Source organism: Paenibacillus albiflavus, from assembly GCF_004344915.1.
Taxonomy (GTDB): domain Bacteria; phylum Bacillota; class Bacilli; order Paenibacillales; family NBRC-103111; genus Paenibacillus_AM; species Paenibacillus_AM albiflavus.
Genome location: NZ_SKFG01000003.1, coordinates 1 through 230,686 on the forward strand (window position 1 = coordinate 1; position 230,686 = coordinate 230,686).

Genomic DNA, 230,686 nt, shown 5'->3' on the forward strand with positions numbered 1-230,686 from the left:
CCGCCGCCTAATGCAATAATCTGTTTCATTCCTACATCTCCTTCATGGTTGCAGAATAATATGACCTTCTGATTTATTGATTGTAAACACAGCTTCATCACGCTTTAGCATGGTTATATCTTCATTGGTAAAATCATATTTTCGAGAAAGATCAAGATATTTGACTGCTATATCTAGGCGAACAAATAATATCAAATTGATATGATCATGGTATTTAATCATAGAGTCAACATCGGCCGCACCTTTGATCATTGTGAGATCAGCTGGATCCATATATGGACGTAAGATATATACCGAGTCCCATTCAAAATCTGTATAATCCTGAAGAGCAAGCTTCTGGCCGTGTTCACTTTGTTCAATTGCGTTCATAATTCCTTCTGTAATCATGGGTGGAGCAGATTTTCTTTCAAGTACAACAAACAGAACAAGGCATATGAATAAGATCGTCAGACATAATGCAATAAGCTTCTTAGCTTGAGGCACTGCTGAAATCAACCTCCTGAATAAGTTGATGAATATCAGATCGAGTTAATTGATAGTAGATCCATTCAAGCATAGCGTCCATTTTGTCACCATTATTCGCTTTCAAATCCTTGATAAATAAGTGCATGGTCGGAAATCGGAACGGAGCTACGATATTATACAGGTCATTAATGACATCTAATTCTTGCTGCGATAATTCATAGTGCTTGGTTACTGCTGACATGGCCTTAGCCAGATGTTCATCACATTGCTTCATGAAAGCCCAATCGCCCAATTTATCTAAATCATCTACCCGTAAAAAATACAAGCATTCACAAATGATGTAATTAAGAATCGTTTCAGTTCCCGACAAATTAAAATCGATTATCCCAACTAGATTTAACTGGTCATCAAGCAAGAGATTAGAATCGTTCAAATCAGATTGAAAAACAGCTTTGGGTAAATTGCGATACTTTGATTCAAATCGAGACTTTTTATCTAAATACAGAGACCAGATCGTCTCCATGAGCTGATGATCACCAGATTGCTGCTTGACTGTAAAATAGAATTTTTCAGCAAATTCATAGTTCCCATCCGAATATTCATCCTCACTAAATTTATCATAGAGTACATAAGGAGAAGGCCAGTTTACTAAACTCTGATCCTTATAAGTGGATGCAATTAAACCAATCGAATCATAAACTTGAGAACGAAATGAATGAGAGGCAAAATAACGCTTCAGGTTAGCAGTTATTTCCTTACTATCAGCGGTAGAAGCAGTTTTTTCCTCGATATATTCTTCAATTGTCTTATACTTCTTATATTCCTCTGCATTTACGATGAATTCGCGGCCATGAGTGTCCACATAATCGAACGAATATGAATTAGTCGCAGCGCATTCCTGAATCATTGGACAATACAAGCCGCATTGCTTATAACGAACTGTAAGCTGCGCCCAGCCATTGATACGTTCGTGCTTTGTGAATGAATTCCTAGATACTTTGATCACTATAGGTTTAATATTCGCATCTTGATAGGTAACGCAATATACGAATCGAAGATCATCTTGATCTCGAGAAGAATCAATAAATTGGATTTCCTTGATCTTATGACTGCCATACATGTGAATAATGTTATTCCGATCATCTTCAGGTAGAACGATAATTAGTGAATTCATCTTAATTCGCTTATTCGGCTCCTTTTGTATATAACTTTTATTTAAATAATCTCAATAGCGTGCATTAAATTCGGGGCATCTTCTGAAACCCAAAATGTGCTAAAAATGTCAAATGTCAGTCGATTATTACAATAAAAAATCTCCATTATTAGGGGAGCAGGTAGTCTGTCCATCTCCCTTATCATTGGAGATCACGCATGGACAGGGACACACTACTTTCGTCATTTAGTAAATGGGGTGCGCACCTAAACGCAATATTAATTTCTGAGTGGACCGTGGAAACAGGTGAAGATAAATACGTAAAGAAGCTCCATTCACTGGCTTTTCTCTTGATCTTCATTGATGCTCAACTCAATCAGCGCAAAGCTTTGCGGGATATTGTCACTGAAGTTGAAAGTAATGAAGCTTTCCAATAGAACTTGGCATTACCTTCATCAGTACTTCACAGCTGTCAAGGAAGAACAACAAGCTTTCGCCAGAACTACTACAGAAGATGTTTGTCGATCTGGTTACTCAAGTCTCTCGCTTAAGCCTACCTGCAACTGGACTAATCAGCACGGTGAACTCCTAGACTCTACGACTATGAGTCTATGCCTTAGCAAGTACAAGTGGGATACTTATCGGAAAACAAAGGCTAGAGTAAAGCTCCATTTGCGGGTAACCTTCTGTAATCCGAATACGGTATACCCGGAGAAGGCTGTGCTTATTTCAGCCAAGCCATCAGATCGTACTCAAATGGATGCACTTACTGATGAAACAGGCGCAACGTATGTGTTTGATCGCGGCTATGAGGTACACGGTATCGCCATATTTCCTGAAAATTCAATAAACGTGAGATCAACAATGTTTATGCAACGCTATTGAGCTTGAATGGATTTCCTTTATAGTCCCCAGCTATAATCATGCTAGTAGCCATATCATGTCCTCCTAGTAATTCATCATAATTTTATGAAAACTATTCTAGATATGTCAACTATCGTTTAATAGCAAACAAAATAAGCCCCACCAAACAATATAGGTCAGTGGGGGGTTATATATTTTGATATTTTATTGATATGCTAAACTTAAGAGGTAATACTGGCCAGGGATTGCATTGCCAGATTGACTGTGTACAGTAAAATATATCTTGTCTCCAGGTTCTGCATACAGACTAGCTGCAAAGGTTGGACCAACGGAATTTACTGTTCCATTTGGCTTGATTTGCTGAATCAACATTAAATACCCATTTTCAGGAGGAGATGTCCAATTGGTGATTCTAGTATTGCAGAGATTTGACGAGCTACACTACTCGTATGTTTGTATACATAAACATCAAGATCGTTATTATCGAGATAGGTACTTACTTACTTGATTACTTGGAGCTATTGGAACAGCGCTGTTGAACGAGTCTCCCCACCCAGCTTGAGCGTATGCAAAACACCGCCGATTGCCAATAAACATACTGTAAGTAATGTCATAATAGAAAGTTTGATTTTTTTCAATTTCGAAACCTACTAATATTTTGTAAGGATTTGAGCCTTTCTACATCATAATAATACAATATTTCACAAATGACACCGACAAGTGCTTTGCGGTGAGCGCAATAATGTTGCGGAATAGAGTATTGTTTTGCGGTATTTTTTTCTTTTTTTGTAATAACTATACATTTTATGGATATTTATTTCATAGTTATCTCTCTTTTTCTTTTATACAAAAAATAGCTTACAACTGCTTAAAGCATGGTTCTATACAGTTAATTTATACAAAAATTCACTAGCGTTGCATTAAACCCACAGGAAATAATTGATTAAAAATTCAGAAATACATTTTTTCCTGCTGAACCAAAAGGTCAATTACCTGTTAGAGGCAGTCTGTCCATTTGGTAAAATTATACTATTATATCGCCGGTTGACTGAACGACTTACGCTTTCTTTCGCCTACCTGTAGATGAACGACTTGGCTTTCGGTGAATTCGCCCAAGCCAAGTTTCTGCCCGATCCCAACATAATGCCTTTAGCCAACGATAAAGGGCAAGTAGGCTGTGCTTTGTACCCGTCCCCATCTTCACCAGAACCAACAAACAGAAGGCTATTAGGGCGATCCATACCTGATTCTTAACCGCTTTTTCGCATGTTCCATAAAAGGACTTAATTCGTACATGTTGTTTCATCATTTGAAGAAAGTCTCTATCGCCCAGCGTTCTTGATAAATCTGGCTGATTTCATCGGCCTCTAGATCGAAACGGTTGGTCAAGATGACAATGGGATTTCCTTCGGAATCCTGCGTATGAATAAGCCGTAGGACGTTTTCCATTCGCTTCTGTGGGGTGCCGATGTATACCATTTGATCGGAGAGAACCTGACTTGCCTCTGGCAACGAGAACGTATGCGCCACACGGATGACGGTATTTTTCTTCGTGCGTGTAACGAAAAATATGCCACACTCACAATAATCGTCGAACTTCTCATAGTCGATATAGCCGCGATCAAAGACATAAGTCAGGCCGATCTCATCTACCAGATGTTCCATCTGACTGCAATCGTTCTTCTTCGCCGTTGTCATTAGGACTTTCTCTGGAATGGTTGCTGCATCGTCTATGTAGGCTAACCGGAATTGTAATTTGATACCAGCCTTGGTCTTACGAAACTCGGCCCACTTATACTTCTACAAACAAAGTCCGATGGTCGTAGAATCGATTATTCGAAAATCTCGTCGTGAAGAAACTGGCGCAGTACGCTCACGAATCCGAAGTACGAGATCGCTAAACACCTCTTCAAGTAAGGATGGATCGACCTGATTATGTTTTCGGCTTAATTGAGAAGCGGAGATAGATGTGATGCCAAGCTCTTTCTGAAAGCCCTTAGTGAGCAGGTCATCTGCGATTTCACGTAAACCATCTCGCTGGTGAAGCTGGGCATGCAAGAACAGTTTAAGATACGAAAGTGTTGTTAGTTTTTTTACGTACTTATCTTGCTCGGTCTCATACACACGTTTTGTAAATTTCTTAATACAAATGGGAGAAATCCATTTACCAAATGACGAAAATAGTGTATTCTTGTCCATGAGATTGGTCCTTTTTAGTGGATTATGGACAGGAACTACCTGCCATTCCATTTTAAAGGATCTTTTTATTTATTACTGTTAAATGCTTAATATTGCTATTATTCAAATTAAATTAATGCAACGCTAGTGACAAAAATTGAAACATTAATTTGAAATATAATATTAATTTGTAAATATTTGAATAAATATTGTCAAATCTTGGACAATAGTGTATGGTTATACTAGAGTTGTTGGCCGACACTCATAATATTTGAAATGAGGATGAGATATGTTAAAAAAAGTCTATGCTCTTGTTTTAAGTCTAGCTTTACTTTTAACAGTAGTCACACCAACGAATGCAGCAAGTCCTAATATCGACTTTAATCAAATTAGTATAGAGTCCGGATTACCCGTTGATAAATTAAAAGAACTATGGGCAAAAGAGAGCACTATGACTCAAGAACAATTAGATGAAATAAGTTACCAACAGATGGCTTCTACTTTAAATATTAGTATAGAAGAAGTTAGAAAATCATTTTCCGATGCTGAAAAACTTGCGCCATATATGTCCATTGATGATAGCGGTTCCCTAATCTTCGATAGTGTTGCTGCACAAAATGCAAATGTTGTTGAGAAAAGTGTTATTAGCGCACTTGTTCAAGATCTCAATACTGTAAAACAAAATCAGCAACTATTTAAAGCATGCGAAGGTGAACAAACATATAATGATAACATTTTATGGGAAGAAGCGCTTTTTAATTCTTGCACAGCAAACAAATTAGTAGGTTATCTTGCCTTAGCTTCTGCTGCCCTCTTAATAGCTTCAGAAATTACAGCAACGATTGCTCCTCCAGCAGCTGCAGTAACTAGAATCACAAGTGCGTTAATTGCTGCCGCTGCTGGTGTTGTTTCTACTGCTGCTTCAAATGGCTGTGGTATAAAAATAAAAAGATGGCTTGGAATTATCCCATGGTCAATTACATCTCAATGTGATTAAGGATTAGTGTAAAATGCTATCTTTATTAATATCAATTTTAGTAGTCGCTCTTTTCATTTCAGTCATTATATTCTTTGTCATTCTAAGAAAAAGAAAAGTTAAAAAATACTCCCGCAAACAATCTTGGCTTTCAAGTACTACGACTTTTCTTATGTTGCTTGTACTAATTATATCCAACAATGCATATTTCACGGATATTAATTTATATGCATCAATCTTATCTTATATTTTCGTAATTATCACAATAATTTTGATATATATAAATCAACTAAAATATGCATACATGACATTAATTATGTTAGTAATTTCAATTATTTGTATAATTATTCTCTAATTCTCAAATACAGTGAAACAGCCAAGGTATCCATACCTTGGCTGTTTTTTTACTTCTATGTCAAGTAATATAGATTTAGTCAATAGCGTTGCATTAAATTTGGGGCATCTCCTGTAATCTAAAATGTGCTCTAACAGTTTCCAAATAAAAAAGACAGCCATTTGTAATCGGCCGTCTCACTTTATCACTTATTTGGACTTTTCTATTCTTCTTTGAAAAGTTCAGTTGATAAATACCTTTCTCCTGAATCCGGAAGTAGAACGACAATCGTTTTACCCTGGTTCTGCGGATGAAGGGCAATCTGTGTTGCAGCATAGGTTGCAGCTCCTGATGATATGCCAACTAGCAAGCCTTCGCTTCTTGCGAGTTCTCTTGCAGTCTCAATAGCGTCTTCGTTCTTCACTTTGATAATTTCATCAACAAGAGTTGGATTATAGTTATCAGGAATGAATCCAGCGCCAATGCCTTGAATTTTATGTGGACCTCTTTTGCCACCCGATAATACAGGGGAATCGTAAGGTTCAACCGCAATAATTTGGATAGACTTGTTCTTCTGTTTCAACGCTTCGGCGACACCTGAAATTGTGCCTCCTGTTCCTACCCCTGCAACAAAAATATCGATCTGCCCATCCGTATCTCTCCAGATCTCTTCCGCTGTCGTTAATCGATGTGCTTCTGGATTCGCAGGATTACTAAATTGTCTAGGTATATAGGAATTAGGCGTGTTTGCAGCTATAGATTCAGCCCTTTGAATCGCACCCGACATTCCTTCTTCGGCAGGTGTCAGAACAAGCTCTGCACCTAAGGCAAGCAGCAGTTTTCTGCGCTCCATACTAAAGCTTTCTGGAAGTGTGATGATTAATCTATACCCTAATGATGCAGCGGCAAAAGCAAGCCCAATCCCTGTATTACCGCTTGTTGGCTCAATAATTACGGAATCCTTCTTAATTAATCCTCGATTCTCAGCATCTTGGATCATGGCGAATCCGATACGATCCTTCACACTACCCGCAGGATTCATATACTCTAACTTCCCAATTAATCTAGAATTCAGATTATGAGTTGCATTATAGTTAGATAGTTCCAACAATGGGGTATTCCCTATAAGCTCAGTTAAACTTGAATAAATCTTTGACGTCATCTAATACCTCCAAAGTCAAATAATCCCGATTAATATAATCGGTTATACTAACTTTACCATCTTTAGGTATTAAATTCAAATGCTTATGGACGACCAGCTACAAAGCTTCTAGTGTTGCTAAATCCTTGTAGCACCTATCCATCAAGACATTATTACTATCTTCAATACTTTGGATAAGCCTCGTGGCCTCCTGCTTTGCAAGGTGATATTCATCTATACTAATTTCTTGACTATCCAAAGCCTCTTGAAGCTCATCTTCATCGAGTAAGTAAACTTCACGGTTAGGCAGTACAACAACGTCCAAATAGAGGTCAACAAAATAAGGCTCACCTTCGTCTGTTACCTCCATTTTATGGGACACATCATAATACCATTGAACGGCTTCATTCTGTGCATTGAACATGACAGTCAAAGAATAATGGCTATTGTTCGGAAAATATTGCAACCACTTATACCCATTATCCGCGACACAATATTTATCTTTGTCTCCTACACTAACAAATAGCGGTTCTCTTACCTTGGTCAAGATGAGCATAGAAATAGTACCTGTATAATCGACATCTTCGACGTACAATTGCTTATATTCCCGTTCTAATATTCGTTTCCAATCTGATCTTTTTGCATATTTACGTTTCATCGTTATGCTCCAATCTGATATGGATCTAATACATGGTTTTCTTGTCTCCATTCACTTCTAGCTCAAGGTAGTAGTTGCCAGAAGACGTTCCAGTCATTCTCGTTTCGTTAAGAAGTTTCCCTTCAAATTGCATCCATAGACCAAATTGAGTGTGAGGGCTTATTCCAATCGCCTTTGATTCAAATACAGCTTCATTCTCATGATAGAGGTCAATGGGTTTAATTGTGATTTCCTCTAAATTTCCATAATTATATAATGAGATCGAGCATTGAGCTAAGATCTGATCTTCTTTATAAGTAAAATTACATTTCGTCTTATCTTAGGAATAATCGATAGAGGAAATTCCAGTTGAATTATGTTTTAGCAAAAATGTAGCTTTTTCAGTCATAAACGGAAAAATATACAAAATAATAATCCCACAAATGATAATTCTGCTCAGAATTTTGGGATATCGATGTTTATACAATTGGACTGTCCCAACAATACCTAGTAAGACTAACAATATCCCAAGTAATACGGAGTAATGTAAGCCTAACTCATGTCCGTTAGACCAAGGCGGAATTCCAATGAATTGAAAAATGAGATCGCCAACAGAGAGATCAATATGCGTTTTAGCTAAAAGCAATGTCCCAGTGACAAGTAATATTATAAAATAGATACCAAATCCGGCCATGTCCCCTCCACAATTGAATTCATCTCTTATTTCTTACGATCCATTCCTTAGCTGCTCCTAATAAAGCCAAATCTCTACGGTGCATAAACTCTGTTGCATAATGGACTGGAAACTCCTGTTCAATGCGTGCAATTGCTTCAGTAAGAGTAAGCCACTGCAGTTCAAAGCCTGCTTTCAGCTCATCTTCTGTGAATGTAGGATTTTCTAGGCAGCCCCTGACTTTGCACATATAACAGTAAGATATTTGCATAAACTTGCGTTTATTACGATATTCAATCACAATTCCTAAGCCATCCAGAATTTCAACGTCAGCACCGACTTCCTCAGTCATCTCTCTGACCAAAGCATCCGTCACATGCTCGTTCGCCTCAATACCACCGCCAGGCAATTTGTGATAATCCTCTTCTGCGGCATACATCAGCGCAATCTCTCCAAGCTCATTCATCACGATAGCTCTTGCCGCTCTTCTTACATCATATTGAATACCTTGCGTAGATAGAGCCTTAGAATCTTCTTCGTATATTTCAGCGATCAACTGCACAGTCGTCTACCTCTCTAGCAACTCTTATTCTCAATCTCGGTAATGACTTCTTCAAGTGACTTCTCTTTCATGGAGTTCAGAAGTAAGTCATGTTCTGCAAATGGAAGATGTCTTGTCACATCATTAGGGACAACTACACAATGTAATCCTGCCTGCTTCGCAGCTCTAAGTCCATTAAGTGAGTCCTCGAACGCAATTGCTTCACTGCCACTCACACCAAGAGCTTCAAGTGATTGTAAATAAAGCTCAGGATCAGGCTTCACTCTTGTTACATGATCTTTGGTTCTAACACTAATGTAATAGTCAGCTATTCCGCATCGCTTCAACTTTGGTATAATCCAATCCATTTGAGAGCTGGAAGCCAAGCCAATTTTGATACCGAGTCGTGTAGCTGCTTCAAGATAATCTAGCACACCAGGCCGCAGTTCGATAGATTCGACTTTAGCATTGTATTTGGCAAGGAATTGCTCCTGCACCACTTCTTCTTCAATTAATCGACCAAGACATTCTGACAAATAGGTAACTGGGTTAAAGACATCATTACTTGTACCAATACACTGTGCGAATGTTTCTAAGGGCAAATCAACGCCATACTCACGATAGACTTCTCTGAATGCATCATAACATGGTGTTTCAGTGTCCATAATCAATCCATCAAAATCAAATACAATCGCTTTAATCATTCTATTCACTCTCTTTCTCATCTGGTTGATTCATTCCATTCAATCACTTGAAGCTCAGGCCAATTAACTAACCATTTATTCACTTTTTTTCTATAAATCTCTTCCGTAATTAGCTTTTTATTCGCTCTTAACTTCATTGTTAGCAGATCAGTTAGCCCATAAGGAGCATATATAACCCACTCCCCATTAAGTTCCTGTCTGACTCCAAGAGAAGTAGCTGTTGTAGGCCATGATTGAATCGCCTCTTCAAGCGAACGATAGGGCTGAAGAGGAATCCCAAACTTCTTCTCATACCAAAGATGTACACGTGCTTGGTTTTTGATATCTAATGCGATAGGAATATCTGCAAACTGCCTTTTTCCTCTATTGATAATGATCTCTTCTGCTTCGCTGCTCAGATCCTGATCCTCATAATAAACGATATCGATATCCGAAATTCCATAATGAAGAGGACGACTCGTTAAATGATTCCATGCTGTCTGTGCAATACAACCCGCTCCTATGTAATAGGATTTCAATCCAAGTAATTTGACCCGATCAAATACTTTCATTAATAATTCACTCTGCTGCATGATACGAATCAGTTCTGATTCATTATTCATTGTACACCTATAATTTTGGCCATATAGAATTCATCTATCGACTTCCCATCAACGACTAAGGAATGCCGCTTCGTACCTTCTATCTCAAATCCTCGCTTCTTATACAAGCTGAGCCCCAGCTCATTATGAGTCATTACAGTTAGTTCTAATCTTTGTTTCCCCTGTTCGTTAGCCCACTGTTCAAGCTGGGTAAACAGCTGTGTGCCGATTCCTTGACCTTGATATTCCTCTAAAATGCCAATTACGACCATTAAGCGATGGCTTATTCTTTTTACTGAAGAACCAATCCCTGCAATGAAGCCAACGATTGTATCTCCTTCAATTGCAATTAGATAGATCGTCTCTGCTGAGTCTTGTGTTCTCCGAAAAATTCTTGCCTGATCTTCCACTGACACGTCTCTTTCACCAGGTTCAAACATCATGAATTTCGTTTCTGTATCTAGTTGATTAGCAAAATGAACGAACGCCGCTGCATCCTCTTCTACTGTACGCCTGATGATCATAATTCCTGCACCTCTACTATTGACTTTATCTTTGTTGTTACGGCATCAATCCATTGTCCGTCAGCGTCCGCAAGTAGAGTATCCCAGCCTAGCTGCTGGGCAGGCATAAAGTTTTTTTCTTGATCATCTACAAATAATATACTACATTGGCTATCAAGCTGTGAATGAACATACTCATAGATTGCTAGATTAGGTTTACAATAACCTACTTTACTTGATACAGTTATACTTTTGAAAAAAGACAGATAGGGCTGTAGGACCGGAAGCAGCCACTCTTCACAATGATTGCTGAGTAGATGAAGATCCGCATACTGGCTCCACTCTGATAAATAACCAACCGTCGGTAGAGTTCGCATATGTTGAAAAAATAAGCTTTGGGCAGTTTCAATATCCACATTCGGACACTGCTCCTTGAGCCATTGCCAGAATGCGTCTTGTCCTATTTGGCCTGTCCATAAAGGCTTCTTTATATCCTTCATAAAAGAGGCAACAACTTGTTCCATCATTACGCCTGAAGAGTCCGCAAGTTCAGACCAGAAGGCTGATTTTAAATTTGTAATAATAACGCCGCCTGCATCTAATACAAGCTGAGGCCGGGATTGGATCATCTGACTCGTACCCAAATCTGCTTCCATAAACTTGATCGCCCGTAATGCTTCCAAAGTCGTATGTGTTCGTTGCCATTCACCATCGTCACTAGACCAGCTTCCATCCTCTTGCTGCTGCAGCTTCAATCGAGAAATAATCTGCTGCAATCGATAATTCTCATCCATTTGACATAGAATGAATGTATTCGCGAGCCATGCCAGATTATCCGAAGATAGTTCATCTATAATACTGTCAATATATTGCATCAATTGTTCAGCTTCATCTTTATACCCCAATGTATAGAGTAATCCTGCTGCCATCCAGTTCGTATGCGGATATGAGTTCAGATACCCCGCTTCATTCCGATTCGCTATTAAATAGGAAGCTGCAGAGGCAAGTGCATCTGAATCGGGTGCATAATGTTGTATCCAAAGCGCACAATTCGCCGTGAGATACAGTCTTGCTTCAAGTTCTCCTGGTTTAACCCAAGGTGGACATATTTCTGCAATGCGCAGATCTTCCTCAAAAAAACCACTCTCATTCTGCTTCCTTAAAATGAACGCTATCGCACTGTCGATGAGTGGATGCTTCTGCAAACCTAGTTGTTCGAGCTGTGCTAGTTTATAGCAGGTAGCGTCTAGCGAACTAATATCTTTTCCCCAAAAAGGCACCCATCCGCCATCATCGTTCTGTTTATGATTCAGTAATTGAACAATTTCATCATTAGTAGGAATAAGCGAGTCAGTAATTACCTGTAATCTGGCCAGTTCCGTGGGATTGCCATTAGCCTGAATATAATTAATTGCTTTATTTATAGTGGTCATAGTATATAATCCTCTCTTGTTTGGTATTTTTACAAGCGATATTCAGATTATGTTCAGAGAGCAAAGCTAAACTTAAGTGCGAAGGAGGGATTGACATGAGTACCATTAAAGCAATGGTCGTTGACGATGCTGCGTTTATGCGTCTTATGATCCGTAACATATTAGAAGCAAGTGGACATCAAGTCATCGCTGAAGCTAGCAACGGCAAGCAAGCCGTTGAATTATATAAACAGCATCGACCGGACCTAGTCACGATGGATATTACCATGCCAGAAATGGATGGTATCCAAGCGGTCAAGAGAATTAAACAATTTGATTCTTCAGCCAAAATCATCATGTGCTCAGCACTCGGGCAGCGGGAGTTTGTTCTGGATGCTATATTTCATGGAGCAAGTGACTTTATCGTCAAACCAATTAATAAAGATCGTGTTTTAGAAGCAGTAAGAAATTTATTTGCGAGCCCACTGAATCAATTAGCGAAGTAAAGATCTTCTATAATTCAGCTTGCTGCACGCCGATAATGCAGCAAGCTATTTGTCCTTTATACAACTTCTCTCGTGAATCGCGATCATGGCTGGTTTACTTTACTTCTCCTGCCTGATTTATTGTGCAATGCAATCGGCAATTTCACTGTAAATACAGTGTCTAATCCAACTTCGCTCGAAACGGTAATCTCCCCGTTATGATCCTCAATAATTTTTTGGCATAAAGATAATCCAAGTCCTGTTCCATCTTCCTTGGTTGTATAGAAAGGATCAAAGATTTTATCAATTTCGTCGTTTGCAATTCCTTTGCCATTGTCACGAACTTGAATAACTGCCTGATTATCTTCTTGATGGAGTGTAAATTGGACATGCCCAGGCTGTTCCATTGCTTGGAAACTATTGCGAATCAAATTGATCAATACCTGCGTTATCTTATCGCGATCCATCCGTACTTGTGCAGCATGATCTAGAATGATCAATTCAATCGTATGTCCTCTTGAAGTCGCTTCAGGCTCACATAAGGAATACACTCTTGCCATACAGCTGGCAATCAACTCATTCTTCATATTTCCCACATGAGGCTTCGAAAACTGAAGAAATTCTGCAGTCAATTCACCTACTCTTGTAATTTCACTCATTATCACATCATACCAAGGCAGAATATTATAGCCAGAATTTTTAGATAATTGTATAAAGCCTTGAATGGATGTTAATGGATTGCGAATTTCATGTGCCATACTGGCAGCCAGTTCGCCTACCAGCTTCATTTTATCTGAACGCGATTGTTCTTCTTGTTGTTTGAGCCAGAACTCACGTCTCATTTGAAAAATACGATCTTCACCTATATGAATGAGATGCTGGAAAGTAATTGCATCCTGTGGATATCGCGTTGTGCTGTATGTGATCTGAATACCTAACTCTTCAAAATTAAGAAGTTTATCAATTTGCTCGGAGGGCCGAAGCAAGATCGAGAAGCGGTCCCCTGCATATCTAGACGCACCCAAATGATTCGGAAAACGCGCTATTAAGCTTTGAGATAATTTGACCAGTATTTCATTAGCTGTCGCTATGTCCTTGGCATTATGCGATTTAAAATTATTTATATCGAATAATACAAATAAGAATTCTTTATTCGTTTGGATGGTCTGCTGAACTTTATTCATATAGCCAAAGTAATTGTATAGCCCTGTTAGGGCATCATGATTGGAGAGGTAGTCATTTTGCTTTGTCAATTCCTTCCTCTCGGTTTCAATGTTAATAAAAATGTGAAACAAAAGAACCAAGAGAAGAGATGTCATCAGATCAAATACAGTAGCTAATAAGGTATATGTTGTCAAGGTTTCCATATAGGATAAACGAATAGCCGAATATTCCATTATTAATAATAAAGCGATCGGAATCGTTTCTTGATATCTCTTCTTGTTTTCAATCAAATTCACAATAAGAATGTAATACAGTAGAACACACCAATTAAGCTCACTAGCCAAGTGGAATGCCCCTAGGAAAATAAATTGAATGCCTTTAAGCCAAGGAAACTTATGATCATATACTATAGCTGTATACAACAATATGGCAGTAATAATCAGGAAGAAGATGTTCGTAGAATGATGAAGAATCAAAGAGGAAATTAAAACAAATAGCAAGATAAATGGTGCACAGATCAACTTGACACTTCTAATAGACAACTGGTATCACACCTTATTAAGAGGTTGTATTGTCATAATTTTGTCACTATTTAGTTTAAGAATTCTACTTTTTATTTCAATTTCCTCTGTAAAACATTATTTTTTTATCTGCTTGCACAATGATTTGACTAAAAATTTCATGTTAGCTTTGTGCTTTACATAAGCTCACATCAACCTTTGCGATAAATACGAATCTGGTATATGTTCCATTCCGTTTTAAGTTCGTCCAAATGAATGATTTTCCACGGATTGAAGAAGGTTTGCCCATCTTTATTGAAAAACAGATGATCTCCAATATGGTATGAAGCATGCTGAATATTGCCCGCTTCATCAACCCAAACAACTACATCTCCTACTTGTAACTCCTCAGTCGTAGTTGCAGAGTAGTTAGCATAGCTTAAGCTTTGGATAAAAGTTAAGGGATGAATCCACTCATGAATGATCCATTCCTGTCCTTCAGGATTCATACTAATCGCATATAAAGTCGCAGCCAAGCAATTCGCACCTGACTCAGATGGGAATGAATTAGCATATTTCCGCAGACTTGCTGGTAACATCTCTGGAGCATCGATCGCCTTCCAGTTATCCCAGCTCTGTGCATATGCCTCTATTGTGTGCACCTTGCAATCATACAAAAGCTGCTGCCACATCATACGTTGGAGAATGACATATGACTTATTTTGTTCCTCTACTATAAATTCTGCAGGGAACATGCTAACGTCAGTGATCAATGAGAGTGGAATAATTAAGCCTCTTCGGGCAGCAATCTGTAATCTAAATAATTCATCTCGAAACTCAGAAGGCAGGCTCATTATCCAGCTTGGCTGAGCTATGATCACAAACTGATTATTTGTTGAAATATTCCATATTTCATAACTATTGTTTATCTGTATCTGAGTATAAGCTGCATGATTCTTAAATTCTTGTCTTGGCATCACTAGCACTTCATCCAGAAAAGCTCGAAACCTATTCAGGCCCATTTCTGTTACAAAAAATAAATCCTTATCAGGCACATATTGTTCGATCCATCGACTGATCTGATCTTGAGTTGGACGTAATGCAATATTCATAAAATGGACCCCTTCTTAGCTACAAACTACAGATATCTGTAACCATCGTGATGGACGTGTCTACACTTCCCACCTTAATAAAGCCGTAACGCTGATATAATTTCATAGCTGCGTGATTATTCGGGTCTACGCTTAACGATAGCTTCTGAATTCCCTTAGCTTTCATCTCATCGATTAATGCTTGCAACAATGCAGACCCTAGTCCAATACCCCTGTATGCTAGCGATAATGCCATCCACATTTCGGGAATATCGTTACTGACATAGCCGTATCCTTTGTTATTTTCAGCAAAATAACGAAGGATTATCGCCCCAACAGGCTTCTCTGCATCATCAACTGCAATAAGTCCAAGGTCACCCTCTCTGCCCCAAGCCTCTACATACTTAGATAAGGAAGGTTCATGAATAACTTCTCTCTTAAAAGGCTGTTCCCCCTCCTGCACAAATAGAGATTCATAAAGCATATCCCATAGGAAATCTATATCTTGCGAAGATGCTTTTCTAATTGAAAATGAGTTCATGTCCAGCTAGCTCCTTTTGTAATTGTTGCGGATCGCTTCTATCGATTGTGCGAGCGTTGTGCTAGTTTTGACTTCAACAACGACAGTAAGCTGATGATCTTCAGCAAATTGAAGGCGTTCATTAATTGGAACAACTCCTGAGTATACAAGCTGATGATCTGATTTGTGATTATAATCATGTAAATGCATATGTTTAATTCGGTTAGAGAATCTTCTGAACGTTGGTTCTTCCTGAAACCCTGCAACTGCATCATGTCCAACATCCCATGTTAAGAAGAAATTATCGAATTCGGACAAACGATCAAGTGCTCTACTCACCCAAGGCAGATGAAAATTCGCTGTATTCTCAATGCATAATTCGACTCCTAATTTATTCGAATATTCGTATAGTTTACAATAGGACTCATATAGTCTTTGCTGAAATTCAGCTTCATATTGTTCGTTAATCCATACTTTGGTATGAGGCAGAGTAAAATAAATTCCTTTATTCAGATGCATATTAATTGTCTTAATCTGCGCCTTGGCAGCCCAATCAATTGTTTCGATACAGCGATCCAAATGACCTTGTCGTATAGAAGGCTGAAAAGAGGATAAATCAAATTCTTCTGGTAAATGAATTGTAAAATCAATCCCGTATTTAAATTTCATGTCCAGAAGCTCTTGTGCAGGTAAAAACTCAGGCGTATAAATAGGAATATTCATATTAAGCTCGATAAAATCCAACTTCAATTCCTTACATCGCTTCAAATTTTCCTCTAGAGACTTGAATTCTATTAATGTTGGCATTCCAAGCTTCAAATGACACCCCCGCCTTCATAAACCAAAAATTAATTCATTCCGAAAATCGTAAGCGCTTCCTTTAAAATTAAATTCATTAATGCATGATCATTAATGACATAAGGAAATTCACTCGCCTCCACCCAAACCCGCGCTGTTGCTTCATTTTCTCTGGCATATGGCAGACATTCTGTGATTTCCATTCGATAGAACACTTGATAACCGATCATTGGATATTTGCCGTTCGGATCGAAGTTCGGATTCTCTTGGTGATTGACTTTGATCATCCCAAGCAGGCCAGATATCCTTCCCTTCACATATCCTTCTTCATGTACTTCCCTATGTAAAGCTTGCTCTAACAATTCATTATCTTCTACATGACCTCCAGGAATACTGAAGCCCCGATCCTTCACATGCACTAATAAAATTCGATCCTTGTCAAAACAAATGCCATGCACACTTGTTACTTTATCTACACTCGGAAGCTGGTCAGTAGGAAGCCACGTCAATTTGACGTTACCGCCACCCCAGTTCACGTATATGGACTGATTCATCATATCACCTGTTCTATTGATGGATTAAGCGAATGACATGCTTGTTCTTAATCAAATAATTAATACCTGAACCTACAGTGAGTATCGTAGCGATTAGCATCATCATCTGATCTAGCTGATAATTTAAATCGAGCAGAACCAAACTGATCGCTGCGACTTGTAGAACCAATTTTATTTTGCCAAACCGATCTGCAGCCATCACCACATTTTTAGTAATTGCAAAAGTTCTAAATGATGTAATGACAATTTCGCGTCCGATAATAAGAATTGCCATCCAAGATGCTACTTGATGATTCGCAACTAAGATAATGAGTCCCGCCACGATCAATAGTTTATCTACAAGCGGATCCAGCAGCTTTCCAAGCTTCGTTACTTGATTGTATTTGCGAGCTATGTAACCGTCTAATTTATCCGTCGCAGCTGCGAGTAAGAAAATAATCGTCGCTATAATCGTTGCCACATCCTGACTTATTGGCAGCACATTTGTTGCTATTGGTGTTAGAAACAGAAAAAACACAGGTATCAAGCCTAGTCTCATCATCGTTATTCTATTGGCCCAGTTCATCGTCATCATCTCCTCATTAATCTGCTTAGGCTATCATCTAGCATTCTCAAATCGATGAATTCCAAAATCTTGAATGGATGATCGCAGGATTGCATCTCTAAGTGGGTGTAAGCTGGGCGTGAATCTGACTTCAATATTCATATCCATTAATCTATCTAGTAAATGATCAAGCGGCTGCATTTCTTCGGGTATGATGGTTTCTTCTGAAATGTAATATCCAGCAGTCTTAGCAAATAGCTTAAAGCTATCACCAGGTAAAGTATATTTATAAATCGTTCCTTCATTTATGGCTTTATACCAATGAGTCTCAACAGTCACAATCTTATTAGCAGAGCTAACTCCAAAAAATCTCGTCAGATCCTCATCGCTCATATCATCCGATCTTGTAATCACAATGCGGGGACATTCTCTTGGAAAATAAAACGTGAACTCATGCTCTTGATCAATCGCCCATACAACGGGAGGCATGTCCTTTCGATTATGCTTGACTCTAGGCCTGAAAATTTCGATATTGGATTCGCTACTAAAATGAAACAGCTTCATTCGGATTCCACCTCTCAAGTATGGTCATCTATCGCATAATCAATATTTTACCATTATTACTGGCAAAATGCTCAAATTAACCTTTGAGATCTTGCAAGAATGAGTCCTATACCTAATCGTGGATCATTCCAAGTGGCGTTGGCGATTTTATTAAAAGCTTCTTGAATATCAACATAAAGAACCTCAATATCTTCATCAGCATCAAGCATCTGATTGGCCTCACCGACAATTGAGTTTGTAAAATAAAGCGTAATGGTAATTGGGCTTGCAGGAACATTATACGTTCCTAACTCTATTAAATGATCTGTGATCAGACCTGTCTCTTCTTTAAGCTCTCGAATAGCACCGCAAACCAATTCTTCACTATGCTCAACTCTACCTCCTGGCAATTCGTACGTTTGCTGGTTCTTCCCTGCCCTAGATTGCTTAACAATGACGAGCTTACCCTTATATATCGCGACGATCTTCACGCCTCTAATTACTAATTTATTCATAGGATCAAATCCATTCATCTCATGATTGAACTCTCGCAATTACACGCGCAATAGATGAGTCTGCCTTAATATGAAGTGGAAGTGCTATAATCTCAAATGACTTGATGTGCAACAGCTTGTCCAGATTCGTTAAGTTCTCCATGATTAAGATTTTATTATTGAATAAGAGTTTATGTACATGAAATGGATACATATCTGGAGATGGTGTATCCAGTCCGATCATTTTGACCCGCTTCTTAACAAGTAATTCTCCGAATTCTACTGTTAGAACAGGATAATCAGTAAAATATTCATTTTGCCCAAAAAGCTTACTATGCCCTGTATAAAGAATGACAATTTGCCCATCTCGGATGATTTGCTCATATTCTGGTTTGTAATTAATTGTCTTGTGTCCAGAAACGTCAATTAGGCAAGCATCGCCTATAAAATTCTCTATCGGAACTTCATTCAAGTACGTTTTCGAATCAGTTAAATGCATCGGACCATCAATATGTGTACCAGCATGCATATTAATAGATAATTGATGATTGTTGTAATAATCCCTATCTAAAAATTTGGATTGTTTCAGATCCGTCTCTGCATCTCCTGGAAACACAGGAATACGATCTTGAATGAGATGAGTGAGATCAATAATCATGATTATTAATTCCTCCTTACGCCAGTTTTCCTAAAAAGAATTCTCAGTTTATACATCAACCATATACCGATTTGGTGTCCTTTTAGTTACTTTCTCACAATCGGAACCCAAGCTTCGCAGCGGTAGTCTTCCGCCTGGGAGTTTCCCGGCAGGTACACTTCGATTTCCGGCAGACCTGCGTGCTCAAAATCAGTGGCTGGAAACCACATCTGATAAATTTTTCGGAATCCATTCTGAATGGCATCGGGAATCGATCCGTCGCAAGGGAAAACGGCCCAGGTAGAAGTTGGGATCGTGTACAAAACCAACCCATCCATCAAGGAATCAGGCCCTGCTTCCCTACCGATCATGTAGGTGAATTCTTCATCGAAATTCAGGGTCATACCAAGTAATGGCGTATCCGTCCCCAGGGCACTCAGGTTGGACAGCGTGCCATCCGCCAGGCTTTCACCCCAAAACCACTGCCGGGTGCGGCCCTCATTCCCGCAGTTGATCTCGGCAGATTTGCCAACGACAGTGAACGCTTCTTTCTGGACGATTCGGTATTCGATTTCATCCTCCCCTAACGCGTCGAACTGGAACGAAACGCGAGGGAACGCTTTTAAAGAAACTCCCGCTTGGCGGGCTTCCGAAGGGGCAATACCGTGGATTTTACGGAACGCCTTGCTGAAAGCTTCAGGCGAATCGTATCCGTATTTGAACGCGAGATCGACGACTTTCACGGAGGATACGGCCAATTCTTGCGCAGCTAGCGTCAATTTCCGCTTTCGCACGTATTCACCCAGCGTTATACCACTCCACATATGAAACATGCGTTGAAAATGAAAAGGGGAAGAATACGCAGCCTTCGCAATGGTCTCGACGTTAAGCGATTCTTCCAGATTACTTTCGATGAACGCTAGCGCGTCCTCCATCCGTTCCCGCCAATCCAATTCGCATCACCTCATCTCCATTATACATGTCGCATCCTAGATGTAAAAAGCATGAAAAGACAGGATCACGGCCATTCCCGTTGTTACAATGGGATTGAACAAATGGAATCGAACGATGAGGTGATGATGAATATGATTCAGATCGGCAAAAAGAGGCTATTATTCATTGGCATGTTATGCGTCTGCATGGCAGTCCTTGCGGGATGTCAGAACACAACCCAAACCAGGGCGCAAACCAACACTCCCACTCCAACCAAAGCACAAATCGGCACCCCTGCCCCAACTAAAACGGTGGAGAAGAAATTAATTGAACCGACCAGTCCCGAGTGGCTCTATGCGAACGGCCCTTGGAAGAAAGTGAGCATTGAAGGATGGGGCGAGGTGATGAAGGGTTGGATGACGAGCTTAGACCGTTCGCAGATCGGAAGACGCGCCAAGATTGAAACCGACAGTACGTTTGCAGTTCTCAAGCATCAAAGCAGGGGGGTGGCGGTATGGATCTATGTCGACGGGAAACTTGCAGTCGATGGTGGCATAAGCTCCGAGACCAATGAGATTCCGATTTACATCGATCAGTCGGGGTGGCACCAGATCGAGTTTGTTTTCTCTTCCAACAGCGAAATTAGCGGATTGTACGTTAGCCCAGACGCCCATGTAAGGAAGCCTGAAGACAACCGAAAAAAATTGGTCGTCATGGGCCATAGCTACATTGATGGAACAGGCTCCAGCAACTATGGGTTAACTTCACTCGTACCTGTGCTTGGCGATATCCTTGGCGTCGAGAGCGTCAATCAAGGGATCGGCAGGACGGACGTCGACGTTTCTGTCCCAGCCAGTGTCAATAATAGCGGATTAGACCGCGTTGAAGCGGACGTCATTCAATTAAATCCCGATTATGTGCTTTCCGTTTACGGTTATAACGCTGCCGGACGCATAGAGCCCGAACAGTACCAGGCGGATTATGCGAAGTATCTGCGAACGATAAGAGACGCGCTGCCGGATACGTCGTTATTCGCAAGCGGCATGATCGCGGTCTACACCCGGTCCGATGAAAGCAATGCGCCCTTTAATCAAGCGATAAAGAATGCATGCTCAAGCGTTTCCAATTGTACCTTCATCGATCTGTCTGGCCAATGGAACAAAGATAACTTCCCCACTTATGTTTCCGGAGACGGGGTACACCCCAATGACGCGGGATACCGTTTCCTCGCGGAAGAATATGCGAAGGCGATATCATCGGTCAGCAAAAAATAACGCGTTAACCTTCCAACGTTCGCAAAAAAGACACCAACTCGGTGTCTTTTTTGCATGCATCTTGTTACGGAACCGTTGATTGGGCCATGGAGAACAATGTGCCTAACACTTGATGGGCGAAGGAATGGTTTCCATGAATCTACTGCGTCAAGTTGAATCCGAAATGAACCGTATGATTTCTACATTGCGAAATCGTCAGGCGTTTTCCTAAAAAGAATTCTCAGTTTATACTTCAACCATGTGATAAGAACCGATTCAGTACTTTTATGTACACTTACTTTGTCATGATAATAAAAATCTTCTACTTCAACATTGATCTTCGCTATTGGTTTTACAGGAACTTGGCTAGTCCATTCATCAAACGAAACTAACCCCTTATGAGCTCTCTTAAATGAATCCATTGGTAAAAAATAGATCATCCCTCTTGTCCAAGGTGTATTATTACCAGATTCTTGGCTAAAGGAATAAAAGTGGAATCTTGCGCCGCTTCTCGTTTCTAAACAACCGTTTCGGATATTTCCTATCAGTTTCTTTTTATCGAAAACAGCATAAAATAGCGGCCAAATTCCATCCTTTGTCGCAAACACTGCCTCTACATACTCACCGTTAAACAAGGTCTGCCTTCTGGTTTCAAATTTCTCGATGAACTGATCGTTAGAGCCATGGAGCAGAACACCCTTATGAGCAGCAATGTAAGCAATAAATCGATGTTTCGGATACGTACTTGTATAGTGAATGACTCCACCGCTACGAATCGCATCGTCAAAGATTTTGTCATATACAGCTATTTCATCGGATGAATAGGTCAATATAGGAGATTGATAAAAGAATAACTTCAGTATAAGCGAAATCATTTTCGGAACATCTCCCTAATTTCTAAGTATTCCTACTCTTCCCGCTAACAAATCTTCAAAAACTGGCTGCTGAACCGAGCTAATATTCGCAATATCGATTTCGTCGATACTCATAAACCGAAGCTCCAGCGATTCCCGATTAGAATCAGCGAATATTACGGAGTTGCCATCATTAGCTATTTTCCCTACTAGTGAAACTTGTGCATGAAAAATAAACATCACGAACACGACTTCATTACCGTCTGGATAACGATACTGCATTCTTTCTCCACTATATATGCCATAAAGCTCATGCTGCATCACATGAAGACCCGTTTCTTCTAAAACTTCACGTATCATCGTTTGCTCGATACTTTCTCCTGCTTCCATACCACCACCAGGTAGTCCCCAATTGCCATAATCTGAACGTCTTTGGAGGAGGATGCGATTGTGCTGATCACGAATGATCGCTCCACCAGTAACAATAATTCGCATGGATTTAACCTCATTTATTCTATGATTTGTTTGCAACAAATGTCAGCCAATTACTCTTAAACTTTATATTTCTACCGTACTTGATTTCGGTCATTTCTTGCGGTAAATGGCGCATTATGAGAATCTCCCAGTCTTGATAGAGTTCCTGTAGCAGCCGAATTGCATGCTGTGTGTTAAGATTCAGTTCTATTACACCAGCAGTCTCTTCTCCAGTTACGAGATCCTGTTCCATAACTTCTGTGCTCATCAATATACAATTAAATCCCTTAGCTCTTGTACCAGCTTGTAATCTTCTGACCACTGTCTCAAAAGCCGACTCAGACGATACATGCTCTAAACAGGAGCAGGAGATAATATAGTCAAACGTAAGTTCAGGAATTTTATAATGCTCTGCATCTGCAACTATCGGGACAATGAGATCTTGGACATCATACTTCTGTGCATTCTGATTAAGCACTTCGATTGCCGTCTGCAATAAATCCACACAATAAATATTACCACCCTGAGCTTGCAGCTTCTGAGCTATCGGGATGCTATTTCGCCCCACACCACAACCTAAATCTAGTACATTCTTAGATCCTGCATCCAATAAGTCAAAAGTTTCGACAACGACCTTAACTGGCTTCGCAAGCCATGTCCCCGATTCAAACAGCTTATGTTCCGTATATAATTTCTCGTGATAACTAATTTCTTGTCTCCGCGCTAACTCAAAAACTTCCATTTGTTCACCTTTCCCTTATGCCTTATACTAATCCCGCGATCAACATCTGTTTAATATCTTTAAGAGTCCGACTCGTCTTGAAATCATCCTTCGGATCAGACCAACTGAATCCATCTCCAGAAAATCTCGGTATCACATGCATATGGTAATGCGCAAGATCATTGAAAATTCCGCCATTTTGACAGCAAGTAATGCCATCGGGTTGCATAACTTTCTTAAGCAGCTTCGACATTTTGACTGCAGCGTTCATTATTTCATTTCGAGTCACTTCATCTATTTCATCCAGATCGAGATAATGCTGTTTTGGCATGATCAATATATGACCATCATTAAACGGCGCAATGTCGAGTAAACAAACCACATAGTCGTTTTCATAAACAATATTGACTTCCATTTCGATTTGATTCACTATTCTACAGCCCAAACAATCCATATACTTTACTTCCTTTCTAAAGCGGAGAATTCTCCTTTTTACACTACGATTGGGTCCTTTAGCGATGACCACTCCATAACAGGCGAACCTTCTGGATTGATTGTTAGGACACCCACATATGGATCATTCGTATTCATTCCTGTTGTCAAATAATGCGTCAGCATAGCTCTTATAGTCCAAGGTAGTTCTAAGGAAAGTAGACTTTCAATGTCAATCCAGTGCAATTCGCCTTCGTCATTCGTTATTAAATGGTTCTTTAAGGTCTTGCCAAAGTACACGTACTGAACTCTAATTTCAGTCTCTTTGATTCGGATGAGTTGATACTTGAAGGTTAGATCAATTAACTCATCGGATGATATTCCTGTTTCTTCTAGTATTTCTCGAATACATGCTCGCTCAGGATCATTCATTTCCTCAGGCTCTATATGTCCGCCCACCCCAGTCCATAATCCTGGAGCAAGCTTACGATCTGCATTACGCTTTAACATCAGCATATTAGTACGATTACTTAGAAAAGCAGTTGACATCAATCTAGTTTTCATCCTAATTTTATCTTCCTCCACTAGCTATGTAATATATGCTCATAATTTAAAACAAATATATAATCCATGACTGCTTATTCCAAGTATACTAGCTTCTCTACACGTTGATAAATGATATTCCATCCAAGTTTGATACTGCTCCTCAGAAAGTTTATCAATCTCCTCACTGAGCGTATGGCTTAAGCCATCTGTTCCTAAATGATCGATCATCCGTATGGGATATGCATTCATAAGAGATTCTACCTCAGCAGGACTGGTGTAGTGTGAATCAATCCAGAAAGAATCAGGGTCATTACCTTTCAAATTGCCATCAGAGATCACTTTATTGATGGTGCTTTTCGTTAGGTACTCAGGAATCTTCTTAGCTAGCATAGGTACGACAGAGAATTTATTGATATATGCAATTGCTAGAATTCCTCCCTCACGCAGAACTCTCAATGATTCTTCAATCAGCTTGGTTTGCCTATCAGAATCAATAATATGGTAATAAGGCCCAAAGCAGAGGACAACGTCAAAAGTACCTGAATCAAATCTGGTTAGATCAGTCGCGTCACCCACTACAGCCTCTAATTGAATTCCTTCTTGATGCATTATTTTGGTATGAATAGCTTCAATATTTCTAGGAGTTAAATCAAGCGCAGTAACCTTATGACCTTGTTCTGCAAAATGAAAAGAATACACCCCAGTCCCAGCACCTAAATCCAGTATTTTCGATTTCTCTGGGATCAGCGCTGTTAATGCATAGATGCTCGTAATAAATTCGATTTTTCTGGAATTTCGCTTGAAGCGAAGCTCTTCATCAACAATTTCATAATATTGAACGATACTTTCCATTTCAACCCTCCATATTGTTAGGATAGCTTCATTCCAATCGCAAATTCCTTAAAGTCAAACTTATGATAAAATGGCATGTTATCTTCAGAGCAGAAGAGTTGAACATGCAAATTCGTCTCCTTGCATTTCTGAACTAATCTATTAATTAATTCACTTCCAATCCCTTGCCGCTGATAGTCCGGTTGAACTCCAACACCACACAAATAAGCATTAATATATCCATCTGTTATTACTCTACCTGTACCAACCAATTGATCTCCGTTATAGGCATTCATTGTTATGCCACTTTGCATTATGGCTCGATGCAAGACCTCTGGTGATAATTTCAGATATTCGTTCCAGCCAAGATCCTCATATAGCTCGTAAAGCTGTTCTACGTTTGCAGCTTCATCTGTATACCGTATCGGCATAAGGGACTCATCTCCTTTTTTTTATTGCATATGTATATAATAAGAAGCCGCAAAGTATTGCGGCTTCTCACAAGAAGATTATTCTTCGTCGTCTACGTTGTGATAAACTTGTTGAACATCTTCTAAATCTTCTAATGCATCGATCATTTTATCGAATTGAGCTTGTCCATCTGAAAGTGTTACGTAATTCTGTGCAAGCATTGTTAGCTCAGCAACGGTAAACTCAGTAACCCCCGCATTCTTGAATGCTTCTTGTACAGCATAGAATTGGTCTGGTTCAGCGTATACCAACACATTATCTTCTTCTTCCACAATGTCACGAACGTCAACATCTGCTTCGATCATAAGCTCCATAACTTCATCTATTGTTTTGCCTTCAACACCGATAACGGCTGTTGCATCAAACATGTATGCTACAGACCCGCTGACACCCATATTACCACCATTTTTGCTAAAAGCGGCTCTAACGCTTGAAGCAGTACGGTTCACATTATTCGTCAGAGCATCTACGATCACCATTGAACCATTCGGTCCAAAGCCTTCATAACGAAGCTCTTCATAAATTTCATCTGAACTGCCTTTTGCTTTATCAATTGCACGATCAATGATTGCTTTAGGCACATTGTACGTCTTGGCACGTTCTAATACAACCTTCAGAGCACGGTTAGCTTCCGGGTCGGGTTCACCTTTTCTTGCTGCTACATAAATTTCAAGACCGAACTTAGCATAAATTCGACTTGTGTTTGCATCTTTGGAGGCTTTTTTTTCTTTAATATTATTCCACTTGCGGCCCATACCATGTTCCCACTTTCGATAATTTTTGTCCGTATTATAGAATTTATAACATTTGGTATCATAAATTCTAAGTAATACCTTAAGAAACGCATCCGTCCATAATGACGGTGAAATCATTTCTTCTTGAGTATCCATTATAACCTATTTTTTTTGTATTTTTGAAGCCTTATCGCACTAAAGTTCGATTCTTCCAATTCTCCATGACCGCTCGAATAAATTCATTCTCTTCTGCTTTGTTCGAGAACGATCTCTTAGGAATGATAAACCCTTGAATGTTATTGACATAAATATAGATGTATTCCTGATTCTGTCTTAGTTCTTGAACACCATCCCACAGGTATTGTGAATTGTTTACAGAAGTTGAGCCGTGTAAGCCACTGGCATTAACTTCAACAATATGCTCGCCTATAATTCCAGGGCTGTTATCAACTAATTTCATTATTTTTCTCTTCATAGAAAAAATTACATAAATGTTAGCTAATACTCCTGATATTAATCCTGCAACAATTGCATAAGCCCAATTATGAACTATGAAGTTTAATAGTATAACGATGAAGAGAGGGGAAACGATCAAACTAAAGTAGGTTTTGGTTCGATATTTCGGCATTTTTAACAAAGTATACTTATTAAACTTCCAATAATCTTCCTTGGTAATATCTAAAGTAATTTTCATTTATACACACCTTTCGTTCATGACATTTACTTGTTTCGAGTTGCTATAATACAAGCTTCTCTTGGAGATAATCGAAGTTCTTGGGCTTCAAAGTGCGAATGATTCAGCCAGTATTCTCGAAGAGCATCTGGTTTCCCTTGCCATTCTACTGGCCAATATTCCTCAGGCGTTAGATCATCAATCAAGACAATCCCGCCAGGTTCAACAAGCTCGACTAATTGATCAGCCTCTCCCTGCTTTGCGCTACTCACATCTGCGAAAATAAACTTATACGGACCATATAAAGCAGCTTCTTTCCAATCTCCTGTAATAAAGGTAACATTGGACTGTTCAAGATAGGACTTAGCAACTGCAATCCGCTTTTTCAGAATATCCACTGTATAGAAGGATACATCCTGACTTAAAGCTGAAATGATCCAAGCTGCACCTACACCATAACCGGTTCCAATCTCCAAAATACTACCAGAGGTAATCTGACCTACTAGCGTTCGCAACAATCTACCAATTGAATCCGTACACGAAAATTCAAATTGATGAGACGAAGCAACAGCACGCATCGTCTCAACGATTGTTGGTTTATATTTATCTGAGTTATCAATATGGGGCATACATAGAATCTCCTTCTATTAGATAGTTTGAGAAACATGTCTAGTCATTTTAAGGTGCCACTAACTCGACTTTTATTCGGTCGGGATCTTCGAAAAACAAAGCATAATAATGTTCTCCACCTGCGAAAGGATGCTTATCTTTGTAAAGTACGTTCATTCCCATAGACCGAACCTTTATAGTTAACTCATCCACTTGTTCTCGCGAAGTCGCATGGAATGCCAAGTGATTTAGTCCTACACGACAACGATTGTATGGCATGTCCAAGTGTTTTTCTTTTGCTTGAACAAATACAAGGTAAGTATCTCCTAATTTCCAACTACGACCTTCTTCCCATTCCTGATAGGGCGAATAACCAAGCTCTGATAGGAACCACCCCCAGAAGTCAGCCGAACGTTTAAGGTTTGATACGTAAATCTCGATATGATGTAGTAATCCCAAGTGATTCACCCTTTTATATCTAATTTTCTCAATCTTATAGGATACCGCCTTACTCAAATACATCCTCGTCGCTACTCTTGTGGTCACTGAACCAACTCAGCACACGATTATGATGGTTAATAATTTGAGCTGCCGTAAGCTCTTCCGTATTCCATGTACTATGTGCATCTCGAATAAGTGTAACATGATAGCCCAGACTATAAGCATTCCTACAAGTCGTATCTACACAAACTTCAGTCTGAATTCCAGTCAGTACAAGCTTGCGAATCCCTCTGCTATCAAGCTCCTGTTGGAGTGATGTTTGATAAAATGAATCTGGCGTTTTCTTCTGAATCACAATATCATCATGTTCGGGAGCAATCGCCTGGTGAATATGCCATCCCGTTGTTCCATGCTCTAGCGGTGTCCCCGCTCTAGAATTATGTTGTATGTAGAAAATAGGAATTCCCTTTGACCTAGCCTCCGCGATTAACTTCTGAATTCTAGTCAGTAAAAGCTCGCCTTGAAATACGGGGTCAGACTCGTTAAACATCGCCACCTGAACATCAATGACTAATAAGGCAGTGTTGCCGGACATATCATAAAGCCTCCCAGTTTCCAAATGTTAAACTCTCCATTTATCACATTAATTCTACCATAATAAACCAACACTAACCAGAACATTAGTTCCTCAATACGGTATAAATTATCGCAAAATTTAATATTATTTAAATTCATACTTTACAGGTAGGATTAGTTGTGCTAGTATTTGGATAATTTTAACACAGGGAGAGATTTAGATGAGAAAGAATAAGAATAAAAAATGGTTTAGTCACATTGTCATTGGCGTATCATTGCTTGTTCTGTTGGCAGGCTGCGGCACTAGTAAGGCAAGTTCAGGTTCTGAAGTTCGTAAAATCAAAGTAGCTTACGATCAAGCATCTAAACCAATAACATGGTTAGATGAGAATGGCAAAGCGACTGGCTACGATGTCGAGGCGATGCGTTTGGTCGATGAATTGCTTCCACAATATGAATTTGAATTCATTGGAACATCAAATGATGATCTTCTACTAGGGGTTGAGCAAGGCAAATATCAGATTGGAATTAAGAATGCTTTCTGGACTGAAGAACGTACGAAGAAGTTTATTTTTCCTAAAGAGTTCCTTGGGCTAAGCAGCATGGGACTTGTGGTCAAAAAGAAGAACGAGAATATCAAAACATTAGCTGATTTTGCCACGGCTGGCCTAGAGCTTGCTCCAATTGCAGCTAATAATGCGCAGTACGCGATTATTGATGAGTACAATAAAGCAAATCCGAATAATCAAGTGAAGCTGAAAGCAGGAGACACCTTCTCGATCGATATTGTGCAATGGGTGAACGAGAATCGTGTTGACGGCGGAGCGATGATTGAGGGGCTTTTTGAGAAGCAAGTTGTTGATAAAGATGGACCTTATCATAATCTAGCAAATGATATTGTTTACAACGAATTTGCCGTTATCAAAACATGGCCGCTATTCAACAAGAAGGAACAGGAACTAGCAGATGCTTATGATACAGCGATTAAGAAAGTGAAAGATGAGAAGAAGCTTGAAGAGCTCAGCGTCAAATTCTATGGCAAAGATTTATTTGATGTTTTAAATAAAGTTAAACGATAAGGATTTGAGGGATCATGGGCAAATATTTTGATGTGGCATATATAGGGGATGCATTCGCAGCACTCATTCCTTTTTTAAGTGTAACGATATGGGTGACAATCCTGTCAGTACTCATCGGCACTGCATTCGGATTCTTAATCGCCGCTGCCAAGCTAAGCAAATACGGGCTTGCTCGCAAGCTAGCGAATGGTTATACAACCTTAATCCGATGCACACCATCCATCGTACTGCTCTTTTTAATCTTCTACGGTGTGCCAGCCCTATTCGAACCATTCGGTATTAATTTGAATGATTGGAGTACAGCCGTATTCGTTGTGATTACCTTCTCACTGCAATTCGCAGCCGCTATGTCTGAAGTGATTCGCAGCTCCTATCAATCTATCGATAAAGGGCAATTTGAAGCCGCTGTGAGTGTAGGGCTAAGCCCATTGCAGGCATATTGGAGAATCATTGTCCCGCAGGCTTTGGTCATTGCCCTGCCTAACTTTGGCAACAGCTTTCTGGCATTAATCAAAGAAGGTGCTCTCGCATATACGATCGGATTAATCGACGTTATTGGTAAGGCGAATCTGATCATCGCCAGCAACTATAATGCACATGCCCTGGAGATATACATTGCATTAGCAATTATATATTGGATTCTTTCCTTTATTTTGGAACGACTATTCTACCTCTTGGAGAAATGGTTCAGTAAAGGCAAACAATCTTTAAAAACTGTATAAGGAGGAGTATCCGTGTCTGAAGGTATCAATTTTGAATTCTTGATAGAAGCATTTTTCATTGCATTATCCGGTGCTCCTACCGCATTACTAATCACACTTGTTACATTAATTGTTGCAATTCCACTTGGATTATTAGGAGCCTTAACTCGGATTAATCAAGTTCCCGTATTGAAACAATTGACCAGAGTGTACGTCTCATTCGTTCGTGGTACGCCTGTCATCATTCAAATCTTTATTATTTACAGCAGTGTCCCTTTATTGCTAGCATCTTTTTTTGAAAAATACAGCATCAACATTGATGTGTATAAAGTGAATCCCATTTGGTATGCGTTCATCGTATTTGCATTGTACACAACGGCGAATCTAATCGAAGTTTTTCGATCTGCACTTAATACGGTAAGCAAAGGGCAGCTTGAAGCCGCCCTATCCACTGGTCTTACCCATGTGCAGGCATACCGCAGAATCATTCTTCCTCAAGCGTTAGTTTCTGCACTACCGAATTTATGTACAACGACAACCAATCTCATTAAGGCGACATCACTGGGATTTGCTATGTCCTTGCCAGAAATAACACTCAAAGCCAAGGTAGCAGCCAATGTCGGTTACAATTATTTAGAAGCGTACATTGATATTTTCCTCGTCTATTTAATTATTTGCAGTATCGTAGAGTACGGATTCAAATGGTACGAGAAACGTCTTGCCAAATATAAAGCAGCAGTTGCATAAGAGGCCAATAGGGGGCGAATCAGATATGTTAGCGATTAACAATATTCATAAATGCTTCGGTAAGCAGGAAGTTTTGAAGGGTGTTGACCTAACCATTGATAAAGGGGATGTAGTCGTCATTCTTGGACCGAGCGGTTCTGGAAAAACTACGCTGCTTAGATGCATTAATTTTCTGGAGCAGGCCGATCAAGGGGAAGCTCGCTTTGGGGATGAACAGGTAAATCTTAGTACCGCATCTAAGAAGCAAATATACAGTCTGAGACAAAAGACAGCGTTTGTTTTTCAAAACTATAATTTATTCAATAACAAAACAGCACTTGAGAATGTAACAGAAGGACTCATTATCGGCAGAAAAGTACCCAAAGCAACGGCTGTGCAAATTGCCAAAGCCGAGCTCGATAAGGTCGGACTTTCCGATAAATATGACGCTTATCCAAGCCAGCTCTCTGGTGGGCAGCAGCAGCGAGTTGGGATTGCTCGTGCTCTAGCTTTGAACCCCGATATTATTCTATTCGATGAGCCTACTTCTGCATTAGACCCCGAATTAGTCGGTGAAGTCTTATCGGTCATGAAGACAATTGCTAGAGAGGGAACAACGATGCTAGTTGTTACACATGAAATGTCTTTTGCCAAAGAAGTAGCTAACCGTGTTATTTTCATGGATGGCGGTATGATCGTCGAGGAAGGCACACCGAAAGAAATTTTTGAACACCCGAAGGAAGAGCGCACACAACAATTTCTGAAACGGGTATTGCCTGAGGAATTCTCTTATGATATTTAGGTTGAAGGGCGTGCTTTATAAGGCCACGCGCATGCCCATTATATTTTCACTAATACTTGTTCTCGATTTTTCGATGAATGAAATATGGCATCCATGACCAATTGAACTCGATGACCATCTTCAAATGTAGGGATGTCAGAAGAAACTTTTTTATGAATAATCGCTTGATAGATATTATCCACCATTGGGTAGAAAGCACTGTAATAAAGATTAGCTGGTGAGGATAATTGGCTTGGTGGTTCTGGTGTATCTATGGCAATTGGCTGATAATCGCCTCCATAACTCACCCTTAAATCTCGATCATTCTCCATAACTAATGTGCCTTCCGTCCCATAGAACTCTAATTTCCAACCTTCTCCTCGTACTGCAGAGGTCAAGAAGTCGATCGTGAAGGCTGCTCCACTGCGAAAATGTCCGATTATGGTAAACGCATCCTCAGCATCTCTTTCTTCTATTCCATCTTGTCCATTATAATAGGGAACCATCGTTCGTAGATCAGCGATGACATCAACGATAGGTTCATTCATCCACCACATTAAGGAATCGAGCATATGCGATCCTACGGCAAATATATGTCCCCCTCCGTCACTGCTTCTGCCATCCCAGCCCCTATACCCCGAAGTTAGATTCTTATATCCAGAGAAACTACCCTGATATTTTATCGATTGGATGGTACCCAACTGCTTGTTGTTTAGCATTTCTTTGATCTTAAGTCTGATCGGTGTGAGTCTCCACTCAAAATTGACAAAAGCAGGTCGATTAGATGCCTCTAGCTCTTTCAAGAGCATTCTAGTTTCATCGGCATTCATGCCCAATGGTTTCTCGCACAATATATATAAGCCTTGTCGCAAGCAGGCTAGAGCCATTTCATAATGAAGCGGTGGTCTAGATGTAATACAGACTAAATCAAGCTGCTCTCGTGCCAGCATAGACTTCCAATCCGTATAGACATTCGGGATCCCTAGATTATGGGTTGCCACATGCGCGTGACCACGATGAATGCTTGTAATAGCTTGTACTTCAAACCCTTCATGTAATGAAAAAATAGGAGCATGTACAGAAGCTCCAAATCCAGTTCCAATTATCCCAACCCGAATTTTCTTCATGTATCTATGCTCCTAAACGATTAAATTTTTTTGCCAATATACAATAAATGCGAAGATGATCCCAACATATAAGGATTCTCGGATTCCTTCATCACCAGCTTCATCATTTCCTGGAATTCCTCTTCTCCTCTTTGGCGCCAATAATTCCACTGTTCATCATCCATAGCTCCTGCTACGCTGCTAGATCCGACTAACTTCACCGTTTCAAATCCATGAGCCTCCATTAGAGGGTTAATGTCTTGAATATCAAAATAATAAGCTCCCGTAAATCTGCCCTCATCACTATGATTGAATTCCCCAGTCCGCAGAAACTCTGTTATCCCTTGAACAGTATGATTAGGCTTCCAATTCTCCGGACGCGTTAAAGAATTTATGAGAAAACGCGTCTTCGACATAAAGGCTACAAAAACGTAACCATCTTTTTTCGTAACACGATGTAATTCCTTAATTGCCTTCGTGCGATCTTCTTCCGCCTGCAAATGATAAAGTGGTCCTAGCATAATGGACGCATCGAATTGATTGTCTCCAAATAGACTAAGATCTCTGGCATCAGCCGCATGGAATCCATCGAATTGATCCTGAACACCTGCTTCAACTGCTTTATCTCGAGCAATCTCTACTAGACTAGGCGTTAAATCTGTCAATGTCATCTGGTAGCCTAATTTAGCAAGGTTAATAGAATATTTGCCTGGTCCCGCTCCATTATCCAAAATGCGGCCTTGAGGCAGGAGATTACTTTGAATGTGATGAAAATTTACTGTGTATTCTAGTGGCTCCCGATCAAGTCTTCCCCATTCGTCGAACGAATTGTAATAGTTAATAATATGATTCATTGTAACCCCTCCTATTTTACCTCAAATTAAATACCCAAAAAAGAATATTCAGACTAATATAACAGAAACGAATATAGATGTAAATATGGTCTATATGATCACGATGCCTTATTACTATTCAACCAATCCACCATAAAATCAAAAAATTCAAGTGAATATCTATGATCTTCAGCGCATTGAGAATTACAGGCTGGTGCATGAGAATATGTGACTCCTTCTAACAAATGCCAATTTCAAGGTAATCTCTTGTACATTTCTGGTCTAATACTGTCCAGTAACATCAATTCCAACGAAGCGATCCAATGCCAATCATCATCAGGGAAAATAAACATTCCAACTTTTACTGATGGATCAGATATCACTGTATCCCATCTATTCGGTTCGCCAAATGCTTCAATTTGATTATAAATTCGCTTCCTCAATCCTGTGCCTAGATTAGCTTTTCCAACATACTTAACAACACCATCTTGTACAAAATAATATACTCCTGCTTTGTACCACCATTCCTGTTTAGATCTTTTGATATCTCGTAGATTATCTATCGTATAGATTTTCTGTTCGATGTTTAAACTAGTTATTCTTACTTGGAACTGATCAAACAGTTGTAAAAGTCTTAATTCTGACTTATCCATTAATTACATCCCTTCCCCTATAAAAACGATATAAGTATCTTATTAATCCTTACCATATACTCTTCTTCAACTTCGTCTATACCTAGTCCATCATCTATACGATCAATTTTTGTTTCTCTTCTCCACTCTTTAAAAGGAGTTCCTGCAAGCAAACACCAATCATATATGTAATGTATAGTGTATCGTCTTATTTCTTCCATCGTCATTGCCTCATCTCAATAAATTTACCTATTTCATATGCTCCAAAGCCGCTTGAATTAAAATTGGATAAATGAAAGGATACGTTAAATTGTGAGGAACTTTTTCAAAAGCCTTTATTTCAGCCATCTCAGATTCTGGGAGCGGTCCAAATCGATCTACCTGCGCTAAATATAGCTGTCCAAAGCTTTCATTTTCATTTTCTCTCGATACTGAGTAGATTGAGATTGGCGTAATAGAAAATTCCAGTGCTCCTGTTTCTTCGAATAATTCTCTAGCAGCTGATTCGTCTACCGATTCACCTACTTCTCGATGTCCACCAGCAAATTCCCATGTATCACGATGTTTATGCTTCGATAAAACCCACTCCTCACCTTGCTTAACTAGAATAACAACAAACTTAATTAACGAATCATCAATTGTTCCTAAAGGAAATAGTTTTGCTTTCATGGATTAACTATCTTTCCGTCCATTGAATCTACCCATCATAATCGTGTTATAGTATTTGCCGTCTGACAGGATTTTGTCGTTCTTCAATACGCCTTCTATTTCAAATCCAAGCTTTTGATACAGTCGGATTGCCTTATCATTGGTTTCTAACACACTTAAGTTGATTTTGGTAATGCTATTTGTATCAGCCCAATCAATAGATACTTTTAGCAAATTTTTGCCTATTCCGTATCCCCAGAATTCCTTTAAAATACAGACTCCAAATTCAACTTTATGAGCCAATCGTTTTAAAGAATTACCTTGGCATCTTGAGAATCCAACAATTCGATCATCCACTTGCGCAACTAAGAACAGGTTCCTTGGGCTAGCTGAATCCGCCTGTATGAGCTGTTCAAACCCAAGCACATCAATGAAAGCTTCCCCGCTTTCACGATCCATATTCTCCGTCTCTCCATCAATTTGCATACGTATTTCAGATAACACTTTGGCATCTTGTTCCTCTGCTGATCTTATAATATAATTCACTCCATTAACATCAAACTCTTGTTTGTCTATTATCATGTTAACCTCCAATAAAGATAATGAAAGAGCCTCATTATTGAAGCTCTTCATACTACAAGATTAATTCAATTTGTAATCGACAACAAACGGTCGCGAAACTCATAATTGCCTTGCACTATTTTTGTCAGTGATTAGAAGCATACATAAATCAAAGGTATATCATCCGTATCGTAGATAATGCTTAGGCGCGAATCTCAACAAATCGCTTTCCTGCACCAACCAAGCTTAAGCTGCAACCCAGTCCCATAAAAAACGCTGTAAATTCATGAGGAAGACCTACAGTATGGGTGATAATTAATGAAATTGCAGTAATAATTACTCCCAATCTAATAATTTGTATGCCTTTTAACATAACAAAAATCCCCCTGACCAAAATATAAATTATCTACATAAACTAATTTAAATCATACCCTAGAAATTACTTTAAATAAACATAAAATTTCCAAAAAATCCAACCCCCCCCTTACAATCCATCACATCCCCCGACGTTGCTGTGTCGCAAACCGGTGGATTTTGCTATAGTCATAATTTCAGCAACCCCTAATTATTCAAAAAAAATCTCACCCTTGCACTCTAAGGCGAAGCGTTCTTGATATTGTTTTTGAAATGAAATTTTTCGATCAAAAATAGCTTTGGACAACTCATAATTAAGTACATTTCTGTTGTTTTGAATGTACTCCGCAGTCTCGTCGCTCTCCCACAGATTAATGGCATCGAACACGTTCTCTTCCCGATGTGCGCTAACTTGGAACTTTAACCATATCTCCAATGAGCCGAAGTGATCAAGTACATCTGCGTCCTGCACGATTTTTACATAAAAAGGATGTTCATCTCTTTGTCTTCGATTATGCTGCTCAATTACTTCTGAAATTAATTCTAGCTCTTGTTTCGAGCATTGTTCTCCTAATAGATTGTGGTTAAATGTGCACCCGTTATGTTGTGCGGCTCAATCCCCTTCGTTACATCATGAAAAAGTGAACCAACATAGATGATATCATCCATTGATGCCTGATCTGGAAACAAATTCTCTCTTAATTTCAAGGCGATTTTGCCGACCCGCTCACCATGATAATAAATAAATCCACGTTCTCTTCGGAGATGGGATTTGCGTTTACTCATCGTTTTGAGCGCAATTTCATTTATTGTTTGGATGTTCAATTGAATTCACTTCACTTTCGTAAAGGGTATTTCATAGCATATCAATTGTATGAGTTAAGTCCTCTTTACTGACTCCTTAATCGTTCGTTGTTCTTCCTCGTCCCAAATCTCATAAATTTCAAAAGTCCCTTCTTCAAAAAAGAACGGCAACCTTCTCTTAAACCAGGATTGCATCGGGTAATCCATTACTTCATCAATTGGAATCCACTTAAGCTCTCCTTCGGGCGGATTCTCCAGCAGCTCACCTTCAAAAGTCTTCGTTATGTAGTTAAACACCATATATCTGTGATTCTTCTGTGGATCAACATATTCATCAAGACCCTTATAGATTAAATCCTTAACGATCAGTCCTGTTTCTTCGCGAACTTCCCGTATAGCTCCTTCTGTTAAGCTTTCTGGAAAATCCACTTTTCCACCTGGTCCAATCCAGCCTGGAATACCAAGTTTCTCGGGTCGATTAATAAGTAAAATTCGATCTTCATCTTGAACAATACACATGGTATACATAACGACTTTAATATCTGAATGCTTCGATGTCATTATAATCTCCTATTCTGTTTCAAGCCTTATCTCTTTCATTATTTCTAGGGGTTCAAGTTGATCGGACTCAACGACTATGGCGCATAGCCCGTTCTCTGATGACACTTCATGCCACTCTCCTGCATTCCACAGAACCAACTGCCCCTTGGATATCGGAATTCGGATACCCTCTCCGCCAGTTGCCCAACCTTCGCCATCCACAACAATGAACATCTGGGGGATCACAGCTTCATGCCCACCAATAAGACCATCCTTGTCTAAATGCATGCAAGCCATTTGGATGATGTCTAACTGCTTATCTAGCAGACGCATAATTGGTGTAATAACCAAATTTTTGCTGCCGTACTTATCGATTGCATTTCCTGCACTTTGATCAAAACTAAACAATCTCATAATCATAGCCTCCATAATCAATAGATCATTATATTTTGGCGTATATGCAAGTATCTCTGATTTCTTGACCATCGGCTGACAAATCATCATTCTTCAAAATACCTTCTAATGTATAACCCATTTTCTCAGGAATTGCGCGACTCTTGTGATTCAACGCATCACAACGTATTTCGACCCTACGTGCTTTTAACTCCGTAAATGCAAATTGGGTAATTCCTTGCACAGCTTCGCCTATATAACCTTTACCACTATAACGTGAATCAATCCAGTATCCAATTTCGAACTTGGGAACATTCCAATTAATATGATGAAAGCCAGATATGCCGATAAACTGCAGTGTATCCTTGAGAAAAATATGAAATCTCAAATCCTCACGTTTAATAAAATTCGCCTTAGCGGTTCGAGCATTTGATTCAATCGTTTCCTCTGTCTGTTCCTTATTAGCAAAAGGCATCCATGGCTTCAAATCATCAATCGATGCTTGAATTGCTTCATATGCTGCTTTACCATCGCCTTCTTCAGGCATACGAATCAATAATCGATCTGTAAAGAATTGAGTGGGAAAATCTAATAATATGGGATTCATAGTCAATTCTCCTTTTCAAAACTCGAGTATGGTTCGAAAAATTTTCCGATTCAAAGGCAGCTTCAATCGGCATAAATTTGATCTTCACGTGCCTTTCGCTATTTTCCATTATAAATAACTTTACTTGTCCCGCCTAACATGTAATCATATTCGAACAATTGAAGCGTTCGCTCCTTTATTCGATTCTTAATTGCGATTTGTTCATTTACGCGCCCCTGCGATCCAATGTTGTATTCGCTATCACTTTGAAAAGTACTCTCCACAAACTCTGATTCTTTCAAATGGTTCTGCAGCCATCCTTTCTGTGAAGCAATTAGAAGGTCCTTTTGTTCCTGATTTAATTTAGCTAGGACTGTCTTGTAGATGGTATTCAGTTCTTTATCCCAGATATCTGTATATTTACCCTCTAGTTGAATCCAATCTCCCATGGAGAAATTAGTCGAGTTCTGAAAAGCATCACTCTCTTGTTTATAATCTTGATCGATTAGATTAGATCGGGTTAATACGGGTAAATTTTCAAATAAACCATATGTACCGTAATACGTCGTTTTATCATCGTTACCCACTTGAGTTTCACTTATTTTTACGGCATCATTGTTTGCTTCTTTATCATTTAGCGTACTCTGAGGTTGTTGGGTGTTCACAGAAGTTGAAGATGAATTACTTGGAGTTGGTGCAGCTACATTCGCTTTGTCAGCGCAACCACTTAATACAATCATGCTAACTAGTATAAGCATAATTATTTTTTTGGAATTCATACGTTCCCCTTATAGTAAAGAATGGTTGCATCCAACAACTTGATTCAACAACTCGGATTGTCCCACATCCTAATCATTTAATCTGCATATGACATTGCCATTGTCCTGCAGCACAATTGAAAAGCCTGCCTGAATCAATTCATCCCTTAATTCATTTGCTTTCAAATGCCTTCGAGTTGGTAGCCACCAGCTATTTTCCATAAACATGGCATCTGGATAATCCTCTGGAGATGCAATTCGATCATATACCATTCCTGTGTCTTGACTATAATAGGAGTCTCTACCATACACACGATCATCATTAAACATGGCGGTTGCAATTACATAATAACCACTCTTCTTTAACCCTGATCTAATTACAGCAAATAGCTTGGCGCGATCTTGGTCCGTTACAATGCTCTGAAGACAATAATTATCCAAAATGAGGTCATATTCCTGCTCCAAACGGTCCATTTCCAATAAATCTTGATTCTTATAGTAAATCGCTAATTGACGTGCTTCTGCCATCGACTTGGCAAGCTCAATTGCCGTTGGTGATATATCAATGGCATCAACCGTAAAACCCCGTTCAGCTAAGAAACATGCTCCAGCCCCTGTACCACAGCCATATTCAAACACGCGAGATTGCTTCGACTGAAGCTGAACGAATTCCATCGCTTTTTCCAAAAACGGTCTCATCATAAAATGATCAAACGTATATTTGCCAGGCTCATGATACTGATCCCATGCTTTTATTTGATTCGCTTTCATTTCCTGGTAAGATTGTTCATGTTCTTCATAATAATATTTCATTTATGTATGCTCACCTTTATTCCATTTGATCTTTTTAATCTAATTGGATATAGCTTCTAACTTTCTGCTCTGATACACACTTATTGCCTCTTTGAGGGCATACAAGTCAAAATCTGGCCATAATGTTTTGGTAAACCACAGCTCGGATTTGGCAGATTGCCATAACAAAAAATTACTCAATCTATGTTCCCCGCTGGTCCGAATTATTAAATCAGGTGACGGGCAGTCTTTTGTATATAGATATTTTTCAAATAGATCCTCATCCAGCTCTTCAATATTTTGATTTTCTTCTGCATATCTTTTGATCGCTTGGATAATTTCCGCTTTACCGCCATAGTTCATTGCAAAATTTAATACCATCCCTGTGTTCATACTCGTTAAATCTTTAGCCTTTTGCATAATATCCTGTATACTTTCTGGAAATCTCGATAGATTCCCAATAAATTTGACTTGAACATTATGGCTGATCAGTTCACTCAGAATCTCATCTTGGAAAAAAAGCTGTGGCAAACTTACGAGATAATTCACTTCTTCAATTGGCCTGGCCCAATTTTCCGTTGAAAAAGCATATAAAGTTAAATATTTGATCTTTAACGTATAACAATTACGAATAGTTTCTCGCATTGACTGCATACCTGCATAATGCCCTGCAGTTCTTGGCATTCCTTTTCTTGTGGCCCATCGCCCATTCCCATCCATCATAATCGCAATATGCTCAGGTATGATATCAAACTGGTCGTAAGTAGACTCTTTGGGTGATTTTTTAAAGAACAACATTCAAATCCTCCTTAAATCAATCTCATTACGCAACACCTAATCCATCAAATTCATCACCAAAAATTCAATCTCTTGTTCATTCCGCTTATTAATAAAGCGTATACCTTTGACAAATCCAACACGTTCGTAGACTTTGATCGCTCTCTCATTGAATGTGGCAACGACAAGCTGGAAGCTGTGGGCCGGGTAAAGTTCTTTGAGAAAATGAATGGCTTGTGTCAAGAATTGCTGACCACTGCCCTTGCCTGTAATATCAGGCTTCATACCCAATCCAATATCTATTTTCGATGGATCATTGTAGATGCCAATCTGGTGTCCAATTGGCAAACGAGCAGCATTACCGCTACAGATAAAACCGATTAAATCTCCTTTAAAGTCTAATGCCGCATAATAGTCGCCTTCCAATAATTCAGCTATATCCTCATCGGTTTCTTCCATATCATAGAAGGAATACTCACCTGGATACCTCCATTTGCAAATGATCGCCGCAAATTCCTCAGTCATCGGTTGGAAGCGATATTGTTGCACAATCGCAATTATTTCTTCTGCACTCTCATCAGACGTCTTATCTTTGGTATAATCCACATGTTTAGCTAGTTTACTTTTCATATTGTTCTACTCCTTATTTCCAAGTTTGATCCAACTTATCAGAATAAAATGAGATCGCTCTGCTATAAGATTGGATGCCAGTATCATTACTCGTTTCTAATAATTGCTGTAAGACGATCTCCATTGCCTTGCTGTAATCTTTTAGATTATAGAGCACCATTGCATAAAAAATTCGGAATTCTCTTTGGTCAGGGTACTCCTGAATCGCTTGTTCAAATAACAATTTCGACTCATCATACAACCCCAAAGCCCGATATGTACTGCCTAAGCCCAAATAGGCTCCTTGTCTTTCTTCGCCTAATAACCCTAGTTCTAACGCTTTCGTATAATAAGGGACTGCCTCACTCTCACTTCCGAGTGCATCATGAACCCATGCGCATTGAAACCAAACTAAAGGATTGATCGGTTCTAACGTTATTAATTTGAGCAATACGGATCTTGCTTCTTCCAAATGTCCCGCTTCTCTTAATTGAATGGCTTTAGCTAAGTCTGTCACCGTATCCACCTCTTCGTTAAGTATTTAAGTCACCCATAACTTCAATATGCTCTTCGTGCAGCTGCACAAGCTCAATCTCCTGAAATCTCTCTTGAAGCTTGAGCGCCAGCGATCTGACACCGAAAATCTCCGTGAACGTATGACTTCCCACAATTAGATTCATCTGAATAAACTTGGCGTATTGCACAGTGTATAGACTTTTTTCACCAGTTATATAGACATCGCAATTACTATTCGTAGCTTCCCTTAGTTGGTTCGTCCCATTCCCTGCCCCTGTCACCATGCCGATTCTACGAATTTGCAGGTTGTTATACTTTTGATAATAAACTTTCTCATCTAGTAAATTTGTCATTCTCTCTACCAAAGCATCAAGTGAAATAGGCGATTCAAGCTCACCGATCCCGATCGAGCTGGTGCCATCGATATGTTGAGATTGCTGAACAATCTTATCTGCTCCTAGTAAATGCAGCAATGAATTGCATGTCCCAAAGCTGACGTAATCAAGCGGTAAATGAATATAGAAATGAGCGATATTGTTTTCTGTCAAAAGCTCAATGCATCGTTCCTTCATGCCATAAACAAAATCCCATGCATCATGATGAGTTACAATTAATTCAACCTTGTTCTCTGCAGCTTGCATAATGATTTCTGGCGTGATATTCGTTGCATAGCCTATTTTTCGATATATTTTACTAGAAAAGTTACAATAACCATACTCATCATCTTCATCAAAATTGATCAGCAATTGACCGAATAATTCATTAATATACGTTCTGAACTGTTCATATTTCATAAGAAAATTCTCCTATATATGCTTCGTACAATTAAACAGCTCACATGTCCATCCAGAATCGGTACTGCAAATGGTTGTTACGGATGTATTACCAATTTTACCCGTACCATCGTAATCGGATAACAACGTTTTGAGCATACATTGTATAAACCCGCCATGCGAAACGACTAGTATTTTGGCATTAGGATATAGAGCCACTATTTCTTCGATACATTCTCTACCCCGAGACGCAACAACCTCAATCTTCTCGATCCCTAAATCAAGAGCTCGCCAATCTGCACCCCACTTCTCAATTCGTTCTGGCTCCGTCGTGCCTTCGATCAATCCTCCTCCAACTTCTCTCAGTCTACTATCCGTTACAACGTGAATCCCGAGACGCTCACCGATCGTTTCGGCTGTCTGTCTAGCTCGAAGAAGATCACTTGAATATATATAATCCCACTGCTCATGCCTCAATCGCTCCGCCAACTTGCTGGCTTGCATCATTCCTTCTTCATCTAAAGGGATATCAGATGATCCCTGTGCTCTGCCTTCTTTGTTCCAACTGGTACTACCATGACGTACAAATCCGATTTGTGTCATCATGCTCTCCTTTTCTAAGCCCTATATCCAATAACTCTAAATCTATCCCTTGCTCCACCACTCATCTACTGAAATTGAGTACAATAGTTCTCCATTGCATTCGCTATATTCCTCGGGTAAGTGATCTACGATACATTCAAACTTGAGACCTGATTTTTCAATGATTCTTTTGGATGCCACATTACGGGGATCAACTTTTGCTACAATCCGCTGCAATTTCATTGTTTCAAAACCATACTGTATCAGATGTGAAGCAGCCTCAGAAGCATAACCGTTCCCCCAGTATTCTTTGCCAATTAAATAATAAATTTCTTTATCTTCAGGCTTGAAGTCTAGTCCTCCAATACCAATCCATCCAATAAACGTGTTCGAATCCTTTAAGAAAAGCCCAAAAGAATACTTGAAATTCTCATCCAATCCCTTATCGTAGCTGCGAATCAGCCAGTTGAATAAATGTCTATACTCATCCATAGACATAACATCCATATGCATATATTGAAACAAGTCCTTATTCTGCATCAATGCAAAAGACGCTTCAAAGTCATTTTCAACATAAGGTCTTATTATCAAGCGGTTGGTTTCAATTTTCATCGATTTAATCATAACTGCCTCCGAAAGTATGTATGATGAGTAACAGATTCCTTTTTCTAATCAGGTCTTTTTAAGCTATTGTCGCATCAAATTGTAAATAAAGGAAGAAGTATATTGTTCTTCTGTACATATGGCTTCGAATGTTGTATATTTCATGAAGCATTGAGGTGATAAGATGAGTAAAGGTAAAGGAACTGGAAGAGGTACCGACAAGAAGGGCTGGAACCGCTGGCAAGCCAGTGCTAACCGGGCCAAGAGCGCTCCAAAGCCTTACAAAAGTAAAGGCACCAAGAATAACAATAACGCTAATAAAACGAATAACCCCTCTTAGTGAATGCCCCTAAATAACACTAAATCCCTAACATGTGATGTTGGGGATTTATGATTTGATTGTCTGGACAAGTAGCCATAAACAAAGATGGCGAAATCGTTGACCAAGGAGATCTAGCCATCTTCATTAGGTTCAAATCCAACGGTTTGGATAACAGCATCAAGATTTAATTCCCCATATATATGAGGATAGTTTCTTCCTTCATTATATAAATTTTCTCATCTAACCTCTGACTATTTATTATCATGATGAATTTGATGATAGGTATGAAGGCTAGTAGGAATATGTCCTGCTGCCAAGATCAAGCTGCTCAAGAAGAATAAAAAGGAGTGCAAAACGACCGAAGCACATAAGAAATATAGAATTGGTGCAATAGTTAGAGGCACAGGAATTCCGATTAACGGCGAGAAAAGTAATGGATAATCTCTATTTCTTATAAAATATCGTACCCACCCTGAATAATATAATAATAGAAAAGCAATCATTCCCATTAGGGAGAAAATTTCATTTGGTTTATCAATTTGAATGACCGAAAAAATAGGGAGCACACAAACACCAAATCTTCCAATCGATTCAGCTATCGTAAAGATGGGATTACTTTTTCTATGTACATTTGTAGGCGTATTTCGAGGCGGCATTCCAAAGAATAATAGATTCGGCAGCAATACAGCAACTGGGATGATTAAACTAATATAATGGAACATTGCATTGCCTCCCTAAACTATTCTTCCCAAGATGGTTCAAGTATAATTTAACTACTCAAATGAGTTCTTAGAAAATCAACAACCTTCTTAAAAGCCTCTTGAACTGCATCGTCTTTGAATTTTTGATCGAAAACGTGGTCAGCACCTTTAATAGTAATCAATTCAGAAGATACGCCGATTTCTTGAAGCTTCTCATACATAAGTACAGACTGCTCATATGGGACATCGGTGTCTTGATCCCCGTGAAGTAGTAATGTTGGCGGGTAGTTCTCGGTAATATTATGGATCGGACAATATTTTAATAATTTTTCATAGTCATCCTTCGGATCCAATCCAGTTACCTCTTGAACCCAAATACCCTGTTGTCGGCAATAAAGGTAGTAAATAAATCGTTTCCAATCACCATTCGTCACTTCTTTATGGTCGATCGCCTCTAGCGCTTCACTTCTTTTAATCATTGGCTTCTTGCAATAGAACTCACTTGGCTCAGTATACCAATCACCCAATAAGTCACCATACCCGTAAAATGAGACAATCGCTTTCGGCTTGATTTCCATTGTTCCCGTTAACAAACTAAGGTACCCACCTGCTGAGCCACCCATTACTGCCATATTATGAATGTCAAAATCATACCACTCAATTGCCTTCGTCCTTACCCATTCAATGACATCCCGTATATCTTCAATAATTTCCTCAAAATTGGTTTCCGGCGCTAATCGGTAATCGATATTCACTAAACTAAATCCAGCACTCGTAAAATACGCAATTTGCTCAGCCGATAACCATGTTCTAGTGCCAAAAATCAGCGCTCCTCCATGGATATAGATAATTACTGGCGAACCCGCTCCCTGATAATAAACATCTGCTTGAATGTCGCATTGGTCCGTTTGCTTAAAGATTCTGGTTTCCTTCATTTTCTAGTCTCCATTTTTCTTCTAATAATGAATAACGATGTAACGGTTATTTTACAATACGATTGCGGATTGCAATTACGACTGCCTGCGTGCGGTCTTCGACGCCGAGCTTCTGAAGGATGCGATGAACATGTGTCTTGACCGTACTTTCGCCAATATAAAGCTTGCCTGCAATTTCTTCGTTGCGCAAACCGTACGCCATCTGCTGCAAAACCTCCAGCTCCCGAACCGTAAATTGTTCGAACTGCTGTGCGGCGGAAGTCAACTCCGTTGCCTGCTGCAGCACTTGGGACGACCGGATGACATGACCGATCACTTTGGCGGCGACCGCAGTACGGAAAATCGCTTCTCCCTTCCAAGCAGCTCGGACGGCATCAACGAGTTCTTCTGGCTTTGCGTCCTTGAGTAAGTAACCTACCGCTCCTGAACGAATACCCTCGTACACATAATCTTCCTGATCGAATGTGGTCAGAATAATGACTTTGCAATCCGGTTGAGCAGCTATTATGTTGCGGGTTGCGGCAATGCCCCCGCCCTCCGGCATTTGAACGTCCATCAGCACGACATCGGGACAGACGCGATTAGCCAACCGGACAGCCTCATGCCCGCCAGCTGCTTCCCCAACGACCTCCATGTCCTCCTGAGCGTTTATTATAAACCGCAAACCATGCCGGACTAAATGCTGATCGTCCACGATGATGACTCGAATCGAATGCGCAGTCATTTTCCTTCACCTTCCGTTAATCCATCCTTAACATGCAGCGGTATCTTCACTACAAGCCTCAAGCCATGTGGGTCTACTGGCTCAATCCGTAAAACTCCGTCTACTCTCTCGCTTCTCGCCTTCATGCTCGACAATCCGAAACCTGGAAAAATTGGATTGCTATCGGTCCATATTCCGTCGTCAGTCACCGTCATTGTTAGTTCTCCATCACTTTCCGAGACCTCAACATCAACGCGAGAAGCATTAGCATGACGGAAGACGTTGGTGAGAGCCTCCTGAAGAATCCGGTATAACGATTCGTAAATTTCTGAACTCCACTTGCTGAATGATCCATCAACTGTGAGCGCAATGTCCAAGTCTCCCTGCTCTCGAGCTTGCTTCACTAAACTCTGCAAAGCCACCAAGCCGAGCCCCTCTTCGTCAACTGCCATCTGGTGAACGACCGTACGTACGTCCTGCAAGCAGCGACGAGCTACTTCGAGAGCGGTTTTCAGCGAGATGTCCGCTTCCCCAGCATCCATCTTCATGATATAAGGCAACGCCTGAAGCTGAACGATGACGGAAGTTAACCCATGTCCGATGCTATCATGGAGATCGCGGGAAATTCGGCTTCTTTCTTCCAGAACGGCAAATCGCAGCAAGCGAACGGTCGCTTCCTCCAATTCCCTGTGTGTCTGTTGGAGTTCTTTGTAGGCTTGCTCCAATTCGGCATGTACTTCCCGCAATTGTTGGTAGTGCCGTTTGCTCGCTTCGGTCGCTTCCCTCTTCACTCTCACTCCCCAGAACAATACGTAGGTGCTCGCATGCGCAATCGTATAAACGAGAATAATGTCCAGTTGTCCTTTGAGCATGAAGAAAATAGCCGCATCCGCTGCGATCATCGCGCCTGTCAACAAGACGGACAGTTGGATCGGTAGCCACAGCACCGTATAACCTACAAGGTAAAAGACAAGCGCGACAGCTATCCTCTCCGCATCGAACATCACCCAATAAAACGCCGTCAACATCCATGTTCCGATAACTGCAGCACTGCGAGTTCGGGTAACCCTCAGCCATCCGGGTAGCCACAGTAGAGCAAAATAAACGCAGCCAACAAGCAGCCCCACCACCCATTCTAGGTACGTAGCTGCTTTGCCCGTCCCAACGAAAATATACAGCAAAATAAAGCTTAAAATAATGGTTCGAACATGATCGAGCATATATTGCCATAACGCTGTAGGCTGCCATTTGATCTGCATATACAATCCTCTTGCCTTAATATTGTTGTTCCTATTATAACAACTGGCACATCATATACCTATATAAAATGCTTTCAATCTATTTCATCGATGGTTCTTTCGTTCAACTTATATTGCGGGCTTTGCCTATCGCCAGTTGCTTGTATTTCAAGTAAATGATATAACGGCGGGCGATGACGCTTCCGAGCGGGATGAACAACAATGCCGTGCTTAATGAAAGCAAAGTATGGTGCGCCCCCCAACTACCCACAAGCAAGCGCAGCAGCATGACAACAAGGAATATGACAACACCGGCAACAGAGCCTTGTGAAGTCGCTTTGCCTGTAGCTGGGTTGATTCGCACTTTCTCCAGCTTGCCTCTCCATACGCCAATCGCAAGCCCGACAACCACGCAGATCAAATAAAGCAGAAGACTACCCAGCGTCAAATCGATCTGTTTCATGCTGGAAATGGCTAAATAAACAAACAGCGCTGGTGTAATCCATAATCGGGACGGACGAATTTCTTTCTCCCTTAAAGACAACAAAATGACAATAGCCACAATGATGAGATAACTGGTCATGTTGCTTCCTCTCCTCTTCCTTTTTTCCAGGTACATGATCAGTTTAGTCGATGTCGGAAGAATTGAAGTCCACCCGAAGGTTGATTTGTTTGCTCCATCCGCAGATTGAACGTCAGCAGTGGATCAATGAATACGAGAATTAAAGGATCATATCGAGGATATTCGAAATGGATATTTCACCTTTTCTATATGGGTACATAATATAGTTATAGAATAAATACCTATTGGAGGATTATGATGATATATCGATGTCCCACTTGCGGAGTGTGTTATGAATATTACTGCCAGGATCAGACAATCATCGATGAATGGAATACCATACCCACTCCTCCTGCACCTGAGCTGCAACCTGTATGTGTCGACACGAAAACTACTGCACTGCTAGTTTTGGACATGGAGACCACAATATGCAAAAATCAACGCTGTATAGCCTCCATCTCTAGGATTCATTATCTATTGAATATAGCCCGCGAAATGGGCATGCTTGTTGTCTATAGCCTTACGCATACGGGAAGCCCTTCCGATATTGCTTGGCAGTTAGCCCCCTTACCAGGAGAGCCTCTTGTAAAATCGAACGTTGATAAGTTCTATCAAACAAATTTAGAAGAAATATTACAAAAATATGGAATTCATACCGTAATTGTTACTGGATATGCTGCCAATGGTGCTGTCTTACATACAGCTGTTAGCGCTGCTTTCCGGGGATACGATATTATCATCCCTGTTGATTGCATATCGGCTGTGAATCCTTATGCCGAACAGTACACAGCATGGCATATGCTCAATAGTCCTGGTAGCCGAGATCGTGCAACTCTCACGAAAACAAATCTGATCGCATATTCGACTTAATACTTAAATCCATCTTTAATTTCATTAATTTGTTTAATATGTCTTTGTTCATGCAAGTACAGTGACCTAACCCATTCAATTAACAACATTTCTTTAAAGACAGGATGTTTAAAATGTCTTCTACTCAGCACGGATGGGTCGTCTAACGTATTTAAAAGTTCAAATAATCTCTGTCTGGATTGGCTTAGTTTTTCGATAATTTCTTCATATCCCCAAAATTCACCCGTTGGTTTAGCAATATCAGGAGCTTCTAGTTTATTGCTTCTATCAAGAAGAAATTCTAATGGCTTATTTTCGATGAATGAATCTTCATTACTCTTTAATCCTCTGCTTATCGCTACAACATATAATTCCTCAGTCTTACATAGGTGTTGACAGATCTGACTTATAGTCCAGCTGTTTGAGTCTTTCTGATTCTTTAATTGCTCTTCACTCAATTCATTCAGTACTCCGAGTAATTCATTTCTTGTTTCAGTTAATCGTTGCTTGATTTCTTGAAGTTCCATGGAAAACACCCTCTCTATTATTTTTTTAAGATCATCCCTTTGGCGATTATGCATTGTTATAAGAAGTATATGTCGTCAAGGAAAAATACTTTAATAAACGTTTACTCCCATGTGCTTTGTTTCATATGTGTTATGGTTTTATATGTTTTTATTATCCTTGTCCATATTGCTCGTATTCCTATTGAGATCCCTCAACACAATCCATCAAGATCTCCTTTTTTGCAGTTATTCTATCTCACGCATATTGTTATTTTTAATGAAAAATCATTTACTTATAGTCTTTACCTATCAGTATTATCAATTCCAAGTATTGGATTTTCGACTTATCCTTAATATAACATGGAATTAAAAAGATGAGGATTGGAGAGTGATATATATGGAAAATGTTCGACATGATGTAAAGAAGCAATTTAATGATGTAGCCCAAGTTTATGATAAACAAAGAGAGAAACTCATACCTTGCTTCAAAGATTTTTATACAATCGCTACTGCCTTAGCCGAGTTAGAGAATGACTGTCCAAAAGTGATAGATTTAGGAGCAGGAACAGGACTTTTTTCAAGTTACATACTTAACAAGTATCCCAAAGCACAATTAACGCTAATTGATTTATCTGAAGGTATGCTCGAAATAGCCAAAAAGAGATTTCACAATCATGATGATATCAAATACATCGTTAGTGATTACACCAAGTATGAATATCAAGAAAGGTATGATTTAGTCATATCCTCTCTTTCTATTCATCACTTAACAGATTCCGAAAAGAAGGATCTTTATCACAAGGTTTATTCTATCATGAATAATAACAGTATTTTTATCAATGCTGATCAAGTACTTGGAAATACCGATTTTCTAGATTCTCTCTACAAATCAGACTGGGAAAATTACATCGAGCATAGTGGGTTAGATCGCAATGAGATCACAGCCGCACGTGAGAGAACAAAGCTCGATAAAATGACTACTTTGGAACTACAATTGAAATGGCTAAAGGATGCTGGATTTTCAGATGTTGATTGTATGTATAAGTACTACAATTTTGTTGTCATGTATGCTAGAAAATGATTTATCTAAGGATAAATTTATCGTCTTCTAGTATTGTAGCTATAATTTCATCTAATTGTTCGACTGAATATGATTGCGTATAAAGTTTGTTGCTTTCTGCTAATTCTGTATCATTCTCAAATTCCGAAAGTAGGATAAGACTTCGCTCTCCCATTCGCACTTCTGGTTGTCTTAATTGATCTCTGTACTGAATAGTATCTTGATCGACCAATAGCACTACGTAGACGATCTTTATGTTTTGTCTATTCATTAATTGCTCTTTTAGCCAATGGGCCTCTCTTGGGAAGGTAACATAATCAATGACTACATCATACTCATAGTCCAGCAAGTTTTCCGTAATGCTCCTAATATTCTTCCAGGTTAAATCATTCGTATCTTTATCAAGCCACGGTTTGCCTCGTCCCATAACAGGAATGTGGCTCACTGTATCACCTGAGATATAAGAACTTCTAGTTAGATTTTTAACAAGCTTCTTAGATGTAGTTGATTTCCCGACACCTGCTGGTCCCGAGATAATATACACAGTATTCATTATTTATCATATCCTTTATGTGTTTTGATTGGTCTATAGTTCACTTCTTTTTCCAATTGTGTTATCATATTGTTAAAAGAAGCCGAGTGCTGTAACACCCGGCTGAACAATTGGCTTGGATGGATCTTCCTTCTAAGTCTTTAAGAAGCAGAACCCACCTGTGGCGCAAATCATAGGGTGGGTTTTTACTTTTTCTTGTTGTTATTATTAATGTAGGTTAAAAGTGCAAGAATGAACATCCCGAAAAGGAACATTATTGTTATTGCATCTTTTACTTCCATGGCTCACCTCCTTTCGAAGGAAACCATGCCCACCCAAGATTCAATTGTCTGGTACTATTCTACCATGATATACCAACAAAATGAAGAACGATTGTTCGGTATATGCTTTATAAAGCACTGACTAATTGCTTCTTAATAGCCTGAATCGCACCAATATGCAATCCTTCATGGAAAATAGTTCTAACGAGCACCTGCTCAATTGTATGCATTCCCATTTCGGTCTGATCATACTCTTCATCCATACGATCCTGATACTTCTCTTGTATGATAAGCGGCTGCTGCTGCAATATCGATATGAGCTCGGATAATGTCGGTGTTTCAGAAGTAAACCTTGAAGGGTCTGTACCATAACCGAACCAATCCATATATGTCGATGGGAAAGGCATTTCTTCTTTCGTGAGTACCCGGATCCATAAATACTGATCAATATAAATATGACCCAGATTCCACCGAATGTTATTGTTAAATCCTTGCGGTATATGTTCAGCCTCCGCCTGAGTTAAACCTGCAACTGTTTCCAGCAACTCGCTCCGATATGTATTCAACTGCATAAACAAAACTTCATGCCTGTTTTCTATACATTTCCCCTCCTCTATTAACCGCATTGCTAAATTAATCTTGTTTAATGCTAAAACTAGCTTTTATAGCCTCTATGTCGTTAGACATCGTAAGATATTCTTGTTTCTTGTTATCATCTTCCAATATATATTGGATATCTGTTGGCGTATTAAACGAGAAAACGATGTCCCCCTTCTCTCCAATCTTGGATAGATGTATTATTTTGGCTAATTCTTCACCTTCGGTACTCCACTTTTCTTTGGTCCATATTCTAATTTCGAATAATACTCCACCGCTAGACTTATTCGCTTTATTCACAAAAGTAATCTTATCTTCCGTTTCGTTTACATCATATTTCCCATCCCAATTGTGGGGTAATTGAAGGGTAAAGTTGTTTTTGGCATTTTCAAAAATGATACTTTTGGCCTCACTTTTATTGTCTACGCATGCACTAAGTAAACATAATGATAATAAAACTAATAAGAAGACTCTAAAAATATTTTTCATTCTGCTATCCTCTCATTCTTATTAATAAGCCCACGAATCTTTTCTTGAAAACCCGAGTTATTCCCTTAAATACATTATTATATCATTTAGTTTCTCTAAATCTTTTGGTTGAATTTTCAGGGTGGTTTGCGGTACACCAGTCCCTCCATATACATATGAAAATCGAAATAATTGTCTATCAAATATGGTTGGTGTACCTTGATTAATCAATGGTATACTTCCAATCTTGCAGCCAGTAACTTGTTCTACTTCTATTGGTTTGGCCAATTTAATCTGCTCAACCTCTAATAATTTCTTAATCGATTCTAGATCTACCCGTCCATAATCACCCGAGATAATCAAAGAGTAATATCCCTTCTCAATTTTTAAAATCAAAGTAGGAGCAGTCTGGCCGATATGAATACCAAAATAATCAGCACCTTCCTGAGCAGAATGAATTTGTTTGCTATGCTTGATTATCTCATAATCTATTTTATTATTTTGTAAGATTGAGATTAATTTATCCACAGTTCTCCTTCTTTCAAAGTTCTTATAATGTAGTTTACCGAAGTTTCGATATAGCCTTTAATCTGAATATAACTAAAGACATGAAGTGGTTCATCTATTACATGTTTCTCGTAATTCATGTCACCGAGAACATAGGGAATAAATTCTACAACATCACTAGACTTTACCTCCTGCAGATCAATAACTTCAGGTGTATCATTGATTGCTTTCCTCATCTCATCAGTACAACCATAGTCTTCTAATAGTTTCCCATTTAGTAATCTGAAATCATTATGATACAGAGGATATACTCCAGCGTCTGCCTCCATACGATTCCTCAACCATGGCAAATAAAAGCCCTTCAACCACTGATCATCAGCAATTAAATGTATATAATAACCCAACACATATAAATTATCTGAATACGTTCTATACTTGTCTAGAAATCCATGATAGTCAATGTGTCTTGTATAATTCTGATGTTCTCCCTTAAAGAAATGAGATTCATCCTTTGTTTGTACAGCGTCAGGAGCAACGCTACCAAGTAAAAATGAAGTCCGATCTTCGATATTCAATACATCTGCAATTCTATTGCCAATAATCAAATGCATGATCCTAGATCCCATAAATTGAATCACTCCATTGTATTCATTTCATTGAACAGAAGGTTGAATGAGTTAAACATTCTTAATTCTATTACGTAATCTTAATGTCTTTAGTTCTCTAATACGTTCTTTTATCTTGATTAATTTGGTTTGATAATTTTGATTATTTGGTTTTAATAATGACAATAAGTAATATGAAATGAGATAAAAATAAATCAAACTATCTTTCATACTATTCTTTTGGTCATCGTGGATAAATCTCTTTATTATTTCGATCACTCCCTTCTACGAAATGAATAGGGCTGTAAGGGTCAGACGAAGATCACATAGTTACATCTCTACTTTAATTAACTTACGACCTTCTTATGAGATCACTAATTTTCGAGCAATTTCTTCCCACTCATTAACCCTAATAATATTTGGATGTCGACATTCTTGATTGTAAGGCTTATCGATTAATAATGCTTGGATACCTTCTTCAGCAATTTCAAGTGCATGTTTAGGATGATCTTCGATAAATACCGTTATCCCTAATTTCTTCGCACATCCTGCTTTACCATCCGCATACTCAGAAGCACAAAAGTGATTACTTATTGCTAAATTATTCTTAGTGATCCAATCCACTGCCGAATTCATCCATTCGTTTGGTCGTCCTGTAATTAATGACATCTTGTATTTACTACTCAATTGATCTAAGATTTCTGTCAAATTTCCTTCAGGTGCAATATTGTTTAATTCATATTGGTTAGAAGTAAAAAATGCGTAGAACTGTTCAAAATCGTAACCATATAACTCAGAAACTCCATAAATGCTAACATCATCAAATATAAATTCTTGCCCATGGATTTGGTTCAATAATTTCACCATAGATTTCTTGTATTCATAAGCGTATCATCAAAATCTATTCCAATATGCATCTAAGAATCACCACACAATTTATATAGATTTTGTTTAATTTTTTTGATTTCTAGTGTCTTGAATCTCGTTCCATATTTGGTCTAATCTATTAATAATTCTCTCGTCATTTCTAAGCTTCCTCCTTAATAAATTGTCTATACTTATAAGTCCTAATACAACTAATAGCAATAAAATATATAACATTGGACGCCCTCCACTTTTTCAAAAAAGACTAAAATATCATGTAATTATTGTCTTCGAGTAAAATTGGATTTAGATCCTTTACTCTTTCATCCAATTCTTGATATCGATTACTATGGGGCAAAATAACTTTATCTATCAATTTCAGACCTGTGAAATCCTCTATGTTAATATCATTCCACTCAGGATGAAGCATCATGGCATGTTTTATAGAAGTACCAAGGACTGCAGCTCCTGCACTATGACCTACAATGATACTCTTGTCTCTTAGCTCAGTTAATATTGTATTGGTCTTAGAATTTCTTAAATGATGTAATAAGTAAAATGGATTTCCTCCATTAATATAAATTAAGTCATATTGTCGCAATTTCTGAGGATCATCGAATTCTATATCTATAAAATCTACTGCTTTAAATCCCATGCTGAATAGAAGCTTATATGTATTTTCTGCATGATAATTTTTCTCTTTATACTCTTTATCAGCAGTTGTTATAATTATTGCTTTATTCATATTTAAATAGTGACTAATCATTGTACTAAAGGCATTAACTACCTCCTGATGATTTAGTCCATTCGCAGTTAAAAAAATTGGTTTCATTTATTTCTTGCCCCTTTCGCAGCAATCCCCCAAGCAGTGTAGATATGTTGTTATATGACATTTAGACCTTCTCTAAATTGTTTTCATCTTCCACTTCTATCTTTTCAATATTGTTTTGATGCTTGTTTTTACTTATGTTATTATATATTTAATAAAGACCAAGTGCTCTAACACTTGGTCAGTACAATTGGCTTGGGTGGTATTTTCCCTCCTTGGTCAGTTAGGAACTTTTAAACCCACCTTCGGCGTTCAATCTTGGGGTGGGTTTCTACTTTCTCTTGTTGTTATTGTAGTTATATTTTACCTTTATTTACATCTACGTACAATCGTTCGCCTTCAATAAATTACCTCAAATAATTGTTTCTATTTCCTTATACATTCTTTTAATAATTTCATATCCATGATCCTCATAATGTATTAATTCTTTCATTATCTTTATACATTCATTTCTATCTGTATCGATCATCAATTCACGAGGCTGTTCATACGGAAATTTTTGCAATAAAAGATTATATCTCTCTGCAATGTTACTATAAACTTCAAGAGCTTCATCAATTAGTGATGGGAATTGTCCGCTTGCTATGTCTTTTATTTCATTTAAAAAGTTAAGCGCATGTCTTCTAGCCTCTGCTAATGGTTCTAATGTGAGACTGAAGTGGAATTTATCTATTTGGTTGAGTTCTAAAGCGCGTATCCATTCTATGTAAGCTTGCCTTCCTACAAAATACTTATCCTTACACCAATGAATAACTCCTTGTTCATTTAATTCAATCACAAACCCCAGTGCATCTTTCAGTGCTGCCAAATGATTTGCAATTGGGATTGGAGTAGCCCAATGAAGTGATATTAATCCCTTTGTATCCACTTTTTTATTGAGTGCTTCTCTATTTCTTCTGCAATACTCACATGGACATAATGATTGGCCTAGATTCTCCCATGGGATTACATCGCTTGCGTTTTCATGTTCATCCCCACTATGCCACGAGTGTGTGTAATAACCTACAGAGTCATATCCATAGACAATTGACGTCTGGTTTTCAATATCGATATTCTTAGCAAATACAGGATACCCTTTATCAATAGCCTCTCTTGCAATATTCCACACTTTTTCCTGTAGGATTTTAAACTGTTCATTCTCTACATAGGTATGAATTCCTTCAATATTCAAACCAATATTGCGAGCTAATTTAAATAATTGAGATTCTGGGGGTCCTGCATTTGGTTTCGTACAATCTTTATCATGTACTATTAAAAAAAGCCATTCCTGTCATTCCGTATATCCATGCCGAAGAGGCAGGTATTTTATAAAAATCTACAACGGATTTAAGTGCTCCAATCTGAGATGCTTCTAGACCACTAAAATAATAATTATGTAATTCTACTTTATCTCTAGAAATATTTCCCATATCAGCATCTCCTTCCTGTTTTATTTTGTTGCGGATAAAATTCTAATATCAAATTATCAAAGACTGAATTTTATTCCACTATTGTAAAACTATCTTCATCCTCTCTAATCGGCAGATCGATTATTGTCATTTTCTTTACGGACGCTCGTTTCAATGACCGCATGCAATTGACCAAGAAATCAATATAGGACTCTTCTCCTTGTAAATCTGCTTCCACACTTCCATCTTCTAAATTTTTTACCCATCCAATTAATTTCATCCTTTGAGCAATACAATATATTTCTAAACGGAATCCTACCTTTTGCACCCTACCAGAAAAAGCTACTTTTTTTCTGACTATAATGCTCGGTAAAAACTTTGGAATTTTAATACGATTTGCATGCCAAATTACATAATCATTTCTTAATTTCTTAAAAACACTCATCTTTCTTATACTCCTTTTTATTACTGTTTTCCTATTCACGAATGCTCAGCCTATATATTCCTGTTTGTTATTTCGACTTTTTCTTTCTAATCCCTTTAGCCATAACAAAAACGAATAGGGCTGTCCCCCTGTCATTCTCATGACCACCTGGGACAGCCCCTTAAGTATTAATTAGATTTGTACCGTATTTTTATCGATTAAGCTATTCGAATCAATTCCCAAAAATTGATAAGCTTCTGCCTTCATTGCATCGCTATTATCATTCCAAAAACTTTTCAATACTTCAATCATACCGGAGGCACGTGCGATCCGATCCATTTGCATTTTCATAATAACGCCACTGCATAAAATCGCGCATTTGGATACTTTCGGCAGTATCTCACCTTGCAATTGCTCCCAAATTGTATTCACCTCAGGTGCAAACACAATAGCCCTGCCGTTATTAATCATAAAACGATTATCGACTAGTAAACTTGCATCTTTCATCGAGGCCAGACTTTGCTTAACCAGATCACTCGCTTTTAAAGCCTCGTCTACCGTAAGCGCGCCCCTTACTTGCCAAGATAACACATGATTAACATGATCCACATGATATAAGAATTTATTTTCGAAAGTCATCAACTTATTCTCCCTCGTTTAATTGAACCAAGATGCCAGCATCGTGTTTAGTGAATAGCATGTATATCTTACAAGATGTTCTGCTTCTTTAAGTTCCTTATCATTCATATTTTTGATGAGATGATACACATCGCTATGTTCCTCATCAGCTTCACAGTGCACTTCCCAATATTCAAGATTTGTGAACCCGGCTCTTTTTAAAATATCAAAAGCATGAAGGTACATCGAGTGAGCATACCCTTCAGCGGTACTATTGACGAGTAACAAGGACAAATTTTCACTCATGGAACTTACTGCCCGGTATTGTAAAGAGATAAAATTCTCGGTTTCGTAGTTCGGGTATGATTGTTCTGGATCTTCCAATCCTAAATCAAGCATCCATTTACGAAGCATTTCCGCATGATCTTTTTCTTCCTCGTAGTGTGTAGAAAATACATCATGATCAACGTTAGGGAATCGTTCCCACCGCAGCTTAAGCAACTCTCCAAAATGTTTCGATAAATGGTACAGATGCATACACCATTTGAAATCTTCGGCTTTTGCTGTTTCAGGGAACTGAGTAAAGAAGGGATTGACCTTTTTTGTTTGTTCCAGTTCTTCCGAAATAATGGTTGATATTTTTTCGACGACTTGCGATTGTGTCATTTTACCTCTCTCCTTTTTCTCTTATGTTTTACTTTTATCCCCATACATTTATATTATCGGTTATTTTTATTGGTATTTTAATATGTTTTTGGAAATATCGGAAATATCGGAAAGATATATTATAAGAAATTTCATTTTCTTGTCCCTTACTTCTTCGGTACAGCATCAGCACCAATCTTAGGTGATTGCATATTTTTAGCCAAGACAAGCGTAAGGGGAATAAGGAAGGCTGTATAGGCAGCAAGCAAGTAAAGGCAATAAACGAAAGTATCCGCATAGTTGTGTGCGTTAGCTAGCTGGATATCGTTACTATTGGCTTGATGGCTGAGCCCGTTCAACCATAGGATGCCAATTATACAAATACCGATCGCAGAAGCAATCTGGAAACCCGTCACAAAGATACCAGACGCAGATCCAACATCGCTTCTTCGTATTTTAGCGAGAACGATATTTGTTAAAGGAGCAGCAATAAAGCCTTGACCAAAACCGAGTACGACCATAGCGGGAAGCAACTGGCCAATAGTCGGCGAGATTCCAGATATCATGATAGACAAGGCGAGAAGCAGATAACCGCTTGCCGTCAGAACAGAACCAATCGTTAGCACATAAGGACCGACCTTACCGACTGTTCTGGACGATAATAGCGATGCCAGGAAATAACCAAGTGCCATCGGCAAGATGAAGAAGCCTGTTGTCAATGCCGTAAAACCTAGACCGATTTGAAATAGGTAAGCCGTAATGAGAAAGAAAGCTGTTTGCGAAGACATCAACAAGAAGGCGACGAGCATACCGGTCGAAAATACACGTTGCCGGAATAGCTCCACTTGCACAAAAGGAACGCGATTGTTTCGTAGGACTCGTTTTTCAAACCACACGAATGCCGCCAGTACTGGGACTGACAAGATCAAGCAAGAGATAAGGATAGGCGGCCACCCTTCCTTCTGGCCCTGCACAAGCGGATACACCAGAAGCATGAGACCAGTTGCTGCGAGGGCAGCTCCCGCCCAATCGAACCGTGTCTTCTCTGATGCATTTGACTCCGAAATAGACGGTGCCAAGAACAGGATCAATAAACCGACCGGTATGCTGAAAAAGAAGATCGTCCTCCAGCCCAAGTCCCAAGGGTTTGCCGCCAGCAGCACCCCTCCAATAATTTGACCAGTTGTTGAAGCCAACCCTTGTATAGCGCCATACCATCCAAATATAGCCCCCCGCTTTTCAGGAGGATAGCTCACTTGTATGATCGATAATACTTGCGGCGAGATCAAGGCGGCGCTTAGTCCCTGAATGATTCGAGCAGCTGTCAGAATGACCACGCTGGTAGCCAAACCGCAAAGCATCGAGGTAATCGTAAAGCCGACTACTCCGATTATCAGCATCTTTTTCCTCCCGTATCTGTCGCCAAGGCGACCGCCAATAATTAGGGCGACGGCAAAAGATAAGGTATAGCCCGTGATGATAAACTGAACGTCTGAGAAGCTAGCGCCTAGACCAAGCTGAATCGTAGGTGTCCCCACGTTGACGATAAAAATGTTTGCAACTGTCATAAATGTGCAGAGAAGCATGACAGTTAGCGTTAAGCTCGACCTAGAGCGACTGGTTGTCTTGCTGTCCGATTGCCGATCGAGGGCAACAGATTTAACTACATCGGGCATGATGGATCGCACTCCTTCTCTTTACATCCCTGGCCGATTGACAACAGACAGGTTGTTTTTTAAAATAGAGGTAGACAGATCTGTACCGTTTTTTACACAATGATACAGACAGATCTGTCTCATGTCAAACAAAATTTTACCATAAAATTCAAGACGGGGTGATACCGTGAAAAATAAGCAATCAGCACGTGAACGTATTTTACAAGTGGCGTCTGAGTTATTTTACAAGGAAGGTGTGCGTGCTGTCGGCATCGATCGGGTCATTGAGGAATCCGGGGTCGCGAAAGCGAGCTTTTACCGTAGTTTCGCTAGCAAGGATGATCTGATCGTAAATTACTTGGAACAAAGAGAAGAGCTGAGCTTGAACCGGTTGGAGGAGGCAGAGCAGCTCCATCCCGATTCTCCTAAAATGCAACTTCTTTCGCTGATTGACAGTCTGGCCGAACGGATGAATCAATTCGATTTCCGCGGATGTCCCTTCATGAATGTTGTAGTGGAGTTTCCAGATTCAGACCATCCCGGCCACCAAAAAGCAGTCGAAAGCCGTCAAAATCAATGGAAGAAGGTAGAAGAGATCATACGAAAAGGAGGGGCTAAAAATCCTGAAGAGTTAACCTCACAGCTAAGGATGCTATACAGCGGCGCCATTATGGTCTCTTATGTAGATAGGCACGTTTTTAATCCGGAGGATTTTCTAAGTGCTGTACGGATTCTGATCGATAGGCAGATGTAGATGAGGAAATGAAAAAACGACCGCTCCATTATCTTTTAACAGTTCAAATAAAGCTGTAACTAATGGGCTAATATCGGTATGTCCATTAGTACCATATTTGCTACTGCTCGGTTAAATTTCCCTATACCTAGTTCTAGCAGCTAAAGAATCTTTTACTCAAATATTCTTCTCATCATTAAACTCAATACAAAAAGGTTGCATTTCAGGTTTTAAACAGTATTCTATTCTTTGTCTAAAATCTTTCCAATCAACTTTATCAAGTGCTTCATCAATTGGAAAGAAGCCTGATTCCAGGCTTTCTGATGATCGTATTAATTCTCCTCCGATTGGCTTCGCTAAAAATAAAGTATTACAAATTGAATTTCCTACGTTCTGAAATATCCCACAAAATTTGATAATTTCAATGTCAATTCCTGATTCTTCTTTTGTTTCTCTTATTGCAGCATGAGTCAAGGATTCTCCTACTTCTACTTGACCACCAGGCATCTCCCAGCCTCTTCTTGGTCCTTTAATTAGTAATAACTCATTTTTTCCATTTATTACAATGGCAGCTGCCGAAACGATATGTTTTGGTGGGTTCATAAAAGTCTCTCCTTAATATATTTATGTTAATAAGAGTATTAGCTAACGCATACTATTTCCTGATTATACAATCAAATACTTTATAGTCCTTCAAATAATTCATAATATCTTCAATAATTTGTGCTAGCTCTTGAGTCGCATTAATTACTGTATCACAATTATTTTTAATCTTGTTTCCAATTTCAAAATACATATCTCGTACCCCGTTATATAGATATTCAATCAAAAAATGATCCAAAAGGTTTATCAAAACCATCGGATCATTCCTAAGTTCTTGTGATTTATTTAAATCAAGTATTCTTCTTGCTAACGCAATTTCAAGTGGAACATCTAAATAAATTACAATATCAATAAGATCTTTAATCTCTTCTCTTTCTCTCCCAAACGGCTCTTCTAGAAGTATGATCTTCCCCGGATTAATTGTTCTAATAGACTCCCGATCTAAATGTTCTTTGGCCCAGCCATTACTAATCGGGGCTATAACACTTCGTCCCTGTACTAATGCTTTTAAATGCTCTCTAAGAATTGGCGTTTTAATTACATTGGGATTGGCGCCATCTTGAATCCAATCTTTAATATTAACTGGAAAGTCACTTCTGGATACATAATCATCAAAAAACAAACAAATGACACTTGGTCCTAAGATCTTACTTAGCTCGTAAATAATAGTACTCTTACCTACTCCAGAATATCCACTAATTCCAACAACCAAAGGTTTCAAATTAATCATCTCCTAAAGAAAAATAAATGAAGGGAATTCCAATTAACGGAATCCCCTTCACCTTTGTCATTATAATATCATGGTTTTAATGATTTTCAAGAGTTTTATTATTTATTAATCCCTCTCATTCCACCATATTTGTTATGTATTTGTTGTAACTGTTCTATGGTCTCTATTAAATAGCTCTGATTAGTTTCAAAACAAAATATTAATTCATTGTCTTTATCAAATCTTTCTTTATATCGTCCTTTAACTTCAAGCTTTCCAAGTTTTATAAATTCCAAACTAATTTCTAAATTTGTTTCATAAGTAATATATTGAAGAATTCCACTACAATTCTTATATGCTTTTAATAATCCTTCATAAAATAAAGATATTTCACCCGTTGTGTACCAAAGTTCACCCGTTGTATAATAATTTCCACTCGTAATTTCGACAATCCATCTAACATCATAACCACCAAATGGACTCGTAGTATCTGGAAAACCATACACTTCATTTAAACTAACTTTGATCTGCTCTTTTTCTTCTCCTTTGATTAAAAAATAATCCAACACCATTCACCAACATTCTTTTTTGTTCTTGCGCACAAAAGGCGTAGCCAGTATTTCTATTCATCAACCTTCAACCCACCATTACTGAAAATATAAAATTGTGGTTCATTTGGTTTTGAATAAACCTCAAATTTATTATTTTTTTGATTGAATGAAATGGCTTGAGCATCTAAAGATTCGTTAACATTCGCAATGTATATTTGGTCATCAATTAACTTATAAATACAGGTTTCAGGAATAGTTCCAATGGTTGATACAATTTCTTTGCTATTATCATGATCTAAATCAATCTCTATAATGTTGCCGTCTATACTAACAATTGGGGAAACAGAATCTTCCTTTACTTCTACATATAATGTTCTTGCGTAATTTGCACCTAGAATTCCTGAGAACGTAATTAACTTCTTTCCAAAAACGTCCGTTTCTGAAATAGAGAGTAATTCCTCTGGTGTAGAGGTCATTGAAACTGGACCTATCGAATAAAGTTTATTATTGATGAAAATACCAGCATAAATTTCACTATCTGAATTCAATTGAAATAACATTGCTTTGCATTCACTAAATGATTCAAATTTAATTAATTCATAATCAGAATCAATTACTTGAAGTTCGACAGAATTTATATAGGGTTTAAAATCAAGATTAACTATCGCTGATTCTTTACGATGCTTATCACTACAAGCTGCTATGATTAAAACGAATATAAATATATAAATTACTTTCTTCATGCATCTGCTCCCTTATCTCTGTAATTCGGGATTTCACATAACAATTCTTGGATCCACGAAATAACCCCGCTTAGATAGCTCTTATCTTTGGCCGGGTTATTTGTTGTCTGAGCTTTTTCGTTTACATATATCCCATCCCACATAAGGCCTCTAACGATTATTAAATCGTATCCCATTCATAAATCTGCATTTATCTTCATTTGATAATCATTTAACAGGTGTTCGGACATTCCAGCCATCATTATTAAATCCTCCTGACTTTTGGATCACATGGTTGAAAAGTCTTCCGTATATCTGCAGTTTGATATCTCGTTCCGACGCTTCGATAGCCATTAAAAACATTTTAGAAAACTCCTTATCAGGGAAAAGAGCCTTCATGTATTTAGATAAATAAAAAGGATCTGAAAGATAACGAGTTATTTGATAGAAAGGAATTTGCTCGATATTTAAGAGAGTACAATACCCCTGAAATAACCCTAATAATGATTCGTGATATACAAAATCAAAATCCATTCTTTGGTTGTCATAACAATCCAACAAGTTATCAAATGCATCCCATAAACCATATTTTTTTAATTCTTTCAGTGATGATTCGAGATCATCATACTTTTTAGCTTTCCAATCAAAAGCTTCTTTCTTTAATTGATTTATTATTCCTTGTTTATCAAAGACCACTCTGCCGGTAATGAATTGAACCATCGACATCGTACTGTGATCATCAAAATCTTTAGCAAAATATCTTCTGATTTGTCTCGGAGGATTAACAAAATACTCTATTAAAAATCTATCTACATAACGGTTTCCACGTTCCCTCCAATTAACTTCATCTGATAAGATGATATGTAAGTCGATATCAGAACGGTCTGTTGGAAGTCCCGTTACATAACTGCCGCATACCATCGCACCTATAACTTCATCTCTACTCTTCCAATTAACAAGGAATTCGTTAACTGCATCTTCCCATGACTTCATTGAGTATTCCCTCACTTATTATTTATCAGTGGTTTCGGAGAAGGTCTTTTTCTTAACGTGAAGCTGTCATATATGAATTATATAAATTAGAGCATTGGTCAAGGCACTCCCAATATAAACATCTAACTTCTTCAATAGGGCATAATTTCAAGTAATATTCATTATTTAAAATATTAATAATAGGCAACATTTCTTTTGACGCCTTTAAACTGACATTCCATTCCGGCTGATACTTCTTTATCAATGCCTCTTCCAGTTCAATAATTTGCTTTTCATCATGCAAATCTAAAATATATAATTTAGCTTTACCCATATTTTCGGTAACTAGATTATTTAAATGACAATTTGTTGATTGCCCATCAATATAGCAATTCTTTGGATAAATCTTTCCGTAACCTTGATTAATTCGCTTTCCAAAAGTATCACGGCATCTACCAATATAATTTATTTCATTATCAATGCAATTTATATAGATGCCTTTACTATTCTGAGCTAATTTGTCTGTGATATAGAAGGTTGAGTAAATTTTATCTCCGTTCTTATTCAAAAACTCTTTATAAAAGAGATCACCCGCTTCTTTTAACTTTGCCAGATAAGTTCCTAAACCAATATCAAGAAAATTAGAGTATTTATTTTCAATAATGATTTTGAATTTACTGTATCTTCGGTGCGTAAGGGTTTTGTTATTCTTACTTGAATAAACATCTGAGTAGATAGAAAAATTAAACTCAATTACAATCTCACGAAATGAGTACTCTTGATTATTTACATTCAACTTCATAGACTTGAACTCCTAAAAAAGTCACTACGTCCCTTTCAGATAACGACTCTTGTATTCATTAACCCGAAGTGCAGGCAACTGCGAGTGGTGTTATAAGATATTGGCGCCTTCTTCAAGTTTACCGCTATCACCTATTAATATCTCTTTAATCAATATTCTTTGCTTAATTGGCAAACCATCTGGCCACTTATCAATATCACAATAATATATTTCAGATATTTCTGAACTAGGTTTAAATGTTCCATCGGTAATTCTGCCTGTAAAAATTAATTCTACTCGATTTGGTCTATCTCCATATAATGCCCTTGCCAGACCTGTAATTTGTACTTTAAGTCCTGTTTCCTCATTTATCTCTCTCTCTAATCCATCCTCTGGCTTTTCTAATTCCATCCATCCGCCCGGAATACCCCACGGCTGCTTTCGGTATTCATGTTTAAATAATAAAACTTGACCCTTTTCATTTGTTATTACCCCTAATACAGCAACTAAAAACTTATGTTGAGCCCGGTAAACAATCCAATTCTTTAATCCATTAAACGGCATGTTTTTATACAAGTACACAAGCCAGTCTCTTGGTATAAAACTAATTAGCTTTGAGAGCATTGTGCACCTCATTCTGATTTGAAATTTATTCTTTGCACCAATCTTATGACGTTGTTGTATTTACGAAGCCGAGAACCTTAAAGCCTCAAAAGGGCGGCCCACAGTGTGGTTAAGTTAATCAGGGCTGTCCGCCGAGACAAGTTATTTATAAAACTGACAAAACATTAGTTGATTCCCGTCACAATCTTTAAAAGTAAAACCTGAGTGATCACTATATTCATGTAATGGTGATACTTCGACTCCTTTATCACATAAAACAGTGTATGTGTTTTGAATGTCATTTGTTGCAAAACTAAAGGTAGCACGTGCCACTCGGTCGTCATCATTAGACTTAAATAAGTGCATCACATATTGTCTATCTATTGTTAGTTCAACAAAATCATTGAAATCATGATCTCCAAGACTAAAACCAAGAGTATCAGTATACCACTTACTAGCTACCTCTAAGTCCTTAACATAATACATAGCTCCTGAAATTGGTTTACTAATTAATGAACTCATATAGATCTTCTCCCTTATTTTTTTATTTTAGTGGATTTTCATATAAGGTTTATTACTTTTCTACGATCACTAAGGATATAGAAGCATTATTACCTCCGTCGCTCATTGCTCTTTGACTTACTACTTTCCAGCCCTCAGATAATAAATTGTTTAGTTCTTCAAGATTGTTTTTCTTGTCTGTAAAAAAGTAAACAATAACTGCTTTTTGCATAACCTTACCTCCATTACATTCGTTAAATTGGTGCTAAGCTATTTCATGATTTTCTCATAGAATACTATAGTCATCTTATCGTTAATTTGTTTTACTTCCCCTGTCTTTTGATAGCCCAGTTTCTCATAGAGATAACAGTTGCCTTCCTCTTGTAGGATGGTGTCTAACTCCCAAATTCTCGCTTCGTTATATTTATCTTCGATAATTGAAAATACCTTTTGAGTAATACCTTTACCTTGGTACTCGGGTAAAATAAATACAGGGCTAACTCGATATTTATGATATTCTCTTTTCACAATCCTAATTGCTCCAACGAAAATGTCAGATATTTTTATTAGATAATAATCCGTAAATACTTGATTTATTCGATCTACTATTCGTTCCACAGGTTCACTAGCAGGACTCGTTTCATAATCTTGGTATTTATCTAGCAATGGTAAAAATGCTTTTACTTGCATTTCGTGAATTATTGATGCTTCATTAATTCCGCATCTCATTAAAGAAATATCCATTTTTTATTACCTCCAGTTATATCCACTCGACGTTATCTTTTTGTATTTGCTTTATTAGAATTACTCGCACTATCTCATCCCATATTGGTCCGCTTCTTACTATTCTATATCCAAGCTTTTCATTAAGTTCTATTACGTGTTTATTCCTTTCTTCTGTATGTGTATATATTAAGTTCACATTATTTGTCTTTGCCAATTCCTCGAGTTTTAGTTTCAACTTCGTTGCAATGCCAGTTCGCCTATTCTCTGGGGCAACCCATAATTGAAATATTTCCACGAATCGTCCGTCTTCTTGAAACAAACTTCGATCTAATTCATGAAATATGGTTTTCCAAGGAAATTTATAATCTCGGTTAACGATCGAGTACATGATTAATCCGATTCTCTTTCCAATTTTCTCGTCTTCAAAAATAAATGCCCCTCTATCTTGTTCAGTAACAAATTTCAATATTTTACTTGAGTGCTCTTTTAAATCTTCTTCCGTCATTGAAATATCTGACGTAGTGACACCCTCATCTTTCAAATCAATTTGAATCAAAAAATCGAGATCTGTAGCTTCTGCTCTTCTGATCATCTCTGCACCACCTGCATGTTCTTTATCATTGGAAATATATATTTCAACTTTAATGTTTAAAAATATGTGCCGACTTCTTTAATATACTCTCAGGATTCCTTGTAGTACTCTAGTAATTTTTTATCAATTTCATTTATATTATCTAATTCTTGAGTTTCATCCCAAAAAACTATCTGTTCTGCTTCATCATTTCTTATAAATTCATTTATTTGTTCTAATCTGCTACTATAAAGTGCTCCATATTCCGTCTTACCATTATGTAAGTTAAATTTCATCAATCCATTAAATGTTAGAGTACTTGCTTTTTGATTTGTTTCTTCATAAAGTTCTCTTATTGCACAATCGCGACATGTTTCTCCATTCTCAATTATTCCGCCTGGTACTTCCCATTCCTTCCTCCATCGATTAAAGAGTAACAAATATTTATCTTTATACTTCGCAACAACTAATGAATGAGTCAATGGATAATCCAATTTAATTCTGAATATATCTTCTTCGGATATTTCCAAAAACTCTTCGAACACATCGCCTTTTTTGTTTATTATAATTGGCATCCTTGAACCTACTTTCATTAAAATATTTCAGCACCTTCACAAACGTCTCTCGAAATCACGATGCCGAGAGACTTAAGGTCACGAAGTGATCGGCCACTGCAGGTTTCATCTAATGCTTTTTATTCACGATCACAACCCAGCCTTAGATAGTTCATATCTTAGTCAGTGTAGGGTTGTCCTCCTAGTCCGCTTCTCGAAAAACCGCTGGCGGACCAAGGGCGTCAGCCGTGCATCGTGATTACGTTGTTATGTAAGTATTTTTCATCGAGACACTGTAGAAAAGGTTTGAATTGGTCCTTCCCAATCATCTTCTCTGATATCTTTATACTTGTTATTCGTATATCTTGCTATTATCTTTCTCCAAAATGCTTGGGATGGTTTATTTGCTTCAATTTGAGCTACTTTCCAAAAGCCAGAAAACATATTAAATAACTCTTGTGAAACGTATTGTCCAACCTTTAAGTTTCTATACTTTTTCATAACAAAAAATTCAGCCATACTGTATATCGTTTGATTGTCTTCATTAAGTCCAAGTTCTCTTACAAAAGCAAAGCCAGCTAGATTTGCATTTACACGAATAAAGAATGGGTGTCTCCCCTCTTCTGTCCAATAATGATCCAGGAACTTATATTCATATAACCCATTTTTGTTTACATCCTCTGGATCATACTCACTAAAATCATATTGATATAATTCAAGGAGATTCCTTAAAATTGATTTTTCTTCATATTCAACTCTTTGAATTGTAATAATCACTTGTTTTTTTCTCCTTTTGTAAAATGTGTTTTCTGCCAAAGTTCCGTACTCCTTAAATTATCGCATATATGGTGTATAAAGGTTTACCTTTCGAAAATTAATCAATGCATCAAATGTCTCATCTAAAATCATGTCAATATAAAAATTGTCCATGTTACGATCGTTAGGATTATCAAAATTATCAACAACAATGCTACCGATTAGAGGCATTCTCAACTCATTTTTAGAGATAAGTCGCCTTAATTGTTTATCTTGCTTAGCACGATCAAAATCCAAGAAATAAACATCCTCTGACAATTGCATAAATGAATTAAGAAATATGTTGTCACTACGAATTGCTAAAGTAGGCGGATTATTAACAGATATAATACTTGAGGCTGCTGCTAATACACCTTCATTAAAGGATGTTCCAATTGCATAATAAGCATCGCCATAACTTTTCTTCAAACGTTCTCCTATAGTCACAAATTCTAGCATATTGCTATCGACACTAATTCCTCTATCTATTGCAGCTTTAACAAAAATGTCCCCTGCTGTTTTATTTTTTTTAGAGATATGACCATTATGCCCTGCAATAAGGATCGGTCCGTTCACTTGATTTAATATCCAATCTACTTTTTCTTTCATTGCAGCATCGCGATTATTCATCCCTGACATAAAGTGTAAGTAACCATTACCTTCTTTATAATCTTGTAGCAAAAAATCATTTATCATCGAATAGTTGACATATATAGACCGCGCATTCTGCATGGCGACCTCATACGATTGTTTGCTAGACTTGGAAATAAGATGATCCGCATTCATATTCATTTTGTGTATCAATTGTTCAATAAGACGAACATCCTTTTGTACCAGTGAACTCCATTGTTGTTGATCCTGTATATAATCAGTTGCAGCCAATGCTCTATCTCTATCTGGGAGAATTACATCACCGACTAATCGACCATGTAATGCAAACAAGTCAACGCCACTAACCTGTATGCTGCTGAACTCTTTGTATAGATCACTATCCACATGTTGCAAATACTTACCAAGTGAAGGTAATATTAGGTATGTATTCTGAACATCCATGCCCCAATATTGCAACTGTTCTTCACTAGATGCGGATCGATTATATTCACGCATCCAATTGAATAACGCAGCCATCTCTTGCGTATGGTAGAGGGGAAACCAATCCTTCCACGCATCTTGCAACTCTATGTCCTCGCCAGAAATATATCGATTCATTAGTTCAGAATTAGAAAAATCCTCTTCCAATATAAATGTGCGAACTCCATACTTTTCAACAAGTACCTTAACTACATCAAGCCGTACGGATTGAAATTCGGCATTGTTATGAGATGCTTCGCCTAAAGCAATAATTTGAACACCCTTAGGTATCGTCAATTGATTTACGGGTACAGCATATTTCTCTAGTTCATTTGTTAGTTCATTAGGTTGACTAGAGCAAGCAGTAAGTAGTATCGATATAACAGCCATCAATGCTAAAATAAAACGCCTCATTGCTATATATACCTCCTTCATCATGCTTTATATCCATCTATATATTTTTTTATTTGTTACTTCTATTCCATGCTTGTTTGCCCACTGTTTAATTTCATTAATATTAACTTCTTCATTATTCCTAAACCTAAAATGCAATTTATTTGAAACTAATCTTTTTCCGAATTGCTTGATACCAATACTCTGTATAAAGTAACCTTGAATTATTATCTTCTCAATTTCTTGTATTCGGACTTCAATATGATTTAATTTGATACTATTTTTAGTAATTTCTAAATCACTGTTCCCACTTAAAATCCTAGTCATTAGTACAAACATTGTTACAACTTGCAATAAGATACAAAATACGATTAAGATAAATAAAACAGATGTATAATCACTTGTTTGAATTACCAACCTCAGCATCAACAACGTAATTATAATAGAGCCGACCAATTGGATATACATTGATACAGGTATCTTGATTTCATATTTCTTATTCATTTTAGTTAAATCACCTTCTCACTGGTTTCAGATAATGTCTCGTTGTTCACGACGTCCCACCATCCTAAGGACCTCAGGCCCTGCCTCCGTGATGCGTTAAAATGTTGTTATGTGATGACAATGACAGCTTGAGAACCCTATGACTGTTCCTTAAAAGTCTTTGTTAAGTTATTAATAATCCATTTAAAGCCCCAGTTAAAACTAATATTTTTATACATTCAACATGATTTGAAGCAACAATATCTGTCCACCTTTCACCAATTACAACACACTTAGTTAAATCTAATTTATGCTTTTTGGCTGCTTGAATCAGCATCCCTGGACTAGGTTTCCTAGTTGCATGGCTTTCTGATAACCTTCTTACAGACCAAGGCCGAATGACCTACAGCGTAGATACAGTGTTATAGGATGTCAACGACTTTACTGAACAGCTCTAAGAATCTATTTAATTGTGTCGTATAAGTCTACTTCAATTTTGGTTGTTTCACTTTCTCCCCAAACATCTGAAATTTCTAGATGCCAAGCTCTTTGCAACCTTTCATATTTATTTTCTTCAATCCAGTTATGTAGTTTTTCATATGTATCTCTGATTTCATAATTGGGCCCATTATGTTTTATAACAGCGTACTTTTGTTTAGGAACTACTAAAGAAACCATGCATTCTGGTACTTGCCGAATATCATTTACTTCAACACATACCCAGTAACCATCTTCTTCTTCCGAGAAATCCCCAACAATAAATGAGCCAATAAGTCTCACTGGTTGTAAAACGTCATTAATCTCATTAAGCCTTTCTTTAAGTAGAAAAGTAGCCTTAGGGATTTCATCGATATATTGGTCTCCAGGACATACTACTCTTATACCAACTAACTTCATTTCTTTGAGTTCAACTACTTTCACTGAGTTCACTCTCTCTTTTATTAATTTTTTGGATCTTTTGAATTGCGTTGATTTCATATAACGTTTTCTGTATTCACGACACCGAGAGGTTTAAGGCAACTCTGCTGCCGGGTCGAACTCTTTAATTCAAATCGTTAATTCATACTTTGATACATTTTTTGTAATATGGTAATATATATTTAATAAAGACCAAGTGCGTCAACACCTGGTCAGTACAATTGGCTTGGATGGTTGTTCCCTTCTGAGTCCAATAGGAACGAAAACCCACCTTCGGCTTCTAATCTTAGGGTGGGTTTTACTTTTTCTTGTTGTTATGATTAATGTATGTTAATAGAGCAAGAATGAACATTCCAAATAGGAACATAATCGTTATTGCATCCTTTACTTCCATGGCTTCACCTCCTTTCGAAGGGAAACCATGCCCACCCAAGATTCAATTGTAGTTATATTTTACCTTTATTTATATCTGCGTACAAGTGTTCTTATATGTGTTTAATTTAAACATTTTATTTACTATATTTTACGATTTTATAATTGCGTCCACTTCTTCTAGTTTACTCTCGTGTCGTTTTTCAAATAAATATAGTTCCCCGTTTTTTGGATTTATTTTTAATTCCCCTATATATCCTCTACATTTGAGTTCTTTAGATAGTACTTTCATGAACGCTCCATGACTAACCACTAACACTTTTGAATTAGGATAATCTTCTTCTATTTTATCAATAATTATTTTTGCTCGTTGTAATGTTTGATACTTAGTCTCAGATTGTGATTTATGTGAGAAAAACCAAGCTATTCGCCCCAATATCATCCATAAATTAATATGAAGCTTGATCTTTGAATTAACTACTGCTTTAATCTCTATTTCTCTAAGTTGATTAGATACTACAGTTTTACCCTTAAATATTATCTCTGATGTTTTTGTTGCTCTTGATAAATCACTCGTCAGACAAACATCCCATTCAATGAAATTAGTAAAATGATTTGTACTGTCTATTTCTGCTTGATCATATTGATCTACCCAATCATTAAATTGTTTCGCTGTCATCCATTTACGATTTGTTTTAAAATTCACTTTAAAATGTCTTACTATTCCTATCATATCAATTCTCCATGTTCTTGCCACATTTCTTATAACGTTTCTGTGTTCACGAACCCTGCACTGGCTTAGATAGCTCCTACCTAAGCCAGTGCAGGGTTGTCTACTGATTTCGCTTCTTTGAAATTACTTCTTACAGACCAGGGGCGAATGCCCGGTGCGTGAATATTGTGTTAACTGATGTCTCCGACTTCTTAACTTACTATAACGATGTTAAGCTGTCTTGATAATCCCTCATACTGACTTTAATTTAATTTCTTGAGGTCGTTTTATCATCTTTAATAGAACTAATTAAATTTATTAATAGAATATAAATGGGATATAAAAAGAACCTACCTATTACTATTAAGCCTGTGACTGGATTAGGGTCATCTCCACCATTTGTAATTGGGAATAGTGAGACAAAGATATATACAAATAAAATAAAGTAAGGCACCCAGAGTATTGTAGTAATATAGTTTAATCTTCTTCTTCCTAACCACTTTGCTGTTAGTAGATAAATAATAATCGTACCCAAAATAATATTTACAAAAAAAGTAATAACAGATAATTTATTGACGGTGTTAATGTCCCAACCAGTCAGTCTACTTATCCTATACACGTTAACCATAAGCTCAATCGGAACAAATATAAAAAGGGCATAGAGAATGCTGACAACATTCAATCTTATGATTTGCTTAATAATGAATTATCACTCACTATTCATATAATTTATGAGTTATTAACTTAAGTGTTACCGGAGATCACAGTTAAACGTTGTTATGTTCCCGATGCCTCACCACCTTAAGGACCGTTAGGTCCGACCGCGATGCGGTTAGGTATTGCAGATGTGTCTACTGATTATTCTTCCTCGAAATCCCTCTTGCAGACCAAGGGTTCGTCAGGACCAACAGCTGAAAAACGGTGTTATACGACGTGGCATATTCATCGAAATACTTAGGTTTACTTCTTCCCTTTAATAATTGTTGCATATTTACTTTCTGTTTCCTGAATTGATTCAATTTGAAAACCAATTGATTGGAAAAGACGAATATAATCTTCTAATCCAATAGGGTAAAGCTTTATCTTCCTATCACCACACTCAAGCCACTCATTATCTTTACTAACTGATAAGACAAATGATCCATTATTCTTTAGAGATATGTAAATATTATTTAATGCTTTTTCCTTATCCTCTATGTGTAAAAATGTCAATACACTGTAAGCTAGATCAAAGATATTAGGACGAATAAAGTTGTTTACATCAGTATTTACTAACTCAAGGTTAGGATAAGAACTTAGATTAGTCCTTGCTCTGTCTAAAGTCTTCGGTGATATATCTATTCCAACAAGAAATTGACACCCTGCATGTAATACCGTTTTTGCTATTCTTCCAGTTCCAATTCCAATATCTAGTACCATAGAATTCTTAGGTTTTAATTCATTAAAAAAAGAGGGACCATCCCATCTGTTCATATATGCTTGTAATTGTGGTGGGTCTTGTAATGGATCATTACCCTCATCTATGAGCATTTCATAATGCTCTTGAGTACTTACAATCTTCATGGAAATGCATCCACCTTTATAGTTTTTTTGTCTTTATGCCCATGTCGTATAACGTTCTTGTATTCACGAACCCGCACTGGCTTAGATAGCTCCTATCTTAGCTAAAGCGGGTTGTCTGCTGATTTTACTTCTAAGTAATTACTCCTTGCAGACCAGGAGTTTTAGCTTCGTGCGTGAATATTGTGTTAGCTAAAGCGCCCAGCTTCTTCGAATTTACATGCATATATTTATTTACGCTCTTCTATATGCTTCTTTATTTTAGTTCTAGTATCTTCCCCAAATTTGCTTGGAAATACTTCAACATAACTCACTTTACCTTCGTATACCTCAACTGATCCCCAATCTGTTCTATAACCTGACAATTTCTCCTCATCTATATTGCTCGTTGGTTCTAATGTATAAAATGACCCACATGTATTGTCATCACATTCACACAAAGCGTATATTGTTAATTTATTCAGCTGTTCTATTTAGTCTTCTCTATTATGTTCTTTAACCTTATATTCAATTTGTTTTATTAGGTCTGGTAGAATTTCATTCACTATTAGTTTGGTTTGCATCCAGATCATCCATACCCATCCTTCAATTAAAGATTTATTATTAATATAGGTTTATATATCGGGTATTTCAGCTAACGTTCCCGTATTCACGAACCCGAGAACCTTAAGGCAGCTTCAGCTGCCGACCCCGACGCGGTTAGCTTCGCAGGGTTGTCCGTATGGTTCTGCTTACCTGCTGTTGCCCTGGGCGGATCAAGGAACGGCGCAGCCGATCCACAGCGTGAATATAATGTTAGACGAAGCTCTTGGCATCCTTGGATATACGCTCACTTCAGTTATTTATTTCATCAATTATGACTCTAATAATCTCATTTACTGGTAAAGAACCCTCAATAACTAAATCTGAATTGGGTTTTATTTTGTTTAACATTCTCTCGTAACCCATTCTTCCTCGAGATATATAGTTACTTATTTCATTTATTATGACCTCTGTATTCGCGTCTCTAAAATCTCTTAATAACCTTCTTGCCATTGCAATATCTAGAGGTGTATCTATAAAAACAGTTAAGTCAATGGCTTTCAAATTATCATGTAATCTTGAAAAAGGATAATCTAATAATATGTAATTCAAATCATTGGTGTCTATCAAGTTTTTTACATCAATTATTATAGGATCGATGTTCCACTCGTTACAATCCGCTCCGCGATCAACCCAATCTATGATATCCTCAGGACCTTCAAGATCATAATCATCGAAATAAATAGCTCTGGACTTGTCCAACTCTAGATTCAATCGTGAGGTAATTGTTGTTTTACCTCCTCCAGAGACCGCCGCTATAGCAATAATCCTGGGTCTTGTATTGATAATTGTCTTTTCCTCCCTTCATGAGTTAATTATCAAGCTTTCAAGAGTTTCGTCTAACGTTCTTGTATTCACGAACCCGAGAACCTTAAGGCAGCTTGCTGACGTCCGCAACTGCGGTTAGGTTCGCAGGGTTGTCTGCCTGATTTCACATCCTCGAATTGCCTTGGGCAGACTCAGGGCCGTATGGCCTACCGCGTGAATGTGATGTTATAAGTTGTCCCCGCCTTCCTCGATTAATCCTCAGAATTCATATGTACTAGAATCACTATATTTTATCTTGTATTTCTTTAATTTTCTCTTATCTTTAATTTCATTCCATTCATCATACATTTTGTAGTATATTTCTCCATAGCCCAATTGATTTGGTAGTTTATCACAAAACCTTATCTCTTCAATTTCATAATCTGGTAATGGTCCGATCTCTTTTATGTTTACATAAAAATTCATTCCATAACTTCCATTCATTAAATATATTCCATAAGGAATAAGTTCAAAACTAACTGCACCCGTTTCTTCATATAACTCTCTACTTGCTGCTTTTAGTAATTGTTCTCCTACTTCTCTTTTCCCTCCTGGCAACTCCCACAATACTTTATTCTTATTTTTTATTATCACTAGTTTTTCTTTATATTCTGCAATCATGACAACGTATTTAATTTTTTCATAATTTACTTCTGATAAGCTAAAACTGGTTATCTCCATCATGAGTCCCTTTCTTATTCGATTTTATTGTTTATTTTTATTGTGTATTGGCTTAGGGGGGATTCTTATAACGTTTGCTGTGTTCACGAACCCGAGAGACTTAAGGCGCTTCAGCGCCGGGTCGTCAGACTTAGCCTCGCAGGGTTGTCTGCCTGACTTCATTTCTCAGAATTGCCCCCTGGCAGACCAAGGATCCGTCAGGATACGCAGCGAGATCACGATGCTATATAAATCTTCGAACTGCTAGAAAGTCACTGTTTCATTAATTGTTGCCCATTGTATTTGTGGATTTAATTCATTATTGACCGTTACTGTTCCCACTAAAATATCATCTTGATTCGGATTCTCTAAATAATGTTCTATAGTAAATTTAATAATCTTTGACGTATGTAAATTTAATATTTCATTCTTATGTATCCAATATAATTCCCCCTCATCAGAAGAGATAAAGTTCATGTGCTTTGTTTCTCCAAAATATACGTACTGCTGTCGGATTTCCTCACTGTTATTCTCTATCAGTATGTATTTAATTCTAAAGTTCTCAATATCACTCTTTATAAATCCCGTTTCCTCTTCAATTTCTCTATAGCTGGCTTTCATTGGAAAATTAAGTTCTTCATATTCAAGATGTCCTCCAATGCCTCCCCAAAATTCAAAATTAAAGAGCTTACTTCTTGCTTTTTTCATCATCAATACTTTGTTTTGGTTAATTAGAAATGCAGTTGCCATTTGTCTTACTTCCATGAATACCTTCCTCTGCTCTTAGAATATTAATCTTTGTATTTCTTTCATATAACGCCTCTTGTATTCACGAATCCGGGAACCTTAAGGCCAAAAAGGACGGCCGCTGAGTGGTTAGGTTCGCAGGGTTGTCCGCCTGATTCAGCTCTCCGTAATACCTCGGGCTGACCAAGGGCCGTAAGGCTCGAAGCGTGAATGTAGTGTTATCTGATGCATCCGTCTTCTTGAATTATCTTTCAAAGTTCTTCATAAATTGTTCTGGAATAAAAGCTGTAATTTCTCCTCCAGGCAATGCTATAACATCCCAATATTCTTCTGGAGTATTAAAAGCCACTCCTAATTGCCAACTTTCAAATTGATCGTCATATCCATTCATATAAAATATTGATTCATCGTCTAATTCTATTATTAAGTTTGGTTTATTGTCTGAAAGAGAAATATTCGATATAGTTTTCAAACGAAGTTTACATAGTTCTAAAATCTCTTCATCTTCTGTCATGGAAGTAATATCTCGTTCTGTTTCCGGATAAAAAAGTGGGCGGGTTTTATAAACACACCATTTGGAAGCTAAATTTAAATATATCTGACCTCTAATTGTAGTGGAGTTTTCTTCGGAATTAGAAATCAGTAACTGAGGAATTGAACCAAATCTAATTCCATCTATATGTCCACCTATACATAAATAATTAAGAACGCTCTCATAATAAGTCTTGTCTTTATGATCCATGAATTTTCTCTCCAATTTATATTTTTTGCTTTTGGGTTTGTCGGACCTTACGGATGTTTCAGATAACGTTTCTGTATCTACGAACCCGAGAACCATAAGGCAGCTTCAGCTGCCGGCCGCGACTGCGGTTAGGTTCGCAGGGTTGTCCGCCTGATTCCTCTTCCTCGAAATGCTTCAGGCGGATCAAGGAGCGCGGCGACGACGCGTAGATACGATGTTATATGCTGTCGGGGCCATCATTGAGATATTCTTACTTATTCTTATTTTTCAACTCGATTAACGCTTCTTTAGCAGATTCTTGTACAACACCGTTTCCATGATTTTCATATCTGATAAATATTGGCAAATAAAGCATGTTATAAGTCGAACCTAAAGCATTTATAGCATCTGAAAGTAGTTCAGGTTCAATTGAATCAATATTGTCTGCCAGATAATCTAAAGTTTCTAATGAATAATCAGTTATTAATTGTATAAGATCTTCCTTAACAACCTTACTATGATCAACAAATAAATTCTTCTGTAAAAGAATAATTATCTCGTTAAAGTAGGTTAGCTTATAGCCGTAGTAGGGATCTAGAAATTTATCTAAGCATAATAACAAACTTCTTTTTTCTGACTCATTCGCTCGAATCAAATAATCACTAATAGCTTCTATTCCATTATTTATTATTTCTTCGTGGCTCTTATTGTACGTAACAAAATTACATTCAGTATCATTCATTTCCATCACCTAATTTATATGAAATAGGTCTTGCATTCTAAAATGACTTTTACTATGTTTAATCTCTAGAATTTCTAAATTACTGTTTGCCCCAATTGCATATAACGTTTGTGTATTCACGAACCCTCACTGGCTTAAGGCGCGTAGCACCGGGGTCCGACGGACTTAGCCAGTGCAGGGTTGTCTGCTGAACAACTTCCTCGTAATTGCATCTTGCAGACCAGGGGCGTTAGCCCCGTGCGTGAATATAGTGTTATATGAAGTGATCGACTTCCTTGAAATCAACCATCATGCCATTCAGTTCTTAGTCTGCCTCGATTCGAGAAAAACTCAGCCATCATCTTTCTCTGACGATCTTCCAATTCTTTTATTGGTGCTGCTTCAATGGATATATCTGAAAATCTATCGATAAAAAATGGTTCTTGCTTTAATTTTCTCATCGCTCCCATTGATATATCATTCGCTGCCCAAACAACTCTCTTTATTGAGAAAGATAGTAATATTGCACCACTACACATTGGACACGGCTCACACGTTGTATATAATGTCAACTCTCTCTTCTTATATTTCTTGTTCTCGATATCCAGCATTATTACTGATGCTTTTCGTATCGCATCAACTTCGGCATGTGCTGTTGTATCACATTCAGAGAAAACCTTGTTTCTTCCTTTACTTACAATCTCACCGATCGAATTTACTAATACTGCTCCAATTGGATAAGTTCCTTCTCTCATAGATTTTTCAGCTTCTTCAAAAGCCGCAAGGAGATACTTTCGATCTTCCTCCATCGAATCACCTCATTCTCAACCTTCGGTCATTTCATATAACTACTAAATCCACGTATTTCATATAATCCCTATAATCAATCAGTTTCCTGAATTTCTGATATATTTCTAGAATAGATGATTATGCGAACCATATCCACTTAATTTTCCCAATAAATTAGGACAATGTCCATTCGTCATGATCGATAAAAAATTCCCATATTATATAAGTGAGCACTGACTTCACCCAAACACCTCCCCAACCCTATTTCCTTCCTCGGGACTATAATTATGATAAAATATTTGTTAACATAAAATAATTGCTTATCAAATTATACCTTCAAGGTGTGTGTTAAATGAAAACCATATTATCTTCTTTACAGTGGACATTGTTTATTATTGCTGGTAACCTAGTCGCTCCGATTGCAATTGCTTCTGTTTTCCATTTGGACCCGGCCGATACGCTGCTGTTCATCCAACGTACATTATTTGTATTAGGTGTTGCTGGTCTCATTCAAGTGCTATTCGGGCATCGTCTACCGATCCATGAGGGACCTGCTGGTCTTTGGTGGGGAGTGTTTACACTTTATGCGAGTTTAGGGGTAACGCTTTTTGGCTCAGAGACCGAAACTTTACGTGTACTTTCATTCTCATTAATTGTGAGCGGTATAATCTGTATCATACTTAGCTTAATGGGATTCATTGAAAAATTAGCCCGTTTGTTCTCACCAATGGTTATTGGTACATATTTAATCTTGTTAGTAACCCAGCTAAGCGGCTCTTTTGTAAAAGGTATGCTCGGTATTTCAGGTGTAAATGTCAAAATTGACGGAACGGTGGCACTTATATCGATTGGACTTGTGCTCTTATCGTTAATCCTGGATAAATTCGCATCTTTGGCTCAATACAGCATTATCATACTTATTGCTATAGGTTGGGGGCTCTTTTATTATTTTGATTTGGTACCGCCGATTACGATGCCAAATGAATGGTTCCATCTGCCTGATATTTTTGTATTCGGAACTCCTCGAATGGAATGGAGTATGATACCTACCGTAATTTTATTGACTTTACTGCTAATAACCAATATGGTAGCGACGGTACGCGTTGTAGAAAATGTGTTAAAAGGAAATAAAGAATATGAGCGCAAAGTTTCCATGAAACGAACTGGATTGTTTACAGGCGTCAGCCAAATTATTGGCGGTATCTTCTCTGCTGTGGGATCTGTACCTATTTCGGGGGCAGCCGGGTTTATCGCTTCGACTCGGATCAAGGATCGATTGCCCTTTATTATCGCTTCATGTTTAGTCCTATTCGTAAGCATATTTATGCCAATCTTGGCTGTATTTGCAGCATTACCTAGCGCAGTTGGGTACGCGGCAATATTCCTTATTTTCTCTAAGATGCTTGGAATGGCAATTAAAGAATATAAACAAAGCAAGGATACGAATTACTTCTATAAAGCAGTTGGATTTTCACTGTTTGTTGGTATTGGTGTCATGTTCATTCCATCGGCTGCTTTTACAGGATTACCGCCAATCGTCACTTCATTTTTTAGCAACGGTTTAATACTAGGAACTGTCGTGGCATTAATATTTGAAATCATTAATCGTAAAAAGTAATACAAAAGAGCGTTTGTTCAAAATCTGAACATACGCTTTTTTAGCGATATAGAATTTATAACTTTCATTTCCTCTATTTAATTCAATTGTTGTTTCCATTTAATAATTATAAATCTGTTTACTACTGCTACAGTTCCAAAAATCATTGCAAATACTTTAAATCCAGAATCTATTAAACAAAGAAATGCCATTCCAAAAATAAATAATTCAATTATTAATACCCCAATTAAAGGCAATCTAATTGTCGCTTTTGGTGATATTGTCTTACCCCAGATTATCGCTGCAAGTAACGGCATTCCAAGACCTAATGCAATTTGAACAATCACGTTAGAATCATAATGAAATCCCCAATATCCTAATGAAAACATAATCACTAATTCCAAAATAAATCGAATTGCAAGGTTAAAAACCTTAAACATAAAGCTCATCCTTCTTCAGAAAATTAGTGTTTTTTGATCAACCTTGACTCTAATTAGCTGGTTAATACGACGGATTCACTTTAATCATCATTACAATTAACTCTTTCTATGCTCCTATTTATATGTCTTTCTCTCAAATGTGAAATACGTATAAGGAATTTCAGCTTGTACTTTCTCTTGATAGGTAATATTAAAATCGTCCTCATTAAATTCTGGAAAAAAGATATTTCCTTCAATATGTTGATCAATTACTGTTAGATAGATTTTGTCCGCATGCGGCAAAGCTTCTTTATAAACCTCTCCACCGCCAGCAATGAATACCTCTTCCTCATCTTTCAGTAATCTGTAAGCTTCTTCAAGTGATCTGACAGTCTTACAATTATCAATAATTAATTCTTGATTTCTTGTGATAATAATAGTCTTTCTGTTTGGTAATGGTTTACCGATCGATTCATAAGTCTTTCTACCCATAATAATTGAATTGCCTAGTGTTAAATCCTTAAATCGTTTTTGTTCGCCTCGTATTTTCCAAGGTATTACTTCATCCATTCCAATCACTCGATTAATTGATATAGCCACAATTATAGAAATTATCATGATACACCTAGTCCTTTACCTAGATCTTAAATAAATTCGAAACATTCTTAAAACTAATTAATTTCTCTTCCCATGCCAACGGCATCCCTGAATTATTTACACACCTTGTATTTCTTTCTCATTCTCGATAAATTCGTCCCTCATCAGTCCAAATAGGATTAGATCATAATATTTTCCATTTGTGTAAATGACTTTTCTGCGCACTCCTTCTTGAACACATCCAAGTTTTTTCATCATAGTAGCCGAAGCTTCATTTCCTTCAAGCACATAATCATTAAACTTATTTAGTCGTCTTTCAAAAAAAGCATATTTTAATAGAATTCTAACAGCTCTTGTACCGTACCCTTTACCACGATGATCCCTGTCAATCTGGATTCCGATACTGAAAGTTCCGTTTCTTTCATCAATACTATTTAGATTTATTCCTCCTACGTTCTCGCCGTTCAAATTCTCAATAGTAAACATTATTCGTCCATTTCCAGAGGAAAATCCAGAGCATTTCTCTACAAAATTCTTCGCTTCTGTAATTGTCGGTGGTAATTCAACTGCACACTCTAATAATCGCCGTGCCGGTGTATCAAATCGGTTGTAATAATGCCCTTCCCAGTCTTCAGGTTCGATTGCGCGAAGACGAATTTCTTCGTCTTGCCAAAAATAGTTCGTATAGATTATTTCTTTCATATCGAATCCTCCATGTTGTATTTACTTCTATAATCGATACCCAAATCTTCAAGTAATTCATTTATACCTGTCCATAAGTTTTCACAAAGCTGATAAAGCTCTTCCTTATCAGATAACTCTCCACTTATAACTTTTTTTGCTAATTCAGTGTATCCCTTTGGCTTGATTGATCTAGCTATGGACTCCTCAAGGGTCACAGCTCTGGTACTGTAATGTTGTTTATTGATCAAACCAATCAATTTAGCAATTTGCCATGTGAAATCAAAAACAGCACGAGGCACATAAGACAGGTTATTTGTTACATAGCTATTTCGAATTTTACCCATGGTTTCATACGGTTCCCAGATCATGAATTCTTTAATCGTTTGTTCGATAGCTTCATCAGATATCGTAAGTACCATTTCTTTTGTCTTATCAAATAAACTATTAGGATCATACAAGGGTATAATATGTAGGAAACTGCCCACTTTTATGGCCCAGCCATCGTCAACCATACTTGCTTTCTCAAACCAATCTGATTTCTGTACGGTAGCAATTTCTAATTTAAAAGGATGATAGATCAGTTCATGACCAGGAATGGTCACACCATCCCGACTAATTACATGTAACTCTATATCTGAGTACGGTCCATCCTTCTCCTGGGCAATCGAACCATAAATACCAATTGCCTCAATATCCTCACTGTACTTGTCCAAAAGCATATTTTTTATTCTATCAATGAAATCAAGTTTTTCTGTTCGAGTTGTTGCAACTGGATAAGGTAACATACAGTCCTCCTATAAGACATTAAGTTTTCTATGAAAATAATAGATAAAAGACTTCATTATCTTTCTCTGTTAATTTAGTTCAGGTTCATTGATTCTAAATGCCTCGTGCAATTATAAAGGCTACACTCCCAACCATTATTATCTAGATTTATCATAGTTATAGATGCATTATCTATATGTGTTTTAGGAAAAACTTGTGGTAACAGATGTTGTAAAGTCAAGCCGATTAATGCTCCGTGACTAACAATTAGAATTCGTTTATCAGGGTTCGTAGAACAAACTTCTTCTATAAATTCCATCCCTCGTTTTGCAACTTCTTCGAAAGGCTCCATTCCGATATTCTGTGAACGCCAGTTTTTTCCCCATTTAAAAATTCGCTCATCTTCTGTTGTACCTTCAATTAGTCCGCAATTTATTTCTCTCAACCGGTCATCAGTGATGATCGAATTAATGCCCAATTTATCACATATAGCTTCTGCAGTTTGTAGTGCTCTCGTTAAAGTACTTGAACAAACAATATCCCAGTGTCCCCCCGATACTCTTTCGGCTATTGCGTTAGCCTGTCTCAAGCCTTTTTCATTTAAGGAGATATCAGATATCCCTTGAGCTTTACCCAGTTCATTCCAGGCTGTTAGTCCGTGTCTAATAAGTCCAATAGTCGCCACGTTTACCCCTTCTTTTTTTGATTGATACATTTATTAATCGTTAAGATTCTTTGATCCGATTTCGTATATGGCCTTTCTAAAATACTTGCCTACCTTTTCTAGTTCATTCATTACATATCCAATTCTACCTTCATCTTGAAACCAATTATCTTTTGTAACTCCTGTTTTATCAACCACTGGACTAACATAAAAAATCGTATCAAAAGGAAATGTAAGTTGATAAGTTAACTGTGCCCTTCGTGCATGGTAATTTTTGCAGACTAATATTACTCTCTTAGTAGAAATTCCTCTTTGCATAAGCACATCCAAAGAAAAGCGTGAGTTCTCTAATGTATTTGTTGCTTTATCTTCCTTTAGAATTGCTTCTGATGGAACTCCTAATGATATTCCAACATTTCGCAAGAATTCCCACTCAGTTGTTTCCACATGCGGAGTTGAGCCACCAGAAGGTAGGATAAATGGGGCTAATCCTTGATGATACAACATCGCTGCTCGTTCCATTAATTGAGGATGACTAGCACCTGGAATTAATATAACATCAGAATGTTTTAACTCCGTTTCAAAGAACATGAAATCGCTGATACAGTCAAAAGGGTACGGCAATGTTAACCCTCCCTATACTCTTTTTTGGCTATTATTCTTTGTGTTGATATCCTATAAGGTTCTTGTATTTACGAACCCGAGTGGATTAAGGCAGCTTACTGCCGTGTGGCTCTACCACTTAGCCTCACAAGGTTGTTACCTGATCCAGTTCTTCGAAAAACCTCAGGCGGATCTAGTTGCTGAAAAGCTGCGACACTTAAACTACTCGTCTCCTTGAGTCACCATACAAAATTTTTATTTTGAAGTATATAATGCACGGCCCCATTCACCAAAATAAAGTAGTTCATCAATGCTGTTTCCATATGTGTATAAATTGAATGTAGCATTTGGACCTTCCTTTTGAACAATAATTTGTTCCTTACTACAGATTAAATAACCCCATTTCATTCCTGGCTCGAGTTCTCTATCACCTATTGTTTTTAAATTATAAGTTTTCTTATTCCAAGTAAATGATGTGGGTGGTTCTTTACATATATCGGAACTACCCGCTTGTGGATCCGGAGAGTTATTCATTTCAGTCGAGCAGCTTGATAATAATATAGTCATAAATATAATAATCAAAATCACAACTCTAGACTTCATAAGTAACCCCCTAAAGTTTTACTCCAGCGATCGAACTGAATAAGATAATGTTTCTGCTGAATGTATTATCATCGTCAAGATAAAAACTATGATTTGATTATTCGTCATTTTTTAATCAGCTACATGTAGCTCCCTAGTCAACGCCATCTTCGAGTTACTTAACAACTTTGTTTATATCATTATTTAACCATTTCACTAGGTCAGAGATTATATTTTCATATTGCTTAATAGCATTTATTGTTCCTGTTACTTGAATTGTTCCCATTTGCTGTTCTTTCTCGTCTGCACATTCAATCCACAAAGATCGTTTAAGACTATATTCCAACCAATCTAGCTTACTCAAATAACCGAGCTCTAGTATCAAGTTCCAATCAGATTCTAATACTCCATATTGTTTTTGATATCCGTAAATGAATGCTAAAAATTTATCTTTGTCAATCTTTCCAAGCTCATTCACAGACCAATAAATAGCTGTTTCAATCAAATCATGCTTCGGATTGATATAGTCTGCAGATTCCCAATCAATTATTATTGGGTTTTCTTGAACCCACATAACGTTTTTAGGTTCTAGATCCCTATGACTAATAACCTTCTCGGCTGATAGCATTATAGATGATCTCTTTGCTTTGGCACTCCAGACAAATATCTGATCAATGTTTTCTTGGAGTAGATCGACCCATTCGGAATCAATTTCTCGACCTTTAGATAAATAGAAATTCCAGTCTATTTCAGCCGTATTATCCAAATAGTTATCAGTAAGAATTATTTGCGAAAAATCTGTTTTATGAATATCCGCAAGAATTAGACCTATTCGTTCACAATGAACATTATTGATTTCTGAAGACTTCAAGCTGATCCCTTCGATCCAATCAAATATAAGGTAATATTGATCGTCGATACTTTGAATGAACTTTCCTTCAATTATTTTTGCAGGTTGAACAGATAATTCGTTGGCTGCAATGTTCGCAATTCTTTCCGACCTATGATAATTATTTAACGCTGTAGGTCTTGCCATGATTTGTGGATTTAATGCTTTTATAGCATATTTACCATTAGTCGTTTCTACTGAAAACATCCTGTGCAGCAAACCGCCTGATATTGTTTCGGGTTCTTTAAGTATTTCACCGAGATTCAATTCATTACACAATCTTTCGAATTTAATATTGTATTGATAATTCATTTATATGTATGCTCCTTTCGATAAGATGAATTCGTATAACGTCTATTGTATTCACGAACCTAAGAACCTAAGACACGTAGTCCCGGCTGCTGCGCGGTTAGTTTCGAAATGTTGTCTGTCCCTGACTCTGCTTCCTCGAAATGCCCCGACGGACCAAGGGGGAAAGCCCTGCAGCGTGAATATGATTTTATATATCCCCGCCTTCATTGAGTTGCTTGCTCAATTCTTCTATCCATCTCTTATTTCCATTCATAACTTTCATACTTTGTAGTAACCATGACTTCGATTTATTATCAGACACTCTATTCATGTATACTAAAAAATCATGTTCATCTTCTTCTCTAGTGCTTAGACTTTTAAATAGCAATTGCCATGCCGGATTTACGAATGGGATCTCACCTGATTTATTACAGAAGTCATCCATACTCATCTTTATTTGATTATTTTTTCTAAATATGACTTGGTCTTCAATTCGGCTTGTTAGCAATAACTCTATAAATTCTTGTTCTTTAAATAAATGAAGACAATATCTTGGAAGTTCAATATCTGTCATTTGTGTAACTTTTTCTAATCGATGTTCGCCAGGAATAGCAACGTTAATATCCCAGTCGTGAAAATACTGAAGAGCGTATTCTGCATCTTCTCTAAAAATACAAATATCCATGTCTTTATGATCCCGGGTTATTTCATTAATCAATAAATCTATGGTCCACCCACCGGCGACAAACCAAGGTTTTTCATAGAATTTCATAAGCAATTCAAGTTTTTTGAATTCCTTTGATTTAATCATTTTGATCTCCTGAGTTATAGAGTTTTATCGTTGCGGGGATTTCTTATTTAATTTCAAACGCATAAACGGGGTAGCTTTCTTTTACTTCAAAACCTAACCTTAAAGCTAGTTTATTCGATGGAATATTGTCATGCGTAGTCTCCCACAAAGGGTACATTTTGTTTGCAAGTAAACTATCAATTAATTTAATTGCAGCAATTGTGGCATAACCTTTTCCTCGTTCTTCTTTAACAAATGTATCGACATCAATAAAATATTCATTTTTAAATATAAATCCATTACTCTTACAAATTGTTATTAATTGATTATCTTTTTTTATTTCTATTCCTGAGCTTTTTTTAGTCTTAAACTCATCTCTAATATAAGAAAAATCATGAAATGATTCAGGTAATATATCAAAATCAACATTGTTTATTTCAATTTCATTTTCTACTGAAAATTTTGTTTCTTTTACTTGATTAAATATATGCAAGTTCAGTGTATACACCGATTCATAATGCTTGTCCACTTCCAAAAAATGTGTTTTTGTTAAAAAGAGATTCTCCCATTGTTCATCATCAGAAGTATAAATTTCAAACCAATTTGTACTTCGTTCTCTACAATCCGGTATTACTACATTCTGTAGAAAATTGCTCACATCTAACTCGATATCTTGCGACGATAAACTACCTTCTAAATACATCCATCTACCAATTGCCCAAACAATTGCAATACTAGGTACTTGGTCGTTATCAACAAATACCCTACCAGGATAGTTTCCATATATAACCGATAACGCGGGTATGTAGCTCTTTTTATTAGCAAAAAAGGATTCTGCAATATTAAAACTATCAAAAGAAAGTTCTATCATTATTCTGGCCCCTAGTCTTTTAATTTATCTTCTATCGTATCATTTGACATTATAAATTGAATTGATAAATCATTTATTGATTTAATCTTAACAAAAGAATCATTTATCGATTTGTTTTTTAGTCCTGCTATTCCATAGCCTTTGAACTTATAATGATTTACTGATATTTCACATTTTGACTTTCTGAATTCTTTGTTTAATCCGTATTGATTTGTTTAGATGTAAAAAAATATGTCTTGTCGCCGGCATCAGTATTAACCCTGCTATAGTCTTATTCCCCCAATATTCAAGTAACCATGTCGCTTCTTCCTTAACTGCTTTTTGATCCTGAAGTGTTTTTATTCCCACTGCTTCAACCTTTCTTCTAAAATCACCTGGTTGAAGAAGAGATACAATATCACGTGTCTTTCGCCCTACTTCTATTCGATATTCCATTAATGAAGGAATATCAATATTAGTGCTTAGATCAGTAATTTCATCCTCCGTCATTTCATTACCTGAATGAGAATAATCGACTCTGAGCTTCTTGTTCCACTCACCTGAGTAAAACACTTGTTGATTATTATGTACGAGTACATTCATGGTCATATCTTCAATTCGAGTAATATGCCATAAATGCCACACAATTGAGTTTTTCGTATCCGGAGCTGCAACAGGATACTTTCGAAATGTTTCTTCTTTAATATCCTTGATTAATTCATCTTCAAGAGTAAATATGGGTGAATTACTCATTATTGATGAATGTAACAAACTGTGTTGGTGCAAAAATAATTCTACAGCAGTCTTATGTTCAGTTGGCTTCAAGAGAATGTTTGTTAATTTTTTATGATTCTCATTCCACTGTTTTCTTTGATTCAAATCCACAAAGAATCATCCTCCTGTTAAGTTGTTCTATCTAAATTCTTTAATTCCATTTTCAAAAGCTTCTTGGTCATTATGATCTATCCCATGTAGAGCTTCCTGCAAAGCAAAGGTGCTTCTATAAAAATGAACTCTTTCTGAAATTCGTCTTCCACCTGGGTACAGATTAATGCATATTTCAAAAAACTCTTCTCCGTAACTGGATAGAATTCCCGCAAAATCATATGCTGGGTCACCAAGTCCTGCGCCTCCGAAGTCAATAACTCCTGCAACTCTGTTTTCTTTTGGATCCCATATGATATTACCTGCTCCAAAATCTCCATGAATCAAGGTTTTCTCTAAATTCTGATTATGAGTATTATTTAAAAATGTATTAAAGTTATCTACAACTTTTTCTTGTGCATCTACTCGCATAAATGGAAAGAGCTTCTCTTTTATTCTAATAAATAGATTTTCTATAATTCTATGAACACTTTCATGTTGTTTTTGAGAAGCAACTGTTATGGGTATGTCCATTGAGTGAAGTTCAATAAGAAAAGTAACAAGTTGAGAGGCAATTGTATTCGTTAGGTTCTGACTTTTGATATTAATCAGTTCTTCCTTCCAAAAAGGAGAACCCTCAATTAGCTTATAGCCCATGAAAGCCTTACCTACCTCCATCTCATCAAAAGATTTATAGGCAGGAAAGGGAATCGGCATAGCTACAGTTTTACTGATAGATTCCAATAACTCCGTTTCTCGCTTTAATTTATCTATACCTTGCTGATATTTAGGAAACCTAAAGACAAGAGATTGATTAAGAATAAATACGTCATTGTTCTGTCCGATCTCATTTTGTTTAACATCTTGAATATGTAAATTTGGGTAAACTTCTTGAATGCGTCGAACGTATGTAGAGATCATATGCATGCTCCTTCAATTATAAATGTTAGCGATTATGTGAAATTTTTTATGGTATCATGTTCATATAATTTAGTAGGCCGTCCCCATTCAAAATTATCCAGTCCTATTTCTCTGAATCCGTACTTCTCATAATAACGGATATGGTCAGTCGCTAAGTATACTTTATCATATCCTAGTCCCCCTGCAATTTGTCTAGCATGCTCCAACAATACTGAACCTAAAGCCTGTCCTCGTTCAACCTCGTCAATGAATAAAGGCGCTATCCAGGGCGATAAATCCTTTCGCTTTATGTATTCCTGTTCAATTAATTGATAGAATCCAACTATTTCTTCGTTCTTCAACAGCAGAAATGTAAGTGGGAGCACACCTTCTGATGATAAACTTTCGTCAATTTTCGGAAGTACAACTCCCTTCACGTTTGGCCACTTTTCTTCAACAAATTGAACAAGCTCAGTATGACGTAGAGGACAATCTTTTATAGATTTAATAACAAACATTTTAACGCTCCTTAAATGACCCCGAATTTTTTTAATGCGTACAAAATACCACCTTCACTTGCCCTTTTTGTAACAAAATCCGCTTTAAGTTTTAACAGTTCCTCACCATTTCCCATTGCGATTCCCAAGCCAACATACTCCAACATATCTATGTCGTTTCCGCCGTCACCGAAAGCAATAGCTTCAGATTTGTCAATGTCTAAATAATCAAGAACCTTTTTAATCGCTGTTGACTTAGAAACTTCTGTTTCTTCAAGCACATTCAAAACATATCTGTGAAACCTCACGAACCTGAGCTTGGGGAAATTATCAATATATTTTTGAGCTTCACTACTGTCTGCATACAGGCAGATACAGTAAACTTCCTCTCCCATACTCATTTTTTCGGGATATTGAGTTATACTTAACGTCTCTTTCAATGCCTCCATGACTCGCTTATCACCTGAGCCAGTTCCGTTCATGGCGAATGCCTCCGTAAAATAAGAAACGCTATGTCCATTTAATTCAGCAAATGCCGAGAGGTCTCGAACGGTTTCTGTAGAAAGCGCTAATTTATATATTATTTTCCCATCACACTTAATAAGTGCACCGTTTGCGGAAATAATTGTGTCAATACCCATTGACACAAACTCTTCGCACAAACTGTACGGTCTCCCTGTCGCGACCACAACTTTTATTCCTTTGTTAATCAACCGAGTAATTGCTTCTTTTGTACTTTGCGGTAGGCTTCTATCAATCTCACTTAATAGGGTACCGTCAACATCGAAAAATACAACCTTATACATAATATCTTGATCCTCTTTCTAGCTTTATTACTTGAATGTTAACTGTTTACAAAAATAGATGCAATAAATATCCAGTAGTTTAGATGATTTTGACTGATTCAGCTAACGTTCAGGTATCTACGAACCCCAGAGGCTTAAAGGAACGCAGCGACTGGGTCCGACGGACTTCGACTCGCAGGGTTATCTGCCTGGTTACACTTTTTCGAAACACTTTCAATATGTTTATATTCTTCATTTTCATTATTTCTTTGATACATTTTTTCAATTATGGTAGTATATATTTAATAAGAGACCAAGTGCGCTAACACTTGGTCAATACAATTGGCTTGGATGGGTAATCCCTTCATAGTCAATCACGATCGGAAACCCACCTTCGGCGGTCAACCTTGGGGTGGGTTCTTTACTTTCTCTTGATATTATTGCATCCTTCACTTCCAAGGCTTCACCTCCTTTCGAAGGGAAACCATGCCCACCCAAGATTCAATTGTAGTTATATTTTACCTTTATCCACACTTGCGTACAAGTGTTCCTATATCGTTTTGACTATGAGGACCACTTACTATCACATAAGACTACAGAAGTCTCAATTTGCCTATCAGGAACATTCCAATACGTAGTTAATAATTTATTCTTCTCACTCGGTGAAACAAGTCTAAAGCCATTCTTCACATAAAATCTTATTGCCCAATCAGCCGAGTTCCAAGTTCCTATTAAAATCGGTTTGGTTGTTAAATCCATCAGATGAGATAAGAGCTTTGTACCTATTCCACTTTTTCTCTGAGATGTTCGTACATAGGCGTGTCTGATTAAGGAAACATCGATCTTATCCTGAATGCCCATAACTCCAATTAATTTATTATTTTCTTCAAACCCCCAGAATACTACTCCATCGTTCATCTCCTGGTTCAACTCTTCAATTGTCATATATGGATTATGATATCTATCGTCAGGTATCACTCCTCTATATGCCTGTGCAGCATCATTGATAATTTGATAGATTTCTTCCGTATCCATGCTATTACATAATCTAATCATAGAGATTTATCCTTTCTATTATAATTTTTAGATTCTAGATGGTTTCGTATAACGTTTTGTATTCACGAACCCGAGAACCTTAAGGTCCATAAGGGCCGACCACTACGAGGTTAAGTTCGCAGGGTTGTTATAAATCAACTTCTTCGAAAGCCCTCGGGCGGACCAAGGAGCCGTAAAGCTCCGCATCGTGATTACATTGTTATTCGTAATTTATGTCTTCATTGGTTCACCTGGTAAAAGTATTATGTACTCGTTCTGATTTTATAAAATATGGAATCCAAATTGCACATGTTATTACAGATCTCACTATACCCCTTAATGAACTTCCATCTTCTAGTTCTCTCGCTAAGGGAATTTGAAGTACTAATAGATAATCAATTACCCCAATGGCTAAACTAACACTATAAAAAATTATCATTAGGCGAGGTAATATCGACTTCTTTCCATAAAAATTAATTAGAATATATATACTGAAAAATAAAAATAGCACATTATATATAGACTCGAAAATAAGTACTGGTCCCCATAAAGGGTGGTAATATTGTGATTTTATTGATGTTAGTACTTCCCATGTATCGGTTGTAAATACTGGTAATGAATTCTGGAATAATTGCAGCACTAATAGAATTATTGTTAAGTAAAGACCGATTTGTACTAGAATCAACCACCCCCCCAGCCCAGATATACCTAATGGTTGATGGTCATTTTTCTGTTCTTGAATATTTGTCTTCATTGAGAGTACTCCCTCTTATTGTTCTTCATAAATTTCGAATAACGTCTCATATATTCCCGAACCCGAGAGGCTAAGTGCGCTTGCGTCCAGGTCCGACGGATTTAGCCTCGCAACTAAAAAACTATCTAGTAATTTACTCCAATTAAAAACACAAGTTATAACAACCAATTCCAATTGAATTGCTAACAAGAACTTATTATTCACTGTTTCATAACTTCTTTTGGTTGCTTTTGTTTAATGCCACTATAGTAAAAAAAATTGCAATTCCAACTGATAACAATAAAGAAATCCAGCTCTTTAAGTAATTATCAGAAATCATAGATGAAACTACCGCATTAATTAATGCTTGAATTAATATTAATGAAACAATAAAGACTGCAACTGCGTAAAGAATCTTCTTAGCTTTTATCATTTAATTATTTTCCCCTTTAGAAATTGCTAATAAATAGGATCTCTTTATTTAACTGAAATAAGATAAAAGAATAGTGTTTAAATCTGCTTTCGAGAATTTCACTTAACGTTTTTGTATCTAGGAACCCGAAAGGCTTAAGGCGCGTATATAGCATAGAGATGGTGTTATCTGGTGCCATGTCCTCTTTGAATTACCTACACATCTGACTTTCCAGGTTTCCAACCTATATCCATCGACCAAGTATGTGCTCTTTGCATTATCTCCCATACAACTGGTCCTTTACCTTCTACATACTTGGTTCGTTCATTCCTATGTAGTTTCATTAAGCGATGTTTTTCTTCTGCATATTTCAAGCAATCAATAGGATGATTACGTAAGTAATCTCTGAACAATAACGTCATTTGTTCAGAAACACTACCTGTTTGTCTTACGTGAATATGAGTTCTTCTTCTACCGGGAATTTCTCGAAAGTATTTCTTTGTCTTGTCCGGGTTCTCTCTACGTAATTCAAATCCTAAACTCTCAATTCGTTCCCGGTACAATGTCTCATTATCATAATCAGTGACTGAAATCTGAATATCGACTATAGGTTTTGCATCCATTCCTTCTATGGAAGTTGACCCAACATGGTCAATGCGATCTGCCACTTCTCCAAGTACATTTCTTAAATTACTACCTAGCGTTTGGAACAACGATTTCCATTCCGAATCATATTCGGCAATTTTCCATTGATCTTCCATGATAACACCTTCATTTCATTTAAAATTGAGATTTTACGATGGTTTCAGATAAACGTTTCTTTTATTCACGAACCCGAGAACCTTAAGGCTCTGGAGGAGCCGACCGCTGCGCGTTAGGTTCGTAGGGTTATCCGCCTCAGCCAACTCCCTGTATTGCCTCATACGGACCAAGGGCGAGTTAGCGACTGAAGCGTGAATACATTGTTATCTGATAGATACGCTTTCTTCGCATTACATGCAAATATCTTTATTAAATAAATCTTTATGTTTGGTTTCTATAGGTACATTTCTTCGTTTATTGTGTTTGACTATAATTAAATTCTTATTGAATTTTATTTGTCTTCTCATCAATATAAAGATCTAATGCTTTTACTCCTCTACGGGCAAGCATGATAAACAAAATCAAACAATATACTGTCAGTCCCGCTAATGCAAGATAAAATAGAAATATTAATATTGGGAAAATCCCAAATGTCATACCTGCAGCTGCTCCTAATTCCATTTTTTGATCTTCTCCTTTGATTATAATTTCGCGTATCTTTCATATAACGTTATTGTATTCACGACGCGACCCAGCCTTAGATAGCTCTTATCTTAGGCTGGGTCGTGTGTTATCCGAGCTTCTTCCATGATTATACATTTGACAACTAAGGGGCGAAAGCCATGAAGCGCGAATTTGTATTATGTGAGGTACCATACTTCTTTGAGTCAACCTAGTCCAGATGTTCTCTTAGTTGTTTAAGATTAAGCAATGCGCTTTCTTCCGCTTCTTTTATTTGTTGTAAAATACTTATAGCTTCATTGCTAACTCTACTTTCAGTTGGATGACCATCATTTGAGAATGGAAATAGTGTTTCTAATTTCTTATATAGATTTACTACTTCGCTAAATGTATTCTTTGATTTCTCAATAAGTTCGGTATGATAGTTATCTTCTTTGAATTCGTCTTTGAACTTATCCATAAACCTTACAGCAGTGTGACGTGCATTCATCAGCACTTGAATATTGAATGCATTTCCTTGTATATCGACTGATTTATTATTGAAAGCCTTAATCCAAGTTTCATAAGCCGGTAGGCCAGTAGTGAACTCCCAGAAATCATGCGAATCCTGTAAACCATACTTAAGAATCAGATCAAGGGTGCCTTTAATTCTTTCTCGGGCATTTTTTTCTATTACTTCACTGATCGAGAGGACAAAAAACTCTGGGGTATCTGCCCCTCGCCCTATTCTGTCAAAAGGGATTTCTCCTTCTTTCGTGGCATCGACGACACTTAACATCTGACTTTCATCGTTGTACCCATATATGATGCCAAACTCTGAATTTAGAGGCTCCCACATAATTAAAGGTACTCCTCTTTGAATGGAGTCTCGAATAAGACGAACTGCATCATCCAGCACATTTGGAACACCAAGGTGGTAACCCGAGTATCCTACAGCTTTGAAGTTAAAACCAAGATTATGTAGACCTTGTGTGATGACTCCACCCCAGTCATACATTGTAGGCCCCCATTTATTGATCGTTTCCACTCGTAGGTTTATATGAAAAGCATGACCGGTATATCCCATAACTTCTTCATATGAATATTTATCCTGATTGATGTATGGAAGTATGTGATATAAGCAAAAACAAAATGAAGAAAGATTACTCACGCTACTTTCTAAACAATTGGGTTTATTTAGCTTCATTGATTTACACCTCGTATAATTTTTTGTACTATTTCACATAACGTCTCTTGTATTCACGAACCCGAGAGCTTAAGGTACGAAGGGACCGACTGCGCATGCGCAGTTAGCCTCGCAGGTGTGTCTGCCTGAATCCGCTTCCTCGAAATGCCTCGGGTGGACCGATGGCCGAATGGCCGTTAAGTGAATACAGTGTTATCGGATGTTGACGCCTCTTTTTGGAATTCTAAATATCACTTTTATTTCAATTCTCCTTCACTGCTATTGCATCAATTTGTATATTGAACCCAATATCGCTTTTAAATACAGTTCTTGCTGGATAAGGTTCTTTGAAATATTCTTTATAAATCTCCTCAAGCATTTGTGGTGTTATCTTATCGTAATTTAATATTACCGTGACCTTTACAATGTCTTCAAGACCTGCACCGACATTTGAGAGTACCTTCTCAATATTCTTTATTGTCTGTCTAATTTGCTCCTCTGCAGAAACATCTAAACTATCAGGCCCTTGCCCTGCTACATAAATAGTGTTGTCAATTTTCACTGCTTCTGAATAAGCCAGAGGGAGATTTGTCTTAATATAGTCCTTCATGTTATACACTTCTTTCTTTTCGTTTTTTATTTGATTTGCGTCAATGTCCGATAACGTTGTTTTGTTCATGACGTCCGACGAATGTCGGATGTGTCCCGGTAACTACTTCCTCGACCTTACTCCCCGGACCGAGATGGCTTATCCACCAATTCGTGAATACATTGTTAGATGAAGTTTTAGCTCTCTTTGAGATGCTCACACTTCACATTTTTTCAATCTTTAGCTGTTTTCTATTTTTCTTTCAAATATGATCTCGTAAAGAGTTGGCTTTCCATGTCCATTATAATTAGTAGGAAGTACTTGAACTAACCGCCATCCCGCTCTTGCATATTCAATAATTGTCTGTCGATGTGTTGCTTCTGAGAAAAATCCACCCAATGAAGTTTCAACAAAGGTATATTCATACATATTATCTTCCTCCGTTCCTTTAATATTGAGGGTTGTAGATACAATCTATATCTGTATCAATCACTATGTCAATTCTAAGACCTTCAATCTCTTCTTGTTTTTCCATGTAATATAATTTGCAAAGAGTCTCGGGCAGTTACTTCATGATATATCATTGTTTATTAATTCATCATAGATAATTTTTAAGTCATCTTTACTAAATTCTTTATCTGATCGTAGTATTGTGCGAAGAAAATATCCATCAATTTCAATGATCAAATAGTTCATCGCCCCTTAGTTTTTTATGGTTTTAATCCGTAATAATTTTCATCTAACGTATCCGCATTCCCGTCGTTCATCCCCCTGCCTGATTCTACTTCTTGAAATCCTTCTGGCAGACCAAGGGACGTATGCCTTTGCAACGGGAATATTTTTTATCGGAAGTACTCTCTTCATCGAAATATCATATCTGTGTCTTTGTTTCTTATTATCAATTCAATGCTTCCCTGACTAGACCATTCGTCAAAATGTGTATGTCCTTGCTTAGTATCACCTAGTTCCTTACAGACCAATTCTGCAAGTCGAAACCCTAAAAAATTTGTACTTAATGAGATCAGTTGCCCGCACGATCGAATTGAATAAATATTTTTAAACTTCCAAGCCTCATGCATACGCTCGTCTTTTCTTTCTTGTGATGTCATTATGTCATAACTGCCTACAATATTCGCTTTATATATTCTCTTTCTAATATCTGTAAAATCACTAAAACTTAATGGATTGCTTGTACCATGAAAGAAAGCAAAATCAGATCCATCTTCAGAATTTCTGAAAAGGTAAACGATCATACTCTTTTCTCTTTGGACTAAATTAAATAAGCCAGCAAGAGTAATTAAGGAATTACTGTCTCCATAGAGATTCATCTGTGTATCGGGGTATACTGAGTTCTCTAATCCGATTTCTTTTTGGGACAGATAGATAATGCTTAGATTTTTTTGTTTAATCGTTAGCTTTTTAACGAAGACTTCTATGCGTATCCCTCCATTGATATTGTATTTAGGGTATTTCAGATAACGTTCTTGTAATCACGAACCCGAGTGGCTTAAAGGAGCGTAGTGACTGGGTTGAAGACTTAGCCTCGCAGGAGTTGTCTGCCTGATTACACTTCATCGAAATCTCATCGGGCGTACCTATGGCCGTAAGGCCCGCAGTGTGAATACGGTATTAGCTTAAGTTGCATTCTTCTTCTATTAACTTGCAAATTATAATTCCACTATTCGTAATTTCTAGAAATTCCTTTGATGCTCTATTATAGACCCATGGTTTAATTGTCTTCTCTTCAAAAATCACTTTTCCATTAGAAATATCATAGACCTGAAGTCCATTATCTTGAGAAGAACAAAATAAATAAGTATCGAAATATAATTTGCCGTTACAAATTTCAAATTCTCCCAACATACTTCCATCACAAACATCAAAAATTCTAAAAAGAAATCCTTTAGGCAGGTTTAAGCTATCCTCTTCGTCATATAAACCTATATCGAATTTCCCCGAGATTCCTACCGTCGTATTACTAAGCCAACACATTGGATCATTCCAATCTTCCTTTCCCCACCAAAGCGTTTTCTTACTTTCTCCATCCTCGGATTCCCACCGATTATCAGTAATCCATTTTTTAATATTCCATGTTGTTACAAAACCTACTGGATGCCATTCCCAACCATTGTCCACAACCCATTCATTGTTTGGAGAGACTAGAAGATGTCCGTGAAAGTAATCCAAATAATGTTCAGAAAATACTGGTTCTTTGTTAATCATTTTAAATTCAGGATCCACTCTGGAGGTTAACACTTCCCCAGTTAATGGATTAGTTATGTCTAGCCTATTCCACTTAGTTCCATGGATCAATAATATTTGATTATCGTGTCTGAAAAAAGAAACTGGGAATATTGTTTGCTCATAATAATAATCATCTCTACCAAATCGCATTATGATCTTCTTTAATAGTAGATCTATAACTAATCCAAGCCTCCCGCATGTATTAAAAACAGCAATAATATTCCTATTAGGTGATATAAGAATAGAGACATCCAGCTCGAAATCTAAATCTTCACTGTCAATCGAAAATTCTGTGTTAATAAATCCCTGTTTAGTATTAATTTCAATAATTTTTCTACTTTTCGTAATTGCTAAGTATGAACTTTCCTCCGTGATTTGTGGCTGTATGTCCAATAATTCTTCCTCTAACAGACTTATTGTTCTACGTTTAATCTTAAAAACTACATCATCCATGTACTTCCCTCACTAATATTATTTAATGTAATTTCAGCTAACATCTCTTGTATTCACGAACCCGAGAGGCTTAAGGCGACGAAGTCGTCGGGTGGCTCCGCCACTTAGCCTCACAGGGTTGTCCAACCACTCCATCGAAATGCCTTGGACGGACCACTGAGCCGTCAGGTTCCGCAGCGTGAATGCAATGTTATGTGCAGTATCCGACTACCTGAAAAACAATCACTATGTATTCTCAACTGTTTATTAGAATTAAAAAAAATGTTATTAGTAAAGGCATTAATGAAATGCTAAGACCTATGAAAGCCAATACTTTTTGAATTCTCACAATTGATTTATTAATAACAAATCCCGACAAAAACAAATTAATGACAAGAAACAAAAAATAGAAGATTACTATCGTATCTAACTCAGAACTAAAAAAAGAAACTTGAGTAGCACCAACAGTTAATAATATCGAAATGATTCCTATCAGTATACATAACATGCTAGTAGCCAGAATATAGATCATCCCCTTTAATTCAGTTCTTGTTCTTCAATTATTCTAACAAATCAGTTCTTGAACTTTATTCTTATTTGTTTTTCTCGGGTATTGCACATAACGTTTCTGTGTTCATGACGTCCCACCACCTTAAAGGAGCGTATGCGACTGGCCGCGACGCGGTTAGCTGGTGCGGATGTGTCCGATGAATTCATTACTCTGCTACTGAAATCCATCATCGACTCAACTTCTAACTTCTCACGGACCGAGGGGTTGATACCCCGACGCATGAACATGATGTTATGTGCTGTTGTCGTCTTCCTTGAGCTTCTCACAGATAATCTTTAATTGTTCTTCGTATTGTTTTCTATTAAATCTAAGTGGTTTAAATTTTGAATAATCCCAATGCCCACTAGCAGATTCTTCATTTCTATGGGGCTGTTCAAATTCATTCCAAACAATTACTTCATCTTCTTCAATTACCTTAATTAATATAGGCCAACATCCTGGCTCTCCACAATTACATCCCATTATTAATGTTTTACCTTCATAATAGAAAAGATCATCTTCATTGAGTTTGCCAGTAAAGTGCTCTTTTATATTATTTAAAAATTTGATATTCAAACCCTCATATCCACCTGCGATTGAAGGATCAAATTGATTTTCATATCTCCTAATCAGCTCAACTAAATTCTCGCCATTTATATAAATACCCAGAACTTGAGCGTCTTGGTCTTCAGAATATTCAACCTTGAATTGAATTGTGTCCATCGATTCAACTCCAATTTAAAATACAGGTTTTACGATCTTACGGCAATTGCACATACCGTTTCCGCATTTCTGACGTTCGAGTGGCTTAAATGACCAAAGGGAACGGGGCGCCAGACTTAGCCGGTTGAATGTGTCGCCTGATTCCTCTTCTCTGGAATTCTTCTTGGCGACCAAGGAGCGTCAGCGACGACGGAGACGTTAGGCTCCACAGCGTGAATACTATGTTGGTATATTAAGCTTACCCCAATGAATCGGGGTAAGCTTTTTTCATATATACTTAAATCAGCACTACCGGGTTAAAAATGTATGCTGTGTTGGGACCTAGATCTCGTCGCATAATGTATTTCAGCCCAGGCAATGTTCATACCCCGATTCAGCTGGTTGGGCCTTCGAGCCCGTATCACCGTGCCAACCTGTGGAGAATCTTTGCGTAGGGTCCCGGTATAAATAAAGGAGGTTTTATGCAACAGCCTGTTCTTAGTATTGATGTTGCTAAAGGCAAAAGTGTAGCAGCTACTTTCTCTGCCTATGGCTCCATCGTTTGTAAACCTTTCACTTTTTCACATTCACCTGAGGGGATTTCATCTTTGCTCCCTCATCTTGTTCAGCTAGAAAAAATGACCCACCAGCGCCCAAGCGTTGTGCTAGAAGCAACCGGTCATTACTCTAAGCCCATTGTTTCTTACTTCAATGAGCTTAACTATCCTGTCGTCGTCCTAAATCCTTTGTTAACGCATCAGTTGAAGAAAAAATCTACTCGCAAGATCAAAACAGATCCCATTGATGCCATGCGCATTGCTCAAACATTTTATTTAGAGCAAGCGAAAGCTATAGCTCAACCTTCTGCTCAGATTGCAAACCTTCAGCTATTATGTAGACAATATACGCAATGGAGTTCGATGTACACGGATGCTCAGCTACATTTTCGAGCTGTACTAGACCTTATCTTTCCGGGCTATGACAAGGCTTTTCAGAACATTTGTAACCCAACTTCACTCACGCTTCTACAGACATTCCCCACTCCAAATGCTTTGCTACATGCAGACTCGGAAGACATTATGCAAATACTGTTACACAATCGTAGAGGACGATCTTGGAACGAACAAAAGCTGGTGCAGATTAGGACGATTGCCCAGCAAAGCCTGCCCGATCCACAAGCTACTGTGGCACAAAACATCGCTATAAACCATTACATTCAACTTCTAAAGTCATACCAGTCAAGCATTACCGACCTTCAAAATCAAATGAAATCAGCAGCCGAGAGTCTTGCTCCATACCATTTGCTTAAATCAATTCCTGGCGTAGGACCGCTGACAGCTGCCACAATTGTCGCAGAAATTGGTGATATAAAAAGGTTCCCTTCTGTTAAACAGTTAACCGCTTTTGCAGGGCTGGATTCATCTGTTTATCAGTCGGGAACCTTCAAGTCTAACCAGAATCACATTTCAAAAAGAGGATCGTCCTACCTTCGAACTGCTCTGTATCAAGCTACAGTTGCAGGCATTTCCAAGCAGGTAAATGGCCCTCGAAATGAGGTTCTATCGCGATATTACCAACAAAAGCTCTCTGAAGGCAAGGCTTCTAAGGTTGCAATCGTTGCCACTTCAAACAAGTTGTTACGCATTATTTTTGGCGTCTGGCGTAGTGAAACACCATTTCGCATAAATTAAAGAATAAAATATCAGGTATATTTTACCACAAGTCTTCGATTCTCAGGTAGGCTTGTTTAAGTATGCCTAATTGGGGTTTAAGAAAACAAATTCAAAATAACTATTGACCTTGATTAGCTGGATTATCTGATGCTGCTGACTTCGCCGAATAGCTTAAATTCTATTCAATTCTTCTTTGCTTATGTTTGTTATTTGAATTATTAAATCTCCTGTTAAATTGAACTTCTTCATCATTCTGATAATATTATTTCTTTCAGTCCATTGGCCAAAATACTTTCCATTTTCAAATCCATCTTCTCTGGCTTCAGCAACCTCTTCAGAAATTCTAATAATATCTGTTATTAATTCTCCAAACCACTGATCGTGTTCGGAGTCATATCCAACAATTGCATTTACTTGAATATCCTCAGAGTAAAAGATTATTTCTTCTTTAACTGCTAAATTAAAAAAATTGATCTCGTCTTTAGTGATTCTAAATTTGCTCCGATCTGGTTCATTAAAGTCAATCCAAATCTTCTTCATATTTATCACTTCCAAACTCAAATATCTTTACACTAATAACCTGTAATTGAATTTCATATTTTTAGTACTTCAGCAGTTTCAGATAACGTCTCTTGTATTCACTAATCCGAGAACCTTAAGGCGCTTTTGCGCCGGCCGCTCCGTGGTTAGGTTCGCAGGGTTGTTCGCCTGTCTCAGCTTCTCGAAAATCCTCGGGCGGACCGAGCAGCCGTAAGGATGCGATGCGCAAATACGATGTTAGATGTCAATTCTTTCAATATAATTGGTTTTACTAGTCTTTTATCTAAACGTCCTTTCGTCCTTGCAATATGCGCTAATCCAAATATTGAATTAGCTCTTACATTGGCATTCTCATGATGAGCTAATTGCAAACATAAATCTTGAGCAGATTTCCAATTGTGATGATAAATTCCGATTGAAAGTGGCAAGTAAATAAGCTCTTCAAGTTCACTCCGATCTAGAATTTCTCTTATTTCTTGCTCAGATAATTCTTCAATGTGTTTGTAGATCCGCTTCATAGACCATGTTCCAGTTAGGGTATTTATTGTGCTTTGGCTGATTTCATATAACGTTTGTGTGTTTACGAACCCGAGAGGCTTAAGGTAGCTTGCTGCCTAGTGGCTTTGCCACTTAGCCTTGCAGGGTTATCTGCCTGATTCTACTTCTTTGAAAAACATCGGGCAGATCAAGGAGGCTTGCCCCTCGCAGTGTAGATACTGTGTTAGGTGATGTTGCATCTACATGAGATTTCTTTCAATATACTTAAATATTTGTAGTCCTTTATAATCTCTTAAGTCTTTATATTGTTTTCTGTAATTACAATTCCAATAACTTATCATTCTATCCCTTGTCTTCTGATAATAAATTGGGTTCTCAGCTATAAAGCTTTTATAGTTGTCTTTATTTAGATCATTTAAATGATCATAAATAATTTCTAGAATTTCGTAGACGTACTCACCTGCTAATTGAATCACAAATGGTACGGTAACTGGGTTATCTACTAGAATTATTTCTTTAAGTTTCCTTTCCCTGATATAGCCATTGTAATGTCGAGTATAAAAGCAATTCAATATATTTACTTGTTCAGAATTCAAATGGCTAATTTGTTTGGTAGACGGCTCCTCAAAATAAATTCTATACGGTATGCTCAGCAATTCATTATTTAAAGTAACCTCGAAGCAATCTGAATGAGGCAATGAGCCTTGAAATTCTATGAAATTATTAATTATAGAAATATTACTTCCTTGATAAGACGGAAAGGAAGCACAGGTAATTATTCTATTCTGCATCCTTGATCCAACTTTCTTATAATACTTTAGGCAATTGCACATAACGTTTGTGTATCTACGAACCCGAGAGGCTTAAAGAAACGCAGCGACTGGGTCGTAGACTTAGCCTCGCAGGATGTGTCCGCATGTATATGCTTCATTTCTCCTGAAATCGCTCCATAGTGAATTAGCATCTTCTACTACTAGCGGACCGAGGATCGCTTGCGATCCGATGTGTGAATACATTGTTATCGGATGTCAGTATCTTCTTCGATTTACATACACTATCATCTTATTAAATATATTGAAGTCAATATCAATTAATTTATTTAAAAGGTATGACTACTATTCTTAGATTCCGGTTTCCATCTCCGGTACAATCCTATGACTAAGATGAAAAATGGTAATGACTTAATGATTAGTCCTATATAAGAAAGGAACGCTACAAATTCACCAATCGTCATCCCAATCGGTACTTGAGATTTATTTCCTTGATAATAATCAATTAGCTTACCTATAAAATTCGGCAAAAAATATGAGCTTATTTGAAATATAATCAAGAACAAAAAGAAATAAAAGCCTTCGGTAAATTTGTTCTTCTTACATAGATAGAGGCCTAATGTCAGAATCAAAAGATATGCAATGCTAGCAATAATTCCAATTGCACTTAATATATTAATCATGACTTCAACCTCCATACAAAATTTAGAAAAGGCTCTCAAAACACTCAATGTCGTTTAACTTGAACTTATCTATTCTATGCTGATTTCCGATAATGTTTTCGTGTTCCCGACGCCGAGAGGCTTAAGCAGCTTAGCTGCCGGGTCGAAGACTTAGCCTCGCAGGATGTGTCCGCCTGATTCCGCCTCCCTGCCACAGAAATTGCTCCATTGTGAATACGCTTCTTCCTCCTTCGGGCGGGCCGAGGATCGCTTGCGATCCGATGCGGAACACTGTGTTATCTGATGTTGAGGACTTCTTTGAACCAACCCTAATGTTCTATTCTATTCATGTCCATTAAAGTTAAAAGGAATATGACTTATTTGTTCTAGTGAAATACTGTTACTTTGATGTTCCAACGAGTCAATGTCAACTATGGAGCGATATTTATAAACTCCTTGGTGAGATAGCAATAGTTTTCCAACATGACAAGTTCTGCTAACAGTCTTTGCTTGATTTGAAATATAATTAAACATCGATAATATGCGATTTAATAATATACTCAAAATATCAGGGTCATCAGGAGCTATCTTTAATTGTAGGTTAAATGCTTCCTCGAATTGCCTTACTAACTCTAAATTATCTATGTATTCTCCTGGGTATAATATATTGAATTCATCATTATTAATAAGCATTAGGTTATTATCATAGTGTTTCTTTGACATTAGACCAAGTCTGCAAAAAACATCATCAGATGTAGCAGAAATCCATGAAAACGAAACTACACTCGAATTGATATCTTCAATATGCAGTAATAAACTGTCTACAATAGCTTGTTCAATCGATTCATTAAATATTGACTCTATTTCTTTTGGATTATTTACTTCAGCTTGAACTATTTTAGTCTTGAAAAGTTCAATAAAATCGTGGTAACCAACTTCTGAACACCACCTCATATTAGGTAAATCAACCAATTAACAAATTCTCTTCATCTAAATGCCAGCCAGATTCAGCCATTGACGGCTAATGGTAGTCAAAGACATTTGTCAAAGCAGTAAGAATCTTTGTCATAACCATTATGTTCATAAAAGGCATGTGCATCTGTGCGTTTGAATCCACTACATAAGATTATGCTTGAAATTCCTTTCCTTTTGGAATAATCTTCTACATATCTAAGCAGTTTTGTGCCTACTCCATTATTCTGATGTTCTTTTTGTACAGCAAGACCCTGGATGTGTATGTAACCAATTTCATCTCCAATTGATAACGCCTGTACCGTTGTAATAAAGCCAACCACTTTATTTTCAAATAAAGCTACAAATGTTTTATAGTTCCCTTCTTTATACATTTTCTCTATTGTCACGGAAAAATTATCAAGATTAACCTTGTGGTTTCCTAACACATTAATCCATAAAGATACTACCTCAGGATAATCATTTACTTCAATTTCCCGTATTAGAATTTCCATATTCACACCACCCAAAATATTAATTTTCTAACTTCACTGTTTATAAAGGATGCGAAGAGTAATAAAATAAATCCTGACTATGCTTAAATTGTGGCGTTATAAATTGTATAAGTCCTTTCCGATAACGTTTTCCGTATCCACGACACCGAGAGGTTTAAGGCAGCTTTGCTGCTAGGTCGTAGACTTAGCCTCGCAGAATGTGTCCGCCTGAAATTTCTTCTCTACTACTGAATACTCTCCGTTGTGATTATGTTTCTTCCCACTTCTGGCGGACCGAGGATCGCTCGCGATCCCATGCGTGAATACATTGTTATCAGATGCTCGTATCTTCTCTGATCAATCTTCAAATATCGGTTAGTTTCTTATTAATGCTTTCAAAAACATTTTCTTTATCAATTACTATACTAAATCCGTTTGTTATAACACCAACCGTTCCTTGATCCAATGGTTCTTTAACCCATTCCTCACCAACTACTCCAAATTCGACTTCCAAACCACAAGAATAATATACTCTCAAAGATGTAACTATTCCCCATTCTTCACGCTTAGTTTGTATAGGTCTATCGTATATAAAATTGTTTTCAATTGCTTCTAATGTTAAATTCTTATCTTTGGTTATTATAACTATATCAACATCTGAATCTATCTTATAATCTCCTCGTGCATACGAACCAACTAGAGCAACACCTATTATTAAAGACTGTTCGTATACCCAAACTCTAAAGTCAGATATAAATTCATTGAAATTGTTCATGATTTATCTCCATTCTTTAATAATACTGTTTTTACGCAGGTTTCCAATAACGTTATGTATTCACGACGCCCCACCACCATAAGTCCCGAAGGGACGGCTGCGTTGCGGATAGGTGGCGCGGGTGTGTTCGGCTGATTCTACTTCCCCGAACACTTAATTGCCTCTCCAAATCCACTTCTAACTTTATGCCGGAGGGCAAACGCCCGATGCGTGAATAAGGTAATATCTGCTGTCTGTTCTTCATTGAATTATTCTCAAAATCTATTATCGATTTTCCATTCTTCATCCGTTTTAATAATAGAATATGTGGTTTGATCGGATATACCTTCTTCCCATTCTCTTGTAACAAAGATCATTACATTGATTGAACTTTTATGGTCAACTTCTTCGATCTTATAACCAATCAATTTTAAGTTATCTTTATTGATATCAAAGTATATAGATTTCATTTCTTCAATTGTTTTTGTTTCAGACGTATCACCTGAACACCATGAATAAGCTCGTTTGACGAAATCATCTGATGCAAACGCACTCCATTCATTGATGTCATTAAAGCTTTGAAAGTACTTATTAATAACAATGTTGAGTTCTGGAATTCCTGTATCTTGTCCTTTAACTTCATCTAGTGACTTAGATACAGTCTCACATGAACATAGTATTGAAATCATGATGATAACAAAGATAAATTTCAGTTTCACAGATTTATGTCTCCTTATCATTATGTTCTTCCCCAATACTTTACCCCGATTGCAAATAACGTTCTTGTAGTCACGTACCCTAGAGGCTTAAAGGAGCGTAGCGACTGGGTCGAAGACTTAGCCTCTCAGAGGTTGTCTGCTTGACCCACTCACTAAATTGTCGTGAAGACCAAGGCTCCGCTAGGAGACGCAAGGTGAATATGGTGTTAGCCGATTTTCGCTACTTCTTTGAAATACTTAAATCTAAATTTGTTCAACTGAAATTATTTCAATATCGTTACAATAGAAACTAATGTCCTCAGATTCGATATCCTTTACCCAGTAATTTAATGTACACCATCCATCTTCCCTAATATCGGTTATACTGAATAAATCTAATTGTATTTCTCTATGATCAACTAATATTTGTAAACTTTCAATATTAATAAAATTTGCAATTATCTTATAATTATTATTGTTTCCCTGATAGATTATTGTAGTTTCAAATATGGTTTCATCTCCAAAAAATTCATTCTTATTATTAAAGAATCTAAAGCCTATTATTGATATACAATTATTCCATGAAAAATCTGTAATAATAGCTAGTCTATCAATGCCTTTAAAACTGCTCTTCATAATATTCATGCTCCTTGAATTGGCTAAATAAATACCTCCAGCAATAATAATTCATACTGGAGGCTAAATAAATAATACCATGTAATTTCATTTATTGTAATCTTTTGTACGTTTTAGAGGTTTTTGAATTCTTATATATGATCTTGCCGAATTTCAGCTAACGTTCTTGTATTCACGATACCCCCACCACTTTAAGCCCCGAAGGGGCAGCCGCGATACGGTTAGGTTCGCAGGGTTGTCCCCTGACTTGGCTCCCCGTAATTCCTCGGGCGGACCAAGGGAGCGAAAGCGATCGCAGCGAAAATACGTTGTTAGGCAAAGGTAAAGCTTTCACTGAAGTACCGACAATTATTCTCTATATTCTATCGATTTAGGGTTTCCTATTACTTTAATTTGTTTATAATAATCTCGAATATGCCATGACTCTTCATCATTAGGGTCCGATACAAATGTTCGTATAAAATACCCTTCATCAAATTCTATTTCAAGATCATTAGTTATTGGTTCTATAGTTACCCTCTTTATTGATTTAAAATAGAGTATCTTAAATTGTTCTGAGATATTAAAATGTTCTTGTTCATCTTCGGTCTGTGCTTCCCTCGAACCAGTTATCACATGTTCATTATTTCTAAAATGCCATGTCGGTTCTAACCATATACTATATCCATGATCCTTATTACCTGGTTCACACTCACAATAGATTATCAAGGAATTACCAGCTAAACGAATAAATTGAACGACTCGATTCTGTATTAAAGCTAAGTTTTTTATTAGTTCTTCAGACATCGCTGAGTCACCTTTCAGTATTTAGTTTTGCATTACTTTCGCCTAACGTTTATTGATTCACGAACCCTCACTGGTTTAGATAGCTCTTATCTTAGCCAGTGCAGGGTTGTCTGCTGAATCTTCTTCCTTGTAGTTGCTTCTTCAGACTAGGGGCGATAGCCCCTTCCGTGAATATTGTGTTATAAGATGTCGCCGCCATCTTGAAATACAAAATATATCATTTTTGTCTTTCAAATGTATTTAGAATCTTTTCGATCTCTGATTTATTTTCTTCATACTTACTTTTTTCAATAAAGACTTCAATTACATAATATTCATCAGAATTGTCACTTGGTATTATAGCTCTCTTAGAATGGGCGTCATTTGATTCAAAATCAATCAAAATTCCTTTTAATCCATCTAGTTCTATTGAGGAGGTATCAATAAACTTAACAAACTTTTGGACTTCTTCCTTATTTTTATTAACCAATTCGTTTAGAGTTGATCCCCCAGAAGGTCTAATTTCAAAAGTAACCCCCATAAACCAATTACTATATGTCTTTTTAATAGGAGTAATGTAGCTAGGATGCCACCCGCCACTAATCTCTATATCTACAAAGCTTGTTGATGTTTCGTTATTTAATTGAATGCTGGAGTAACCAAGTGAGGAAGTTCTTGTTTTATCATCCCATTGAACAGGTAATCCTACTGCTTCTGCTACTGCCCTAAGAGGTAAATAAGTACTTCCCTGATAATTGATTGGAGTTATTACATTTCCTTTAGTATCTATTGGTTTAAAATCTCTACCATGGATTTTTAAATTAATTCCACTATCTAAATATGCACTAATTTTTTCATAATATGAACTTGCTGTAGCGCCCAGAGAACCACCAATAATAAAAACACATATTAGTGTTAAACAAATAATAGTTTTATTAATTTTCATTTTTTAATTTCTTCCTTTTAACAATTTATTTTGTGGGGATTTCTTATAACGGCAGTGCATTCACGAACCCGAGAATCTTAGGACCCGAAGGGCAGGCTGCGATGCTGTTAGGTTCGCAGGGTTTTCCACCTGACTTCACTTCCCCGAAAAACCTCGGACGGACCAAGACGTTAGTCATGCAGCGTGAATACGATGTTAGATGATGGATAGTCCATCCTCGAAATACACTTTAAAAATCTTCTGGTGCTCCAATACAAATATTATCACCAGGACAAGCAATAACTTCCCAAGATTCATTATTATATTTGTTATACCAAGCTCCAACTTGCCAACTCTCATACTTATCATGATGGCCAAAAATAAATAATACTTCGCCAGAATCAAAATAAACGAATAGATTCGGCACTTCTTTGCCTAACCTAACGTCTACTATTTCCTTTAATCTTAACTTACATATCTCAGCATAAGCTTCCGTCCAATTGTAATCAGGAAAATCTTCCTCAACTCTAGGGAGTACAAACTTTTCATTATCAAATACTTTAAACTTACCTTCGATATTTATATATATCTGTCCATCTATTCTATCCCTATTCCCTTCAGATTCTGATAACAAAATCTTTAGACCATAGAAATTAATTCCTTCTAGCTTAGAGCCAATGCAAAGAAATTTAAGAACTTTATCTGCTAATTTTTTCAGCTTTTGCTCCATTTGAATTCACCTACTTCCTATGCCTATCTTTCATCTAACGTCTTCGTATTCACGAACAACCCTCACTGGCTTAGATAGCTCTTATCTTAGCAGTGCTGAGTTGTCTGCTGAATCCTCATCTCTGTAATCGCTCCTTGCAGTCCAGGGGCGTGAATATAGTGTTGGATGATGCCATTGCTTTCTTCGAATCACTAAAAAACTCTCTTGGTTCTAGCATTCATAAAATGGAAGATTAATTATTAAATCATTAAACGTGCCTTCCCAATCTTTCCAATTTCCTGATTGTAATTTACCTACAACTTGCAACCCTGAAGGCTCTACAGAAGCCCATAAATAATGATCTGATTTCCCTTCTTCACCAAACCACGCAGATTGTCCAATATATTAATAAATATTTGAGATGGTAGAGAAGTATAAATTTCAGACGGCAAATTCCACATTTCATCGTCGAACTGATTAAGGTCTAGACAATAAACTCTATCGATTCTATGAATTGGTTCGTCTTTTATTTCTGGATTGTCGTAAAAACAAAGAGACAATTAAGGTCAACTCCTTATATAATTTGAACTTATTTTTTTATTGATTGATTTGCAATGGTTTTATCTAACATTCTTGTATCTGCGAATCCGAAAGGCATAAGGCACGGACGTGCCGGGTGGCTTCGCCACTTAGCCTTGCAGGGTTGTCTGCTCCTTACTCTTCCTCGACAATACTCTGACAGACCAAGGAGCGTATGTGACGTAGTGTAGAAATAGCTAGATGATGTAGATGTCTTCTTCGGATTCACCCTCACTATGCTAAACTTTATTTGATTATCTGTGTATTAATCTAGATATTCTACGTTACAACTCCAACTAGGATATTGTTTACTTAATTCCTCTAAACATTCTTTCAGTATTAATGAATCACTAGGTAGGGTATCTAAGAGCCTTTTCCATCCTATCAATCTAAGGGTCTTTGGCATTTCCACTAATCCAGTTATTGAATCCCAAAATGCATTCCAATTCATGCCATAAAAGCTGGGAAATCCAAATTTTTCTTTAAGTAATTTATGTAAGTCACTTACGTTCTTTATGGCATTTAAATCGATTTCAATGTAATCAACTCGTTCGTTCATACAGTTCACCGATCTTATAAAAATATATTAGGTTTCGTCCATTTCATCAAACGTCCCTTGTATTCACAAACCCGAGAGCCTAAGGCTCCGAAGGATCCGGCCGCTACGCGGCTAGGTTCACAGGGTTATCCGCCTGACTCATGATTTCTAAAATCAATTATATCTACATAAAGAAGCCTTTCTTCTCCATGTTCATAATTATCTTGGAGGTAATTTGAATATCTATTTTTATAAGATGGACAAGCGTTTAAAATCATGTCCATTACTTGTTCTTTCAGAATCATCTTCGAGCACACCTTTCATCAATAGTTCTGCACTCGGTGATTTCATCTAACGTACCGTATTTACGAACCCTAGAGGGCTTAAGGCGACAACGTCGCCGGCTGCGACTGCGGTTAGCCTCGCAGGGTTGTCTGCCTAAAATATCCTTGGCTCCATACCCATCGGGCGAACCAAATGGCCGTCAGTCCGCAGCATGAATATATGGTTATCTGAAGTCTGTTTCATCTTTGAAATCCGTCAGAAATTTCACTTTGTTATCTTTATTAAATTTTTTGTTCCTATTTCTTCTTTTTCCATTGGTTTTATCTTTTGAAAATAGTCTGTCCTTATTAAATTATTTATAGTTTTAATTATTTCTTTTTCATTCACTGTTTGAACCAATATTAAGTTTGGTTCGATTTGATAGTATCCATATTGTTTAATTTCTTCTTCAAAGTCTTGTATCAAGCGTACATGATCATATACGTGTAAACGGAATACTTCATCTTGAAATTTCACAAATACATCATTTCTATATCCTTTACTTTCAGCTTCCCAATTACTGTGTTCACTATCATCAAAATAATAAAGGCTATATGACTTCATGGATTTTATCCTTTTAGTTTTATTTGACTTTTTACTAATTTATACAAATTTTAAATAACGTCTTTGCATAATGATTCTAGGCGACCAAGGGCGGCAGCCCAATGCGTGCATACGGAGCTAACTGATGCCGATGCCTTCATTGAAAAACTTACACTATCTTCTTTCTACTTCTTTTACAAAAGGGTCCTGGCTAGCTACAACATCAATTATGTGATGGTAACAAACAATTCCGTAATGTTTAAATGGTCCAGGGTAATCTTCCGATGCAAATGTCCCTACAGAAATAAAATCTTGGTATCTTGACTTTGAATATACCCTGAACGATTTCCCTGAAAACACTTGATAGTCATCCCATGACGTAAACGACTCGTTTAAAACTGAATATCCTATATAACTCTCAAAATCAATTTGTATAATAGGAGATTTCTCGTCAATATCTACTGAATAACTATCACCAACACTCTTATCTCCAATAAACAGCGGTTCAGGAATGTCACATACTTTGCTTCTGCTAAAAAAGAGGCTTAATGAATTACAATCAGGTTCATTGAGACCTAAGAAAAATATGTTCTTGATATCCATCAGATCTTCATATTTCATTGAATCACCCTCTCAATCATAAATACACTGACTTCAGATAACGTTCTTGTATTCACGAACCCACCGATTTAAGCACCCACCAGGGTCCGGCCACGGTGCGGATGTGTCCATTGAAACAACACCCCTACCGATTGCTTCTCGCGGACCGAGTATCCGTCAGGCTCGGATGCGTAAATATTATGTTAGATGATACGGCCTCTTCTTTGAGATTTCACTCAAAATGAGTTAATTGGTTTTATTCAAGTATTAATGTAATGTTTTTATTTTCGTGTTCATTAAATATTCCTACTATCCAATTAAATACTGTTGGCCCTTTTTTGTTTCTAGCATTGAGTAATTCTTGTAAAACAAGTTCCTTATTTGTTGGATGACAATTATCATATTTATTCTGCAGTCGTTGAATAATCTCTTCGTAACCTAAGTCCTTAATTGACTTATTTGAATTCTTCCAAGTGATCTCTATTTCATCGTCTTCTTCAATATCTCCGAATCCACCTCGGAGAATGTCATTCAATGCATCTAAGCTACCATTCCAAATATGTTTATTTGATAACACATTCTTAGAAAACTCTCTTGTGAAGCCTTGAAAATCAGAGAAGTTATCACCATCAATAAGAAATGATCTTTTCATTGATCCTTCGTCCTTTATATGTAATTAGGCCAGCCATTTCATCTAATATTTCTGTATTCCCGACATCCCACCACCTTAAGGCCTGCTAGGGCCGACCGCGACTGCGGTTAGGTGGTGGGACCATGGTGTTAGCCGAAGTTATTCGCTTCATCCGAATTAGCTTTAATGACTTTTAATCCATATCCTTTAGCTATACATTCAAAAGTTTCATCTTTAAAGTAAAACAAGTAATGTTTCAATTCATTTTCATTATGTAGATCTTCGAGTATTACTTTATCTTCAGGGAAATCTTCTTTCCAATTTGATTCTTCAACTTGATAAAATTCTCCCCACTTTACTCCGCTAGAAGAAAATCGGCAATATCCTCTATAGAATCCTTCATCATTAGTTGGGCCTATTCTATACATATAACAGTCATAAAATTCTAGGATTCCAACATCATCTTCATCAAACTCTGGAAATTGATAAGGATTCATTAAAAATCTTAATTTAAGGTTTTGCTTATGAATTTTTAAATTGGGCTCTGGAGAATTCGGCTCAGCATTCCATTTATGATTTAATTTTATGAATTTCATATGCTGTTTCCCTTCGAATAATTTCTGCTAACGTCTCTTGTATTCAAGAACCCAAGAGGCTTAAGGCGCGTATACGCAGGGTGGCTCCGCCAGTTAGCCTCGCAGGATTGTCCGCCTGCACCGGCACTCAAAATGCCTCGAGCGGACCAAGGGCCGTCAGGCTAGTAGTGTAAATACAGTGTTATCTGAAGTACCGATCTTCATTGATCCGCTTTCAAAGGAATTGTTACTTCACAAGCATAATCCTTAGGTAATTCATTAAGTGTATTCTTTAATTCCCAATATTCTTTCCAATATTCCCACCATCTCGAAACTAAAGAATCAATATCATTCAAGTTAATATCTCCAGTATGATTTAATATCCTTAATTCTTCTGCAATGATAATGAATCCAACTTCCCCTGCCATGAAACATAAGGAAAAAATATCACTATTATTAATATACAAGTTTGGATCTTCCCCAAACTTCTTCTCTAAAATTACATTAGAATTAAGAATTTCATTTAAATAATTTGGATTGTTAAACTTAAAATCTCCATAATCTATTGAAAACGGTTCTAGTTGATCTGCCTTCAACAAGTCCGCCCAATTCTCAGGTAAATTACTCGAACTTCTTCTTAAAAAACAAATAGATCTAGGATTTCCAAATCTCAAAGCAACCTGTCCTGAAGGTGCAGTATCAGAACTTCTTGGTGGAGACCAAATGTGGGTCCCACCAAATTCTAATTGAAATGCTTCGGGTAATTTCTCAGTCCACCATGACCAGAATCCAACATCTGAAATCGCCTCTTCTAGTATTTCTAATTTATCCTTCATCGTGTACCTCCATCATAGTAATTAATCGTATTTCAGATAACGTTTCTTGCATTCACGAATCCGAGAACCTTAAGGCCTGTAGGACCGACCGCCTGACTCAGCTCCTCCGAACACCGAGACCCTTAGATGTAATTCTGAGGGTCGCAGGTGTGTCCGCCTGAATTCTCTTCTCCGAATTGCCTCGGGCAGACCAAAGGGTGTATGCCCTGCGCAGTGGGAACATGATGTTATATGACAGAAAAACCCTCTTCGAGTTTACTTACATCAGTCTTGGTTTTCTTCAGAACAATAATCTTGATAACAGCTAACCCACAGTGGTATTCTTAATTCGCCAATCTCCCTCAATATCTCTGGATCAAAAGCAAGATTACATTGATCCTTATACCATACTCCTAAATAAATATAAATTTCTTCGGCACCGCAATTCCTAATTGTTGTTAGATGCTTTTTTAGTGTTTCTACAAGTAAATACAGACTATTATTATTATCATCACTGCTTTCTTCAAACGATATTGAAGCACTTCCAGTTGGTGAAGGTGTACCCTTGTTTGGACCTAAATTTAGAGGTTGATTTCTTTCTTTAATGTTTTGCAAAGATAATTTAGTTTTCATAATTACTTTACTAGGTGAGAAATTTACTCCTTCCAAATGGCAACAAGCTATTTGTTTTATGATCATAATTATTCCTTTTATTAGAGGTTTTAAGATTAAACATTCCTTTCATATAACGTTCCCGTATTCACGAACCCGAGAGCCTTAAACCTAAAGGCAGCTTCAGCTGCCGGACGCGACGCGGTTAGGTTCGCAGGGTTGTCCGCATGATTCTACTTCCCTGCTGCTGCCCCGGACCAAGGAGACGTAACGCAACGCAGCGTTATACGATGTTATATGCTGTTGATGCCTTCTAGGAGTCACGTTCAAAATGATGTTTAGATGTCCAATACCTTTATTTTTTTTCAATTACAAAACTAACTGAACCATCTTCAAGACCATGCATATCTTCATAATGAAAATGAAATCCTGAATCAATGTTCTCCTGGGCTAAAGCTAACAGATGCTTGGCAAGAGTAATTAATCCTTCTTTATTAGCTTCTATTACAATTTCATTTCCAAATATCTTTGCATTAATATCATATCCGTCTTCCCACGTTCTTGTTATTCCTTTGTCATCTGAGTATTCAGGAATTTCAATTTCGATTTTCATATAATTACTCCTTGGTTTAAGATCACTTAAGGTTTTAAACTCTTTGCATCAATTGCAGATAACGTTTTGTATTCACGAGCCCTCACTGGCTTAAGGGTGCTTGCGGCCGGGACCGATGGACTTAGCCAGTGCAGGGTTTTCTGCTGATTCTACTTTTCTGTAATTGCTTCTTGCAGACCAGGGGCAAATGCTCCGTGCGTAAACATTGTGTTAGGTGATGTTGATATCATCCTGAACTACCCCGATACTCATGCTTTAACTGCTTTTCTTAGTCTCTCAATCGTATCTTCAGGAAATTTATATTTCCATTCTTCATTATATTGTGTAATGCTTTTTTCATTTTTTACTCTCTCAAGTTCCTTTAATAATACTCTTCCAAATTTCTTTAATTGATCCGTTCCATTATAAATATTTAAGCTACCACTACTTTGAGTTTCGGCTATAGATATAGATATTTGATCCATCATTCTATTCAAACTTAGTATATATTGCCCTGGCTCATAATAACACTTAATAACTTCGTAATCAGAACCTTCAAGTAAAATAGCAGTTCTATTTATTAGATCACTAATAAAATCTGTTAGATAAGAAACCGATAACTCCGCTTCTATTTCATCTGTACCAAAAGTAATCCTACACCAGCCTGATTTAATGTCCTCAAATCGAAGAAAGATCAATATTCTGACCTCCATGAGATTCATTCAAATAGCATTGCATAAATTTCATCTAACGTCTTTTATATTCACGAACCCGAGAACCTTAAGGTACTTAGTGCCGGCCGCTGCGCGGTTAGGTTCGCAGGGTTGTCTACCTGACTCCACATCTTCGAAAATCCTCGATCGGACCAAGGGCGTAACCCCAAAAGCGTGAATACAACGTTGGTATATTAAACTTACCCAAATCAATCGGGGTAGGCTTTTTTCATATATACTTAAATCAGCACGACCGGGCTAAAAATGTATGCAGTGTCGGGACCTAGATCTCGTCGCATAATATATTTCAGCTGGAACGAACAAAAGCTGGAGCAAATCAGGACGATTGCCCAACAAAGCCTGCCCGATCCACAAGCTACTGTGGTACAAAACATTGCTATAAACCATTACATTCAACTTCTAAAGTCATATCAGTCAAGCATTACCGACCTTCAAAATCAAATGAAATCAGCAGCCTAGAATCTCACTCCATACCATTTGCTTAAGTCAATTCCTGGCGTAGGACCGCTGACAGCTGCCACGATTGTCGCAGAAATTGGAGATATAAAAAGGTTCCCTTCTGTTAAACAGTTAACCGCTTTTGCAGTGCTGGATTCATCTGTTTATCAGTCAGGAACCTTCAAGTCTAACCAGAATCACATTTCAAAAAGAGGATCATCCTACCTTCGAACTGCTCTCTATCAGGCTACAGTTGCAGGCATTTCCAAACAGGTAAATGGCCCTAGAAATGAGGTTCTATCGCGATATTACCAGCAAAAGCTCTCTGAAGGCAAGGCTTCTAAGGTTGCAATCGTTGCCACTTCAAACAAGTTGCTACGCATTATTTTTGGTGTCTGGCGCAGTGAAACGCCATTTCGCATCAATTAAAGATAAAATATCAGGTATATTTTACCACAAGTCTTCGATTCTCAGGTAGGCTTGTTTAAGTATGTCTAATTGGGGTTTAAGAAAACAAATTCAAAATAACTATTGACCTTGATTAGCTGGATTGAGTGATGTTGCCAACTTCTTTGAAACTCTAAATCTAATCTTTAAATGTTTTTAAATACCACCATATCACCTTGTGATACCCAATTAACTTGGCTGGTATATCATCTATCTTTCTAATATGACTATCATAAAAATAGACAGGCTCTCTCTGATACATTTTATATGTTCCGTCTAATGGAAGTTCGTGTTTATATTTGTAGAGAGCTACCACATATCTTTCATCCGGATTTACGAGCTTCTTAGTGCTGCTATTTTCAATAATCTCCAAGTCATCTTTAGTTATATTTTCATAATTTTCAATCGCTATCACAGCATGCTTTGTCTGTGTCACAATATGAGGTCCTGATTCTTGAGGATAACTTAATATAGAAATTGAAATAGTCAAAATAATTATACCTGTCCAAATTACTATTCGATATTGCTTTTTGATTTTTTTGGAAATTGCTAATCCACATGCAATGATTACTGTATTGATAACAAAAATCATTGGTAAAGCTACTATCCTTCCTAATCCTGTGTATGGAAATAGCTCTATCAAAATATAAAACATCAATAAAGTTGGTAAAATCGACAACACATATTTGATTAATAATACCCATACTAGAACTCGATGCATAGCTTCTAGTCCCCATTCCCGCTAAAAGATCTGGTCATTAATATATCGTGTTTCAGTAATTTCACTTAACGTCTCTTGTATTCACGAACCCGAGAGGCTTAAGGTGCGACAGCACCGGGTCCAACGGACTTAGCCTCGCAGGGTTGTGAGCTGAAACAACTTCTCTGACTACCTCTTCTGGCGAACCAAGGGCTTAGCCCGCAGCTTAGATATCTTGTTAACTGAAGTCACTACTTCTTGAATTATCCTGCAAAGCTATTTCTTTTCCTATAATTTAATTGTACTATATTAGTAGTATCCTTAAAGAACAAAACAAGTAATATCATTAGATACAAATCATAGGAGAATAGAACTTTATGTCAACAAATACAATAGCTCCATCAAAATCGACTTTTAAAGATCTGTACACACGATTCAAACTTATTGAATATCCTTTTACAGTTTACACAACAGAAAACGAAAAGGATAAACTTGTGGATTTGTTTATTCAGACTTCAGTTTATGCTCCCATTATTGAAAGCTTCAACCATGGTCGAACGATGATGCTAATTGGAAATAGAGGCACAGGAAAAACTGCTTTACTATTTGATCTTCTTCGGAAAGAAAATAAAGAGACAACTTTAGTATGCTCAATTGATGATTTTTCTGAATTAGAAACAACAGGTGATTTAAAAGAATTTTATAAGTTGATTCTAAAGAATTTGACTTCTCAAATTTTCTTAAGGTTAGCTAAGGACCAGAAGAGAATAAATAAACTAAACCCGGAAGAAAGACTCCTACTTTCATATCTTCTTAAGAATTATCTGGAGAACGTCACTAAGAGAAGTTTAAGAGATAAAATTGAGCAGATCCAATCTCCTAGATTAGTCCGAGGGTTAAAAAAAGGATACAACTACATCCGTTTCACATTAAATTATGGAACTACTGCCGCCGCTAATATTATATCGGATACTATTACATCGCATTTTTCGAAACTACCTCCAGTTATCCAGGAAGGAAAGGTAAAAGATTTTTTCCCAGAATTAGCCACTGAAATTGATGATGGATTTTTGAACCTAGATTCTACATATTTTTTAATTGAACGTTTTATTTACATTATCAAGAAAATGGGATTCACCAAAATTATCATTTCTCTTGATAAGCTTGATGAGGATCCAAGATTCGAGAATGATGCAGAAGGTATATCAGAATTCATAAAGCCTGTCGTAACAGATAATAAATTGTTGTTAAACCAAGATATTCAATTAGTTGTTTCAGTTTGGGCTGTCCCATTCTCTATGTTAAGAGATGCTGTAAGGACCCAGAAACATTACTGTCCAGAAATAACTTGGAATAAGACTGATTTAGTAATGGCACTGAACCAGAGATTAAAAACTTATTCAAACAATAAAATTAGTAATTACAAAGAACTCTTTGATCCCAAAATTGAGGAAAACTTTCTCGATGAAGTATTTATATTAGCTAATTCTAATCCTCGAGATCTCTGGCATGTAATTAATAGAATTTTTGAAGCTCAATATGAAATTGATTCGGATTCATCTTATATTTCACATGAAGCTATTAAAGAGGGATTTAAACATTTCGTTCTAAAATTTAATTTCTATGAATACTACCCAAGGAAGCTCAATGCTCGCGCAAATACTATGGATATTTATTCCTATGTAGCTCATCTGCAAAAATTGCCTGATGAATTCTTTACAAAAAACCAATTAAATGAATACGCTAAGACAGGCGGTTCAACAAACAATTATGTAGTTGCTATGGAAAAAATAGGTTTAGTTAAAAAACATGAACAGAAATCCGGAACAGTTGTTTATAAAATTATCGATCCAAAGGTTACTTTCGCGATTAAAAATGGGTTGCGTATTGAAAAAAATTAAAAATATTATTCTGGTGGCCCCTCGGCCACCTTTTAAATATATATGTAATTTCAGCTAGCGTCTCTTGTCTCACGAACCCGAGAGGCTTAAGGCGCGTAAGCGCCGGGTCTGACGGACTTGCCTCACAGGGTTGTGGGCTGAATTCGCTTCTTTGCTTAATCGTCTTGCGAACCAAGGGTGTAAGCCTGCAGCGTAGATGCGATGTTATGAGATGTCATCAACTTTGTTAAAAAACTCAAATTACTTCCTTATAATTAAAATACTTTTTTTAAGCAGTTCAATAATTGAATTGATATTCTTAAAAGCATTCTTAGAACATAAGTATTCCTGCACCTTTTCCGTTTCAACCCCACTTTTATGCAGAGTTCTTACTAGTCCTGGAATATTTGGTAATTGATTATGTGTAATCTGGTGCCTATATTTATTAGCCTCTTTAAATTCTACATCATTAATGATCTTATTTAGTTTTAAAAACATCTCGGTATCTATCTTTTCTAGAGACCTTACAATTGCTTTGAAATCCACTCTTTTCATCTTTAAATCATATTGTATATTGAGAATATGACCAAGCGTTTCCCAACAAGAGAAGATATTAAAGTATAATACATCAGTGTAATAATCAAATTTTTCTTTGATACTATAATGATGTGCTTCAAAATTAATAAATAGATCTTTATGCTTTCTCTGCTCTGTTTCATCAGGAATTCCCAACTCATAATAAAAATTCAATAATATATAACTTTCATTAAGTGATCTAACCCTTTGTATTAGTTGTAATCCATTTGAATTCAATATTGGAGTGTCAAAAATATCAGTTGTTTCTACATTCTTATCTATAAAGTCCAATGAAGAGAAATTAAAGCCTTTGAATGGACTTCTATTAAATATATCAGTCCATTCTTCTTGATTTGGATATCGTACATATCTCATCATTAGTACCAACTTTCACAATGACTTATCATAACGTTTTCGTGTTCACGACGTCCATTCACCCTAAGCTACTCGTGTCGTGCGACCAGCACGATCACGGCCGATCGCAATGCAGCTGGGTGAATGGATGTGTCGCCTGAATTGACTTCTCTGCTTCTCATCCGGCGACGGTGGAGGGACATAGTCCTGACGAATCGAGAACACATTGTTATACTAAGCTTTTTATTCAAAAACTCTTTTAAAATGTTGTTAGTATAAAAAGTATAGTAAAGGTTGACTATAGCCGCCCCTTACTATTTACTATGAGTTTTGATAGATAGCTATTGGACTTATTTCTACAACTGGTCCTTCCATATAAAACGATTTTTCATTAACTTCAGATAAATTACTAAAAGAGATTCCTTGTTCTTCCGCTTTAGTGAACTGGGAAAACATTTTCATCATCTCTTGTTCTTTCATCTTTAATTTACCAGGCAAAAATTTTATTAAATCAACTTTCCCACCAACAGGTGTAATTCTTCTGACACGTCCAAAAACAGTTAATTCGCCTTCAATCTCGTATCTTTCAGTTAATAAATTTTCAGTATCCAAATTAATTGATGTAATAAACGATGTTTGTATCTCATTATATGGTTTTATTATCATTGTTGCTGTCTTAGGTTGGAGTATATTTGCAATCATGGTCATTTGTTCTGTCCCTGCCTGTCCAGCAAACATTCCCTTAAATTGTTCGATAAAATCAACAAGTGAAGAAAATGCAGTTTCTACGGGTGATTGTGAAAAAGTCCCGTCAACTTCAACAAACTCTCCGACTTGTAATTGTTTCCAGATTGCATCATCAAAACCAATAAGTCGTTGAACTTTTTGTTCTGAATTGAGAACAGTATGCAAATCCGTAAATAAAGCAGCAGTTGGAAGCTTCACAATACCTTCTTTCTCTACACTTCGTGAATTTTCACCCTTGTATCTTGAAACAATCTTACCTAAAGGCGTTGAAAGTCCCCCTTCAATTCCAGTATCTATCTTACTTCCATTCGATTGTTTTAATGAATATTCTGTCACTAAATCATTGACAAGTATACTTAATAAATCAATAGTTTTTTTTCGATCACAATACATTAAATCAGGTAGAAATAACTCCATAGTATAACCCCCTTTTCACATATTTTATTTGTTGATTATACCATAATTATGTCGAGAGGTGTTTTTTGGAAGTTTCGTATAACGTTCTTGTATTCACGAAACGACCCAGCCTTAGATAGCTCCTATCTTAGGCTGGGTCGTTTGTTGTCTGAGCATCTCCCATGATTATACAACTGACAACCAAGGGGTGATAGCCCAACTGCGTGAATACGATGTTGCGTCTTCTTCGAGTAAATCTTAAAGATTACTCTAATTTCGTTATGAGATTTCATTAATTCTGGAAATCCAAGTTTATCTTTAAGTAATTGATGTAGTTCTCTTGTATTTTTTTAGGCATATTTTAGCGTCAGTTTACTTCTACGAGTAGGCTTATTTAAGTCTGCATTCGTTAGTACTGTGAATCCTTCGATGGAATAAATTTTGACTTTGATTAACTGGTTTAGGTGATGTACCTGACATAAGCGTACTACTTGAAACCTAGTTTATCCTTTACCCATCTATACAAATTGGGAATATCAACTTGAAAGCCATTACCTTCATATTTTTGCAGCTTTACAGTTCCCCCAAATATATTCTCGCCTTCATCTTCATTTGTTCTGATTTCAATTAGAGATTGCAGTAAGATTGAAGAATCAATTACTTTTTGTTGTTGTTCAATTAATTTTTGTTGATTCCCTATGGTTAATTGATTAGTTTGGATAATAGCTCTTGATAACATTAATTGGCTATTTAAATGATGAACGTTTGCCATTAACTGTTGAACATTCGGATCCGTTTGAATAGGGTTATACTGTACATTATTAATCACAATAGGAAGTTGTAGATATATATTTAGAGCATCACGAATACGTTCTAAGGCTGTTTCTCTAGAAGATGGTACAACTGAAAATAGCACCTTTCCTGATTCTTCCTTTAGGTTTACTTCAGCGTCGATACCTATCTCCTTCAAAAATTGAACAAAGTAAATTAAATATTGCTCGCAAGCAACCTTAACCTCCTCGGGGAAATCAAATATACTAACAACAGTTGAATCTACAGAATTTGTCAGAAGTAACACAGAGGCTTTGTTATAGATATCTTCAATAATATCTATGTTATTCAAATAAATCTCATAAATAGAATTTTCTTCATGGAAATTATTGCACCTAAGTGAACAACCATTACTTATTACTTCATCTGACTTTATCCAATAAATCCCATATTCCTTATACTCAGCCGTAACATGTTCCATCACTTTCGCAAATTCCTCAATACTGTATGATTTTTTCCATTTTTCAAAATCCCATTTAAATTCGTACTCAAAATAAATAATTTGTTTTTTCCTATAATCTCTTCTAATTACTATACCTTCGATAAGATCCCAAAACTCCAGAGGATAATAAAAAGATAGTTTTCTTATTTCTGTAGATAAAGATCCTACCTTATTCTGCATTATATCTAATGAAAGATCACCATCGATAATTGAAACCCAAAAATCATTATTACCATAAATTTCAATATCATCACTCTGTATTAAATTCCCTTTAATCCATAATTGTTTTGTTTCATTACCAAGAACTGTTCTTACTTCTATCATTATAAAATCCTCCCAATTCTCTCTTATTTGTCAACTATTACATCTTCGTTTGCTTGCATCAGGTATTTCACCTAACGTTGTTGGATTCACGAACCCCCACTACCTTAAACGAACGAATGTGAGTGGTCGCGACGCGATTAGGTGTGCAGGGTTGTCCTCTAAATCTACTTCTTAGCCAAGATCTACTTGGAGACGAAGGCCGTAAGGCCTGATGCGTGAATGATTTGTTAGCTAAAGTTCACACTTCATTGAATCATCTTTAATATCTCACTTGCTTCCATAATCGGTAATGGTATAATTTTTTGGGGTTTGTAGGTTTCCTTAGTTTGCCCATCGTGTTCTACTAGTCCAAATGAACAATTTCCAGTATTTGCTATTTTTATATTATCTAAATAAATTGCGGAATTGTACACCTTATTGATATCACCAAGATTTAATGCAATATTTTGGATTCTTTTAAGACACTCAAATGATTGTAATATATGTATATTAATATCAAACTCAACTGGCATATCTATCAATTTAACTTTCTTTGGCCACTTGTAAGTATTAAGTAACTTATCTCTATTCACCATTATTTCTACCGATATGTTATCATTATCATCTATTTTACCAGTGAGTGAAGATAAAGGCATATCAAGATGTAAAGTATAATTTCTTAACTCATATATAAATCTATACGAAAAGTAAGCGTCAAACTCCACAGCAGTTCCTTCTTTAAACTTCTGATAAGATACTGATTCTTCGCCGTATGACCTCTTCAAATGTGTATCCCAATGATCTAAAAAAGCTCTAAAAGCTGCAAGATAGTTTAAAATGTATGTATGAATGTTTTTGGATAAATCATGATAAGTGATTTCTTTGCTCATAAATTTTTTTATCAAATTCTCATAAGCTACAAATGAATCATTTGCAATTTTTATACGACTAATATTTTTAATGAATATGCTAACAATTTTAGTATGTTTCTCTAGTGTCATAACATCTTCTGGTTTCAAGTCTTTAATAATATTAATATTTTTCCCTTCAATGGATGCTAATTGGTGCATTTTATTTCCCCTTTCCTTTTGAGAATTTTGCTAACTACATATTCACAAACTTCACATAATCAATCCATCTGTTCAATTCTCTGTATTTCAGATATATGTCTAGCATAGATGATTATACGACCTTTTTCTACTAAATTTTCACATTAATCAGTATCTATATCCTTCTACCTTAAATTCTATCATTCTCCTCCATCTGAACTCGGTCTAACGGACTCTGGATACGTGTTATATCTTTAATATTGACATGAGTGTAGATTTCGGTTGTCTTGGAACTTTGGTGACCTAAGAGTTCTTGAATATAGCGAATGTCCGTTCCCGCTTCAAGCATGTGAGTTGCAATACATGTCTAAGTGAATGGACGCTAACTTTTTTATGTATACCTTCTTTATGGCATGCTTTATCAAAAATTTTCTGCACGGATCGCTCAATTATATGTTAATCGGATTCTGATCCGTTAAAAAAAGACAATCATCCCCCGATGATTGCCCCAATACTTTTCTCTACACCTTACTTACTATTCTATTAATCTCTTATTTCTCGTCCAAACCTATCTCTAACACGACAGGGCAATGATCGCTTCCCATCACATGGGCATCGATTTGCGCATCAACTATTGCAGATTTCAGCTTAACGGAAACTAGGAAATAGTCGATCCGCCACCCTACGTTCCGTTCCCTGATTTTGGGCATGTAAGACCACCAGGAGTAAGCACCTTCGCGGTCGGGGTAGAGGTGACGGAAGCTGTCGAGGAAGCCTGCTGCTTGCAGCTCGGTCATTTTGGCGCGTTCCTCTGCAGTGAAACCGGAGTTTCCGACATTCGACTTGGCATTCTTAATGTCAATCTCCTGATGGGCCACATTCAAGTCACCACAAGCAATAACAGGCTTATGTGCATCTAGCTCTACTAGATAGGCACGGAATCGATCCTCCCACTCCAGTCGATAAGGCAGCCGCGATAGATCGCGCTTTGCATTCGGCGTATATACATTCACAAGATAGAAGTTCTCGAACTCAAGTGTAATGATGCGACCCTCTTCTTCGTGGTTCTCTTCTATACCATAGCGTACAGACAAAGGTTTGATTTTAGAAAAAACAGCTGTCCCCGAATATCCCTTCTTGACCGCACAATTCCAATACTGCTCATACTCTTCGCCTATCTCCATCGTAATCTGGCCTTCTTGCAGCTTCGTTTCCTGAACACAGAATAGATCTGCATTCGATTCTTTGAAATAATCATTGAATCCTTTATTTACACAGGCTCGCAGCCCATTCACATTCCAAGATATTAGCTTCATTCTGGTTTCTCCTTGCCAACAAATTTAATAGATTTAGTTTAACATAATTCAACCAAGAAGAAACAGTTCCACCTTGTTCATCAGACAGATAGGGTGCAAGCGCTCAACGCCATCCTATTTTTAAAAGGCTATTTTCTAAAATATGGTCGCCAAGTATACATAGCTATCCTAACTCATATTAGGAACATATGTTCTTTACAGGTTCAATCTCTTTAAAGTATAATTATCTCAAAAATCTAAATTTTAAATATAGTGAGGGAGAGTCATATGAGCTTGAAAGCAATTATTAATTATCAGGATACAACTAAAGAGATAGCAACGTTAAAAGAAATTGAAGAGTATAAAATGCTTGACCCTATTAAAGAAGGAAAATGGTCAATTAGGGAAATAATTGGACACCTACACTATTGGGATAAATTTATTTTAGAACAACATATCCCTTTCATGGCGCAAGGAGCAAATCTAATTGCATTCCCTGATCATGATTCCCACAATAATGAAGGGATTCAGTATATCAGTAGCTTCAAAAATGTAGCTGCCTTAATTGATGAGTTTGTATATACACGTAATCAATTATTTGAGGCTATCCATAGTATCAAAAGCGATATACGATTCACTATTGGTTCGGGTAAACGGCAATTTACTATTGAAAGTTACATAGGTATATTTTCAAAGCATGATATTCATCATTTAGAGCAAATCAGGAATTCGCAGATAGCAACATTTTTTTAGAAAGTCGCCTTTTTTAATAAAGGACAACCGTCATTTTGACGATTGTCCCACGTTCATGAAATTAATGGGTCAAAACAACGTTCCCATGCCAAACTCCTCGATCAGCGACGGATCGTCGTTACGCACATTGCCTACCTTTGTAGAGACCGGATAGGCAATCATTTCATCCGCAGGATAAGGTCGAAGCAGCCCTAACAAGGCATTCACATCAGGCTGCGCGCTTCGGCTTAGCCAGAGCGGTTCATCTTCCTGCCGAATAATGACGGGCATGCGATCATGAATTTCCGCCATCAGCTTGTTGGGCGTCGTTGTGATAATCGTGCAGGTACTCAGCTTGCTGCCGTCTGCCGGATTGATCCAAGTGTCATATAGACCTGCCATAGCGAACAATTCGCCATTCTTCAAGGTCATCCGCATAGGCTGCTTGCCGCTGCCGACTTTTTTCCATTCATAGAATCCATCTGCAGGTATTAAGCAGCGCTTGCGCTGCAGCGGAATACGGTAGGCGGGCTTTTCGAGTAGCGTCTCGCTTCTGGCATTAATCATTTGATAAGCGCTGCGTTCATCCTTTGCCCATGACGGCACGAGTCCCCAGCGAAGTTCACCGAGACGATTATGCTGCCCATCATTGATGATCGCAGGGACAGCTTGTCCTGGCGCCACATTATATCGCGGCCCATGATAAGGTGCCTTGCCTCCATCAATATAGAACCTCAGCATAAGCTCCTCGAACGTCACCGTAATGGTGTATCTTCCACACATTTTAGAAACACCCCGCTCTACTCGTTTCCCATTATTTTACCTTTTGTCTGCAGATGTTCGCGAATTGCCTACCTTTGTTCCTGCTAACTCGACCGTTTCACCCTGCCAACCTGAAAGCTGAGGAATAGGATAAAGCATAACAGAATAAGTCCGATCGACACGACCGACATTTGGATCGACAGCTCAGATACAAGCGCTTTAAAAATCAACAATCCCGACACCGTCAAGCTATTCTCCACAAAATTCTGAATTGCGATCGTTTTGCCGGATCCAATAACATCCTTCCCGATCTCTTGCAGCATCGTGTTAAGCGGAATTAAGAATATCCCCCCTGCCACGCCGATCAAGAATAGCAGTGTCACCGAAATCCACAAACTTGTCATGAAGGCACACACGACTACAAGCCCAACCATCATATAACCATATATGTAGGAACGATAAAGCTTCCCCACAGGAATCACTCTGGACGTGATAAAAGAACTAACGACCACCCCAACGGCTGTTGCCCCGATCATCATCGACTGTGTTGTCGTATCCGTAATTCCTAGATTTACGGGAATCCATGCGATCAGCGCAATTCGCAGCACCGATGCTGTTAGCCAGAACGCGCCTGTACCGATCAGCGAGAATCTGGCCTTGCGATTCGATACCAAACGCTTGAAATCGCTGAAGAACTGAAGCGATGACTGTCCATACCGAATATCTGCATTGCCCGCCTTGCGTGGAATCAGCAGTGTGAACAGTAGCGAAATGATATAAGCTACTAAACAAGCAACAACGCCAACCGTATTCGAAATATCCGCCAGAATGCCCCCTGCCACGGTTCCTAGCAGAATCGCCAGAATCGTCGTACCTTCTACCATGGCGTTCGCGCGCAGCAGACCTTGTTCCGAATTCGTCAGCTCGGTCAGAATCCCGTATTTCGCAGGCGAGTAGACGACCGCCCCAATACCTAGCACCGCGTAGCAAATAATCGGATGTACGCCGAGTAGCAGCAGTGTAATCCCGATACTTTTGAGCAAATTTCCCATCAGGAGTACCTTGGACTTCGCATTCCGGTCCGCGTATGCACCGACGAGCGGCGCAAGCACGACGTAGGCCAGCAGGAAGCCCATTTGAATATTCAGTACATAGCCTTCGGGATTAACAACTCCCTGACTTGTAATAATACCAATAATGATAAAAAAGTTCACGTTATCTGCAAATGAACTAATAAATTGCGTGAACACAAGAGATGATAATGCCTTCGACTTCTCTTGACCTTGTCCAATCGCTTTCGTTTGTGCCAACTAGCTCCCCTCCTCTTTCTTCTGCAATATATTGTAAGGTAATTTTTACACAAAAGTCTACTGTAATTTCCATAAAACACCCTTGAAATACGAATTTATGTTCGGTATTATGAGTATAATAAGAACAAGTGTTCGATTATATGTCCAAAAGGAAGTGCTTTCCCTTGAAAATTCCACCCATGCAGACAGTAGATGAGCCGAGTCTGGTAAAGTCGTATGTACTTCTGCCCCTTTTAATGGATGTGCTGGAACGGGATATGGCTACATTAGCGATCGTCAATCTTAAGCTGCCTCTTGTTTACATTACATGTCTCCAGAGTGCGCAAGATGCCATTATGGCGGAATTGGCGACGCTTAAAGGACAGTTGCGGAACAAGGGAATCAAGGTGTATCAGCAGGAGCGAACGAAGCAAGCTCTTGATGTTCGTTATTTATGCAGGGGATATCATCATCAGTTTACGATGCTGTGGACGGTAGTTAAGCCGGAGATCGAGCGGATGCTAAGTGAATTCATGCAGGTCGATTTAACGCAAGCAAAGAGGCTTCCCAGCTCATATCCATCAGCCAAGAAAGCCCCTTAACGTTCATGTTCGTATTAGAAGTGAATTACGCCAAAGCCAAGCAGAACAACGACAACGAGAACAACAGCAACTCCGATAACCGGACCCGTTATGCTTTTGCCTTTTTTCGCGCGGCCAAGCGTCATTTCCATAAGACCCATCATCACGATCGCCAGCACACCCTTAACAATCAAGCTGGTTGGATAATCAAGCGCTACGAGCCCACTCACACCAGTGGCAATCGCGATCAAATAGAATAACCGAAGAACCATCGGCGTAATCTTCTGTTTCTTGTAAACCAAGCTCAGAACGAAGAAAATAACGAGAACAAGCCAAATTGAAGAATGCACTCGCATCAAAACTGTCGAAAAATCAGACACAATAGGAACCTCCCTCTCTACCCTTGAGAAACATCTTCGTCTTTACGGCAGACGAATATAATATTTCTTAGATAATAAACTTATTCAATCATTATATATGAAAAGCCATCATTTTCCCAATACAATTGTGAATGTTCTCTGACTACGCCGCAGCATGCACTTTAGTCTCTTCTGTTGTGATTAGGTTACATTTTCGGGGCTTCCATACCAAAATTAGCCCATTCTTCTTTTGACGGGCCATAAATCCCTGGAACGGTTAATCCTGCTTGTCGCATAAGAACCGTCAGTTGTCCTCGATGGTGGCTTTGATGCAGAATCAAAAACAATAAAAGAGATCCATTAGGCATTTTTTGACCTAAAAAGTCTATACGTTCTTCTAAAGTATTGTCGTTCCATTGCGTTTTTATTGCCTGTACAAATGCATCATTGGCTTGCTGATAGGAGTCTGCTATAAACTGTGCCGAAGTAGGAACGGGCCAATCTTCGGCTGGGGCCTCAAACGTTAAATTTGTATTTGAGGCAATTATATGAATGGCAGCTACGGTATGCCAAGCAATACGTCCTAAAGTCCAATTCTCCGAAGTGATCTCCTGTTTAAGTGACTCATCCGTTAGATTATTTAATAATCTCTGTGTTGCCCCCGCCTCATACTCCCAAGATTTTAAAAAATTGTCTAATGTGTGGAACATAACAATCCTCCTAAGCATTTTTACATAATAATTTCGCCAAGTTTTTGGATTATCCTTCCAATTATCAGGAATAATCTTGGCTGCTTGTCCTATGCATTGATGAGCAAGACTATCTAAATTTTATGTACACTACTATAATTCCTTATAAAGTCGGGCTTTTTTAGGGGGGACAAAAAATGGAGACATTTAACGACATAGTGGCAGAATTGCGTACATATACGGCGACACATGTGTCACATTCCCATAAACATGCCCATCTAATTATGCCGCTGCAAGGAGAGCTTGTGATCGCAAACGGAACGAATCAGCATCGGGTGAACGAGCAAACATTACTTTTTGTACCGCCCAACCTAGAGCATAATTTTTACTCGACGGTACGCAATGAGTTTTTGGTTCTAGATATTCCTAGTGGGTTAGTTTCAGCATGTGAAATGCCGGGTAAAGGTAATAGCTGCGAGGCTATCACTGCAAATAATCAATGGAAAGGTATACGATATCTAATTCTACAAGAGATGGAGCAGCCGTATTCTCACGCGGCACTAAGAGATTTATTTCCATATATTAGTCGCTGTCTGCAACAGAAGAGGAGTTTGCCAAGGTCAATTCGTTATATTCATGAACATTATGATGAGCCAATTACGGTTCAGAAACTAGCTGAATACGAACATTACAATCCCACTTATTACTCAGAATGGTTTATGAAAGAAACAGGGAAATCTCCTTCCTCCTATATTCAGGAAGTGCGATTGAATGAGGCCAAAAAGCTGCTGCGTAACAGCAATATGCCTATACTATATATTGCGATTCAAGTGGGACTGGGACATCAGTCTTCATTGACAAGATTATTTGTGAAGCATGAACAACAAACGCCAAGTCAATACCGTCAGCAGTACAAGAACTAGCCGCTAACACCTGTCATATGGTTAAAATAATCTGACGTTTAGATAAATTCTAGGAAATAAAAACATATAAACTTAAATATAAACTGGTTGCTAGGTCTAATAGATGGAAACTGTTGCTACACAAGAAGTAAAAATGGAGGAAACAAAGATGGCAAATATTGAAGATTTTTTAGAACTAGACTTACGTATCGGAACGATTATAGAAGCAAAACCATTCCCGGAAGCGAGGAAGCCAGCGATTAAACTTATGATTGATTTTGGCGAACTTGGGATCAAGCATTCTTCTGCTCAGATAACACGCAGATATGATCCAGAACAACTGGTTGGCGTCCAAGTGGTAGGTATCGTTAATTTCCCGCCAAGACGTATAGCGGGATTTAAATCTGAAGTATTGGTGCTCGGTGGGACACCCGAGGAAGGCGATGTTGTCCTGTTAAAGCCTGATGTCCCTATTGCAAATGGCACACCGATTGCCTAGTAATTGATTTCATTTCTCCATAACCACTTCCAATAATTGAACAGTATTTTTGTAAAGTTGCTGAGCATTTTCTCTGTTGAAAGTTTTCTTCGTCAGACTTACTTCTTTTCGTTGGATATAAGCCGTTAAATTAGGCTCTGGCGGCTTGTCCAACAACTCAATAATAGGAATGATAGCTTGATCGACAGGTTTACCGATTATTTTGAAAATGAGCTTCGTGAACAGCTTATTCACTGGGTTTTCAATCGTTTCCAGCATACCCGTGGTCTGTACAGCCCATGGATTGAAGAGAACGTATTTGATCTTTCTGACCGTATCCATGTCGACAAAAGCAACGCCGAGCAAATCGTTCAACCGGCTGCCGTGATACCGGGCTTTAGAGCCGTTATAATTGTTCTTGTTTTGGATATCATTTAGATCAACCGTCCCGTTCATGCCTGGCGCGCAAACGTTAACGATAATGGGAATATCCGATTTTTCCAAGAGCTCTTTAAAGCCGAAACTAAGAACAAATCTACTCATATAAGACAGTCCGAAATTAAATTCAAGTCCCTCCTGCGTTTCCGTATATTCTTTTTTAATCTTGTGACTGGTCGCAGAGAAAACAACCATATCTAGCGAATGAAGCCTGCTTTTTACTTCTTCAATAATGCGCTTGTTCTCTTTAACCGAACTCAAATCTGCTTGAAGAAAAATTGCTCTTTCTTCTGCTCCTAATTGTTTAGCCTCACTTAAAAATAGATTGCCTTTAGCAGCTGAACTGCCTATAACGATGACGCGATCACCTTTTTTTAAGTAGTGAGTAGCAATCCCTTTTCCGATTCCATCTGTTCCACCTGTCACCAGTATTGTTTTCATTTTTCATATCCCCTCCTTCTTGATCCATAATGCGATATTCATCTTTTATGAACTCCTGAAAAATGATATATTAAATTAACACATGTTGCTTTAATAAAAATACAACTATTCTCTAAGTAGAACAACCAACAATGAGGTGGGGAATGTTGCTATAGCAACAGTATTGAACAATTGTTAAGTTAGGAGAGATTTAAACTTCGCTCAAACATGACATTAAAGGAGTGAATGAAGTGGGGACCAAAGTAAGGAATCTACGGATGACTCAAACTAAGCAGTCTTTGATTAAAGCTTTTGTTAATTTAGTGAATGAAAAGGATTTCGAAAAAATCACAATTGCTGATTTAACAGAAGGGGCTAAAGTGAATCGAGCTACCTTCTATGCGCACTTTAATGATAAGTACGAATTATTGGATTATATCGTGGGGGACTCTGCCTCGACTGCTATCGTGAATCGAACGAAAGGGGAAATAAAATTCGATCAAGAGGGCATTGCTCAACTTGTCTTGGCTTTATGTGATTTCTATCAGCACCCCCGCATTAATTGCCGCAGGAGCTATGTAGCTTTAGTCGTACCGCAATTGAAAGACAAAGCGATAAAAGAGTTGAATGCTTATTTGTTAAAGGGGTTAGAATCCCTCTGTTCACAGGATGAACTAGCACTTTATACACCTGTCTTTGCGCAAATGATCCACGAAAGTGCTTTTCAATGGGCTACGGGGAATACAGCTTTGGATAAAGATGAAATCGCCAAAAAGATCGCATTGTTAGTAGTTAATGGGTTTCGTTCTTCTGTAAGTTCGTTAATCAAATAAAAATCTCTTTTGGATGGTGAATCTATTGTTTAATTTTTCTATTGAAGAGCGAATATATAAAGTCACAGAAGAGTACGGTGCATTAAAGATGTATATTTTCACCAATGAAACATCTATCACACAACCTCCTAGACCTGCAATTTTGTTTTTTCATGGTGCCGGGTTCTCTAACAACAAGCAGAATCCCTCTCAGTTTCAGTATCACGCCAATCATTTTTCATCGCTAGGCTACATGACCATATGTGTGGAGTATCGACCTAGTACAATTGAAGGTTTGTTTTCACCAATTAAATGTTTATACCATGCCAAATCAGCTGTTAGATGGGTCCGTGATAATGCCTGTACATTAGGCATTGATCCTAACAAAATCGTAGTAGCAGGCGCCTCTGCAGGTGGTTATTTAAGTCTTTGTTGTGCAATGGTAGATCAATTTAATGATGGGTCTGATGACTTAACAATAAGTTGTGTTCCTAACGCAATGGTTGTCTTTAACGGCGGCGTCGACTCGCAATTACTTATCTCTTTATTCCCCGATATAGCTCATGATCTTTCTCAAGCTTCTCCCATGCAACTTGTAAAGAATAACTTACCCCCAAGTATCTTTTTCCATGGTACTCTTGATAAGAATATCTCTCATGACTCAGTCAGAGACTTCGTGGACCAGATGATACTATACGGCAATAAGAGCAGCTTGATTTCATTTGATGGTTTGGGTCACGGTTTTTTTAATTTTGGTGTTCACGACAATATACCATTCAAGAGTACCATTAAAGAAACCGCAAATTTTCTAAAGGAAAATATGATAATCTAGGAAACAACTTCAAATAAGAATATCGGGAATGGGCAGCTTGGTCCCCTAACACAAAACTATAATTCTATAGGGTGTGGTTTGGGCAGGGATACTTTTTGTGGTAGGTCCATAAATAACAATTAGATCTCGGTTTGCAGGGGTTCTTGAAAAGTTTTGTCCATTTGTTAATACTATTTGAGTATAAGGAGAAATATTTAAGCGTAATTGTCCATCACTACTCTCCAACTCAGTATTAAAATAATCTACTTTTACATTCTGATATGGGCTATTTTTTACCATGACAATTGCTTGATATTGTGGAGGGTAAATTAGAAGAGCAGGTGCATTTCCATCATAATATCCAGTCACTTGATCTCCAACTGACACCATTACATGATCTACAAAATAAGTTTTGGGTGACACCACGAAATTTACTATTGCTCCCAATCCGTTGTCTACAGATATTAATTTATTACATCCTTCGTCATTTTGACCTGTAAAAAAATCATTAATCATCGTGATAGTCCCGTGAAAAGAATAAAAATTTATCATATAATATCTCCTTTTGCTTTATAAAGATATTGCACTATTCGTAAGTCAAATAACCTGTGTTTACAATATGTAGGTTAATAACTATATGATTGTGCAGATGCCCATAAAGAAGCTGGCTGAATTGGCGTCCACACGATCTGGGATAAACATCATATGCTGAAACCAAATAGTTATTTAGCTAGGAGGTTCTGACAGATGAAAAAGGATCAAAGATCTGTAACGAATCGTTTTATAACAATTGCCATATTACGTCGAGCAGCTGCGCGAATGATCCCCTTGTATACTCGAATTGCGCATAATCGAAAATATGCGGAAGCCTGGACATCTGCCTTACGAAAAGGCGACATATCCCAACGATTGTTGGATAAAATTGGAATGAGCCTTAACGATAAGGACATTTTTTCCTTTGGTAGTACCTATAATTCCTATTCCGTTGATTTCGAAGCACCTTATCCGATTGTTGCACTCTCCAATGGCATTTCAATGAGCAGTAATGCTCCGAAAACATCCTTCAAAACCAGCCATCATCAGGTAATTGCGGGCGCCATTCTCCCTTTATACCATGAAATTTCTTCTAATCAGGCTTTCGCTAGAAGAGTAGTTAAAGCGAATAAGACTGGAAATAATAAGCTATTGTCGCGATTAATTAGAAGCAAAGTGAACTTGGAAGCATTTCGCGCCGTTCAGATTACGAAGACGAGCTTCCAAATCGTTTTTCAATTTGGGGCAAGTCCAGTTGTCTATTATAACGAGTTTTATCGCGGGGTCGATTTTTAAGGATACCCCCCTTGAAATATAGGTGCTTTCTCGAATGGGAAGCTACAATCAAAATGATTGACTGAATGGTTAGTGGAGGAGAATAGACTAAAGGGCGCATAGGTGTTGAATGCTAAGGATTTAACGTTTTAATGACGATGCTAAAAATATCAGATTATATGGTTGATGCCATTTTGTGCAAAACGGGCAGGATATTAAAATAAAAACCCTCAATATTAGAGGGTTGAAACTGCCTAGTTTTTGGAAAAATGAACCCAATCTCTCCCTTGGAGAGCACTCATTTTTTTAAAGAAAATTTGAGCTCGAGTATTATCAGTAGACGTTATCCAAGTCATGTTAGCATATCCATGTTTTTGTGAGTATTTATGACATTCTAAAAAAAGTTGTGATTCCACTTCTGTATCTCTAAATTGCTCAATAACAAAAAGGTCGTTCATAATGGTGATTTTATCCGCTTTCATAGTACTATAAGTAAAGAATAATGTAGCAAAACCGACCAACTTTCCATTTTGTTCTGCTACAAACTGTATACCATTCTGCTTCTCAAACAGGGTTTGAATTAAATCATGAATTTTTTCGACAGGTGGCCAAGGGTTTTGATAAAAACCAACTATGTAATCATACATTAACTCGGTCAAACTGTTTACATCTTCAGGTTCAGCATTTCTTATGACAACTGACATTATTAATCCTCCCATTTTTTAATAGTACGTAATTATATTCAATATTATATTCAGTATTGTATTCGTATACAATGGTTCTTGTTCTAAAGCTGTGTGTATTCAACGGGAAACGTTAGTTGAATCATTATCAGCAAGTGATTACACCACTAATCTCTCAAGAGCGACAGCAACACCATCGTTATCATTTGAATCGGTTACGTGGGCTGCACAATTTTTTAGTTCAATTATCGAGTTCTCCATTGCGATCGGAAATCCGCACATTTGGAATAGTCCTAAATCGTTAAAGTCATCCCCGAATACCATTACATGTTCTGACTTCACCCCGATATCATTAAGTACCCATTGCACGGCTTCTTCCTTTGATGCTGATTTTTGCATGATTTGAACCAATACCCCTCCATCGGTTGCGATTACGTTCACATGGTCGCCGAATTGCTCTATTATATCCCTCCATGTGCTGTAACCTTGAACCAATATTTTGGTTGGGGAGAGTGAACTAATAAAATCGTTATCCATAACCTGGGGTTTCGGATCATTCAGACGGAGACCGAATTGAGCACGCTGCGAGTCGGGAATTGGTGTACACGCATACCATGAATCATTAACCTCATATGAAATTAACGATTGAGGAGCATGTAACTCGATGAATTTGTTAATCTGTTGGCTAATCTCATTTGGGATACTAATGTGCCGCTGAGTTTGCTTTGACTTGCATGTTATTAGAGCACCATTGTAATAAACCAAGTAGTCTACAAAAGGAAAATTCTTTACAAATTGATTAGCCGCTCTAGGCGGTCGCGCCGTGGCAACAATAATATGAATTCCAGAATCATAACATCTTTTAACAGTCTCATAATTTCTAGGTGATATGGATTTGTCACTGCCGAGCAATGTTCCGTCCAAGTCTAATACAATCGCCTTTATGTCCGACATCTGCATCTCTCCTCACAATTAATTCTTCCAATAATAACCTAATTCCAGGAGAGATGCTAGACTCACTATTGAATTAATCTGCCCTTTAGTTGAGTGAAAATTTTCTACATTTCATCTTTACTCAATATTACAGAAATGCTAAAAAAACCGGCGGTAGGGTTCTCGTCGGCGTTTTCTTAAGAATGGTTTTAATCTATTTAACTACCTAAATTTAGTTCTGAACTGTACAGTTTGTTTTCTTTAAGAAAGGTCACTAATTTTTCGCCTTTAATATGAACTGCTACAAAATGATTTTCCTTTGTAAAAACCAGCAGGGTTGGGTTATAGGTTTGTATTCTCCCGACAAAAATGATTACTTCCGTAACTGTTCCCGTTATCCATGTATTTTGAACCTTGTAAGGAGGTGTAAGCGAGATTTTAATCGCTATACCATCGGTTGGCTCAAGTCTAAATGAACCCGCAATTCCGTTCGCTGATGATAACCAACCCTTAACCTGGTTTTGCAATGAGTTTGAATTGGGGATTGTAAGTACCACTTCACCTTTTCCTATATCGAATACTTCTGCCCCCTCTGTTGCCTCAACTGTTTGAGGAGAAAAAGACTAATTGTCCCTACTACAAGCAATAAACGAAAAAATTTTAGCAAGACTTACCTCCACCTTGTTCTGAAGGTAATATTCCCCGACCAATTGAAAATACACACATGAACATACAATGATAGCCATTGGAAATAATGAATTGTGCTAACGGATAAAATAATTCCATAAAATGCTCTTGCATAACAATCAGCTTTTTATTATATAATATATACGAATATATGTTCGCATTTATTAAATTGGCAGGAATACCTGGAGGCGGTTTTAATGGATAGAAAAGCTGAAAGAACGATTTTTTTAGCAGACTGCCAGAGCTTTTATGCAAGTGTGGAAAAGGCCGAGCATCCTGAATGGAAAGACAAACCTGTTGCAGTGGCAGGCGATCCTGAACGCAGATCTGGCATCATTCTGGCTGCTTGTCCTATTGCCAAAAGCTTTGGTATAACTACAGCCGAACGCCTTGGAGAAGCCATCCGAAAATGTCCAGACCTCGTCATTGTTCGTCCGCGCATGCAGCACTATATCGATGTTTCGCTTATGATCACCAAGATTTATGAAGAATTCACCGATCTTGTTGAAATATTTAGCATTGATGAGCAGTTTTTAGACGTTACGGGTAGCCTCGCTCTTTTCGGAGATCCAGTTACAATCGCAACAACGATTCAGCAAAAAGTGCTGGATCAAACGGGAATACGGATAAGGGTCGGCATAAGCTCAAATAAAATCCTTGCCAAAATTGCAACTGATATATGGGCCAAAAAAAATGACAGTGGCATTTTTACTTTGCCTAAATCTGAAGTAGAGACGTTATTGTGGTCACAGCCCATACACAAAATGTTCGGAGTAGGGAATCGGATGACCAAACATTTTGCTCAACTCGGAATCTTTACCATTGGTGATCTAGGGAAAATACCACTGCCAGCCCTAAAAGATAAATTTCGTGCTCGCTTTGGCAAACAATCTGATATTCATGCAGAGGTCATGTGGCGAACTGCAAACGGTTTAGATAATAGTAAGGTTACACCTGAGACCTTTAGTGCAGCGCCCAAATCCGTTGGACACATGATGACTTTACCTAGAGATTACATGGATAAAACGGAAGTTGACACAATTTTGCTCGAGCTTACGGAGGAAGTTTGTCGAGACTGCCGGCGCAAAGGATATATGGGCTCTGTAGTTACAGTTAGTTGCATGTGTAGTCCATATGAAGCGCCTACTGGTTTCTCTCGTCAAATGAAGATGCCAGATCCTACTAATAATACGAATAAAGTATTTGAATCGGTAAAAACGATCTTTTACAAATTTTGGGACGGAATGCCCGTTCGTAGAGCTGGTGTGTCGCTAAGCATGCTGGCCAGCGATCAGAATTATCAACTTACACTTTTTGACGATCAGGAAAAGTCTAGAGCCTTAGAGAAAGTGACGGATCGAATTAAGGATCGATTCGGCAGTTCAGCCATTATGCGGGCCTCTTCGTTTACTACGGCGGGCCAGGCAGGAGAAAGAGCAGTGAAAATCGGCGGGCATTACAAATAAAATATCGAAATGCATGTGACTGGGGCTGTTCCATAAGTAACTTTATGGGCAGCTCTTTTTTGCATTTTAACCTAATAATAGATGGCCTAAATGGGTAAAATGATGCAGTAATGACAGTACCACTGGAGCCTGTAGACAGCGCTTCTCCATAGATCGAAGGAGGAAACTTAATGCCAGATATAGATAAGCAAAAAATAGTCTCAAGCGTCCCTCAGAAAGGCTTTTTTGGACATCCAAGGGGATTATTCACACTCTTCTTCACGGAGTTCTGGGAGCGCTTCTCGTATTACGGCATGCGGGCCATTCTTGTTTTCTATATGTACTACGAACTAACCGAAGGTGGATTAGGAATTGATAAGAATGTCTCTCTTGCCATTATGTCGATCTACGGATCACTCGTCTATATGTCTGGTATTATTGGCGGATGGCTAGCTGATCGGGTAATGGGCAACTCAAAAGCAGTTTTCTATGGCGGTATCTTCATCATGCTCGGCCACATTATTCTGGCAATACCTGGTGACCTGACGCTGTTTTTTATTTCCTTATCCTTCATCGTGCTCGGCACTGGAATGCTTAAACCAAATGTATCCAATATTGTAGGTGATATCTACAGTGAAGCAGATAATCGCCGTGATGCAGGATTTAGTATCTTCTATATGGGGATTAACCTCGGCGGATTCGTAGCTCCATTAGTTATCGGAACCATTGGTATGAACTATAACTTTCATTTAGGGTTTGGTCTTGCCGCTGTTGGTATGTTTTTCGGCATTCTCGTCTTTATGTTTACCCGCAAAAAAAATCTGGGGCTTGCAGGAACTTTTGTTCCGAATCCTCTCTCTGCCCAGGAAAAGAAGGTAGTATATACTTTATTTAGTCTAGGCGCTGTTGTTATTGCTGTCGTACTTGCCATTACCATATCCATAGGTTTATTTACATTCAATACCTTCACCGCCCTTATAGGAATCCTCGGAATTGTGATTCCGACTTGCTATTTCTTCGTCATGTATCGAAGCAAGAAAACAACCGCTACAGAACGTTCCAGATTGATCGCCTATATTCCTCTATTCATAACTTCTGTTATGTTTTGGGCGATTCAAGAACAAGGCTCTACCATCCTTGCCAATTATGCAGATCAACGTACGCAGCTAGACTTTGCAGGCATTCATATCTCACCTGCTTGGTTTCAATCCTTAAATCCGCTATTTATTATTGTTTTCGCACCGGTATTCGCCTTAATGTGGGTGAAACTCGGCAATCGCCAGCCCTCCATCCCTACCAAGTTCTCGTTGGGCTTATTGTTAGCCGGTTTATCTTTTCTGGTGATCCTTCTGCCAGCTATTTTAGGCGGTAGTCAGTCACTGGTTAATCCATTATGGCTCGTTCTCAGTTATTTCATTGTCGTGCTTGGAGAATTATGTTTATCGCCAGTAGGGCTCTCCGCAACGACCAAATTAGCCCCTGCTGCTTTCTCCGCGCAAACGATGAGCTTATGGTTCTTATCCAACGCGGCTGCCCAAGCCATTAATGCACAAATCGTTAAATTCTACACACCAGAAACTGAAATGATTTACTTCGGCGTCATTGGAGCGGTCGCTTTCCTGATTAGCTTGGTCCTCTTCGCACTTGCCCCTAAAATCGAGCATTATATGAAGGGTGTAAGGTGACAAACAAGAAGAAACGGTTGGGCCGTTAAATTGAAAAAGGACAATCCGTTGATAGGATCGTCCTTTTTCTTCGTATTAATGTCATTTTTGCATGCGCTTAGTGAATCTGGATACCGTCATTCGTGCAATGCAGTCGGTAAGCAGCATCTTCTTTTTCAATCACGATCGTATGGAATCCTACCTGTGCTGGATTAGCTGTCTCATGAAGGGACAACCATCCGCGTTCCAGCTTGAACACTCGTTCATGGCCCGATGCAAGTTCTGGAGCATCCAGATTGTAAGCAGCAATATAGGCTGATACATCTCGCTCCATATCTTTCGTATTAAACTCTACTCCAGTCAAATGATACGGGGAAGGCCAGGTGCGCGACCGCTCATATTCTATTAGCCAAGGCATATGAAAGCCTAGGAACGCTGTCTTAAATTCAATATAGGAGCCCTCCTTGAGCGGCGCTTGCTGTATAGTAGGCCCTATATAAGCAACGTCGCGACTGCTTGCTTCGTCTACGAATGCTTGCATTCCCCCTGTTACTTCCCAAGCTACTCCGAATATTCCTTCCCGTTGCTCGGCGTACGAAGCAAATGCAGCCCCCAGTGGTGAAGTACGAGCTACATTCGCATCCACTAGTGAAATGAGTTCAATAAACCCAGTTCCCAAGTAGGCTACCTGTCCTATCGTTCCGGGAAACGGGATGACGGGGTCTGAAAATACAATTCCCGTTGCTTTCTGAATATTATTTACCGTATCTTGCAAATTCCGAACTGCAACTGTTATATGATCAAGATAAAGCATTTGTGCGCCCCTTTCTATTGCTTTCCGTTTACTTGCCGCTTTTTCCAATGCTCCACCATCTTCTCCAGCTCAAATTCAGCTTCCCTCAGAAGCTCAAGCTGCTGTCTAACATTTTCCAGACGTTGTTCATAAAATGCTACGGCACATTCCGCCTGCCCATCATTGCTATGCTCTGGAAAGCCCTCGCATTGTTGGAACAGATGTGCCAATTCATCCGTGCTCACGCCCAACTTAAGATAGAGCTGGATCATGCGAACGCGTTCTATGTCCAACTCACTATAGTTCCGGTATCCATTTTCTGTCCGGGATGGAGACAAGAGCTGCTTCTCTTCATAATAGCGCAGCGAGCGGAGGCTTACACCGGTTGTTTTCGACAATTCACTAATATGCATGTTGGTACCAACTCCTTAAGGCCGTGTGTCTATCTTAAAGGATAACATCATGTGAAAGTCAATGGGAATTAGGGCAATCCCTTCTACATAACAAAATCGGCGGACATTACAAATAAGAAAGTCCGCCGATGAATTACCTTATGATCCCACGTTCAGTTCCGCACCAATCTCAGCAAGCCGCTTGCGTGCATCCTGAATTCGGGCCAAATTTGCAGCTTGCTCTTCTGCAGAATCGGAACTTACATTCATCCACTGGATGACCTGCAACTCAAGGAGTCGCGCTTCATCGACAAGCGCTGATTTACTCCCCTTGTTAGCATACTTATCACGTTCCAGCTCTTCCCACTCCGATAGCGTCCCTTGAAACAGCTTGCCTTTCGATGATCCATCTAGTATCAGCAGCCGATTCGCTAACTTGCGAACAAGGTAACGGTCATGCGATACGACGACGAGAGCACCTGAGTAAGCCATTAGCGCTTGCTCCACTCGCTCCCTTGTATCGATGTCAAAATAATTTGTCGGTTCATCCAGCACCAGCAAGTTCGCTCCGCTAAAATAGAGTTTCAAGAACGCGACACGGCATTTCTCCCCCATGCTGAGATCTTTAATTCGCTTGAACACATCATCGCGTGAGAACAAGAAGCAACCAAGAATCGTTCGAGCATATGTCTGCGTCATCGAAGGCAAGGACAGCAAGCTATCCAGCAAAGTTTCATTTTCTTGTAGTCCTTCAAGCTCCTGTGAAAAGTACCCGATCTTCGTCTGCGGATGAATTTTCACTTCTCCCGAAGTCGGTGTAAGCTCCCCCAGCATAAGGCGCAGCAAAGTCGACTTGCCCGCACCATTGGGGCCAATGACCGCCAATCGATCCCCACGCTCGATCGTTGTGGTAAGCTCATCGAACAGCAATCGATCGTAGGCAAAAGATATAGACGTGAGTCGCAGCAACGTTCGCGCGGCAAATTCACTTTCCTGCAATTGCATCTTCAGCTGTGGTGTATCTCGCGGCTTATCAACGCTTTCTGCTTCTAGCCGTTCAAGCTCCCGCTCCTTCGCATGGAAGCGAGAAATATTTTTCAACGCTTTAGCTTTGTAGAAGCTTTTCGTAATGCCAACCTCTACATGGGTAGCCGATTTCTCAGCCTGCATGAACCACTGCTGATAATTCCGAATACATTCTTCGAGCTCTTTACGAGCCTGTTCCTGTTTTCGATACAGCGCCTCTTGTGTGCGTCTCTCCAGCTCTTTTTGCTCCATGTAATCGGTATAGCCACCCTTGTACTTGCGGCTACCATTCGCCGTAATCTCGCATATCCCATCTGCCACCGCATCGATGAACGCGCGGTCATGCGACACGAACAGAACCGTTCCCGGATAAGAACGAACCCATTCTTCGAGCCATATGAGTGATTCCGCATCCAAATGATTCGTCGGTTCGTCCAACAGCAGCAGCTTTGGCTCATTGACCATCAGCCTTGCAAGCTGCGCTCGCGTCTTTTGACCACCGCTTAACTGCCTATATGGCAAATACCAGGTTTCGGGATCGAGCTTGAGCTGACGCAGTCTTTTCTCCACTTTCCACTGCTCGCCATTATCTGACATCACATAATCAATCGTCAGCAGATCAGGCTCTACATCGATATGCTGATCCAGCCAGCCCCACTCACTGATTGGCAATTTCCGTTCAATCACCCCTCCATCGGCTGTCGCTCGATTCGTTAAGATATACAGCAAAGTCGACTTGCCGACACCATTGCGTCCAAACAAAGCAATACGCTCCCCCTGCATGAGCTCCAAGTCTACCTTTTCCCAAATAACGCGTCCGTCCCATTCTTTGCAGAGTCCATTTATTTTCAAGATCATAGTCATAGTCTGTTCCATCCTTTCGTATACGCAAAAAAACCGTAGACAGATGTCTACGGCATAATAGGTATTTGGACGAACGGAATAGAACAGGGGTAACAACACGGACCAAGAATTTAAAAAACAAACCTCTTGCGTGTCACAATATACCCTTGAACCTTGAGCAGATATACAACCAATTAGCCCAAATCAACATACGAATCCCGTTCGCACTACACAACTATGGCGTAGAACGTCATCTGTCACTTATTTTCATTTAGCAACATAAATGAGGAATTTCGTATCTTACTTCATCAGACTAATGGGTACCTCCGCTATCTAAAGATTTACATTTAGTATATGCAATCTGCTTGTAGAGTGCAAGGGTTTAGTTATTACTGAATTGTCGCTGGACATACAGTCCTATATTCCGAATTGCCTGCTGGGCTTCAGGAAGCATGTAAGCCAACGTGTGAAACACACTCCACATCTCTTCCCATATTTCTAGCGTAACCTCTACGCCTGCCGCTCTTGCACGATCAGCAAACCGCGTCGAATCACTAAGTAAAACTTCATGATCACCAACTTGAATGAACAGACTAGGCAATCCATGCAAGTTCATGTTTAATGGTGATAACAGAGCTGGAACTGCCCCTGACCAGTTGCCGAGATAATCATTTACAATCCGCCCACTCGTCAGCAAGCTTCCTGTTGGATCAAGCGCCGCACGGCTTACGTACGAATCCCCATCCAAGTGTACAAGATCCGTATGAGGCGACATGAGAAACGCTCCTCTTGGAAGTTCATCCCCAGCATCACGCAACGACAACAAAGTCATTAAGGCTAGACTGCCGCCTACCGAATCTCCTCCAAGCACAATATCGCGTGCTGAGTATCCCTGATCGAGCAGCCAGTGATAAGCGCTGAGGCAATCCTCATTAGCAGCTGGATAAGGATATTCTGGCGCAAGGCGATAATCCACAGTTAGCACACTGACTCCACTTGCCATCGATATTCGTGCTGCAAGGTCGCGATAGAATTCGCAGCTTCCCGCAATAAATCCACCACCGTGAAAGTAGAGAATCACCTTTTGATCAGCTACATCCTTTTGTCCTCTCACCCATTCGCCATGTAATTGCCCGATTACCGCATCCTCCACAACAATGTCTGGAAGCATAGGAAATCTCGCTGCAGCCTCATTCATACCTTGACGAATTTGCTCGACCGACTGATGAGCATAATCACTTGTTTGCTTCAAAACATGTTTAATCGCTTGAAGCTGCTCTTGACTCGTCTTCTCCATATAATTCCTCCTACCAAGCTTTGATAAAACTATTCTAAAGCCTGTAGTCGGATACAAGGTCAAGTTAGGATTTCATATGCAGAATGTCCAACAATTCCTGTATTTCAGGTGCCTTATGAGAAGCCTGCAAATCCGATTTCAGATGAGACAGCATCGCTTTCGTCTTCTCTTTCTGAGCAATTTCCTGATTGATGCCTTCGATCTTCCGATCAATTAATGCTACAAAATCCGCAATGCTGACGCTGCTAGCAGTAGATGCTGTCAGTGCCTTGCGAATTTCCTTGAGCGTAAATCCGCACGACTTGGCATTTTTGATAAACGCAAGCCTAACCAGCACCTCTTCCGAATACAGCCGATAACCCGCTTCCGAACGGATTGGCGATGGGATAAGTCCATGATTCTCATAATATCTGAGCGTTTCGATATTCACATTCGCCATACTCGCAATTTGTCCCCGAAGATAGCCTTCCATCCGCAGTTCTCCCCTCAGCTCTATCCAACAAAATTTGTAACACTAAACAAAAACAGGCTACGAATCAATCGATTCCGAAGCCTGTTTCTATTGCTTAAACTATAATTAAGTATAATCCATTTTATCCCACTAGCCAAAAAATAAATCGAGTATATTGCTTGCTCTGGACGACTTCTTGTTATAGAATTCCGAATACCCGCAGTTTTTGCAGTACACCACGATGAATTGATTATGCTGAATATCGAACATTTTAGATAAGCCCGTTCCTGTCATGGCAACTTCCTTCTGTTCAGCGTCTCTACTTCCACATTTGATGCATCCTTGACCTTGATGGTTCATGACCAATCTCTCCTAGTTGAACATTTTTAATATATAGTATATACGTTTCTATTCAAATCTAGTTTCAATGGTATGACCAAGGCTCAATGTATATCGCTTGCCCTATTGACCAATACAAGTAAACAAATGGTAAGATACTTCTAGAGCCACTCGAAATTGATAAAAAGAAAGGTTGATCCCCTATGCAACATTCGTTCACGATCGAACCCTATACATACATTGCCTTCCAGAGCGAGGCCGAATTGATTGATCATTGCAAGCAATGGGGCTTGCTATCCGACAAGGCTTCCAAATCCAAAGCATTTTATTACAAAAGAGGCAGTCAAAATCTCCCTTGTGAAATTGTCGGCTTCGTTGATAAAGTAACTGCGGTAATCAAGCTGGACAACGGTCAGACCCACTGCATTCACCCTTCCTACTTAAAGGAAATGCAGGCCGCAAATTTCAGTCAGAAGCTAACATCGGCAGCAGAACAAGCAACAGGTAGTGAACCAGCCAAGGATGAGACGCTGCTGGCCGCACAGACCGAAGTGCCCCAAGAGACTATACTAGAATCTGAGCCAGCTTCTAACGAAGAGTCCTTACTGGAGGCCCCTGAAATTACCGCTGCGCCAAAGACCAAGGCGAAGAAGGAGAAGGCACCAAAGCTGCAGCTTCCTGAAGACAAAGTCAAAATGACCGCTATCGTACAAGAATTTACAACAGTACCGAATCATTTTTCCGATAATGATGATGAAGTGGTGATCTATGAAGCTGTTGCGATCACGGAACCAGAAGAAGTTCAGATTGGAACCGCTTGGTCAAGCCATAGCGCAACACTGAAGAAACTTGAGCTCGAGGTCGGCGATAAGATCATCTTCGAGGGCAAAATCGTAGCTAAGAAACTTACGAAGCACCCCGTCCCATACAAAATCAACAACCCTGGCAAAATTGTCAAGAATCCTGCGGAAAGCTAGGCGCAGTACTGATTTAAAGACGAGGTTAGCTTTGCACCAATTTCAATCATTCGGTGCTCAGAATGCAGACTCAGCTAGTTACTTTAGGGACTCTGTGACTTGTGACGGATTACGATTGGATGACTGAACTTGGTAATGCTTGTGCATCGAGCTTTGAATGTATTCTGTACATTCAAAGCCATGAATTCTTGCTAAATTTAGCGTTTGCCTGCGTTTGTGCAGGCAAATTGCCACAGAATAAGCAAATCAGCACATCGAGCTACTTTTGGCTGTATGAAATGCAGGCAAACTCACATTTTTCCCTTACATGCTGAATTTAACTGCACAAAATGCAGGCTAAACTCACATGCCGACTATCGGAGCTAATTTCCACGCACAGAATGCAGAATGCAGACATAGTTAGTTACTTTATGGACTCTGTGACTTGTGGCGGATTACGATTGGGTGACTGAACTTGGTAAGGCTTGTGCATCGAGCTTTGAATGTATTCCATACATTCAAATCCATGAATTCTTGCCAAAATTAGCGTTTGCCTGCATTGTGTGCAGGCAAATTGCCACGGAATAAGCAAATCAGCACATCGTGCTGTTTTTGGCTGTATGGAATGCAGGCAAACTTACATTTTTCCCTTCCACCCTGATTTTGACTGCATAGAATGCAGGCTAAACTCACATGCCGACTATCGAAGCTAATTTTCACGCACAGAATACAGAATACAGAATGCAGACTCAGCTCAGATAACTCGACCAATCAGCTTGCAAGGTAGACATCACTTTTACCCACCACATAAAAAGAGGGCCATCCTTAGCAATTGCTCAGGAACGGCCCTCTTCCTTGTATCTAATTAGCCAATAGCTGCCTTCAAGGCTCTTAAAGTTGCATCACTCGTTTCCAGTGGTACCCCGCAGCCTGGTGCAAGGATAAACGAACGCTCCCGCAAGCTTTGAATCGCATCAACAGCCTCCGCATGGACTTGTTCCGATTGGTCCGTTCCGAATAAATGCTCACTGACTCCACCGACAACTGTCTTCTTGCCAATCCAATTAGTTGAAGCTTGCAGTGATGGATTTCCCTTAGCGCGATCTGCCCAATGGATGGCTGAGACAGGATAGTCCGCAAATCGATCTGGATTCGACGTAGGACCACAAGTATGGAGGATGCTTGCCTTATCTCCTAATGCTTCTAGAACAATCAGGTCATAGGGACGACCATAAGATTCATAATCGGAGCGGCTGAAGCTCTCCTCGTTGCCTAGCCCCATGATCGAATAGAAAATACCATCAGCGCCCGCACCTGCTAGCTCAGTCACATATTCCGCAAGGGTAACAGCAATTTCCTTTAATGCTGCATGAACTCCATCAGGATTCTGGGCAATGAGCGCATGCAGCGAGCTGGCGCTACGTTCTGGATGAGCCACATAACCAGGATATGGATTATGGCCAGCAAGCAAGGCAAGTACCGTTAAAGGGGAGAATAACGTTTGAATAATAGGCGTCTCGCTCCCCAGCGCATTTCGGATGAGCCTTGTCGCTTCCAATTGTTCGAGAATTGGCCCCACATTCCGTGCCTGCTCACGGATACGTTCCAAATCAGAAGGACCATGGACAACGTATTCCGTCAGCTTCGGCAAGACACTCTCATACAAAGCGTAATTATAGGTATTGCCCCATATCTCCTGATAATACGTAGCGCGAGGATTAATTTTGACGAAATCCCAATCATAACGTTGCTGAAAATTCAGCGTCGCCCCTGCAAGTGCCTTAGCGCTTTGCTCTTGATCAATAAAATGCTTCCATGCTGACACAATCGGACGATCTGCTAATTCACCAGCAAGTATCGCTTGAAATCGCTGCTGCTTATTCCAGTCTGACATTTGCACACCCCTCATCCTAAACCATATAATTTACTTAACCGATGAATTTACTTGGTTTAATGTAAATCTATCATACGACTACCTTTATTCCTGTGTCAATTATTTATTTGAAAATTTACACTATTACAACTACACTTCTTAAGCATTCTAAGCAAAAAAAGAAGCCTTCCAAGCTAAGCAATAAATTGCTTACCTCAGAATGGCTTTTTATCGAAACATTCCCCATAGCTTAAGCAAATGGAATGTGTTGTTCGGATCAATTTTCTGAGCGATGACAAAATCGACAACATTCTTCGTCTGCTCGCTCGTCAGATTCTCCCCAAGCACTTTCGAAACTTGCCCAACCAGCTTGTTCACCTTAGGCCGGTTCTGCAAGTCCTCCTTCGTGACGCCATCTAGAATCGCTTTGACCTTCTCTTTGGTATCTTTGTTCTTTAGCTTAAGCTTCACTCGTTCAACGAGCGCAGGATCTAACCCATATTTCGCATAATTGGTATTCATACGAATCGCCTCCTTCACATCCCTATTACTATATGTGACTTGGAGGATCAAGTTGACTAATCGATTCGTACGATGTACGACAGCTTATCCTGTAAACGCTATGTAAGCCTACCATTAACCATTAACCATTAACCATTAATCGAGGACATTGCCATCAAGCACGCCTTCTCGCTGCAAATATTCACGCAGCGACAAGTAAGCGACATCCGTCCAGAACTCGGAAGAGGATACAAGCTGTGAGGCATCGTCGCGAGCGACTTCCATCACTTCGAAATCCGCCATCAGATCAGCGATTCGGAACTCTGGAAGTCCGCTCTGTTTCGTGCCGAAGAAGTCGCCAGGGCCGCGAAGCTCCAAATCGCGGCGAGCGATCTCAAAGCCGTCGGTCGTATCCGTCATCGCGCGCATCCGTTCCTTGCCGACCTCTGTCTTCGGGTCGGCAATCAGGATGCAGTAAGATGCATGCTTACCTCGACCGACGCGACCGCGAAGCTGATGCAGCTGCGACAAGCCGAATCTGTCGGCGTCGTACACCACCATCAGCGTAGCATTGGGCACGTCCACACCGACCTCAACAACGGTCGTGGATACAAGCACATGCACAGCACCTTCCTTGAAGCTGCGCATGGCTTCATCCTTCTCCGCAGCAGACATGCGGCCGTGCAGCAGACCGATCCGCAGGTCTGGAAAATGACTCTGCAGCTGTACGAACACATCGATTGCATTCTGCACATCGAGCTTCTCCGATTCTTCGATCAATGGGCAGATCACATACGATTGTCTGCCTCCATCTGCCTCTCGCTTAATGAAGCCGAGCACCCGATCTAGCATATCGTGCTTCACCGCATACGTCTTAATTGGCTGTCTGCCCTTCGGCAGCTCACGCAGCGTCGATACGTCCAAATCGCCGAATGCGGTAATCGCTAGCGTCCTCGGGATTGGCGTTGCCGTCATCATAAGCACGTCAGGATTCATCCCTTTGCGACGCAGCACCGCCCGCTGCGCAACCCCGAACCGATGCTGCTCATCGGTTACGACAAGCCCGAGCTGACGAAAATGCACGTCATCCTGGATCAACGCATGGGTGCCGACGACTACGTCCACCATGCCCATCTGCATCGAGCCCAGCATCTCGCGGCGCTGTCTCTCTGTTGTGGAGCCAGTGAGCAGCCCTACGGTAACGCCTAATGGCTCAAACATCTTCTCCAGCGAGCGCATATGCTGCTCTGCAAGAATTTCCGTCGGGGCCATAAGCGCCCCTTGATAGCCCGCCTTCACCGTCGCATAAAGTGCCGCAGCGGCAACAACAGTCTTGCCCGCGCCGACATCCCCTTGAAGCAATCGGTTCATGGCGTAAGGCGCCTGCATATCAGCGAGTATTTCGGCGATTACATCCTTTTGTGACTTCGTGAGCACAAACGGCAGCCCACGTACGAACGCGCGAACGGCAGGCAGATCGACAGCTTGTGCCAAGCCGTCTGCACGACGCCTGTTCATCGCGCGCAGCGCATTCATCTTGAGCTGGAATAAGAGCAGCTCCTCATAGACCATTCGCCTGCGCGCATGTTGGCCTTCGTCCATCCGCTCAGGCTGATGAATGGCGGCGACTGCCTCCCGCCGCACCATCAAGTCATGCCGCCGTACAAGCTCCTGCGGCAAAACCTCCTGGATCATCGCTCCGTACTGCTTAAGCGCCTGCGCAATTACTTTGCGCATCCACTTCTGCGACATCTCAGCGCTGATCGAGTACACAGGCTGCAGCGTCCCGACCTTCGACGTCCCTGCAGCACTTCTGCCGGGAAACTCCGTCTCAGACACCGTTATTTGCTTACGCCTTCCATCCCACTTGCCTGTAAGCACAACTTCAGACTGAAGCTCTAATTTCTCCTTCAGAAAAACCTGGTTAAACCATACAGACGTAACAAAAAAGTGGTCAATGACCACTTTGCAGCTTAATCTAGATTTGCCTCGTCCGTATCGCTGAAGGACAGGTATGCTGACGATTGTACCTACAACCGTAATTTTATCGCCATCTTTGACTCCGCTAAGATCACTTAGAGAATAATCTTCGTAGCGAAACGGATAATACTCCAGCAGTTGACCGACTGTATATACACCTAAAGCATGGAGGTCGTCCTTTTTGGCCGCCCCCACACCATGTATTTGTTCGATAGGTATGCGAAATAAATCCATGATTGCACCTTCAATCTCATTACAATTACGCTGGCGATATAAATACCGCAACAATTCCTGGACCTGTATAGGTTCCAATAACAGCACCAATGGTCCAGTCCATACAAGACACAATATCATATTCAGCAGCAATCATCTGCTTCAGTGTCTCTGCACCTTCTGGATTGCGAACATGTGCAAGTTTTATATGAATCGCCTTGCTACTCCCACGCTCTTTCATCAGCTCAACGATTCTGGCCATTGCCTTCTTTTGACCACGAACTTTATCAATTGGCGCGACATAGCCATCGTTATCAATCGTAAGAATCGGCTTAATATTAAGTAATGAACCAATCATGGCAGAAGCCCTGCCTAATCGTCCGCCTTTATGCAGATAATCAAGTGTGTCCACCAAGAAATAAATATCGCATTCCTTGCGTGCTTTCTCAATAAGCTCCAGAATCTCTTCCTTGCTCTTCCCTGCATTAGCAGCTTCTGCCGCGGCGAGAACTTGTACACCAATACCATAGGAAGCTGACATCGAATCTACGACAGTAACCGAAATACGATCATTGCCATCATCTTCGATCATCGCTTTAGCCAGTACCGCTGACTGATAAGTTCCACTCATCACAGACGAAAGATGAATCGAGATAATCTCGACCTTCTCACCGTCTTCAGAAGCGAGGGATTCATATTTTTGTTGAAAATCTACTGGCGAAGGCTGTGATGTGATAGGCAAAGCGGGTGCTGCAACCAACTTATCGTAGAATTCCTCGGGTGTAAGTGATACTCCGTCAATATAAGTATCCTTGCCAAATGAAACCTTGAGCGAAACCATTTCAATACCTAGCTTCTCCCTAATCTCCAGGGGAATATCTGCTGTGCTGTCAGTTACAATACGAACTTTGCTCAAACCCTTCACCTCTCTATTATTGATCCTTATTCAACCGAGAATAAATAGTAATATACCGGTTGTCCACCATCATGCAATTCGACTTCAACCTCAGGATACATTTCCTTAATATAGGCAAGGATTACACCAGTATCTTCATCAGTTGCTTCTTCCCCAGTCAGAATTGTCACGATTTCACTGCCTTCATCAATCATCTGATCAAGCAGACTCTTTGTAGCAGCTGCCAATGTACCTTCTGAGCATATGATTTTGCCATCCTGAATGCCCATAAAGTCTCCAAGCTTAATTTCGATCCCATCAATTGAAGTATCTCTAACCGAATGTGTAACTTGGCCTGAACGAACATGCTGGATGGATTGCATCATTGCATCCGTATTCTTCTCCGCATTAGAAGATTCTTGGAATGCTAGAATAGCAGCCATACCTTGTGGAATGGTTTTGCTCGGAATTACGATAATTTCCTTATCCTCTGTCAATTCAGCAGCTTGTTTAGCTGCCATAACGATGTTGGAGTTATTTGGCAATAAATATATCGTATCCGCATGAATACGTTCAATTGCATTTACAAAATCCTGCGTACTCGGATTCATTGTCTGTCCGCCTGACAGTACGACGTCAACACCAACCGAAGAGAAAATTTCCGTAATCCCTTCACCTGCTGCAACAGATACGAATCCATAAGGCTTGCGATCCTCTTGTGGAGCGGCTGTAACCGCGGCTACTGGCTGTGCATCAGCTGTCTTGGAAACTTGCTTTTGCTGCTGTTCCATAGCTTCTTCCATCAAAATATGCGTATGTTGATCGCGCATGTTTTCAATTTTGATACGTGCCAGATCTCCATACTGCTGTGCAATCGTCATGACATTTCCAGGATATTCAGCATGAATATGCACCTTAACAAGGTCATCATCTGCTACAACAAGAAGCGAATCCCCATGCTTGCTTAACTCCGTACGGAAATCTTCTTCATTGAATACAAGTCCTTTGGTCTTGCCAGGGATCATATTAACCAGAAACTCTGTACAATAGCCAAATACGATATCTTCTGTAGCCAGTTTCGCTTGCGCACGTTCTGGCTCGTGACCTGGATTCACTTGCGGCTTTTGAGCGAATGCGCCGACTTGGAAAGCACCAAGCGCTTCTGGAATGACCGCATCACTTGCATGGTCATAATCGCTTTCTCCTGTGAGTGCTTCCATGAAGCCTTCATATACATGAATAAGTCCTTGACCGCCAGCATCAACTACACCTACTTGCTTCAGAACTGGCAGCAAATCAGGTGTATGCGCTAACGATTCTTTACCTTTGTCGAGCACTTCTACCATCAATTCATCTATCGTTTGGGCACGTTTAGCAAATGCAATAGCTGCCTTTGCTGCATCCTTAGACACCGTGAGAACAGTTCCTTCTACAGGCTTAACGACTGCTTTATAAGCAGTTTCAACGCCTTGCTGCAGCGCAGCAGCGAACTGAACACAATTGATGGTCTCATAGTCATGAACTGACTTAGCGAAACCACGGAATAACTGTGATAGAATAACACCAGAATTTCCTCTTGCCCCCATAAGTAGACCTTTGGAAAGTGCTTCTGCCGCCTTACCGATATGTGCAGAAGGTCTTCTCGACAATTCCTCAACGCCTGATGTAAGCGTAAGGTTCATATTCGTTCCTGTATCGCCATCGGGTACAGGGAATACGTTAAGTCCGTTAACTTTATTGACATTACGACTAAGATGCTTAGAAGCAGACATCATCATCGCAATAAAATCATTACCATTGATCGAGATTAAGCGCTTGCTCAATTTGTAAGTCTCCTTCCTGAATTAGCGGGCTATACGTACTCCCTGCACGAAGATATTTACTTCATCAACATGAAGTCCTACAACGTCATTCATGACATATTTCACTTTAGATTGAACGTTCTCAGCAACAACAGATATCTTCGTTCCATAACTGACAATAATATATAAATCGATTTCTGTCTGATCCTTCTCTCGACGAACCTCGACACCACGACTTAAGTTTTCGCGACCGAGTAGTTCTGTAATACCGTCTTTAAATTGTTTCCTGGATGCCATACCAACAAGTCCATAACAATCGAGTGCTGCAGAGCCTGCTAGGGTAGCTATCACTTCGTTTGTAATGTAAATCTTACCGAGTTCATTTACGACTTCCATTGGCACTATGACCAACTCCTTTTCATGGACTACTCTTCATTGTACTATAAAGCGTTTAATAAATAAACGCTCAAAAAAGATTGAGTTTCATTGACGTAAGTATTTTAGATATGATATTATGTGTAAGTATGTTTTACAAGGAATACTATAACGATTACTGTGTATCATTAACAACCATGTAACAGTAAGAAAAAGCTGTATGCCAGTTAAGCTTAGACTTGCCTAGCAGACAGATTCGTATACTTAAGGAGGTGTCACGCATGTCTCGCAAATGCTTTATTACAGGTAAATCACCTGCATCAGGAAATCATGTTTCACACGCCAACAACAAGAACAAGCGCACTTGGGGTGTAAACGTACAAAAGGTTCGCATTTTGGTTGATGGTAAGCCAAAACGTGTTTACGTTAGCGCACGCGCATTGAAATCTGGCAAAGTAACTCGTGTTTAATCGCGATTAACTAGCTTTCAACGACAAAAGCACCTACTATGGGTGCTTTTTTTCGTATAGTATCATGTGTGTCATTCCGTTTCTTCTTGGATGATAGGGATTCGTTCCAGTTGTTTGTTCATGTGTCTAACGCGCGAAACAGCGGTCAACAGGCATCATTCTAAGAAACGCACCCGTCCTGGATTAGGACGGTGCAATCGTTTCTCTGGTGTTAGTTTTTACTAAAGGTATTTAGGATCGCTTTGACAAACCCACCCAAAAACTTCGGTAGTTTGATCGTGTAGAATTTCATCTTTACCCCTCCCCATAGCTTTCCGCTCTTCCACAACGTTTATCACAAGAAGAAACGGTCTAACCGTCTAATAAAAGGCGACTAACGTTTCTTAAGGTGATTTATAGAATTTAATAGGCGAATGTAATAAATTCTATACCACCGATGGAAAGCTCCCAAGTTCGCCTGCTCCAGTTCAGTAGTTCATATCGTTACGCCCATTATATTCGCTCGCCTCGCAAATAGTTCCTGATCGTCATGCTGTTATAGGCAATTTTCGAGAGCTTACAATAACATGTTGGCATCGTCCGCGAAAGCCAAACTTCTGTAACATATATATGTTGGGGAGGGTTCAGATATGCTTTGCAGGTTAACCCTTAATCAGGTGAATCGCCTCTGCTCGATCCTTCTGTCCGAACACTGCACTTCCTGCCACGAGCACATTTGCACCCGCTTCAGCTACTAGCTTAGCTGTATGTGCATTAATTCCGCCGTCTACCTCAATATCAATATGCTGATAGCCGAACGAGTTTAGCTGTTCACGAAGGCTGCTAATTTTACTTAGCATCCCTGGGATAAATTGTTGTCCGCCGAAGCCAGGGTTAACGGTCATGATAAGCACCATTTCTATATCCTCGAGTACGTGCTGAAGCGTTTCGAGTGGTGTAGCTGGATTAAGCGCCACTCCCGCCTTAACGCCATGCTCCTTAATTAAATGAAGCGTGCGATGCAGGTGTACACAAGCTTCTTGATGAACCGTAATGATGTCCGCTCCTGCTTTGGCAAAGTCAGCTATATAACGCTCTGGCTGCTCTATCATCAGATGAACGTCGAGCGGCAGCTTCGTATGCGGCCTGATCGCATCAACAATGAGCGGGCCGATCGTAATATTAGGTGCAAATTTACCATCCATCACATCAACATGAATGAGATCCGCTCCATGCTGATCAACCTCTTTAATCTCCTCACCTAAACGAGCGAAGTCTGCAGATAAAATCGAAGGTGCAATTTTTAGCATATTAGTATCTCCTTTTTCGATCTTTCATTTCGTTCAAGAACGTTAGATAGTGATCATATCGTGATTGTGCGATCTGCTCGGATTTCACCGCTTCTTGGACCTTGCAGCCAGGCTCATGCTGATGCAGGCAGCCTCTGAACTTGCATCCTTCCGAGAGCGCTGCAAACTCAATGAAGCAATTACCCAGCTCTTGTGGCTCAAGCTCCATGAAATCCAGCTGCGAGAATCCCGGGGTATCGGCTACATAACCACCTTCAGGAAGCGCGATCAGCTCCACATGACGCGTAGTATGCTTGCCTCGGCCCAGTCGATGCGATATCGCATTCGTCTCCAGCCCAAGCCCCTCCATTAAGCTGTTTAAGAGCGATGACTTCCCTACACCAGATTGTCCAGCGAAGACAGACATCTTATGAACGAGATGGGATCGAATTGCTTCGATCCCATCCTTACGCTTTGAAGACGTTACAACAACGTCATATCCAATCTCTCGGTACAGGGAGATGATGGTTTCAAGCCTTTGCTCAGCTACCAAATTGCCCTTAATCAAATCCCACTTTGTCAAACATATAACAGCTGTTAAACCTTCCTTCTCAATATGAACAAGGAATTTATCCAGCAAAGAAGTATTCAGCTCCGGCTCAGTCACAGAAAATACAAGCACAGCCTGCTCCACATTCGCAATCGGCGGACGGATCAGCTCTGAGGATCGCCTTGCGATCTCCGTAACCGTCCCTTCCCCTGTAGCTTCGAGCTCATAGGTAACTTTATCACCCACTAGCGGTGTTATTCCTTTGTTCTTAAATACACCGCGAGCTCTACATTGAACTAACGTTGTATCTAATGCCGATTGGCCGTCTCGTAATACATAATAATAACCACTCAGCGCCTTGAGAATACATCCATGCGGCATGCTCTGCATTCACTCCTGTTCTTTGGGCCTTTCGCCACTTATTGTTTAAGATCTTCATACCTGTGTGTAATGACATCAACCTCAATATCATTCTCATAAACCGTAATCGTTACGGATTTATTCGGTGAAACAATAACAGGCACATCAATTGTCTCTGCTGTATCGATCTTTTTCTTGAATACCTGTTTATTATTAGACTTATCGTCTGTCAGCAGCACCTTGAATTCAGACTTTTGGCCTTCAACAGAAGGCTTGAGCGGTACACTGATTTGAGTTTTCAGCACTTCGTCAGGTCCATCCGATACGATAACTGAAATTTTGGTGCCTCTAGGCACTTCCATATTCGGATCATAAGGGGTTTGCATAATAATTTTACCTTTTTCAATTTTGTCGCTCTTTTCAGTAGTCACTTTATCGTTCAGAACAAGGTCATTTTTTGCAAGTGCCGCCTTCGCTTGACTGACCGTCATATTTAGGAGATCTGGCACTTTAACGGTCTCTTTGCCTTGCGATACAGTCAATTTAATTGAAGCTGTTTTCGGATCAAATGGCTGATCCACGCCTGGCTCCTGATCTCGAACGATATCTGAAGGAGTATCTTCCGCATAAATATAATTGATGGTGACCTGCGTTTCCGTATCTACACCCATCGCAGATAATTTAGCTAACGCATCCTTATAATTCGATCCTTTAAAGCTGAGCATTTTCGGCAAATCAGGCCCTATACTCACAAACAAGATGACTTCACTATTGACCTTGACTTCCATATCTGCCTCAGGATACGTCTTAATCACCTCTTGAACCTCTTTATCGCTCGTTTGCACTTCGATCTTGGCGGTAAGTTTCAATTCGCGAAGTTTATATTCTGCTTCAGATTGCTTGATGCCTACTAAATTCGGCATTTTGACATTCTCGACAACGAACATCTTCTCCATCGTCTTATAGAGTCCGAGCATACCACCCAAAATTGCAAGCAGAACGACAATCCAAATCGTTGGTTTCAGCCAAGCTTTCTTCTTTGGCGGTTCTTCATACTCGTACTCATAATCATCGTCATCCTCTTCATTGTCAGTATAGACAGGCCTTGAATAACTCTCATTCTTCGGCACTATCGGATTCGTATACTGACGGGATCGGATCGTCGGAATAACACGAGTGCTCTGATCATCCATATCCTCTGGATATTCTGGCTCCCATAGCTCCAGCTTCGCTTCATTGCGTCTCTCAGGCAGCAAACAAGTCTCCAGATCCTTCATCATATCGCTAGCCTTCTGATAACGCTCTTCTGGGCGTTTACGCATCGATTTGAGAATTAGATTCTCCACACTTTGCGGAATAAGCGGATTGATGGAACGCGGAGCCTCAACATTCTCTTGCAAATGCTTTAGCGCAACCGAAATCGGACTTTCGCCAGAAAATGGAAGTTTAGCTGTAAGCATCTGATAAAGAACAATACCTAAGGAATACAGATCAGACATCTCGCCTGCTTGTGTACCCTTCGCATGTTCTGGTGAAAAATAATGTACAGAACCAATAACAGACCCCGTCTGTGTAATGGAGGAAGAGGTTGCTGCGCGAGCAATTCCGAAGTCAGTCACTTTCACACGGCCGTTACGTCCGATAAGGATGTTATGAGGTTTAATATCACGATGTATAATGCCATTATGATGGGCATGATCAAGTGCATCACAAATCTGTGAAGCAATATTAATCGCTTCCTCCACTTGCATTGGAGAGCGTTCTTTAATCAATTCATTCAGTGTCGTGCCCTCTATGTACTCCATTACAATATAATGGATTTCATCCTGTTGACCTACATCGTAAATTGAAACGACATTCGGATGTGACAAAGACGCAGCAGACTGAGCTTCCCTGCGGAACCTACGAATAAACTCCTCATCATGCACATACTGCTGTCGTAAAATTTTGACTGCAACTTTACGATTTAAAAGCAAGTCTTGTCCTTTATAGACAAGCGCCATGCCCCCGCCGCCAACACGCTCTAGAATTTCATATCTTCCACCAAGCGTCTGTCCGATCACGCACTATCACCCCGTTCCTGTGCGTCTTCCTCAGCTTGAAGCATCAGCACAACTGTAATATTATCGTCGCCCCCAGCTTGCAGAGCTTGAAGCACAAGCTGTTCTGCTGCTGTTTCAAGGTCAGGGCTTTGCTGGATGATTTGTGCGATTGCTTCACCTTCAACCAGATTGCTGAGTCCGTCTGAACACAGGATGAATAGGTCATTAGGTTCAAGCACGACTTCAATTAAATCAATTTCCACATCAGGGTCCGTTCCAAGTGCGCGAACGACCACATTGCGTCTTGGATGATGATTCGCTTCTTCAGGTGTAATTTGACCTGTTTTGACAAGCTCATTCACGAGCGAATGATCTTCCGTTAGCTGCACAATCGATTGCTTGCTTAGCTTGTAAGCACGGGAGTCCCCGATATGAGCGATAATCATCTCCGAGGTCGAGGCAAGAGCTGTGATCACCGTTGTGCCCATTCCCTTATACTGCTCACGCTCAGATGAATACTTATAGATCTGTTCATTGGCTGAAATAACCGCTGACACAAGAAGTTGCTTGCGTTCCTCGATTGTTGCAGATGGGGAGATTGTTTGCAGCTTCTGACCAATGATATCAATGGTCATTTGTGCTGCAACATCTCCCGCTTGATGTCCACCCATTCCATCTGCCAATATTGCAAGCGAGTAACCATTAGCTATTTGCTTGACATATGCCCTGTCCTCATTTACGACACGAATACGCCCAACGTCAGTTCGACTTACCATCCTCAATTGTCGTCACCTCATTACTTCTTCGCTTCTTCTGATTCTCATGCTTCGCTCTTAGCTGTCCACAGGCTGCTGCGATATCGCTGCCCTGCTCACGTCTGATCGTTGCATTAATTCGGTTCTTCTCCAGAATACGCTGGAAATTAAAAATGTCATCACGAGATGTTCGAACAAACTTGCGCTCTTGTACATAGTTAACTGGGATTAAATTCACATGGCTCATCGGCAGTTGCTTCAGAACTTGCGACAATTCCTCCGCATGCTCCGCTTGATCATTAACGGTTCCCATTAACGCATATTCAAACGTAATTCTGCGGCCTGTTTTGCCTGTATAGTACTTACAAGCTTCAATTAAATCGGCAAATGGGAATCTCTTATTCACTGGCATCAGCTTCGAGCGCAGCGCATCATTCGGTGCATGGATCGAAATCGCCAAATTAATTTGCGTATCTTCATCTGCAAATCGATAAATATTTGGCACAATACCCGATGTGGATACGGTAATATGACGCTGACCGATGTTAAGCCCCTTCGGATGAATCATCACCTTCAAAAATTTCATCAAGGCATCATAATTCTCGAATGGCTCGCCAATCCCCATAACGACAATGGAGGAAACGCGCTCATTCTTCGAATCAAGCAGCTGCTGAGCCTTCACAATCTGCGCAATAATTTCACCTGCAGTCAGATCTCGCATCAGACCTCCAAGCGTGGATGCGCAGAATGTACAACCGATTCTACAGCCTACCTGAGTCGTCACGCAGACGGAATTGCCGTAACCATGTTTCATGACGACGGTCTCAATCGCATTCTTATCCGACAGTTCGAACAAGAACTTCACGGTGCCATCCTTGGACTCATACTTGGCAACTTCTGTGAGGGTAACAAATTCAAATTGTGCTTGCAGCTTATCGCGAAGACCCTTAGACAAGTTCGTCATTTGATCAAAATCGCTAACACGCTTCACATACAGCCAATCGAAAATTTGCCCTGCTCGGAAAGCAGGCTCGCTATTCTCCTTCACCCAATTCTGCCATTCTTCTAACGTTAAATCATATACATAAGGCTTCACGTTTGTCATAACCTCGATTTCTTAGCTGAATAATCTTCTAATTTAACCAATTCCATAATCCTATCCATTTTACCATAAACTAGCGTTTGTCGTAAAAAGATACGGCCAAGCAATCAACGATGCCGCGCTTTATAGACAGATCCTCTTACTGCTTCTTATGCAGCTTGGCAATAAAGAAGCCATCGGACAGGAATTGATCAGGATGAACCTGCAGTATTCCTGTATTAGCAGAATCCGCCAATTCCGCAGGCAAACCATCGATCTGGATTGCTTCTAGTTCATAATTCGGATGATTCTGTATGAAATTCATCACGTTGCTTTCATTTTCCTCTTTTTCAATCGTACACGTACTATAAATAAGTGTACCCCCAGGTCGCAGCAGCCCATGAACTTCTTCAAGCAGTTCACGCTGAATGGCAACAATCTCACGAATTTCAGCCACTGACTTTGCCCATTTGAGATCAGGCTTACGACGAATAACACCTAAACCAGAACAAGGTGCATCCAGCAAAATACGATCGAAAGATTCTGGCTCGAATCGTTTGCTCAGCTCACGCGCATCCGCGATAATCGTGCGGATCGTATCTAGCTGCAAGCGATGAGCCGCTTGCTCAATTAACCCACCCTTGTGCTCATGGATATCACAAGCGTAGATCACGCCCTTATCGCCCATTAGCTCAGCGATATGCGTCGTCTTCCCGCCAGGCGCGGCGCAGCAATCGAGCACCGTCATGCCTGGCGCGGGAGCGAGTGCCTCCGCCACGAGCATGGAGCTCTCATCCTGGATCGTGAACAGGCCTTCGGCATACCATGGCGTTAACGCCATGTTGCCGCCCCCATTCACGATCACACCCGCGGGAGCTAGCGGTGAAGGCATAGCGGCAGCATTGCCGCTTGCCTCAAGCAGCCGCAATAGCTCCTCGCGCGATTGCTTAAGCGGATTGGTGCGAATCGACACGTGCGGTGGCACGTTATTCGCTTCGCAGATCCGCTCCGTGCGCTCAGCGCCCAGCTGGCGCATCCACCGCTCGACTAGCCAGAGCGGATGAGAATGCTGCAGGGCGATGCGCTGTGCCGTAGGCAGCTCCTGCGGAAGCTGCCACTCCTCCTTGCGACGGATCGCATTGCGCAGCACGGCATTAACCATGCCTGAGATGCCTTGATGGCCGCGTCGCTTGGCAATGTTGACAGCTTCGCTAACCACCGCGTGATCGGGCACGCGGTCTAAATAATGAAGCTGATAAAAGCTAAGCCGCAGCAGGTTCCTCACCCATGGCTGCAGCTTTCCGAGTCCTTTGCTAACTAGCTTACCTAAATAGTAATCTATTGTATTTAAACGTTGAATGGTGCCGTAGACGATCTCTGTAGCTAGTCCAACATCAGCTCGTTCAAGCGGATGCTTCTGCAGCACTTGATTGAGCAGCAAATTGCTGTAGGCTTGATCTTGATCGACAGCAGTCAATACATCGAGCGCAACTTCTCGTGCCGAGAGACTACGAGGCTTGTCCGCTTTCTTCTTGTCTTTATTCACCTAGTAATGTCCCCCGCTCTATGCTGCTGCCGCGCAAAAATTGCTGAACCTCCATCGCTTTCTTTCCCGCCGGCTGAATTTCAGTCAGGATCAATTGTCCATCCCCAGTCTGTACGACAATCCCTGTATCCGTCTGACCAACTACTGTACCAGGAGCCGCCTCACTACCCATCACATGCGTTGCCACAGTACTTGCCCATACTTTCAGAACTTCCCCATTCCACTTCGTAAATGCACCTGGGAATGGATTCAAGCCGCGCACCTGATTGAAGAGATCACGAGCCGATTTTGACCAATCAAGCTGCTCGTCCTCACGCGAAATATTCGGCGAGTAGATCGCTTCGCTATCATTTTGCTTAACAGCCTCAATATTACCTGCAATTAGATCAGGCAGTGTGTTCTTAAGCAGCTCCGCTCCAGCAAAGCTTAATTTGCTAAACATCGTACCTTGAGTGTCATCTTCTCCAATCGGCACTTCAACCTTAGCGATCATATCGCCCGTATCCAAACCAGCTTCCATGTACATGATCGTAACACCAGTCACCTTGTCGCCACGCATCACGGCATAGTGAATCGGCGCTCCGCCACGGTATTTAGGTAATAATGAAGCATGAATATTGATACAACCGTATTGCGGCATTTCAAGAATTGATTTTGGTAAAATTTGGCCATATGCAGCCGTTACGATCAAATCAGGAGCTAACTGTCGAATCGCTTCCACGGAGTCAGGGTGACGCAGCTTCTCAGGCTGCAAGACTGGCAAGTCATGCTTAAGCGCTTCTTCTTTAACGGGTGTCGGCGTTAATACGCGCTTGCGTCCCTTTGGACGATCAGGCTGTGTAACGACACCTACGACATCATAGGAACCATGAAGCAACACCTGAAGTGCAGGTACTGCAAAATCAGGTGTCCCCATAAATAATATTCTCACTATTAACGACCACCGTTCCCTTGAATCTCTTCACGATATACTTTAACTGCAATATCGGTAAACAAGACGCCATTCAGGTGATCAACCTCATGCATGATGCAGCGCGCAAGCAAATCTGTTCCTTCGAGAACGAATTCTTCTCCATTACGGTTCTGCGCTTTGACCTTCACGTTCATTGGGCGAACGACATCACCTTGAAGTCCAGGAATACTTAAACAACCTTCTGGACCATATTGCTCTCCGCTTGTTTCTAGAATTTCAGGATTTACGAGCTCAATTAAGCCGCCAAACTCTTCGCCACAGTCCATTACCACAACACGCTTAAGAATCCCAACTTGTGGTGCAGCTAGACCAACGCCTGGTGCATCATACATCGTATCTGCCATATCATCCAGCAGTTTATGCAGATTCGAATTAAATTTAGTCACTTGCACTGCGTTCTCTCTTAATACTGGATCTGGATCTTTCACAATTAAACGAATTGCCATCGCCTAACACCTTCCCCATTCTTCATTATATGGAAACATCATATTAAAATTCGTTCTTCATATTCACCATTTACATCAAATACTGCGGATCGACATCGACTGAAAAGCCGATCTTCTCTTTGGCCAGACGCTCCTCGAACAGTTCAGCCGTCTCTGCAACAAGCTGAGAGGCTAATGTATCCATTCGATATTTTACCACGCATTGGAATCGATATCTATCTTTGATCCGTGGAATTGGCGAAGCAACCGGACCTAGAACATCTAAACACGGAAGCTGTGAATCTCCCCTCATCGAAAGTGCTGCCCCGCGTTTTCTAAGCTCATCTGCAAAGCTACTAGCAGCTCGAATCAGCGGCGGCACTTGTTCATGCATGAACGTGATTAGCATCATTTTATGATAAGGAGGATATCCGCGTGCTTTTCTAGCTTCAAGTTCATGCTCGGCAAAAGCAGCATAATCATGTCTAGACGAAGCTTGAATTGCATAATGCTCCGGCATATAGGTCTGCACGAACACTTGCCCCGGCAGCAGATGTCTGCCCGCCCTTCCAGCTACCTGTGTCAGCAGTTGAAAGGTTCGCTCGCCTGCTCTAAAGTCTGGCAAGCCTAGCACCGTATCCGCAGCGATAACACCAACAAGCGTTACATCTGGAAAATCAAGCCCCTTCGCCACCATTTGGGTTCCCAGCAGCACATCGCCTTGCTTGTTGCGAAAAGCTGTGAGCAGTTTCTCATGCGACCCTTTGGCTGACGTTGTATCCACATCCATTCGAATCACTCGTATACTTGGGAATAGCTTGTATAGCTCTTCCTCCACCCGCTGTGTACCTGTACCAAAATGCCTGATATGCTCGGAATCACAGCTCGGGCAACGCTTTAATTCCCGCTCTGCATAACCGCAATAATGACAGCGCATCGCATGGGATTTCTGATGATAAGTAAGCGAAATATCACAATGCGGGCACTGCGCGACATAACCGCAAGTTCTGCACATGACGAATGTGGCATAGCCACGGCGGTTAAGGAACAGAATCGTCTGTTCTTTCTTGTGTAACCGCTCTTCGATCGCTTTATACAACCCTTTGCTAAACATCGAGCGATTGCCCTGCTTAAGCTCATCTCGCATATCAATAATATGAACTTCTGGCAGCAAACCTCCGCTTGCTCGATTATGCATGGACAACAGCTTAAAGCGACCAGTACCATCTTGTTCATAATCGGTTTCATGGATCGCTTCAAGCGAAGGCGTTGCAGATCCAAGGACCACAACGGCATCATTCAGCTCTGCCCGTCGAATCGCAACATCACGCGCATGATACTTCGGCGTTTCTTCCTGCTTATAGGAGCTTTCATGCTCTTCATCAATAATAATTAGTCCGACCCGCTTGAATGGAGCAAATATGGCCGATCTTGCACCGATTGCAACCTTGACCAGGCCTCGTTTAATTTTCCGCCACTCATCATAACGTTCACCTTGCGATAACCTGGAATGAAGCACGGCAACTTGATCTCCAAAACGTCCTTTAAATCGCTCAACCATTTGCGGTGTCAAGGAAATTTCGGGGACGAGCACGATCGCCTCACGCCCTAGATCTAGACAGCTTTGGATGGTTTGCAAATAGACTTCCGTCTTCCCGCTGCCTGTAATACCATGCAGTAAGAACACTTCATGATAAGAAGCAACAACTGCTTGTTCAATCGCTTGGAAAACAATTTGCTGATCGCTTGTTAACTGCAATGCATCCGTACGGACAAACTTACGGCCTGCATAAGGATCGCGTAATGCTTCAACTTCCTTGAGTTCAATCAATCCTTTATTCGCCAGCGTACGTGCTGCGCCTGCTGCACCTGGAACAAGTTCATTCAGCTCCGTCACCCTCAAAGGTTTGTCATGCTCGGCAATCGCAAGCAGCGTATCCTTTTGTTTGTGTGCTTGTGCTGGCAGCTTCTCAGCCACTTCCCGAAGATGTTCTGCGCCAAATTTAGCAAATACTGTCAAAACTTTACGTACAGCAAGCCTATCTCGTACAGCCTGCACTTCTTGCAAAACGCCTGATTCAAACATCTGCTTAACAGTGCCTATATCTTCAGCGAATGTATCTAATAGTTCAGGCAACGTAACTTTATTCTTGGATCTAAGATAACTTAGAATGGATTGCTGAATTGGGAATGTCATGATCGCTTGCATCGTATCTTGACCACTTGTCTGCACAAGAGATTCATCAAGTGATGAGTCTGCCGAGCTTACTGTCGCTTCATTCACTACAACATAACGCTCCGCCTTGCCCTTCAGCGCTCCAGGCAGCATTACACCAAGTGCAGCTGCGATATGACATAAATATTTATCACTCATCCAGCGTGCCAGAGATACAAGCTCCTCCGTTAAGGGAGGTTCAACATCTAACACACGGGTTATCGGTTTCAGCTTACTTATTTCATAATTTGATTCTCGCGATAGTCCTACGACATATCCTTGCAGAACACGCCCTCCGAACGAAACTTCAACACGAGAACCAATTTCTACTGTCGTTATAAGAGAAGGCGGTATTAAGTAATCAAAAAGACGATTCGTCCCTTTGGCAGGAACGTCGACAATGATTTGTGCAAACATTAGTTGTCACCCTTGATCCGCTCTGCTGCCAGCTGCAGCAATCGGCGTGCTACATTCGATTTGCTTTGCATTGGCAATGCTTCAACTAAACCGTTACGATCAAAGACACGAACGACATTCGTGTCAACGCCAAATCCCGCTCCAGCCTCAGTTACATCATTTGCTACAAGCAAATCGCAATTTTTGCGAATCAGCTTGTCCATCGCATATTTATCCACATCATTCGTCTCAGCAGCGAAGCCGACGATAAACTGAGTCGTTTTGCGTTCACCAATCGTTTGTAGGATATCGGGATTTTTGACAAGCTTAATGACCAGCTCATCGCCAGATTTCTTGATTTTCTGGGCAGCTTGCACTGCAGGACGATAATCGGCAACTGCAGCCGCTTTGAAAATAATATCCATCTCCTCTAAACGACTAACTACAGCCTGCAGCATATCTTCAGTAGACTGAACCTCAACCACTTGTACACCAGATGGAAACTTTAGCGCAGTTGGCGCAGTGACAAGTGTGACCTCTGCACCCATTCGATGTGCTTCCTCTGCGAGTGCATAGCCCATTTTGCCAGAAGAATCATTCGTGATGTATCGAACAGGGTCGATTCGTTCCAATGTTCCGCCAGCGGTGACAAGCACCTTTTTCCCCTGCAAAGGCTTGTACGTTTGTTCCTGCATGAATTGCTCAATAATTTGTACAATCGTTTCTGGTTCCGGCAGACGTCCTTTGCCCACATAACCGCATGCAAGCTGTCCCTCTGCTGGATCAAGGAACATAACGCCTCTTGAACGAAGCAGCTCGATATTATGCTGAACGGCAGGATGTTCATACATATGAACATTCATAGCTGGAGCTACGATAATTGGAGCTGTCGTAGCTAGTAGGGTGGTACTCAGCATATCATCAGCTATTCCCGCAGCCATCTTAGCAATCGAGTTCGCTGTAGCTGGAGCGATGATGAATAGATCTGCATGGTCAGCCGTGTCGATGTGTGCAATTGCCCCTGGATCAAACTCATCGAATGTATCTGTCATCACATGATTTCGTGACAATGCTTGAAATGTTAGCGGGGTTACGAATTTGGAAGCAGACTCTGTCATAATAACTCTTACATTAGCTCCTGCTTGTGACAGCTTCGAGCATAATCCTGCAGCTTTGAATACCGCAATGCCACCTGTTACACCGAGAACAATCGTCTTCCCTTGTAATATCGATTTTGACATGATACACGCCTCCCCTATATCACTAAAAAAAATAACAACCACGAGGGTTGTTACAGCGTAGAACTTTCTTTGGGCTCAATCTTTTCATAGCTGATGTAGTCCCCATACAATTCTTCAAGCGCAAATCCAACCTGCTTATGTGATTTCCATGTACGCAAGTCTGATTTAGCTCCATCGCGTAATGTTCTTGCGCGTTTGGATGCCGCAACAACCAAAGAATATTTGGAGTCTACTTTGTTTAATAGTTTATCAATTGAAGGGTATAACATTTAAGTCACCTCTCCTATCCATTGCATTAATTTGGTGTAAATTCGTTCTTGTTTACAGCGTTCAGCCACAACAATCGACTTGATCTTGTCGCAGGCTTTCTCGACCTCATCGTTTACAACGGCATAATCATAATGTTCAATCAGACGAATCTCATCTGCCGCAACAGACATCCGGTTACGAATGCTTTCAACGGAATTCGTGCCTCTTGTAGTAATTCGATTATGCAATTCATCAAGCGACGGCGGAAGCAGGAATATAAATACACCCTCCGGAAACTTCTGCTTGACCTTAAGAGCACCTTGAACTTCTATCTCTAGAATAATATTCTTGCCATCTTTCAAGGTATCCTCTACAAATCTACGCGGAGTTCCATAGTAGTTCCCATCATACTCAGCGTATTCAAGCAACTCATCATTGGCGATCATATGCTCGAACTGCTCACGCTTCTTGAAGAAATAATTGATGCCATCAACCTCGCCCTCGCGTGGAGCCCTCGTCGTGGCAGATACTGAGTATACCAGATCCAAATTCATTTTGCGAAGCGCTGCACAAACGGTGCCCTTACCGACACCAGATGGACCAGATAACACGATTAGTACTCCCTGTTCTCGTTCCATAGTGTTCGTATTATTCGTCATTATCATCGTCCTTATTGGAAAGTCGGTGTGCTACAGTTTCTGGCTGAACAGCAGATAGTATCACATGATCGGAGTCCGTAATGATTACTGCTCTTGTTCTTCTGCCATAGGTAGCATCAATTAGCATATGTCGATCTCTCGCCTCTTGAATAATCCGCTTAATTGGCGCAGATTCAGGTGAGACAATCGAGATGATTCGGTTCGCTGAAACAATGTTACCAAAACCAATATTGATTAATTTAATTGCCATAAAGGCCTCCTTCTCATGAAGCACAAGCTGCTTCACTCGATATTCTGAATTTGTTCTCGCATTTTCTCGAGTTCAGCCTTCATGTCGATTACTTTGGCGGCTACCCCGGCATCATTCGCTTTTGAACCTATCGTATTCACTTCTCTGTTCATTTCTTGAATAAGAAAATCCAACTTGCGGCCAATAGGCTCTGCAGTTCGCAGCAAAGCGGCGAATTGTCCATAGTGACTCTGCAATCTTGTCAATTCCTCATCAATACTACAGCGATCTGCGAAAAGTGCAATCTCGGTTGCTAGTCTTGATTCGTCATACCTTACATAATCTCCAGTAAGTTCCTGTACGCGCAAACGTAACCTAGCTGCATACTCGCCAGCAACTTTTGGCGCATGCGCTACTATGCATTGATGCTGCTGCTCAAGCCGTTCTAGACGTTCCATCAGATCTCGAGCCAGATGATCACCTTCTCGATTCCTCATGTCAAGCAAGCTGCCGAGCGCTTCTTTAAGACACGCTACAAATGCATGCTCAATAGCCTCGTCAGGTTCAATCCGTTCTTCACGCTGTACGATTAGCCCTGGCAGCTCAATCAAGTTCTGTAAAGTTAGAGACTCATTGAAGCCATAGCGTTCCTGAAGCTGTCTTGCCGTATGCATATAATTATCAGCTAACGACCAATCGATATCAATCGATTTGCTAGCACTAGCTTGCCGTTCAACAGTGACGAAAATATCGATTCTACCACGATTGATAAATTCCGCTGTAGTCTTGCGAAGCGTTTCTTCGAAAGGCATCCACTCTTTGGGCATTCGGATATTTACTTCACTATAGCGATGATTGACGGATTTGACATCCATATACACGGTAAAGTCCGCAACAATCGTTTTAGCTTGTCCGAACCCTGTCATGCTTCGTATCATATCATCACATCCATTAGATTATTGTAATTCATTTTGCTGGGCGGTACAAGCACTTGCTTTTTCCCAGACGTATTTTGTTAGTTCTGTGCTCATTTCATAGTATAAGAACGGTGTAATTAAATAGATCCCTTTAAAATAATGCATCGTTACGTCCAGCAGCTCTTTGGCTATTTCGACGCCTACTTTGCGTCCTTCTGCGCCTTCAAGACCAGTCATTCGTTTGCGGATGTCATCTGAGAGCACAATGCCTGGAACCTCGTTATGCAGATATTCTGCATTGCGTCCAGAGGCAAGCGGCATAATGCCTACAAAGATCGGAATATCCAAATGCTTGGTCGATTCATATAGTCGCTCAATCAGAGCAGGATCATAGATTGGCTGCGTCATGATATAATCCGCGCCTAAAGATATTTTGCGCTCCATTCGCTGAATGGCCTTATCAAGCAGCTTCACATTCGGATTAAGAGCCGCTCCTATTCGGAAGTTCGCTTTGCGCTTAAGCGGCTTGCCTGAGAATGCAATTCCTTCGTTGAGCTGCTTAATTAAGCGAATCATATCAAATGAAGATAAATCATATACGGAGCTTGAGCCAGGCAAATCACCAAATCGTGAAGGATCGCCCGTTACAGCAAGCACGTGATCAATGCCAAGCGCGTCCAGTCCCATAAGATGTGACTGTGTGCCGATTAAGTTGCGATCGCGTCCAGCGATATGAATAAGCGGTCTTGCGCCGCATTCCGCCTGGACCATCTGACCAAGCGCCATATTGCTCATTCTTGTAACAGCTAAAGAATTATCCGCCATTGTCACTGCGTCAGCGCCTGCATCCTTAAGCGCCTGCGCGCCTCGCATGAACTTGCTAATGTCAAGATCTCGCGGAGGATCCAGCTCGACGATAACCGTATGCCGCTGCTTTACAATGTCCAGCAGCGTCGGCTTAGCGGGCGGCTTGATCACGTCCGCTATCGAAACCTCACCCTGCTGTTCATGAACAGCAGGCTTCTCCGCTACCGCTGCGCTTTCAGTGCTGGGCGCTTTAGGGCGGGCTGCGGCAGCTGTATCTGCCGCATCAACGCCACTAAGCGCCTGCGCGATCGCAGCGATATGCTCCGGCGTCGTGCCGCAGCAGCCGCCGATGATTTTCGCGCCCAGCGCTGCGAATTGCGGTGCGCATTCGGCGAAATAGCCAGGCGTCGCTCCGAAGGTGACAACGCCGTCAGCATAGTCCGGCATCCCCGCATTTGGGAATACTGAGAACGGAATACCTATCGGCGGCGTTATTTTCTCGATCGTCCGCATAATTCCATATGGACCGATGTGGCAGTTAAAACCAATTACGTCGGCTCCCATGGCAGCAAGTCGATCAAAAGCATCCTGCAAAGGAACACCATCCAGTGTGTTCATGGTTCCTTCTGTCGCAAATTGACAAATAACTGGAATATCACTCACTTCTCGAATTAATCGAAGTGCGAGCTCCATTTCACTCATATGATAGAAAGTTTCAAGAAGCAGACCATCTGGACCCGCTTCCAATAAAGCTGTAATTTGCTCTTTAAATGCTTCTTCAAGTGTTTCGATTCGAATATTGATCCGTCTGGCTGACCAGATAGAGCCAATTGAGCCGATAACATAAGCATCGCTGCCAACCGCTTGTCTTGCGAGCTCAACACCTGCCTTGTTAATCGCAGCCACTTCATTCTCTAGGCCGAATTTGGACAATTTCTCCCGATTAGCCGAAAACGTATTCGTCTCTATGACCCTTGCACCAGCGTCATAATATTGTTTGTGAACATTCGCTATGACTTCAGGATGCAGAATATTCAACTCTTCATATGAAATACCTACAGGGAAACCCTGTTGATATAGTAATGTCCCCATTGCACCGTCTCCAACCAGAACAGTGCTTTGCAATGCAGTACGCAAATCCAGTTTCATGCGGCTCCACCCATTTCCCCTATCGTACTTTAAAGTACTTCTATGCGGTTAATCATACCCGAAATGGCACGCAATGACTAGTATTTATCAGCATAAAACTATGTCTAGCATAAAGAAACGAAGCACGTCTTGATGACCGTAGCTTCGTTCGGATGGTTTCTTTGGTTTGTAAGCGCACTTAGTCTACATGATTTTACGCTATCTAAAACTCACCTTCGGGCTGCTAAACGATTTTTTTGACTTCTTGTTGCCTCTCGTCACAGAACCGATACCCATCAAGAAGGTTGGTATACCCGCAGCTACGATGACAAGACACCACTCACGGAATCCAAGTGCTACTGTTTTGAAGATAGGCTGCAGATCTGGAACATACATAACTGCCAGCATCAAAAGAAGTGATGATAAAACAGCTAATACGAGCGAACGATTCTGGAACAAGTTCCGGTGGAAAATCGATCTTGAAGACCTGCAATCAAATACATGGATAAGCTGTGCCATAACAAGTGTGGCAAAAGAAACGCTTTGCGCTCTGACTAACACTTCCGGATCATCGGCATGACCATGTAGAGACAGATAGAAGGCTCCTAGCGTACACACCCCGATCAGAATGCCTCTTGAGATAATTTTCCAACCTAAGCGTCTTGCAAAAATATTCTCTTTGGCCCCCCTTGGCTTCTGCTGCATCAAGTCTTTTTCCGCCTGATCCACGCCAAGTGCCATGGCTGGCAAGCCATCTGTCACAAGGTTAACCCATAGAATTTGAATAGGTACAAGCGGTAACGGCAACCCAGCCATCATCGCGATAAACATCGTTAGAATCTCGCCTACATTAGACGCAAGTAAATAGCGGATGAACTTACGAATATTCTCGTAGATGCCTCTGCCTTCTTCTATGGCAGCGACTATTGTCGAGAAATTATCATCACTTAGGACGAGTGCGGATGCTTCTTTAGATACATCCGTGCCCGAAATCCCCATTGCAATCCCAATATCGGCAGCCTTGATCGCTGGAGCATCATTAACCCCATCACCCGTCATCGCTACTACATGCCCCTTGCGCTGCAAGCTTTTCACAATTCGAAGCTTATGCTCCGGGGATACACGAGCGAAAACATATACATCTTCAACAAACTTATCAAGTGCTTCATCCGTAACTGCGGTTAGTTCAGCGCCACTTACAATCATACCGCCATTTTGTGGAAGCATGCCTAAGCTGCGGGCAATTGCTTCTGCCGTTGTCTGATGATCACCTGTAATCATGACCGTCTTAATTCCAGCCTTACGGCACTTAGAAATTGCATCACGCACTTCTCTACGAGGAGGATCAATCATTCCTGTTAAACCGACGAACACAAGGCAATCCTCTAATTCACTTTCATCCGTCAATTGATCTGTTATCTTTAAATCACGATAAGCTATACCGATGACACGAAGTGCATTGCGTGCCATAGCCTCATTTGCCGACAGCACCTTGGATTTTAGGGTTGCGGTGAACGGAATGATTTTATCTTCCCATAATACATAGGAGCATTGCTCCAATAAAACATCTGGCGCGCCTTTACTACATACCATTCTGCCTTGTGAAGATGAAACAACGACTGACATCCGTTTACGATCTGAATCGAATGGTACTTCATGAATCCGACTGTATTGTCCTTCGAGTGCTTGCTGATAGATACCCGCTTTAGCTCCAAGTACAACAAGTGCTCCATCGGTCGGGTCGCCTTTAACGAGCCACTCCGAAGCAAACTCCTCGTCCTTGCCCTTCTTCCGCTTGCCATCATGTTCCTGCTGATGCAAAGTTGCGTTATTGCACAGAACACTTACCTCCAGTAATTTGGCAAGCATCGTATTTTTACTAACATCGATTAATGCCCCGCTACTATAGATTTGTCCACGAGGATCATAGCCATCACCTGTAACGTCTAAGCTTTGCCCTCCCACCCATAAATGGGTAACGGTCATTTTATTCTGTGTCAATGTTCCTGTCTTATCTGAGCATATAACAGATGCACAACCCAATGTTTCTACAGATGGAAGCTTGCGTACAATGGCTTTCCGCTTAATCATACGCTGCACGCCTAGTGCGAGTGCTATCGTAACGATAGCTGGCAATCCTTCTGGAATAGCTGCAACAGCTAAGCTTACACCCGCTATGAACATGGCATATGGAGGCTGTCCATGCACGATTCCTGCAATAACCACCATAATCGTTAAGCCGATGGCAACTGCGATCAAGATTTTTCCTAATTGTTCCAATCTGTGCTGCAGAGGGGTTTCTTGACTCTCCGTATTCTGTATGAGATCAGCTATTTTACCCATTTCGGTAGCCATACCTGTGCGTACAACAACCGCTTTAGCTGTCCCTCGCGTAATCAGCGTACCCATGAAACCTAGATTCTTCTGGTCACCTAATGGCACCTCGTTTGTGTGCAAAGAATCCGTGAACTTGCTTGTCGGCAAAGATTCCCCTGTAAGTGCAGACTCCTCTGCGTACATGCCATACGTTTCAATAAACCTTACATCTGCTGGCACTCGGTCCCCACTCTCAAGGACGACAATGTCTCCTGCAACAAGCTCTCTTGCAGGAATATGATGCATTTCCCCGTCACGAACGACATTCGTAAATGGTGCAGACAATTCCTTGAGTGCCCTAAGCGAACGCTCTGCACGGAACTCTTGTATGAAGCCAAGGACTCCATTCATCATAATGATCAATACAATTGTAATTGCATCCAGATATTCTCCCAAAAGACCAGAAATAAGCGTTGCACCCATTAATACGAGCACCATAAAATCCTTGAACTGGTTCAAGAGCAACGTAAGAGGTGAAACAGAGCGCTTCTCAATTAACTCGTTGCTACCATTCTGCTTTAGTCTGTCTGTTGCCTCATCCCATGACAATCCTCTAACTGGATCGACTTCATGAGCTAGCAGAACCTCCTCCGTCGACATCTGATACCACTGCCTCTGACTCATCCAATTCCCTCCTCAAAGCATTTCCCTAGCTTTCAAGCCCAACTTGTACCAATCTATTCAGACAAGCCACATAATATCCCTAACAAAGCATTTAGAAAAAGTTTCTTTTATCGGTCAATATATGGCATGATAGTAGGTGAACAAAGTGCAAGTAATTAGGGGTGAGGAATCAAATGGCATTAGACGGACTATTACTCCATGCGCTGACACAAGAGCTGCAGATGTGTGTTGGAGGAAGAATAAATAAGATACATCAACCATCAGAACATGATCTCGTATTCCAGATTCGTTCCAGAGGGTTAAATTTAAAACTATTGATATCGGCAAACCCAACTTATCCTAGAATTCATTTAACAGAAGAGCAATTCCTGAATCCTACGGATGCTCCCATGTTTTGCATGCTTATGCGCAAGCACTGCGAAAGCGGCACTATTCAAGCGATTGAACAGGTAGGAGCAGAGCGAATAATCCGCATATACGTGAAACAGAGAGACGAGCTTGGAGATGAATCACTCAAAGTGATCATTATTGAACTGATGGGGCGCCATAGCAATATTATCCTTACAGACGCTAATACAGGAACGATCCTTGATGGCATTCATCATGTAACACCTGCGATATCGGCCTATCGGATTGTCATGCCGACCGTCGCCTATGTCGCTCCTCCTGAGCAAAATAAGGAAAATCCATTCTCCGTATCGAAAGAACGCTTTTATGAGCTAGTGGATGCAAATGGCGTCCCGAGTGAAGAGTTGGTAAATCATTTTAACGGAATAAGTCCACTCGCTGCTAAAGAAATCGCATTTCGAGCAAATGCAACTGCCGAGAACGTTGATATAGATCGGTTATGGAACGCATTTGCCGAATTAATCGATGATCTGCGCCATAATCGATTCACGCCGAATATCACGGAGACAGCTTCTGGCAAGCTATCATATGCCGTGTACAAGCTCTCACATTTAGAAGGGACTAGCCAAGCATTTGAAACCGTGTCTGCTTGTCTGGAAAGCTTCTATGGAGACAAAGCGGAAAGAGATGTCGTTAAACAGCGCACTAGTGATTTGATGCGATTACTGCAAAATGAAATATCGAAAAATCGCAAGAAAATCGTTAAGCTCCAAGAAACGCTGGAAGAAGCAAAGGACGCGGATCGTTACCGAATTATGGGTGAGCTTCTGACCGCCTCTTTGCATGCCGTAAGCAAAGGTGACACAACAATTGAAGTGATCAACTACTACGATGAAGAGCAGAGAACAGTCACGATCCAGCTTGATCCGCTGCTTACGCCATCTGAGAATGCACAGCGCTACTTCAAGAGGTATACCAAAAGCAAGAACAGCCTCGTTATCGTACAAGAACAAATGGAAGAAGCGAATCAAGAAATTCGTTACTTGGAGAATTTGCTCCATCAATTGCAAACCGCAAGCCTGCGCGATATTGAGGAAATCCGCGAAGAGCTTGGCGAAGGCGGATATGTACGTCAGCGTGGCAAGTCCAAAGCGCGAAGCAAGAAGAAGAATGATAAACCAAGCCTTGCCTGCTACACGTCAAGCGAAGGCATTCCGATTTACGTGGGGAAGAACAACAAGCAGAATGAATATTTAACCTGCCGCCTAGCTGGTTCATCCGATACTTGGCTGCATACAAAAGATATTCCTGGCTCGCATGTGGTCATACGTGCAGCAGAATATGGCGAGCCTACGCTCCATGAAGCAGCTATACTTGCAGCTTATTATTCACAAGGCAAAGCATCAAGCAGTGTTCCTGTTGATTTCACGCAAATCAAATATGTACACAAGCCGAATGGCGCTAAGCCTGGCTATGTGATCTACACGAATCAAAAAACACTTTTCATAACACCAGACGAATCAATCGTAAAATCATTGCAAGTAAGCACAAGATGAAACGGTTCCACCGTCCTTACTGAAATAACAAAACCAGCATTCAGAGGATTGCCCTCTTAATGCTGGTTTTTACGTTTCTTCCTAATAATCGCTATAATCTTTATGATTTCGTTGGATTCTCTATCTGAAGTTCTGGCATCCATTGCTTCATTCGTTCTTCAATCGCAGGCTTCAACTTGCCAATACCAGGCAGCTTCTGCTCTGTAACATAGGATAAAGGGACAATTTGGTATTTACCCCACTTCTGATGATCAATATAAGTCGGCATGAATGATGGATTCTTGACCTCGATTGTAACTTTATCCCCCAATTGTACCTTCTCAATCTCAAGGTTAAGGATACCACCGATATAACGATATGGCTCCTGAAGCTCCTGTGCTGCAATAAAGTTACCTAACGAGTAAATGACGAAAGCTTTGCTACCATCAGCACGCGTAATCCAGTCAACTGGCTGAAGTACATGCGGATGATGACCAAGGATAATATCTGCACCTTCATTAGCTGCGAATGTTGCCCAATCCTTCTGCTCTTCATTTGGAACTAACTGATATTCAACTCCAAAATGACAACTTACGACGACGACATCAGCTAATTCCTTCGCTTTGCGAATTTCCTTACTCATCGTCTCTTTATCCAGTAAAGCAACCAAATACGGTTTGTCTTCAGGGATCGGGATGCCATTGGTACCATACGTATAAGATACGAATGCAACCTTCACACCGTTCTTTTCAATCACTCGTATATGATCACGATCCTCTTGGCTTTCATATGCACCCGTGTACGTCACACCAATTTGTTTCCAATTGTTGATCGCTGCTCGAACGCCTTTCTCCCTCTTATCCATTGCATGGTTGTTCGCCATTGATACGACATCTACACCGACTGATTTCAAGGTCTCGCCGATTTCAATTGGACTACCAAACATAGGATAGTCTGAAATCCCGATCTCTTTACCTGCGATAATCGACTCTGAATTGGCAAATGTGATATCTGCTTTCTCCAGGTATGGCTTCACTACATCAAACATGGGATCAAAATTATATCCATCACCCTGCGCCGCATCACGATACACCGCTTTATGAAGTAAGACATCTCCAACCGCTGTTAGCGTAATTTTGGATGTAATCGGCACCGGACTTGGTGTTGGAATAGGCGCTGCTGTAGGCTGAGTTGTCTCAGCTGGTGCAGGCCTTGCACCAGACTGTCCATTCTCCTTAGGAGCTGATGTGCATGCGCCAACAATACTAATAACTGCGATCAATAGGACTACGAGCATACATTTTCTTGATGATTTAACTACACGTAACAATTCCCCACCATCTTCACTTTTAGGTTAAATTTTCTGTTTCCATTGCTCGGACAAGCGCAATAAATAATCCTGCAGCTGCGGCCTCAGGTCATCACGTTTGAGTGCAAGCTCAATTGTAGCTTCTATGTAACCAAGCTTATCCCCAACATCATATCGCTGTCCTTCAATAGAATAGGTAACCATTTGATGCTGACTATTCAGTACACGAAGTGCGTCCGTCAACTGAATTTCGCCGCCTCTTCCTGGTTCACATTTCTCTAGAATACCAAAAATTTCGGGCTCAATAATATATCTTCCAATAACTGCTAGATTAGAAGGTGCATTATCTTGCGCAGGCTTCTCCACAAGATCCGAGATGCGTCTATAAGCATCCACTTGCGGGGCAGGAGAAATAATGCCGTACTTACTGACATCTTCCCATGGAACTTCTTGCACCGCAATGACCGATGTCTCTACCTCATCATATAGATCGATCATGCTTCTAAGACATGGTGGATTCGCCTCAATAATATCGTCACCAAGCAGCACAGCAAATGGCTCATTTCCAATAAACTTGCGAGCACAATAGATGGCATGACCTAGCCCAAGCGGTTCTTTTTGGCGGATATAGTGTATATCAGCTAAATTAGAAACCATCTGCACCTGATCTAACAGTTGAAGTGAATCTTTCTCCTTCAGCAAAGTCTCCAGTTCAATCGACTTGTCAAAATGATCCTCAATTGCCCGCTTACTGCGCCCAGTAACAATAATAATATCTTCGATTCCTGATTGGATCGCTTCTTCCACAATGTATTGAATTGCAGGCTTATCTACGATCGGCAGCATTTCCTTTGGTTGAGCTTTGGTAGCTGGCAAGAACCTTGTTCCTAAACCAGCAGCTGGAATAATCGCTTTACGAATTTTCATTGAGCTATTCCTCCTCATCCATTCTATACATGTAATATTTATATCCCAATCAGTTGATCAAGAACCGTTATGGAAATTCTTCTTGCACCCACTTCACCGTGGAACATTTCTCCTTCTCTTGCACCGTGAAAATCTGAACCCGCTGTAACAATCAAGTTATGTTGAGCAGCAATTTGTTGATATCGTGCTTCGTCCCGAGGACTATGATCGGAATGATATACTTCAATTCCATCAACCCCTTGTCCGATAATTTCTATAACAAGCTCATCATTCTTATAGAGCCCAGGATGTGCTAATACGGCTGCCCCTTTGGCTTCATGAATCCAGTTAATCGCCGTTTGCGGAGATATCCGCGGCGGATTCACATATGCAGCACCACCAGTTCCGAGCAATCGTTCAAACGCTTCGTTAACCGAGGCCACATAACCTTTCTTCACCAATAACTGAGCGATATGAGGTCTACCAATCGTATCTCCATCCTGCTTAATATCACTTACGAGCTCAGTTACTTCTTCAAGTGTAATGTCCATACCGAGCTGCTGCAGCTTCTCAATCATCATCGTATTTCGCAGCTGTCTTGTGTCTCTGATCTCAGCTAGTCGACTGAGCAGCACTTCATCTGTGATATCGATAAAATAGCCCAGCACATGAATATCCTGTCCACAAGCAACGGTCGAAATTTCGATGCCCGGAACGACTCTTATGCCGATCCGCTCTCCCTCTTTCATCGCTTCCTCTACTCCAGAGACTGTATCATGATCGGTAATTGCTATTGCTGCTAGCCCTGCCTCTTTAGCCAACTGAACATTCATGGATGGTGAATTCATTCCGTCAGATGCTGTAGTGTGTGTATGTAAATCGGCCATCCCTATCCCCATACCATAACCCCATTTCTGCTAAATAAGTAAATATATTCTACTTTTTTCTATCATCTACAATATTATACCAGAATGTCTTTGAAACCAAGAATAAAGTTATAACACAAAAGTTATAAATTCTATAATACTAAAGAAGAGCACGCTTTAAGCGTACCCCTCACTTTGATAGCTATCAATCTATGATATAGCAATCTTATTTGCGTTTGCGACCACTTTTGATTAATGTCATTCTTCGAGAATGTCTGAGCCATGAATAGTAAGTTCTCAGATCTCTAAGTTCAAGCGATTCCGATAGCTTTCCTAAGAAGGTTACAATGATCATCTTATGTAAGGGATTTCCAATGAGATCGGTTTCATTCTCCATAGCGCTAAATTCAGCGACCACGACTAAATCGTCTTCAATTAGAAACACTTCTTTTTCATTCTTATAATAGGGAGTTATTTTCGATTCTTTGAGCTTGTCCCACACATAATCACAGATGTCATCTACTTCGCCGCCCTTAATGGCAATTCGTTCGTTCCACCTATCTTTGGCATGATGTGTAACTACGACATCTGCTACCAGATAGTTGTCAAGCACTGCGAAAAAAGGCTCATAGGTGCTCCATCGGACCGTTTTGCGATCCTTCATATCTATTACTCCCTTCCTAGGTGATAGGACTATAATACTATTGTATATATTACCTTAATGTTCTAAATATTTTCAATATTTTTATGAGAATCCGCTTCATTGCAGTATAATACCTATAAAAAAACTACCTGCGTCTGCAGGTAGCTACTTGAGTAAATAGGTATTTCACCTTTTCAATAATTGCCATTCTAAACTACAAGGTGTAAAATCTAGTTTTGTCAGGGATATCAGAGCTGTACTCCGTTTTAATTTCATTACGGTAGGAGCGCTCAACCTTTTTAACATAAGGGAGCTTCTGCAATTGCTTAAGTGTGTCTTCCAAACGTTCGGCGTGCACATATAGTACGATATAATGCATACGTTTGGAAACATAATGAACTGTTCCGTAACGCTCAAAATTTTTGGCGGTCTTAAGATCATTGACCCAAATTATGATGCCGCTGCGATCAGTGAACAATATGATCATCCTCATTTCATCTCAAAAATTGGAGTTGATTATTTATGTCACAGTCTGAACTGACTGTCCGTGTCTTGCGTGGACAACTGACTGAATGTATTCATCACGGTCATTTAGTCGTCGTAAACGAGCAAGGAGATATTCTCCATTCTGCAGGCGAGCCAACTTATGTAACCTATGCACGATCTACGGCTAAGCCCCTGCAAGCTATTCCTGTCATCGAATCTGGAGCTGCTGATCACTATCATTTTACAGAAGAAGAACTGGCTCTATTCTGCGCTTCTCATAGCGGTGAAGAGGCTCACACCACAACAGCTTCTCAAGTATTAAATAAAATCGGATTAGGCGCCGAGCACCTGCAATGCGGTGTACATGAACCATTCCATTCGGCAACTACTGCCTATATGCGTGAACATCAAATTAAACCTTCTGCTCTTCATAATAACTGTTCTGGGAAGCATTCTGCAATGCTTGCGCTTGCAACTCATCTTCAAGTACCAATCGATAACTATTTATCAATCCATCATCCCGTACAACAGCTTATGCTTCAAACCGTATCTGACATGAGCGGTGTTCCTGCTAATCAAATCGTAATCGGAATCGATGGCTGCGGCGTTCCCGTCTTTGGTCTCGGACTCCATCAGCTTGCTCGCGCTTACGCTACGCTTGGCAATCCTGTTCATCTCAGCGATACAAGAGCAAATGCTTGCCGCCAGATCATTCATGCCATTGCAAACTATCCGCTCTATCTCGGAGGAAGCGATCGTTTTGACACCGCACTTATTCGTGTAACCAAAGGCAGAATCATCGGAAAACTGGGAGCCGAAGGCGTGTATGCTGTTACTATTCCTGAGAAGGGATTAGGGATTGCGCTCAAAATCGAAGATGGAGCTAAACGAGCGATGCATCCTGCTATCATAGAAGCGCTCGTCCAGCTCGACCTTCTAACTGCTGAAGAGCAAGTGGAGCTTCAAAACTTCCATCATCCGATCGTGAAGAACTGGCAAGGCACTGTCGTCGGATCTATTGAAGCAACTGTTAAGCTAAGCTAGTGTGATACATGGTCCGCTAGCCGCAGCTTTTGCAGCCGCCAGAACAGCCTTTGGCTGTCAGCATTTTATTGCCCGGTACTTTAATCGTATCAGACACTGAATGTGCAATCGTTTCTGATATCGAATATAACAGTTCATCCAAGCGGTCTTCTGCAGTTTTAAAGCGGAGGACTGCTTTATTATTATCCATTAAATTCTGAACCTCCTGCACGTGCTGAAGACCTTCATGATAATTAGGGTGAAAATGACCAAATCGTTCGCATTCCTCGAACCGTTCTTTTGCCTTGGCAAACAGCTTAATGAGCTCTTGTGCTTCTGCGTCGTTGTCCACAGCTTGCTTCCAATATAAATAATCGGCCAATTCGGCGGATGTATTAATCATATCTCCTAAGTCATAGGCATGCAGCAAAATGGAGGACATATCGAGAGCTGCTGCTTCTTCCATACTCATGACACGTCACCATCCTTTACAATTGTGTATGTTTCTCCAATATCATACCATACATTGTAAAGAGTTTGTCACTGATTTGTTTTGGGAGAAGTTTGGTCTCCTAGCTCTGACATATAGGCTACGAGTGCAACTTCACGACCAGTCTCTGCCTTGAGCTTATTTTCGAATTGCTTGATTTCTTGCACAACCGATTCATCCAGCCGCGCAACTTTGTAATGTCCCATTCTTTCCCCTCCTTTCCTTGACTAGTATTCCCTGAAAAAAAGAAAACGCACCTTCATGGATTGAAGATGCGTTAATTGTAAATTTGAATTATGCAATAACTTGCATCCGATCAAGTGCCATCGCTAGCAGCAGTTTAGCGCCGTTCAGCATAGCCCGTTCGTCAAAATCAAATCGCGGATGGTGATGTGGATAAACAATCCCCTGCTCCTCATTGCCTGCACCTACAAACATAAAGCATCCAGGTACTTGCTGCAAATAATAAGCAAAGTCCTCACCAGCCATCATTTGGGGTGATTCAAGCACTTGTGCCTGATCAACAACCTGCTGCCCTACACGCTTAAAGCGTTCCGCCTCTCCCGCATGGTTAATGACAGGCGGGTAGCCGCGATTATACTCAAACCGATAATCCGCATGAAACATCTTGCAAGTCCCTGCAATAACCTCTTCCATTCTTGTACTTACGAGTTCAAGTACATCTGGATGGAATGTACGTACTGTACCGATCATCGAGGTGCTCTCTGCGATAACATTGAAGCCAGTACCACCATTAATTGTACCTACACTTATAACACAGGACTCCGTTGGGTCGACATTTCGAGAAACAATCGACTGCAGATTGACGACGATATGCGAGCTTACAACAACCGCATCAACAGTCTGATGAGGCAGACCGCCATGTCCACCCTTGCCGTTTACCTCAATTTTGAATTCGTCGGATGCCGCCATGATGGCACCACTGCGTGAGCTTATCGTACCATAAGGCAATAGACTCCATAGATGTACCCCATAGATCGCGTCAACACCATCTAGTACGCCATCTTGAATCATAGGGTTAGCTCCACCAGGAGAAATTTCTTCCGCATGCTGAAAAATAAGCACGAAATTACCAGGCAGTTGTTCCTTCTGATCCGCAAGTACTTTGGCGATTGCTAATAAGGATGAAGTATGCCCATCATGACCACAAGCATGCATAACGCCTGGAACTGTAGAAGCATATTCACAAGACTTCAGATCCTGAATTGGAAGCGCATCCATATCCGCTCTTAAAGCAACCGTGATGCCGCTGGTCTTTCCTCCACTAATTTTGGCGACAACACCGTTGCCACCTACATGCTCACGCACTTCATATCCATAGCTGCGCAGCTTATCCGCAATGAAAACAGGAGTCGCTTTCTCCATAAAAGACAATTCAGGATATTGATGAAGATGTCTGCGCCATCCTACCATTTCGTCGTACATTTCCTCAAGCTGAGCATATAACTTATCGCGTAGCATCAAATGTTCTCCCCCATTTTGTTTACGGATAACTACCTAAATTTAGTCAGTCAATTTCATTTTAACAAACTGGCTTTAATTTTTCACTTAAAATACACCAAATGTACCAATTATTCAGTCTCAATTCACTTGCAGAACCTTCAGAAACATACTATCATGTATAGAAGAATTCGAAAATATGGAGGGGTTTTAACAGTGATTATCGAAGCTACTAGCCTAAAAGGGCTTAAGAGCGAGCTATCTTACCTTGACGAAATCACATCAGAGCTAGGTTTCGTTCGTTGGCAGTGGGAATACTACCGTGCAACTTATGATTTAAAAATTGAGGATAAATCTACAAATGCAGACTATTATCTAAGAGTGAATACTCGTGTTGAATCTGGCAAATTAGAATCTCCATACGCGGTCCTATACATAGAAGACACTTACATCGGCAAATCATCATTCCCGCATGGCTTAGACTATAACACACCAATTCCAGCTCAAGTACTCAAAATTGCTGATCAGAAACTAGCTGAACTACAACGCATGTTGACTAAATAGTAGATGAGTTCAACAACAACCCCTTTGCGCAAAGGAACACCAGATTTTCTTTTACTATTTCTGACGTTTCTGTTGGTATGTTTTGGGCTTGTTATGATCTTTAGTGCAAGCTCCATGACGTCTGCTTACACCAATGGGGATCCATGGGGCTTTACACAAAAGCAAATCATCAGTGTCATCGTTGGCATTGTTGGCATGATCATTTGCATGAATATCCCATTAAATAAACTTAAACATCTTGTACCCGTTAGTTTTATTGGTGTTATCATCTTACTGTTTGCGGTTCTTATGTTCGGTCAAGTTGTAAATGGCGCCCGAAGCTGGTTTATGATCGCTGGATTTAGCCTGCAGCCAACGGAATTTGCTAAGCTCGGCATTATTCTCTATCTTTCTTTACTCATTACGAATAAAGATGAGAAATTCCGTACCTTCTCAAGGGGACTTGCACCTGCTCTAGTCATTGTCGCATTTATAACTGGTCTCATTTATTTACAGAATGACTTGGGCTCAGCTTTAATTCTCATTTGCTGTGCGGGGACTGTTATTTTTGCAGGAGGAGCTAAACTTAGACATCTGGTTAGTGTAACCTTGATCCTTAGCATGCTTGCAGGCTTGTTTATTGGCGTTACGCTCATTTCTAATGCTGGACTTGATGCTAAAGACCGTGACCACAAAGCAGGCCGAATTCTGGCCTTTCTTGAGCCTGATAAATACCAAGCTGAAGAGAGCTATCAAGTGACGCAATCACTCTATGCTTTTGGACATGGTGGGTTTACAGGGACAGGTTATGGACAAGGCGTGCAGAAGCTGCATTATATTCCTGAAGCACATAATGACTTCATTTTCGCTACAATAGGTGAAGAATTTGGATTTCTAGGGTCAACCTTGTTTCTTCTCACTTACTTGCTCTTTATATGGCGGGGGATTATTGTATCTGTTCGCTGTAAAGATAAATTTGGGATGTTATCAGGTGTTGGCATTATGGGAATGATCGGCTTCCAGGCATTCGTTAACCTCGGCGGCGTTACACAGACGATCCCATTAACTGGTGTCACACTACCGTTAATTTCATATGGCGGTACCTCGATGATCGTTACGTTGACAGCTATGGGCATAGTCCTTGGACTATCGCGCAATTATAATCAAATACCTACCAAATAACGAGATTCGAATTAGCAGCAGCCCTTAAACCACAAACTTTGGGGCTGCTTTTGTTATGTTCAGCCAAGAAAAAACGGTTTCACCGTCCTTAGAGGCGGGTGCGTTTCTTCAGGTATTACTTAGAATTTATGACACGAAAGTTATAAATTCTATAATACTAAAAAAGCTACCTCGCAAGTAGAAGTACCTTTTCTACTTAAGAGATAGCTTTTATGTATATAACATTTTAGAATTGTGTAGCGGTCGTTTATTTAACGCGAAGAGATTCCTCAACCTCTTCTTCAGCAGCGAAGGAAACCCCTTCAACTTTAACGTTAACTTCAACAACAGTAAGTCCTGTCATGTTCTCTAAAGCTTCACGAACATTCTGCTGTAAGTCACGGCATACTTCATGGATTTTAGAGCCGAATTGAACAATAACTCTTAAGTCAATTGCTGCTTCGACTTGTCCAACTTCAACCGTTACGCCTTTTTGCACGTTTTTGCCTGTTAGAAGCTTAGCAAGACCTTCTGACATTCCTCCTGACATCCCTGCAATACCTGGAGTCTCCATAGCTGCTAATCCAGCGATTGTTGCTACAACATCATCTGATATACGTATAATTCCTGATTGGCTTTGTTCAGACATTTGGACCACACTCCCTTGTAGTAGACATGCTTATATTGTAAATGATTACGCAAGGTGAAATCAAGCAATGGCTTGTATGAACTGAGAGTTATAAATTCTATATCACTAAAAAAACAACCCTCTCCGCAATTAAATGCGGACAAGGGATGTTATTTATATTTTAACGCTTCGTATAGTACGGCAAGATTACGTTCCAAGCGGGTTAATAGCTCTCTACCTGTCGCTTCGCTAATAAGGCCTGCTCTTGTAGCAAAATCGATCTCACGAGAGAATCCATACATTTGAGTATCGAGCACTTCCTCGTATAATGGACATTGGCGTGTCGTCAAATTCTCCATTTGAACTTCGATGAGCTTCTCTATTTTATTCGCATCCTCTTGAAGAAGAAGGAGCGCCTTCTGGTTCAATCCAAGCATCACTTCTGATGAAGACATTTATTCTTCCCCCTTGTACCTTTCATCCATACTCCTATAAGCATTATATTAGTCGAAATTGCGGGAATATACAAGTTTTCCGTGCGCATCGATCTTTATTCGCAAAAAAGGTATTCTCAGCAGTTTGAGAATACCTTTTGACGCTTGTTATTCTTCAACTATTTTTACATTCAAATTGTGTTTAGTAAACACATCAACCATTGCTTTCTTAGCATCTTCTGCATCTGGACCATGTACATGAAGGTCATAGGAATGTGCATCCAAAAGGGTTGTGAACAATCCCAAGATACTCTTAACATCGATATACTTATTGTCATACTGTAACACGATTGAAGATCTGAATTTGCCTGCTGTTTGTGAAATTTCTACGATCGCAGCATTATTAGCGTTTGTCATGGAGATACCTCCTAATTTATCTAGTTTAATATCATCACATTCTCATGATACCTTGTTCACAATGTTACATCAAGATAAACTTTCCAAATTCCTTTAAAATATTCAGGTTTAGCCCGCTCTAGGTTCATGCAATGTTATTGTTCTTCTTAGGCATAAGTCTGCCCTTGAGATAATGGCCAATCAGTATTATCACAACAAAAATAGCCAGCAGGAGAAAGAAGCGACTCTTATGTTGTCTAAAGTGTATCGCATCATGTGCGATCAAGGTTTCGAGGGCAACAATCGGTAACTTACCAATCCATGTTCCTAGAAGGTAGGAGCGTACACTGATGCTGCTCACACCCGCACCAACCGAAATAGCTGAAGATGGAATAATTGGAATGAGCCTGCCGATTAGAATATAAAAAAAACCATGTTCTCCAAGCTTCTCATTAAAGCCACGGATTACAGGGTACTTGCTTATTTGGCGATCAACCCAGCCAAAACCAAGCTTGCGAGCGACAAAGAAGGCAGTTGTTGCTCCTAGACACGCCATTACATAATTCAAAATGAGCCCCCAGGTCATGCCACAAATAGCGACGTTCGCACCTGCTAAAAGCACAAATGGGACGAACGGGAAGAAGGTTTGTAGATATACAAACAGACTGCCTAATACGATCCCAAGAAAACCTAAGGAAATTAAATACGTTGGTATCTGCGACAAGTCAACTTCGAACAGCATCATTACAGCAGCTGCTAACAGAATGAGTATCGCTGCTGCGATCAGCCATATTTTCGTTTGTTTAGTCAAGTTAGTAAGCTCCATTCACTCGCCGCTAAATCTTACATAAGAGCGACGTTATTCCTTAGCCGCATCCACAATAATTTGATTCTTACCGCTGTTTTTAGCCAAGTAAAGCGCCATGTCTGCACGATAGAATAAGGACTCGACACTGATATTGTCATCTTCCCAATTCCAATCAGATACGCCGCATGAAATCGTAACTAGTGGGCTCGTTTCCTTCATGACCTTGGTTCGGATGCGATCTGCAATACGAAGCGACTGTTCTTTATTAATTTGCGGAAAATAAACCGCCAGCTCTTCCCCGCCCCATCTTGCAGCAATATCATGCTCTCGAATCGAATTTTTGATAATACTCGATACTTGAACAAGAATCTGGTCACCGACCTGATGCCCATATGTATCATTGACACTTTTAAAATTATCAATATCAATCAAAATAAAGGAACCACAGAAATCCTTTTTCTGAGAAATATTAATTTGTTCATCAAGCACATGGCGAACATGCAAGCCCGTTAAATTATCTGTAATCACCATTCGTTTGACTTCAGAATGAAGGGATGCGTTCGTCATCGCTAGTCCAATATGCCCAGAGAGCATTTGAAGCAGCTTATAATTATCATACGAGAAGAAATTCGGTTTCTGATGAACAACCAGTATCATCCCCATTACTTCTTCCTTAACAATGATTGGAGAAGCGATTAGCGAACGCGAATTCGTCAGTTCCATCAATCTGGATTTAACCTTAGGATTTACCCAATAGTCGGATATAATGACAGGTTCTTTGGTTGAATACATGACACCTGAGAAACCGCTATGAATAGAGCATACTTCTTGGAACATCTCCGGCAAGTTACTTGCTTGTACCGTTAATTTATCGCTATCCTTATCCTTCTGCAGGATACAGAAATATTCTGCACCAAAAATCTCCACTAATTCAGAAGAAACAAAGCCAAAAATTTCATTTAAGCTGAGGCTCTGATTTAATCGTTGCGTTATTTCATTAATTAACCGTAGTTCATTGATAAGCATATAGGATTGCTCGTACAGCTTGGCATTCTCCAGAGAAGCTCCCCCAAAATCTGCAATCATCGAAATAAATTCAATATCACGCTGTTCGAAAAAATCTTCTTCACACTCGATAGATAGAACGCCATATACCCCCTGCTTACCTGAAAGCGGCACAGCCACCTTTATATTTGAACTAGCTGAGAGACTGCGTTCGACTACAATTTGGCCGTCCATAAATGCACGAGTGCAAGCTCGATTCTCCTTCCCTTGAAAATCAAGCGGTTTAATCAATTCATTCGAGCTCTGATAATCTTGGGACAAGAATACTTCCATTTTAACATAAGGAAATACAGCTTTCACGTTATTAACGACTTCCATTAAAACCGAATCTGTATCAATCAAAGCATGCAGCCGTTTAGCCGAGAGAATGAGCATCTCTTGTTTCTTAATATCTCGTTCAAATGCTCTAGCAAGTTCGACTTCAACCTTCATGCTAGATTCACTAAACCAAGACAGACCAATTGTATAGAAATATAGCAAATAATCAATATCTAATTGATTCTGCTCTAAATCTCCGATAAAAGCAAATACGCCCAGCCATTCTCCACTACCGAGAAAAACTGGAATCGCTGCCATTTTATAAGTTGTATTCGTACTCTTTAAGGTAAAATCACAGCAAAGAGAAGTACGACTTGCAAAGCATTCGCTAATCGGATTTATACCGATCTCTTGATCGGCCCATGAACTTCCAACTGGAGGGATCAATAATTCATGGCTTGGTGTTGTGCGACTGATCAATACTTTCTTATTAGAGTCAAATAGTACATAAGACCCATTAAGACTATCGAACGTAGGACCCTTCGCCGTTAACTCCGATGTCAAACACGTGCGCAGAGCTTCTATAAATTGAGTCTCGGCTTCCCAAGTTGCTGATGACAATCTCAAAACATATGCAGTTGTATTAACTAAATCAGGACCTAATCCGAGATTATGTTGAGACAGCAGTTCGCGACATTGACTCATACCGAAACTCCTTTGCAACGTCTTTTAAATAAATGAACTATTTCATTTAAAATGATTCTTCCTTATCTTACTATTTATTTAGGAAATATGCACTATAAAATTATTCATAAATTCTCATTGCAATTTGCCACCGTGTAATTTTCATAAAAATTTCAAATCTAAAGCGGATAATAAAAACTTGACATTATAGTATTTGTTTTATAGAATATGAAGTCGAGTACTATCTTGATTTCGGTGAAAAGTACCTGTGTCCACCCTCTCTAATTTTGTTGCTGACAAGACAGCGGCTGAAAGCTTGTCAGAGGCGATCATGTTATGAATACGCCGTAAACAAAATTAGCACAAGACACTTCGCCTCTATACAACAAAACCATCATAAAGGTGAAAAAAGGAGATTACATTTCATGTCACGTTATACAGGTCCTAAATTTAAACTAAGCCGTCGTTTGGGTATTTCCCTAAGCGGTACTGGCAAAGAATTGAAGCGCGCTTTCCCTCCAGGACAACACGGTCCTAACCAACGCAGAAAAATGAGCGAATATGGTATTCAATTACAAGAGAAGCAAAAGCTTCGTCATATGTACGGCTTGAACGAGAAGCAATTTAAAAACCTTTACGTTAAAGCTTCCAAACTACAAGGTGTATCTGGTGAGAACTTCATGATCCTGCTTGAAACACGTTTGGACAACTTAGTATTCCGTCTTGGTCTTTCCAACTCTCGTGCAGGCGCACGTCAACTTGTTTCCCACGGTCACGTAACTGTGAACGGCAAGAAAGTTGACATTGCATCTTACCTGGTATCTCCTGGTGATGTAATCAGTCTTCGTGAAAGAAGCCGTGGCATTTCTGTCGTTAAAGAAGCTCTTGCTAACCGCAACTACTTACCTGCATACGTAGAAATGAACGATGCAGCAGTAGAAGGTAAGCTTGTTCGTCTTCCTGAGCGTGCTGAATTACCACAAGAAATCAATGATAAGCTAATCATTGAGTGGTACTCACGTTAATCTTTACTTTGTTAAATTTACAAGCCCAAGAACGCATATGCGTCTTGGGCTTGTTTTTTTGTTATTATAGAATTTATAACATTCGTGTATATAAATTCTAAGTAATACCTTAAGAAACGCACCCGCCTTTTAGGACGGTGTAACCGTTTCTTCTGGTTATAGAAGTCTGTACATATCTGAATCCTGCGCCGTTATAAATGGACTAAGCTCACCTTTAGCATGAATGCATAGCATATGCATCGCCCGCGTACAGGCGGTATAGAACAGCTTACGTTCTGCTTCATGACGATACTGCTCAGCCGAACCGTCATACACAATAACTGCGTCAAATTCAACCCCTTTAGCTAAATAGGCCGGAATGACGAGCACTCCTTGTTCGAAGGTTGGTGTGAATTTCGTAACCAGATGTGCAGATACATGCTTTTTGATGAGAGAATGCACCACAGCACTTTCACTTGCCGTTTTACATATAACAGCGATTGATGCATACCCTTCCGCTTGAAGTTTCTCAAGATCTTGAATAATATGCGCATTCAGCTCATCGGTACTTGTGGAACGCTTGACTACAGGCTTATCACCACTACGATTAAATGGAATAATGCGTTCACCACCCTGCACCATGCCACGCGTGAAATTCACAATCTCATAAGTAGATCGATAACTTCGTAACAATTCAATTAGCTCTGTCTGCTCCTCCCCATAAAGCCCGATTAGAGGTTCAAAAGATTGCATAGCAGACGAATGTGCGTAAATCGCCTGATTGAAATCACCAAGTGCTGTCATGCGACTTCGCGGGAACAAACGCTTCATATACTCCAACTGGAAGGCAGAATAGTCTTGCGCTTCATCGATAATAACATGACGCACAGAAGTGTTGACTTGAAATCCGAGCAGCAAATCCTTCATGAACAGATAAGGGGTCGCATCCTCATAATCAAGCAAGCCTTGATCCAAGTTGCTTAGCGTACGTTTTGCAATCATTGACCAATGATCCAATAACGAATCCATTTCATTAACCTTTAGAAATAGTTGTTCATCGGCAAATAACTGTTTATAAATGGTTTTAATATCAACAAAGCTAAGCTGTTTAATCTCTTGACGAAGCGGCTTAAATCGCTCCTGCACAACCACACGAGCTAGCAGTTCGCGCTCTGCTTCAAAATCATCAAAGGTAACGCCCTTCCCCTCTTGCATCTTGAGCAGCCGATTATACGCTCTGTGATAATCTTCAGGCTCAAGCAGCTCAATTTCATTATCCACCCATTCTGCCTCAAGCTGGGCATTCGCAAAGGAGGATACCTTCTTAAGCAACCAGTCGCGCAGTAATGAGATACGATTCGTTAAACGAATTGCAGCATCGTAGGAATAAAATTGTTCAACCATTCGGTCCGCCGAAACGATCGTCTGGCCGTTAAATAGGATCGAATGGAACTTCATCCCTTCACGCTCTAATAACGATTTATATTTCAACATCGCATGTATATAGGCAGTCGAGGATTTATAATGAATGCCGCAGAGCCTAGCCTGATATTCTGGCGCATCATACGAGTTCAATACATATTCCAGCTGCTCAAAAGGATCCTCAAGCTGAAAATCCATGCCAAGACTGTGCTCCAAATAAGCTTGCAGGGTCGTTTGCTGCATATTCTCTTCTCCTAGCTCAGGAAGCACGGTAGATACATAGCTATTAAACATCGGGTTCGGCGAGAACAAAACCATCTGATCGGATTTTAACGTATCTCTATGTTTATACAATAAATAGGCAACCCGCTGCAGTGCGGATGAAGTTTTGCCGCTTCCTGCTGCACCTTGAACAATCAGCATACGACTGCGATCATTTCGGATAATTTGATTCTGCTCCTTCTGGATCGTCGCTACAATACTCTTCATCTGCGCATCGGATGTTCGACTGAGCACCTGCTGAAGCAATTGATCTCCAATCGTTATTCCGGTGTCAAATAAGATTTGAATGTTGCGATCCCGAATTACAAATTGCCGCTTGAGCAGCATTTCTCCTTGTACGCTCCCACTAGGCGTTTCATAAACGGCATCGCCAGGGGTATAGTCATAATACAAGCTTGATATTGGAGCCCTCCAATCATAGATGAGGAATGTATCCCCATTATCATTAAGCAGCGAACCAATTCCTAAATAGACTTGTTCAGTCCCTGACACACCTTTTTCTACAAAATCAATTCTGCCAAAATAAGGCGATTGAACGAGGCGTCTTAGCTTGTGAAGCGTACTTGTTGCATGACGATGCCTAAGTTCACGCTCTGATAATACTTCTGCTTGCTGCTTTAAGCTGGCCATTGTTTCAATCACATCATCCATGGAACTTACGTCAACCGTCACTTCATCCCAAAAATGCTTACGGATCTCAACTACATCCTTCTTGACATCTCCAACCTGCTCCTCAAGCTCATCAATGCGCACGGCAATGAGATCGGTCACCTCATTCACTCGCACCTGTTCCTCATGCCATTCATAGTTAGTTCTATCCAATCCAATCGCCCCTTTCCACCTTATCAAACCAAACAAAATACGCGTTCACATCAACAATGAAAATAGATGAACATTTTATTTGACATCTCACCATTTCGGTAGTATAATTAAATTAGGATAACAATGTCCATGTTTCATTGTTTATTGAGAATCAAGATTGATTATATCATGTTGCTATTGTGTATTCAAGGTATGAATTCTATTTTTCTATGCAAAAATTTAAGCCTCCATTACTGGAGGCTTTTTTGATGTTAGATGGCACGATTCCACTTATGATTGACTTGGTTTGTACCGCCTATACTAGCTGCTGTCTTCCTCATTTGAACTATTCAGATAAATTTGATTTATTATCGACATTTATTCCACAGCCTCTCATTCCTGTCAAACTCGCTGTCCCCTAATTCCCTTTTATGGTATAATTATACCGATTCATTAAGGAGGAATTAGATAAACATATGGGGAAACTTACTAATTTTTTCAAAAAACCAGGTGTTCGCAGTACAGGTAAATGGACATGGTTTACGATCAAATGGCTATTTATATGTGGACTAACAGCTTGTTTTTTGGGCGGCGCTATAGCATTCGGGTATGTTACTGCGCTTGTCAAGGATGATCCGATCCGTACCAAAGAATTTATGCAACACGAAATGCAGCAGAATGCCATCACGGGATTCGTCTATTTTAATAAAGATGATCAATTAATCGGTCAATTACGAACCGAGGAAGATCGCCGCCTCGCAGAGCTTAAAGAAATACCACAGGTGGTGCTCGATGCCGTACTTGCTATTGAAGATAATGATTTTTACAATCATTACGGAATTGACTTTGCAGGTATTTTCCGTGCCGTTAAGCAGAAGGTGCTTAATGAACCCGTTCAAACAGGCGGTAGTACGATTACGCAGCAATTAGCTAGAATTGTATTTCTAACGCTGGACCGTGAATCGGATCGTAAAGCCAAAGAAATTCTTCTCTCTTTGCGAATGGAACGAATGATGTCCAAGGATCAGATCCTACTCGCCTATTTAAACAAAATCCCTTATGGCAACGGTTCCACTGGCTATAACCTGTATGGGATCAAAGCAGCTGCCAAAGGGATATTCAATATTGATGACCTATCCAAGATCAACGTTGCGCAAGCAGCATATCTTGCAGGACTACCTCAGCAGCCTAGTAACTTCTCAGCGTTTGGGAGCAGTGGTAAATTTGATGAAAAAGGATTCAAAGCAGCAACCGAACGCCAGAAGTTAGTGCTTAAACGTATGCTGCAAGAGAACAAAATTACAGAAGAGCAATATCAGGAAGCACTTAAATTCGATCTATATGGTTCCTTAGCTAAACCAGAGAAAAAAGCCTACAATACATATCCTTACCTCATGATTGAAGCGGAGAAGCAAGCTACCGAAATTCTCATCAAGCAAGCATATCCTGATCTTGATCCTGAAAAAGATAAAGACCTATATGCCAAAGCTTATGAAAAAATGCATCAGCAGCTTCTGCATGGAGGCTATCAGATCTATACGACGATTGATAAAACGATCTACGACTCGATGCGTAGTATAGCAGAGAACGAGAAGAACTTTTCTCCAGACGACAAGGTCAAAGGGATTGAGCAAGTTGGAGCTGTTATGCTTGACTCCAAGACAAGCGCGATTCTCGGCATGATCGAGGGACGCAGCTTCGCAGCAGAGCAATTGAATCACGCAACGCAAGCATACCGTCAGCCAGGTTCAGTTATGAAGCCAGTTGCAGCCTATATTCCTGCTATGGAAGAAGGGCTCATTCAACCAGGGTCCATTATTGATGATATTCCAATGATTATGAAGGATGGCCAGAAAGGCTTCCACATTCCTCAGAATCATGACAAGAAGTACCACGGATTAATTACAGCCCGTAGAGCGCTTGACCAATCGTACAACATTCCAGCGCTCAAAATTTTCAATGACATGATTGGTATTGATAAAGCGTGGGATTTTGCAAGACAGATGGGAATTACTTCTCTGAATGAAGTCGATAAGCAAGCTCAGACAGGTGTTATTGGCGGATTAAATAAAGGCGTTACCGTCAAAGAAATGACGAATGCTTATGCCACGATGTCCAACAAAGGACAATTTAATCAAGCTTACATGATCCGCTCGATAAAAGATTCGGAAGGCAAGTCCATTTATGAACATAAATTGAATCCAACAACTGTATTCTCAGAACAAACGGCTTACTTAATTACGGATATGATGCGTACTGTTATCTCCCAAGGTACAGGTGGGCATGTTAACAAAGTATTCAAGCCTAATGAGAAAGTAGCCTTTGTAGGGAAGACAGGTTCGACACAGGACGATTCGGATGCATGGTTCATGGGTTATACGCCTGATATTACAGTTGGGGTTTGGATCGGTTTTGAGAAATCGATTAATACGCTTAGCTCGAAGAATGGCGAAACAAGGCATGCGATGGAGATCTGGTCCAAAGTGATGAATGAAGCAACTGCACTTAAGCCTGAACTGTTCCAGGCGAAGACATTTGAGAAGCCTGATAATATCGTCTCAGCTACTGTCTCGTCTGTTTCAGGCAAGCTGCCTAATGAGTTAACGAAGGAAGCTAAATTGCTGGTAACCGATATTTTCAATCGCAAGTACTTACCGACAGAAGAAGATAACATGATGACCAAAGCCAAAGTGATCTCCTACAAAGGACTTAACTATATCGCAAATCCTTTGACACCGGATGATTTTGTAACAGAGAAGGTTGTGATTCTAAGAGAATCACCAATTAATGCGATTTTGAAGCAGTTAGAAGAGCTTCTGCCTAAGATGCCAGCTAAGAGCCGTAGACCACTTGACTCTTATAAGCCACTGGATTATGATTCAGCAGCACCAGAGGAGAATGATCCACGAGTAGACGACGGCAAGCCGCCTGTGGCTCCTAGCTCTTTAACGGTTACCAAATCTGGTGAGAATGCGGTTATCACCTTCCAGGGAAGCCCTTCCGAGGATGTTGTTGGCTATCGTATCTACCGTTCCAAGAATATAGGGAACTACAGCTTACAGAAAGGGCAGGTTGTGCTAGCAGATGCTGCTGAATTGAAGTTCACAAGCCCGATCACAGCAGGAAATACTTATACGTATTTCGTGACAGCTGTTGACGTAGTTGGTAATGAATCATTGCCTAGCAATGCAGCCAATACAGACGGTATGATTATCGATGCAGGCTCGTTGCCAAATCCTTCTACAGTAGGAGAAAGTGATTCAGGTCAAGAAACGGATCCTCCTGGTGAAATTGTGGAAGAAGGCCCTGTCCTACATGTTCCTGCTTCGCCTACTGGCCTTAAATTCGAGCCTAATGGCGTAGCGCTCATGTTCAATTGGACACCTAATGATGCCAAAGATAGAGTGCTTAAATACCATTTGTACTTCAGTGAGACACAAGATGGTGACTTCGAGAAGGTTGGCACGATTAATGGTGCTAATTCAAAAGAATTCCTCTTTATTGGACTCACCTTCGCAGGCTACTATAAACTGACGGCCGAGAATGAAGCTGGCGAATCCAACCCAACTTCCACCGTCCATTATAAATAACAATAAATAACCCCCTTGCATTCGAATATGCAAGGGGGTATTTGTTTAAATAGTGTATATGAGATTAATCCTCAATAGTCGACAAATCACCTGTAGGTAATCCAAGCTCCCATGCCTTTAGCACACGACGCATAATTTTACCTGAACGTGTCTTCGGCAATTTATCCCTGAATTCAATCTCACGTGGAGCTGCATGAGCGGATAAACCTTCCTTGACGAACTTGGCGATATCGGCCTTCAATTCATCTGAAGGTGTGTAACCATCACGTAAACCAATGAACGCTTTGATAATTTCGCCACGAATCGGATCTGGCTTACCGATAACACCAGCTTCTGCTACTGCAGGATGCTCAACAAGCTTGCTTTCTACCTCAAATGGCCCTACTCGCTCACCTGCTGTGTTAATAACATCATCAATGCGTCCTTGGAACCAGAAATAACCGTCTTCATCGCAATATGCGGAGTCACCAGAGATGTACCAGCCTGGAATACGGAAGTACTCTTCATACTTAGCTGGATTGTTCCATACTTTGCGCATCATCGAAGGCCAAGGCGTCTTAATTGCCAGATTCCCCATTCGATATGGCGGTAGCACATTGCCATTGTCATCAACGATTGCTGCATCTGTACCAGGAATAGGTTTTCCCATTGAACCAGGTCTAATTGCCATTGCAGGATAGTTACAAACTAAGTGACCACCCGTTTCAGTCATCCACCATGTATCATGAATACGTTGACCGTAGACTTTAAGTCCCCAACGGACAACTTCAGGATTAAGTGGTTCGCCAACGCTTAGAACATGACGCAAGGAAGATAGATCGAATTGTTTCACAAGCTCATCGCCTACACCCATTAACATACGAAGTGCTGTTGGGGAGCTGTACCAGATCGAAATTTTATATTTTTCAATTGTGCCATACCAATCCTTAGGCGAGAATCTTCCACCCCGAATGACATTCGTTGCACCATTCAACCATGGCGCAAAAATACCATAAGAAGTTCCTGTTACCCAGCCTGGGTCAGCATTACACCAATAAACATCATCTTCTTGTAAATCAAGAACAATTTTACCTGTATAATAGTGTTGGATCATGGCATTATGTACATGACAAATACCCTTCGGCTTACCTGTGGATCCTGAAGTATAGTGAAGAATAAGTCCATCCTCACGATCAACCCACTCGATTGCCAGCTCTTCAGAAGCAGTGGCCATTTGCTTGTAGTAATCAACAATGCCTTCTCCCGCTTCCACTTCTTGCCCAACAACGATGACATGCTTTAATTCAGGCAGATCAGCAACAGGAACACGTGAGAGTAATGCAGGTGTCGTAACAACCGCAATCGCCCCAGAATCCTGCAAACGATCTCGAACAGCCATTTCCATGAACGCTTCAAATAATGGTCCCACAATGGCACCGACTTTGACTGCACCCAAGAAAGCAAAATAGAGCTCAGGCGTTCTTGGCATAAAAATAAATACGCGATCTCCTTTAACAATGCCAAGGTCACGAAGGACGTTCCCGAACTTGTTCGAGTTCAGCTTCATCTGCTCGAATGTATAGCTTTCTTCTCTTGTGTCATCGCAATAATGAAGTGCGATTTTGTTAGCTCTAGAGGATTCGGCATGGCGATCAATGGCCTCATAAGCCATATTGACTTTGCCAGTCTCATACCAAGTAAAATTCTTCTCGATTTCTTCCCAAGAGAAAGTCTTTCTCTCTTCTTCATAGTTCTTCATGTTGGGATTGGTAGCAGTAGGTGCAACACTCTCTGTACTCTGTTGTTCCATTCTCCGATTCCTCCTAAGCTCACTAAATGTAAAACGCTTTCAAGAACAGTTGGTCAAATAAAATAATATTCATAACTTTTAGAATTATGTCACAATTAGTATAGCATACCCCCCTATTTTTGCCTATTACAATTTCATTTCCAATAAAACTATGTTATAAGTGATACAAAGAGATACTGCCTGAAGGAGTTGGCTTATGGAGCACCGTAAAATCTATCATTCCTTAACGGTTCAAGCTGCAGGTGATGGTCCAGAAATCGTCGTAGAAGGCCCTGTCACACCCGAACATCTGCAGACTTTAGAAATGCACAAAGACCTGGATTCATTCCGCAGACCCAAAGATCAGCTCGAAGCATTAATTGAAATTGCAGGCTTGCCTGAAGGACGGATTATTATTTCCCGCTCCATGAATACAATTGTCGGATATGTCACCTTCCATTACCCCGATCCCATCGAACGATGGTCTGAAGGAAACATGATAGATCTAATAGAACTTGGCGCAATTGAGATGGCGGATGATTATCGAGGACTTGGGCTGGGCAAGAAAATGATTCAGCTCGCTTTTAGCGATGAGCAATTAGAGAATGTCATTACGTTTACGACTGAATATTATTGGCATTGGGACTTGGACAAAACAGGACTGGGCGTATGGGACTATCGCAAAATGATGGAGAAGCTCATGAAATCCGTTGACATGGAATGGTGTGCAACAGATGACCCTGAGATCTGTTCCCATCCAGCTAATTGCTTGATGGTCCGTGTCGGCAAGCATGTCCCGCTAACTTCTGTAGAGCAATTCGACCATATTCGATTCCAAAGACGATTCATGTATTAGAGGAAGGGGATGAGCTCGATGAGCGCTAAAAATGACTCACCTATTTTTATTTTTAATGAACATGAAGCTCGGTATCGATTCTACGACGATCATCCCTTTAATCAGAAAAGACTGCTGTTAACCGTCGAGCTCTTGCGACAGATCGATGCACTTAATACCGCTTCAATCCTGAATCCTCGATTTGCTGAGGACCACGAGCTTCTGATGGTACATAGCAAAGATTATGTGGAAGCAGTCAAGCAGCTTAGCTGCACAAGTCCAACTGATGAATCGATACGCAGTGCTGGCCGTTATGGTCTGGATACAGAGGATACGCCATATTTTGAGGGCATGCATGAAGCAGCTTCTATGATTGTAGGTGGTTCGATTCAAGCTGCTGAGCTTGTCATGTCTGGACAGCATCCCCATGCACTTCATCTAGGGGGTGGGCTACATCATGCTCTGCGTGATAAGGGAGCAGGCTTCTGCGTCTATAACGATGCTTCAGCAGCCATCTCTTATATCAAAAATAAATACCACTGTAAAGTACTCTACATTGATACAGATGTTCATCACGGGGATGGCGTTCAGTGGGAGTTCTATGCCGACAGTGAGGTCTGTACACTTTCCATTCATGAAACTGGAAAGTATCTGTTTCCTGGAACAGGCGGAATCGGTGAACGCGGTTCAGGCGATGCCTTTGGAAAAAGTGTGAATATTCCGATTGAACCGTATACGGAAGATGAATCCTGGATGGAATGCTTTGAAGATGCACTCGATGCCGTCGTTAAGCAGTTCAGGCCTGATGTCATCGTCTCACAGCATGGATGTGATGCACACGCGTTCGATCCCCTTGCACATATTCACTGTTCAATGGATATCTACCGCAAAATGCCAGCGCTCATTCATCAATATGCCCACGAATACTGTGACGGTAAATGGATCGCTCTAGGCGGAGGCGGTTATGATATATGGCGAGTTGTTCCTAGAGCTTGGAGCCTGCTCTGGCTGGAAATGAATGATCATCTTCTCGTTGCTGAACTCAGTAAGAACCCAGAACTTCCGCTGCCTGTGGACTGGCATAACAAGCATGCCAAGGATAGTGTATGGCCACTGCCAACAACATGGCTCGATCCCCTATATAAATGGGAGCCAATGCCACGCAGAACGATCATTTCTGAGAAGAATCGCGAAATGAAGAATCTAGCACTTATGTATTTAAAATAAAATGAGGCTGCTCAATTGAGCAGCCTTTACTTATTCTTCGTCGGCCTGACCGGTCCACAATAGGCGCATTTCTTCGCAAGTCTCTAATAATTCATCTAACGTTCCCTCTGCCTCTACTGTGCCATCTTTAAGTACTATAATATGATCTGCATGACGAAGCGCAGCTTTACGATGAGAAACGACGAGATAAGTCGCACGCTTATTATCAAATAATCGATCCCATAGCTGCTGCTCTGTCGAAACATCTAACGCGCTTGATAAATCGTCAAATACGAGCAATTCGGCATCACGAACGAACATACGGGCTGCAGCTGTGCGCTGCATTTGACCACCAGATAGCTTAACGCCCCTTGGACCTATCATCGTGTTCAGACCTTTATCCAGCGCATCCAAATCCTGCTCCATAACAGCCATGTGGATAGATTCAGCTAATGGCGCGTCCTGTGGAGGCATGCCAAGCAGAATGTTCTCTTTTAATGTATCGCTATATAGTCTTGGCACCTGCGGTGTATACGCGCTTCGGGGTGAAGTAAAGAAGTTGCTAGGATCACTAACTTCCATGCCATTCCACCGAATGGTACCGCGATCTTTAGGCAATAAACCTAGTAGACTGCGGACAAGTGTTGTTTTACCTGAGCCAATTCGACCTGTAATCACGGTAAATGAATGTCTTGGAATATGGAGATTAACGCCTTCAATTCCTCGCGTAGTACCTGAATGATAGTAAGACAGGTCTTTCACTTCCAAAAGCGATAAATGGTCTTCTGCTTGCTTCACAACTGGTTTAAGCGCTGGTGGCTCCGAGTTTAAATACAAGTCTTGAGGTTCTACTAGTTTCTGCATAGATGATCCTTGCAGCATCACCCCTAAACGGTCTTTGGAGACACCGCTTTGTTTATACATAGTTAAGAACCGTCCAAATCGTTGAATGAAGTCAGTTACCAACGTTAAGTAATAGATAAAAATTGAGAAATCACCAATAGAGAAGCTCCCATCGCGAATCTCTTTCGCAGCTAATAAAAGCACAAGTCCAATTCCGATATTCGACATATTCGCAAATATTGAACTTAATAACTGTGTGAATAGTTTGTCTTTCAATACGGATTGCCTTCTCTTGTCATTCACTTGTTGAAATCGCTCAATAACCCGATCTTCAGCCCCAGCAACCTGTATTGCCTGCACAGAACTGAACATTTCACTGATCGCCTCTGTCACTTTGGCAGTTGACTCACGGCTTCTAACCCGATATTTATGTAATAGCGTCGTGGAGAACTGGGCAATCATGACGATCACCACTAAAGGTAAGAAGATCATAAGTGTCAGTTCCACGTTAATTTGCAGCAAAATGACTAAGGCGCCAATGGAGAAGAACAGCATTCCTAGTGCATCTGCAATCCAGCTTGAAGCTTCTTCTATTTGGCTCACATCGTCCCGAAATTGACTAATCGCCTCTCCCGGCGAACAAGGAATTGCTCTTGCGCCCGGTTGCTTTAAGATATGCTGCAGCAAATTTCTGCGGAGTAAGGCGCCGATTCGAAATCTAAAGTGCACATCCGTGATGAATCCTGTAAAAATGGCAAGCGCTCGCGCAATGGCAACAGCAAGCAGCAGTACAATCAATGTCCAAATGCTGAACTGATATGGCGACGTTCCCGCAATCGTATCGAAGAACTCTTTGGTCACAAGGCCAGGAAGTAAAGGAATCATATAAATAATGCCCCAAGCGATGACGTTCAAGATCAAGAATACAGGCCGATATAATATGATTTTGCGCATAAACATGAGTGTACTCATACCGCAACCTCCTCCATTCCGACTCTACGCATTTGTGTAAATCGAGACTGTGGATCCGCAATTAATTGCGTCCTCTCACCCTGCTCCACAATATGTCCATCTTCCAGAATTAGCAGTTGATCCACACGCTCTATCGTCGCTAAACGGTGGGCAATGATGATGCAAGTTCGACCTGAAAGCAGTTTGTCGATTGCACTCTCAATCTTGTGTTCCGTAGCCGGATCAAGTCTGGAGGAAGCCTCATCCAGAATCACAATGCCTGGATTAGTCAAGAAGACCCGAGCGAATGCGAGCAATTGCGCTTCTCCTGCTGATAAGCCATTGCCATTGCTTTCAAGCATCGTATCGAGACCATTCGGCTGACCAGATAACCAATCGCCAAGCTCAATGTCGTCCAAAATCGCAATGATCTGCTCATCCATGATCGAATCATCATAGAATGTCAGATTATCTCGGATTGTACCTTGAAACAATTCAATTTGTTGGGTAACAAATCCGACTCGTTTGCGTAAATCTTGCAGCTTTAGCTGACGAATATCTTGATGATCAATAAAAATCGTACCTGAGCGTGTATCATAAAATCTGAGCAATAATCGAGATAAAGTAGATTTGCCGCTTCCCGTTCGGCCGAGAATTCCTAGTGACTTACCAGCCTTGAGCTCAAAATGAATATCTTGTAAAGTCGTTAGATGATCTTCATAACCGAAGTCAACATGATCGAATCGAATTGACAGGGGTCCTTCCTGACGAAGACTCTCCGTTCCATCTTGAATCTGAGATTCAATCTCCAGCAGTTCCTTGACTCTCCCTATGCTCGCCTCTGCTCGCTGCAAATCTTGCAGCTGCATCCGAATGTTCTCAATCGGACTTGCAAGCAGCTCCGTATAATACACAATAATAAATACCGTTCCAATCGATATACTGCCTTTGCCCCACATAAAACTGCTGAACGCAAAAGCAGCTCCCATCCCAATCGCAAATACAACGACAGAGGTTGCCCATACAGAGGCAAATCCGAGAAAGGACCGGAGCTGGGCAGGCAACCAGCGTCTATTAATCGAATAGAAGCGGTTCATCACGAACTGGCTTGCTCCATTTGCACGCGTATCCTCCGTACCTTCCAGATGCTCTCCTATAAAACCATAGAACTCTGCTGATATCGCACGCGTCTTCGCGATGTAAGGTATTGCGAATTTTCGAACAAATTGGATAACCCATAAAGCAAATACGACGAAAAGGATCATCGTCAAACCGACTTGCCAGCCCTCAATCGCTAACATCGTGATAATACCAATAATTAGAAAAATATTGCTAAGCAGTACGACGACAAAGCTCGAAAAAAAGTTAGAAAGCGCATTAATATCACCATCAACACGTTCGATCAACGTACCGGAAGAATAATTACGATGAAACGTCATATCAAGCTTCAAGCAATGGGAAGCTAATTTACTGCGCAATTGATTCGTTGCAATCCAGCCTACATTCTCCCCAATATAAGTCGCAGCTACGACAATTGCCTGATGCGACACGGATACCCCGATAAATAGCGCTGCCGCGTACCAGAGGTTCATAAGATCAGATTGTGTTGTTGCAGCATCAATAAAATAACGAATGATTTGTGGATTTACTAACTGGGCACCTATTGAAGTCAGCAATAGTAGCAAAAGTATACTAAGCTTCACCCATTGCGGACGCAAATACTGGTTTAACATCTCCAAATACTGCGCCAAAGGGAAACGAAACTTGGTCATATAGAACCTCCTCCTTTGTATGAATATTCCGATTTGTCTGCTTACTAGGTCAAGAAGAAACGGTTTCGCCGTCCTAAAAGGCGGGTGCGTTTCTTAAGGTATTACTTAAAATCTATGACACGAATGTTATAAATTCTATAATACCAAAAAAACGAAGTAAGCCCGTAAGGGGCTACTTCGCTAAGATGACTGAATGTAAGGTTATTCTAAGATATAATATTATCGGTTCCAATTGCAAGCATTTTTAAATAGCTTGAACCATGTCTTCGACGATTGAGTACGAGTTTTGTGCCGCAAGCTTAGTGAATTCTGCATAGGATACATCCGCAGATCCATCCGCTTTGTCTGACATGGAACGAATCACTACATATGGAATTTGATGCATAGCGCACACTTGTGCGACAGCGGAACCTTCCATTTCAACACATGCTCCTTCAAGATCCTGTCTTAGCATGCGAACGACATCTGGACTTGCAATGAACTGATCGCCTGACAGTACACGGCCTAGAACGGCTCTACCTGAAAAAAGCTTATCACAGGAAGCTTTGGCTAATTTAACAAGATCAGCATCTGCTGCAAAAATGGAATTTTCTTGATAAGGAATAATTCCGCGCTTAAATCCAAGCGGAGTTACATCCATATCATGCTGCATGCATTCGGTTGATACGACAATATCGCCAATTTCAAGTGCTGGATCAAGTGCACCAGCTACACCTGTGAATAGAACAGCATCTACGCCAAAAGTTTCGATTAATTGTTGTGTACATACAGCTGCGTTCACTTTACCTACACCTGTCATACAAACAACTACCTGTTTATTACGAAACGTTCCTTCACGGTATAAGATACCTGCTTTAGTCGATTCTGTCACATGATCCATCTGACTGATGATCATTTCAACTTCTTCTTTCATAGCTCCAATTAATGCTAGTTTATTAATCTGCTTCACTTGCTGCTTCCTCCTCAGTTACACCTATCGAAACGCAATCCAGCTTGTTCTTCCAAACGAGGCGATTATAAAATAAAAAAAGCGGCTCAAACTTGAGCCACTGAATTACGTTTAATGACATCATGTGGTAGTAAGATTTGTGTCTGGTCAATTTGTTCTTTATTCATAAGTTTCGTTAACAATCTCATAGATACAGCCCCAATATCATACATTGGCTGAGCAACAGTTGTCAATTGAGGTCTGACCATCGATGCCATTCTAATGTTATCAATCGAAATGACAGATATATCTTCTGGCACTCGCAAGCCGTGATCCTGTATCGTATGAATAGCTCCAATCGCCATTTCATCCGTTGCTGCGAATACTGCTGTAGGACGCTCAGGCTGCTCCAAGAAATAGCCCATAGCCTCCATGCCGGATTCATATCGATAGTTACCGATGCGAACATCTTGCTCATCAAGGGTTAAACCTGCATCTTCCAGCGCTCGTTTATAACCTTGATATCTTGCATATCCGGTAGCCGGATCTTTAAGAGTTACGGATATCATTGCAATCTTCTTATGACCTTGGTCGATTAGCAGCTTAACAGCATCATAAGCAGCCTGTTCATGGTCGATTGTAACGGAAGGAATTAGCTTACCTTCATCCGTCGTACCACATAATACGACAGGAACAGATGATGTGCGGAATGCATCCAAATGCTCATCCGTAATTACACCACCCATGAATAATAGCCCATCCACTTGCTTCTCAAGCAGTGTATTGATGACTCGAATTTCTTTATCTTTCTTCTTATCTGCATTACTTAAAATGATATTGTAATGATACATATTCGCAATATCTTCAATACCACGTGCTACTTCCGCTACAATGGAATCGGAAATGTCAGGAATAACAACACCAACAGTAGTGGTTTTCTTGGAAGCAAGACCTCTTGCTACAGCATTAGGACGGTATCCTAAACGCTCGATCGCTTCAAAAACTTTCTTACGTGTCTGTGGCTTGACATTCGGATTATTATTAACAACCCTTGATACGGTTGCCATTGAAACACCAGCTTCACGTGCTACATCATATATAGTTACAGTCATGGCTTTCTCTCCATCTTTTCATATTAATTATTATCGTTAATCGTTACATACACTATTTGGTTTATGATACGACAAATGACAACATTTCGCAATTATTTAGGAAACCGCGGTGTCATATTGCGACTTTAACGTATTTAATTGGAGCAAACGTTTATAAATATCGTCTGTCCAAATTTGATCGGATAAGGATTTAGCTAAAATATATGTATCAAGCAATTCATTGATTCTTTCTTCAATTAGCTCTGGAATGGAGCGATCAGGGTCCGCTGATTCTAACATCTGTTTATAAAAATAAGAGACTTCCGAGAATTCTTCCATATGTACAATAATTTTCTCTTCTGTTTGTTCATGCTTCTCAATCAATTTCTTCAAGTCTAATTTAACAGCAGAATGTATTTCGTTACTGCCGCATTCGTTGCAAGCATATATGGGTACGCCTTCAATGGTTACGAGATTGTGATAGATCACGGTGCTAAGCTGAACCATAACTGTATTACCGCAGCTGCATAACTTCTCCATCGTTAGCCTTCACCTCAATTCCCAGAAAGCATTTACTCTTAATAGCAGGTCCACGTATTAAATTCGACTTGAAATTGCAATCTCCTGCCTTGCTTTTCAGAACACAAAATAAAAAACTGTCAGCATTATACTGACAGTCTATCTCTTCTTGTTTCTTGCAAAATCGCCTTGATTTCCTCACTCGTTGTACACTCCATTATTTTAGCTAACAGCTGCTTGCAAGCTTCCATGTCACTGACTAAGAGCTGCTGCTTGACATGCAGGATCGATTGGACGGATACGCTAAGCTGTGTGATGCCAAGTCCGAGCCATATTGGAAGTGCATTCGGATCTCCCGCTAGCTCTCCGCATACCGATACGGATATGCCTGCACGCTGTGCTGAATCGACAATATGCTTCAATAAACGCATGACAGCCGGATGATACGGCTCATATAAATGCGCAACTTTCTCATTCATTCTGTCCACGGCTAGAATATATTGAACCAAATCATTCGTACCGATCGAGAAGAAGTCCACTTCTTTGGCAAGTAGATCGGCAATTAAAGCGGCGGAAGGCACCTCTATCATAATCCCAACCTCAATATGATGAAGATACGGAATTCCTGCTGCCTCAAGCTCAGCTTTAGCCTCTTCTAATAATTCATTCGCTCTTCGCAATTCCAGTACGGATGAAATCATTGGATACATCAGCTTCACTTTGCCAAAAATGCCCGCTCGTAGAATAGCTCTAAGCTGTGTTCGGAATAAATCCTTCATATCCAGCGATATGCGAATGGCTCGATAGCCGAGAGCAGGATTCTCCTCATCATCCAGTTGGTAATAATCCAGCTGCTTATCTCCACCAATATCTAAAGTACGGATAACGAGCGAATTTCCACCAACTTGTTCAGCAGCTTGCTTATAAACTTGGAATTGTTCTTCTTCGCTAGGCAATGTTTCACGATCCATGAACAGCACTTCAGTTCGAAATAATCCGACACCAGAAGCACCATACTTGATCGCATCCTTCGTTTCAAATACCGTGTTGATATTTGCTGCCAGCTGAACCTCATGTCCATCCTTCGTTACGGATGGCAAGTGAGCCAAGGTTTGCAAGTGCTCACGCAGCTTCAGCAGATTCTGTTTCTTCTCCTGATACTTACGGATGGTTTCTTCATCCGGATTCACATACACACTGCCTTCCTCACCATCGATGATGAGAAAATCACCTGTATGAATTGGCCTGATCAATTTGCCTTCCAGACCTAGAACATAGGGAATCGAGAGTGCCCTTGACATGATGGAAACATGTGAATTCATACCGCCGAGCATCGTGACAATGCCAAGTACCTGATTCGGATCTAAGCGTCCCATCTGTGAAGGAGTCAGTTCCTTCGTAACTAGAATATGAAGCTCGTCAGTTAAGGGCTCTGCTGGCTCTACATCACCAAGCAAATGCTTGAGCAAGCGATTCCCAACATCCTTAATATCAACTGCACGCTCTTTCATATATTCGTCATCAATCAAGTCGAACATTTGGACGAATTTATCAATAACTTCTTTTACAGCTACTTCTGCAGCTTTATATTGACGCTGTATAACTGCTTCTACTTCACTCATAAACACAGGGTCTTCAAGAATTGCAAGGTGCGCATCAAAAATATGTGAAGACTCTTTGCCTACAACTTCAACGATATCGTTCTTAATATGCTCCAGCTCATCCTTGGAAGAACGTATCCCGTTGTATAGACGTTCAAATTCCTTGGCTAAATCTGTTACATTGATCATCTCTTCTGGAAAATCCCACTCCCATGTAGGTATCACGAATGCTTTACCCATGGCAATGCCTGATGAGGCTCCTATCCCTTTGATCATCAGTTATTCCCCCTGATTTATTCTCTATTTTGAAGCACGACTGACATGACCGATTTCTGTCCTTTTTTGACGGCCTTGTACGGTGCAAAACTCCACGACTTCACTATTTTGGAATTTGTTATAACCATTGGCGTTGCAATCGAGGTGCAATGCTTCTTAATTTGGTCCAGTTGAAATTTAATGAGAAGCTGACCCGTTTCCACAGCATCACCAGCATTCACCTGCGCTTCGAACCAATCCCCAGGCAGATCAGACGTATTAATTCCGATATGCAGCAGTACTTCTACCCCTTCTGGTGTTTCGATGCCAAGGGCATGATGTGATGGATAAACATGAATGATCTTCCCATCCACAGGTGACAGCAGCTCACCACGCTCTGGCATAAATGCAACACCCCCGCCAACCATTCCGCCAGCAAATATTCGATCAGGCACATCGGTTAGCGGTATCATTCGACCCTGTACTGGCGAATGAAAGGATACTAATCGCATATCCTTGCGCAGCACCTTCGAGATCTCTTCCTTAATTAATTCAGAGTATGTACCGAATACAACCTGGACATTACCGCCGCCAAGCCGAATGACGCCAACGGCGCCTAAATTACGAAGCGCATTCACATCAAGCAATCTAATATTAGTAAGTGTTAAACGGAGTCTAGTTATACATGCATCAATTTTGCTGATATTTTCTTTGCCACCTAGCGCCTGCACGATCAGCGGTGCTCGAGAAGGAATATCATCCGCCCACTCTTCCAGCGATGAACCTTCTTCGCGTCCTGGGGTCGGAATACGAAATTTGCGAATCGACCAGCGAAATAAATTGTAATAAATGGCACCATATATAAGTCCGATCGGTATAAGAAGCAAAGCATTTTTGGATAAATGGAAGTTGAGTAAGTAATCGATCGCTCCTGCCGAATAGGAGTAGCCATGATGGATATCGAGCGCAGTCGCAATCCACATCGATAAGCCAGACAATATAGCATGAACAACGAATAAATAAGGCGCTACGAACAAGAAGGCAAATTCAATCGGCTCTGTAACCCCAGTAAGAAAGGAAGCCAGTGCTGCAGTCAAGAACGTCGCCTTGATCTTCGCTTTTAGGTCCTCTCTAGACTCTCCAATGATTGCAAAAGCAATCGCGGGCAATGCAAACAGCATGATAGGATACAATCCTGCCATGTACATACCTGCAGTCGGATCTCCCTCAAAAAATCGGGTCAAATCCCCTTGTACGATCAATCCTGACGGTGATTTGTAAGAACCAACCTGAAACATGAAGACATTGTTCAATATGTGGTGAAGGCCAGTTGGCACGAGCAAACGAGACATAACCCCATAAAGAAATGCGCCAAATCCACCCATTCCCAGCAGTACTTCTCCAAGATGAAGCAGCCATTTAAGCACATAGTTCCCGACAAGTCCTGTTGCATAGGAGAACGCTATCGCTGCAATCCCCGTTACAATCGGCACACTTCGAGGGCCGCCAAAAAATTGAATGTACTCTGGAAATTTGATTCCTTTGAATCGATTATGAATAAATGCTGTAATGATCCCCATAATAATTCCGCCAACTACGCCAAGCTGGAATCCTGGACCAAGCATCTGCTCTGTTAATTCCGTGTATAGAAAATAGCCAAGTAAAGCTGACATGCCTGCAATTGCAGCAGCTTCAGTTAAACCTAGAGCAACCCCTACCGCAAATATATAAGGTAAGTAGGTAAAAATCGTTTGTCCTCCAAGTGTGAACACATGTCCAACTGAATCTGCATGAATCAGATCCCATGGCCAAGTTCCCAGAAACAGCAAAACGGCCGCAAGAGGCAATGCAATTGTGGGCAACATTAAGGCACGGCCTAGCTGTTGCAAAAATCCCATCCAATTCAAACGACTATAACCCCCTCTCTAAACCACATCGTAAAGCTTGTGTATAGGTTTTGTCAAAAGAAAATATAAAAGGTCCTGATTCAATGGAATCAAGACCTGTGCCACATTCTTTATTCGATTAATTAGGAAACTGCGTCTTATAGTTATTAAATTGTTGATGTGCTTGCTGGATTTCCGTCTGTTCAGCAGCCTTCATTTTGTACCAGCCCTTCTGGAACATAAGATCGAATAGGGCGGCCTGTGATTTATGCACATCGATCAAAATATCTTGAATCGATTGATGAAGCCTTGGCATCTGCATTTCACTTAGTCCTGTATTAAAACCGCTCGTTAAATATTTTTCATAAGAAAGAATATCATTGATCAGGTCACGATCATTGAATTCAGGTCCTTTTACTTGTGGCAATTGACCTGTTTGGGGCATTGCGATTTCTGTCGGCATCGATTATTTCCTCCTCTATTCTTATTGTAAAAACGATAGAATCGTTTGGTATTGCTGCTGATGCTTATGGCCGGTATCACGAATTAATTTCGCGATTTCAGTATCTTGACAGCGTATAGCGGCATCATTGCATTTCTTGATCGCAAGCAGCTCCCATGACAAAAAATCTTTTGCATAGCTAAGCTCTTTGTCTGTTAGTTGATTACGGTTTGGTGTTGTTGTCGTGTTGCTTTGATTTGCATTCATATCCTATTCATCCCTTTCCTCTAATTAGTAAGAAAATTTATTCGACTTATCTGGACCTTCTGTAGGATTGCTATCACTTATTTCGTTGGACGGATTAAATGTATTGCTCAAAATCGGCAATGCTCCAATCCCTACCATACCTGATCCATAAAGGGATGCTGTTGGTATTAAACTTGCAGCCAGACTAGGTGCTGTATGCTGTTCTTTCTCCTCATTTAATGACATTCCTCGTATTCCCTCCTTATCAGCTCTTCTTGTAGTTTGGATTAAGAACTTACAAAATATGTGTAAGGAGATTTCCTAACAAGAAAAAGACGATACACAAGCGTACTGTGCATCGTCTTTTGAATTGCTTACTTATTTGCGCGGTTGCAACACCGCATCTTCTACTTTAATGCAACGGTCCATAATGACCGTCACTCCACCTTCTGACGCAATTTGCGCGGCTTGCTCATTTACAATTCCTAGCTGCAGCCAGAATACTTTGGCTTTAATTTGCACGGCTTGTTCAGCACAAGGGATGACCTCTTCTGCTCGTCTAAATACGTTAACGATATCAACAGGTTCAGGAATATCCAATAAGGATTTGTAGCAGGTTTCACCAAGAATTTGTTTTTTGCCTGGATTTACAGGAATAATCCGATATCCTCTTTCTTGCATTGCTTTGGCAACCATATGAGATGTACGCTCCGGATTATCGGATAACCCCACAACGGCAATATTACCTGCTGAAGCCAATATTTCCTTAATCTCTTCACGTGACGGATTCTCGAAACTCATCATTAGCCCTCCTTGGTATAAGAAAGTCCTTGCTTGCCGAGTGCAACCCATGTTGCGATAAATTCATTCTTGTTCAATTTCTTCCCTGCTTGGCCTGTTGCTGGATCGTTCACATACACGTTCTCTTCATCATATCCAACTAAAAGAACAGCATGCTCTTTATAGGTTGTTTTAAATGGACCTAAAGGTGAATCCCATACGACCCAATTTTGCGGTACTTTAAAATCAATGGTTGTCCAAACTAGCACTGGAACTCCCTGCGCAAGCTGTGCCTCATATTTGTCAAAGGATTCACGCGTTAAATCAATCGCAGTTGGGATGTAGCTTTCTAGCATCGGGAATAAGCCTTCATGAAAGATGGCAAACCCTTTGCCGCGCACGGTCGCATCACCAACATAACCAACGTTCGGATTACCCCAATAGATAATATTCCCCTTACTATCCCTTTTCATCGGTGTTGGGTCTTTGGGCATTTCTTTATTTAACTCTAGCTTCGTTTTGTCAAAACCCGCATATTGCAGCAACATCGTAAATGACGTAATTTCGCATCCAGCTGGTAGTTCTGGATATTGATTAATGATCGGTGCTTTAAGCAACACAGATGCTGGCTTCTCAACAGGCACAGGTGTTGGCGTCGGGACAGGTTTAGGTGTAGCATCTGCTGTGATTACTTGATTGCTCTCCTCAGAAACGGTTCTTCCCCAAGTCTCCTTCATTTTACCGAATAACAAGTAAGCGAGTACTGTACTTGTTACCACTAGAGCCACAATAAGTATAAAAGCAAAGCTAACCTTCAGTCCCTTCAACAAAACACTCATTCTTCAATCAGCTCAATCTTAGCGCCAAGAGCTTTCAAATGATCAAAATATTGCGGATAAGACTTCGCAACATGATGCGCATCTTTAATGGTTAAACCTTGTGCGGACCGCAGCCCGACTACAGTTAGCGCCATGATGACCCGATGATCATAATGCGCATTAATCTCCACGCCACCCTCTACGCCTTCAGGACGTCCATGAACGATAATCTCGCTCTGACGCTCTTCCACATGAGCACCTGCTTTACGAAGCTCATTCAAATAATCTGTGATGCGATCACATTCTTTGTATCGCAAATTTTCTACATTATAGAATCTTGACGTACCTTTGGCGAATACGGCAGCAGCAACCATTGCCAGCACAGCATCTGTGAATTCATCGCCATCGAATTCGCCAGCAACGAGTCCCTTGCCTCCGCGAACGTGAACTATACCATCTTGATGTGTCAGATCAACACCCATCGCTTGAAGCACATCAACGCAGGCACGCTCACCTTGTTTGGATTTTTCCATTAAATGTGTAACACGAACGTCTGAATTCGTCACTGCTGCTGCTGCTAGAATTGCTGCAGATCCTGGGTAATCGCCTTGTACAGTATATGATTTAGCCTGATATTGTTGACCGCCAGGCACATGATAGTGCATAAGATCTTCTGATGCATGGATGATAATACCCGCTTCTTCAAGCACCTCTAGCGTTTGACCAATAACGACCTTGGATTTCAAATCATGAAGAACACGAATCTCACTATCTTCAGGCAGCAAAGGTGTTAAGAATAATAATGAGCTTAAAAATTGAGAAGATACTTGTCCAGACACTTCGATTAAGCCGCCATGCGCTTTGCTGCCACGGATTATAATCGGCAATCTTCCGTTCTGATGCTCGACAGATACGCCCATCTGCTCGAGTGCATCAATCAGATCCTGATGTGGGCGCTTGCCCAAAGAGTCAGGATATGTATTAACGAAGGTCACTTCAGGTAGCAATGCCGCTGTTCCCATAAGAAATCGAAGCACTGCACCTGCATTGCCTACGTTAAGCTCCTTAATAGCCTTAGGATGACGTCCAAATCCACGAATGGTCATCTTCTCTGCATCCTCATGCAGCTCTGCCCCTAGATCGATCAGACAGCGTCTCATTGCATCGCTATCTTCACTATGTGCGGGATAATGAATCGTGCTTACGCCATCAGCAAGCGCACTGACTAATAAATAGCGCGTTGTATAGTTTTTGGAGGATAACGCATGAATCTCCCCTTGTAATCTATCTGTGTTCGAAACAATAGCTTTCATCTCTATACTCTCTCCCTCGATAAGATATTAATGAACTATGCTAAATCCGATAAATGCGAGCATGATCCCTGCTATATAAGTAAGCAATTGATATATAATCAATCGATTGATTTGCCCGTTATACAGAAATTTTAGACTTTCTAATTTGAATGTTGAGAATGTCGTAAAAGCACCCATAAACCCGGTTCCAATCAGAAATGTCAGTTCTCCAGAAACTTCTTTGCCTAGCAATATGCCCAGTGCAAAAGAACCTAGAAGGTTTACTGTCAGTGTACCATACGGCAGTGTACTTGGAAATGATTTGCTGATCATTGTCGAAATAGAATAGCGTGTAATCGCTCCGATAAATCCACCTAGTCCTACTAACAGGATGGTCAGTAATAGATTATCCATTTGAGCGATCTCCCCTATGCTTGTCATGACCTGCCAATCTAGAGCCTAACCATACAAATCCCATTCCGCCAATTAAGCTTGTAACAACATAGGCGAACGCTAGCAATGTCCTCCCATTCTCGAGCAGAATAACCGTCTCCATACTAAAAGTTGAAAGGGTCGTGAACGCTCCAATGAAGCCTGTTGTAATCATCAGCTTCACTTGTTCTGACATTCGGGGGAATAGTGCATAGGTCAAATAACCTAGCAATACACAGCCTACTAAATTGCATGCCAGTGTCCCAAAAGGGAATACCGTACCCGTTGATGGCCATAGACGAGTTATTAACAGCCTGCATACCGCACCAAATGCACCACCTATACCGATATACAGATAGTTCTTCATTGATTAATCACCTCACTGAAGCATTCGCTGTATTTGAACCGCAATTTCTTCGGGGCTGCGATCAAACGTATCAATTGTGACATGTGCAAACTCATAAGCACCTTGCCTCTGCTCCATCATCGTATAAACGCGTTCCTCCAGATTCCCTTGAAGAAGTGGGCGATCGGAGTTCCCCTTCACTCTTTGGATAATCGCTTCTGGTGTTGCCGTTAACGCAATAACTAGTCCATTATCTAGCATCGTCTTGCAGTTATCTTTGCGAAGAACAGCCCCGCCACCCATCGATACAACTTGTTTGGACTGACGTAGTACCTGCTGGATCGCATTGCTTTCTACATCACGAAAATAGGGTTCACCTTTCTCGCGGAACAGATCAGGAATTGTTGTATTTTCTTTATTTTCGATATAAACATCTATATCTATAAATGACCATGAGAGTGCCTTGGCAAGCTTCTTGCCAACGGTCGATTTACCTGTTCCCATAAAGCCAATTAACACGATATTACGAATCTTCTCAGTGTTAGACACCTAGTCTCCCTCTCTTCATCCCCTAAACTTTCCCCATATAATAACATACGGAACCGATGGATGGAACGGTCCTAAGTCACAGACATAATTTACATTTATATACAAATAGCTGAGGCTTCCCCACCATAAACAGCGGGGTTCCTCAGCTATCAATATAACAATCGTTCGATTATTAGTTATCTAACCAGTTAAAATGGAATACGCCTTCCTTGTCCACACGCTTGAACGTATGCGCACCGAAGTAATCACGTTGTGCTTGCAATAGGTTTGCAGGCAAACGCTCTGTACGGTAGGAATCATAATAAGCAAGAGCTGATGCAAATGCAGGTACTGGAATACCGCGAGTTACCGCAACAGATACCACTTGTCTCCAAGCATCTTGATAGTTCTCTACGATACCTTGGAAGTAGGAATCAAGCAGCAAGTTCTTAAGGTTGGCATCACGATCGTATGCATCCTTAATGTTCTGCAAGAAGCGCGCTCTGATAATGCATCCGCCACGGAAGATCATCGCAATGGAGCCGTAATCTAGATTCCAGTTATATTCTTCGGATGCTGCTCTCATTTGAGCAAAGCCTTGCGCATAAGAGCAAATTTTACTTGCATATAGAGCCTTGCGGACAGCCTCGATAAATGCTGCACGATCGCCTTCGTATTTGCCTACAGATGGACCATTAAGCTTCTTAGAAGCTGCTACACGCTCGTCCTTCATTGCCGAAATAAAACGGGAGAATACAGATTCAGTAATAATGGATAACGGAACACCAAGATCGAGTGCGCTTTGGCTTGTCCATTTGCCAGTACCCTTCTGTCCTGCTGAGTCCAGAATCACGTCAACCATCGGTTTACCTGTTTCAGGATCATATTTCGTAAAGATATCTCTTGTAATCTCAATTAGGTAGGAGTCAAGTTCGCCTGCGTTCCAATCAGAGAAAATTTCATGCAATTCTTCTGCACTTACACCAAGTACATCTTTTAAGAGGTGATACGCTTCACAGATAAGCTGCATATCGCCATACTCAATGCCGTTATGCACCATCTTCACGTAATGACCTGCTCCGTCTGGCCCGATATAAGTACAACAAGGGTCGTCTCCAACTTTTGCAGAAATCGCTGTAAGGATCGGCTCAACGAGCTCATATGCATCTCTCTGACCACCAGGCATAATTGCAGGTCCTTTAAGCGCTCCTTCTTCGCCACCAGACACGCCAGTACCGATAAAGCGGAAGCCCTTCTCCTGCAAATCTTTATTACGACGAACTGTATCAGGGAAATAAGCATTCCCTCCATCAATTAGAATATCTCCTTGATCTAATAGCGGAGTTAATTGCTCAATAACTGCATCAGTAGGTTTGCCTGCTTGCACCATAATAAGAATTCGACGAGGGCTCTCAAGTGACTCAACAAATTCCTCAATTGTAAAAGTACCGAATAGATTCTTTCCCTCTGCTTCGGCTAATAATTCCTTAGTTTTTTCAGGTGAACGATTGTAGACGGATACAGTAAATCCTCTACTCTCAATATTAAGCGCTAAATTCTTGCCCATTACGGCTAAACCAATCACACCAATTTGTTGCTTTGACATCTGGTATGCACCCTACCTTCCTATGCTGTTTCTCTATTCCATGCTTGTATAAATCATAAGCTTTTGGGTGATCAAATGTCAATTTCCAAACGGAAATCCGAGCGAGCAACTCTGTATTATACGTTTACATTTCAAGAAGCAGCATCTCTTGTCTTAATTGAGACAGCTTCTGTTTAGACAGCGCAATTGCTTTTACATCCTTATTTTGAATTGCTTCGCTTAGCGTAGCTAATTCATAATCAAGCTCAAGACGAAGCACAGGTATGCGCTCATCAATTCGAACAGAGCGGAATGCCGTCATCATTTCTTCAGTAGAAATCGGCTGCTCCTTTTCATATAATACACGGTGCTCGAAGCCCGTAATTTCGACCATACGAATGGTTTCCCCGAACATAATATTCTCAATCAGAATTTGCCTATCACGGAACCGTTTAACAATCGCATGCCCCCTCGTATCACAAATCATTTTTTCCATAATCTCCATGAGCTTCTCATCTTTAAAAGAATAGTTTCCCACGATTTTGTAACGATGACCAATACGCTCAAATTTCAGCTTAATAAGCTTTCTTCCAAGCCGGATGGATATGATAAATTGACCATCCAGTTCGCTCCAATATAAAGAATATCCTTCTCTAATTAATGATTTGATGAAGTTACGAATGTGAGGGCGTTCAAACCGAATTTCCAAGTTGCAATATTCAACTTCATTATTCTTACTCATCACAATCCCCCATTTCCCATACGTCCGTTTAGACAACTTATCCGATTAAGATATCTTATTAAGAAGCATATGTATTCGTAACTTGGTCTTTGACATTTAATTATGTTTCAAAGCAAAAAACCGTCTCTCACAAGAATTTGCATTCTTATGGAAGACGGCTATGGCCTTATGGTCTGTCTGTTTATTATGATCCTTCAGTTTCAACTTATGCAGCTTCGCGTTCAGTTGGTTTGAGGAGAGCAGATCCGATTCCAAGCAAGACGATGGCAAACAGCGCAAGTACGCCGATATGCAGCATGACTTGACCTAGCTCCGCACCTTTGGCAAGCTTCTCCATCGCATCAAGCGCCCAAGTTTGGGGAATGAAGTTAGACAATTTCTGCATGTAATCTTCCATCATCCATGTTGGCCAAAAACACCCACCTAACATACATGTTGGAAAAATAATTAATGAGATAAAAATCGAAAGCTGCTTTTGATTCTTAACGATGGAGCCGATCGCTGTACCGATTCCAATCGCGACAAGCAAGAACATCTCCATAATCGCAAGATGCGGAAGGAATGCGATTCGTAGCTGCAGCCCCAGCAAATAATGCATCATAACCAGAATCGAGGCCACTTGAAGCGTTCCAACAATGAAACTGCCCAGAAAATTGCCAAGCGAAATCTCAATGATTCGAACAGGCGCACTATACATACGTGACATGGTGTTGAGCTGCCGATCCTCCAGAATAATAGATACCGAGGCTGAGACATTGAGAAGCATGAACATCAGAAGGATGCCCATTGCCACTCGAAAATATTGTCCGATATCGAGCTCATAATCAATCGTATCGGCTGATACGCTTTGATGCTCCTTTAAAGCTAAAATTTGCATAACGTTATCTTGGAGCGCTGTACCCGATAATCCAGCATTTTTGGCCGAGAATATGATCGATTGCACACTTTGTATTTCATTTTGAAGTGTACTGTTCACATAAGCCGAGTCCTCAGACGCGATAAATTCATGCAATTCAACTGAGGAAGGACGTCCGTTCCACAGCCCTTCGCTATAATTCTCTGGTAAAGTGAAGCCTACAAAGTACTGCTTCTCGATAACACTTTGATTCATTGCATCTACGGAGGTGAAGGCAGTCAGCTCATATCGTTCGCCTAGCTTTTCCAGCAAAGTCTGACTTAAGTGTCCCTGATCCTGGTTGACATAAGCGACATGCGTCTGTTTCTTGAATCCTACCGTAACCACCTGACTCATAATTACGCCGACTAACAGAGCTGGAATGATAAAAGAAATCACCATACTCTTCTTTTTTCCAATGAATCTTTTGATGAAATTACCTGCAATGACCAAGCTATTCATACGCAACCACCTTCCGATAGGACATGACCGAGATCAGGATGAGAACAGCACTTATTCCACCAAGAATCACAATTTTATGAAGAATAAGCTCCATACTGCTGCTTAGCATAATATCGAATATACCTTGCATGCCCCAATATGAAATGGTGAACTGACTGATCGGCTCTGCACCCTCAATAGGTGAAAATCCACCACTAATCGCTGTCATGACGACAATAATAAGTTGATAAATGGAATGTACCGATTTTGCTGACTTCGCACGAAGTAGAAGCAAAACACCCAATCCCATTGCTGAGACAATGATGAGGCAAATCGCAAGTAACAACAGTCCCCAGCTACGTCCCCAATCAACGCCATATACATATTTGGTAATCGCAATAATGATGAAGGCCTGCATCAAGGCAATAATCGTGTTTCCTAATATTTTGCCACAGATTATGGAGCTAGGATGAATTGGCATGGCTTGCATACGCTGTAAGATATAATTTTCCTTATCCGTCATAATCGAGACAGCAGCCTCTCTGCCCGTATAAAGCAAGAACATGATAAGAACGGATACTGCATAATATTGGAAAGAAGTGTATTCATAGCTTGTATCCTCGCTTAATTTCCCTTGCTTAACAATCGGTTCGCTATTATATTGCCCACTAGCTGCCGGACTTGTCAGGGCTACCTGAGGACCTAAAATTTGCTTAATCGCTTGCATATTGTTCAATTGATCGATAAAGGATTGAAATACCAGCTTTGCTGTCAGGTTCTGATAATAATCATTTCCAAGCACCAATTGCCAATGTTCTGCATTCTGACCTTTTGCTATTGCATCACTAAAGTCTGACGGTATAACGACACCGAAATTCATAATGCCGTTACGTAGATCTCGCTCCAATTGTTCGGCCGAGTCCAGTTGATGGAGTGTGATTAATTTCTTGGCTTCGCTCTGTTCGATAAAATCCTGTAAATGATCGCTATATCCATGTCGATCCAGGTCTACTATTCCCACTTTAACTTGATCTTCCTGCTTGGGTGATGACGTGAAAGTGCTTAAGCCCGAAAGTGATGAGCCTAATATAAAAATAAGCAGAAGCGGAAGTATAAAAGTAAACAACGTAGCAGTTACTGATTTAAACTGCTGCTTTATTTCAACCAAAGCAATCGTTAACGTATTCATAGTCCTCCTCCTAATCCCTTAACTTGCGTCCTGTTAATGTTAAGAAGAGGAACTCCAAATCAGGCTCCACTCGAGTTAGGGAATGGACGGCTACCTGATTCTTGGACAGGATGAACAGAATGTCTTGCAAATCTCCACCCGGAGTGCGCATGAAAATTTCAATCGAACTGTCCGTCATTATGACTTTCTTAATAAGCGCATAATGCTTCAGCTCTTGCTCAGCTTGGATTAATTGCGTGGATGTACCCGATACCTGCAGAAGAATTCTCTCCTCATGCGATACTTGTTCACGCAATTCGCCATGTGTTCCACAAGCAATCAACCGACCCTGATCCATGATGCCAACCCGTGTACAAATAGCAGAGACTTCTTCCATGTAATGACTTGTATAAATAATCGTAGAGCCCATACGATTAAGCTCTTTGACAGATTCGAGAATATGATTGCGTGACTGCGGATCGATCCCAACAGTTGGCTCGTCCATAATGATTAATTCCGGCTTATGCGTAATGGAACAAGCAATATTCAATCTGCGCTTCATTCCACCTGAGAATGACTTCGGTTGATCCTTGGCTTTATCCGATAATCCAACGAACTCCAAGGCCCACTTGACGCGAGATTGTAGTTCTTGTCCTCTTAATCCATATAACCTCCCGAAAAACTCTACATTCTCTTTGGCGCTCAAGCTTTCATAAATCGCCAAATCCTGAGGAACGAGTCCGATTCGTTTCTTCACTTGGAACGAGCTATGCTTGACCGATTGATTATGAATCGTAATATCTCCCCCATCTAATGGAAGCAAACCCGTCATTAGTTTAATCGTTGTGCTCTTGCCAGCCCCATTAGGTCCGAGCAAGCCGAAGATCTCGCCCTGATCAATTGACAAATTCAGATGATCTACACTGACCTTTCCATGATATCTTTTGACAACGTCTTTAATTTGGATATAACTCATATCTCCTGCTACCCCTTTCGATCAATGCCTCTTGTATTTTGATTGTAAACCAATACAATCAGCCAATCAGGTGGAGAACGTCATGACCTTCATATGACTTTCGTCACCTCCATACCCTGGACCGACTAAACTATGCTATAATTTATCGGGATAATTGAAATTTATGGGAGGCATTTATTTGTGACTTCGGTGTTTCTGTGGGTCCGTTACAGCTTAATTCTTATTCCTGCCATTTGTTCGATGTACATCGAAAATTACGAATCGAATAGCTGGTATATACTTTCCATTTTATTTCTATTGAGTTTTGTAGAATTACGTAGAAATTATCGGATGCTCCGTGACTCCAATATAGCTATATCGATGGAGATTGGACTATCCACATGGATTGCCATCAGCTATGAAGGCATTCTGTACTGGCTCATTTATTCATCCGTCATATCTGGTTATCAGATCACGATCAAAAGAGATCAATACCTTACTTCTTTGCTTGGAATCATAGGCTTAAACTACGTACTATATGAGAATGCTAGTCCGATTTCACTGATCGTAACACTTAATCTCAGCTATGGCATCATGACCATTCTACTCTACTACATACGAAAGCTGACCAACGAGAAGCTCGATTCCGAGCAGCTAAATGACGAGCTTAGACTGAAGCATTATCAACTAGACGAAACGCAAAAGCAGGTGGTCGATTTCGCTAAAAAGGTTGAATATGCCACGCAATTGGAAGAACGTAATCGGATCTCGCGAGAAATTCATGATGAGCTTGGTCATAAGTTAATTCGCCTCAAGCTAATGATGGATGCAGCTGTTCGAATTCTGCCCATTCAAGCTGACAAAGGTATTGAATTAGCCCAGAATGTACAAGCCCAATTAACCGAAAGCATGGAACTTTTGCGAGCCACAGTAAGTAAATTGAATCCTGGGAATCATATCCTTCGCACTTACTCCTTAGAGAAATTAGTTCAAGATCTGCGAAGCGAAGGACGTTTAAACATAGACTACTCTATCGAAGGAATGCCCTATGCGCTATATCCCAGCATTGAAGTTGTGATGCATCGGAATGCGCAGGAAGCTATAACGAATGCAGTCAGACATGGCAATGCATCACAAGTATCAATCCGTGTGAGCTATGAACCCGACCAGATTACAATGCAAATCTCCAATGATGGCGAATTGCCGAAGGATACCACAAGACGCGGACTCGGGCTTAGCGGAATGGAAGAACGCGTGAAGCTCATTGGCGGTGAACTCCTTATTAACGCTCAGTATCCATTTACGGTTACAACGATCCTGCCGTCTTGGCAATAATTGAAGTTTATGGAAAGGAATGTTTCGATTGATACAAGTTCTAATCGTCGATGACGATCTCTATATCCGTGAAAGTCTCAAGCTCATCATAAATTTAGATGCAGAGATAACGGTTCTTGGCACTTGCATGAACGGGAAAGAAGCTGCTGAGTTCGTCCAACAACATCCGATCGATATTGTACTGATGGATATTCGTATGCCTGAATGTGACGGCGTGGAAGGAACGAAGCTCATTAAAGCAGATAGACCTGAGGTTAAAGTGCTGATTCTAACAACTTTTGATGATGATGAATATATCATTGAGGCACTTCGCAACGGTGCAAGTGGATATCTGCTTAAAAATATACCACCTGATCAAATAATCGACGGGATCAAAACCATCCATAAAGGATCGTTACTGATCCATCCGGAAATTGCCAAGAAATTGACGAACTTTATTCAGCCACAATCTGCTCGTCAAACTCAGCAACCCCCATCTCTTCAAGAATTAGGTCTATCTCAAACCGAACAAGCGATTGTTGCGGAAATTGCCAATGGGCTATCAAATAAAGAAATTGCCACGCAATTATTCCTAAGCGAAGGAACAGTCAAAAATTATATCAGTGATATTCTATCTAAGCTTGAACTGCGTGATCGTACGCAGCTTGCTATCTATTATTTAAAGCGTAGTTTATAAAATATGGATATTATAACCTAACAGCAAAGGATGTGCTCATATGAAGTTTACTGGTTTTCATCAAACTGATTTTGATACTTTTTCGATAGATGGGCTTGCCCCACGCATGGAAGCACTGCGTGCGAGAATTCAGCCGAAGTTCAAAGCGCTGGGGGACGAGCTGTGTGACGATGTAGCCATGCTAGCCGGCGAGGAGATGTACCTGCATATCGCCCAGCATGCCCGTCGCAAAACAAATCCTCCAAAGGATACATGGATGGCCATTTGTCATAATAAACGTGGCTATAAGCAACATCCGCATTTTCAAATTGGTCTATTTGATGATCACTTGTTCATCTGGTTCGCGTTAATTTATGAAGCACCGAATAAATCAACGATTGCTTCCACACTTCTTAATCATATGGATAAAGTACAAGCGGCAGTTCCATCTGATTATGTTATTTCGACAGATCATATGAACAAAGCGGCAGAGAAAGTCTCTGAGCTTAGCGATCAAGACTGGCAAAGTATATTAGTACGCTTCCGCGACGTCAAGAAAGCTGAACTGCTGATCGGTCGCCACATTGCTGCGAATGATCCACTCTTATCGGATGGTGAGAAGTTTGTTTCTTTTGCTAAGGAAACCTTCAGCACGCTAATCCCAATTTATAAACTTGCTGTCCTGTAAGCTAGATTAACTGCAAGATTACTTATGAGTATAGCTGCAACCTGAATAGCGACCTTGTGTCGCTATTTTTTATGTTAAATTAAGGATATTTTAAAGTAAAACGCCCTCGATTGGTTAACAATAGAACTTGTAACAACTATTCTGAAACCGAAAGGAATATCACCATGCTAAAGAAAACGAAGTTAATTGTTTCAACCCTAGCGCTAACGATGGCATTCAGCGCATCCGCTATGGCCGCTGCACAGCAACCAACTGATTTAACTACTCTATCAGCAGAACCACATGCTAAACATGGACGTCATGCAGACTCGCATTCCATATATGAAGAGGCTGCAAGTGTACTTAACATGGATAAGCAGCAATTAATGAAAGAACTTAACTCTGGCAAGAGTCTGGTGGACATCGCCAAAAGTCAAAATGTCAGCGAAGAGAAGCTTAGAGCATCATTAACCTCTAAGCAAGCCGCAAGAATTGATGCTGCCGTCAAATCAGGCAAATTAACCGCAGATAAAGCGGACATCATGAAAGCCAAAGTTAATGATTTCATTACCCAGCTTATGAACAAGAAAGGAATGTTGCAGCGTAATCATAAAAGGATGCTGTTATCTGAGGACAAGCTTGCCAAGCAGCTTGGTCTAAGCGTAGAAGAACTTCGGAATAAGCTACATAACGGTAAATCCATTGCAGAGCTTGCAGCAGAGAAAGGAATATCGAAGGACAAGCTTATCGAGTCCATTAAGGAAGATTTAACGCCAATGATTGAGGGTATGATCAATCACAAGAATAATTCAGGGGAGCCTATCAAAGGGGATAAACTTAAATGAGCAAGAACAAACCCTATGTTCGTGAAGGTATTCTCCCGACTACGGTAGGCTGCTTAGTCACCGCTGCAGGCTTCTCTATGTTTGGTGTTAATCGTGCAGTCGCATCTGGTGTTGTCGGCTTTGGCCTAGCAACTATGATCCTAGGTGTGATTGACCTAGTCGAGCATCGCAATGATCCACCTCCGGAGCCAGTTCGTGGTGGATTTGCAGGCCGACGATTCATCAAAATAAATTAATTACATCAACATAAATAAAACAAACAAGCCCGATTGTGGCTTGTTTGTTTATTTCTACAGCAATACAATTGTGAGCAATAAAAATAAGGATAAGGTCAAAATCACATCTTGATTGCCATGTCCATAATAGGGTCGGTATTGTTCATGGTCATCTACAATGGCATCCCCCAACAACGCTCTTCCTGGCATTCGAAGATATACATTCGCATCGTCCAAATGAACGATGGTTCCTTCAATTTCATGACCGTATACCGTTTCAATCCGCACTTTGCAATTCATACAATGGTGACATAAAGCATGGGCCTCTGAACTGTGCATCCCCATCATCACTCCTGACTAGGTGTTTGTTCCTGATACTATATGTTCATTTGCCCAAAGTGGAACGGGTGAATGCCCCAAATTGACTTATTATTTTTACGTTACTCTCTTCAAACGATCTAAAAAGGTTTATATTAGGAATAGGCATCACTATTCTGATTCAATGGAGGGATTCGCATGTCCGTGCAGGATCGCATTCAATTAGTAGGCGTTAATCGCCTATTTAATAAAACACAAGTTCTCCATGATGTTTCTTTTACGGTACCACCTGCTCAAATATATGGTCTTTTAGGGCCTTCCGGATCAGGTAAAACAACGATTGTTAAGCTTATCGCAGGAATTGATCAAGCAACTTCAGGCGACGTATTCGTACTTGGCAATCGCATGCCAAAGCTATCCGTTCTATCAAATATCGGTTATATGGCACAATCGGATGCCTTGTACCACGAGTTGACGGCGGAAGATAATCTTATTTTTTTCGCGTCACTATTTGGTCTAAAAAGTGCCCATCGTAAGCAGCGCATAAAGGAAGTAATGGAATTAGTTGACCTAAGCAGCCACCTTCATAAACGAGTATCCCTCTTCTCGGGCGGTATGAAGCGCAGACTATCGCTTGCAATCGCACTGTTGCATGAACCTAGCATCCTTATTCTTGATGAGCCGACGGTTGGGATTGATCCGCTCCTGCGTCAATCGATATGGAGTAAGCTTGAAGGACTTAGCAAGCAGGGAACTACGATTCTAATTACAACTCATGTCATGGACGAAGCAGCTAAATGTGATCGTCTAGGAATGATCCGCAATGGACGCCTTATAGCTGAAGGAACGCCGCAGCAGTTGCAGGAACAAACAGGCGCCGATTCTCTTGAAGGGGTATTCATTCATTATGGAGGTGCTGACCTGTGAGAATTAATGCCATTATCGTACGGATTATCAAGCAATTCTTGAACGACAAACGTACACTCGCACTGATGATGTTAGCTCCCCTCTTGATCCTCTGGCTTCTCTCACTTGTGTTCAAGGGTGATACCTACGAGCCTCGAATCGGAGCCGTTAATGTGCCAGCGCCTTTCATTCAAATCCTAGAGTCCAAAGGAGCAAGAGTCACCACTCTGAGTGATGCAGATGCTGATCAAAAGCTTGATACATATGAAATCGATGCGATTATTCGTGCAACAGCTGGAGCGCCCGAGATCACGCTGGAAGGCAGTGACCCGACCGTAAGTAAAGCTGTCTTATTATTACTTCAACAAGCATATGAAGAAAATAATACAGGTGGAGTCCAGAATCGGCAGCTTACAATCAATTATTTACATGGATCAGCTGATATGGCTTCATTCGATAATTTTGGACCGGTCTTAATCGGCTTCTTCATTTTTTTCTTTGTCTTTCTAATTGCGGGGATCTCATTCCTTCGTGAGCGAAGTGAGGGAACACTTGAGCGACTCATGGCATCCCCACTCCGACATTATGAAATTGTGTTAGGCTATGTCACAGGATTCGGTATTTTTACGATTATTCAATCCTCGCTTGTCACATGGTTTGCTACACAAATTTTAGATATTAATATGGTGGGCTCTTTTTGGACACTGCTTCTCATCACAACGCTATTAGCTATAACGGCATTGACGCTGGGGACGCTCATTTCAACATTTGCTAGCTCAGAGTTTCAGATGATCCAATTCATACCGATTATTATCGTCCCTCAGATTTTCTTCTCAGGACTATTTAATCTGGAGACGATGAACAGCTTTCTTCGATCGATTGGATTGATTACACCGCTCCGATACGGTGCTGATGCTCTGCGTGAAATCATGATCCGTGGCAAGGGCTGGAGCGTCATATGGCCGGATGCACTCGTTCTAGCAGGGTTCTCTCTTCTCTTTATGTTGCTGAACTTGCTCGTATTGCGCAAGCATCGCAAGTAATCGAATAACACGTATGAAATAACGAAGAGGCTCTCTCTTAAGCATAAATTACTGCCTAGGAGAAAGCCTCTATTTATTGTGTCAATCCTTATCTTGACTACTGTACCGAATTATTCAAGCCGCCACTTGCTTTACGATCTGCAAGAACGAACCTGCCCACCAAATATACAGCACCTACGCAAAGAATGGCGCCTGCAATATACGGAAGCGAGCTGTTTAACGCGAATAAAGCTCCTCCAAACAACGGCCCTAGAATTCTACCAAGTGAATCCATTGATGAATTGAGTCCTGTTGTTACCCCTTGGTCTACAGTTGTTTTCTGTGTTAGCAAGGAAGTTACACATGGCCTGATGAGGGCATTACCCGCTCCAAATACAGCTAAGAAGGCTGCCGCAGTCCATACGCTTGTGGAGAACAAGATTAGAACAAAGCCGAGTGCTGATAGCAGTAAGCCGATTACAATAACGCGCTGCTCAGTGCCTGGCTTCACGTATTTCCGAATGACGCCACCTTGAATAAGAGCACCTACAATACCGCTGACGAGAAACATTTTACCAATGTCCCCTGGTGTTGCGCCGATTCGTTCCATTTGGAAATACTGCAATGTGCCTTCAAGTCCAGCGAGCGTGAATGTTACAAAGAACGATAATACGTACAAGTATTTAAGCGATCCTTGGAAAGCAGTCCAACGGGATACTTTCTTACCTGTCGCCGATGCAGCTTGTCTGCGTTTCTCTACAGGCAAGGATTCCTTCAAAACAATAAAGGCGAACAAGAATGTCACGACAGCAAGAGCGGCAGATATAAAGAACGGCAGCTGCAAATTAACCTCACCAAGCAAGCCGCCAAGCGCAGGACCAAAAATAAATCCAAGGCCGATCGACATTCCCACGATTCCCATACCTTTAGTTCGATTCTCAGCAGATGTGATATCTGCAACATAAGCTACGGCACAAGCAGTCGCCGCACCTGAGAACAATCCACCCAGAATACGTGCGATATACATCATCCATAAATGCTCGAACCCAATCCCAAACAAGAAGAACGACACTGCATAACCCATCAAGCCAATTAGAATTAGCGGTCTTCGGCCAATTCGATCAGACAGAGATCCCCAGATCGGAGACATCAGAAAAGATGAGAGTGAATAAACCGACAATAACATAAAATTGTGATACTGGTTACTTTCACCAGTACCTGTGCCCAGAACAGCAAGCGGCATAACTGGAATAATGATTCCGAAGCCAATAAATATCGTCATGAGCAGCAACGCAATAACTCCAAGTTGCTTATTCACTTATGTATTCCTCCTAGTGTGCATTAAATTTATCTTTTCATAGTACCACACGATTATTGTGAAATAAAATGTGATGTATGTGATGTATGTGATGTATGTCATAAATTTTACAATTCTTTGGCTATGTTAAAGGAAAAGGTTGATTTACAACGTTAAGGAATCGGCTGCGTATGCAAGATTTTATTCAAAACGTGCGCTAGTTCAAATTTTTTTGAATATCGCTAAAACCTTGTTATATATAGCTTCAATCAATTGTGCATAAAAACCTGTATATAGATTAAATAAAGAAAAAACACTTAAAACATTGATATAACGATGTTTTAAGTGTTTTATTGTGTCCCCAAACTTTCATTTGGGAACGTTATTTAGGTTTGTTTTGTATACGCTATAAATCCATATTTCACTAAAGCACCCCGTTAGTAAAACAAGAACGCTTATGAAACAATCGCGCCCTTTTATAGAAATAAGCTCCATTTTTATATACTCAGACACATTTTTCAGGTATGTACAACCGCATGAAAAGATAATCATTCTCTATGGTGTCTGATATTTCAAATCCTATGTTACTCCAAAATTTTTGTGCGGATATATGTTCTAGATGAACTGGTACGGAAATTCTACTTGCATTGTATTCTTTCTGCAAATATTCAATACAAAGCCTAGCTGCTGCTGTTCCATAGCCTCTTTTTTGAAAACGGTTATCTATCATAAAATTTATGATTTGGGGGTTATTATCGCCAATATACATTGAAACATAGCCTACCATCACATTATCGGCATAAATTGCAAAGGGGCGTGAATCATCATACGACACCCAGGCTTCAGCCAAAGACCACGCTACAGGGTCTACAAAGTCCACATTGCTTTCAGTTGTATGCAAGTTTAAACATTCTACATAATTGTCCTTATTAATTTTTCTTAACTCTACCATAGAAATATCACCTTCCAAATATAGTTATTCTAAAAAGTGGAATTAACAAATAAATCTTTATAGGCGCATTGCACCACTTTATTATTATAGCATTTGAACAGAGTAAGGTATTGTCCTTTTTCTATTAATTAAAATGTCCCCAAAGCGT

Annotated in this window: 274 protein-coding genes and 1 pseudogene; 44 read left to right on the top strand and 231 right to left on the bottom strand. The window is 40.0% G+C overall.

Going from position 1 to position 230,686, the window contains the following annotated elements; genetic code table 11:
• Positions 1-42: 42 nt before the first annotated feature.
• Together E0485_RS05060 and E0485_RS05065 are read right to left on the bottom strand one after the other, a co-directional pair.
• A complete protein-coding gene (locus E0485_RS05060; protein ID WP_132416901.1) occupies positions 43-483 on the bottom strand; it encodes a hypothetical protein in 441 nt (146 codons plus the stop codon).
• The gene (locus E0485_RS05065) at positions 470-1,639 is read right to left on the bottom strand and encodes a hypothetical protein (protein ID WP_132416902.1); all 1,170 of its coding nucleotides are present in this window, start codon (positions 1,637-1,639) and stop codon (positions 470-472) included. The genes E0485_RS05060 and E0485_RS05065 overlap by 14 nt, the downstream gene beginning before the upstream one ends.
• Before the next feature lie 197 nt (positions 1,640-1,836).
• On the opposite strand from E0485_RS05065, the gene E0485_RS05070 reads away from it, so the two are divergent.
• Both E0485_RS05070 and E0485_RS05075 read left to right on the top strand, forming a co-directional pair.
• Positions 1,837-2,055, top strand: a complete 219-nt coding sequence (locus E0485_RS05070; RefSeq protein WP_132416903.1) for a DUF4372 domain-containing protein — start codon at positions 1,837-1,839, stop codon at positions 2,053-2,055.
• Positions 2,039-2,503, top strand: coding sequence for a transposase (locus E0485_RS05075; RefSeq protein ID WP_165921078.1), 465 nt, complete (start codon positions 2,039-2,041; stop codon positions 2,501-2,503). Before E0485_RS05070 ends, E0485_RS05075 begins: the two co-directional genes overlap by 17 nt.
• Positions 2,504-3,539: 1,036 nt before the next feature.
• Here the strand turns inward: E0485_RS05075 and E0485_RS25435 are convergent.
• The 3 genes from E0485_RS25435 to E0485_RS25445 all read right to left on the bottom strand — a co-directional run bounded on the left by E0485_RS25435 (position 3,540) and on the right by E0485_RS25445 (position 4,681).
• Positions 3,540-3,791: a hypothetical protein gene (locus E0485_RS25435; protein WP_235857428.1), complete on the bottom strand. Its 252-nt coding sequence runs from the start codon at positions 3,789-3,791 to the stop codon at positions 3,540-3,542.
• Positions 3,788-4,180, bottom strand: a complete 393-nt coding sequence (locus tag E0485_RS25440) for a transposase (protein ID WP_235857430.1) — start codon at positions 4,178-4,180, stop codon at positions 3,788-3,790. The genes E0485_RS25435 and E0485_RS25440 overlap by 4 nt, the downstream gene beginning before the upstream one ends.
• A 102-nt stretch (positions 4,181-4,282) precedes the next feature.
• Positions 4,283-4,681, bottom strand: coding sequence for a DUF4372 domain-containing protein (locus E0485_RS25445; protein WP_235857432.1), 399 nt, complete (start codon positions 4,679-4,681; stop codon positions 4,283-4,285).
• Between the two features lie 268 nt (positions 4,682-4,949).
• Between E0485_RS25445 and E0485_RS05085 the strand changes: the two genes are divergently transcribed.
• The gene (locus tag E0485_RS05085) at positions 4,950-5,657 is read left to right on the top strand and encodes a hypothetical protein (RefSeq protein WP_132416905.1); all 708 of its coding nucleotides are present in this window, start codon (positions 4,950-4,952) and stop codon (positions 5,655-5,657) included.
• Positions 5,658-6,193: 536 nt separating this feature from the next.
• Here E0485_RS05085 and cysK read toward each other — a convergent pair.
• The 8 genes from cysK to E0485_RS05125 form a co-directional block, all read right to left on the bottom strand.
• The gene (gene cysK, locus E0485_RS05090) at positions 6,194-7,132 is read right to left on the bottom strand and encodes a cysteine synthase A (protein ID WP_132416906.1); all 939 of its coding nucleotides are present in this window, start codon (positions 7,130-7,132) and stop codon (positions 6,194-6,196) included.
• A 97-nt stretch (positions 7,133-7,229) separates the two neighbouring features.
• Complete coding sequence (locus tag E0485_RS05095; RefSeq protein WP_165921079.1) at positions 7,230-7,769, bottom strand: DUF402 domain-containing protein; 540 nt, start codon at positions 7,767-7,769, stop codon at positions 7,230-7,232.
• A gap of 319 nt (positions 7,770-8,088) precedes the next feature.
• Positions 8,089-8,442 (bottom strand): hypothetical protein, encoded by a 354-nt coding sequence (locus E0485_RS05100; RefSeq protein ID WP_132416908.1) that lies wholly within the window; start codon positions 8,440-8,442, stop codon positions 8,089-8,091.
• Positions 8,443-8,461: 19 nt separating this feature from the next.
• Positions 8,462-8,983 carry an NUDIX hydrolase gene (locus tag E0485_RS05105; RefSeq protein WP_132416909.1) on the bottom strand — a complete coding sequence of 174 codons (522 nt, stop codon included), beginning with the start codon at positions 8,981-8,983 and terminating at the stop codon, positions 8,462-8,464.
• Positions 8,984-8,997: 14 nt separating this feature from the next.
• A complete protein-coding gene (locus E0485_RS05110; RefSeq protein ID WP_132417144.1) occupies positions 8,998-9,663 on the bottom strand; it encodes an HAD family hydrolase in 666 nt (221 codons plus the stop codon).
• A 20-nt stretch (positions 9,664-9,683) separates the two neighbouring features.
• Positions 9,684-10,268 carry a nucleotidyltransferase family protein gene (locus E0485_RS05115; RefSeq protein ID WP_132416910.1) on the bottom strand — a complete coding sequence of 195 codons (585 nt, stop codon included), beginning with the start codon at positions 10,266-10,268 and terminating at the stop codon, positions 9,684-9,686.
• A complete protein-coding gene (locus E0485_RS05120) occupies positions 10,265-10,771 on the bottom strand; it encodes a GNAT family N-acetyltransferase (RefSeq protein ID WP_132416911.1) in 507 nt (168 codons plus the stop codon). Before E0485_RS05120 ends, E0485_RS05115 begins: the two co-directional genes overlap by 4 nt.
• Complete coding sequence (locus tag E0485_RS05125) at positions 10,768-12,183, bottom strand: prenyltransferase/squalene oxidase repeat-containing protein (protein ID WP_132416912.1); 1,416 nt, start codon at positions 12,181-12,183, stop codon at positions 10,768-10,770. The genes E0485_RS05120 and E0485_RS05125 overlap by 4 nt, the downstream gene beginning before the upstream one ends.
• A 95-nt stretch (positions 12,184-12,278) precedes the next feature.
• On the opposite strand from E0485_RS05125, the gene E0485_RS05130 reads away from it, so the two are divergent.
• Positions 12,279-12,668 (top strand): response regulator, encoded by a 390-nt coding sequence (locus E0485_RS05130; RefSeq protein WP_132416913.1) that lies wholly within the window; start codon positions 12,279-12,281, stop codon positions 12,666-12,668.
• Positions 12,669-12,751: 83 nt separating this feature from the next.
• Here the strand turns inward: E0485_RS05130 and E0485_RS05135 are convergent, their stop codons facing one another.
• The 10 genes from E0485_RS05135 to E0485_RS05180 form a co-directional block, all read right to left on the bottom strand.
• Positions 12,752-14,353: an ATP-binding protein gene (locus tag E0485_RS05135; RefSeq protein ID WP_132416914.1), complete on the bottom strand. Its 1,602-nt coding sequence runs from the start codon at positions 14,351-14,353 to the stop codon at positions 12,752-12,754.
• A 170-nt stretch (positions 14,354-14,523) separates the two neighbouring features.
• Complete coding sequence (locus E0485_RS05140; RefSeq protein WP_132416915.1) at positions 14,524-15,423, bottom strand: hypothetical protein; 900 nt, start codon at positions 15,421-15,423, stop codon at positions 14,524-14,526.
• Positions 15,424-15,442: 19 nt separating this feature from the next.
• Positions 15,443-15,943 carry a GNAT family N-acetyltransferase gene (locus E0485_RS05145; protein WP_132416916.1) on the bottom strand — a complete coding sequence of 167 codons (501 nt, stop codon included), beginning with the start codon at positions 15,941-15,943 and terminating at the stop codon, positions 15,443-15,445.
• A gap of 6 nt (positions 15,944-15,949) precedes the next feature.
• Positions 15,950-16,741, bottom strand: a complete 792-nt coding sequence (locus E0485_RS05150; protein ID WP_132416917.1) for a sugar phosphate isomerase/epimerase family protein — start codon at positions 16,739-16,741, stop codon at positions 15,950-15,952.
• Positions 16,742-16,770: 29 nt separating this feature from the next.
• Positions 16,771-17,274 (bottom strand): NUDIX hydrolase, encoded by a 504-nt coding sequence (locus E0485_RS05155; RefSeq protein ID WP_132417145.1) that lies wholly within the window; start codon positions 17,272-17,274, stop codon positions 16,771-16,773.
• Positions 17,275-17,287: 13 nt separating this feature from the next.
• Positions 17,288-17,839 (bottom strand): CDP-diacylglycerol--glycerol-3-phosphate 3-phosphatidyltransferase, encoded by a 552-nt coding sequence (pgsA, locus tag E0485_RS05160; RefSeq protein WP_132416918.1) that lies wholly within the window; start codon positions 17,837-17,839, stop codon positions 17,288-17,290.
• A gap of 33 nt (positions 17,840-17,872) precedes the next feature.
• Positions 17,873-18,382, bottom strand: a complete 510-nt coding sequence (locus E0485_RS05165; RefSeq protein WP_132416919.1) for a DUF6886 family protein — start codon at positions 18,380-18,382, stop codon at positions 17,873-17,875.
• Positions 18,383-18,453: 71 nt separating this feature from the next.
• Positions 18,454-18,876, bottom strand: coding sequence for an NUDIX hydrolase (locus E0485_RS05170; protein ID WP_165921080.1), 423 nt, complete (start codon positions 18,874-18,876; stop codon positions 18,454-18,456).
• Positions 18,877-18,895: 19 nt separating this feature from the next.
• The gene (locus E0485_RS05175; protein WP_132416921.1) at positions 18,896-19,513 is read right to left on the bottom strand and encodes a cyclase family protein; all 618 of its coding nucleotides are present in this window, start codon (positions 19,511-19,513) and stop codon (positions 18,896-18,898) included.
• 86 nt (positions 19,514-19,599) lie between these two features.
• Positions 19,600-20,445: an AraC family transcriptional regulator gene (locus E0485_RS05180; protein WP_207910933.1), complete on the bottom strand. Its 846-nt coding sequence runs from the start codon at positions 20,443-20,445 to the stop codon at positions 19,600-19,602.
• Positions 20,446-20,496: 51 nt separating this feature from the next.
• Here E0485_RS05180 and E0485_RS05185 point away from each other — a divergent pair, with 51 nt between their 5' ends.
• Positions 20,497-21,699, top strand: a complete 1,203-nt coding sequence (locus E0485_RS05185; RefSeq protein WP_132416922.1) for an SGNH/GDSL hydrolase family protein — start codon at positions 20,497-20,499, stop codon at positions 21,697-21,699.
• Between the two features lie 179 nt (positions 21,700-21,878).
• Here E0485_RS05185 and E0485_RS05190 read toward each other — a convergent pair whose 3' ends face one another.
• The 12 genes from E0485_RS05190 to E0485_RS05245 all read right to left on the bottom strand — a co-directional run bounded on the left by E0485_RS05190 (position 21,879) and on the right by E0485_RS05245 (position 29,059).
• The gene (locus E0485_RS05190; RefSeq protein WP_132416923.1) at positions 21,879-22,553 is read right to left on the bottom strand and encodes a hypothetical protein; all 675 of its coding nucleotides are present in this window, start codon (positions 22,551-22,553) and stop codon (positions 21,879-21,881) included.
• Positions 22,554-22,568: 15 nt separating this feature from the next.
• The gene (locus tag E0485_RS05195) at positions 22,569-23,027 is read right to left on the bottom strand and encodes an NUDIX domain-containing protein (RefSeq protein ID WP_132416924.1); all 459 of its coding nucleotides are present in this window, start codon (positions 23,025-23,027) and stop codon (positions 22,569-22,571) included.
• 19 nt (positions 23,028-23,046) lie between these two features.
• Positions 23,047-23,748, bottom strand: coding sequence for a class I SAM-dependent methyltransferase (locus E0485_RS05200; protein WP_132416925.1), 702 nt, complete (start codon positions 23,746-23,748; stop codon positions 23,047-23,049).
• 22 nt (positions 23,749-23,770) lie between these two features.
• Entirely contained in the window at positions 23,771-24,181 is a 411-nt protein-coding gene (locus tag E0485_RS05205) for an HIT family protein (protein WP_132416926.1), read from the bottom strand.
• Positions 24,182-24,219: 38 nt separating this feature from the next.
• A complete protein-coding gene (locus E0485_RS05210) occupies positions 24,220-24,723 on the bottom strand; it encodes an NUDIX domain-containing protein (protein ID WP_132416927.1) in 504 nt (167 codons plus the stop codon).
• A gap of 39 nt (positions 24,724-24,762) precedes the next feature.
• Positions 24,763-25,557: a class I SAM-dependent methyltransferase gene (locus tag E0485_RS05215; RefSeq protein ID WP_132416928.1), complete on the bottom strand. Its 795-nt coding sequence runs from the start codon at positions 25,555-25,557 to the stop codon at positions 24,763-24,765.
• A 17-nt stretch (positions 25,558-25,574) separates the two neighbouring features.
• Positions 25,575-25,967 (bottom strand): GNAT family N-acetyltransferase, encoded by a 393-nt coding sequence (locus E0485_RS05220; protein WP_132416929.1) that lies wholly within the window; start codon positions 25,965-25,967, stop codon positions 25,575-25,577.
• A 78-nt stretch (positions 25,968-26,045) separates the two neighbouring features.
• Complete coding sequence (locus E0485_RS05225; RefSeq protein ID WP_132417147.1) at positions 26,046-26,762, bottom strand: YebC/PmpR family DNA-binding transcriptional regulator; 717 nt, start codon at positions 26,760-26,762, stop codon at positions 26,046-26,048.
• A gap of 166 nt (positions 26,763-26,928) precedes the next feature.
• On the bottom strand, positions 26,929-27,435 hold the full coding sequence (locus E0485_RS05230) for a YcxB family protein (protein WP_132416930.1): 507 nt from the start codon (positions 27,433-27,435) through the stop codon (positions 26,929-26,931).
• A gap of 26 nt (positions 27,436-27,461) precedes the next feature.
• Positions 27,462-28,043 (bottom strand): O-methyltransferase, encoded by a 582-nt coding sequence (locus E0485_RS05235; RefSeq protein ID WP_132416931.1) that lies wholly within the window; start codon positions 28,041-28,043, stop codon positions 27,462-27,464.
• 49 nt (positions 28,044-28,092) lie between these two features.
• Positions 28,093-28,482: a VOC family protein gene (locus tag E0485_RS05240; protein WP_235857433.1), complete on the bottom strand. Its 390-nt coding sequence runs from the start codon at positions 28,480-28,482 to the stop codon at positions 28,093-28,095.
• Between the two features lie 49 nt (positions 28,483-28,531).
• Positions 28,532-29,059, bottom strand: a complete 528-nt coding sequence (locus tag E0485_RS05245) for a cysteine hydrolase family protein (protein ID WP_132416933.1) — start codon at positions 29,057-29,059, stop codon at positions 28,532-28,534.
• Positions 29,060-29,261: 202 nt separating this feature from the next.
• On the opposite strand from E0485_RS05245, the gene E0485_RS05250 reads away from it, so the two are divergent.
• From E0485_RS05250 to E0485_RS05265, 4 genes are read left to right on the top strand one after another with little or no spacing between them, the layout of a single operon-like run.
• Positions 29,262-30,119, top strand: coding sequence for a transporter substrate-binding domain-containing protein (locus E0485_RS05250; protein ID WP_132416934.1), 858 nt, complete (start codon positions 29,262-29,264; stop codon positions 30,117-30,119).
• Positions 30,120-30,133: 14 nt separating this feature from the next.
• Positions 30,134-30,841, top strand: a complete 708-nt coding sequence (locus E0485_RS05255; protein ID WP_132416935.1) for an amino acid ABC transporter permease — start codon at positions 30,134-30,136, stop codon at positions 30,839-30,841.
• A gap of 12 nt (positions 30,842-30,853) precedes the next feature.
• Positions 30,854-31,567 (top strand): amino acid ABC transporter permease, encoded by a 714-nt coding sequence (locus E0485_RS05260; protein ID WP_235857435.1) that lies wholly within the window; start codon positions 30,854-30,856, stop codon positions 31,565-31,567.
• A gap of 25 nt (positions 31,568-31,592) precedes the next feature.
• Positions 31,593-32,348: an amino acid ABC transporter ATP-binding protein gene (locus tag E0485_RS05265; RefSeq protein WP_132416936.1), complete on the top strand. Its 756-nt coding sequence runs from the start codon at positions 31,593-31,595 to the stop codon at positions 32,346-32,348.
• Positions 32,349-32,386: 38 nt separating this feature from the next.
• On the opposite strand, the gene E0485_RS05270 is transcribed toward E0485_RS05265, so the two are convergent.
• The 19 genes from E0485_RS05270 to E0485_RS05355 form a co-directional block, all read right to left on the bottom strand.
• Positions 32,387-33,454, bottom strand: a complete 1,068-nt coding sequence (locus tag E0485_RS05270) for a Gfo/Idh/MocA family protein (protein ID WP_132416937.1) — start codon at positions 33,452-33,454, stop codon at positions 32,387-32,389.
• A gap of 20 nt (positions 33,455-33,474) precedes the next feature.
• Entirely contained in the window at positions 33,475-34,287 is an 813-nt protein-coding gene (locus E0485_RS05275; RefSeq protein ID WP_132416938.1) for a class I SAM-dependent methyltransferase, read from the bottom strand.
• 233 nt (positions 34,288-34,520) lie between these two features.
• Positions 34,521-34,919 (bottom strand): GIY-YIG nuclease family protein, encoded by a 399-nt coding sequence (locus E0485_RS05280; protein WP_132416939.1) that lies wholly within the window; start codon positions 34,917-34,919, stop codon positions 34,521-34,523.
• 17 nt (positions 34,920-34,936) lie between these two features.
• Entirely contained in the window at positions 34,937-35,119 is a 183-nt protein-coding gene (locus E0485_RS05285; protein WP_132416940.1) for a hypothetical protein, read from the bottom strand.
• A gap of 28 nt (positions 35,120-35,147) precedes the next feature.
• Positions 35,148-35,567, bottom strand: a complete 420-nt coding sequence (locus E0485_RS05290; protein WP_132416941.1) for an NUDIX hydrolase — start codon at positions 35,565-35,567, stop codon at positions 35,148-35,150.
• 3 nt (positions 35,568-35,570) lie between these two features.
• Entirely contained in the window at positions 35,571-36,128 is a 558-nt protein-coding gene (locus tag E0485_RS05295; protein WP_132416942.1) for a GNAT family N-acetyltransferase, read from the bottom strand.
• Positions 36,129-36,309: 181 nt separating this feature from the next.
• Positions 36,310-36,480 carry a hypothetical protein gene (locus E0485_RS25005; RefSeq protein WP_165921081.1) on the bottom strand — a complete coding sequence of 57 codons (171 nt, stop codon included), beginning with the start codon at positions 36,478-36,480 and terminating at the stop codon, positions 36,310-36,312.
• Positions 36,481-37,031: 551 nt separating this feature from the next.
• Positions 37,032-37,286, bottom strand: a complete 255-nt coding sequence (locus E0485_RS05300) for an HD domain-containing protein (protein ID WP_132416943.1) — start codon at positions 37,284-37,286, stop codon at positions 37,032-37,034.
• 54 nt (positions 37,287-37,340) lie between these two features.
• Positions 37,341-37,826, bottom strand: a complete 486-nt coding sequence (locus E0485_RS05305; RefSeq protein WP_132416944.1) for an NUDIX domain-containing protein — start codon at positions 37,824-37,826, stop codon at positions 37,341-37,343.
• A 9-nt stretch (positions 37,827-37,835) separates the two neighbouring features.
• Complete coding sequence (locus tag E0485_RS05310; protein WP_132416945.1) at positions 37,836-38,219, bottom strand: cupin domain-containing protein; 384 nt, start codon at positions 38,217-38,219, stop codon at positions 37,836-37,838.
• 28 nt (positions 38,220-38,247) lie between these two features.
• Positions 38,248-38,805, bottom strand: coding sequence for a GNAT family N-acetyltransferase (locus tag E0485_RS05315; RefSeq protein WP_132416946.1), 558 nt, complete (start codon positions 38,803-38,805; stop codon positions 38,248-38,250).
• Between the two features lie 98 nt (positions 38,806-38,903).
• A complete protein-coding gene (locus E0485_RS05320; RefSeq protein WP_132416947.1) occupies positions 38,904-39,563 on the bottom strand; it encodes a lysozyme inhibitor LprI family protein in 660 nt (219 codons plus the stop codon).
• Positions 39,564-39,632: 69 nt separating this feature from the next.
• Complete coding sequence (locus tag E0485_RS05325) at positions 39,633-40,355, bottom strand: class I SAM-dependent methyltransferase (protein WP_132416948.1); 723 nt, start codon at positions 40,353-40,355, stop codon at positions 39,633-39,635.
• Positions 40,356-40,394: 39 nt separating this feature from the next.
• Positions 40,395-41,132 (bottom strand): isoprenyl transferase, encoded by a 738-nt coding sequence (locus E0485_RS05330; RefSeq protein ID WP_132416949.1) that lies wholly within the window; start codon positions 41,130-41,132, stop codon positions 40,395-40,397.
• Between the two features lie 36 nt (positions 41,133-41,168).
• On the bottom strand, positions 41,169-41,741 hold the full coding sequence (locus E0485_RS05335) for a GNAT family N-acetyltransferase (protein ID WP_235857436.1): 573 nt from the start codon (positions 41,739-41,741) through the stop codon (positions 41,169-41,171).
• A gap of 13 nt (positions 41,742-41,754) precedes the next feature.
• A complete protein-coding gene (locus tag E0485_RS05340; RefSeq protein WP_132416950.1) occupies positions 41,755-42,237 on the bottom strand; it encodes a tetratricopeptide repeat protein in 483 nt (160 codons plus the stop codon).
• 16 nt (positions 42,238-42,253) lie between these two features.
• On the bottom strand, positions 42,254-43,030 hold the full coding sequence (locus E0485_RS05345) for a Nif3-like dinuclear metal center hexameric protein (protein ID WP_132416951.1): 777 nt from the start codon (positions 43,028-43,030) through the stop codon (positions 42,254-42,256).
• A gap of 12 nt (positions 43,031-43,042) precedes the next feature.
• Positions 43,043-43,612 (bottom strand): histidine phosphatase family protein, encoded by a 570-nt coding sequence (locus E0485_RS05350; protein WP_132417150.1) that lies wholly within the window; start codon positions 43,610-43,612, stop codon positions 43,043-43,045.
• A 42-nt stretch (positions 43,613-43,654) separates the two neighbouring features.
• Positions 43,655-44,215, bottom strand: coding sequence for a GNAT family N-acetyltransferase (locus E0485_RS05355; protein ID WP_132416952.1), 561 nt, complete (start codon positions 44,213-44,215; stop codon positions 43,655-43,657).
• Positions 44,216-44,378: 163 nt separating this feature from the next.
• On the opposite strand from E0485_RS05355, the gene E0485_RS05360 reads away from it, so the two are divergent.
• Positions 44,379-44,534 (top strand): DUF3934 domain-containing protein, encoded by a 156-nt coding sequence (locus E0485_RS05360; RefSeq protein WP_132416953.1) that lies wholly within the window; start codon positions 44,379-44,381, stop codon positions 44,532-44,534.
• Positions 44,535-44,767: 233 nt separating this feature from the next.
• On the opposite strand, the gene E0485_RS05370 is transcribed toward E0485_RS05360, so the two are convergent.
• The 5 genes from E0485_RS05370 to E0485_RS05390 all read right to left on the bottom strand — a co-directional run bounded on the left by E0485_RS05370 (position 44,768) and on the right by E0485_RS05390 (position 48,676).
• Positions 44,768-45,238 carry a hypothetical protein gene (locus E0485_RS05370; RefSeq protein WP_132416954.1) on the bottom strand — a complete coding sequence of 157 codons (471 nt, stop codon included), beginning with the start codon at positions 45,236-45,238 and terminating at the stop codon, positions 44,768-44,770.
• 47 nt (positions 45,239-45,285) lie between these two features.
• Entirely contained in the window at positions 45,286-46,152 is an 867-nt protein-coding gene (locus E0485_RS05375) for an alpha/beta hydrolase (protein ID WP_132416955.1), read from the bottom strand.
• Between the two features lie 46 nt (positions 46,153-46,198).
• Positions 46,199-46,876: a response regulator gene (locus tag E0485_RS05380; protein ID WP_132416956.1), complete on the bottom strand. Its 678-nt coding sequence runs from the start codon at positions 46,874-46,876 to the stop codon at positions 46,199-46,201.
• Complete coding sequence (locus E0485_RS05385; protein WP_132416957.1) at positions 46,873-48,114, bottom strand: sensor histidine kinase; 1,242 nt, start codon at positions 48,112-48,114, stop codon at positions 46,873-46,875. Before E0485_RS05385 ends, E0485_RS05380 begins: the two co-directional genes overlap by 4 nt.
• 103 nt (positions 48,115-48,217) lie before the next feature.
• Positions 48,218-48,676 (bottom strand): hypothetical protein, encoded by a 459-nt coding sequence (locus E0485_RS05390; protein ID WP_132416958.1) that lies wholly within the window; start codon positions 48,674-48,676, stop codon positions 48,218-48,220.
• Between the two features lie 234 nt (positions 48,677-48,910).
• Between E0485_RS05390 and E0485_RS05395 the strand changes: the two genes are divergently transcribed.
• Positions 48,911-49,525, top strand: coding sequence for a cysteine hydrolase (locus E0485_RS05395; RefSeq protein ID WP_235857438.1), 615 nt, complete (start codon positions 48,911-48,913; stop codon positions 49,523-49,525).
• On the opposite strand, the gene E0485_RS05400 is transcribed toward E0485_RS05395, so the two are convergent.
• Positions 49,522-50,031 (bottom strand): DinB family protein, encoded by a 510-nt coding sequence (locus tag E0485_RS05400; RefSeq protein ID WP_132416959.1) that lies wholly within the window; start codon positions 50,029-50,031, stop codon positions 49,522-49,524. The two genes, E0485_RS05395 and E0485_RS05400, sit on opposite strands and share 4 nt — an antisense overlap.
• Positions 50,032-50,407: 376 nt before the next feature.
• Between E0485_RS05400 and E0485_RS05405 the strand changes: the two genes are divergently transcribed.
• Entirely contained in the window at positions 50,408-51,091 is a 684-nt protein-coding gene (locus tag E0485_RS05405) for a class I SAM-dependent methyltransferase (RefSeq protein WP_132416960.1), read from the top strand.
• Position 51,092: 1 nt separating this feature from the next.
• Here E0485_RS05405 and E0485_RS05410 read toward each other — a convergent pair whose 3' ends face one another.
• From E0485_RS05410 to E0485_RS05465, 14 genes are all read right to left on the bottom strand, one after another.
• A complete protein-coding gene (locus tag E0485_RS05410) occupies positions 51,093-51,623 on the bottom strand; it encodes an AAA family ATPase (protein WP_132416961.1) in 531 nt (176 codons plus the stop codon).
• A gap of 185 nt (positions 51,624-51,808) precedes the next feature.
• Positions 51,809-51,904: a competence inhibitor ComI gene (gene comI / locus E0485_RS25450; RefSeq protein WP_018758025.1), complete on the bottom strand. Its 96-nt coding sequence runs from the start codon at positions 51,902-51,904 to the stop codon at positions 51,809-51,811.
• Positions 51,905-52,011: 107 nt separating this feature from the next.
• The gene (locus tag E0485_RS05415; protein WP_132417152.1) at positions 52,012-52,482 is read right to left on the bottom strand and encodes a DinB family protein; all 471 of its coding nucleotides are present in this window, start codon (positions 52,480-52,482) and stop codon (positions 52,012-52,014) included.
• Positions 52,483-52,516: 34 nt separating this feature from the next.
• Entirely contained in the window at positions 52,517-52,969 is a 453-nt protein-coding gene (locus E0485_RS05420) for a methyltransferase (RefSeq protein WP_132416962.1), read from the bottom strand.
• 57 nt (positions 52,970-53,026) lie between these two features.
• On the bottom strand, positions 53,027-53,476 hold the full coding sequence (locus tag E0485_RS05425) for an aminoacyl-tRNA deacylase (protein WP_132416963.1): 450 nt from the start codon (positions 53,474-53,476) through the stop codon (positions 53,027-53,029).
• Positions 53,464-54,081 carry a zinc dependent phospholipase C family protein gene (locus E0485_RS05430; RefSeq protein ID WP_132416964.1) on the bottom strand — a complete coding sequence of 206 codons (618 nt, stop codon included), beginning with the start codon at positions 54,079-54,081 and terminating at the stop codon, positions 53,464-53,466. Before E0485_RS05430 ends, E0485_RS05425 begins: the two co-directional genes overlap by 13 nt.
• A gap of 342 nt (positions 54,082-54,423) precedes the next feature.
• Positions 54,424-54,915, bottom strand: a complete 492-nt coding sequence (locus E0485_RS05435; protein WP_165921082.1) for an NIF family HAD-type phosphatase — start codon at positions 54,913-54,915, stop codon at positions 54,424-54,426.
• Positions 54,916-55,189: 274 nt separating this feature from the next.
• Positions 55,190-55,756 (bottom strand): Type 1 glutamine amidotransferase-like domain-containing protein, encoded by a 567-nt coding sequence (locus E0485_RS05440; RefSeq protein ID WP_132416966.1) that lies wholly within the window; start codon positions 55,754-55,756, stop codon positions 55,190-55,192.
• Positions 55,757-56,105: 349 nt separating this feature from the next.
• The gene (locus tag E0485_RS05445; RefSeq protein ID WP_132416967.1) at positions 56,106-56,924 is read right to left on the bottom strand and encodes a hypothetical protein; all 819 of its coding nucleotides are present in this window, start codon (positions 56,922-56,924) and stop codon (positions 56,106-56,108) included.
• Between the two features lie 70 nt (positions 56,925-56,994).
• Positions 56,995-57,162 carry a hypothetical protein gene (locus tag E0485_RS25010; RefSeq protein ID WP_165921083.1) on the bottom strand — a complete coding sequence of 56 codons (168 nt, stop codon included), beginning with the start codon at positions 57,160-57,162 and terminating at the stop codon, positions 56,995-56,997.
• Positions 57,163-57,232: 70 nt separating this feature from the next.
• Entirely contained in the window at positions 57,233-57,586 is a 354-nt protein-coding gene (locus tag E0485_RS05450; protein WP_132416968.1) for an acylphosphatase, read from the bottom strand.
• Between the two features lie 171 nt (positions 57,587-57,757).
• Entirely contained in the window at positions 57,758-58,204 is a 447-nt protein-coding gene (locus E0485_RS05455) for a hypothetical protein (protein ID WP_132416969.1), read from the bottom strand.
• Positions 58,205-58,222: 18 nt separating this feature from the next.
• On the bottom strand, positions 58,223-58,849 hold the full coding sequence (locus tag E0485_RS05460) for an iron-containing redox enzyme family protein (RefSeq protein WP_132416970.1): 627 nt from the start codon (positions 58,847-58,849) through the stop codon (positions 58,223-58,225).
• 146 nt (positions 58,850-58,995) lie between these two features.
• A complete protein-coding gene (locus E0485_RS05465; protein ID WP_132416971.1) occupies positions 58,996-60,504 on the bottom strand; it encodes an MFS transporter in 1,509 nt (502 codons plus the stop codon).
• Between the two features lie 166 nt (positions 60,505-60,670).
• Between E0485_RS05465 and E0485_RS05470 the strand changes: the two genes are divergently transcribed.
• Complete coding sequence (locus E0485_RS05470; protein WP_132416972.1) at positions 60,671-61,237, top strand: TetR/AcrR family transcriptional regulator; 567 nt, start codon at positions 60,671-60,673, stop codon at positions 61,235-61,237.
• A gap of 156 nt (positions 61,238-61,393) precedes the next feature.
• On the opposite strand, the gene E0485_RS05475 is transcribed toward E0485_RS05470, so the two are convergent.
• From E0485_RS05475 to E0485_RS05595, 26 genes and pseudogenes are all read right to left on the bottom strand, one after another.
• A complete protein-coding gene (locus tag E0485_RS05475; protein WP_132416973.1) occupies positions 61,394-61,819 on the bottom strand; it encodes an NUDIX hydrolase in 426 nt (141 codons plus the stop codon).
• 52 nt (positions 61,820-61,871) lie between these two features.
• Positions 61,872-62,540 (bottom strand): nucleoside/nucleotide kinase family protein, encoded by a 669-nt coding sequence (locus tag E0485_RS05480; protein ID WP_165921084.1) that lies wholly within the window; start codon positions 62,538-62,540, stop codon positions 61,872-61,874.
• 107 nt (positions 62,541-62,647) lie between these two features.
• Positions 62,648-63,094 (bottom strand): WapI family immunity protein, encoded by a 447-nt coding sequence (locus E0485_RS05485; protein WP_165921085.1) that lies wholly within the window; start codon positions 63,092-63,094, stop codon positions 62,648-62,650.
• A gap of 56 nt (positions 63,095-63,150) precedes the next feature.
• Positions 63,151-63,822 (bottom strand): hypothetical protein, encoded by a 672-nt coding sequence (locus tag E0485_RS05490; RefSeq protein WP_132416976.1) that lies wholly within the window; start codon positions 63,820-63,822, stop codon positions 63,151-63,153.
• A 207-nt stretch (positions 63,823-64,029) separates the two neighbouring features.
• Entirely contained in the window at positions 64,030-64,794 is a 765-nt protein-coding gene (locus tag E0485_RS05495) for a nucleotidyltransferase domain-containing protein (RefSeq protein WP_132416977.1), read from the bottom strand.
• Positions 64,795-64,846: 52 nt separating this feature from the next.
• The gene (locus E0485_RS05500) at positions 64,847-65,575 is read right to left on the bottom strand and encodes a GIY-YIG nuclease family protein (RefSeq protein WP_132416978.1); all 729 of its coding nucleotides are present in this window, start codon (positions 65,573-65,575) and stop codon (positions 64,847-64,849) included.
• A gap of 90 nt (positions 65,576-65,665) precedes the next feature.
• Positions 65,666-66,178 (bottom strand): NUDIX hydrolase, encoded by a 513-nt coding sequence (locus E0485_RS05505; protein WP_132416979.1) that lies wholly within the window; start codon positions 66,176-66,178, stop codon positions 65,666-65,668.
• 141 nt (positions 66,179-66,319) lie between these two features.
• The gene (locus E0485_RS05510; RefSeq protein WP_132416980.1) at positions 66,320-66,679 is read right to left on the bottom strand and encodes a VOC family protein; all 360 of its coding nucleotides are present in this window, start codon (positions 66,677-66,679) and stop codon (positions 66,320-66,322) included.
• Positions 66,680-66,731: 52 nt separating this feature from the next.
• Positions 66,732-66,890, bottom strand: a complete 159-nt coding sequence (locus tag E0485_RS25015) for a hypothetical protein (protein WP_165921086.1) — start codon at positions 66,888-66,890, stop codon at positions 66,732-66,734.
• 38 nt (positions 66,891-66,928) lie between these two features.
• Complete coding sequence (locus tag E0485_RS05515; RefSeq protein WP_132416981.1) at positions 66,929-67,402, bottom strand: GNAT family N-acetyltransferase; 474 nt, start codon at positions 67,400-67,402, stop codon at positions 66,929-66,931.
• Between the two features lie 16 nt (positions 67,403-67,418).
• Positions 67,419-67,976, bottom strand: coding sequence for a GNAT family N-acetyltransferase (locus tag E0485_RS05520; RefSeq protein WP_132416982.1), 558 nt, complete (start codon positions 67,974-67,976; stop codon positions 67,419-67,421).
• 89 nt (positions 67,977-68,065) lie between these two features.
• A complete protein-coding gene (locus E0485_RS05525; RefSeq protein ID WP_132416983.1) occupies positions 68,066-68,548 on the bottom strand; it encodes an NUDIX domain-containing protein in 483 nt (160 codons plus the stop codon).
• Positions 68,549-68,791: 243 nt separating this feature from the next.
• Positions 68,792-69,325, bottom strand: a complete 534-nt coding sequence (locus tag E0485_RS05530; protein WP_235857439.1) for a GNAT family N-acetyltransferase — start codon at positions 69,323-69,325, stop codon at positions 68,792-68,794.
• A gap of 18 nt (positions 69,326-69,343) precedes the next feature.
• On the bottom strand, positions 69,344-70,789 hold the full coding sequence (locus E0485_RS05535; protein WP_132416984.1) for an erythromycin esterase family protein: 1,446 nt from the start codon (positions 70,787-70,789) through the stop codon (positions 69,344-69,346).
• Positions 70,790-70,816: 27 nt separating this feature from the next.
• Positions 70,817-71,272, bottom strand: coding sequence for a hypothetical protein (locus E0485_RS05540; protein ID WP_132416985.1), 456 nt, complete (start codon positions 71,270-71,272; stop codon positions 70,817-70,819).
• 187 nt (positions 71,273-71,459) lie between these two features.
• Positions 71,460-71,606, bottom strand: a pseudogene (locus tag E0485_RS25455) (HAD hydrolase-like protein); the annotation flags it as partial.
• A 107-nt stretch (positions 71,607-71,713) separates the two neighbouring features.
• On the bottom strand, positions 71,714-72,172 hold the full coding sequence (locus tag E0485_RS05550; protein ID WP_132416986.1) for a GyrI-like domain-containing protein: 459 nt from the start codon (positions 72,170-72,172) through the stop codon (positions 71,714-71,716).
• A gap of 295 nt (positions 72,173-72,467) precedes the next feature.
• A complete protein-coding gene (comI, locus tag E0485_RS25460; RefSeq protein WP_235857441.1) occupies positions 72,468-72,563 on the bottom strand; it encodes a competence inhibitor ComI in 96 nt (31 codons plus the stop codon).
• Between the two features lie 129 nt (positions 72,564-72,692).
• On the bottom strand, positions 72,693-73,274 hold the full coding sequence (locus E0485_RS05555; RefSeq protein ID WP_132416987.1) for a histidine phosphatase family protein: 582 nt from the start codon (positions 73,272-73,274) through the stop codon (positions 72,693-72,695).
• Between the two features lie 939 nt (positions 73,275-74,213).
• Positions 74,214-74,816, bottom strand: coding sequence for a class I SAM-dependent methyltransferase (locus tag E0485_RS05565; RefSeq protein WP_132416988.1), 603 nt, complete (start codon positions 74,814-74,816; stop codon positions 74,214-74,216).
• Between the two features lie 831 nt (positions 74,817-75,647).
• The gene (locus tag E0485_RS05570; protein WP_328591270.1) at positions 75,648-76,184 is read right to left on the bottom strand and encodes a nucleoside/nucleotide kinase family protein; all 537 of its coding nucleotides are present in this window, start codon (positions 76,182-76,184) and stop codon (positions 75,648-75,650) included.
• Positions 76,185-76,421: 237 nt separating this feature from the next.
• A complete protein-coding gene (locus E0485_RS05575) occupies positions 76,422-76,886 on the bottom strand; it encodes an NUDIX domain-containing protein (protein ID WP_132416990.1) in 465 nt (154 codons plus the stop codon).
• 240 nt (positions 76,887-77,126) lie between these two features.
• A complete protein-coding gene (locus E0485_RS05580; RefSeq protein WP_132416991.1) occupies positions 77,127-77,627 on the bottom strand; it encodes an NUDIX domain-containing protein in 501 nt (166 codons plus the stop codon).
• A gap of 226 nt (positions 77,628-77,853) precedes the next feature.
• Positions 77,854-78,351: a hypothetical protein gene (locus tag E0485_RS05585; RefSeq protein WP_132416992.1), complete on the bottom strand. Its 498-nt coding sequence runs from the start codon at positions 78,349-78,351 to the stop codon at positions 77,854-77,856.
• Positions 78,352-78,601: 250 nt separating this feature from the next.
• Entirely contained in the window at positions 78,602-79,072 is a 471-nt protein-coding gene (locus tag E0485_RS05590) for a hypothetical protein (RefSeq protein WP_132416993.1), read from the bottom strand.
• A 281-nt stretch (positions 79,073-79,353) separates the two neighbouring features.
• Entirely contained in the window at positions 79,354-79,860 is a 507-nt protein-coding gene (locus E0485_RS05595) for a nucleoside deaminase (RefSeq protein ID WP_132416994.1), read from the bottom strand.
• A 332-nt stretch (positions 79,861-80,192) separates the two neighbouring features.
• On the opposite strand from E0485_RS05595, the gene E0485_RS05600 reads away from it, so the two are divergent.
• Positions 80,193-81,458, top strand: coding sequence for a purine/pyrimidine permease (locus E0485_RS05600; protein WP_132416995.1), 1,266 nt, complete (start codon positions 80,193-80,195; stop codon positions 81,456-81,458).
• A 77-nt stretch (positions 81,459-81,535) separates the two neighbouring features.
• On the opposite strand, the gene E0485_RS05605 is transcribed toward E0485_RS05600, so the two are convergent.
• From E0485_RS05605 to E0485_RS05725, 26 genes are all read right to left on the bottom strand, one after another.
• On the bottom strand, positions 81,536-81,877 hold the full coding sequence (locus tag E0485_RS05605) for a YrdB family protein (protein WP_132416996.1): 342 nt from the start codon (positions 81,875-81,877) through the stop codon (positions 81,536-81,538).
• Between the two features lie 114 nt (positions 81,878-81,991).
• A complete protein-coding gene (locus E0485_RS05610; protein ID WP_132417155.1) occupies positions 81,992-82,471 on the bottom strand; it encodes a dihydrofolate reductase in 480 nt (159 codons plus the stop codon).
• 99 nt (positions 82,472-82,570) lie between these two features.
• The gene (locus tag E0485_RS05615; protein WP_132416997.1) at positions 82,571-83,155 is read right to left on the bottom strand and encodes a GNAT family N-acetyltransferase; all 585 of its coding nucleotides are present in this window, start codon (positions 83,153-83,155) and stop codon (positions 82,571-82,573) included.
• Positions 83,152-83,922: a kanamycin nucleotidyltransferase C-terminal domain-containing protein gene (locus tag E0485_RS05620; protein ID WP_132416998.1), complete on the bottom strand. Its 771-nt coding sequence runs from the start codon at positions 83,920-83,922 to the stop codon at positions 83,152-83,154. Before E0485_RS05620 ends, E0485_RS05615 begins: the two co-directional genes overlap by 4 nt.
• Positions 83,923-83,996: 74 nt before the next feature.
• On the bottom strand, positions 83,997-84,587 hold the full coding sequence (locus E0485_RS05625) for a histidine phosphatase family protein (protein WP_132416999.1): 591 nt from the start codon (positions 84,585-84,587) through the stop codon (positions 83,997-83,999).
• A gap of 33 nt (positions 84,588-84,620) precedes the next feature.
• On the bottom strand, positions 84,621-85,190 hold the full coding sequence (locus tag E0485_RS05630; protein WP_132417000.1) for a YdcF family protein: 570 nt from the start codon (positions 85,188-85,190) through the stop codon (positions 84,621-84,623).
• A 234-nt stretch (positions 85,191-85,424) separates the two neighbouring features.
• Positions 85,425-85,772, bottom strand: a complete 348-nt coding sequence (locus tag E0485_RS05635) for a hypothetical protein (RefSeq protein WP_132417001.1) — start codon at positions 85,770-85,772, stop codon at positions 85,425-85,427.
• Between the two features lie 154 nt (positions 85,773-85,926).
• Positions 85,927-86,952 carry an aminoglycoside phosphotransferase family protein gene (locus E0485_RS05640; protein ID WP_132417002.1) on the bottom strand — a complete coding sequence of 342 codons (1,026 nt, stop codon included), beginning with the start codon at positions 86,950-86,952 and terminating at the stop codon, positions 85,927-85,929.
• Between the two features lie 187 nt (positions 86,953-87,139).
• The gene (locus E0485_RS05645; protein WP_132417003.1) at positions 87,140-87,742 is read right to left on the bottom strand and encodes a nucleotidyltransferase domain-containing protein; all 603 of its coding nucleotides are present in this window, start codon (positions 87,740-87,742) and stop codon (positions 87,140-87,142) included.
• Between the two features lie 43 nt (positions 87,743-87,785).
• Positions 87,786-88,592 (bottom strand): GNAT family N-acetyltransferase, encoded by an 807-nt coding sequence (locus E0485_RS05650; RefSeq protein ID WP_132417004.1) that lies wholly within the window; start codon positions 88,590-88,592, stop codon positions 87,786-87,788.
• A gap of 168 nt (positions 88,593-88,760) precedes the next feature.
• Positions 88,761-89,456, bottom strand: coding sequence for a DinB family protein (locus E0485_RS05655; protein WP_132417005.1), 696 nt, complete (start codon positions 89,454-89,456; stop codon positions 88,761-88,763).
• Between the two features lie 27 nt (positions 89,457-89,483).
• Positions 89,484-90,356 (bottom strand): phosphotransferase family protein, encoded by an 873-nt coding sequence (locus E0485_RS05660; protein ID WP_132417006.1) that lies wholly within the window; start codon positions 90,354-90,356, stop codon positions 89,484-89,486.
• Positions 90,357-90,388: 32 nt separating this feature from the next.
• A complete protein-coding gene (locus E0485_RS05665; RefSeq protein ID WP_132417007.1) occupies positions 90,389-90,853 on the bottom strand; it encodes a GNAT family N-acetyltransferase in 465 nt (154 codons plus the stop codon).
• Between the two features lie 11 nt (positions 90,854-90,864).
• On the bottom strand, positions 90,865-91,638 hold the full coding sequence (locus tag E0485_RS05670) for a Cof-type HAD-IIB family hydrolase (protein ID WP_132417008.1): 774 nt from the start codon (positions 91,636-91,638) through the stop codon (positions 90,865-90,867).
• A gap of 312 nt (positions 91,639-91,950) precedes the next feature.
• The gene (locus E0485_RS25675; RefSeq protein ID WP_268957510.1) at positions 91,951-92,076 is read right to left on the bottom strand and encodes a hypothetical protein; all 126 of its coding nucleotides are present in this window, start codon (positions 92,074-92,076) and stop codon (positions 91,951-91,953) included.
• 105 nt (positions 92,077-92,181) lie between these two features.
• On the bottom strand, positions 92,182-92,673 hold the full coding sequence (locus E0485_RS05675; RefSeq protein WP_132417009.1) for a GNAT family N-acetyltransferase: 492 nt from the start codon (positions 92,671-92,673) through the stop codon (positions 92,182-92,184).
• Between the two features lie 226 nt (positions 92,674-92,899).
• Positions 92,900-93,406 carry a DUF2569 domain-containing protein gene (locus E0485_RS05680; protein ID WP_132417010.1) on the bottom strand — a complete coding sequence of 169 codons (507 nt, stop codon included), beginning with the start codon at positions 93,404-93,406 and terminating at the stop codon, positions 92,900-92,902.
• 208 nt (positions 93,407-93,614) lie between these two features.
• A complete protein-coding gene (locus E0485_RS05685) occupies positions 93,615-93,818 on the bottom strand; it encodes a hypothetical protein (protein WP_132417011.1) in 204 nt (67 codons plus the stop codon).
• 194 nt (positions 93,819-94,012) lie between these two features.
• On the bottom strand, positions 94,013-94,558 hold the full coding sequence (locus E0485_RS05690) for a GrpB family protein (protein WP_132417012.1): 546 nt from the start codon (positions 94,556-94,558) through the stop codon (positions 94,013-94,015).
• A gap of 322 nt (positions 94,559-94,880) precedes the next feature.
• Positions 94,881-95,060, bottom strand: coding sequence for a hypothetical protein (locus E0485_RS05695; RefSeq protein ID WP_132417013.1), 180 nt, complete (start codon positions 95,058-95,060; stop codon positions 94,881-94,883).
• 211 nt (positions 95,061-95,271) lie between these two features.
• Positions 95,272-96,246 carry a hypothetical protein gene (locus tag E0485_RS05700; protein WP_132417014.1) on the bottom strand — a complete coding sequence of 325 codons (975 nt, stop codon included), beginning with the start codon at positions 96,244-96,246 and terminating at the stop codon, positions 95,272-95,274.
• Positions 96,247-96,487: 241 nt separating this feature from the next.
• Positions 96,488-96,904, bottom strand: coding sequence for a RidA family protein (locus E0485_RS05705; RefSeq protein ID WP_132417015.1), 417 nt, complete (start codon positions 96,902-96,904; stop codon positions 96,488-96,490).
• A 150-nt stretch (positions 96,905-97,054) separates the two neighbouring features.
• On the bottom strand, positions 97,055-97,243 hold the full coding sequence (locus E0485_RS05710; protein ID WP_132417016.1) for a DUF4177 domain-containing protein: 189 nt from the start codon (positions 97,241-97,243) through the stop codon (positions 97,055-97,057).
• A 431-nt stretch (positions 97,244-97,674) separates the two neighbouring features.
• Entirely contained in the window at positions 97,675-98,067 is a 393-nt protein-coding gene (locus E0485_RS05715; RefSeq protein WP_132417017.1) for a hypothetical protein, read from the bottom strand.
• A 376-nt stretch (positions 98,068-98,443) separates the two neighbouring features.
• Complete coding sequence (locus tag E0485_RS05720) at positions 98,444-99,511, bottom strand: hypothetical protein (RefSeq protein ID WP_132417018.1); 1,068 nt, start codon at positions 99,509-99,511, stop codon at positions 98,444-98,446.
• Between the two features lie 781 nt (positions 99,512-100,292).
• Complete coding sequence (locus tag E0485_RS05725; RefSeq protein ID WP_132417019.1) at positions 100,293-100,763, bottom strand: hypothetical protein; 471 nt, start codon at positions 100,761-100,763, stop codon at positions 100,293-100,295.
• Between the two features lie 461 nt (positions 100,764-101,224).
• Here E0485_RS05725 and E0485_RS05730 point away from each other — a divergent pair, with 461 nt between their 5' ends.
• Positions 101,225-102,433, top strand: a complete 1,209-nt coding sequence (locus tag E0485_RS05730) for an IS110 family RNA-guided transposase (RefSeq protein WP_132417020.1) — start codon at positions 101,225-101,227, stop codon at positions 102,431-102,433.
• 153 nt (positions 102,434-102,586) lie between these two features.
• Here the strand turns inward: E0485_RS05730 and E0485_RS05735 are convergent, their stop codons facing one another.
• The 21 genes from E0485_RS05735 to E0485_RS05830 all read right to left on the bottom strand — a co-directional run bounded on the left by E0485_RS05735 (position 102,587) and on the right by E0485_RS05830 (position 117,324).
• Positions 102,587-102,955: a hypothetical protein gene (locus E0485_RS05735; RefSeq protein ID WP_132417021.1), complete on the bottom strand. Its 369-nt coding sequence runs from the start codon at positions 102,953-102,955 to the stop codon at positions 102,587-102,589.
• A gap of 173 nt (positions 102,956-103,128) precedes the next feature.
• A complete protein-coding gene (locus E0485_RS05740; protein ID WP_132417022.1) occupies positions 103,129-103,473 on the bottom strand; it encodes a hypothetical protein in 345 nt (114 codons plus the stop codon).
• 1,079 nt (positions 103,474-104,552) lie between these two features.
• The gene (locus E0485_RS05745; RefSeq protein WP_132417023.1) at positions 104,553-104,906 is read right to left on the bottom strand and encodes a hypothetical protein; all 354 of its coding nucleotides are present in this window, start codon (positions 104,904-104,906) and stop codon (positions 104,553-104,555) included.
• A gap of 321 nt (positions 104,907-105,227) precedes the next feature.
• Entirely contained in the window at positions 105,228-105,857 is a 630-nt protein-coding gene (locus E0485_RS05750) for a hypothetical protein (protein ID WP_132417024.1), read from the bottom strand.
• Positions 105,858-105,916: 59 nt separating this feature from the next.
• Positions 105,917-106,351 (bottom strand): GNAT family N-acetyltransferase, encoded by a 435-nt coding sequence (locus E0485_RS05755; protein WP_132417025.1) that lies wholly within the window; start codon positions 106,349-106,351, stop codon positions 105,917-105,919.
• Between the two features lie 343 nt (positions 106,352-106,694).
• Positions 106,695-107,105 (bottom strand): nucleotidyltransferase domain-containing protein, encoded by a 411-nt coding sequence (locus E0485_RS05760; protein WP_132417026.1) that lies wholly within the window; start codon positions 107,103-107,105, stop codon positions 106,695-106,697.
• A gap of 254 nt (positions 107,106-107,359) precedes the next feature.
• Positions 107,360-107,803 carry a hypothetical protein gene (locus tag E0485_RS05765; protein ID WP_132417027.1) on the bottom strand — a complete coding sequence of 148 codons (444 nt, stop codon included), beginning with the start codon at positions 107,801-107,803 and terminating at the stop codon, positions 107,360-107,362.
• A 243-nt stretch (positions 107,804-108,046) separates the two neighbouring features.
• Positions 108,047-108,418, bottom strand: coding sequence for a hypothetical protein (locus E0485_RS05770; protein ID WP_132417028.1), 372 nt, complete (start codon positions 108,416-108,418; stop codon positions 108,047-108,049).
• A 348-nt stretch (positions 108,419-108,766) separates the two neighbouring features.
• Complete coding sequence (locus tag E0485_RS05775; RefSeq protein ID WP_132417029.1) at positions 108,767-109,204, bottom strand: hypothetical protein; 438 nt, start codon at positions 109,202-109,204, stop codon at positions 108,767-108,769.
• A 217-nt stretch (positions 109,205-109,421) separates the two neighbouring features.
• Positions 109,422-110,129 carry a stalk domain-containing protein gene (locus E0485_RS05780; protein ID WP_132417030.1) on the bottom strand — a complete coding sequence of 236 codons (708 nt, stop codon included), beginning with the start codon at positions 110,127-110,129 and terminating at the stop codon, positions 109,422-109,424.
• 229 nt (positions 110,130-110,358) lie between these two features.
• Positions 110,359-110,838: a hypothetical protein gene (locus tag E0485_RS05785; RefSeq protein WP_132417031.1), complete on the bottom strand. Its 480-nt coding sequence runs from the start codon at positions 110,836-110,838 to the stop codon at positions 110,359-110,361.
• An 823-nt stretch (positions 110,839-111,661) separates the two neighbouring features.
• A complete protein-coding gene (locus E0485_RS05790) occupies positions 111,662-111,955 on the bottom strand; it encodes a barstar family protein (RefSeq protein WP_132417032.1) in 294 nt (97 codons plus the stop codon).
• A 125-nt stretch (positions 111,956-112,080) separates the two neighbouring features.
• The gene (locus E0485_RS25020; protein WP_165921087.1) at positions 112,081-112,239 is read right to left on the bottom strand and encodes a hypothetical protein; all 159 of its coding nucleotides are present in this window, start codon (positions 112,237-112,239) and stop codon (positions 112,081-112,083) included.
• 244 nt (positions 112,240-112,483) lie between these two features.
• Entirely contained in the window at positions 112,484-112,822 is a 339-nt protein-coding gene (locus E0485_RS05795) for a hypothetical protein (RefSeq protein ID WP_132417033.1), read from the bottom strand.
• Positions 112,823-112,975: 153 nt separating this feature from the next.
• Positions 112,976-113,422: a hypothetical protein gene (locus tag E0485_RS05800; protein ID WP_132417034.1), complete on the bottom strand. Its 447-nt coding sequence runs from the start codon at positions 113,420-113,422 to the stop codon at positions 112,976-112,978.
• A gap of 235 nt (positions 113,423-113,657) precedes the next feature.
• Positions 113,658-114,053, bottom strand: coding sequence for a hypothetical protein (locus E0485_RS05805; protein WP_132417035.1), 396 nt, complete (start codon positions 114,051-114,053; stop codon positions 113,658-113,660).
• A 128-nt stretch (positions 114,054-114,181) separates the two neighbouring features.
• Positions 114,182-114,628: a hypothetical protein gene (locus tag E0485_RS05810; RefSeq protein ID WP_132417036.1), complete on the bottom strand. Its 447-nt coding sequence runs from the start codon at positions 114,626-114,628 to the stop codon at positions 114,182-114,184.
• 200 nt (positions 114,629-114,828) lie between these two features.
• A complete protein-coding gene (locus tag E0485_RS05815) occupies positions 114,829-115,443 on the bottom strand; it encodes a hypothetical protein (RefSeq protein ID WP_132417037.1) in 615 nt (204 codons plus the stop codon).
• Between the two features lie 264 nt (positions 115,444-115,707).
• Positions 115,708-116,121, bottom strand: a complete 414-nt coding sequence (locus tag E0485_RS05820) for a hypothetical protein (protein WP_132417038.1) — start codon at positions 116,119-116,121, stop codon at positions 115,708-115,710.
• Between the two features lie 268 nt (positions 116,122-116,389).
• Positions 116,390-116,647 carry an Imm32 family immunity protein gene (locus tag E0485_RS05825; protein ID WP_132417039.1) on the bottom strand — a complete coding sequence of 86 codons (258 nt, stop codon included), beginning with the start codon at positions 116,645-116,647 and terminating at the stop codon, positions 116,390-116,392.
• A gap of 248 nt (positions 116,648-116,895) precedes the next feature.
• Complete coding sequence (locus E0485_RS05830; protein ID WP_132417040.1) at positions 116,896-117,324, bottom strand: hypothetical protein; 429 nt, start codon at positions 117,322-117,324, stop codon at positions 116,896-116,898.
• A gap of 513 nt (positions 117,325-117,837) precedes the next feature.
• On the opposite strand from E0485_RS05830, the gene E0485_RS05835 reads away from it, so the two are divergent.
• Positions 117,838-118,227, top strand: a complete 390-nt coding sequence (locus E0485_RS05835) for a transposase (protein WP_132417041.1) — start codon at positions 117,838-117,840, stop codon at positions 118,225-118,227.
• Positions 118,228-118,384: 157 nt separating this feature from the next.
• On the opposite strand, the gene E0485_RS05840 is transcribed toward E0485_RS05835, so the two are convergent.
• Positions 118,385-118,966, bottom strand: a complete 582-nt coding sequence (locus tag E0485_RS05840) for a hypothetical protein (RefSeq protein WP_132417042.1) — start codon at positions 118,964-118,966, stop codon at positions 118,385-118,387.
• 356 nt (positions 118,967-119,322) lie between these two features.
• Between E0485_RS05840 and E0485_RS05845 the strand changes: the two genes are divergently transcribed.
• The gene (locus E0485_RS05845; RefSeq protein ID WP_132417043.1) at positions 119,323-120,846 is read left to right on the top strand and encodes a P-loop ATPase, Sll1717 family; all 1,524 of its coding nucleotides are present in this window, start codon (positions 119,323-119,325) and stop codon (positions 120,844-120,846) included.
• A gap of 240 nt (positions 120,847-121,086) precedes the next feature.
• Here E0485_RS05845 and E0485_RS05850 read toward each other — a convergent pair whose 3' ends face one another.
• The 6 genes from E0485_RS05850 to E0485_RS05875 all read right to left on the bottom strand — a co-directional run bounded on the left by E0485_RS05850 (position 121,087) and on the right by E0485_RS05875 (position 126,839).
• Positions 121,087-121,779 carry a Cthe_2314 family HEPN domain-containing protein gene (locus E0485_RS05850; RefSeq protein WP_132417044.1) on the bottom strand — a complete coding sequence of 231 codons (693 nt, stop codon included), beginning with the start codon at positions 121,777-121,779 and terminating at the stop codon, positions 121,087-121,089.
• A gap of 297 nt (positions 121,780-122,076) precedes the next feature.
• Entirely contained in the window at positions 122,077-122,919 is an 843-nt protein-coding gene (locus tag E0485_RS05855) for a DUF6414 family protein (protein WP_132417045.1), read from the bottom strand.
• A gap of 466 nt (positions 122,920-123,385) precedes the next feature.
• Positions 123,386-124,495: a hypothetical protein gene (locus tag E0485_RS05860; RefSeq protein WP_132417046.1), complete on the bottom strand. Its 1,110-nt coding sequence runs from the start codon at positions 124,493-124,495 to the stop codon at positions 123,386-123,388.
• 245 nt (positions 124,496-124,740) lie between these two features.
• On the bottom strand, positions 124,741-125,544 hold the full coding sequence (locus E0485_RS05865; protein ID WP_132417047.1) for a hypothetical protein: 804 nt from the start codon (positions 125,542-125,544) through the stop codon (positions 124,741-124,743).
• Positions 125,545-125,713: 169 nt separating this feature from the next.
• Complete coding sequence (locus tag E0485_RS25780) at positions 125,714-125,872, bottom strand: tyrosine-type recombinase/integrase (RefSeq protein ID WP_328591264.1); 159 nt, start codon at positions 125,870-125,872, stop codon at positions 125,714-125,716.
• 202 nt (positions 125,873-126,074) lie between these two features.
• Positions 126,075-126,839, bottom strand: a complete 765-nt coding sequence (locus tag E0485_RS05875) for an exodeoxyribonuclease III (protein ID WP_132417048.1) — start codon at positions 126,837-126,839, stop codon at positions 126,075-126,077.
• Positions 126,840-127,106: 267 nt separating this feature from the next.
• Here E0485_RS05875 and E0485_RS05880 point away from each other — a divergent pair, with 267 nt between their 5' ends.
• Entirely contained in the window at positions 127,107-127,571 is a 465-nt protein-coding gene (locus tag E0485_RS05880) for a DinB family protein (RefSeq protein ID WP_132417049.1), read from the top strand.
• A 69-nt stretch (positions 127,572-127,640) separates the two neighbouring features.
• On the opposite strand, the gene E0485_RS05885 is transcribed toward E0485_RS05880, so the two are convergent.
• Together E0485_RS05885 and lplT are read right to left on the bottom strand one after the other, a co-directional pair.
• On the bottom strand, positions 127,641-128,333 hold the full coding sequence (locus E0485_RS05885) for an SOS response-associated peptidase (RefSeq protein WP_132417050.1): 693 nt from the start codon (positions 128,331-128,333) through the stop codon (positions 127,641-127,643).
• An 83-nt stretch (positions 128,334-128,416) separates the two neighbouring features.
• Positions 128,417-129,622 carry a lysophospholipid transporter LplT gene (lplT, locus tag E0485_RS05890; RefSeq protein WP_132417051.1) on the bottom strand — a complete coding sequence of 402 codons (1,206 nt, stop codon included), beginning with the start codon at positions 129,620-129,622 and terminating at the stop codon, positions 128,417-128,419.
• A 164-nt stretch (positions 129,623-129,786) separates the two neighbouring features.
• On the opposite strand from lplT, the gene E0485_RS05895 reads away from it, so the two are divergent.
• Positions 129,787-130,203 carry a hypothetical protein gene (locus E0485_RS05895; RefSeq protein WP_132417052.1) on the top strand — a complete coding sequence of 139 codons (417 nt, stop codon included), beginning with the start codon at positions 129,787-129,789 and terminating at the stop codon, positions 130,201-130,203.
• 14 nt (positions 130,204-130,217) lie between these two features.
• Here E0485_RS05895 and E0485_RS05900 read toward each other — a convergent pair whose 3' ends face one another.
• Both E0485_RS05900 and E0485_RS05905 read right to left on the bottom strand, forming a co-directional pair.
• The gene (locus E0485_RS05900) at positions 130,218-130,562 is read right to left on the bottom strand and encodes a DUF1516 family protein (protein ID WP_235857444.1); all 345 of its coding nucleotides are present in this window, start codon (positions 130,560-130,562) and stop codon (positions 130,218-130,220) included.
• Between the two features lie 185 nt (positions 130,563-130,747).
• Positions 130,748-131,251 (bottom strand): DinB family protein, encoded by a 504-nt coding sequence (locus E0485_RS05905; RefSeq protein ID WP_132417053.1) that lies wholly within the window; start codon positions 131,249-131,251, stop codon positions 130,748-130,750.
• Between the two features lie 176 nt (positions 131,252-131,427).
• Here E0485_RS05905 and E0485_RS05910 point away from each other — a divergent pair, with 176 nt between their 5' ends.
• Positions 131,428-132,153: a helix-turn-helix transcriptional regulator gene (locus E0485_RS05910; protein ID WP_132417054.1), complete on the top strand. Its 726-nt coding sequence runs from the start codon at positions 131,428-131,430 to the stop codon at positions 132,151-132,153.
• A 148-nt stretch (positions 132,154-132,301) separates the two neighbouring features.
• On the top strand, positions 132,302-132,631 hold the full coding sequence (csaA, locus tag E0485_RS05915) for a chaperone CsaA (protein WP_132417055.1): 330 nt from the start codon (positions 132,302-132,304) through the stop codon (positions 132,629-132,631).
• A 9-nt stretch (positions 132,632-132,640) separates the two neighbouring features.
• Here the strand turns inward: csaA and E0485_RS05920 are convergent, their stop codons facing one another.
• Positions 132,641-133,489: an SDR family NAD(P)-dependent oxidoreductase gene (locus E0485_RS05920; protein WP_132417056.1), complete on the bottom strand. Its 849-nt coding sequence runs from the start codon at positions 133,487-133,489 to the stop codon at positions 132,641-132,643.
• A 230-nt stretch (positions 133,490-133,719) separates the two neighbouring features.
• Here E0485_RS05920 and E0485_RS05925 point away from each other — a divergent pair, with 230 nt between their 5' ends.
• Both E0485_RS05925 and E0485_RS05930 read left to right on the top strand, forming a co-directional pair.
• Positions 133,720-134,301, top strand: coding sequence for a TetR/AcrR family transcriptional regulator (locus E0485_RS05925; protein WP_132417057.1), 582 nt, complete (start codon positions 133,720-133,722; stop codon positions 134,299-134,301).
• Positions 134,302-134,326: 25 nt separating this feature from the next.
• Complete coding sequence (locus E0485_RS05930; RefSeq protein WP_165921088.1) at positions 134,327-135,112, top strand: alpha/beta hydrolase; 786 nt, start codon at positions 134,327-134,329, stop codon at positions 135,110-135,112.
• A 45-nt stretch (positions 135,113-135,157) separates the two neighbouring features.
• On the opposite strand, the gene E0485_RS05935 is transcribed toward E0485_RS05930, so the two are convergent.
• The gene (locus tag E0485_RS05935) at positions 135,158-135,643 is read right to left on the bottom strand and encodes a hypothetical protein (RefSeq protein ID WP_132417059.1); all 486 of its coding nucleotides are present in this window, start codon (positions 135,641-135,643) and stop codon (positions 135,158-135,160) included.
• Between the two features lie 195 nt (positions 135,644-135,838).
• Here E0485_RS05935 and E0485_RS05940 point away from each other — a divergent pair, with 195 nt between their 5' ends.
• Positions 135,839-136,420, top strand: coding sequence for a hypothetical protein (locus tag E0485_RS05940; RefSeq protein WP_132417060.1), 582 nt, complete (start codon positions 135,839-135,841; stop codon positions 136,418-136,420).
• 233 nt (positions 136,421-136,653) lie between these two features.
• On the opposite strand, the gene E0485_RS05945 is transcribed toward E0485_RS05940, so the two are convergent.
• The 3 genes from E0485_RS05945 to E0485_RS05955 form a co-directional block, all read right to left on the bottom strand.
• On the bottom strand, positions 136,654-137,103 hold the full coding sequence (locus E0485_RS05945) for a GNAT family N-acetyltransferase (protein ID WP_132417061.1): 450 nt from the start codon (positions 137,101-137,103) through the stop codon (positions 136,654-136,656).
• A gap of 138 nt (positions 137,104-137,241) precedes the next feature.
• Positions 137,242-138,036, bottom strand: coding sequence for a Cof-type HAD-IIB family hydrolase (locus E0485_RS05950; protein ID WP_165921089.1), 795 nt, complete (start codon positions 138,034-138,036; stop codon positions 137,242-137,244).
• Positions 138,037-138,233: 197 nt separating this feature from the next.
• Complete coding sequence (locus E0485_RS05955; RefSeq protein ID WP_132417063.1) at positions 138,234-138,572, bottom strand: hypothetical protein; 339 nt, start codon at positions 138,570-138,572, stop codon at positions 138,234-138,236.
• Between the two features lie 327 nt (positions 138,573-138,899).
• Between E0485_RS05955 and E0485_RS05960 the strand changes: the two genes are divergently transcribed.
• Both E0485_RS05960 and E0485_RS05965 read left to right on the top strand, forming a co-directional pair.
• Positions 138,900-140,168: a DNA polymerase IV gene (locus E0485_RS05960; protein WP_132417064.1), complete on the top strand. Its 1,269-nt coding sequence runs from the start codon at positions 138,900-138,902 to the stop codon at positions 140,166-140,168.
• Positions 140,169-140,338: 170 nt separating this feature from the next.
• On the top strand, positions 140,339-141,832 hold the full coding sequence (locus E0485_RS05965; protein ID WP_132417065.1) for a peptide MFS transporter: 1,494 nt from the start codon (positions 140,339-140,341) through the stop codon (positions 141,830-141,832).
• Positions 141,833-141,929: 97 nt separating this feature from the next.
• Here the strand turns inward: E0485_RS05965 and E0485_RS05970 are convergent, their stop codons facing one another.
• The 6 genes from E0485_RS05970 to E0485_RS05995 all read right to left on the bottom strand — a co-directional run bounded on the left by E0485_RS05970 (position 141,930) and on the right by E0485_RS05995 (position 146,973).
• On the bottom strand, positions 141,930-142,625 hold the full coding sequence (locus E0485_RS05970; RefSeq protein WP_132417066.1) for a VOC family protein: 696 nt from the start codon (positions 142,623-142,625) through the stop codon (positions 141,930-141,932).
• A 14-nt stretch (positions 142,626-142,639) separates the two neighbouring features.
• Entirely contained in the window at positions 142,640-143,017 is a 378-nt protein-coding gene (locus tag E0485_RS05975) for a MerR family transcriptional regulator (protein WP_132417067.1), read from the bottom strand.
• A 138-nt stretch (positions 143,018-143,155) separates the two neighbouring features.
• A complete protein-coding gene (gene abc-f, locus E0485_RS05980) occupies positions 143,156-144,886 on the bottom strand; it encodes a ribosomal protection-like ABC-F family protein (RefSeq protein ID WP_132417068.1) in 1,731 nt (576 codons plus the stop codon).
• 361 nt (positions 144,887-145,247) lie between these two features.
• A complete protein-coding gene (locus E0485_RS05985; protein WP_132417069.1) occupies positions 145,248-146,162 on the bottom strand; it encodes an alpha/beta hydrolase in 915 nt (304 codons plus the stop codon).
• Positions 146,163-146,226: 64 nt separating this feature from the next.
• Positions 146,227-146,634: a MerR family transcriptional regulator gene (locus E0485_RS05990; RefSeq protein WP_132417070.1), complete on the bottom strand. Its 408-nt coding sequence runs from the start codon at positions 146,632-146,634 to the stop codon at positions 146,227-146,229.
• 129 nt (positions 146,635-146,763) lie between these two features.
• Entirely contained in the window at positions 146,764-146,973 is a 210-nt protein-coding gene (locus E0485_RS05995) for a zinc ribbon domain-containing protein (RefSeq protein WP_132417071.1), read from the bottom strand.
• 182 nt (positions 146,974-147,155) lie between these two features.
• Between E0485_RS05995 and E0485_RS06000 the strand changes: the two genes are divergently transcribed.
• Entirely contained in the window at positions 147,156-147,929 is a 774-nt protein-coding gene (locus E0485_RS06000) for a hypothetical protein (protein ID WP_132417072.1), read from the top strand.
• An 844-nt stretch (positions 147,930-148,773) separates the two neighbouring features.
• Here E0485_RS06000 and E0485_RS06005 read toward each other — a convergent pair.
• The 6 genes from E0485_RS06005 to E0485_RS06030 form a co-directional block, all read right to left on the bottom strand.
• Positions 148,774-149,802, bottom strand: a complete 1,029-nt coding sequence (locus tag E0485_RS06005; RefSeq protein WP_165921090.1) for a uroporphyrinogen decarboxylase family protein — start codon at positions 149,800-149,802, stop codon at positions 148,774-148,776.
• A gap of 207 nt (positions 149,803-150,009) precedes the next feature.
• A complete protein-coding gene (locus E0485_RS06010) occupies positions 150,010-150,303 on the bottom strand; it encodes a stage VI sporulation protein F (protein ID WP_132417074.1) in 294 nt (97 codons plus the stop codon).
• Positions 150,304-150,438: 135 nt separating this feature from the next.
• Positions 150,439-152,496: an ATP-dependent DNA helicase RecG gene (gene recG, locus E0485_RS06015; RefSeq protein ID WP_132417075.1), complete on the bottom strand. Its 2,058-nt coding sequence runs from the start codon at positions 152,494-152,496 to the stop codon at positions 150,439-150,441.
• Between the two features lie 25 nt (positions 152,497-152,521).
• Positions 152,522-153,400 (bottom strand): DegV family protein, encoded by an 879-nt coding sequence (locus E0485_RS06020; RefSeq protein ID WP_407944830.1) that lies wholly within the window; start codon positions 153,398-153,400, stop codon positions 152,522-152,524.
• A 17-nt stretch (positions 153,401-153,417) separates the two neighbouring features.
• Entirely contained in the window at positions 153,418-155,193 is a 1,776-nt protein-coding gene (locus E0485_RS06025) for a DAK2 domain-containing protein (RefSeq protein ID WP_132417077.1), read from the bottom strand.
• A gap of 21 nt (positions 155,194-155,214) precedes the next feature.
• Positions 155,215-155,568: an Asp23/Gls24 family envelope stress response protein gene (locus tag E0485_RS06030; protein WP_407944832.1), complete on the bottom strand. Its 354-nt coding sequence runs from the start codon at positions 155,566-155,568 to the stop codon at positions 155,215-155,217.
• A gap of 260 nt (positions 155,569-155,828) precedes the next feature.
• On the opposite strand from E0485_RS06030, the gene rpmB reads away from it, so the two are divergent.
• Entirely contained in the window at positions 155,829-156,017 is a 189-nt protein-coding gene (gene rpmB / locus E0485_RS06035; protein ID WP_132417079.1) for a 50S ribosomal protein L28, read from the top strand.
• 211 nt (positions 156,018-156,228) lie between these two features.
• On the opposite strand, the gene spoVM is transcribed toward rpmB, so the two are convergent.
• The 17 genes from spoVM to E0485_RS06120 all read right to left on the bottom strand — a co-directional run bounded on the left by spoVM (position 156,229) and on the right by E0485_RS06120 (position 175,858).
• Positions 156,229-156,309 (bottom strand): stage V sporulation protein SpoVM, encoded by an 81-nt coding sequence (gene spoVM, locus E0485_RS06040; RefSeq protein ID WP_010269764.1) that lies wholly within the window; start codon positions 156,307-156,309, stop codon positions 156,229-156,231.
• 349 nt (positions 156,310-156,658) lie between these two features.
• On the bottom strand, positions 156,659-157,306 hold the full coding sequence (gene rpe, locus E0485_RS06045; protein ID WP_132417080.1) for a ribulose-phosphate 3-epimerase: 648 nt from the start codon (positions 157,304-157,306) through the stop codon (positions 156,659-156,661).
• 1 nt (position 157,307) lies between these two features.
• Complete coding sequence (rsgA, locus tag E0485_RS06050) at positions 157,308-158,216, bottom strand: ribosome small subunit-dependent GTPase A (RefSeq protein WP_132417081.1); 909 nt, start codon at positions 158,214-158,216, stop codon at positions 157,308-157,310.
• A 38-nt stretch (positions 158,217-158,254) separates the two neighbouring features.
• Positions 158,255-160,258 carry a Stk1 family PASTA domain-containing Ser/Thr kinase gene (gene pknB / locus E0485_RS06055; protein WP_132417082.1) on the bottom strand — a complete coding sequence of 668 codons (2,004 nt, stop codon included), beginning with the start codon at positions 160,256-160,258 and terminating at the stop codon, positions 158,255-158,257.
• The gene (locus E0485_RS06060) at positions 160,255-161,013 is read right to left on the bottom strand and encodes a Stp1/IreP family PP2C-type Ser/Thr phosphatase (protein ID WP_328591265.1); all 759 of its coding nucleotides are present in this window, start codon (positions 161,011-161,013) and stop codon (positions 160,255-160,257) included. The genes pknB and E0485_RS06060 overlap by 4 nt, the downstream gene beginning before the upstream one ends.
• Positions 160,997-162,097 (bottom strand): 23S rRNA (adenine(2503)-C(2))-methyltransferase RlmN, encoded by a 1,101-nt coding sequence (rlmN, locus tag E0485_RS06065; RefSeq protein WP_132417084.1) that lies wholly within the window; start codon positions 162,095-162,097, stop codon positions 160,997-160,999. The genes E0485_RS06060 and rlmN overlap by 17 nt, the downstream gene beginning before the upstream one ends.
• A 136-nt stretch (positions 162,098-162,233) precedes the next feature.
• The gene (gene rsmB, locus E0485_RS06070) at positions 162,234-163,619 is read right to left on the bottom strand and encodes a 16S rRNA (cytosine(967)-C(5))-methyltransferase RsmB (RefSeq protein WP_132417085.1); all 1,386 of its coding nucleotides are present in this window, start codon (positions 163,617-163,619) and stop codon (positions 162,234-162,236) included.
• Positions 163,612-164,550, bottom strand: coding sequence for a methionyl-tRNA formyltransferase (gene fmt, locus E0485_RS06075; RefSeq protein ID WP_132417086.1), 939 nt, complete (start codon positions 164,548-164,550; stop codon positions 163,612-163,614). The genes rsmB and fmt overlap by 8 nt, the downstream gene beginning before the upstream one ends.
• A 2-nt stretch (positions 164,551-164,552) precedes the next feature.
• Entirely contained in the window at positions 164,553-165,038 is a 486-nt protein-coding gene (gene def, locus E0485_RS06080; RefSeq protein WP_132417087.1) for a peptide deformylase, read from the bottom strand.
• Positions 165,039-165,108: 70 nt separating this feature from the next.
• On the bottom strand, positions 165,109-167,649 hold the full coding sequence (gene priA / locus E0485_RS06085) for a primosomal protein N' (protein ID WP_132417088.1): 2,541 nt from the start codon (positions 167,647-167,649) through the stop codon (positions 165,109-165,111).
• Complete coding sequence (coaBC, locus tag E0485_RS06090) at positions 167,649-168,857, bottom strand: bifunctional phosphopantothenoylcysteine decarboxylase/phosphopantothenate--cysteine ligase CoaBC (RefSeq protein WP_132417157.1); 1,209 nt, start codon at positions 168,855-168,857, stop codon at positions 167,649-167,651. Before coaBC ends, priA begins: the two co-directional genes overlap by 1 nt.
• 62 nt (positions 168,858-168,919) lie before the next feature.
• Positions 168,920-169,138 (bottom strand): DNA-directed RNA polymerase subunit omega, encoded by a 219-nt coding sequence (gene rpoZ, locus E0485_RS06095; RefSeq protein ID WP_132417089.1) that lies wholly within the window; start codon positions 169,136-169,138, stop codon positions 168,920-168,922.
• On the bottom strand, positions 169,139-169,777 hold the full coding sequence (gene gmk, locus E0485_RS06100; RefSeq protein ID WP_132417090.1) for a guanylate kinase: 639 nt from the start codon (positions 169,775-169,777) through the stop codon (positions 169,139-169,141).
• Positions 169,767-170,027, bottom strand: a complete 261-nt coding sequence (gene remA, locus E0485_RS06105; RefSeq protein ID WP_040948586.1) for an extracellular matrix/biofilm regulator RemA — start codon at positions 170,025-170,027, stop codon at positions 169,767-169,769. Before remA ends, gmk begins: the two co-directional genes overlap by 11 nt.
• Positions 170,028-170,059: 32 nt before the next feature.
• Positions 170,060-170,944, bottom strand: a complete 885-nt coding sequence (locus E0485_RS06110) for a YicC/YloC family endoribonuclease (protein ID WP_132417091.1) — start codon at positions 170,942-170,944, stop codon at positions 170,060-170,062.
• Positions 170,945-170,962: 18 nt separating this feature from the next.
• Complete coding sequence (locus E0485_RS06115; RefSeq protein WP_132417092.1) at positions 170,963-172,879, bottom strand: bifunctional homocysteine S-methyltransferase/methylenetetrahydrofolate reductase; 1,917 nt, start codon at positions 172,877-172,879, stop codon at positions 170,963-170,965.
• 198 nt (positions 172,880-173,077) lie between these two features.
• Entirely contained in the window at positions 173,078-175,858 is a 2,781-nt protein-coding gene (locus E0485_RS06120) for a calcium-translocating P-type ATPase, SERCA-type (RefSeq protein WP_132417093.1), read from the bottom strand.
• 173 nt (positions 175,859-176,031) lie between these two features.
• On the opposite strand from E0485_RS06120, the gene E0485_RS06125 reads away from it, so the two are divergent.
• On the top strand, positions 176,032-177,762 hold the full coding sequence (locus E0485_RS06125; protein ID WP_132417094.1) for an Rqc2 family fibronectin-binding protein: 1,731 nt from the start codon (positions 176,032-176,034) through the stop codon (positions 177,760-177,762).
• A 100-nt stretch (positions 177,763-177,862) separates the two neighbouring features.
• Here E0485_RS06125 and E0485_RS06130 read toward each other — a convergent pair whose 3' ends face one another.
• The 5 genes from E0485_RS06130 to E0485_RS06150 all read right to left on the bottom strand — a co-directional run bounded on the left by E0485_RS06130 (position 177,863) and on the right by E0485_RS06150 (position 181,943).
• Positions 177,863-179,071: a CapA family protein gene (locus E0485_RS06130; RefSeq protein ID WP_132417095.1), complete on the bottom strand. Its 1,209-nt coding sequence runs from the start codon at positions 179,069-179,071 to the stop codon at positions 177,863-177,865.
• A gap of 24 nt (positions 179,072-179,095) precedes the next feature.
• Entirely contained in the window at positions 179,096-179,977 is an 882-nt protein-coding gene (gene galU / locus E0485_RS06135; protein ID WP_132417096.1) for a UTP--glucose-1-phosphate uridylyltransferase GalU, read from the bottom strand.
• A gap of 38 nt (positions 179,978-180,015) precedes the next feature.
• Positions 180,016-180,843: a PHP domain-containing protein gene (locus tag E0485_RS06140; protein WP_235857445.1), complete on the bottom strand. Its 828-nt coding sequence runs from the start codon at positions 180,841-180,843 to the stop codon at positions 180,016-180,018.
• Between the two features lie 205 nt (positions 180,844-181,048).
• The gene (locus E0485_RS06145; protein WP_132417098.1) at positions 181,049-181,486 is read right to left on the bottom strand and encodes a hypothetical protein; all 438 of its coding nucleotides are present in this window, start codon (positions 181,484-181,486) and stop codon (positions 181,049-181,051) included.
• Positions 181,487-181,679: 193 nt separating this feature from the next.
• Positions 181,680-181,943: a YlbG family protein gene (locus tag E0485_RS06150; protein ID WP_132417158.1), complete on the bottom strand. Its 264-nt coding sequence runs from the start codon at positions 181,941-181,943 to the stop codon at positions 181,680-181,682.
• Between the two features lie 44 nt (positions 181,944-181,987).
• Between E0485_RS06150 and E0485_RS06155 the strand changes: the two genes are divergently transcribed.
• Complete coding sequence (locus tag E0485_RS06155; RefSeq protein ID WP_132417099.1) at positions 181,988-182,995, top strand: asparaginase; 1,008 nt, start codon at positions 181,988-181,990, stop codon at positions 182,993-182,995.
• 16 nt (positions 182,996-183,011) lie between these two features.
• On the opposite strand, the gene E0485_RS06160 is transcribed toward E0485_RS06155, so the two are convergent.
• The 3 genes from E0485_RS06160 to E0485_RS06165 form a co-directional block, all read right to left on the bottom strand.
• A complete protein-coding gene (locus E0485_RS06160; RefSeq protein ID WP_132417100.1) occupies positions 183,012-183,446 on the bottom strand; it encodes a YlbF family regulator in 435 nt (144 codons plus the stop codon).
• A 68-nt stretch (positions 183,447-183,514) separates the two neighbouring features.
• Positions 183,515-183,670 carry a hypothetical protein gene (locus tag E0485_RS25025; RefSeq protein ID WP_165921091.1) on the bottom strand — a complete coding sequence of 52 codons (156 nt, stop codon included), beginning with the start codon at positions 183,668-183,670 and terminating at the stop codon, positions 183,515-183,517.
• A gap of 88 nt (positions 183,671-183,758) precedes the next feature.
• Positions 183,759-184,946, bottom strand: coding sequence for a M20 metallopeptidase family protein (locus E0485_RS06165; RefSeq protein WP_132417101.1), 1,188 nt, complete (start codon positions 184,944-184,946; stop codon positions 183,759-183,761).
• Positions 184,947-185,141: 195 nt separating this feature from the next.
• Between E0485_RS06165 and E0485_RS06170 the strand changes: the two genes are divergently transcribed.
• Complete coding sequence (locus E0485_RS06170) at positions 185,142-185,489, top strand: YugN family protein (RefSeq protein ID WP_132417102.1); 348 nt, start codon at positions 185,142-185,144, stop codon at positions 185,487-185,489.
• A gap of 3 nt (positions 185,490-185,492) precedes the next feature.
• On the top strand, positions 185,493-186,650 hold the full coding sequence (gene ftsW / locus E0485_RS06175) for a putative lipid II flippase FtsW (protein WP_132417103.1): 1,158 nt from the start codon (positions 185,493-185,495) through the stop codon (positions 186,648-186,650).
• A 247-nt stretch (positions 186,651-186,897) separates the two neighbouring features.
• Here the strand turns inward: ftsW and E0485_RS06180 are convergent, their stop codons facing one another.
• The 5 genes from E0485_RS06180 to E0485_RS06200 form a co-directional block, all read right to left on the bottom strand.
• On the bottom strand, positions 186,898-187,278 hold the full coding sequence (locus E0485_RS06180) for an Asp23/Gls24 family envelope stress response protein (RefSeq protein WP_132417104.1): 381 nt from the start codon (positions 187,276-187,278) through the stop codon (positions 186,898-186,900).
• A 149-nt stretch (positions 187,279-187,427) separates the two neighbouring features.
• The gene (locus E0485_RS06185; protein WP_132417105.1) at positions 187,428-187,712 is read right to left on the bottom strand and encodes a YlaN family protein; all 285 of its coding nucleotides are present in this window, start codon (positions 187,710-187,712) and stop codon (positions 187,428-187,430) included.
• A gap of 147 nt (positions 187,713-187,859) precedes the next feature.
• Complete coding sequence (locus E0485_RS06190; protein ID WP_132417106.1) at positions 187,860-188,108, bottom strand: HPr family phosphocarrier protein; 249 nt, start codon at positions 188,106-188,108, stop codon at positions 187,860-187,862.
• Between the two features lie 124 nt (positions 188,109-188,232).
• Positions 188,233-188,898, bottom strand: a complete 666-nt coding sequence (locus E0485_RS06195; protein WP_165921092.1) for a TVP38/TMEM64 family protein — start codon at positions 188,896-188,898, stop codon at positions 188,233-188,235.
• Between the two features lie 48 nt (positions 188,899-188,946).
• Positions 188,947-190,923, bottom strand: coding sequence for a sensor domain-containing diguanylate cyclase (locus E0485_RS06200; protein WP_132417108.1), 1,977 nt, complete (start codon positions 190,921-190,923; stop codon positions 188,947-188,949).
• Between the two features lie 404 nt (positions 190,924-191,327).
• On the opposite strand from E0485_RS06200, the gene rpsD reads away from it, so the two are divergent.
• Positions 191,328-191,927, top strand: a complete 600-nt coding sequence (gene rpsD, locus E0485_RS06205) for a 30S ribosomal protein S4 (protein WP_132417109.1) — start codon at positions 191,328-191,330, stop codon at positions 191,925-191,927.
• Positions 191,928-192,083: 156 nt separating this feature from the next.
• On the opposite strand, the gene helD is transcribed toward rpsD, so the two are convergent.
• Positions 192,084-194,432, bottom strand: a complete 2,349-nt coding sequence (helD, locus tag E0485_RS06210; protein ID WP_132417110.1) for an RNA polymerase recycling motor HelD — start codon at positions 194,430-194,432, stop codon at positions 192,084-192,086.
• 248 nt (positions 194,433-194,680) lie between these two features.
• Between helD and E0485_RS25030 the strand changes: the two genes are divergently transcribed.
• Together E0485_RS25030 and E0485_RS06215 are read left to right on the top strand one after the other, a co-directional pair.
• Positions 194,681-194,833 (top strand): hypothetical protein, encoded by a 153-nt coding sequence (locus E0485_RS25030; RefSeq protein ID WP_165921093.1) that lies wholly within the window; start codon positions 194,681-194,683, stop codon positions 194,831-194,833.
• Positions 194,834-194,887: 54 nt separating this feature from the next.
• Complete coding sequence (locus E0485_RS06215; protein WP_132417111.1) at positions 194,888-198,001, top strand: transglycosylase domain-containing protein; 3,114 nt, start codon at positions 194,888-194,890, stop codon at positions 197,999-198,001.
• A 64-nt stretch (positions 198,002-198,065) separates the two neighbouring features.
• On the opposite strand, the gene acsA is transcribed toward E0485_RS06215, so the two are convergent.
• Entirely contained in the window at positions 198,066-199,790 is a 1,725-nt protein-coding gene (gene acsA / locus E0485_RS06220) for an acetate--CoA ligase (RefSeq protein WP_132417112.1), read from the bottom strand.
• 196 nt (positions 199,791-199,986) lie between these two features.
• Between acsA and E0485_RS06225 the strand changes: the two genes are divergently transcribed.
• Both E0485_RS06225 and E0485_RS06230 read left to right on the top strand, forming a co-directional pair.
• Positions 199,987-200,625: a GNAT family N-acetyltransferase gene (locus E0485_RS06225; protein ID WP_132417113.1), complete on the top strand. Its 639-nt coding sequence runs from the start codon at positions 199,987-199,989 to the stop codon at positions 200,623-200,625.
• A 9-nt stretch (positions 200,626-200,634) separates the two neighbouring features.
• Positions 200,635-201,831: an acetoin utilization protein AcuC gene (locus E0485_RS06230; RefSeq protein ID WP_407944831.1), complete on the top strand. Its 1,197-nt coding sequence runs from the start codon at positions 200,635-200,637 to the stop codon at positions 201,829-201,831.
• A gap of 30 nt (positions 201,832-201,861) precedes the next feature.
• Here the strand turns inward: E0485_RS06230 and E0485_RS06235 are convergent, their stop codons facing one another.
• The 21 genes from E0485_RS06235 to E0485_RS06335 form a co-directional block, all read right to left on the bottom strand.
• A complete protein-coding gene (locus tag E0485_RS06235) occupies positions 201,862-203,625 on the bottom strand; it encodes an ABC transporter ATP-binding protein (protein WP_132417115.1) in 1,764 nt (587 codons plus the stop codon).
• The gene (locus tag E0485_RS06240) at positions 203,622-205,376 is read right to left on the bottom strand and encodes an ABC transporter ATP-binding protein (RefSeq protein ID WP_132417116.1); all 1,755 of its coding nucleotides are present in this window, start codon (positions 205,374-205,376) and stop codon (positions 203,622-203,624) included. The genes E0485_RS06235 and E0485_RS06240 overlap by 4 nt, the downstream gene beginning before the upstream one ends.
• 244 nt (positions 205,377-205,620) lie before the next feature.
• Positions 205,621-206,325, bottom strand: coding sequence for a 5'-methylthioadenosine/adenosylhomocysteine nucleosidase (locus E0485_RS06245; protein ID WP_268957512.1), 705 nt, complete (start codon positions 206,323-206,325; stop codon positions 205,621-205,623).
• A gap of 86 nt (positions 206,326-206,411) precedes the next feature.
• Positions 206,412-207,416 carry a catabolite control protein A gene (ccpA, locus tag E0485_RS06250; RefSeq protein ID WP_132417117.1) on the bottom strand — a complete coding sequence of 335 codons (1,005 nt, stop codon included), beginning with the start codon at positions 207,414-207,416 and terminating at the stop codon, positions 206,412-206,414.
• 96 nt (positions 207,417-207,512) lie between these two features.
• Positions 207,513-207,935 (bottom strand): hypothetical protein, encoded by a 423-nt coding sequence (locus E0485_RS06255; protein ID WP_132417118.1) that lies wholly within the window; start codon positions 207,933-207,935, stop codon positions 207,513-207,515.
• 125 nt (positions 207,936-208,060) lie between these two features.
• The gene (ptsP, locus tag E0485_RS06260) at positions 208,061-209,791 is read right to left on the bottom strand and encodes a phosphoenolpyruvate--protein phosphotransferase (RefSeq protein WP_132417119.1); all 1,731 of its coding nucleotides are present in this window, start codon (positions 209,789-209,791) and stop codon (positions 208,061-208,063) included.
• Between the two features lie 17 nt (positions 209,792-209,808).
• Positions 209,809-211,677, bottom strand: a complete 1,869-nt coding sequence (locus E0485_RS06265; protein WP_132417120.1) for a glucose PTS transporter subunit IIA — start codon at positions 211,675-211,677, stop codon at positions 209,809-209,811.
• Between the two features lie 118 nt (positions 211,678-211,795).
• Entirely contained in the window at positions 211,796-212,119 is a 324-nt protein-coding gene (locus tag E0485_RS06270) for a spore coat protein (RefSeq protein ID WP_132417121.1), read from the bottom strand.
• Between the two features lie 21 nt (positions 212,120-212,140).
• Entirely contained in the window at positions 212,141-212,365 is a 225-nt protein-coding gene (locus E0485_RS06275) for a hypothetical protein (RefSeq protein ID WP_132417122.1), read from the bottom strand.
• A 24-nt stretch (positions 212,366-212,389) separates the two neighbouring features.
• Entirely contained in the window at positions 212,390-212,590 is a 201-nt protein-coding gene (locus tag E0485_RS06280; protein WP_132417123.1) for a hypothetical protein, read from the bottom strand.
• A gap of 132 nt (positions 212,591-212,722) precedes the next feature.
• Positions 212,723-213,145 (bottom strand): CoA-binding protein, encoded by a 423-nt coding sequence (locus E0485_RS06285; protein ID WP_132417160.1) that lies wholly within the window; start codon positions 213,143-213,145, stop codon positions 212,723-212,725.
• 2 nt (positions 213,146-213,147) lie between these two features.
• Positions 213,148-213,963: a C39 family peptidase gene (locus tag E0485_RS06290; RefSeq protein WP_132417124.1), complete on the bottom strand. Its 816-nt coding sequence runs from the start codon at positions 213,961-213,963 to the stop codon at positions 213,148-213,150.
• Positions 213,960-215,255, bottom strand: a complete 1,296-nt coding sequence (gene aroA, locus E0485_RS06295; RefSeq protein WP_132417125.1) for a 3-phosphoshikimate 1-carboxyvinyltransferase — start codon at positions 215,253-215,255, stop codon at positions 213,960-213,962. Before aroA ends, E0485_RS06290 begins: the two co-directional genes overlap by 4 nt.
• Before the next feature lie 27 nt (positions 215,256-215,282).
• Positions 215,283-215,648 (bottom strand): fluoride efflux transporter CrcB, encoded by a 366-nt coding sequence (crcB, locus tag E0485_RS06300; RefSeq protein ID WP_235857447.1) that lies wholly within the window; start codon positions 215,646-215,648, stop codon positions 215,283-215,285.
• A complete protein-coding gene (gene crcB / locus E0485_RS06305; protein WP_132417126.1) occupies positions 215,641-216,033 on the bottom strand; it encodes a fluoride efflux transporter CrcB in 393 nt (130 codons plus the stop codon). Before crcB (E0485_RS06305) ends, crcB (E0485_RS06300) begins: the two co-directional genes overlap by 8 nt.
• Before the next feature lie 12 nt (positions 216,034-216,045).
• The gene (locus tag E0485_RS06310; RefSeq protein WP_132417127.1) at positions 216,046-216,561 is read right to left on the bottom strand and encodes a shikimate kinase; all 516 of its coding nucleotides are present in this window, start codon (positions 216,559-216,561) and stop codon (positions 216,046-216,048) included.
• Between the two features lie 172 nt (positions 216,562-216,733).
• The gene (gene gndA / locus E0485_RS06315; protein WP_132417128.1) at positions 216,734-218,146 is read right to left on the bottom strand and encodes an NADP-dependent phosphogluconate dehydrogenase; all 1,413 of its coding nucleotides are present in this window, start codon (positions 218,144-218,146) and stop codon (positions 216,734-216,736) included.
• A 124-nt stretch (positions 218,147-218,270) separates the two neighbouring features.
• A complete protein-coding gene (locus tag E0485_RS06320) occupies positions 218,271-218,867 on the bottom strand; it encodes a hypothetical protein (RefSeq protein ID WP_132417129.1) in 597 nt (198 codons plus the stop codon).
• Between the two features lie 205 nt (positions 218,868-219,072).
• Positions 219,073-220,224, bottom strand: coding sequence for an ABC transporter permease (locus tag E0485_RS06325; protein WP_132417130.1), 1,152 nt, complete (start codon positions 220,222-220,224; stop codon positions 219,073-219,075).
• Positions 220,217-221,392, bottom strand: a complete 1,176-nt coding sequence (locus E0485_RS06330; RefSeq protein ID WP_132417131.1) for an ABC transporter permease — start codon at positions 221,390-221,392, stop codon at positions 220,217-220,219. Before E0485_RS06330 ends, E0485_RS06325 begins: the two co-directional genes overlap by 8 nt.
• A 10-nt stretch (positions 221,393-221,402) precedes the next feature.
• Positions 221,403-222,347: an ABC transporter ATP-binding protein gene (locus E0485_RS06335; RefSeq protein ID WP_132417132.1), complete on the bottom strand. Its 945-nt coding sequence runs from the start codon at positions 222,345-222,347 to the stop codon at positions 221,403-221,405.
• 180 nt (positions 222,348-222,527) lie between these two features.
• Here E0485_RS06335 and E0485_RS06340 point away from each other — a divergent pair, with 180 nt between their 5' ends.
• The 5 genes from E0485_RS06340 (at position 222,528) to E0485_RS06360 (ending at position 226,064) form a co-directional block, all read left to right on the top strand.
• The gene (locus E0485_RS06340; protein ID WP_132417133.1) at positions 222,528-223,661 is read left to right on the top strand and encodes a sensor histidine kinase; all 1,134 of its coding nucleotides are present in this window, start codon (positions 222,528-222,530) and stop codon (positions 223,659-223,661) included.
• Positions 223,662-223,689: 28 nt separating this feature from the next.
• Complete coding sequence (locus tag E0485_RS06345; protein WP_132417134.1) at positions 223,690-224,337, top strand: response regulator transcription factor; 648 nt, start codon at positions 223,690-223,692, stop codon at positions 224,335-224,337.
• Between the two features lie 40 nt (positions 224,338-224,377).
• On the top strand, positions 224,378-225,004 hold the full coding sequence (locus tag E0485_RS06350) for a YktB family protein (RefSeq protein ID WP_132417135.1): 627 nt from the start codon (positions 224,378-224,380) through the stop codon (positions 225,002-225,004).
• 164 nt (positions 225,005-225,168) lie between these two features.
• Complete coding sequence (locus E0485_RS06355) at positions 225,169-225,828, top strand: hypothetical protein (RefSeq protein ID WP_132417136.1); 660 nt, start codon at positions 225,169-225,171, stop codon at positions 225,826-225,828.
• Positions 225,825-226,064 carry a hypothetical protein gene (locus E0485_RS06360; protein ID WP_132417137.1) on the top strand — a complete coding sequence of 80 codons (240 nt, stop codon included), beginning with the start codon at positions 225,825-225,827 and terminating at the stop codon, positions 226,062-226,064. Before E0485_RS06355 ends, E0485_RS06360 begins: the two co-directional genes overlap by 4 nt.
• 54 nt (positions 226,065-226,118) lie before the next feature.
• Here E0485_RS06360 and E0485_RS06365 read toward each other — a convergent pair whose 3' ends face one another.
• Complete coding sequence (locus E0485_RS06365) at positions 226,119-226,382, bottom strand: hypothetical protein (protein ID WP_132417138.1); 264 nt, start codon at positions 226,380-226,382, stop codon at positions 226,119-226,121.
• A 177-nt stretch (positions 226,383-226,559) separates the two neighbouring features.
• Between E0485_RS06365 and E0485_RS06370 the strand changes: the two genes are divergently transcribed.
• Positions 226,560-227,288, top strand: coding sequence for an ABC transporter ATP-binding protein (locus E0485_RS06370; protein ID WP_132417139.1), 729 nt, complete (start codon positions 226,560-226,562; stop codon positions 227,286-227,288).
• Positions 227,285-228,310: an ABC transporter permease gene (locus E0485_RS06375; RefSeq protein WP_132417140.1), complete on the top strand. Its 1,026-nt coding sequence runs from the start codon at positions 227,285-227,287 to the stop codon at positions 228,308-228,310. The genes E0485_RS06370 and E0485_RS06375 overlap by 4 nt, the downstream gene beginning before the upstream one ends.
• 97 nt (positions 228,311-228,407) lie before the next feature.
• On the opposite strand, the gene E0485_RS06380 is transcribed toward E0485_RS06375, so the two are convergent.
• Positions 228,408-229,607 carry an MFS transporter gene (locus tag E0485_RS06380; protein ID WP_132417141.1) on the bottom strand — a complete coding sequence of 400 codons (1,200 nt, stop codon included), beginning with the start codon at positions 229,605-229,607 and terminating at the stop codon, positions 228,408-228,410.
• Between the two features lie 484 nt (positions 229,608-230,091).
• On the bottom strand, positions 230,092-230,538 hold the full coding sequence (locus E0485_RS06385) for a GNAT family N-acetyltransferase (protein ID WP_132417142.1): 447 nt from the start codon (positions 230,536-230,538) through the stop codon (positions 230,092-230,094).
• Positions 230,539-230,686: the final 148 nt, after the last annotated feature.

Excerpts from the sequence above, each read along its gene's own strand:
- pgsA (WP_132416918.1), bottom strand. The coding sequence starts at position 17,839 with ATGAACTGGGCCAATAGAATAACGATGATGAGACTAGGCTTGATACCT.
- E0485_RS05825 (WP_132417039.1), bottom strand. The coding sequence starts at position 116,647 with ATGAAAATCGAAATTGAAATTCCTGAATACTCAGATGACAAAGGAATA.
- E0485_RS06155 (WP_132417099.1), top strand. The coding sequence starts at position 181,988 with ATGTCACAGTCTGAACTGACTGTCCGTGTCTTGCGTGGACAACTGACT.
- E0485_RS05600 (WP_132416995.1), top strand. The coding sequence starts at position 80,193 with ATGAAAACCATATTATCTTCTTTACAGTGGACATTGTTTATTATTGCT.
- E0485_RS05675 (WP_132417009.1), bottom strand. The coding sequence starts at position 92,673 with ATGATTAGATTATGTAATAGCATGGATACGGAAGAAATCTATCAAATT.
- E0485_RS05335 (WP_235857436.1), bottom strand. The coding sequence starts at position 41,741 with ATGAAAAGTAAACTAGCTAAACATGTGGATTATACCAAAGATAAGACG.
- E0485_RS06285 (WP_132417160.1), bottom strand. The coding sequence starts at position 213,145 with ATGAGTTTCGAGAATCCGTCACGTGAAGAGATTAAGGAAATATTGGCT.
- E0485_RS05235 (WP_132416931.1), bottom strand. The coding sequence starts at position 28,043 with ATGCCCCATATTGATAACTCAGATAAATATAAACCAACAATCGTTGAG.
- E0485_RS05495 (WP_132416977.1), bottom strand. The coding sequence starts at position 64,794 with ATGAAGTCATGGGAAGATGCAGTTAACGAATTCCTTGTTAATTGGAAG.
- E0485_RS05265 (WP_132416936.1), top strand. The coding sequence starts at position 31,593 with ATGTTAGCGATTAACAATATTCATAAATGCTTCGGTAAGCAGGAAGTT.
- E0485_RS05605 (WP_132416996.1), bottom strand. The coding sequence starts at position 81,877 with ATGTTTAAGGTTTTTAACCTTGCAATTCGATTTATTTTGGAATTAGTG.
- E0485_RS05375 (WP_132416955.1), bottom strand. The coding sequence starts at position 46,152 with ATGAAGGAAACCAGAATCTTTAAGCAAACGGACCAATGCGACATTCAA.
- E0485_RS05790 (WP_132417032.1), bottom strand. The coding sequence starts at position 111,955 with ATGAACGAACGAGTTGATTACATTGAAATCGATTTAAATGCCATAAAG.
- E0485_RS05905 (WP_132417053.1), bottom strand. The coding sequence starts at position 131,251 with ATGTTCCACACATTAGACAATTTTTTAAAATCTTGGGAGTATGAGGCG.
- E0485_RS05120 (WP_132416911.1), bottom strand. The coding sequence starts at position 10,771 with ATGATCATCAGGCGTACAGTAGAAGAGGATGCAGCGGCGTTCGTTCAT.
- E0485_RS05290 (WP_132416941.1), bottom strand. The coding sequence starts at position 35,567 with ATGAAAGCAAAACTATTTCCTTTAGGAACAATTGATGATTCGTTAATT.
- E0485_RS05185 (WP_132416922.1), top strand. The coding sequence starts at position 20,497 with ATGAAAAGACAGGATCACGGCCATTCCCGTTGTTACAATGGGATTGAA.
- E0485_RS05575 (WP_132416990.1), bottom strand. The coding sequence starts at position 76,886 with ATGATGGAGATAACCAGTTTTAGCTTATCAGAAGTAAATTATGAAAAA.
- E0485_RS05850 (WP_132417044.1), bottom strand. The coding sequence starts at position 121,779 with ATGATGAGATATGTACGATATCCAAATCAAGAAGAATGGACTGATATA.
- E0485_RS06365 (WP_132417138.1), bottom strand. The coding sequence starts at position 226,382 with ATGCACAGTTCAGAGGCCCATGCTTTATGTCACCATTGTATGAATTGC.
- E0485_RS05320 (WP_132416947.1), bottom strand. The coding sequence starts at position 39,563 with ATGAATTCCAAAAAAATAATTATGCTTATACTAGTTAGCATGATTGTA.
- E0485_RS06215 (WP_132417111.1), top strand. The coding sequence starts at position 194,888 with ATGGGGAAACTTACTAATTTTTTCAAAAAACCAGGTGTTCGCAGTACA.
- E0485_RS05315 (WP_132416946.1), bottom strand. The coding sequence starts at position 38,805 with ATGAATCCCATATTATTAGATTTTCCCACTCAATTCTTTACAGATCGA.
- E0485_RS05805 (WP_132417035.1), bottom strand. The coding sequence starts at position 114,053 with ATGAAAAGATCATTTCTTATTGATGGTGATAACTTCTCTGATTTTCAA.
- E0485_RS05880 (WP_132417049.1), top strand. The coding sequence starts at position 127,107 with ATGAGCTTGAAAGCAATTATTAATTATCAGGATACAACTAAAGAGATA.
- E0485_RS06325 (WP_132417130.1), bottom strand. The coding sequence starts at position 220,224 with ATGAATAGCTTGGTCATTGCAGGTAATTTCATCAAAAGATTCATTGGA.
- E0485_RS05165 (WP_132416919.1), bottom strand. The coding sequence starts at position 18,382 with ATGAAGCTGTTTCATTTTAGTAGCGAATCCAATATCGAAATTTTCAGG.
- E0485_RS06160 (WP_132417100.1), bottom strand. The coding sequence starts at position 183,446 with ATGAGTATGGAAGAAGCAGCAGCTCTCGATATGTCCTCCATTTTGCTG.
- E0485_RS06230 (WP_407944831.1), top strand. The coding sequence starts at position 200,635 with ATGAGCTCGATGAGCGCTAAAAATGACTCACCTATTTTTATTTTTAAT.
- E0485_RS05500 (WP_132416978.1), bottom strand. The coding sequence starts at position 65,575 with ATGAAGTTGAATGTAAATAATCAAGAGTACTCATTTCGTGAGATTGTA.
- E0485_RS05475 (WP_132416973.1), bottom strand. The coding sequence starts at position 61,819 with ATGAACCCACCAAAACATATCGTTTCGGCAGCTGCCATTGTAATAAAT.
- E0485_RS05810 (WP_132417036.1), bottom strand. The coding sequence starts at position 114,628 with ATGAAATTCATAAAATTAAATCATAAATGGAATGCTGAGCCGAATTCT.
- E0485_RS05125 (WP_132416912.1), bottom strand. The coding sequence starts at position 12,183 with ATGACCACTATAAATAAAGCAATTAATTATATTCAGGCTAATGGCAAT.
- E0485_RS05490 (WP_132416976.1), bottom strand. The coding sequence starts at position 63,822 with ATGAAGAAAGTAATTTATATATTTATATTCGTTTTAATCATAGCAGCT.
- E0485_RS05670 (WP_132417008.1), bottom strand. The coding sequence starts at position 91,638 with ATGTATAAGGTTGTATTTTTCGATGTTGACGGTACCCTATTAAGTGAG.
- E0485_RS05200 (WP_132416925.1), bottom strand. The coding sequence starts at position 23,748 with ATGGAAGTTTTTGAGTTAGCGCGGAGACAAGAAATTAGTTATCACGAG.
- comI (WP_235857441.1), bottom strand. The coding sequence starts at position 72,563 with ATGGAAGTAAAGGATGCAATAACGATTATGTTCCTATTTGGAATGTTC.
- E0485_RS05075 (WP_165921078.1), top strand. The coding sequence starts at position 2,039 with ATGAAGCTTTCCAATAGAACTTGGCATTACCTTCATCAGTACTTCACA.
- ftsW (WP_132417103.1), top strand. The coding sequence starts at position 185,493 with ATGAGTTCAACAACAACCCCTTTGCGCAAAGGAACACCAGATTTTCTT.
- E0485_RS05330 (WP_132416949.1), bottom strand. The coding sequence starts at position 41,132 with ATGTTGTTCTTTAAAAAATCACCCAAAGAGTCTACTTACGACCAGTTT.
- E0485_RS05390 (WP_132416958.1), bottom strand. The coding sequence starts at position 48,676 with ATGACCAGTTATCTCATCATTGTGGCTATTGTCATTTTGTTGTCTTTA.
- E0485_RS05620 (WP_132416998.1), bottom strand. The coding sequence starts at position 83,922 with ATGTTACCTTATCCAGTTGCAACAACTCGAACAGAAAAACTTGATTTC.
- E0485_RS05920 (WP_132417056.1), bottom strand. The coding sequence starts at position 133,489 with ATGAAAACAATACTGGTGACAGGTGGAACAGATGGAATCGGAAAAGGG.
- E0485_RS05370 (WP_132416954.1), bottom strand. The coding sequence starts at position 45,238 with ATGTTCCATTATATTAGTTTAATCATCCCAGTTGCTGTATTGCTGCCG.
- E0485_RS05780 (WP_132417030.1), bottom strand. The coding sequence starts at position 110,129 with ATGAAAATTAATAAAACTATTATTTGTTTAACACTAATATGTGTTTTT.
- E0485_RS05400 (WP_132416959.1), bottom strand. The coding sequence starts at position 50,031 with ATGGAACTTCAAGAAATCAAGCAACGATTAACTGAAACAAGAAATGAA.
- E0485_RS05430 (WP_132416964.1), bottom strand. The coding sequence starts at position 54,081 with ATGGGATCTAGGATCATGCATTTGATTATTGGCAATAGAATTGCAGAT.
- E0485_RS06200 (WP_132417108.1), bottom strand. The coding sequence starts at position 190,923 with ATGAGTCAATGTCGCGAACTGCTGTCTCAACATAATCTCGGATTAGGT.
- E0485_RS05800 (WP_132417034.1), bottom strand. The coding sequence starts at position 113,422 with ATGAAATATGAAGATCTGATGGATATCAAGAACATATTTTTCTTAGGT.
- gmk (WP_132417090.1), bottom strand. The coding sequence starts at position 169,777 with ATGACGAATAATACGAACACTATGGAACGAGAACAGGGAGTACTAATC.
- rpoZ (WP_132417089.1), bottom strand. The coding sequence starts at position 169,138 with ATGTTATACCCTTCAATTGATAAACTATTAAACAAAGTAGACTCCAAA.
- ptsP (WP_132417119.1), bottom strand. The coding sequence starts at position 209,791 with ATGATCAAAGGGATAGGAGCCTCATCAGGCATTGCCATGGGTAAAGCA.
- E0485_RS05730 (WP_132417020.1), top strand. The coding sequence starts at position 101,225 with ATGCAACAGCCTGTTCTTAGTATTGATGTTGCTAAAGGCAAAAGTGTA.
- E0485_RS05820 (WP_132417038.1), bottom strand. The coding sequence starts at position 116,121 with ATGATCATAAAACAAATAGCTTGTTGCCATTTGGAAGGAGTAAATTTC.
- E0485_RS05815 (WP_132417037.1), bottom strand. The coding sequence starts at position 115,443 with ATGAAGGATAAATTAGAAATACTAGAAGAGGCGATTTCAGATGTTGGA.
- E0485_RS25780 (WP_328591264.1), bottom strand. The coding sequence starts at position 125,872 with ATGCTTGAAGCGGGAACGGACATTCGCTATATTCAAGAACTCTTAGGT.
- E0485_RS05680 (WP_132417010.1), bottom strand. The coding sequence starts at position 93,406 with ATGAAGACAAATATTCAAGAACAGAAAAATGACCATCAACCATTAGGT.
- E0485_RS05515 (WP_132416981.1), bottom strand. The coding sequence starts at position 67,402 with ATGGATATTTCTTTAATGAGATGCGGAATTAATGAAGCATCAATAATT.
- E0485_RS05310 (WP_132416945.1), bottom strand. The coding sequence starts at position 38,219 with ATGAGATTGTTTAGTTTTGATCAAAGTGCAGGAAATGCAATCGATAAG.
- E0485_RS05215 (WP_132416928.1), bottom strand. The coding sequence starts at position 25,557 with ATGGAAAGTATCGTTCAATATTATGAAATTGTTGATGAAGAGCTTCGC.
- E0485_RS06030 (WP_407944832.1), bottom strand. The coding sequence starts at position 155,568 with ATGGAAGTCGTAAATGAACTCGGTAAGATTTACATTACAAACGAAGTG.
- cysK (WP_132416906.1), bottom strand. The coding sequence starts at position 7,132 with ATGACGTCAAAGATTTATTCAAGTTTAACTGAGCTTATAGGGAATACC.
- E0485_RS06190 (WP_132417106.1), bottom strand. The coding sequence starts at position 188,108 with ATGACAAACGCTAATAATGCTGCGATCGTAGAAATTTCACAAACAGCA.
- E0485_RS06335 (WP_132417132.1), bottom strand. The coding sequence starts at position 222,347 with ATGAGTTATATCCAAATTAAAGACGTTGTCAAAAGATATCATGGAAAG.
- E0485_RS06275 (WP_132417122.1), bottom strand. The coding sequence starts at position 212,365 with ATGAATGCAAATCAAAGCAACACGACAACAACACCAAACCGTAATCAA.
- E0485_RS05305 (WP_132416944.1), bottom strand. The coding sequence starts at position 37,826 with ATGACATCGAAGCATTCAGATATTAAAGTCGTTATGTATACCATGTGT.
- E0485_RS05700 (WP_132417014.1), bottom strand. The coding sequence starts at position 96,246 with ATGAAGCTAAATAAACCCAATTGTTTAGAAAGTAGCGTGAGTAATCTT.
- E0485_RS05140 (WP_132416915.1), bottom strand. The coding sequence starts at position 15,423 with ATGAATATTGCATTACGTCCAACTCAAGATCAGATCAGTCGATGGATC.
- E0485_RS05095 (WP_165921079.1), bottom strand. The coding sequence starts at position 7,769 with ATGAAACGTAAATATGCAAAAAGATCAGATTGGAAACGAATATTAGAA.
- E0485_RS05405 (WP_132416960.1), top strand. The coding sequence starts at position 50,408 with ATGGAAAATGTTCGACATGATGTAAAGAAGCAATTTAATGATGTAGCC.
- E0485_RS06180 (WP_132417104.1), bottom strand. The coding sequence starts at position 187,278 with ATGTCTGAACAAAGCCAATCAGGAATTATACGTATATCAGATGATGTT.
- E0485_RS05155 (WP_132417145.1), bottom strand. The coding sequence starts at position 17,274 with ATGAATCAGTCCATATACGTGAACTGGGGTGGCGGTAACGTCAAATTG.
- E0485_RS05195 (WP_132416924.1), bottom strand. The coding sequence starts at position 23,027 with ATGCGAATTATTGTTACTGGTGGAGCGATCATTCGTGATCAGCACAAT.
- E0485_RS05885 (WP_132417050.1), bottom strand. The coding sequence starts at position 128,333 with ATGTGTGGAAGATACACCATTACGGTGACGTTCGAGGAGCTTATGCTG.
- E0485_RS05710 (WP_132417016.1), bottom strand. The coding sequence starts at position 97,243 with ATGTATGAATATACCTTTGTTGAAACTTCATTGGGTGGATTTTTCTCA.
- E0485_RS05350 (WP_132417150.1), bottom strand. The coding sequence starts at position 43,612 with ATGACACAAATCGGATTTGTACGTCATGGTAGTACCAGTTGGAACAAA.
- E0485_RS06330 (WP_132417131.1), bottom strand. The coding sequence starts at position 221,392 with ATGAATACGTTAACGATTGCTTTGGTTGAAATAAAGCAGCAGTTTAAA.
- E0485_RS06115 (WP_132417092.1), bottom strand. The coding sequence starts at position 172,879 with ATGAAACTGGATTTGCGTACTGCATTGCAAAGCACTGTTCTGGTTGGA.
- E0485_RS05855 (WP_132417045.1), bottom strand. The coding sequence starts at position 122,919 with ATGGAGTTATTTCTACCTGATTTAATGTATTGTGATCGAAAAAAAACT.
- E0485_RS06185 (WP_132417105.1), bottom strand. The coding sequence starts at position 187,712 with ATGTCTTCATCAGAAGTGATGCTTGGATTGAACCAGAAGGCGCTCCTT.
- E0485_RS05635 (WP_132417001.1), bottom strand. The coding sequence starts at position 85,772 with ATGAAGTCTAGAGTTGTGATTTTGATTATTATATTTATGACTATATTA.
- E0485_RS05555 (WP_132416987.1), bottom strand. The coding sequence starts at position 73,274 with ATGATAGGAATAGTAAGACATTTTAAAGTGAATTTTAAAACAAATCGT.
- E0485_RS05275 (WP_132416938.1), bottom strand. The coding sequence starts at position 34,287 with ATGAATCATATTATTAACTATTACAATTCGTTCGACGAATGGGGAAGA.
- E0485_RS05325 (WP_132416948.1), bottom strand. The coding sequence starts at position 40,355 with ATGAAATATTATTATGAAGAACATGAACAATCTTACCAGGAAATGAAA.
- E0485_RS05875 (WP_132417048.1), bottom strand. The coding sequence starts at position 126,839 with ATGAAGCTAATATCTTGGAATGTGAATGGGCTGCGAGCCTGTGTAAAT.
- E0485_RS05065 (WP_132416902.1), bottom strand. The coding sequence starts at position 1,639 with ATGAATTCACTAATTATCGTTCTACCTGAAGATGATCGGAATAACATT.
- comI (WP_018758025.1), bottom strand. The coding sequence starts at position 51,904 with ATGGAAGTAAAAGATGCAATAACAATAATGTTCCTTTTCGGGATGTTC.
- E0485_RS05465 (WP_132416971.1), bottom strand. The coding sequence starts at position 60,504 with ATGCCCGATGTAGTTAAATCTGTTGCCCTCGATCGGCAATCGGACAGC.
- E0485_RS05220 (WP_132416929.1), bottom strand. The coding sequence starts at position 25,967 with ATGCCGATACGGTATACAGATGAAGCTGCAAACGTAGAACAGCTTTAC.
- E0485_RS05645 (WP_132417003.1), bottom strand. The coding sequence starts at position 87,742 with ATGATTAAATCAAAGGAATTCAAAAAACTTGAATTGCTTATGAAATTC.
- spoVM (WP_010269764.1), bottom strand. The coding sequence starts at position 156,309 with ATGAAATTCTACACGATCAAACTACCGAAGTTTTTGGGTGGGTTTGTC.
- E0485_RS05380 (WP_132416956.1), bottom strand. The coding sequence starts at position 46,876 with ATGACTGCGCATTCGATTCGAGTCATCATCGTGGACGATCAGCATTTA.
- E0485_RS25005 (WP_165921081.1), bottom strand. The coding sequence starts at position 36,480 with ATGTTAAAAGGCATACAAATTATTAGATTGGGAGTAATTATTACTGCA.
- E0485_RS05345 (WP_132416951.1), bottom strand. The coding sequence starts at position 43,030 with ATGAAATATGAACAGTTCAGAACGTATATTAATGAATTATTCGGTCAA.
- E0485_RS05695 (WP_132417013.1), bottom strand. The coding sequence starts at position 95,060 with ATGGAATTAGGAGCAGCTGCAGGTATGACATTTGGGATTTTCCCAATA.
- remA (WP_040948586.1), bottom strand. The coding sequence starts at position 170,027 with ATGGCAATTAAATTAATCAATATTGGTTTTGGTAACATTGTTTCAGCG.
- E0485_RS05910 (WP_132417054.1), top strand. The coding sequence starts at position 131,428 with ATGGAGACATTTAACGACATAGTGGCAGAATTGCGTACATATACGGCG.
- E0485_RS05975 (WP_132417067.1), bottom strand. The coding sequence starts at position 143,017 with ATGCATATTAGTGAATTGTCGAAAACAACCGGTGTAAGCCTCCGCTCG.
- E0485_RS06110 (WP_132417091.1), bottom strand. The coding sequence starts at position 170,944 with ATGATACGAAGCATGACAGGGTTCGGACAAGCTAAAACGATTGTTGCG.
- E0485_RS05145 (WP_132416916.1), bottom strand. The coding sequence starts at position 15,943 with ATGAACTCATTTTCAATTAGAAAAGCATCTTCGCAAGATATAGATTTC.
- gndA (WP_132417128.1), bottom strand. The coding sequence starts at position 218,146 with ATGTCAAAGCAACAAATTGGTGTGATTGGTTTAGCCGTAATGGGCAAG.
- E0485_RS05510 (WP_132416980.1), bottom strand. The coding sequence starts at position 66,679 with ATGAGTTCATTAATTAGTAAACCAATTTCAGGAGCTATGTATTATGTT.
- E0485_RS05660 (WP_132417006.1), bottom strand. The coding sequence starts at position 90,356 with ATGATCTCTACATACGTTCGACGCATTCAAGAAGTTTACCCAAATTTA.
- priA (WP_132417088.1), bottom strand. The coding sequence starts at position 167,649 with ATGTTTGCACAAATCATTGTCGACGTTCCTGCCAAAGGGACGAATCGT.
- E0485_RS05760 (WP_132417026.1), bottom strand. The coding sequence starts at position 107,105 with ATGAACAATTTCAATGAATTTATATCTGACTTTAGAGTTTGGGTATAC.
- E0485_RS06270 (WP_132417121.1), bottom strand. The coding sequence starts at position 212,119 with ATGCCGACAGAAATCGCAATGCCCCAAACAGGTCAATTGCCACAAGTA.
- E0485_RS05995 (WP_132417071.1), bottom strand. The coding sequence starts at position 146,973 with ATGAACCATCAAGGTCAAGGATGCATCAAATGTGGAAGTAGAGACGCT.
- E0485_RS05070 (WP_132416903.1), top strand. The coding sequence starts at position 1,837 with ATGGACAGGGACACACTACTTTCGTCATTTAGTAAATGGGGTGCGCAC.
- E0485_RS05420 (WP_132416962.1), bottom strand. The coding sequence starts at position 52,969 with ATGAAAAATATTTTTAGAGTCTTCTTATTAGTTTTATTATCATTATGT.
- E0485_RS06355 (WP_132417136.1), top strand. The coding sequence starts at position 225,169 with ATGCTAAAGAAAACGAAGTTAATTGTTTCAACCCTAGCGCTAACGATG.
- E0485_RS05650 (WP_132417004.1), bottom strand. The coding sequence starts at position 88,592 with ATGATAGAACTTTCTTTTGATAGTTTTAATATTGCAGAATCCTTTTTT.
- E0485_RS06320 (WP_132417129.1), bottom strand. The coding sequence starts at position 218,867 with ATGAGTAAGAATAATGAAGTTGAATATTGCAACTTGGAAATTCGGTTT.
- E0485_RS05190 (WP_132416923.1), bottom strand. The coding sequence starts at position 22,553 with ATGATTTCGCTTATACTGAAGTTATTCTTTTATCAATCTCCTATATTG.
- E0485_RS06235 (WP_132417115.1), bottom strand. The coding sequence starts at position 203,625 with ATGAGTACACTCATGTTTATGCGCAAAATCATATTATATCGGCCTGTA.
- E0485_RS06140 (WP_235857445.1), bottom strand. The coding sequence starts at position 180,843 with ATGGCCGATTTACATACACACACTACAGCATCTGACGGAATGAATTCA.
- E0485_RS06290 (WP_132417124.1), bottom strand. The coding sequence starts at position 213,963 with ATGAGTGTTTTGTTGAAGGGACTGAAGGTTAGCTTTGCTTTTATACTT.
- acsA (WP_132417112.1), bottom strand. The coding sequence starts at position 199,790 with ATGGAACAACAGAGTACAGAGAGTGTTGCACCTACTGCTACCAATCCC.
- E0485_RS06005 (WP_165921090.1), bottom strand. The coding sequence starts at position 149,802 with ATGTCAGACTGGAATAAGCAGCAGCGATTTCAAGCGATACTTGCTGGT.
- E0485_RS06125 (WP_132417094.1), top strand. The coding sequence starts at position 176,032 with ATGGCATTAGACGGACTATTACTCCATGCGCTGACACAAGAGCTGCAG.
- E0485_RS05085 (WP_132416905.1), top strand. The coding sequence starts at position 4,950 with ATGTTAAAAAAAGTCTATGCTCTTGTTTTAAGTCTAGCTTTACTTTTA.
- E0485_RS05285 (WP_132416940.1), bottom strand. The coding sequence starts at position 35,119 with ATGGAAGAAATAAGACGATACACTATACATTACATATATGATTGGTGT.
- rpsD (WP_132417109.1), top strand. The coding sequence starts at position 191,328 with ATGTCACGTTATACAGGTCCTAAATTTAAACTAAGCCGTCGTTTGGGT.
- E0485_RS05865 (WP_132417047.1), bottom strand. The coding sequence starts at position 125,544 with ATGCACCAATTAGCATCCATTGAAGGGAAAAATATTAATATTATTAAA.
- E0485_RS05705 (WP_132417015.1), bottom strand. The coding sequence starts at position 96,904 with ATGAACAAAACAACGTTATCGGACATTGACGCAAATCAAATAAAAAAC.
- E0485_RS25010 (WP_165921083.1), bottom strand. The coding sequence starts at position 57,162 with ATGGGAAATATTTCTAGAGATAAAGTAGAATTACATAATTATTATTTT.
- E0485_RS05690 (WP_132417012.1), bottom strand. The coding sequence starts at position 94,558 with ATGGAAGATCAATGGAAAATTGCCGAATATGATTCGGAATGGAAATCG.
- E0485_RS05210 (WP_132416927.1), bottom strand. The coding sequence starts at position 24,723 with ATGAAAACTAGATTGATGTCAACTGCTTTTCTAAGTAATCGTACTAAT.
- E0485_RS05280 (WP_132416939.1), bottom strand. The coding sequence starts at position 34,919 with ATGGATAAGTCAGAATTAAGACTTTTACAACTGTTTGATCAGTTCCAA.
- E0485_RS05785 (WP_132417031.1), bottom strand. The coding sequence starts at position 110,838 with ATGGAGCAAAAGCTGAAAAAATTAGCAGATAAAGTTCTTAAATTTCTT.
- E0485_RS06000 (WP_132417072.1), top strand. The coding sequence starts at position 147,156 with ATGCAACATTCGTTCACGATCGAACCCTATACATACATTGCCTTCCAG.
- E0485_RS05715 (WP_132417017.1), bottom strand. The coding sequence starts at position 98,067 with ATGATCGTTTACCTTTTCAGAAATTCTGAAGATGGATCTGATTTTGCT.
- E0485_RS05230 (WP_132416930.1), bottom strand. The coding sequence starts at position 27,435 with ATGAAAATTACTTTAGATATTACCAAGGAAGATTATTGGAAGTTTAAT.
- E0485_RS05860 (WP_132417046.1), bottom strand. The coding sequence starts at position 124,495 with ATGATAGAAGTAAGAACAGTTCTTGGTAATGAAACAAAACAATTATGG.
- E0485_RS06165 (WP_132417101.1), bottom strand. The coding sequence starts at position 184,946 with ATGCTACGCGATAAGTTATATGCTCAGCTTGAGGAAATGTACGACGAA.
- E0485_RS05960 (WP_132417064.1), top strand. The coding sequence starts at position 138,900 with ATGGATAGAAAAGCTGAAAGAACGATTTTTTTAGCAGACTGCCAGAGC.
- E0485_RS05950 (WP_165921089.1), bottom strand. The coding sequence starts at position 138,036 with ATGTCGGACATAAAGGCGATTGTATTAGACTTGGACGGAACATTGCTC.
- E0485_RS05970 (WP_132417066.1), bottom strand. The coding sequence starts at position 142,625 with ATGCTTTATCTTGATCATATAACAGTTGCAGTTCGGAATTTGCAAGAT.
- E0485_RS05270 (WP_132416937.1), bottom strand. The coding sequence starts at position 33,454 with ATGAAGAAAATTCGGGTTGGGATAATTGGAACTGGATTTGGAGCTTCT.
- E0485_RS05250 (WP_132416934.1), top strand. The coding sequence starts at position 29,262 with ATGAGAAAGAATAAGAATAAAAAATGGTTTAGTCACATTGTCATTGGC.
- E0485_RS06350 (WP_132417135.1), top strand. The coding sequence starts at position 224,378 with ATGAAGTTTACTGGTTTTCATCAAACTGATTTTGATACTTTTTCGATA.
- E0485_RS06360 (WP_132417137.1), top strand. The coding sequence starts at position 225,825 with ATGAGCAAGAACAAACCCTATGTTCGTGAAGGTATTCTCCCGACTACG.
- E0485_RS05410 (WP_132416961.1), bottom strand. The coding sequence starts at position 51,623 with ATGAATACTGTGTATATTATCTCGGGACCAGCAGGTGTCGGGAAATCA.
- E0485_RS05755 (WP_132417025.1), bottom strand. The coding sequence starts at position 106,351 with ATGGAAATTCTAATACGGGAAATTGAAGTAAATGATTATCCTGAGGTA.
- E0485_RS05945 (WP_132417061.1), bottom strand. The coding sequence starts at position 137,103 with ATGTCAGTTGTCATAAGAAATGCTGAACCTGAAGATGTAAACAGTTTG.
- E0485_RS05115 (WP_132416910.1), bottom strand. The coding sequence starts at position 10,268 with ATGAATAATGAATCAGAACTGATTCGTATCATGCAGCAGAGTGAATTA.
- def (WP_132417087.1), bottom strand. The coding sequence starts at position 165,038 with ATGGCAATTCGTTTAATTGTGAAAGATCCAGATCCAGTATTAAGAGAG.
- E0485_RS05565 (WP_132416988.1), bottom strand. The coding sequence starts at position 74,816 with ATGAAGATTGTAAGTACTCAAGAGCATTATGAAATGCTCATAGATGAG.
- E0485_RS05525 (WP_132416983.1), bottom strand. The coding sequence starts at position 68,548 with ATGAAAGTAGGTTCAAGGATGCCAATTATAATAAACAAAAAAGGCGAT.
- E0485_RS05540 (WP_132416985.1), bottom strand. The coding sequence starts at position 71,272 with ATGAATAAGAAATATGAAATCAAGATACCTGTATCAATGTATATCCAA.
- E0485_RS05130 (WP_132416913.1), top strand. The coding sequence starts at position 12,279 with ATGAGTACCATTAAAGCAATGGTCGTTGACGATGCTGCGTTTATGCGT.
- E0485_RS05225 (WP_132417147.1), bottom strand. The coding sequence starts at position 26,762 with ATGGGCCGCAAGTGGAATAATATTAAAGAAAAAAAAGCCTCCAAAGAT.
- E0485_RS25435 (WP_235857428.1), bottom strand. The coding sequence starts at position 3,791 with ATGATGAAACAACATGTACGAATTAAGTCCTTTTATGGAACATGCGAA.
- E0485_RS06370 (WP_132417139.1), top strand. The coding sequence starts at position 226,560 with ATGTCCGTGCAGGATCGCATTCAATTAGTAGGCGTTAATCGCCTATTT.
- E0485_RS06255 (WP_132417118.1), bottom strand. The coding sequence starts at position 207,935 with ATGGAGAAGTTATGCAGCTGCGGTAATACAGTTATGGTTCAGCTTAGC.
- E0485_RS05720 (WP_132417018.1), bottom strand. The coding sequence starts at position 99,511 with ATGGATGATGTAGTTTTTAAGATTAAACGTAGAACAATAAGTCTGTTA.
- E0485_RS05360 (WP_132416953.1), top strand. The coding sequence starts at position 44,379 with ATGAGTAAAGGTAAAGGAACTGGAAGAGGTACCGACAAGAAGGGCTGG.
- E0485_RS05580 (WP_132416991.1), bottom strand. The coding sequence starts at position 77,627 with ATGGAAGTAAGACAAATGGCAACTGCATTTCTAATTAACCAAAACAAA.
- E0485_RS05745 (WP_132417023.1), bottom strand. The coding sequence starts at position 104,906 with ATGATTAATATATTAAGTGCAATTGGAATTATTGCTAGCATTGCATAT.
- E0485_RS25030 (WP_165921093.1), top strand. The coding sequence starts at position 194,681 with ATGTTAGATGGCACGATTCCACTTATGATTGACTTGGTTTGTACCGCC.
- abc-f (WP_132417068.1), bottom strand. The coding sequence starts at position 144,886 with ATGACTATGATCTTGAAAATAAATGGACTCTGCAAAGAATGGGACGGA.
- E0485_RS05385 (WP_132416957.1), bottom strand. The coding sequence starts at position 48,114 with ATGCAGATCAAATGGCAGCCTACAGCGTTATGGCAATATATGCTCGAT.
- E0485_RS05685 (WP_132417011.1), bottom strand. The coding sequence starts at position 93,818 with ATGATAAAAGCTAAGAAGATTCTTTACGCAGTTGCAGTCTTTATTGTT.
- E0485_RS05935 (WP_132417059.1), bottom strand. The coding sequence starts at position 135,643 with ATGATAAATTTTTATTCTTTTCACGGGACTATCACGATGATTAATGAT.
- E0485_RS05450 (WP_132416968.1), bottom strand. The coding sequence starts at position 57,586 with ATGAGTGTTTTTAAGAAATTAAGAAATGATTATGTAATTTGGCATGCA.
- E0485_RS05640 (WP_132417002.1), bottom strand. The coding sequence starts at position 86,952 with ATGAATTATCAATACAATATTAAATTCGAAAGATTGTGTAATGAATTG.
- E0485_RS05985 (WP_132417069.1), bottom strand. The coding sequence starts at position 146,162 with ATGGAGAAGACGAGTCAAGAGCAGCTTCAAGCGATTAAACATGTTTTG.
- E0485_RS05395 (WP_235857438.1), top strand. The coding sequence starts at position 48,911 with ATGATGATATATCGATGTCCCACTTGCGGAGTGTGTTATGAATATTAC.
- csaA (WP_132417055.1), top strand. The coding sequence starts at position 132,302 with ATGGCAAATATTGAAGATTTTTTAGAACTAGACTTACGTATCGGAACG.
- E0485_RS25025 (WP_165921091.1), bottom strand. The coding sequence starts at position 183,670 with ATGGGACATTACAAAGTTGCGCGGCTGGATGAATCGGTTGTGCAAGAA.
- rpmB (WP_132417079.1), top strand. The coding sequence starts at position 155,829 with ATGTCTCGCAAATGCTTTATTACAGGTAAATCACCTGCATCAGGAAAT.
- E0485_RS05840 (WP_132417042.1), bottom strand. The coding sequence starts at position 118,966 with ATGCATCGAGTTCTAGTATGGGTATTATTAATCAAATATGTGTTGTCG.
- E0485_RS05940 (WP_132417060.1), top strand. The coding sequence starts at position 135,839 with ATGAAAAAGGATCAAAGATCTGTAACGAATCGTTTTATAACAATTGCC.
- E0485_RS05965 (WP_132417065.1), top strand. The coding sequence starts at position 140,339 with ATGCCAGATATAGATAAGCAAAAAATAGTCTCAAGCGTCCCTCAGAAA.
- E0485_RS06060 (WP_328591265.1), bottom strand. The coding sequence starts at position 161,013 with ATGGTAAGTCGAACTGACGTTGGGCGTATTCGTGTCGTAAATGAGGAC.
- E0485_RS05590 (WP_132416993.1), bottom strand. The coding sequence starts at position 79,072 with ATGAATGATACTGAATGTAATTTTGTTACGTACAATAAGAGCCACGAA.
- galU (WP_132417096.1), bottom strand. The coding sequence starts at position 179,977 with ATGAAAATTCGTAAAGCGATTATTCCAGCTGCTGGTTTAGGAACAAGG.
- E0485_RS05990 (WP_132417070.1), bottom strand. The coding sequence starts at position 146,634 with ATGGAAGGCTATCTTCGGGGACAAATTGCGAGTATGGCGAATGTGAAT.
- E0485_RS05735 (WP_132417021.1), bottom strand. The coding sequence starts at position 102,955 with ATGAAGAAGATTTGGATTGACTTTAATGAACCAGATCGGAGCAAATTT.
- E0485_RS05205 (WP_132416926.1), bottom strand. The coding sequence starts at position 24,181 with ATGGATTGTTTGGGCTGTAGAATAGTGAATCAAATCGAAATGGAAGTC.
- E0485_RS05255 (WP_132416935.1), top strand. The coding sequence starts at position 30,134 with ATGGGCAAATATTTTGATGTGGCATATATAGGGGATGCATTCGCAGCA.
- E0485_RS06225 (WP_132417113.1), top strand. The coding sequence starts at position 199,987 with ATGGAGCACCGTAAAATCTATCATTCCTTAACGGTTCAAGCTGCAGGT.
- E0485_RS05725 (WP_132417019.1), bottom strand. The coding sequence starts at position 100,763 with ATGGACACAATTCAATTCAAGGTTGAATATTCTGAAGACCAAGACGCT.
- E0485_RS25015 (WP_165921086.1), bottom strand. The coding sequence starts at position 66,890 with ATGCAAAAAGCAGTTATTGTTTACTTTTTTACAGACAAGAAAAACAAT.
- crcB (WP_132417126.1), bottom strand. The coding sequence starts at position 216,033 with ATGAAGAACTATCTGTATATCGGTATAGGTGGTGCATTTGGTGCGGTA.
- aroA (WP_132417125.1), bottom strand. The coding sequence starts at position 215,255 with ATGAAAGCTATTGTTTCGAACACAGATAGATTACAAGGGGAGATTCAT.
- E0485_RS05775 (WP_132417029.1), bottom strand. The coding sequence starts at position 109,204 with ATGTCTGAAGAACTAATAAAAAACTTAGCTTTAATACAGAATCGAGTC.
- rpe (WP_132417080.1), bottom strand. The coding sequence starts at position 157,306 with ATGCTAAAAATTGCACCTTCGATTTTATCTGCAGACTTCGCTCGTTTA.
- E0485_RS06145 (WP_132417098.1), bottom strand. The coding sequence starts at position 181,486 with ATGAAGGATCGCAAAACGGTCCGATGGAGCACCTATGAGCCTTTTTTC.
- E0485_RS05740 (WP_132417022.1), bottom strand. The coding sequence starts at position 103,473 with ATGAAGCGGATCTACAAACACATTGAAGAATTATCTGAGCAAGAAATA.
- E0485_RS06240 (WP_132417116.1), bottom strand. The coding sequence starts at position 205,376 with ATGACCAAGTTTCGTTTCCCTTTGGCGCAGTATTTGGAGATGTTAAAC.
- crcB (WP_235857447.1), bottom strand. The coding sequence starts at position 215,648 with ATGGATAATCTATTACTGACCATCCTGTTAGTAGGACTAGGTGGATTT.
- E0485_RS25440 (WP_235857430.1), bottom strand. The coding sequence starts at position 4,180 with ATGACAACGGCGAAGAAGAACGATTGCAGTCAGATGGAACATCTGGTA.
- E0485_RS05440 (WP_132416966.1), bottom strand. The coding sequence starts at position 55,756 with ATGAAACCAATTTTTTTAACTGCGAATGGACTAAATCATCAGGAGGTA.
- E0485_RS05295 (WP_132416942.1), bottom strand. The coding sequence starts at position 36,128 with ATGATAATAGACAAACAAGAGTTTGATGTTAATGGAGTGAATTATATT.
- rlmN (WP_132417084.1), bottom strand. The coding sequence starts at position 162,097 with ATGACAAACGTGAAGCCTTATGTATATGATTTAACGTTAGAAGAATGG.
- E0485_RS06120 (WP_132417093.1), bottom strand. The coding sequence starts at position 175,858 with ATGAGTCAGAGGCAGTGGTATCAGATGTCGACGGAGGAGGTTCTGCTA.
- E0485_RS05170 (WP_165921080.1), bottom strand. The coding sequence starts at position 18,876 with ATGAATAAATTAGTAATTAGAGGCGTGAAGATCGTCGCGATATATAAG.
- E0485_RS25445 (WP_235857432.1), bottom strand. The coding sequence starts at position 4,681 with ATGGACAAGAATACACTATTTTCGTCATTTGGTAAATGGATTTCTCCC.
- E0485_RS05585 (WP_132416992.1), bottom strand. The coding sequence starts at position 78,351 with ATGGATCATAAAGACAAGACTTATTATGAGAGCGTTCTTAATTATTTA.
- E0485_RS05770 (WP_132417028.1), bottom strand. The coding sequence starts at position 108,418 with ATGAAGAGCAGTTTTAAAGGCATTGATAGACTAGCTATTATTACAGAT.
- E0485_RS05460 (WP_132416970.1), bottom strand. The coding sequence starts at position 58,849 with ATGACACAATCGCAAGTCGTCGAAAAAATATCAACCATTATTTCGGAA.
- E0485_RS25020 (WP_165921087.1), bottom strand. The coding sequence starts at position 112,239 with ATGATTCTGAAAGAACAAGTAATGGACATGATTTTAAACGCTTGTCCA.
- E0485_RS05615 (WP_132416997.1), bottom strand. The coding sequence starts at position 83,155 with ATGAAAGAAATAATCTATACGAACTATTTTTGGCAAGACGAAGAAATT.
- E0485_RS05520 (WP_132416982.1), bottom strand. The coding sequence starts at position 67,976 with ATGATCAGAAGAGCAGAAGCTACAGATCTCGATTTTTTGATTCAAATT.
- E0485_RS05845 (WP_132417043.1), top strand. The coding sequence starts at position 119,323 with ATGTCAACAAATACAATAGCTCCATCAAAATCGACTTTTAAAGATCTG.
- E0485_RS05100 (WP_132416908.1), bottom strand. The coding sequence starts at position 8,442 with ATGGCCGGATTTGGTATCTATTTTATAATATTACTTGTCACTGGGACA.
- E0485_RS05175 (WP_132416921.1), bottom strand. The coding sequence starts at position 19,513 with ATGATTATTGATCTCACTCATCTCATTCAAGATCGTATTCCTGTGTTT.
- E0485_RS05795 (WP_132417033.1), bottom strand. The coding sequence starts at position 112,822 with ATGAAGTCATATAGCCTTTATTATTTTGATGATAGTGAACACAGTAAT.
- E0485_RS05455 (WP_132416969.1), bottom strand. The coding sequence starts at position 58,204 with ATGACTTTCGAAAATAAATTCTTATATCATGTGGATCATGTTAATCAT.
- E0485_RS05665 (WP_132417007.1), bottom strand. The coding sequence starts at position 90,853 with ATGTTTGTTATTAAATCTATAAAAGATTGTCCTCTACGTCATACTGAG.
- recG (WP_132417075.1), bottom strand. The coding sequence starts at position 152,496 with ATGGATTTATTTCGCATACCTATCGAACAAATACATGGTGTGGGGGCG.
- ccpA (WP_132417117.1), bottom strand. The coding sequence starts at position 207,416 with ATGACTGTAACTATATATGATGTAGCACGTGAAGCTGGTGTTTCAATG.
- E0485_RS05535 (WP_132416984.1), bottom strand. The coding sequence starts at position 70,789 with ATGAGGCGTTTTATTTTAGCATTGATGGCTGTTATATCGATACTACTT.
- E0485_RS05505 (WP_132416979.1), bottom strand. The coding sequence starts at position 66,178 with ATGCTCTCAAAGCTAATTAGTTTTATACCAAGAGACTGGCTTGTGTAC.
- E0485_RS05245 (WP_132416933.1), bottom strand. The coding sequence starts at position 29,059 with ATGTCCGGCAACACTGCCTTATTAGTCATTGATGTTCAGGTGGCGATG.
- rsgA (WP_132417081.1), bottom strand. The coding sequence starts at position 158,216 with ATGCCGCATGGATGTATTCTCAAGGCGCTGAGTGGTTATTATTATGTA.
- E0485_RS06010 (WP_132417074.1), bottom strand. The coding sequence starts at position 150,303 with ATGAATACCAATTATGCGAAATATGGGTTAGATCCTGCGCTCGTTGAA.
- E0485_RS05595 (WP_132416994.1), bottom strand. The coding sequence starts at position 79,860 with ATGGAGGAAGATCGAAAGTATCTCCTTGCGGCTTTTGAAGAAGCTGAA.
- E0485_RS05355 (WP_132416952.1), bottom strand. The coding sequence starts at position 44,215 with ATGATTAAATCGATGAAAATTGAAACCAACCGCTTGATAATAAGACCT.
- E0485_RS06280 (WP_132417123.1), bottom strand. The coding sequence starts at position 212,590 with ATGTCATTAAATGAGGAGAAAGAACAGCATACAGCACCTAGTCTGGCT.
- E0485_RS06385 (WP_132417142.1), bottom strand. The coding sequence starts at position 230,538 with ATGGTAGAGTTAAGAAAAATTAATAAGGACAATTATGTAGAATGTTTA.